Below are 230,686 nucleotides of genomic sequence, written 5' to 3'. Positions count from 1 at the left end.
AGAACTGGACGAACCAGCGCGCCGTGAACAACAGCGTGCCTAGCAGGCCGATGATCTTCCACGGGGTCAGGACCATCAGTTGAAGGTTAGCGAGGACTTCGTGCATGGCGGTATCCGGTGAGTCAGCCGGCGCATTGTACCGGCGGGACCTTGCCTGGACCTTAAAAACGAAAACCCGGCGCGAAGGCCGGGTTTTCGAGGATCTGATGGTGGGCGGTACAAGGATCGAACTTGTGACACCTGCCGTGTGAAGCCTCTTCCTGTTTAGGCTGTAGCCCATGGGGCACAACGCGCTACAGAACTCCTTTCCGTTATCGCTGCGAATCACCCTCGGGAGGCCGCGCGTGATCGCCAGGCGGTCCATGACACGCGTCACGCCGACGCCCGAGATGGCTCGCTCGATCTCGATGGCAACGGCCTCGTGCGTCGTATCGTCGACGATCGTCAGGCATTTGATGACGCGGCCCTCGGCGGTGCGATCAAACACGAAATCAATCGACCAGACCTCGTTCGCAGCCGCCGGGCGAAGCAGCGGCTGCCTTTCGGCCGGCGGGACTTTCTTTCGTTTGCGCCGCCGCACCTGAAGGCTGGCCTCTTGATACAGGCGCTCGACCCGCTTGTAATTCACCGCGTGCCCGGCCTGGCGAAGCTTCAGATAGATCATCCCCACGCCATAGCGTTTATGGCGATTCGCCAGCGCGCAGATCATCTCGCGAAGTTCGACGTTATGGTCGGGCCGCGGCGCGTAGCGGTAGGCGCTTGCACTCATGTCGGCAATCGCCAGCGAACGACGCTCGCTCGGCTTCCGGCCGACCAGATAGCGCACCAGCTCGCGCCGGTCCGGTGCGCTCACCATTTTTTTCGCAGAGCTTCCTTGATGACTTCATTTTCCAAAAGCTGCTCGGCCAGCAGCTTTTTCAGGCGCCCGTTCTCCGACTCCAGGTCCTTCAGTCGCTTAGCCTCGGGCACGCTCATGCCGCCGAACTTACTTCGCCACAGATAGTACGAGGCTTCACTGAAGCCGTGCTTGCGGCACAGGTCTTTGACCGGCATACCCGCCTCGACCTCACGCAGGAAGCCAATGATCTGTTCTTCGGAAAAACGCTTCTTCACGTCCAATCTCCTTCTCGTGGGGGATTGGACTCGAAACCGGGCCGCTACTCAAATCTGGGGGGACGTCGCAGGCAAGGCTAACCGCAACAGAACTTCCGTCCTGACAGATACATTGAGCACAGTCATAGATTTCCCCTAGGCAAATGCCTAAGCGGATAAGAGCATAGGGACACGCAACGTGTCAGCTATGACCAATATTCGGAATTGGCAACCGGTAGCACCCACTAGCCCCCTGCTACATGAGGGAGACACCTACACACCGGTGTCAGGGTGGGCAGGATCGAACCTCCTGCGTGGTAGGCGGTAGCTCACTTAGATCACCTGGGCATACCCAAGCTTTCCTGTTTACCATCACTTGAGAGCCTAAGCCCCCTACGGTTCGCTACATGCGTAGCTGGCCTGTTTGCCAGTGGGCACTATATCCTAGGCCACAGTAGAAACAAGACCACTCACCTAATTTGGTATGGACGCATGTCTCTGTCAGAAAGCCAGCCGGACGACACAGGATCTGAACCCGAAAACGCCCCAGTCAGAAAAGCTCAGTCGGCGCTCGGAAAGATTGATCGCAGCCTCAGCCAGAAGGAATGGTCTTCTCCTGGCGTGCAAAAGATGCTACTCGCAAATCTGGAGCGCCTAGAGGCTGAGACCCAGAACTTTGCCGAGGTGAGAAAAGCATTCCACGAGGTGGACAAGAAAGCTGCCGTTCTAGAAGAGAAATTCAAAGTTCACACGTCTCTTGAAATCATAACGATGTCCACGCTTGCTGGCGGGGCATTCTTCCTTGGCTTCGCTCCATCGCTATGGCCTAAAGAACCGGTACTGTGCTTCATTGTGATCGGGGTCGGTATCGTGCTTACCGTCGCCGCAATCATTGCTAAGGTAAATCGCCCATGATCCTTTCCGTCAGTTCGTTCGCCGATACAGGGAATATCGAGAAGGAGCGTGTTGTGCTCCGTGTGGACAGCAGTGGCGACGTTGGTCGTTATGCGGTGCTTCTATCGAAACTCACCGGCGAACACCCGAGCGCAGGTAATCAGCCGGCGTATTGGTTTCCAGATGTGCCTGTTAACGAGGGCGATCTCGTGGTGCTCTATACGAAAAACGGCAGCAAAGGAAAAAAAGACCTTCGCAACGGTCGGCAAGCCCACTTTCTCTACTGGGGAATGAAGACGCCGATTTGGCAGGACGACACCAAAAAGCTTGTCATCTTGGAAATCAACAAGTGGATATCGTCCAGTCCCAGCGTCTTGAAACAGGACGATGAGCTGTGAATTTCCCCTAGAAAAATTCTAGCTGGAGTTCGTATATGTAGCCCTACCCCTAACCCCCTGCATCCCCGGTGGCCGCCTGAGTCCAAATTTCCGGCACGAATGAGGGGGTAGCCCTTCCCTGTGACAGACATGGGGTTAGCTCAGCGGTAGATGCTGAGGCGTCAGCCGAAGGACATACGAAGTGTGTCCCTTGCCTCAACTAGGCAGGCCTACACCAAGTCAGATCAAGAGGTTAGTCGAGGCTGTGCACAATGGCCGGTGTGCATGCTCAGTTCCGTGCACATTGCACGCTGTGAACGATGGGGGTAGTTTGTGCACGTTCTCGACGCAAACAAAAAGGGAAACCCGTGAGGATCTCCCTTTAAGTCCCTGCTAGGCAGGGGGTATCTGATGGTGGGCGGTACAAGGATCGAACTTGTGACACCTGCCGTGTGAAGGCAGTGCTCTACCGCTGAGCTAACCGCCCATCGAGCGCGGAATTTTAAGGTGGAAGGCCGCTCCCGTCAATGCCCCCGGGTCAGGGAAGGCAAGTGGTCGAGGTCAGGGGGAGCGCCGTTACCGCCAACGATCCGGACTGGCGAAGCACCAGGGAGGAGCCCTGCATTCCGGCCAGGTTGGAACCCAACGTATTGCTGGTGTCGCTCATGGACTTGCGCGGGCACGCGATGAAAGTCAGCGTGGTGCGGCCCGTGCCCGTCACGAATTGCCCCGTCTGGTTGAACGTGATGACCTTTCCATCGGTCGCGCGGATCGACACGCCCGGCCGCTGCGGCGTATACCGCAATATGGTCATGTTGGAAGAGCCGGCGGTGAAGCTCTGATCGGCGCCCGTCGAGCTCACATCGTACGAATACACGATCCAGCCCGCGTCGTAGTCGTAGGTTGTGCCGACCGGGAGGTCGCATTGCGTACCGGTCGTGCTTCGGCAGATCGAAACGAAGCGATGCTGGCTGGCGGCCTGGCCGCGGGCGAGCTGCATATCTACGCTCAGCGAATTGATCGCCGTGGCGACATTGCCGCGATTCATCACTGCACGAAAGCTCGGGACCGCAATAGCCATGAGCATGGCGAGAACCAGGACCGTTACCATCAGCTCGACCATCGACAGGCCCGCCATGCGCGAGCGATTACCCATTTCACCTCCCCCCATGCGGACCATCACCAGCAGCGCCCGTTGCTGTTCTTGGCGGTGTCGGTAAGTGCAGGCAGCTTCACACCCTGCGAGTCGATGCTGAGCGGGCCGCAGACATCCTTGGCCTGCGAGTTGCCCGGCACGGGTGTCGCGGTGGCCGTGTAGTCCTTGGTCAGGTCGGTCTTGGTGATCGTGACGGTGTAATAGCCCTTCTCCGAGGTCGCGCTGCCGAGCTTCAGGTCACCGGTGACCGGATCGTCGCCGTACCTGTTGAACGTGGCGTAGTAGCGCTCCTGCGCGTTGGCCACACGCATGAGCAGCTCCTGACCATCGGCGCGACGGGCCCGGTAGGCATAGCGACCGTACGAAGTGATCGCGATGGTGGCCAGGACGCCCATGACGAGCACCACGATCATCAGTTCGAGCAGAGTGAAGCCACGCGTCCGACGAATATTACTGGTCATTGAGAATTCTCCAGGAACGGCGGCGCCAGATGGGTGAACCGAGGTTCGGTTGGCCACCGTTCCCCCCGGAGCTGCCAGTGACCGTCACACCGGGCACGATGGTGCTGGCCCCGCCCACGCCGGTCACCGCCGGCAAGCCGCCTGTGGCAGGGGGATTCGTCACGCGCGACCCGGCAACGGTGTACGGCGATCCCGATCCGAAGCCTCCACCACTGACACCGGCACCCGCGCCACCGGTCGACGAGTCGACCACCATGATCGAGCCGGCACGGCCCGGGTTGCAGGGATCCGCCGTCGTCGGGATGAGCGTTGTAATGATCGCGCGATTGGTGTTGAACAGCGCGGTCGGTGTAACGACCACCTTTTCACCCAGGACGCCCGGAATGTTCAGGTCGAAGTACCAACCGCCAGGCTTGGCCGGCGTGGGCGCCGGGTTGGTCGTGATACCGCGCACGCCCGTCGAGGTCTCGGCGATACTTTGCTGGACCAGCTTCGACTTCGTCCACGGCAGACCCGTCGTATTGCTCGGCCCGAGATCGCGGATGCCATAGACGGACTGCGTCTTCGCGCCGGTGCTCGTGCGATCGTCGTCGCCGATGAACTTACCCGTACCGAACACCACCATGAAGTACTGCGAGTTCGGATCCGGGAACAGACGCGGCATGACCGTAATCGGCTGGTCCGTGTTGTTGTCCGGCCTGAACACCAGGTCGACGGTGTTGAGGTCCTTCAGATTGAACCGCCACAGATTGCCGACGAGATCGCCGGCGAACGCGACATCATCGACCTGGTCGTTGTCGTAGTCACCCAGTACCGGCGACGACAGGCCGTAGCTCGGAGTAGTCACACCGCCGTAGCTGGTCGGTGTCTTGAGTTCCTTGATGACCGCACCGGTCTGTGCGTCCAGGATGAAGAGAGAGCTATTGGTGCTGGCAGCCGCAGCCGCGCCGTACGCAGGATCGGTGCTGTCGGTCGGAAAATAGCCGGCCGGCACCAATACGACCCACTTGCCATTCGAAAGGCGGCCGATGTTGGGCTGTCCGAATGTGTATCCGAGGTTTGCGCCGCCGGTGGAGTTTCCGTTGAACTCCCAAAGAACCTTTTTGGTCGCCGCCGCCGCCGTGGTATCGCCCGCCGTCGTCACATCGAGTGCGTAGATACCACGACCGCCATACCGTAAACCACCGACCAGGATGGTGTGCCAGCCCACGGCCGATTTCGCACCCGTGGCGCTGAAATAGACATCGCGGTAGATCGGCGTGGCGTCCACCGTGGGCCGATACTGAAAGGTGTCCTTCTGCGAGAAGAACCACAGCTTCCGGTAGACCGCGTCGGGAACGTACGCCCAGAACTCCTTACCCGGCGTCGTCGTGTTCGCCTTCGGTCGCGCGTCGAAGGCATGCAACATGCCGTCATTCGCCGCAACGTAGAGGGTCGGTGTGCGCGTCAGATTGTCGGCAACGAACTGCGAGTAGCTCTTAGCAGGATTGCCCTGATACGCCAGCGTTTCCGGAGCCGTGGTGGTGCCGTTCGGCGGAAAAAAGTCGCGGTAGCCGCTTGAAGGGTAGGCAACGTAGACCGGCTGCGCATTGACGACGGCGCCCATCAGCGAGCTGCGCGTACGCAGCAGGCTGCCCTCATCCGTTTGGCTGCCGCGAACCCAGTCAACGCGATTGCTGCCTTTCCCGTCGGCAGGCGAGGTACCGCCGCTGCCGTCCGACGAGTCCATGATGGTCTTCTGGCTGGCCGTCAGGTTGGCGTAAAGAAACTCCACGCCATTGCCTTCGCCCGGGCCCGCACTGGTCACGATCGCGCGGTCAGAGCGGCCCTTGAGCGCCGCAGAAGCTTCCCACTGGGACGCGCCGAGGCCGCCTGTAGCGGTCAGCGAGTACGCCGTGAGCGTGCCTGACCAGTCGACGGAAGAGAAGTTGGGCACATAGCTAAGCGAATTCGGTCCGAGCACGCCGGTGTTCACCGCTGGGGCCACCGCGCTCGACGAGGTGGCGATCACCGAGTTGATGATGCTGACCAGGCCGTTGACCAGCGCTGCCGGATCCGACGCGTTGAAGAATCCACCGCGACTGTTCACGGCACCATGCCAGGTATCGTCGACGGCCGGCCCCGAGTTGTTGACAGGCTGAGGCCATTGCTTCGTGCCGGCCAGCAGGGCCGGATAGTCGCCGGGATAGTCCAGCGTTCCGGCCACGCCGAGGGTCACGAAGAACTGCGACACGTGCTGCCACGTCGCGGGATCGTTCACCGGGTTCCAGTAAACGGTGTCGTTGGCGCCGGGATTGGTCGGATCGACCGTGGTGGGCGAGGTCAGGTCCTTCCAGTATGGCTTCACGCCATTGGCCAGGGTCGGCTGGAGATCCGTTGCCCAGTAAAACCAGGAAATGTTCGCCATGGAGGACGTGTAGACGCTGCCTGCCACGTTGCCATAGATCTTCGACACGCTGGCGGTGGGCGAATACGTGCGTAGGTCCGGCAGGTTCTGTGCGTCCTGTGCAGTGTTGGTTCCGTTGACCAGCGCCGGCGTACCGTTCACCGCTTTGGGAAGCGTGGGATCGCCTTCATTCCAGTAACCGTCGGTCACCAGCATGTGGAAGTTCTTGCGGCAGACGAGGTCGGCCGAATCGGCAGCGGCGGTCAGCCCGTTCCAGTAGGGATCGGTCGCTGTCTTCGTCAGCGGCTGGCGGAAAACGTTACTCGCCCGAATCGTCGCCGCGCGCGCGGGCGTCGAGTTGCCGCCGACCACCTGGAACATCCATTTATAGAAATCGGCACGCACGGTGGAATTGAGATCACCGATGTCTTGCAGTGTAGCCGTCGTACCGAACTGTACGTCGTAGTCTGTGCCCGTGCCGGTGGCGTTGGCGAGGTTCTGCCAAGCGATGCGAACCGAGTTGCCGATCTTCGAGAACGCCTGGGATAGCGTCGTGCGGACCATCATGTTGCGGGTGCGGTAGTACGAGAACCAGTTTGCAAAGTTCTGGTACTGCGATGCCGGCACAGAAACGGGTTCCCAATTGCTCGCCGTATAGAGGGCCGTGGTATTTACCACCCCGCCGGAACCGGTGATGCTTGCCGTCGCCGTCGACTTGAGGCGCCAGTAGTAAGGACCACCGTTCGGCTTCGTACCGGAATCCGCATCGAGTGTCTTACCGTCGAATGGATTGGTCTGGCTGCTGGTGCAGTTCCAGCGATTATCGGTCTGGACGGTCGTGCCGTTGCTCTTGTATGTCACCGTGCCGTTGAGAATGCTGACTCGCGTGTCTTTGTAGTCCGCGTTGCTGTTGCGGTTGCTGAGAACCTGCGCAGTTCCCGGCGTCACGGCGTTGTTCGGGCGGTTGACGTCGATGCCGTTCATCCAGACATACGCCATGTTCAGCGCATCCGTCGTCGACGTGTGGCCGGCCTGAAGGAAGGGAGTTCCATCGGCGTTCACGGCCGGCGTGTAAGAGATGTTCGGGTTGTAGTACACGCCGTTCATCGCTTTCGAAGCGTTGTTCTTCGTGTCCTTGATGCGCGGGTCGATAACGCCAGCGCAAGCCCATGGCTGGCTGAAGCTCCAGCCACCGTTATCGAATGGGCGGTTGTCACCCATGTAGTAGCTCTGCATCGAGCCGGAGTCATCGAAGGTCACAGCGATGTTCGGCGCGACCGACGTGGTCAGATCGGGCGGCGTGGTGCTGAGGTTGGTTGCCGTAGCGGCGGCCTCGCCCGAGAATCCGCCGACTCCGGTGAGGACCATGGCGGCGGCGAGCGTTAGCAGGCGATGGGATGCGCTCATGACGGAATCTCTCAGTTGGCCTTGGCCGCGAACGTCGTCTCGAGCACGCGAACGGTGTTGTCGTTCGCGCCGGTCGAGCGGGCGGTAATGCGATAGATGTGGCTGTCGACGCTGGTGTTACCCGTGCCCGGCGCGCTCTGACCCGACTCATGCTGGGAACCGAGGCCCGGAGGCACCTCCACGCCGAGATCCTCGATCATGTACACCGGGTCCTGGGTGAGCTTGAACGTCTTGTCCGTGCTTTCCGTCGTCAACGTGCCGGCCGAGTACGTCGTGGCACCATCGGCGACCCAGCCGGGAGAATTCCGGAAGGTTTCTACGACAGTGTTAGGCGTGGCGGGGTCGTACTTGTAGCAGCTGGGCCCGGTCGTCGTGCACGCCAGGGGCGTGGTGATGCTAGCCGTCCACAGGCGCCACTCGGCGCCGCGTGCAGCGGACTCTGCACCGAAGTCCGCCATCTGCGAGCTTCGCAGGCCGCCGACCAGACGCAACTGCATCAACGAGGTCCCGGACGCCGAGATGGCAAGGATCGTGATCAGAAGGAGGAAGATCAGCGCCACGACGAGAACGACGCCGCGCTGCGCCCGGGGGGCGCGCTGCAGGGATCGGAAGCGGGAAGGTTGCATGGTGTCTCCGTGGTGCTCTGGATCAGGGGTTGTAGTTGCGCAGCATCACCAACGAGGTGAGCTGACGGCGCAGGCGTTGGTTGTCGAATCCCTGGACCGACGGCTGGATGGCGAGCTTGGCCGTGCTCGCTTCCGTCGGATACACCGGCGCGAACGCGCCGCTGGAGGTATCAGGCGTGTACATGAAGGCCGTTTCCGGTGTGGTGAGATTGGGCATCGTCACCTGGCTGGAGAGAAGGATGGATACCTCGATGCTCTTCACGGCGCGCCACAGGCAGCCCGGATCGGTCGTGGTAAGGACTGAGTTACCCACCGTCGGCGGACAGGTAATGGCTCCGTTGTTGCGCGAGTCGACCTGATCGGCGGTAAGGAACCGCACACCTCCCGTCGTATCCTCCACGCCATAACGGAAGGTGAGTCGCTCCACACCACGGATCAGTTCCTGGTCGGGCACGGATACGGTGGTGCCGTTCACGCGGCGCATCAACGCACCCGTCTTCACACCCGTCGGCGTGCCATCGTCAGTCACGACCTGGACGTAATAGGTCACGTTCTGCATATCGTTAACGAAATCGTACAGGCGCGGCGCGGACTGCGGCTGCAGCGCAAGCGGTGCGGAGAAGTTGTTGCCCGGGTTAGGCGTGAGCACGCCGGTGGTGGCACCGGTGACCGCGAAGACCTGCGCTGTCGTGCAGTCAGCCATCAGTGCTGTATTGCTCTTGAACTGTGCGCGAGGCAGCTCGGCGGACGTCGGATTGAGATCGATTTCCTTCAGCGTGCCGTCCGCATTACCGACAGCGATATTGTTTGCGCCAAGACGCCAGCCGCGCGAGGCATTCAGGTACCGCACGGTGAGTACATCAGTACCCAGCACGCGATTGCCCACCGCCGTGCCGGCCGTGTCCTGCGTGCCGCCCAGGAAGGCCACCGGGATCGGCGTGCAGGCGGAGCTACCGGTGCAGTTATAGCCACGCATGTACAGGAACGACGGCATGGGGTAAGCCGCGGTCGGTGCGGCCGGGTACGTGTTCTTCCCCGATGTAGCACCCCAGTTCGTGGTGTTCTCGAAGAGGGCTGCCGTCGCGAAGTCCTTCGTGAAGATCTTCGGGGTGAGAAGGCCATCGAGGAACACGTTGGATGACGAGACCGTCGCAATCCCACCGGTGTTGTTGCAATAGATGCCACTGGCCATGGCCAGGTCATCGTTAAGCCGACCGATCGCGAAACGCCCGTCTTCCTGCATGCGCGCGAGCTGGGTCTGCACGCGATTGCTGTTCGACGTCGACAGGAAAATCGTGATGATGCCGCCCGCGACGAGCAGGCCCAGCAGCATGGCGACCATCAATTCGACAAGGGTGACGCCGCGCGCGGCCCGACGGAAAACGGAACGCGTGATCATGGCTCGAACACCCAGGTGAAGGACTGCAGGCTGCCGCTGTCCGTGTTGTCGTCGGTCCCACCACTGGTGCCACGTTCGGCCCAGGTGATGATCATGGTGCAGGTACCGCCGTAGGGCGGTCGCAATCCAATCTGTGCGGTTGGATCGTAAGTCAGGCCACTGGCCGCAGTGCAGGCGATGGATGTCGTACCGAGCCCGGGCAGGAACGTCTGAAGCTGGGTGCCCCAGAGGATCTTGTCGCGCAGGGCGACATCCTTCGGCACGCAGGCATTGGTCGCATCGCACTTTGGCAGGGTGCCCGTGACCGGGAAGGTGGCCGTGTAGTCGCCCTCCCACAAACCGTAGGGATTAGCGCGCATCCGGTCGGCCATGCTGTTGGCCAGGAAGGTCACCTGGGTGCGGACGAAGGCTGCCTGGTTAGATCGGGTCGAGACCACGAGCAGTCCGGCGAGGCCGATGAGACCGATGCTGAAGATCAGCACGGCCATCAGAACCTCGATCAGCGACACGCCGCGCACGGCGCGACGGAATTGCATCTTTGCCACGAAGGCGTCCCCTTACTGTTCCCTACCTTCAGGCTAGCAACCCGGGGCCGTCAATCAAGCGCCTGACGACGAGCGGTAGGCGAAATCCGACGAGCGGGCCGGTGTGTGGAACGGCGCACATTTCCTCCGGGGCCGGGCTTGCGCGGCGCCCGGCGCGGTCTCATGCTTCAGCCGCCGCCAGCTTCTCCAAGGGGAAAATCCATGCGTTTCATTCGCGCACTTCCGATTGCAGTCAGTCTTCTCGCATCCGCCGCTTCCGTGTCCGCAGCGCAGACCCTTCCGGGCGCAACGCTGGACGAAGCTGGCCATGCCGACGTCATCGGCCAGTTTGTCTGCGGCATGCCTGGTTCGACGATCGACGCCTTCCGGGCCAAGGTCAACCTACTGGTGCCGGGTGGCGCGGTAAGCGCCACGTACACAGCGGGCCAGCAGAATGCGCGCGATCTCATCCAGAAATTGCGCAACAACAATGACGATCTGCGCGAGCTCGGCGCGAGCAACTGCGTCGAAGTCGAAGCCCTGATGAACAACGTGATGGCCGCCACCCCGCAGTAAGGGACGTTGGCCTGCGAGGCAAGACTGCAGGCACCGACACCACACCGTAGCCTCGGGATAACAAAGCGGTCACGACCGCACGGTCACAATGCTCCCGGTCACGAAGGAGTGTTCCGTGCTCGCGCAATATGTCTTTACCTCGACCGAAGGTCTGTTCCGCATCGTTCGTCACGGGCATCGTTGGCGCGCCCTTTGCGGTGAAAGCGAAGTGGGTCGCTTCGATTCCCCGGAAGAGGCCGTCGCCGGCCTGCGCGACGTCTATGCCGCCTCACGGCTGCCGCGCCGCCTGTCCGACTGGCGTTTCCTGCCTGCCGCGGCCCTCGGCCATCTGGCGCCGCCCAGCGCTGCCGCGCTCGCCCGCCTCGCCGCCGCCTGACACCATGCCTCAGGCGTGGTCGAGGAGGCTGTCCACGCTTTGCCTCGCCTGCTCGAGCAGGTAATCCAGATGGGCGCAATCCTGCAGTGGGTTGCCTGCATCGTGGGAGCCCACGCTCAATACCTCGACATCGTTGCGCAGTAGCGTGTAACCGCTCGCGCTGCAGAGGATGTCATAGCCCCTGTAGTGCTGAACTGGTGTGTGCATGTCCGTTCCCTTCGGTCAAAGCGCCATGGACCGCCAGTGGCCATAGTCGTCCTCTACCCTTAGTTCCACTGACACACCCTGCCCGGTGCGTGCCCGCGCCTGCCTGAGCGCATAGCTCAAGGCGTCTTTCTCGTGCCGGAAACGCGCAGGTTCGTCCGAGTCGACGCGCACCACCCACTCCGCCCCGACGTCGGGCGGCTGGGCCACGTAGATGCGCACGTACCGCTCGCTCATGGGGGTTTCCGCGCCAGTCTCCGCCCTATGTGGCACCCGGCCCATGAAGATGGTGTATGCGCCGGGCGGGGCCCGGCCGGCCGGCGACTCAGCGGCTAGTCGGCCATTCGCGCGCCAGCATGGCGAAGATCACGTCGTCGACCCATTCGCCGCGAAAGAAATAGCTCTCGACGTGATGGGCTTCCTGGCGAAAACCCAGTGACCGAAGGAGGGCCAGGCTGGCCACGTTGCGCGGATCCACCGAACCCACCGCACGCCGGTAGCCCCAGTCACCGAAGGCCAGATCGAGTACGGCGGCCATCGCTTCGCGAGCGAAGCCCTTGCCTTGCCGCTCTGGCCGCAGGGAAAGCCCGAACTCGATCGGATCATCCGTACTGACCGGGAAGTGCACGCCGAAATCGCCGAGAAGCTCGCCGGTTGTCTTGTCCCGAACCGCCAGCTGGCACCAGCTGTCCGCTGTTCCGAAAGCCAGTGATGCCTGGTCCGCGATGAAGGCCTGGGCCGCCGCGAGATCGGCGGGCTTCCAGCCCTGGTAGCGCGCGACGGCGTCGTCACCGCGGTAAGCGAAGAGTGCCGGCGCGTCGGCCGCCACCAGTCGATCCAGTCGCAGCCTCGCGGTGACGATAGCGATGTCCTGTGTTCCGTCCACGATGTCTTTCCCTGATGATTTGAGCGGACGGTACCATTTCTTTACGCAGGCGTTACCTGAAAAGCGCCCCAATGGCGCAGCCTTTTTACGCATCGTGATCCGATACTGCACTCCCGACTTACTGGAGCAGCGAACGATGTCGATCGTCGTGATCACGGGCCCGCGTCATGACGCGGTTCACGCCACCCTGGCGGACGACGCGATGTGGCGACTGTGGGAACGCGCGCAAGCCGCCGGCGTCGACCTGCTCTGGCGGCCCTGCCACGACTTCGTCGAGCTGACCGGATACCTCGACCGTTCCAGCGGCGACCACGCCGAACTGGTCCTGCTCGATGTGGACGCCAACGACGTCCCACCGGAAGACATTGCGCCCCTGCGTGACGCCCTCGCCCACCTCAGCGTGCCCTATATCGAAATCCACGACGGCAGCGACGAAGCGGACGCGTCGGGGCTCGTGCCGGGCCATCCGTCACTGGTTAGCGTGGTGGTACCGGGCAACGCCGGTGCGGGCTACAACATGGCGCTATCCATCGGTCTGCGCTATCTCGCCGAGGATGCGCGACTCGCCGCGTGATTCGCACCGAATGGCAGGCACAAAAAAACCCGCACCGGCGGGTTTTTTTGTGCCTCCGGGACCGCTCGACGGCAGTCCGGGAAGAATGGTGGTGCCGAAAATAGGAATCGAACCTACGACCTCATCATTACGAATGACGCGCTCTACCAACTGAGCTATTTCGGCGAGAACGAGGATTTTAGGGAAGCTTGGTGCGCGGCGCAAGCCTTAACCGGCCAGACGAAGCTCTTTGGGCAGGGCGAAGGTGATGTTCTCGGCTTCGCCATCGAGCTCGCGGACGCTGCCGGCGCCCCATGACTGCAGGCGCGCGATGACTTCCTGCACCAGCTTTTCCGGCGCCGAGGCGCCCGCGGTCACGCCGATCCGCGTCTTGCCTTCCAGCCAGCTGCGCTCGATATGCTCCGCGCCGTCGATCAGGAACGAGGTAACGCCCTGCTTTTCAGCCAGTTCCTTCAGGCGGTTCGAGTTCGAGCTGTTCACCGAGCCGACCACCAGCACGAGATCGACGGCGTCCGCCAGGCGACGCACCGCATCCTGGCGATTCTGCGTGGCGTAGCAGATATCGTCCTTGCGCGGACCTTCGATGGCCGCGAACTTCGCGCGAAGTGCGCCGATGATGGCGATGGTGTCGTCGACCGATAACGTGGTCTGGGTGACGAAGGCAAGCTTCTCCGGCTGCGACGGTGCCAGCGAGGCGACATCCTCTACCGATTCGACGAGGTAGATGTTGCCGCTGTTGGCGGGATTCCATTGCCCCATCGTGCCTTCGACTTCCGGGTGGCCGGCATGGCCGATCAGGACAACGTCATGGCCGGCACGGCCGAGGCGCGCGACTTCCATGTGCACCTTGGTCACCAGCGGGCATGTCGCGTCGAACACGTTGAGGCGACGACGGTCGGCTTCCTCGCGTACGGCCTTGGGCACGCCGTGGGCACTGAAGATCACCGTGGAGCCATCCGGCACTTCGTCCAGCTCCTCGACGAACACGGCGCCATCGGCACGCAGGCGTTCGACGACGAAACGGTTGTGCACGACTTCATGGCGAACGTAGATCGGCGCGCCGTAGGACTCGAGCGCACGTTCCACGATCGCAATCGCACGATCGACGCCGGCGCAGAAACCGCGGGGATTGGCGAGCAGGATGTCCAAGGGGGGACCTCGAATGAGCGGTGGCGCCTGGGGGCGCCGGGACGTGTGGATTATCGCATGGCTGCCGGGTGGGCGCTTTCGCCAGGCCTATCGCCGCTGAAGCGGCGCCCACAAAAAGCCCACACCCCCTGTGGGAGCCGATTCATCGGCGATGTGGGAGCCGATTCATCGGCGATGTGGGAGCCGATTCATCGGCGATGTGGGAGCCGATTCATCGGCGAACCGCGCGCCAGCGCGGCCAGACACCGAAAACGGTCAGGAAGAAGCCGGCTTCTGCGATCCACTGAACAGGCTGAACACGATCATCGAAACAGCCCCCACGCTGATCGCCGAATCCGCCACGTTAAACACCGGAAACGGATAGCTCCCCAGGAACACCTGGATGAAGTCAGTCACCTTCGCCGCATGCAACCGGTCGATGACATTGCCCAGCGCCCCACCCACGATCAGGGCCAGGGGCGCCGCGGTGCGCCAGTCGGCGCGTGGCGTCCGCGAGAGCCATACGCTCAGCGTCGTGCTGATCACCACGGCCAGCAGCACGAAGAACCATCGCTGCCAGCCCGCGCTATCGGCGAGAAAACTGAACGCGGCGCCCGTATTGAAGGTAAGCGTCCAGTTGAGGATGCCCGGAATGACCGGGTGCGGGGTCTCCGCCGGCTGCAGCGCCGTCAGCGCCCACCACTTGGTGAGCTGGTCGAGGCCGATCATGGCGGCGGCGAGCCAGAGCCAGGAAAGCGCATTGGGTTTGGGACGTACGATCATTCAGGCAAGCCATGGGAAGCGGAGCGGCCGCGCCGCCGGTTGACGGCGCGGAGGGTTCGGGTCGGGACCGGTACCTCAGAACCAGCGGCGATCTTCGCCCTGCCCCGTCACGTTCTCGACGCAACGCCCGCAGATCTCGGGATGCGCCGGATCCACGCCGACATCGGAACGATGCTGCCAGCAGCGAATGCACTTCGCGGCCTCGCTCACCGCCGCCGAGACATAAACCTCGGCACCATCGAGTTCCACGCGCTCGGCCGCGGTCGGGCGACCTTCCAGCGGCGACAGCGTGACTTCCGAGGTGATGAAGAAGAAACGGAGCTCGCTGGCGGATTCGGCCAGCGCCGCCTGGGTGGCGGTGTCGGCGTGGATCGTCAGCGTGGCGTCGAGCGAAGCACCGATCTGACCGTCCTTGCGCATGCGTTCCAGCACCTGCGAGGCCGATGCACGGATACCGAGCAGGGTCGACCACCCGCCGCGCGCGTCACCGTCCTCACGCACGTCGAGACCGTCGTACCAGGTCTCGAACAGCACGGACTCACTGCGCGAACCCGGCATGCTCGCCCAGATTTCTTCCGCGGTGAACGTAACGATCGGTGCGAGCCAACGCACCATCGCTTCGAGAATGCGGTACATCGCGCTCTGCGCACTGCGACGACCGCGACTGTCGGTCGGCATCGTGTACAAGCGGTCCTTGGTGATATCGAGGTACAACGCACCGAGTTCGTTCGTGCAGAAGTTCTGCACGCGCTGGACGATCTCCGGGAAATCGTAGCGCTCGTACGCGGCGACGATCGCGGCCTGCGTATCGGCCGCCTGCTGCACGGCCCAGCGATCCAGATCGAGGCAGCCGGCGGTGGGCAGCAGGTGCTTGTCCGGATCGAAACCGTCGAGGTTGCCGAGCAGGAAGCGCGCGGTGTTACGCACGCGGCGATACGTATCGGCCACGCGCTTGAGGATCTCGTCCGACAGCGACATTTCGTTGCGGTAATCGGTCGAGCAGATCCACAGGCGCAGGATGTCCGCACCGAGGGTCTTCATGATGTCCTGCGGCTCGATGCCGTTGCCCATGGACTTGGACATCTTGCGGCCCTGTGCGTCCACGGTGAAGCCGTGGGTGAGCACGTGGTCGTAAGGCGCACGACCGTTGATCGCCGCCGACGTGAGCAACGAGGACTGGAACCAGCCGCGATGCTGATCGGAACCTTCCAGGTACATCACCTTGTATTCGCTGGCGTCGCCGGCCTGTAACTCCGGGCGCGCACCGATCACGGCGAAGTGGCTCACGCCGGAATCGAACCAGACGTCGAGAACGTCGGTGACCTTTTCGTACTTGTCCGCGTCGTCGCCCAGCAACTCGCGCGCATCCAGCGAGAACCAGCTGTCGATGCCTTCACGGGCCACACGCTGCGCCACCTTCTCCAGCAACTGCACGCTGTCCGGATGCGGCTCGTGCGTATTCTTGTCGACGAACAGCGCGATGGGCACGCCCCAGGTGCGCTGGCGCGAAATGCACCAGTCGGGACGGCCGTCGACCATGCCGGCAATGCGTTCTTCACCCCAACCCGGAATCCAACGGACCGACTTGATCGATGAGAGCGCGGTGCGGCGCAGGCCGGCCTGCTCCATGCCGATGAACCACTGCGGCGTGGCACGGAAGATCACCGGCGTCTTGTGGCGCCAGCAATGCGGGTAGCTGTGCGTAAGCTTGGCGAAGGCGAGCAGTACGCCGCGAGCGCGCAGCAGGTCGACGATCGCGTCGTTGGCCTTCCAGATATGCATGCCGGCGAACGACACGTCGCCCGCGAGCGGAAGGTCGCTGCGATACACGCCACGGCCGTCCACGTAGTTGAGCGTACCGATGCCGTAGTGCTGGCTGACCACGAAGTCTTCCGCACCGTGGTCGGGCGAGGTGTGCACCGCGCCGGTACCGTCTTCGTCGGACACATGCTCGCCGAGGATGACCGGCACGTGCTTGTCGTAGAACGGGTGACGCAGCGGCTGGTTCTCCAGCACCGCACCCTGCACGCGACCGAGCACGTTCACGGTATCCACGCCGTAGCGCGCCAGCGCTTTCTCCGCCAGCGCCGAGGCGATGACGAGCAGCAGCGGCTTGCCGTTACGCGAAGGACCTTCGACCAGCGAGTATTCGATCTCGCCACCGAGCGACACGGCCTGGCTGGCCGGCAGCGTCCACGGCGTCGTCGTCCAGATCGGCACGGCGATCATGGCGTCACCGGCGGCGATGCCGAACAGCGCGCCGAAGGACACGGGGTCCACGGCGTCGTAGGCGACATCCACGGCCGGCGAGGTCTTGTCGGCGTATTCGATTTCCGCCTCGGCCAGTGCCGAACCGCAGTCGAAGCACCAATAGACCGGCTTCGCCCCGCGCACGACGTGGCCGTTCTCCACGATGCGCGCGAGGGCGCGGATCATGTCGGCTTCGTAGGTGAAATCCAGTGTGCGATACGGCTTTTCCCAGTCGCCCAGGACACCGAGGCGCTTGAAGTCCACGCGCTGCAGATCGATCTGCGCCATGGCGTATTCGCGGCACTTCTGGCGGAAGGCGGCGGCGTCGAGCTTGTCGCCCGCCTTGCCGAACTTCTTCTCGATGGCGATTTCGATGGGCAGGCCGTGGCAGTCCCAGCCGGGCACGTAGGGCGCGCGATAGCCCGCCATCAGCTTCGACTTGACGACGACGTCCTTGAGCACCTTGTTCACGGCGTGCCCAAGGTGAATCGCGCCGTTCGCATAGGGCGGGCCATCGTGCAGCACGAACACCTTGTCGCGGTCGGCAGCCTTTTCCTGGATCTGCGCGTAGCGGTTCACGCGCTCCCAGTTGGCCAGCCAGCCCGGCTCGCGCTTGGGCAGGTCGCCGCGCATCGGGAAGGCCGTCTGCGGCAGGTTGATCGTGTTCTTGTAATCCTGGGTCATCGCTGTCAACCGTGGTTTTCTGAGGCAAGCATGGGGTTCATGCCAAGGGCTTGCCGGGCGGCGATCTCGTCCTGATGCATCTGTGCAGTCAGGGCGTCGAGGCCGTCGAATTTTTCTTCGTCACGCAGTTTCCGCACGAACTCCACGCCGATGCGCTGGCCGTAGAGGTCACCGGAGAAATCGAACAGGTGCGCCTCGAGCAGGGGCTCGCGCACCTCGTTCACCGTCGGCCGGAAGCCGAGGCTTGCCACGCCGGGCCAACTGCAGGGTCCGTCACCGATACCGATGCGCACGGCGAAAATACCCTGAACCGGGCTGACCCTCTCACTGAGATGGACATTCGCGGTCGGATATCCAAGGGTGCGGCCAAGCTGCTGGCCGTGTTCGACGTGCCCGTCGATCACGAAGGGGCGGCCGAGCAGTCGCGTCGCCTCGGCGAAGCGGCCCTCACCAAGCAGGGTGCGCACCTTCGACGACGACACGCGCTCGCCGTCGATAATGACCGGGGGCACGGCGTGGGCGGTGAAACCGAGCTCGGCGCCCATGTTCTGCAGCAGCGCGAAGTCACCGCCCCGGCGGTGGCCGAAGCGAAAATCCTCACCGACCCAGACTTCCCGGGCGGCCAGCCGGCCAACGATCACGCGACGGACGAAGTCTTCGGCCGACATGGCGGTGAGCGCCTCGTCGAAGCGCAGCGACAGCAGCTCGCGAATGCCCGCGGCCGACATGCCTTCAGCCTTCTCACGCACGCCGGAGAGGCGCGGTACGGGCTCCTTCGAAAAGAACGCCCGCGGTAGGGGCTCGAAGGTGATTACGGCGGGCACGAAGCCACGCGCCTCGGCGCGACGGCGCACCTCGTCGAGGATGGTCTGGTGGCCGAGATGCAGGCCGTCGAAAGCGCCGATCGCGACGACGCTGCCCTGGGGTGCCAGGCAGGGTCCGTCGACGTCGCGATGGAGTCGCAGCGTCATGCGTGGGCGTCCTGGAAGCGATGCGGAATAAAAGCCATCGGGCCAGTATAGCCGGCCCATTGCGCCGCACAATGCGAGTCGCCGGGCCCGCCGCCGAGTCTCAGCGGGTGCGCAGGTCGCGCAGGCGGAAACCCATCGCGAACAGCGCCACGAGGTAGGCGCCACCGCCGGCGACCACGAGTACGGCCAGACGCCATACGCGCTCCCACTTCTCGACATCGGTCCACTCGGGCCAGACGGCGAGGCCAGCCAACAACACGGCGACCATCGCTGCGCAGGCCACGCCCAGGCGCAGCAGGTGCCGGGCCCAGCCGGGCTGGCGCTCGTAGACACCGGCCTTGCCCAGCCAGCGCCAAAGCAGGATGAGGTTGAGGTAGCTGGCCAGCGCGCTGGCCATGCCCAGGGCCATGTGCAGGCCGGGAATAGCCGAAAGCGCGGCGAACCACGAGCCGGCCTTCTGCGCCGGGCTCGCCCAGAGAAAGAACAGCAGGGCCAGGAAGGCCACGTTAAAGACCATGTTGGCCACCAGCGAGGCGACGCCGGCACGCACCGGGGTACGGGTGTCCTTGCGGGAGTAGAACGCCGGCAGCACCACCTTGACCAGGGCGAACGCGGGCAGACCGAAACTCAGGGCCGAAATCGACAAGGAGGCCATCCGTGTATCGAACGCAGTGAATGCGCCGTGCTGGAAGATTGTCGCCACCAGGGGGACCGAAAGGATCATCAGCGCGAACATCGCCGGCACCGCGATCAGCAGGGTCGTCCGCAGGCCCCAGTCCAGCGCCCGTGAGAACGCTTCCTTGTCCGCGCCGACGTGATGGCGCGACAGCGACGGCAGGATCACCGTGCCCAACGCGACGCCGAACACGCCTAGCGGCAGTTCGAGGAAGCGATCGGCCTGGGAGAGCCAGCTCTGCGACCCCGCCACCAGCAGCGAAGCGATCACTGTATCCAGCAGCAGGTTGATCTGGGCCACGGAGGAGCCGAACAGGGTCGGCACCATCAGCCGCATGATCCGGCGCACGTCCGGCGAGCTCCAGCCCCACCGCGGAAGGGCGAGCAGATCCAGGCGGCGCAGCGTCGGCAGCTGGAAGGCCAGCTGGAGGATGCCGGCGACAAGGATCGCCCAGCCCATGGCCATGATCGGCGTATGCAGCCTGGGTGCGAGCCACAGCGCGCCGCCGATCATGCACAGGTTGAGGATCACCGGCGTCAGCGCCGGGAGGCCGAACTTGTGGAAGCTGTTGAGCGCGCCGCCGCTGAGCGCGGTCAGCGAGACGAACAACAGGAAGGGGAAGGTCAGGCGCAGCAGGTTGACGGTGAGCTCGAATTTCTCGGGCGTCTCGACCGCGCCGGGAGAAAACAACGCCGTTACCTGCGGCGCGAAGATCACGCCCAGGGCCACCACCACCAACAGGACGCCACCGAGCGTGCCCGCCGTGCGCGACATCAGCTGCTTGAGATCGTCGTGCGGACGGGTCTCCTTGACCTCGGTGAACACCGGCACGAAAGCTGTAGAGAAGGAGCCCTCGGCGAACAGGCGGCGCATGAAGTTCGGAATGCGGAAAGCCACCCAGAACGCGTCCGTGGCGGCATTGGCGCCAAACGAGGCGTTGATCGCCATGTCGCGGACCAGGCCGAGCACACGGGAGACCATGGTCATGCCGCTAAAGGACAGCACGCCGCGAAGAAGGCTGGGGGTTTTCATCCGTGTCCGGGTGACCGCAAACCCCTAGTTTGACAGCGGCGGGCTAGCGGAGGACAGTCTGCGGTCTGGAATTTCACGGGCAGCGTGCCCGCCCCGCCCTCCAGGCCCGCCTGCGCGGGCTCTAAGCTATTGACGCGACCCGTCTTTGGCCTCAAAATGGGCGTCTTTCTTAAAACCAACAGAACTCTGGAGCTTCACCTTGGCCAACATCAAGTCCGCGAAGAAGCGTGCGCGTCAGTCGGAGCAGCGCCGTCTGCGCAACGTCAGCGCGCGTTCCATGGTGCGTTCCGCACTGAAGAAGGTCGTCAAGGCGATCGACGCCAAGGATAAGGCTGGCGCAGCCACGGCTTACGCCGTCGCCGTGCCGGTGATGGACCGCTACGCTGCACGCGGCCTCATCCACAAGAACAAGGCTGCCCGTCACAAGAGCCGCCTGAACGCGAAGATCCGCGACCTGGCGTAATTGCCTGCGCGACATCGCTGTTCGCAAAAAAGCCGGCGCAAGCCGGCTTTTTTGTTGCCCTCATTACGATGGGAGCCGATTCCTGTGGGAGCCGATTCCTGTGGGAGCCGATTCATCGGCGATCCCGCGGCAGCGGGCCAGTCCGAGGCAAGCACTCAATCGCCGCTGAAGCGGCTCCCACAAGGAGCCACCTCCTTGCAAGGCCTTATTCGCCGCGCATGCGCACGTCGTCGGCCATTTCCTTGTTATCGCGCTGCTTCTCGCGCTCGGCATCGAAGAACTGCTGCACCTTGAGGCAGACATCCCAGGTGCCGATTTCGCTGGCTGCGGAGACCAGGAACCAGGGATCCTTCCACTCCAGGCGGGCGACGATATCGTCCGCCACGCGATGAAGCTCGGCTTCGTCGGAGAACACGTCGGATTTATTGATCACGAGCCAGCGCGGGCGGGTAACCAGCTCGGCGTCGAATTCAGCCAACTCTTTCTCGATCGTGCGGACCTGCTCAACCGGGTCGGAACCGTCGATCGGCTGGATATCGACCACGTGCAGCAGCAGGCTGGTACGCGAGACGTGACGCAGGAACTGGATACCCAGGCCCGCGCCTTCGGCCGCACCCTCGATAATCCCGGGGATATCGGCGATCACGAAGCTCTGGTCGTAACCGATGCGCACGACACCCAGGTTCGGGTGCAGCGTGGTGAACGGGTAATCCGCCACGCGCGGCGTCGCCGCCGATACGGCACGGATAAAGGTGCTCTTGCCCGCATTCGGGAAGCCCAGCAGACCGACATCCGCGAGCAGGCGCATCTCGAGCTTGATGTCGCGGACTTCGCCCGGCGTGCCAGGGGTGAATTTGCGCGGAGCGCGGTTGACCGAGCTCTTGAAATGGATATTGCCAAGGCCGCCACGACCGCCCTGCGCAACCTTGAGACGCTGGCCGTGCGCCGTGAGATCGCCGATCACTTCGTCGGTATCGACGTTGATCACGATGGTTCCGACCGGCACGCGGACCTCGGAATCGTCGCCGCCCTTGCCGTACATCTGACTGCCCATGCCGCCCTGCCCGCGCTCGGCCTTGAAGGCACGCATGTGACGGAAGTCGACGAGCGTGTTGAGACCTTCGTCCGCCACGAGCCAGACCGAACCGCCATTGCCGCCGTCACCACCATCGGGGCCACCGAACGGGATGAATTTCTCTCGACGGAAGCTGACGCAGCCGTTGCCGCCGGTACCGGCCGTGACCCTGATCTGTGCTTCGTCGACGAATTTCATGGGAAGGGAGCCTGGGTGAAGAAGTGAAACTGCTTTACAAACGAAAAGCCCCGCCGTGGGCGGGGCCTTCGTTATCGCGTCGAATGAGGCTTACGCCGTGACGACGTCGACAAACTTGCGACCCTTTTCGCCACGGACCTTGAAGGCAACCGTGCCGTCGATCAGGGCGAACAGGGTGTGGTCGCGGCCGAGGCCGACGCCCACGCCAGCATGGAACTTGGTGCCACGCTGACGAACGATGATGTTGCCGGCTTCAACAGCCTGGCCGCCATAGATCTTCACACCGAGATATTTCGGGTTCGAATCGCGACCGTTGCGGCTGGAACCTACGCCTTTTTTATGTGCCATGACTCATATCCTCCGCAGATCAGGCGTTGATGCCCGTGATCTCGATTTCGGTGTAATGCTGACGATGTCCCTGCGTACGCTTGTAATGCTTACGACGACGGAACTTGACGATGCGGATCTTATCCGCGCGACCGTGGGCACGAATCTTCGCGCTGACGGTGGCACCGGCGACCAGGGGGGCGCCAACGGTGATCGACTCGCCTTCGCCCACCAGGAGGACCTGGTCGAACTGGACGGTGGAATCGACTTCGGCGGTGAGCAGTTCGACGCGCAGGATTTCGCCTGCCATCACACGATACTGCTTGCCACCGGTCTTGATGACTGCGTAGCTCATGGTTGTTTCCTGTTGCTGATTATGTAGTTCTTTTTAGGGTCTTGCGGGTGTTGCGAACTGCGAATTATAGCCAAGGGGAAAAGGCAAGGTCAATCAGATGGTTAAGGCGAGGTGACCGGCCTCGGCGCCAACCCCGCCATTCCACTGAAAAACCATTACGAACAACGGCTTATGTAGGAGCCGCTTCAGCGGCGAACCCTCAGCGGTGATCCGGCGAGGGAGGCTTTGCGCCAGATATGTGCCGGCGGTCATGACCTACAGAGCCAACCGCCCGCTCCGTAAGACCGGACAGCCGGCCTGTGCCAGCGCAATGCCTCGTTCGCCCGAGGCTAGCCTGAGGGTTCGCGGACAAGTCCGCTCCTACCCCATACCCTGTAGGCGGCGTTGTACCGCCGCCCTGTGGGCAGGGCTATTTCTTTTTGGAGGGCGTCGGCGCAGCCGGCGCTGGTGTTGGCGGCGTAGCGGGTTTCGCGGCGGTGCCGCTGGCCGGGCACTGGCCCTGCGGGTTCAGGGTGCCCTGGCTCTGCAGCTGGGAAACCATCTGCTGGCCGCGCTCCTGGCCCCACTGCTTGCCGATTTGCATGCCCTCGGCCATGGTCGCCGGCATCTGGGTGATCACCTTCTGGCCCAACGGCGAACGGTAGAACTTGAGCAGGCCGTCGATATCCTCGGCGGTGAAATGCTTCTGGTAGACCGGCACCATGCGGCCGATGAGCTGATTGGTCGCGTTGGCGTCCACGAAACCCTGCCAGTAGCTGGCCGGCACGCAAGGCAGAGCGCTCTGCATCACGCCCGCCATCTGGCTGTTCATCTGGCTAAGCATGCGGCCCATGCCGACGGCGTCCATCAGCTGGCGCACCTGCTGCTCGCTGGGCTGCGCCGCGAGCGCCTGGCCCACACAACCCGCCAGCACCAGGCCGACGGCAATCCCTTTCCACTTACGCATGCGTCATGTTCCTCTTCGGGATGGATGGCACACCCCTCCCCGGGGCGACGGCCATGGTAGCCGCCTCGGCCTCCGCCGGGTACGCCGATGCGGCGGGGTACCGATCCCGCAAATCACCTGTGCTGAACCGTCACAAGTCGAGGCGGAATGAAGGCGGAAAACCCTTGGTATAGTCGGGGGCTTCCCCCATTTATGTCGGCACATGGACAGCATTCGCATCCGCGGCGCCCGCACGCACAATCTCAAGAATATCGACCTCGACCTGCCCCGCGATCGCCTGATCGTGATCACGGGGCTGTCCGGGTCCGGTAAATCCTCGCTGGCTTTCGACACGATCTATGCCGAAGGCCAGCGTCGCTACGTCGAGTCGTTGTCCGCCTATGCGCGGCAATTCCTCTCGATCATGGAAAAACCGGACGTGGACACGATCGAAGGCCTCTCGCCGGCCATCTCGATCGAGCAGAAGTCGACTTCCCATAATCCCCGCTCCACCGTCGGTACGATCACCGAGGTGTACGACTACCTGCGCCTGCTCTACGCGCGGGTCGGTACCCCGCGCTGTCCGACCCATGGCATAGCGCTCGAAGCCCAGACCGTCAGCCAGATGGTCGACACCGCGATGGCACTCGATGCCGACAAGCGGTGGATGCTCCTGGCGCCGGTGATCCGTGAGCGTAAGGGCGAGCACGTACAGGTGTTCGACCAGCTGCGCGCGCAAGGCTTCGTCCGCGCCCGCGTGGATGGCGAGGTCTATGACCTCGACGCCGTGCCGCCGCTGACCCTGCGCCAGAAGCACACGATCGAAGCCGTGATCGACCGCTTCCGTCCGCGCGAGGACATCAAGCAACGCCTGGCCGAGTCTTTCGAGACCGCCCTGCGCCTGGGCGAAGGCATTGTCATCCTGGTCGACATGGACGACGCGAAGGCCGCGGAGCAGCTGTTCTCGTCACGCTTTTCCTGCCCGATGTGCGATTACTCGCTCCCGGAGCTCGAGCCGCGCCTGTTCTCGTTCAATTCGCCGGTCGGCGCCTGCCCGACCTGCGATGGCCTGGGCGTTACCCAGGTGTTCGATCCGTCGCGCGTGGTCGGCCACCCCGAGCTCAGCCTCGCCGGCGGCGCCATCCGCGGCTGGGACCGTCGCAATGCACACTATTTCCAGCTGATCATCTCGCTGGCCAAGTACTACGGGTTCGACCCGGAAACGCCGTGGCGCGAGCTGGCCAAACCGATGCAGAACGCCGTGCTCAACGGCTCAGGCAAGGACGTCATCCCGTTCCGGTACATCACGGACCGCGGCGGCAAGGTCACCCGCGAGCATAAGTTCGAAGGCATCCTGCCCAACCTCGAGCGTCGCTACCGCGAAACCGAGTCGGCTGCCGTCCGCGAGGAGCTGTCCCGTTACATCGCGGATCATCCCTGCCCGGATTGCGGCGGTCAGCGCCTGAACCCGTCGGCACGCAACGTGTTCGTTGCCGACCGCGCGATTCCCGAACTCACCTCGCTCGCCATCGACCATGCCCTCGGCTTCTTCGAAGGCCTGAAGCTGCCGGGCTGGCGTGGCGAGATCGCGGTGAAGATCGTCAAGGAGATCCGCGAGCGCCTGACCTTCCTCAACGATGTCGGCCTGAACTACCTCACACTCGATCGCCAGGCGGACTCCCTGTCCGGCGGCGAGGCGCAGCGCATTCGCCTGGCCAGCCAGATCGGTGCCGGCCTCGTGGGCGTGATGTATGTGCTCGACGAACCGTCCATCGGTTTGCACCAGCGCGACAACGAACGCCTGCTTGGCACCCTCACCCGCCTGCGCGACCTCGGCAATACGGTGATCGTGGTCGAGCACGACGAGGACGCCATCCGTGCGGCCGACCACATCCTCGACATCGGCCCCGGCGCGGGCGTGCATGGCGGCGAGATTGTGGGTCAAGGGTCGCTGAAAGACATCCTCGCCTCGCCGCGCTCGGTCACGGCGAAGTACCTGACCGGTGAGCGCGGCATCCGCGTGCCGAAGAAGCGCCGCCTGCCGCGTGACGACCAGTGGATCGAACTCAAGGGCGCCACCGGCAATAACCTCAAGGACGTCGACGTTCGTATTCCGGTCGGCACGTTCACCTGCGTCACGGGCGTGTCCGGTTCGGGCAAGTCCACGCTGATCAACGACACCTTCTATCGCCTTGCCGCGATGGAACTCAACGGCGCGGGCGAGCAGCCGGCCCCGTATGAGTCGATCGAAGGGCTCGAGCTGTTCGACAAGGTGGTCGATATCGACCAGTCGCCGATCGGCCGCACGCCGCGTTCCAATCCGGCCACCTACACCGGCCTGTTCACGCCGTTGCGGGAGCTGTACGCGCAGGTGCCTGAGTCGCGTCAGCGTGGCTACTCGGCGGGACGCTTCAGCTTCAACGTACGCGGCGGTCGCTGCGAAGCCTGCGAAGGCGACGGCATGATCAAGGTGGAAATGCACTTCCTGCCGGACGTGTACGTACCCTGCGATGTCTGCCACGGCAAACGCTACAACCGCGAGACACTAGAGGTCCTCTACAAAGGTCACACCATCGCCGACGTGCTGGATATGACGGTGGAAGACGCGTTCAAGCTGTTCGAGCCGGTGCCGGTGATCGCGCGCAAACTGGAAACCCTGCGCGCCGTGGGCCTGGATTACATTAAGCTCGGGCAGAGCGCGACCACGCTCTCCGGTGGTGAAGCACAGCGCGTGAAGCTGTCGAAGGAGCTATCCAAGCGCGACACCGGTAGCACGCTCTACATTCTCGACGAGCCGACGACGGGCCTGCATTTCCACGATATCGAGCAGCTCCTCGACGTGTTGCACAAGCTGGTCGAACACGGCAACACCGTGGTCGTCATCGAACACAACCTCGACGTGATCAAGACGGCCGACTGGCTGATCGATCTCGGCCCCGAGGGCGGCTCGGGTGGCGGGCGCATTCTGGTCAGCGGCACGCCTGAAACCGTGGCGGCCACGAAGGCGTCGCATACCGGTCGGTTCTTGAAGTCGCATCTCGCGCCCGTTGCAGCACCGGCAGCGAAGGCGACTGCAAAGCCTGCCGCCAAGTCGGCCGTCGCGAAGGCGCCAGCTAAAGCATCAGCGAAGGCCTCGACCCCGGCTCCGGCAAAGAAACCCGCCCCCAGCAAATCCACCGCGAAGACGGCTCCGGCCGCGAAGAAGAAACGAACCGCATGAGCACCGACGCTTCGAACACGCCCATACCGCTATTCATCACGCCCATGGGCGTCCGCTGGCAGGACCTGGATGCCTACCGGCACGTCAACAACGCGAACTACCTGGTCTACCTGCAGGAAGCACGCCTGCAATGGCTGCAGACCCTGCCCGGCAAGTGGTACAGCGAGGAAAGCGCACCGGTGATGGCGCATAGCGAGATCAACTACCGCCTGCCGATCGAATGGCCGGCGGACATCCAGATCGAGCTGTTCGTCAATCGCATCGGCAACAGCTCGATGACCGTTGGCCACCGCATCGTCAATTCACAGGACGCGACGAAGATTCACGCGGACGGCAGCGTCACCATGGTCTGGATCAATACGAAGACCGGCAGACCGGTGCCGCTTCCGCAGGTGATCCGCGACGCCGTCGCCGAAGCCCAAAACGGCTGACGCCTCCTTGTAGGAGCCGATTCATCGGCGATCCCGCGGCAGCGGGCCAGATCGCCGCCAGCACCCATCGCCGATGAATCGGCTCCTACACAAAGTCACGGTTCACGTCCGCCCGGTATGATCCCGCAGGATCATCACGGAGAGAGACTATGTCGCGTCGTCTGCTTGTTCTCGCGATCGCCGGTGCCATCGCACTGCCGGCCTTCGCCGCCACCGACGAGCGCACCGCGCTCACCCTCTACCGCGCCGAGGGCGACCAGCTTTTCGCCACCAATGGCGAAGCCGTCTCGGGCGATGGTTACGCCGTGGTCCACGAACGTCGCAGCTTCGACCTGAAGGGCGGCGCGCAGGATCTCTCCATCGATGGCCTCCCCGCCGCCCTGGACAGCGAAGCGCTTTCGCTGCGCTTCCCCGGCAAGGGGACACGGGTGGTTTCCCAACGCCTGCTGCTCGGGCAGGGCTTTGACGGTGCCGTGGCCGGACTGGTCGGGCATAACGTCACCGCCATCGGAACCACGGGTCAGCCTATCGCCAGTGGCACACTGGTTCGTGGCGGCGACACCCTGGTGATCCGCGAAGCCAGCGGCCAGGCCAGCCTGATCAAGAGCTATGCGGCGTTGCGCGCGGCCGACGCCACCGACTTCGCCCGGGGGTCTACCCTGCAGGTACGCGTCGCCGGCGGCAGCGCGGGCAACACCACCGCGCAGCTCGACTACCCCACCTCCGGATTGGGCTGGCGCGGTGCCTATGTGGCAACGGTCGCGCCCGGCGCCACCTGCAAGATGAACTTCGATGCCTCCGCCAGCATCGCCAACCGCAGCGGTCGCGACTGGAAGGATGTCTCCCTGAAGCTTGTCGCTGGCGATGCCCAGCGTGCCAAGGCGCCGCCGCAGCCGAAGATGTTCATGGCGCGCGCCGCACCCGCGGCGATGGCTATGGATGCCTCCGCGAACGAGCCCCATCAGGCCACGCTCGGCGACTTGCGCACCTACACCTTACCGACGGCCGTGGACCTGCCCGATGGCAGCGTGACGCAGACGCCGCTGTATGACAGTCGCACGCTGGATTGCGAGCGTGAAGCCGTCTACGACACCAACATGCGCTACTACGGCACCCCGCCGCGCACTGAGCGCGACATCGGCATGCCGCCGAGCACGCAGATCGTCTCGAACCTTCGCTTCAAGGCGTTCGACGCATTGCCGTCGGGCTACGTCCGCGTACTCACCACCGACCGCGACGGCAATGCCGAACTGCTCGGCGAGGGCCGCCTCGACGACACGCCGAAGAACAAGGATGCGACCGTTTCCCTCGGCAATGCGTTCGACCTCTCCGCCACCCGCGAGCAGACCTCATTCAGCGCGGACCCAGCGTCGCATCGCATGGATGAGGGCACCCGCCTTACCCTGACCAATGCCGGCGACACGAAGCGCACGATCACGGTACGCGAGCATCCGAGTCGCTGGCGCGCCTGGGCGGTGACGTCCTCGTCGATCAAGCCGACGAAGTCGACGCCGGATCTGCTGGAATTCCAGGTGGATGTGCCGGCCAATGGCTCGGTGAGCCTCGACTACGCCCTGCGTTACACCTGGGCCGACGCCGATCTGCCGCACCAGTAACCCCGGTACGACCGCAGTGCGGCATGCCCTTGCGGCACTGCCCGGTCATAATCCCCCCAACATCACCGACGGACACGCGCCCATGCTCGACATCCTTCCGCACGACGGCGGCATCCATGAAATCCGCATGGCGCGTGCCCCGGTCAACGCGTTCGACATCAATCTCGTGCGTGCGCTGCGCGAGGCTATCGTCGAAGCGCCGTCCAACGGTGCGCGCGGCATCGTCATCTCCGGCGCGCAGGGCATGTTCTCTGCAGGCGTGGACGTACCGGCGCTGATCCAGCGCGATCGCGCGGGCGTGCAGGAATTCTGGAACGAGTTCTTCGCCCTCTGCGGTGCGATCGCCGCGTCGAGCATCCCCACCGTGGCCGCCATTACGGGTCACAGCCCGGCCGGCGGCGCCGTGGTCGCGCTGTTCTGCGACTACCGCATCATGGCGCACGGCCCTTACAAGATCGGCCTCAACGAAGTGCAGGTCGGCCTGTCGGTGCCGGAGCCGATCCAGTTCGCCATGCGCCGCATCGTCGGCAATTACCGCGCGGAACGCCTGCTTGTCGCGGGCGCCATGGTCGATGCCGAGCAGGCCCATGTCATCGGCCTGGTGGACGAGCTGGCGACCGTCGAGCAGGTCGTCCAACGCGCCGTGATGTGGATGACCGACATGCTCAAGTTGCCACCGAAGGCGATGCTGCGCACGCGCGCCATTGCGCGCGCGGATCTGGTCGCGGTGTGGGGCGATACGACCGATCTACTCGACCCGGGCTTCATCGACGATTTCTTTGCGGATGAAACGCAGGGGGTTTTGCGGGCGTTGGTGGCGCGGCTGAAGTCCAAATAAGGATCGCTTTGCGATCTATCGCCGATGAATCGGCTCCCACAAGGAGCAAGGCCACCCTGTGGGAGCCGCTTCAGCGGCGATGCTCTGGGGCTCAAAAAAAACCACGAATCCCCGCAACCCCCTGCGCCGCATGCAGCCGTGCCTCCATCCCGTCGTCCGGCCCGAGCCCGCCCAACGCATACACCGGCAACGACGCCGCTTCAGCCAGCTGCGCGAAACGCGGCCAGCCCAGCGGTTCGGCACCCGGATGGCTCGCCGTAGCGTGCACCGGAGACAACGTCGCGAAGTCGCAACCCAGCGCCGAAGCACGTGCGAGTTCGGCCGCGTTGTGACACGACGCAGCGACGGTCTGTGACAGTGGCAAGGGTCGCGCATCCAGGGCATGGAGCTGCGATGCCGCCAGATGCACCCCCACGCCATCGCCGAATGCGAGCGCACCGTCGATATCGCGGCTGAGCAGCAAGGTCGCACCCAACGCACGCAGCTCCGGAAGCACGCGAGCGGCCACACCGCGCAACGCATCGACCGGCAGCCCTGGCACGCGAAGCTGAAGCAATCGCTCACCCTGGGCCAGCGCGCTCGTGAGCAAAGCGACGGCGTCATCGGCCGACACGTCGGGCGGTGTGATCGGATAATGCGGCGGCAACCGCGTCGCCGCGAGGATGGGCCGGTCCGCGGGCGCGAGCATCGCGGGATCGATATCGCGCGGATCAAGCCAGCGGATCTCGGCCGCGTCGAGCGCCTTCGGCTCGCCCACCCAGGCGCGCACGAGAATCGCTTCAAGCAACATGCCGCGCTCGCCGTAGTTCCACGGAATGCGAACGAGCGCCTCGAAAGAGAGCGGATCGACCGCGATGCCGAGTTCCTCGTCGAGCTCGCGCTCCAGCGCCATCAGTGGCGTTTCGCCCGGCTCCAGCTTGCCGCCCGGGAATTCCCACATGCCCGCCAGGTGCTTACCCGGCGGTCGCTGCGCGATCAGGATCCGTCCGGCACCGTCGACGAGGACGCCGGCAACGACATGCATCAGACGTTCCGGACGTATTCGACCATGTCGAACGAGTGGGCGTGCTCCTTGTCGGCCTTGTGATGAACGCGCGACACCTCGGCCCATTCCTTGAAATCGATGCCCGGGAAGAACACGTCGGCGCCATCCACGGCGGCGTAGACCCAGGTCAGGTACAGCGTGCGCGCATACGGCAGCGCCTCGCGGAACACTTCGCCGCCACCGATGACCATGAGGCCCGCGTGGTTGCAGCTTGCCTGCGCCTCGGCTACCGAACGAACGGTGATCTGGCCCGGATACGGCGCCTCGCCCTTGCGCGAAAGCACGTAGTTCACACGGTCCGGAAGGGCCTTGCCGATCGACTCGGCGGTCTTGCGCCCCATCAGCACGGACTTGTCCGTGGTCAGTCGCTTGAAGTGACGCAGATCTTCGGGGAGGTGCCAGGGCAGCCCCCCCTGCTTGCCGATGGCAAAATTCTCATCGAGCGCGGCAACCAGGTGTACGGACATGAAGCTTCCTTCGAATGGGAGGTGAAACGGGCGCACACGGCGGCCCTTGCGGACCGGATAGTAGTCCTCCGCGTGTGATGAAGAAACTAACGCCCGTTTGATTCGCACGGTTGGAACGGTCGCCTCGCGGCTCCATGGTTACAGGGCCTCCCTCCCCGAGCTCCCCATGAACGACAAAGCCCTCATCGTCGGCGCCAGCGGCATCATCGGCAGCGCCCTTACCGAACGGCTCGTCGAGGACGGCTGGCCGGTCGCCGCCCTCGCCCGCCGCCCGGGATCGCAGACCGCCGTACGAGCCGTGGCGGCCGACCTCACCGATGCCGAGGGCACGCGTGTCGCGCTCGGCGACATCGCGCCGACCCACGTCTACATCGCCACCTGGTCGCGGCAGGCCAACGAGCGCGAAAACATACGAGTCAATGCCGCGATGGTTCGCCACCTGCTCGACGGGCTGCGACCGACCGGCAGCGTTCGTCACGTCGCCCTGGTCACCGGCCTCAAGCACTACCTTGGCCCTTTCGAGGCCTACGGCAAGGGCGCACTCCCCGAGACACCGTTCCGCGAGGAGCAGGGCCGCCTTGATGTCGACAACTTTTACTACGCGCAGGAAGACGAGGTGTTCGCCGCCGCCGCCCGCGATGGCTTCACCTGGAGCGTGCATCGTCCGCACACGGTGATCGGCGTGGCGGTCGGGAACGCCATGAACATGGCGACCACGCTCGCCGTCTACGCCTCGATCTGCAAGGCGACCGGCCGGCCGTTCCGCTTTCCCGGTTCGGCGGCGCAATGGCAGAGTCTCACCGATATGACCGACGCGCGTCAGCTCGCCCGCCACCTGGTATGGGCCTCGACCACGCCGGCCGCCGCCAACGAAGCCTTCAACGTGGTCAACGGCGATGTCTTCCGCTGGAGCTGGATGTGGTCGCGCCTTGCCTCGTGGTTCGGCCTTGAAGCCGCGCCTTTCGATGGCGAGGTTATCCCTCTCGAACGGCAGATGGCCGACGATGCCGTCGTGTGGAGGGAGTTGGCGACACGCCATGGCCTGCTCGAGCCCGATATGCACCGCCTCGTATCCGCCTGGCACAGCGACGCCGACCTGGGTCGGCCGATCGAAGTCGTTACCGACATGTCGAAGAGCCGCCGCCTCGGCTTCCTCGATTACCAACCCACCGACGATGCCTTCTTCGACGCCTTCGAGCGTTTGCGCGCGGAGCGACTGATCCCCTGAAGGGGTCACGTCCGCCTGTCCGCCGGACGTTTGTCCGCGGACAGGCCCGTGGCGACGAAGGTGACCGCGCGGCGCCGCGCGGCGCATGGCACACGCCTTGCTAACCTCCCCTGGGAACGACACCACAGGGATCGCCAACGATGTTCGGTTACTACGTGCAACTCGGGCTTCGCAGCCTCAGGCGCAATCCGGTCCTCACCCTGTTGATGGTGCTGGTGATCGCGGTGGGCGTCGCGGCGTCGATGACCAGTTACGCGGTGTTTCGCGTCACGTCGGGCGACCCGATTCCGGAAAAGTCATCGCAGTTGTTCATCGCGCAGATCGACAACTATGGGCCGGACAATAGCGATGGTGAGCCGCTGCCTTGGCTCACCTGGCGAGATGCGATGGCGCTCGTCGATGCACACAAGGCGAAGCGGCAGACACCGCTGTATCCGATCGGCGTATCCATCGTTCCGGACGATCCGAACACGATGGCGTCCCCCGCACGCGGCTACGCCGTGCAGGCCGACATGTTCCCCATGTTCGACGTGCCCTTCCTCTTCGGGGCCCCCTGGTCGGCGGCGGATGACGCCGGACGTGCCCGCGTGGTCGTGATCGGGAAGAGCCTCAACGATCGCGTGTTCGGCGGCGCCAATAGCGTCGGCCGTGAGATCGACCTCGACGGGAAGCAGTTCCGCATCGTCGGCGTCGCCGGTCACTGGGAAGCGCGGCCACGCTTCTTCGATCTCGATGCAAAGGGCGGCTTCGGCGACATGGGTGAGCTCTACATGCCGTTCGCGCGGGCCATCGCCGACGGTCTCCATCCTGCCGGCGGTAATCTCTGCAACCGTCCTTTCAAGCCAGGCTGGGATAACTTCGTCCACTCCGAGTGCATCTTCGTCAGCTTCTGGGCCGAGCTTCCCGATGCCGCCAGCGCCACCGCTTACCGCCAGTTCCTCAACGACTATTCGGCCGGACAGACTCGCGACGGCCGCTTCTCGTGGCCGCCGAACGTGCGCTTGCGCAACGTGATGGAGTGGCTGGACGTTCGCCACGTCGTACCTCCGGAAGCAAAGATGGGGCTGCTGGTTTCCGTCGGTTTCCTCGTCATCTGCCTGATCAACGTGATCGGCCTACTACTGGCGAAGTTCATGCGTCGTGCGCCGGAAATCGGCATCCGCAGGGCGCTCGGTGCCTCGCGCGGCGCCATCTATGCGCAGTTCCTGCTCGAAGCTGCCTCCGTCGGCCTCGCCGGTGGCTTGCTGGGCGTCGTCCTCACTGCGGCAGGCACGTTGTGCATCGGCGCCGTGTTCGATCCGGCCATCGCGAACCTCGTTCATATGAGCTTACCCCTGCTCGGCCTCACGGTCCTCGTCGCTCTGGCCAGCACCCTGGTCGCGGCGTTCTATCCCACCTGGCGCGCCTCAAGGGTGCAGCCGGCATGGCAACTCAAAGCCAACTGACCCGGAGTCCGTCATGCCGCCCTTCCGCCCTATCCTCGCCGCACTCCGCTATCACAAGGCCGGTGCCGTTCTCATCGCCCTGCAGGTCGCGTTGACGCTCGCTATCGTCTGCAATGCCCTCTTCGTCATTGAGCAGCGCCTGCACCGCCTTTCACGCGAAACCGGCATCGCCGAAAGCGAACTCATGGTCGTCAACAACACGTGGGTCGCACCCGACGCGGAAGTGCCAGCGCGCCAGGCAGCCGATGTGGCGATGCTGCGCGCCTTGCCGGGGGTGGCGGATGCCTATGCGACGAACGCCTTTCCCCTGCTCGGCGGAAGCTGGCAGAGCGGCATCCGGCTGGATCCGATGAGCAAGCATTTCATCAGTGACGGCGCTTCGCTGTACTTCGTCGACGACCATGCGCTGAACACCCTTGGCGTCAAGATTGCCGAGGGACGTAACTTCCGCTCCGAGGAAATCGGTGCACTGGCACCTAACGCCAGCGCCGACAGCCCGACGGTCATCGTGACGCGCACCCTCGCGCAGCGCGCGTTTCCGGACGGGCATGCCCTGGGCAAGGCGATCTACATCGGCAACAGCGATGCTCGCCCGAGCACCATCATCGGCATCGTCGATCATGTGCAGACGCCGGAGACCCGGAGTGGTGAGGACATTCGCTGGCAGGACGCGATCTTCGTTCCACTGCGCATCACGGATAACCGCGCGTTCTTTGTCATCCGGGCACAACCCGGGCGACTTCCGGCGCTGCTGCATTCCGTGCCCGACGCGCTCAAGGCACTCAGCACCCGGCGTGTCATTCCGCAGCCCCATGGCGTCATGGCTTTCAGCCAGGTGCGCGACATGGCCTACCGCAACGATCGCGGCCTGGCCTGGATGCTCGCCGGGATCTGCGTCACCCTGCTCGTGGTCACTGCCGCCGGCATCGTGGGACTGACGAGTTTCTGGGTGGGTCAACGTCGTCGGCAGATCGGCATCCGTCGTGCGCTGGGCGCGACGCGTCGCGACATCCTCGTTTACTTCCTCACCGAGAACGGCCTTATCAGCATGGGGGGCGCGCTTGCCGGTGTCGTACTGGCTTTCGCACTCAATGCGTGGATGATGCAGGCGTTCGAGACATCGCGGCTATCGTTGCTTTACGTCGGCTGCGGGATGTTGCTCCTGCTGTTGCTTGGGCAACTGGCCGTTCTCTCGCCTGCACGGCGTGCGTCACGCGTGCCCCCGGTGGAGGCGACGCGGACGATTTAAGCCTCGCGCGACTGTCGGCGGAGAATCACGCGGAACAGCGCGCCCGAATCCGGATTCGTCCGTAACATCGCTTCGGTAAGCCGCGCCCGCGAGCTCGACACGTAGGCGTCGCCGTGCCGGTCAAAGCACAAGCTGCCAACATGTGGGGCGGGCATCGTCACGCGTTCCTCCACAGCGCCGTTCGCCGCCAGTCGGACGATGCAAGCGCCACCCCACATGGCCACCCACACCGCGCCACCCGGACCGATCGCCATCCCGTCGGGCTTGCCGGGTACATCGAGAAAATCGGTGACCACCACCGGCTCGGCGAGGGTGAGATCCCTGCCGGGCCGTGGATAGGAGAGCAACGTACGGCCAAGGGTATCGACGACCAGCAGCGATGTGCCGTCATCGACGAATGCCATGCCGTTGGCGACACCAAGACCGTCGGCCACCTGGACGACCGGCGCGCCGACATCGACCGCGTAGTAAAGCGCGCCCTTCCCGCCCAGCAAGCCGCGATGCATCGAGCCCGCCCACATGCCGCCCTGCGCATCGACGACCATGTCATTGAGTCGACAACCCGGTCTCAACGGCGCCGGCTCGCCGGTCGAGATTTCGCCGGTGTGGACATCGATCGCACAGAATGCCTCCTCGCCCGCGCCGACCCAGGATCCGTCAGGCCGCTGTGCCAACGACCACAGCGGCACGGACAGCGCGACCTCCCGGAGCACGCCATCCGCCACGCACAAGCGCAGCAGGCGACGGTTCGGCGGGTCGACCCAGATGACGTCGTCGCCATCCATGCGCACCGCTTCGCCCACGAGGGCGTTTGGTTGCGCGACGGCGATCACCAACGACCCACTCATGGCGATGGTCCCGCAGTTGCCGCGTGTATTGCCGCGAAGCCTTGCGCCGTCGCGTCGCCGGCGTCCACGGTAACCGAACGTATCTCCAGTCGCGCCAGCGCTTCCGCATACAGCGCGCAGACCGGTGCGGCACCGATCAGCGTGACGACCTGGTCGCGCCGTATCGGATAGAGCGCCATGGCGTCGGCAATCTCCGCGCCGATCAACAACCCACGCAAGTAGGAAGCAGCGTCCTCCCGAGGCAGGTCGTTCCGGATCACCCGGGCGCGGACTCCGAACAGTTGCGTACCCAGCCCAAGCGACCGCCCGGCGCCCGCGGTTGTTCCCGCGGCAAACGCAGTGCCGGACGCCGCCGGCGCCGCGACAATGGATGCGAGCATGCCGGCTGCCGTCAGCCGGTCGAAGATCTCGCCGGACATCGCCGTCATGAACTCGATCACCTGGCCGCGCGCGATACGCACCCATTTACTGTGCGTGCCGGGGAGCGCGACGATGCCGTCGCGCGGCAAGCGTCCCGCACGCAGAAGGCCAAAGAGCTCGGTCTCCTCGCCACGCATGATGTCGGGAGCACCGTCGCTTTCACGCCGGCACGCCAGCCCCGGCACGATGTACATCGTCCGCCCCGCGATGTGGCTTGCGTGCAGGTTCGCCGTCAGCCCGTCGAGTCCGATCGGACATTCGGCGTAACCCACTTCTTCCCAGCCGACATTGGAGCCAACCATGCCACAGGCGTAGATCGTCCCCGCATCCGGCCAGCGCCGCAGCAGCCGCACGATCTGTGCGGCCATGCCGTCACGGTCGAGCGAGGCAATGCCCGCCGGTTCCGCGAATGCATCACGGACAACACCGACGTGGTCGAGAAGGTAAGCGCGAAAGTTGGAACTGCCCCAATTGATCGCTATGAAATCACGTCCCATCGTGCCCCCTCAGCGGCGCGTCACCGACGCGCCCCCGTCAATCGGAAAAATGCCGCCGGTCAGCCAGGCACTGCCATCGCCCGCCAGGAACAAGGCGAGAGCCGCGACATCGTCGGCCGTGCCGAGCCGTCCGAGTGGATGGCGGCCGATGTTGCGCAGGCGTGCGGTATCCGGATCGCTGTCGCGGGCGAAGGAAACTTGCATCATCGGGGTGTCGATCGAGGCTGGCGCCATGGCGTTTACACGCACCTGCCACGGCGCGAACTCCAATGCCGCCGTGCGTACCAGCGACTCGACCGCCGCCTTGCTCGCCGCATAGGCCGCCAGCGTGGGTGTCGCGAAGCTCGCATTGATCGACGAGGTCAGCACCACCGATCCGCCGCCTGCATCCCGCATGACAGGCACGCAATGACGAAGCAGGCGCACGGCGGACAGCACGTTGATGTCATAGGTTTCGAGAAACAACGCATCATCGGACTCGAGGATCGATCCCGGTGGGCTGACCCCGGCACAATGCACCAGGATCGTTGCGGGCCCATGCGCGGCAGCGGCAGCAGCCACTGCCTCACCCACCGCCGCGTCGTCGCGCAGGTCCACTTGCAGCGACCGAGCCACGCCCGTCGACGCCTTCAGATCGAAGCCCGCCACGGATGCACCTTCCTCGCCCAAGCGGCGCGCCACCGCCGCCCCTATCCCGCTTGCTGTTCCCGTCACGATCGCCGCGCGTCCCGCCAATGACTGTGTGCTCAACCGTCCTCTCCCCTGTTGCCGCGCCCGGTCGCGATCAGAAACGCCAGGTCACCGTGGCCATGTAGTTACGGCCATATACCACGTTCGTGCGCAGACCCTCGGTACTGCCGTCGTAGGTACGCTGCTTGCTGTCCAGGAGATTGGTGGCCTGCAGCTGCAGCGAGAGCTTCGGCGTAAAGTTGTAACTGACCGACGCCGCGAGGTCCGAGTAGTTATCGTTGTAGATACCCGTATTGGCGGCGGACAGGCTCACGAAGTAATGGTCGCGCCAGTTGTACGCGACCCGGGCGCTGAAAGGACCGGTCTCGTAATAAAGGATCAGGTTGACGTTGTTCTTCGACAAGCCTGGAAAACTCAGCGACTGGCCGGTCACGTCCTTGATCGGCGTGGTCGAATCGATATACGTGTAGGTTGCGACCATGCCGAAGCCGTTGATCGCTTCGGGCAGGAAAGTGAAAGGCACCTGGGCCAGGAACTCGGCCCCCTTCACCGTGGCATGATCGCCGTTGACCTTGCGGTTGACGAAATAGTCCACGCCCCCGTAGCTCTCGGCGCTCTGCTGCTGGACGATGAAAGTCGAGATGTCCTTGTAGAACAAGCCGGCCGACAGCATGCCAGTGTCGTTGTAGTAATACTCCAGCGACATGTCGTACTGGTCGGCCTTGAATGGCTTGAGCGCCGGTGCGCCACCACTGCCGGTTCCCGGCGTGATCTGCACGCCGTTGTCGAACACCGCGTTGTTGTTGAGCGTGACACCGTTGTTGAGATCTTCAGTGTTGGGGAAGGCGACGACGCGGGCGGCACCACCGCGCAGCAGCCACTTATCGGATATCTCCCACTTGGCGATCGCCGAGGGCAGCCACTCGCGGTCCGTGCTGCGGTAGTCCGTGGGAATGGGCTGGCCTGTTCCGGACAGCAGGTTGCCTCGGGAGTCCAGCTCACGCTGCACGTAGCGCACGCCGAAGTTGCCGGAGATTGGCATGGATCCGGCATCGAAGCCCCAGTCCACCTTTGAATACGCTTCGCTGAACTTCTCGTCGATGCTGAAGGTGCCGGCGTAGGCCAGCGCGTTATTTCGACCGTCCAGGCATTGCGGGTCCTGGCTGATCGACGGAATGCCTGTGAAAGCGGAGCAGCCGGTGAACACATTGCGGAAGCTGCCGAGATAGCTTCGCGGCAACCCATCGAACTCGCCCTTCATGAAATCGTCGTTGCTGTAGACCCGAAGGAAGTCGCTCAGCTGGGTGGCAGGAACGCCGCCGGTGGGACGGATATCTGCACGCAACGGATCCTGATTGCTCTTGACCTTCGTTATGCGAGCACCGAAGTCCAGCGCGCGCCAATGGTCGGAGTCGAAGTTCCACGTCCAGTCCGTACGTGCAGCCGGGGCATCGGTCTTCGCGCGGTAGTCGTTGTCAAACAGGATGCTCATGCGCATCTGCGAAGGATCGGTCAGGTTCACGCCACCGACATTGAAGCTTCCGAAGGCGCCCTGGCGCAGGTCGTAGTCGATGACCGAGGTGACGCCAGCCGCCGGCTGGAGGCGCATGTAATTCTGGTGGTAATCCGCCTTCGAACGGTCGTAGGACACTTCAGCCGAACCGTCGAGATGATCGCCGGCCTGGAACTTCGCCTTGAGCGCCGTGGACCAGACATCCGCTTCGATGTCGGCGATTTCCGTGTTGGCCTGGATCGGACTCGTCGAGCGGCCGGCGACCAGGATGTTGTTCGGCGAGTACACCGCGTTGCTCAAGCCGGCGCTGGGATTGAACGCGAGCCAGTAGCGGTCGCGATCGGCGGTCTGCTTCGAGTAGAACGTATCGCCGATGATTTCCACGCCCGGCACGGGACGCCACTGCAGGACGGCACTGACCCCTTTCTTCGTGCGGTCGTCGCTGATGTCCTGGGCGCGCATATCGGTCGATCCGTAGCGTGTCACGGCCGGGGTCACCGAGGTGTCCTTGTACGAGGCGTAGCCGGAAAACGTATCCAGGCCCTGCTGGACCACCGTGCTATGGCTATAGGTCGCGGCGATCATCGCGCCGAAGCGCTCGTCCTTGGTGCGCGCGGACAACAGGGCGAACCCGTCGCCGCCGCCCTTCTTCGCCAGCTTGCTGTACGTACCTGACATGCTGACCACGTTCTGGTCGCCGTCCACATTCAGGGGCATGCGTGTTTCGATATCGATGATGCCGCCAAGGGCGCCGGCGACCTGGTCGGCGCTGGCGAGCTTGGTCACCGAAAGACGCGAGATGAGTTCGGAAGGTACGAGGGTCAACAGCCCATAAGTGGACGTATTGAGCTGGTCGAGGCCGTTGCCGCCGCGGCCCGTGGCATCGAAGATCTCGCGTCCGTTGTAGAGATAGACGTTCTGGCTAAGGCCGCGAACGAGCACGCTGCTGCCCTCGCCCATGCCGCGTTCGAGCTGCACGCCGGCAACGCGCCCCAGTGATTCGGCCACGTTGGTATCCGGCAGCTTGCCGATGTCGTCGGCGACGATCGCGTCGACGATCTGCGTGGAATCGCGCTTCAGGTCTCGCGACTTTTCCAGGCTCTGGCGGATGCCCGACACCGTGACGCCTTCGAGGGTAACCGGAGCCTGGTCCTGCGGCGCCGTGGTCGCCTGCGGCTGACCCGGAGGAACCGGCGCCTTGGTGGTTGTGTCGTTGGCCGTGCTCGTCTGGGCGACGGCCGGTACGGAAGCAAAGAGCACCTGTGCAATCAAGGTCGACAGGATGGTGCGACGAGTAAGACGCATGTTTGTTTTTCCTCCCCCGAGGTCTTGCGGATTTTGCCGGTTACCGCCGTTCGCCAGCGCGTTTTTTGCTTGGCATGGTGTAACTATTATAGCAATATAGACCTCGTTGCAAGGACCGCCGCACAACTAAATCATTGATGCAACGCAACAAATTCCGCTTCGAGGAAAGCCACGACATGACCCACCTGGCAGGCGTTTTTCCGATACTTCCGACGATCTTTCACGGGTCGGGTGAGCTCGACCTCGCCGGCACGCGCAACGTGCTCGAGTACATCCTCGCCGCGGGCGCGGCAGGCGTCGTCTTCCCTGGCCTGGCGAGCGAGTACGACATGCTCTCGGTGGATGAGCGACTCCAGATAACGACCGTGCTGGGCGAGTGGATCGACGGACGCGTTCCCTTCGTCGTCGGGGCGAGTCATCCCGATGTCGCAACAGCAACCCGACTCGCCAGCGCCGGTGCCGCCGCGGGCGCCGTCGCGGCGATGATCCTTACGCCGCATGCGCACGCAGGCGACGCCGAAGCCATGGCGCGCTACTTCAACGATATCCACGCAGCTTCAGGCATCTCCATCATGTTGCAGAACGCGCCGGCGCCGATGGGTGTCGGTCTCGGCGTGGCGCAGGTGGCCGCGCTGGCGTCGGCCGTCAAAGGCATCACGTACGTCAAGGAGGAAACGCAGCCCTCCGGCCATCGCATCACCGCACTCGCGACCCAGGCGCGTGGGAACGTGGCCGCCGTTTTCGGCGGTGCCGGCGCACGTTACGTCATGGATGAATTGCAGCGGGGCGCCATCGGCACGATGCCTGCCTGCGAGGTGACCGAAGTGCACGTGGACATGCTCGCGCGCTACCACCGGGGCGACGTCCAGGGGGCGCGCGATCTGTTCGAACGCACCCTGCCCTTGCTGAGCATGCAGGCGGTGTTTCGCTGGCGCCTGACCAAGGCCGTGCTGTTGCGTCGCGGGCTCATCGCGAATGCGCATGTCCGCGCACCGGGCGCCGCATTGGACGCCTGGGACGAGCGGGAGCTCGACGCCCTGCTCGCCCGCATCGCCGATCTGGTCCCACTCGACAACACGCCTGGCGCAAGCGCGAGAATGTCCCTATGAATGCCCATGTCGCCAAGGTCGAGACCTTCATCGTCACCGTGCCGCGGGACACGCCTTACCTCGGCCCGCTCGGCCCGGGTGAACGCGTCAACTCGCGTGGTTATGTCGTTCGCAAGGGCAACGGCACGATCTACCCCTCGGTGGACCGCTCCATCGCCGTGCGCATCACGGCCGCCGACGGCAGCGAGGGCTGGGGCGAAACCTATGGCATCTGCGCGCCACGAGCGACCACGGAGATCATCAACGACCTGCTGGTGCCCGAACTGATCGGGCGTCATCCGGACGATGTCGAGTCGATCTGGGACGACCTCTATGGACTCATGCGGGTACGCGGGTGCACCTCCGGCTTCCACGTGGATGCCATCACCGCGCTCGACATCGCGTTGTGGGACCTGCGCGCTCGCCGTCACGGCTTACCGCTTTGGCAGATGCTCGGCGACCGGCAGCGCGACCGCGTACCGGGGTATCTTTCGGGCCTTCCTGCCGCCACCCTGCAAGGACGCGTCGAGATGGCGAAACGCTTCCGCGACGAAGGTCACGACGCTTTCAAGATCCACGCCGTGGTCAGCAGCGAAGGCATCGTCGAGGAGGTGGCCGCGCTGCGCCAGGCACTCGGCGACGACGCCTTGCTCATGGTGGACCTGCACTGGAAGTTCTCGCCCGAAGATGCCCTGGAACTCATCGAGCGCATGGCTACGTATCGACCGCACTTCATCGAGGCACCGGTGAAGCCGGAAGACGTGGGCGGTCTCGCGTGGCTCGCCAGGCGCTCACCCGTCGCTATTGCCGCTGGCGAAGAGTGGTACACCGAATACGAGGCACGCCTGCGCGTCTCGCAGCGGTCGGTCGCCTTCATCCAGCCGGAAATGGGCCATACGGGCATCACGCAGTTCCGCCGTATCAATGCGCTCGCCGAAGCCGGTAGTATCGCCACCGCTCCACATGCCACGGTCGGCGCCGGCCTGTTCCTGGCAGCGAGCCTGCATGCCTCGGTCACCCTACCGGGGTTGTGGCGGCACGAGTGGCAGCACTCGGTGTTCTCGCGCTCGCTGGAGCTGCTCGATACCGACATGGCGTATGCCGACTGCAGCTACAGCCTGCCGACCGGGCCCGGGCTGGGTGCCTGTCCTGGCAAACGCTTCTGGGACTACGCCGAGCTCGTGTCCTGAGACACCGGCACCGTGTCCGCGATCAATCGCGACCGCGGTGCCAGCCGGACGGCCAGCCACGCTACGCCGAATGCTAGCGGATGGAGGAAGGCCATCAGCACGAAACTGCGATCGAAGTTTCCACTCGATACGAGGCTACCCACCACCTGGGCGGACAGCATGCCGCCGAGCGCGCTGCCCGCACCGATGATGCCGAATATCGTGGCGATGTTGCGGCCTGGATAGAGATCGACGACAAGGGTGCTGATGTTGATCTGGTACACCAGATGGGCGAATGCCACCGCGGAGCCGATCGCGAACAGCAGCGGCAACGCGGGATGAAACGCGGAGAACATACCCACCGGCGCGATCAGGGCCGCGCCGGCCATGGCCATCAGTCGGCTGCGCGCGGGTTCGATGCCGCGTCTGACCAGCCAGCTGGAAATCGCACCGCCACCGACGCTGCCAAGATCGGCCGCGAGATACACCACCCACGCCACCGAGGCGACAGCGGCCAGCTTCATCCCGCGCACGTCGTTGAGGTACTTGGGAAACCAGAACAGGTAGAAATACCAGACGGGGTCGGCGACCGCCCGCGAGAGCACGAGCAACCACAGCGTGCGGTCGCGCAGCAGCGTTCCCCACAACACGCCTTCCTGCGCGACGCCAGGCACCTTCACCGCGCGCACTTCGCGGGGATGAATCCACAACCACGCGACAAGCCACAGCAGCCCCGACGCACCGGTCACCACGAAGGCCGAGCGCCAGCCGTAGACCATGGCGACACCACCGATGAGTGGCGGCGCCAGCGTGGCACCGACCATCGCGCCAGCCGTGTAGATACCGAACGCGAGGCCACGCTCGCCCGCCGGGAAACGCTCCGATACCACCTTCGATCCAACCGTGTAGTTACCAGGCTCGCCCAGTCCAAGTGCGAAGCGCGCGGCGCCGAGTTCGAATGCGTTGCGCGCGAGTCCCGTAAGCAGGTTCGCTACCGACCACCACGCGACGAACAAAGCGAGCGCCACGCGCGAACCGAGCCAGTCCGTGAGGCGCCCGGCGAGCAGATAGGCGATCGTGTACGCGAACAGAAAGACCTGCACGATGTGTGCGTAGGCCGCGTCGGTGATGCTCAGGTCCACCTGGATGGTGGTGGCGAGAATGGAAAGCGCCTGACGATCCAGGTAGTTGATCACCGTGGAGACGAACAGCAGCGCCAACAGCGCCCATCGAAGCCTTCCTGGCCGCGCGCCTTCCCCGATGACTACCGCCATGCCGTGCACCCCCACCAAGACGTAGCGAACGTATTACTAAAATAGCAACACGGTCAAGGCGCAGTGCGGCGCAACCCTCAGGCGATCTCGAGCGCTGCCAGCCGCAGGGCTTCGACCAGTTCAGCCGTCGCCGATTCCGGAATCCAACCCGACATGGCAAGACCCGCAACCACCGGCTCGCCAGTCGCGACGGCGACGATGTGGTGGTCGCGATCGTCCGCCACGTGCACGCGTGCATAGCCCTGCTTGCGGGTTTTCGCGAGAGTGACGAGCAAGCTGTCCACCCCCTCGGGAAACATCGGAATGTCGCGATCGGCGTAGATCTCGCGTACTTCGTCGTCGGGTAGCTGCGCCAGCAAGACGATACCGATGCCGCTCGTCGTTGCCGGAAGCAGGCCGATACGTCCCAGACCGCGCGCCGCCTCGATACCTGGTGGCGCATGGAAAAGATAGCTGACGCTGTCGTTCCACAGCACGCCCATGGCCACCGTATGTCCGAACCGACGCAGTCGCTCCAGCTCGGGCAACGCACGGCGGATCAGGCCGGAAGCGAACAGGCTCTGCGCCGCGAGCACGTGCATGCCGGGACCTGGCGCGTACTTGCGATCGGAGGTCTGGCGCACGATGCCCATATAGGCCAGCGTCTTCAGCAGTCGATTGACACGTGTCGTGTTGGCACCGAGTTGGCGGGCAAGTTCGCGGCAACCCACGGGCTCGGACGCTGAAGCCAGCGCCTGCAGCGTGAGAATGCCGTCGATCAAGCTCTGGTTGGGCTGTGCATTGGGCTTCGCTCGCATGGCTACAGATTAGCCGTACGGGGGATCACACCGCCACAGGTGCCTTGATCGCCGGATACGGATCGTAGTCCACGATGGCCACATCCTCGAAGCGGAAGTCGAAGATCGACTTCACCTCCGGGTTAAGCGAAAGCCGGGGAAGCGGGCGCGGCTCGCGAAGCAGCTGCTTGTCCGCCTGCTCCATGTGGTTCGAGTACAGGTGCGCATCGCCCAGTGTGTGCACGAAGTCGCCCACGTCCAGCCCGGTCACCTGGGCGATCATGTGGGTGAGCAGCGCGTAGCTGGCGATGTTGAACGGGATGCCGAGGAAGATATCGCCCGAGCGCTGGTACAGCTGGCAGGAGAGTTTGCCGTTGGCCACGTAGAACTGGAACATCGTGTGACAGGGCATCAGCGCCATCTTCGGCAACTCGCCCACGTTCCACGCGGAGACGATAAGACGACGCGAATCCGGGTTGCGCTTGATCTCGTCCACCACCCAGGCGATCTGGTCGACCACCTTGCCGTCGGCCGTGGGCCACGCACGCCACTGGCGTCCGTAGACGGGGCCGAGGTCACCCTTCTCGTCGGCCCACTCGTCCCAGATGCCGACCCCGTTTTCCTTCAGGTAAGCGATATTCGTATCGCCCTGCAGGAACCAGATCAGCTCATGGACGATGGAGCGCAGGTGCAGTTTCTTCGTCGTGACCAGCGGGAAACCCTTCGCCAGGTCGTAACGCATCTGCCAGCCGAACACGCTGCGCGTGCCGGTGCCGGTCCGGTCCGATTTCTCGGTGCCGTGGTCGCGCACATGGCGCAGGAGTTCGAGATAGGACTGCATGGCTCGGGACGATATCAGGTCGCCGTCGCGGGGGTGGCCGCGACGGGAGCGAGAGGGGCGTAGGGCGCGCGGCGCGACATCGCCAGCCACAGGATGCCCAGCGCGATCAGCGGCAGGGAAAGGACCTGCCCCATCGTGACCCAACCGAAGGCCAGGTAGCCCAACTGGGCGTCGGGCACGCGAACGAATTCGATGATGAAGCGGAAGCAGCCATACATCAGGGCGAACAGGCCCGAGACGGCATAGCGCCGGCGCGGCTTGAGCGAAAAGATCCAGAGCACGGCGAACATCACGACGCCTTCGAGTGCGAACTCGTAGAGCGGATTGGGATGGCGCGGCAGCGCATCGGGCGCGTGCGGGAAAATCATGCCGATGGGCAGGTCGGTGGGCTTGCCCCACAGCTCGCCGTTGATGAAGTTGCCCAGGCGGCCGAGCCCCAGGCCCAGGGGCACCAGCGGTGCGACGAAGTCGATCGTGTCGAAGAACTTGACGTTGTTCCGCCGCGACCACCAGATGCCGGCCACCACCACACCGAGCAGGCCGCCATGGAAGGACATGCCGCCGTCCCAGATGCGGAAGAGGGCCAGGGGGTCGGTCCATATCCAGGAGATGGCCGTGTAGAACAGCATGTAGCCGACCCGGCCGCCCAGCACCACGCCCATCATGCAGTAGAACATGAGGTCGCCGAAGCGGTCCGCGCTGACAGGCAAGCGACCCTGCCGGCGGCGATACTCGCCGAGCCCCCATCCGCCGAGGAAGCCGCCCAGGTACATGAGCCCGTACCAATGGACCTGGAGAGGTCCGAGGGACAGCGCGACGGGATCGATATTGACGACGAACGGAGTTGCCATGGAGGCCCCAGGAAGAACGCAGGACGCAAGTGTACCGCCCCCTCCGGCCCGCAGGTCGCCTTGTGGGCGGCCCCGGAATGGGCTATATCCCGGCGTGGGCGCTGTCCGGGGAGGACGGCGTGTAAAGGATGTACACCAAAGCAAGGGGAGTCGAACATGAAGTACCGCTTCGCGCGGCCGCTGCTGGCCGCGTTGTGCCTGGCCGCGTGTGCCACCGGCGTAGCTGCCGCCGATCTCATTCCGGCGGCCGATTTCGCCCGTCGCCTGCCCTTGACCATGCCGCGCCTCTCGCCCGACGGCAAACATTTCTCGGTGGTCTATCACGACCCGGATGGCAAGTCGCACGGGGTGGCCATCTACCTTGTCGAGAAACCGACCCAGCCAGTCGCCCTCATCCGGATGCCCCCTTACGAGCTCCCGGCCGAGATCGTCTGGGCGAGCGCCACGCGTCTGGTCGTTGCCCGCGGCAAGCAGGACGGCTCGATCGGCAACACCTCGTACACCGGCGAGATCATGGCCGTCGATATCGACGGCAAGAATCCCGACTACCTGTATGGCTACGAGGCGGTTGGCAAGCGCTCGGCCACGCGCCAGACCGACTCGGGCTGGGGCGAGATCGAAGGCACACCGGCGCAGAGCAACGGTCACTTCTACCTGCGCGCCACGTCGTGGTCCGACAAGGACCGCAGCACGCTCTACGACGTCGACGCCACCTCCAGTACCCGCAAGCAGATGGCCGACATCGGCATCGGCGACATGAGCTTCATGATCTCGCCCGATGGCGTCGCGAAATTCTCGTTCGGCACGGACACCAACTTCACCTACGTGGTGTTCCATCGCGAAGGTAGCGGCTGGGCCAAGGTGCCCGAGAACGGAGATCTGCAGCGCTTCGTTCCCATCGCCTCGGTCGCCGGCAGCAACCGCATCTACGCTCGCTACAGTCCCAACGGCATGGGTGGCGAGTTCGTCGAGCAGGACGAGGATGGCGGCAATCGTCGGGTGGTCAGCAAGGACGATTTCAGTCTTGTCACGTCAAACGGATTGTGGACACCGGTGCCGCTGCGCCCCTTCGGCACCTACGCCGAGAGTGGCATTCCCAAGGTGACCTACGTCGATCCGCAGGAAACCATTTCCAAGTTGCACAGGGCGCTGTCGCTGAAGTTCCCGGGAAGCTTCGTCAACTTCATCGATTTCAGCGAGGACGGCAGCCAGCTGATGTTCGGCGTATCCAGCGACCGCGACCCGGGCCGCTACATGCTGATCGACACCAAGACGTACAAGGCAAGCAGCCTGTTCGCCATCGCGCCCTGGATCGACCCCGAAAAGATGGCCGAGCGCCGCCCGCTACGCTTCAAGGCCAGCGACGGCACGGAGCTCGAGGCGATCCTCACCTTCCCCAAAGGCAAGCCCGAGACCAACCTGCCGATGGTGCTCGTACCGCACGGCGGCCCGATCGGCATCAAGGACGACTGGTTCTACGATGAAGACGCCCAGTTCCTGGCCAATCGCGGCTACCTGGTCTTGCAAGTGAATTACCGTGGTTCCGGCGGTCGCGGAAACGGTTTCGAGGAGGCCGGTTATCTCAACTGGGGCACGCGGGTCCAGGAGGACCTGATCGACGGCGTGAAGTGGGCCATCGCCCAGAGCTACGCCGACCCCAAGCGCATCTGTGTCTATGGCGCCAGCTTCGGCGGCTACTCGGCCATGATGACCACCATCCGCGAGCCGGGGATGTTCAAGTGCGCCGTGGGCTACGCGGGCCTGTACGACCTGGCCATGATGTACAGCAAGGGCGACATCAAATCGACCAAGACCGGGCGCAGCTACCTCACCACGGTGGTCGGCCACGACGATGCCGACCTCGCCGCGAACTCGCCCGACCATCTGGCCGACAAGATCACCGTGCCGGTCCTGCTGGTTCACGGCGAGGATGACGAGCGCGTGCCCTTCGCCCAGTTCAAGGCCATGCGCGCGGCGATGGATGCTGCCCACAAGCCCTATGAAGTCCTCACCAAGTCCGGCGAGAAGCACGGGTTCGTCAAGCCGGAGAACATCGAGGAGTTCTATAACAAGCTGCAGGCGTTCCTCGACAGGAACATAGGCAGCGGTCAGCAGGCGACAGCGTCGACGCAGTAACACGCGGGCGCCCGGCTCACGGAGCTATCCGGAGACCGGGCGCCGACATGGATGCACCATCAGGGGAGTAAACGATGAATCACCGTTTCGTGCGGCCGTTGCTGGCCGCGCTTTGCCTTGTCACGACCGCCGCCGGTGCGGCCGAGTTGATCCCGGTGGCGGACTTCGCCCGCCGGATGCCACTCACCGAGCCCCGCCTTTCGCCGGATGGCCAGTACGTCTCCATGGCCTTCCACGATCCCGACGGCAAGACCGATGGCCTGGCGATCTACAAGGTCGGCGACATGACCACGCCGGTGACCCTGATCCGCATGCCGCCCTACGAAACACCGGCGAACATGCTTTGGGCCAGCAACACCCGACTGGTGGTTGCACGCGGCAAGATCGACGGCTCGATCGGGCAGGCTTCGTATACCGGCGAGCTGATGGCCATCGACGTCAATGGCAAAAACCCGGATTACCTCTTCGGTTACGAAGCCGTCGGCAGGCGCAACGCTACGCGTGCGATCGACCGCGGGTGGGGCACCCTCGAAGGCGCACCGATCGACGCGAACGGCCACTTCTACGCGCGCGCCACTCTGTGGAACGACCAGGAACGCAGCACCCTATACGACATCGATGCGCAGACAAGTGCACGCAAGCAGCTGGCCGACATCGGCCAGCCCAACATGAACTTCATGATCGCGCCCGATGGCACGGCGCGCTTCGCTTACGGCGATGGTATCGACTACAAGTGGGCGGTGTACCACCGCGAGGGCGGCGGCTGGGCGAAGCTCGCCCTCGATCAGGAACATCGCGGCTTGCGGCCCCTGGCTTCCGTGGCGAACAACGACAAACGGTTCTATGCCGTCGCAAGCCCCGAAGGCCGGGGCGGCGAGCTCATTGAAGAGGACGAGGACGGCAGCAACCTCAAGGTCATCCGTAAGGACGACTTCGGCAAGGTATCCCCAGGCGGCCTGTGGACGCCGGCGCCCTTGCGCCCCTTCGGCACGATCGTCGACACGGGCATTCCGAAGGTTGAATACATCGACCCGCAGGCGCCGATCTCGAAGCTTCATATGGCCTTGTCGCTGAAGTTTCCAGGCACCTTCGTCAAGTTCGTCGACTTCAGTCGGGACGGCGGCCAACTGATGTTCGAGGTGACGAGCGACCGCGAACCCGGCCGCTACATGCTCATCGATACCAAAACCTACAAGGTAAGCAAGCTGTTCGATGCGAAGCCGTGGATCGACCCGGCGACGATGTCCGAGCGGCGTCCCCTCCACTTCAAGGCCAGCGACGGCCTGGAACTCGAGGCCATCCTCACCTTCCCGAAGGGTCGCCCGGAGGCCGATTTGCCGATGGTGCTGTTGCCCCACGGTGGCCCTCACGGCATCGCCGACGAGTGGTACTACGACACTAACGCGCAGTTCCTGGCCAGCCGCGGCTATCTCGTGCTGCAGGTGAATTACCGGGGCTCGGCGCTGCGCGGGACAAGCTTTGAAACCGCCGGCTTCCTGAAGTGGGGCACCCGGATTCAGGAAGACCTGATCGACGGCGTGAAGTGGGCGATCGCGCAGAACTATGCCGACCCGAAGCGGGTGTGCGTCTTCGGCGCCAGCTTCGGCGGCTATTCGGCCCTGATGACCCCGGTGCGCGCACCGGGCGTATTCAAGTGCGCCGTGGCCTACGACGGCATTTACGATCTGGACATGATGTACAACAAGGGCGACATCCAGGAGAAGAAGTCGGGCGTCAACTACCTCACCCGCGTCATCGGCCGGGACGAGGCCGACTTGGCGGCGAACTCCCCGGTCCATCTCGCCGACAAGATCGACGTGCCGGTATTCCTGATTCACGGCGAAGACGACCAGCGCGCCCCGTTTGCCCAGTTCAAGGCCATGCGTGCCGCCCTGGACGCGGCGCATAAGCCGTACGAGACGCTGACCAAGGCCGACGAGCGCCACGGCTTCGTCAAGCCAGCCAATGTCGAGGAGATGTACAACCGGCTCGCGGCGTTCCTGGAGAAGAACATCGGCCCCGGCCAGCCGCAGACGACGGCATCGACCCAGTAACGAGCCAGGAGGCGGCCGGCGGAAGGAGAGCATGACTTCCGCCGGTTGCCGCCGTCACGCCGCACGCGTTATCTTCGGGGGATCGTCGAGCCCGGGTGGGGTATGGCGGGGCTTGGGAGGCTTCAGGGTATGTACGTCAGTTCCGGGCACAAGCGCCTCGTCGCAGGGCGACGCGTAGCGCTTGCCGTAGCGCTCGGAGCCTGTTTGCTCAACATTGGCGTCCGCGCCCAAGAGACCAGCCCGTCCGCCGAGATGCTTGCGCCGGTGAACGTCAGCGTCACCGGTTCGCGAATCCGCGGCACCGACGTCGAAACCGCCCAGCCCGTCTTCACCATGGATCGCCAGGCCATCCGCGACACGGGCCTGACCAGCCTGGCCGATGTCATCGGCCGAATTCCGTCCGCGGGGACGCCGGAAGTCACCCCGCAGGACACGCTCTCGTCCAGCACCGACGCCGGTGGCCGCTACGCCAACCTGCGTAACCTTGGCGCCGTGCGTACCTTGATCCTGGTCAACGGCCGTCGCTGGGCCACCAGCCTGAACGGCCTCACCGACCTCTCGACCATTCCCGTGGCGATCGTCGAGCGCATCGAAGTCCTCAAGGACGGCGCCTCGTCGATCTACGGCTCGGACGCCATCGGCGGCGTCGTCAATATTGTCACCACCGACCGCTTTGAAGGCGCCTCCGCGGATGTGCTCTACGGCGTCAACGGCAAGGGCGACGGTAGCCAGAAAAACGGCACGTTCACCTGGGGCAAAAGCACCCAGCGCGCCTCGATCATTCTCGGCGCCAGCTACGAAGACGGCGACGCGCTGTCCGACAGCAAGCGCTCGCTGACCAGCACGGCGTATGGCCCGCGCCATCCCGACGACGGGTTCGGCATGGGCCCCTATGGCGGTGTGGTCGATCCCCGCGCGCCGGGAACGGCCGGCGCCGGCTCCTATGCCACCGACGGTTCGTGGATGCCCAACCGCTATGTGGTCAACCACCCCGGCGGCGTGGTCGGCAACACCGCGGATCTCGCCAATTACCATCCGTACGACGTCAACAGCAACGCCGACAAATATTCGACGCCGCAGGACATGACCTTCCGCGCCAGCAGCAAGCTGCGCAACCTGTTCGCGACGGGCCGCTACAACCTCACCGACGACATCGCCCTGCGCGGCATGGCGAGCTACGGCGTGCGCGACACGCGCAGCCAGGCCGCGGGTTATCCCCTGGAGAGTGGCTCGGGTCGCACCAGCGATCTCGTCATCGATCCCGGCAACGCCTACAACCCGTTCCCCGGCTACGACACCGATTTCTTCCGCCGCACCACCGAACTGCCGCGCATCAGCTGGGCGAAGAGCAAGGCTTTCCACGCCGATGCCGGCGCCGAGGGCAGCTTCCTCTGGGGCGATCGCACCTGGAACTGGGATGTGACCTACGGGTATTCCGAGGCACGCGATAGCCGCACCGACAGTGGCAACCTCAATCTGGTCAATGCGGCCAAGGCCCTCGGGCCCACCGCGGTCGTCAATGGCAACGTCGTCTGCGCGAACGCCGCGGATCGCGCGGCAGGCTGCGTGCCCTGGAACATCCTCGCGGGTCCCGGTGGCACGCCGGACGCCGTGTGGAACTACGTGCAGTCCACGACCACCGCTCATCAGGTCACCCGTACCAACGACGTGGTCGCCAACCTGACCGGCGGTGTGTTCGACCTGCCCGCCGGCACCGTGCGCGTCGCCGGCGGCCTGGAGCATCGGACCGAAAACGGCCGCTACGTGCCCGATGCCGACGATTCCGCCGGACTGACCACCCAGCTGGCCAGCAATCCGACCAACGGCGGCTACATCGTCAACGAGGCCTATCTCGAGCTCGACGTACCCCTGCTGACCGACCTGCCCTTCGCTCGCGAACTGGCGGTGAATGCCTCATCGCGGTACTCGCACTACACCGCGTTCGGTGGACGCACCAACAACAAGTACAGCTTCCGCTGGAAGCCGTTCGACGATCTGCTTCTGCGCGGTACGTATGCCGAGGGCTTCCGCGCACCCACCGTCGCCGATCTCTACGCCGGCTCGAGCGAGAGCTTCGAAAGCTTCCTCGACCCCTGCGACAGCGCCTACGGTGCGGCCGCTTCCGACGCGGGTGTTCGTGGACGCTGCGCCGCGGCTGGTGTACCGGCGAATTATCGGCAGATCGACCAGTCGGGCGCCCAGGTCAACTCCGCCACCGGTGGCCAGAATCCCGTCGCTTTTCGCACCGGTGCCAACCCCGCACTGAAGCCGGAGTCGTCGATCACACGCACCGCCGGCTTGGTTTACAGCCCCGGCTACCTCGACGGTCTCGATGTCACGCTCGACTATTACAAGGTCGACATCCGCGACGTGATCACGCCGATCCTCGCGGGCGACATCCTCAACTTCTGCTACGTACGCAACGACCCGACCTATTGCGGACGCTTCACGCGCGCGGCGGACGGGCACATCACGTCCCTGGACGAAAGCCTGGCCAACCTGGGCACGTTGCGCACGGAAGGCTATGACCTCGGCGCGCACTATCGCTTCCCGGAAACGCGCTACGGCGAGTTCACCCTGCTTTCCGATAGCACCTATCTGAAGGACTACACGCAATCGAGTAGTCCGGGTTCTCCGCCACGACAGCTGGCCGGTTACATGAACGGCGCGCAGGGCCTGTACCGCGTACGCTCGAATCTCTCGCTCGACTGGTCATGGCGGCGCTTCGGTGCCACGTGGACCGTGCGTTACTTCGACGGACTCAAGGACTCGTGCTGGTCGTCCACGGTCGAGTGCAACCGGCCTGACGAGATCAACGCCATCAGCGGCGCCACCGGCGTGAGCCGCAAGGGTTCGGTCGCGTTCCACGACGCTCAGTTACGTTGGCAGGCTCCCTGGAACGGAAACTTCCGCGTCGGCATCAACAACGTATTCGCGCGCAAGGGCCCGCTGTACTACAACGTGTCCAGCGCCGGTGGTGGCAGCCCGCCGTACAACCCCGCCTTCGACATCGACCGCTATTTCTACGTGGGCTACCAACAGAAGTTCTGAGCGACGTAGATCAGGGCACCAGCGCCAGCGGTGAAACGATATCCGCGCCCTCACTACGAGCGGGCGCACCGTTCGTGTTCTGCCCCACCGCGATAAGCCACTGCCCATGCTGCTTGCGCGCGAGCAACATCATGATGCCCGAGCGTGGCGGCACGGCCTTGCCGGCGGCATCCGTGGCACCGGTGATCTGCCAGGTGTAGTGAACAGACGCGAGGTCCGGCGCGAGAAAGCGTACGTTGGTGCCCATCACGCGATTCACCGAAAGGCGAAAACGATCGCCCAGGATGCGCGTGTGATACGTCTCGAAATCCTTTTGTCCCCGCATCCACTTGCCATCCACCGTGACGAAATCCACGTCGCGTTCCGTGAGCACGGCCAGGCCGTGACCGTCGTGGCGATTCCATGCATCGATGAAAGCCTGGGGAAGCGCGGTGAGCGCCGCTTCGTCGTTGGCCGACTGCGCCTGCGCCAGCGACGGGCCGAGAAGGAGAACGAGCAGGAACAGAAAGGTCTTCATGCGTCGCACCGGACGGGAATGACCTGACGAGGGTGCTACGGCAAAGGCCTCAGGACCATTCCCCGAAGGGTGTATGCCTGCCGCCCTGTCACGCAAATGTGCCAGGACTACAGGACCAGGGGCCGATCCGGGAGTTGGTTCTCCCGCGGGCGCCCGTCGGCCGGAAAGTGCCGCGCGAGCAACGCACCCGCCTCGGCCACGCCGATCTGCACTCCCTCGCGGAAACGCCCTTCGGCGAAGGCATCGCGCATATGGGCGGTGATGGCTTCCCACTCGGCAGGCGCGACGGCTTTGGCGATGCCGCGGTCCGCGATGATCTCGATGCGATGTTCGGCGAGCAGGACATAGAGCAGGACGCCGCAGTTGTCGTCCGTATCCCAGACGCGCAGGTGCGCGAAGAGCATCGCCGCGCGGTCGCGAGCCGTGACGCCCGACGCGACGGCGGAAAATGGCAGCCGCGATTCGATCGCTACGCGCAGCTCACCACGATGCGTGGCTTCACCGGCCGACACCGTGCCGGCGACAGCGTCGAGCGTATCCGGTCCGAACTGGCGGCCGATCTGGAACCAGGCGCCGAACAGGTTGGCAGAGATCCGTTGCATGTCCATCACCAGCTCCCCGACGCGCCGCCACCACCGAAGCTGCCACCGCCTCCGCTGAAGCCGCCGCCTCCCCCACCGCCACCGAAACCGCCACCACCAAAACCGCCACCGCCGCCGAAGCCACCGAAGCCGCCCCAGCCACCGCCGCCGATGGAGCGACCTGCACCACCCGGAATCGCCATGAACAGGGCGCCAGCGACGAGGCCGATGACCCCACCAAACACCGAGCTCATGATCAGCCAGGCCAGTCCGCCCGTGACGGCACCACCGATGGGCATACGCGCCCACAGCGGTGCGCGTCCGAGGATCCCGCGAAGGAAAAGCACGCCGAAGATCAGCGGCAGGAACAGGTTGCCACCGCCGTGTCGGCGCTCATGGGCTTCGTCGGGATTGACCGGCGGCGGCAGGGCTTCGCCATCGACGATCTGGGTGATCGCCGTCAGCGCGTCGTTGATGCCGCCGTAGTAGTCGTTAGTGCGCAGCTTGGGAGCCATGTACTCGCGGATGATCCGTGAGGCGATCGCGTCGGGAAGCGCACCTTCGAGGCCGTAGCCCGTCTCGATGCGGACCCGGCGATCGTCCTTGGCGACCAGCAGCAGGACGCCGTCGTCGGGCCCCTTGCGGCCGATCTTGTTGGCCTCGGCGACCCTGAGCGAATAGCCCTCGAGGTCGTCCGGTTGCGTCGTGGGCACCATCAGCACGACCACCTGGGCGCCCTTGCGCTTTTCCAGGTCGGCCAGCCGGGTATCCAGCTGGTTGACCTGGTCGGCGCTTAGCGTGCCGGTGAGGTCGGTGACGTGCCGCTGCAACGTCGGCACGGCGGCGTCGCCGTCCGCCAGCGCCGCCAGTGGCGGCGCCAACAGGGCGACGGCGAGCAGCAGCCGCGCCGCGAACCGGAACATCAGCGGCTGGCCGAGGAAGCCGGTGCCGGTGCCTGGGCCGGAGCCGGCGTGGAGCCGAAGTCCACGGTCGGCGCGGTGGAGATCGCCTTCTCGTTCTCGACGCTGAAGTTCGGCTTCACCTTGTAGCCCATGACCTTGGCGGTCAGGTTGTTCGGGAAGGAGCGAATCAGCGTGTTGTAGGACTGGATGGCCGCGACATAGCGATTGCGCGCCACGGTGATGCGGTTCTCGGTGCCTTCGAGCTGGGCCTGCAGGTCGCGGAAGGAGCCGTCGGCCTTGAGCTGGGGGTAGTTCTCGCTGACCACCATCAGGCGCGAGAGCGCGCCGGACAGCTGGCCCTGGGCCGCCTGGAACTTGGCCAGGGCCTCGGGATCGTTGGCGAGCTCAGGGGTGATCTGGGTCTGGCCGACCTTCGCACGAGCGTTGGTGACCTCGGTAAGCACGCGTTCTTCGTGCTGGGCGTAGCCCTTCACGGTGTTGACCAGGTTCGGGACCAGGTCGGCGCGGCGCTGGTACTGGTTCAGCACTTCGGACCAGGCGGCCTTGACGGATTCGTCCTCGCGCTGGATGGCGTTATAGCCACAGCCGGACAGGAAGCCGGCAAGCAGGACGAGGGCAAAAGCACGGACGAGTGTCTTCATGGCGGCGATTCCTTGGGGTGCGGGGAACAAGTTAACCCAAAGCTTGGACGTTCGCAGGAAATCGCAGCAAGAGCATCGCCGGCAAAGCCGGCTCCCACAAAGAACCGGCAGTCACCGGAACCGACGAGGTCAGTGGGTGTAGTGGGGGATCAGGATCAGGGCCCAGCTCACGCCGATCATCAGCAGGAGGAAAAACACCGCGGCAGAGCCCATGTCCTTGGCCCGGCCGGCCAGTTCGTGGAATTCGGGGCTGACCAGATCGACCACGGCCTCGATGGCCGAGTTCAGCAGTTCGGCGGCGAGGACGAGGATGGGAAAGGTGACCAGCAGGATCTTTTCGACCCCGCCCTGACCCAGCCAGAAGCCGAGGGGAACCAGGATCACGGCAAGATAAACCTCAAGCCGGAACGAGGCCTCGTGCTGGTAGCAGGCTTTCAGGCCCTTCATGGACCACTGGAACGCCGAAAAAACCTGTCGCGGCCCGCGCGGAATCGTGGAAGCCATAGGTGATCAGGTCGCCGAAGCGGACAAAAAGGAGGGATTCGGGACCATGGCTTCGGGCTGGATAGGGCGGGAGGCCTCATATGATGCCATAGCCCGCCTTCGAAGCCGCCCAGACCCCATCACGTGGCGTATCGCCGCGCCCCTCTGGCGCTGCAGCACAACCCGGTGGAACATTTGTATTACGCTTGAACGGTTGTGACTTCGTTCAGGGTCACGGCGACGGGAGCCGGCTCGAATCGCCCGGCTCGCTGTTTCCAATGCTTCCGGAAAATACATGGCAATCCAGAACCCGCCCGTTTCACAGACCAAGTCTTTCAGCACGGTCTTCCTCATCGAAATGTGGGAGCGCTTCGGCTTCTACGGCATGCAGGTGCTGATGGTCACCTACATGGTGAAGAAGCTCGGCTTTGCCGACATCGACGCCAACCTTGTCTGGGGCGCCGCTTCTGCCCTGATCTACGCCACCCCGGCCATCGGCGGCTGGATCGGCGACAAATTCCTCGGTACGCGTCGCACGATGCTTACCGGTGCCGTGGTCCTCATGGTTGGCTATGCGCTGCTCTGGATCCCGACCAACAACGCCCACTTCCTGTACCTCGCACTCGGCGTGATCATCCTCGGCAACGGCATGTTCAAGCCGAACGCCGGCAATCTCGTGCGCAAGATCTACGAGGGTGACGAAGTACGCATCGATAGTGCGTTCACCATCTACTACATGGCGGTGAACATCGGCTCCACCGTGTCGATGATCCTCACGCCCTGGATCCGCGACGCCGTGGGCAGGAACTACGGTGACGCACTCGGCTGGCATACGGCATTCGGCGTCTGCTCCATCGGCCTGATCCTCGGCCTGGTCAACTATTACTTCATGCGCCGCACGCTGGCCCATGTCGGCTCGACGCCGGACGAACATCCGCCCGTGCTGAAGAACGTGCTCGGCATCATCGTCGCCGGCGCGGCCATCATCGGCGCCTCGGCTTACATCCTGCAGAACCAGGGCGTCGCCCAGGCGTGTGTTTACGCTGCCGGCGTGGCGATCCTGCTGATCTTCGTTCACCTCATCCGCTCCAGCGGGAAGGGCGAGCGCGCCGGCCTCATCGCCGCGCTGGTGCTGACGATCCAGACGATCTTCTTCTTCATCTTCTACCAGCAGATGTCGACCTCGCTGAATCTGTTTGCACAGCGCAACGTCGACCTGCAGTTCAGCCTGTTCGGCTGGAACATCCTCACCTGGATTCCCGAGCAGTTCCAGTCGCTCAACGCGATCTGGATCGTGATCCTCTCGCCGATCCTGGTATGGCTGTACAACACGCTCGGCAAGCACAACAAGGACTTCCCCGTCGCAGCCAAGTTCGCGCTCGGCTTTGCCGCCGTCGCTGCCGGGTTCTTCATGTATGGGCTGGGCGCGACGACCGCGGTCGCCGGCAAGATCTCTTCCTGGTACATGGTCTGGGGCTACGGCCTGTACTCGCTGGGCGAAGTGCTGGTGAGCGGCCTCGGCCTCGCCATGATCGCCCGCTACGTGCCGGCACGCATGGGCGGCTTCATGATGGGCGCCTACTACGTCGCATCCGGCGTCGCCCAGTACATGGGTAGCGTGGTCGCCAACTACGCCGCCATTCCGGACAACATCACCGATCCGCTGCAGTCGTTGACCATCTACACGAGCCTGTTCAACAAGCTCGGCATGGTCGGCATCCTCTGCACAGGCATCGCCGTGGCCATGCTCCCGTTGATGAAGAAGCTGTCGCTCAATCATGCGTTGGCCAACGTGCCGCCGTTCCCGCCGGTACACAACGAAGACCTGTAACGCGCCGAAGGGTCGCCCACAGGGCGGCCCTTCCCCTTTGAAGAGACCTCCGTGAGCGACAACCTGCACTCGCCGTCATCCCGCTCCGGTCCCTTCGCACTCGCGCGTACCCTTGCCTGGCTCCGCCTGTGCGCTATCGCCGGGCAGAGCGTGGCCATCCTCTCCTGCGTCACCCTGCTCAACCTCGACATCCCCCTGTTGCCGCTGATGATGGGTGTGTGCGTGCTGGCGGTATTCGCCGCCGCCGCGTCGTTCCGTCTCGGCATGCCCTGGAAGGTGACCGAGGGTGAAGCCATCGTGCACATCGCTGCCGATACCCTGCTACTGGGATATCTGCTCTATTTCACTGGCGGTGCAAGCAATCCCTTCGTCACCCTCCTGCTCGTGCCGATCGCGCTCTCCGCGGCCGCGCTGTCCATCGCCGGCGTATCGCTGGTGGCGATCCTCACCGGTGTCGCCTACGTCCTGCTCGTCCCATACCACCTGCCCCTGCCTACCCTGGGCAGCAGCAGCTTGGACCTCGACCTCTACGTCGCGGGCATGGGTGTCAACTTCGTCATCATGGCGATACTCCTGGGCGTGTTCATCAGTAACCTCGCGAAGGCCATTCGCCACCAACAGGGCGAAGTGCAGCGCGTGCGCGAGCGTGCCTTGCGCGACGAGGGCATCCTCGCCATCGCGACACAGGCGGCCGGTGCCGCGCACGAACTGAATACACCGTTGTCGACCATGCGCACGCTATTACCCGAGATCCGTCGCGAACATGCCGCGGACGATGCGCTCGGCGATGACCTGGAGCTCCTCCAGGGCCAGGTGGACCGTTGCCGCACGATCCTGCGCGAGATGGTGGCGTTTGGTCAGGCGCAGCTCTCGCAGGTGCCCGAGCGGATCACCCTGGACGAATTCATCCATGGCTGCATGGAGCGCTTCCAGTTGCTGCGGCCCGAAGCCGAGGTGACCCTCGAGGTGGCCGACGACGCTGCGCGCCTTCGCCTGCGCTCGCCACCGGGCCTGCGCCATGCGCTGATCAACCTGCTCAACAACGCTGCCGACGCCTCGGCGATGAACGATAGCGCCACCGTCTCGCTGGCGATTCGCCGCGACGACCGCTGGCTGGAACTCATCGTCACCGACGAAGGCCCCGGTTTCGACGAGTTCGACGATCTCGGCACGCTGGGCCTGTCGCAGAAGGCTACCGGCCTGGGTATCGGCCTCGCGCTGGCCGAAGCGACCGCCGAGCGTCTCGATGGCGAACTCGCCGCCAGCAATACGGGGCATGGCGCACAGATGCGCCTGCGCCTGCCTCTTTCGGTTATTGGAGATCCGGCATGAATGAACTCGTCCCGCCCGGCGGTCGCCCGCTGCTGATCGTCGATGACGATCCGACCTTCGCCCGCGTGCTGGGCCGCGCCATGACCTCGCGCGGCTTCGAAGTCATCACCGCCGACAACGCCGACGATGCTCGCGCCCTCACACGCCGTCACCAGCCGCGTTATTGCGTGCTCGATCTCAAGCTGGGCGACGAGAACGGGCTTCGTCTGATTCCCGAACTGCAGTCGCTGGTGCCGGATATCCGCGTGCTGTTGCTCACCGGGTATGCCTCCATCGCCACCGCGGTGGAAGCGATCAAACGCGGCGCACACGATTACCTCGCCAAGCCGGTCGACGCCGATGCGGTGGTCCGCGCACTGCTCGACGGCGATTCGGGCCCCGCCGATCCCGACGATCTGGTCGACGCACCCGATGCCCCGTTGCCGCTGCGGCGCCTGGAGTGGGAACACATCCAGCGCGTGCTGACCGAGTGCGAGGGCAATATCTCCGAAACGGCCCGGCGACTGGGCATGCATCGGCGCACGCTGCAACGCAAACTAAGCAAACATCCGGTGCGCGAACGCCCGGAGGAGCGCTGAACATGCGTCGCCTCGCTGCACTCGCTTCACTACTGCTTGCCGGTATCACCTCGGCAGCCGCCGACGACATGCACGGCATGGCCATGGCTCACGAAGCGCCGCTGGGCTTCGATGCGGCCATCGACGCGGGCGGCCATGTATGGGTCGTCGATACCGTGGGCGAGCACGTGCGTGCGCGCCGTTCGGACGACATGGGCCGGACCTTCGCCGTCTCGACGATCGTCAATCCGACCGGCGAACTCCTTTATGCCGAGGGCGAGAACCGCCCCAAGATAGCCCTGGGATCGAAAGGCGAGCTGTACGTGACGTGGTCCCAGCCACGCAAGCTTCCGTGGACGGGCTTCGTGCGCTTCTCTCGCTCGCTCGATGGCGGCGCACACTTCGACGCCCCGATCACCGTGCACACCGACCGCGCCGAGATCACCCACCGTTTCGATTCGCTTGCCGTCGACGGCAAGGGCAACATCATCGTCGCGTGGATCGACAAGCGTGATGTCGAGGCAGCCAAGGTCGCCGGCAAACCGTATCTCGGCGCGGCCACGTACTACAGCTGGTCGACCGACCGCGGCGCGCATTTCGCACCGGAACGCAAGATCGTCGACGAGAGCTGCGAGTGCTGTCGCATCGCCCTGGCGCGGGCGCCCGACGGATCGATCGATGCCTTCTTCCGCGCCATCTATGGTGACAACATCCGCGATCATGCCTTCGCCAGCCTGCCCATTGGCGGCGCAACGCCGAAGGTCGAGCGCGCGACGTTTACGCAGTGGCATATCGAGGGCTGCCCCCATCACGGACCGGCGCTTTCGATCGATGCGAAAGGCACGCGCCACGCCGTGTGGTTCAGCGCAGCCGATGGCAAGGCGACGATCTGGTACGGCCAGCTCATGCCGGGCGCGCCGCCGTCGCATCTCACCACCGTCGCAACCACCGGTGCGTCGCACGCGGACCTTCTCGCCGACGGTACCCATGTGTGGATCGCATACCACCAGATGTCCCCGCAGGGACTGAACCTGATGCTGCGCGAGTCCACCGATGGCGGCGTCAGCTTTGGCGAGCCACGGCAGATCGCGCACACGACGAACGAATCCGGCTGGCCGAAACTCGTGCTGTGGAATCATCGCGCCTTCGTGGCGTGGAATCCGGAAGGACAGTTCCGCCTGGTGCCGACGGAGGCCCTGCAGTGATGGAGCGGCTGCTTTTGCTTACCGCGTTGACCGTCGCGATGCCCGCGTTCGCGGCGCCGCCGGTTGCCCTCGCTCCCGCCGACGTGACCGCGTTGGTGGCACCGCCGGCCAAGGGCGTGCGCATCGTCGCGCTGTGGGCGCTCGAGTGTGCCTATTGCGAGGAGAACCTGTCAGCGCTGGCCACATGGCAACGCCAGCACGCGGGTGTCGACCTCGTATTCGTCGCCACGGATTCGATCGGCCAGCGGGATACCCTGGATGCGCGGCTAAAGGCGGCGCGGCTCGATACCGTGCCGTCGCGGGCGTATGCCGACGCGACACCCGACCGGATCAATTACCTGATCGATCCCGCCTGGGGCGGGGAGACGCCGCGAACGCTGGTGATTCGTGCGGATGGGACGCGTAAGGCGTTCAGCGGAGCGTTGACTACCGAGCGGATCGCCAGTTTGATCAACTAAGGTTTCGCCGGATCACACTTCGACAGGCTGAGGGTGCGGGAACCTCACGCTCGCCACGCGGCTGGCCCCCGGCAACGAACGCAGTTCGAGTGGCCACTGAAAGCGATCCGAGAGGCGCCGTGCGATCGCCAGGTCAAACCCGTGGCGGTCCACTGAGGCATGTCGGCGGCTGCCCTCTTCCGGCGTGTCGACCGCCGGGTTGATCACGCTCACGCTACCCGGCATGACCGTCACCACGATCACGCCCTGATCGGTCTGCTGCAACGCATGCCGGATCAGCTGCCCACAAAGCACCGCGAACACACGCGGTGACGCGTGCAAGGCGAAGCTGGCGGGTTCATCGAGAATGAGCTCAACCGGGCGCCCCGCAATGAGCTCGCGGGCGTACTCGACTTCCTGGCGCAGCACCTTGTTGACGACGAAGTCTTCTTCGGCAAGTCCCTGGTCCGACTCCCTCGAAAGAATCAGGAACGCTTCGACCAATGCTTCGAGCTCGCGTGTGGAACGACGTATGCGCTCCAGCGACCGGTGACCGAAGTCGGAGAGCTCCGTCTCGTCGGCAAGCATGTCCGACGACATCTTGATCACCGTCAGCGGACTGCGCAGTTCATGGCTCGCGTCGCGTGTGAAATTGCGCTCGCGCTCACCATAACCGTCGATGCGCGACGCCAACCCGTGCAGGCCGCGAATCAACGAGCCAACGTCATTGTCGGACCGATTGCCACTTTGCGAGTCCAACTGGGCCATATCCGGTTTATCCGGGTCCCAGCCTTCGAGCAGGCGCGCGAGTGCCGCGATGGGCACCCACTCGCGAGACACCGCCAGCCACGCCAGACCGCCCGACGACAGCATGATGGCTATCGCCGCACCGATCGGCGCGACATTGTTCGCCGCCATCAGCGAGGCGATGACGACGACCAGGGTCTGCAGTGCGAAGACAATCGCGATACGTGCACGGAATGAACCGCGCCGACGCCTTGCCCCCTGCGTTTTGTTGCCTTCCATCGATTACATCCGGTGCCGCAAGGCCTTCATGCCGTCTGCGATGCCGCGACTTCAGAATCGAGATCGGCCAGACGATAACCTGCCGAATGAATCGTATGCAGGAGCGGACGGTCGAATGGCTTGTCGATGACACGGCGCAGGTTGTAGAGATGCGAACGCAGGGTGTCGGAATCCGGCAGCGTATCGCCCCAGATCTCGCGTTCGATGTCCCGGCGGCTGACCACGCGCGGCGATTCGCGCATGAGGATGGCGAGTAGCTTCAGGCCGATCGGAGAAACGGTGAGTTCCTGACCGCCGCGGGTGAGGCGCAGCGTGGCCGTGTCGAGAGTCATATCGCCCACGTTGAGTACTTCGGAGGACACCTGACGGCGGTCGCGGCGGATGAGCGCGCGCAGGCGGGCTTCCAGTTCGCGCACTTCAAAAGGCTTGACCAGATAGTCGTCGGCACCGGCCTCGAGGCCCACCAGTTTGTCTTCCAGGGTGTCGCGCGCCGTAAGCATGAGCACCGGGGTCGACTTCTTGCCGTCCTTGCGCAGCTTGCGGCAGACATCCAGGCCGTCCATACCAGGCAGCATGAGGTCCAGCACGATCACGTCGTAGCTGTTGGAGACCGCCAGGTGAAGGCCGCTGACGCCATCGGCGGCGTAGTCGACCGAGTAGCCCCGACGTTCAAGGAATTCGCCCACCATCTCGGCGATCTGGCGATTGTCCTCGACAAGAAGGATCAGGCCGGCCTGTTCGTCGCGGTTGCTCATCGGGTATCACTCCTCTGTGATTCACAAATGTGAAGAGTTAACGGCCGGACCAGTGAGAACCGTGTGAAGACCGAAAACGAGCATTCATTCTGCGGACGACAACGTGGAGGTTATGTCGTTTAGCGGAGCAGCGGCGTAAGCGCCTTCCACACATTGTCGGCCACACGGGGCTCACCTTGCGCTGTGGGATGGAGCCCGTCGTCCTGCATGAGAGCGGGATCCAGCGCGACGCCGTCGAGCAGGAAGGGCACCAGCCCGACCCTATGCTTCTGTGCGGCATCCGCGTAAACCTTGCGCAGGCCGTCCCGGTATTGCGGGCCGTAATTCACCGGCAATTCGATGCCCAGCAACAGCACCTTCGCCCCGGCGCCCTTCGCGGCGTCGATCATGCTGTCGAGATTGCCCGCGAGCTGCCCCAGGGGCAGTCCCTGCAGGCCATCGTTCGCGCCCAGTTCGATCACCACGACCGAGGGATGCTGTTTCTGCAGGAGACCGGGCAGCCGGTTGCGCCCGCTCAGAGAGGTCTCTCCGCTGATACTGGCATTGACCATCGTCCACGGCGTCGCCATGTTCGACGTGCGAGCGTCCAGCAAACGCACCCAACCGGCGTCCACCGGGATGTTGTGCGCCGCCGACAACGAGTCCCCGAGCACCAGCACCTTGCGCGGCGCCTCCGCCGCGGAGGCGATGGCGCACCAGACGAACAGCAACAGGAACAGGCAACGACGCATGAGCGATTCTTCCCGAGTTCTTCTTGAAGTGGCCGATGTTAGCAAGTCGGTTTTCGGCCCGGAGGGACGGCTGGATATCCTGTCCGGGGTGAACCTCAGCGTGGCCGCTGGCGAGAGCTTCGCCATCGTGGGTGCCTCCGGCTCGGGCAAGACCACCCTTCTGGGCCTTCTGGCCGGCCTCGACGTGGCCACGGCGGGCAGCGTGCGACTGGACGGGCAGGCCCTCGAGGCCATCGACGAGGAAGCGCGCGCGGCCATTCGCCGTCGCCTGGTCGGCTTCGTGTTCCAGTCGTTCCATCTGCTGCCGGCGCTGACCGCCGAAGAAAACGTGATGCTGCCCCTGGAACTGGAGGGCGACAACGCGGCGCGTGAGCGGGCGCATGCCGCGCTCGATTCCGTCGGTCTCGGTGCGCGACGCCGTCACTATCCGGCCCAGCTCTCCGGGGGCGAACAGCAGCGTGTCGCGCTGGCCCGCGCCTTCGTGCACCGGCCCCGCATCCTCTTCGCCGACGAGCCCACCGGCAATCTCGATCAGCACACCGGCGAGCATATCGGCGACCTGCTTTTCGCGATGAACAGCGAGCACAACACCACGCTCATCCTGGTCACCCACGACGCGCGCCTCGCTGCCCGTTGCGCACGCTCGGCGGAATTGCATGAAGGCCGCCTCGGGGTGCCCGCGTGAATGTGACCCGGCTTGCCCTGCGCACGCTGCGGCGCGAATGGCACCTCGTCGAACTGCGTACCCTGGCGGCCTCGTTGGTGCTGGCGGTGATCGCGCTCGGCGTCGTAGCGACACTGTCCACCCGTATCGAGCGAGGCATCCTCGCCAGCGCTGCCGAGCTGATCGGTGGCGACATGGGCGTCTCCGCCCCGGCCCCTTTGCCTGATCCGCTCCTGCGCTCGGCGACGGACGACGGCCTGAGGGCGTCCCGCGGCGCCGCGTTTCGCAGCGTCGCTTTCGTCGGCGAACACAGCCAGCTGCTCGACGTACAAGCCACGGATGCCGCGTATCCGCTGCGTGGAACCCTGGAGGTTGTCGACGCGAAAGGAAGCGACCACGCCAGCCACGGTCCGGCTCGCGGTGAAGTGTTCCTCGACCATCGCGCACTCGTGGGACTGGGCATCAAGCCCGGGCAGAACGTGCAGATTGGCGGCCGCGACCTCACGGTCGGTGCAGAGCTGATTCGCCAGCCCGACGGCGGCGAGCTGTTCGCCCTGGCCCCGCGTGCGCTGATGAACCTGGACGATGCAAACGACGCCGGCCTGCTTTCCGTCGGCAGTCGCGCGCGTCACAGCCTGCTCGTGGCAGGATCGCCCGCAGCCATCGCCGCATGGCGTGCCCGTGTGGAACAGGGTTCGCTTCCTCACGGCGGTGAACTGATCACGCCGGAGAAAATGCAGGAACGCATGCGCTCGGCCTTCGACCGCGCCAGCGCGTTCCTGCGCCTGACGGCCCTGCTTTCCGCGCTGCTCGCCGGCGTGGCGATTGCCCTGGCCTCCTCACGTTACGCACGGCGCAAGGCCGCCGAAGTGGCGCTGCTCCGTGCACTGGGCACACCGCGACGTCGCATCGCCGCGCTCCTGGTGACGACACTTGCGGCGCTGGCCATCCCCGCCGCGGCGCTGGGCATGGCGATCGCACTGGGACTGGCGCAAGGCGCCTGGTATTTCGCCAGCCAGCTATTCGACAACATTCCCACCACGCTGCCCCTGGGCCCGGCCTTCGCCGCCGCGGCGATGGGCCTGGCAGTACTCGCGGGCTTTGCGCTGCCACCGCTCGTGCGCCTGGCCGAAGTGCCCCCCGTCGCGGTCTTCCGCGAATCCATGCAGCGCCGCGTCCGTCGGTTCGATGCCCTCTATCTGGTGCCCGTGCTGACGGCCGTGGCCCTGCTCTGGCTGCAGAGCGATTCAGCGAAGCTGGCCGGCATCCTCGCCGCGAGCCTCGCTGGCGTGGCGGTGGTCGCCGCACTTCTGTCCGGGTTGCTCCTGGTCATTGCGAGGCGGGTGGCACCGGGCGCGCATCCCGCCCTGCGCCTGGGACTGGCCGCGCTCGCCCGACGTCGGGGACTATCGCTGGTCCAGGCCACGGCGCTGTCGCTCGGCCTCTGCGCCCTCCTGTTGCTCGCCGTGATCGCACCGTCCCTGCTCGACGGCTGGCGGCGAGAGCTGCCAGCGGATACGCCGAACTGGTTCGCGCTCAATCTGCAGGACGAACAGCGTGAGGCGTTCTCCCACGCACTCGAGCACATGGGTGCCAGCAAGACGAACATGATGCCCCTCGCGGTGGGCAAGCTCACCGCGATCAACGGAACGTCGGTCGATCGCATCGCGTTCGTCGACGACCAGGCCAGGGACGCTGCGGACCGGCAGCTACGCCTGTCCTGGAGTGCCGATCTGCCTCCCTCGAACAAGGTCGTCGCCGGAACGTGGCCGGGCGCCGCCCCTGCGCAGGCCGAGGTATCGGTCGACACCTCCTGGCGCGACCGCTTCCACCTCAAGCTCGGCGACACGCTCCGTTTCGAGGTCGGCGAAGGCACCGTGGAGGCGCGCCTGACCAGTGTGCGCCAGGTCGACTGGGGCTCATTCCGCGTCAACTTCTTCCTGATGATCGATCCCGCTCATGCGACTGCGTTGCCCCACACGTGGCTGACCAGCTTCTATCTTCCGCGCGGCCATGCCGACGACCTGGCGAAAGTCTCGCGAGACTTCGGCAATCTCAGCCTGATCGACGTGGACGCCCTGCTCGACCGAGTGCGCGAAATCGTCGACCGGGTCGGCGGAGCCGTTCGATGGGTACTCGGCTTCAGCCTGCTCGCCGGTGCGCTGGTGCTTACCGCCGCGCTGGCGGCAAGTGCCCAGGAGCGCCGCAAGGAAGCCGCCCTGCTGCGTACGCTCGGTGCCACGCGCGCGCAGCTACGGGCGGCCGCGGCCTGCGAGTTCGCATTACTCGGGCTGGTCGCCGGCCTCACCGCCGCGCTCGGTGCCAGCGGCGCGGGTTTCTGGCTGGGCAACGCGGTGTTCCACATCGAGCACTTCGTTCCGCCCGTGTGGCCACTGGTCGGTGCGGCCCTGCTTGCCGCGCTGGTGGTGATGGCGATCGGCCTGTTCGGCACGCGGCGAGTCCTCAGGACCTCACCGATGGCCTTGCTTCGCGAGGGGTGAGGCTCAACCGGAGATATGCATTTCCAGTGACATGACGATCGCCTCCTCGCGTCCACCCTTTGCCGGGTAGTACGCGGGGCGGCGACCTATCTCGGTGAAGCCGAGCGTCTCGTACAAGGTCTTTGCGACGGGATTCGAAGGGCGGACCTCGAGGAAGATCCGTTCGACACCGTACCAACGAGCGAGATCGATCAGCCTGCGCATCATCCGGCGGCCGTAACCCAGGCCGCGGTGGGCGTCGCCGATGCACACGTTGAGCACATGGGCTTCGCCGGCGGCGACCGAGAGGATGCCGTACCCGGCGATCTCGCCCTCATGCACCAGCACCCAGCAGTTGTGCCCGGCCTGCAGGCAATCCCGAAAAATGCCCGCGCTCCAGGGAAACTCATAGGATGCGTGCTCGATCGCCACGACCGCGTCGAGGTCCTCTCGCCGCATGGCGCGTACTTCCGTCGAGGGGCGGGTCACGGCGACCATGCTGTCAGCCCGTGATGAAGGCGCGTCCAAGCGCGCGCAGGCCGTTCCACAAACGGCGTTTCGCGGCCGCGTCGACGAGGATCGTCGAGGGCGGATCGACCAGTACGATCTGCGCCGCGCTCAGCACGGCCGCCGGCAGGTCACGCCCCAGGGCGCGCGCCTGCGCTTCGCCGAACACGAGATAGGCCCCTGCCGCCGGAACCTGACCGAGGCCACGCTCGCCCACTTCCAGGCGTGCGGCGCGGCCCGTCACCGGGCCGAAGGCGCGCAGCGCCTTGCCGAGCAGTTCGAGTTCGCGGGCACTGCTGCCGGCCGGGAGGATCACCACGCAGCCGACGTGGTCGCCGACGCCCGCCTCGTTGGCGGATACGACGCTGTCGGCCGTTGCCACCTCGCCTACCCGCAGGCGCCATGGGGTGACCCCCATGACCCGGAGGAGACGTTCGCGGCGTTCGGCGACGGCTGGCATCGGGGCGTTTACTCCGGGGCCTTGGCGTGGCGGCGAACGCGACGACGATGCGTGGCACGGCCCCATAGCGTGTGGATCGGTCCGGAGACGGTGTAGATCACGGCCACGGCGAACAGGACGCGTGCCGTATCGATCAGAAGCAACACGACGATCAGCACCGCCGCGATCAACCAGATGAAGGGCACGCGATCGCCCTTCGGCCAGGCCTTGAAGCTGTAGTAACGCACGTTGCTGACCATGAGCAGGCCGGCGATGACGGCCAGCGGCATGGCGAAGAACGCCACCGACGGCCCGGAAATATCGAACTTCTCCATCGTCCAGACAAACGACATGCACAGCCCGGCGGCGGCCGGACTGGCCAGCCCCTGGAAGTACCGTTTGTCGGCGACGCCCACCTGGGTATTGAAGCGGGCCAGGCGCAACGCGGCGCACACGGCGTAGATAAAGGCCGCGGCCCAGCCGATCTTGCCCCACACCGGGCCAAAGGCCGCCAGCGAGGACAACGACCAGGTGTACAAGACCAGCGAAGGCGCCAGGCCGAAGCTGACGAGGTCGGAGAGCGAGTCGTACTGCACGCCGAATTCGCTCTGCGTGTTGGTCATGCGCGCGACGCGACCGTCCATGCCGTCCAGGATCGCCGCAACGAAAACCGCCAGCGCGGCCGTCTGGTAGTGCCCACCGATCGCCGAGACGATCGCGTAGAACCCCGAGAACATCGCACCGGTGGTGAACAGGTTGGGCAGCAGGTAAATGCCGCGATGTCGCGGCCCCTGGGCCTGGATCGGATCGCTCATGGGCCAATGCCGTGACGTGGGGCAACAGTGTAGCCCAGGCGCCGTAAAGCGTCAGTCCGACGCCGCCGTGGGCTCCGCCGCACAAAAGGCCACATCGTCGCTTGCGTGTCCTTCGATCCGGTGATAGTTGTTTGCGCCACTAATCACCCTGCCGGATGGCCCGCATGCGCCGTTACCTAGTCCTCGCCCTTCTCGTGGCGGTCTGTCCTCTGGCGTTGGGCCAGGCCTATAAGTGGAAGGATGCCCAGGGCGTCACGCACTATGCCGACTCCCCGCCACCCGCCGGCACGAAGGTCGAGAAGATCAAGACCAGCGGCGTCGTGATTCCGCCGGCAGGCAACCCGGCACCGGCCTCGACAGCGGCGGCGAAGCCGGCCGCGCCGGGCCCTGTCGCCGATACACCGGCCAACCGGGCCAAGCTGTGCGACCAGCTGCGCAAGAACGCGGAGACACTGAGCAAGGAAAAAGTGGTGTCCGTGGACGATGGCAACGGTGGTTCACGCAACCTCGATGACGCCGGGCGGGCCCGCCAGGTCGAGACGACCCAGGCGCAAATGGTCCTCTACTGCAAGTAATCCGCCGCTCGCGGGGCGAGTAGCCAGCCTATAATCCCCGCTTTCACCCGAAAGACATCCCGCATGCGCCTCAGCCAGTTCCACCTCGCCACCGTCAAGGAAGTCCCCGCCGACGCGGAAGTCACCAGCCATAAGCTGATGCTGCGCGCGGGCATGATCCGCAAGCTGGCCTCCGGCCTCTATACCTGGTCGCCGCTGGGTCTGCGTGTGTTGCGCAAGGTCGAGCATGTGGTGCGCGACGAGATGGTCCGCGCCGGTGCGATCGAGGTGCTCATGCCCTCCGTGCAGCCACGCGAGCTCTGGGACGAAACGGGCCGTTGGGAGAAGTTCGGCGGCCAGCTCCTCAAGATCAAGGATCGAAAAGAGCAGGAGTTCTGCTACGGCCCCACGCACGAGGAGGTCATTACCGACTTCGCGCGTAACGAGCTGAAGAGCTACAAGCAGCTGCCGCTCAACTTCTTCCAGATCCAGACCAAGTTCCGCGACGAGATCCGCCCGCGCTTCGGCGTGATGCGCGCGCGCGAGTTCCTCATGAAGGATGCCTACTCCTTCCACCTCACCCCGGAATCGCTCGGCGAGACCTATCAGGTGATGTACGACGCGTATTCGCGCATCTTCACCCGCCTCGGCCTGGAATTCCGCGCGGTCGACGCCGATACCGGTGCGATCGGCGGCAGCGCCAGCCATGAGTTCCAGGTACTCGCCGACTCCGGTGAAGATGCCATCGCGTTCTCCGATGCCTCGTCGTACGCGGCCAATATCGAGAAGGCCGAAGCGATGGCGCCGAACGGGGAGCGCCCTGCCCCCTCGGCCGAGCTGACCCGCATCGACACCCCGAAACAGCGCACGATCGATGAGGTGACCGCGTTCCTCGGCGTCCCGGCCAGCCAGGTGGTCAAGACCATCCTGGTACGCGGCCGCGAGGGGCTGGTTGCGCTGTGCGTACGCGGCGACCACGACGTCAACGAAGTGAAGGCGGCCCACCTGCCCGAACTGCCGGACGACTCCGAACTGGCCAGCGAAGAAGAAATCATCGCTGCCACCGGCGCCCGCCCCGGCTCCCTCGGTCCGGTCGGCCTTCCCGACTCGATTCCGATCATCGTCGACCGTAGCGCAGCCGTGCTCGCGGACTTCGTCTGCGGCGGCAATCAGGACGGAACCCACTACACGGGCGCCAACTGGCAGCGCGATGCACGTATCAATCGCGTGGCCGACATCCGCAAGGTCGTCGACGGCGACCTCTCCCCGGACGGCAAGGGTCACATCCGGATCGCGCGCGGGATCGAGGTCGGCCATATCTTCCAGCTCGGCCAGAAGTACGCCGAAGCCATGGGAGCCAGCGTGGTCGACAGCAACGGCAAGATGGCCACCATGTACATGGGCTGCTACGGCGTAGGTGTCAGCCGCATCGTCGCCGCTGCCATCGAACAACGTAACGACGAGGCCGGCATGATCTGGACCGATGCCATGGCGCCGTGGCGCGTGGCGGTATGCGTCATCAATCCGAAGAACGACGCCGTCGTCGCCGAAGCGGCCGAGTCGCTCTACCAAGAACTTTCGCAGGCCGGCATCGACACCGTGCTGGACGATCGGGGCCTGCGTCCCGGCTCGATGTTCGCCGACATCGAGCTGATCGGCATCCCGCACCGTGTGGTCGTCAGCGGACGCGGCCTGGAGGCGGGCACGTTCGAATATCGCGCTCGCACGGACGCTGAAAGCCGGAACGTTTCCCGCCAGGAACTCCTGACGCTGCTCGGCGCCTTATAATCGAAGGATTAGTGGCGTGGTTATCTGCCGCTATTCGATGTAGGTAAAACTCAGCTAATTCACGCAAATGCCGGATGGAAACATCCGGCATTTTGCTTTTTGTCGCATAACCAGCTAAAAATCCCGGCGCGAACGTTAATCCTCCACGGGAGACTCCAATGGCTGTCGATATCAAGAACCTCAATCACAACCAGCTTAATGAGCTGATTTCCAAGGCCCAGGTACGCCAGACCGAACTGCGTAAGGAGAAGGTCACCAAGCTGCGCGAAAAGATCAATGCGCTGATCAAGGCCGAGGGGTTCACGTTCGACGACGTATTCGGCGCCCGCGCCCCGAAATCCAAGCGCGCCGGCACCACGGTCGCTGCGAAATACCGTAATCCCGGCAATGAAGAACAGACCTGGTCGGGCCGCGGCAAGCGCCCGCGCTGGTTCAATGAGGCGCTCAAGGCCGGCACGAAAGAAACCGACATGCTGGTCTGAGTCGTCGCATTAACCGAATACCGGGCCCCGCTTAATGCGGGGCTTTGGCTTTTTGTAGGAGCCGATTCATCGGCGATGGGTGTTTGCCTGAACCTGGCCCGCTACCGCGGGATCGCCGATGAATCGGCTCCCACATTTCTGCGGTGGATTCGAAATCCTGCGGCGGATTCAAAGCGATCGGCGCGGCGCCACGATCAGGTCGCCGAACAGCAAGCCGGCGACGAGGGACACCAATAAGGTCACGCCGAGCAGGCCAGTGTCCATGCTCAGCGAGGCATCGCGGTCGAGCAGGTAGGAAACACTGCGGAAACTCACCGAGCCCGGCACCAGGAGGATGATGCCCGGTTCGCGCACGACCGCCCCGGGTTGCTGCGCATAACGGGCGTACACGTTGCTCAGCGAGCCAAGCAACAGTCCGCCGACGAACACACCGAAGGGCGCGCCCGGCAGTGAACCGGAGATGCTGCCTCCCCATCGCGTGGCCAGGTAGCCCAGTACCACCGAACCCATCACGACCAGCCAGTCGCGCTTCGCGGCACGAAAAAGAATAGCGAACGAGAAGGCACCCAGGAGGAGCGACGGCCAGTCCGCCCAGGCCGGCAAAGGTGGCAGGGCATAGCTGCGCGGAATGATACCCACGGCTTCGCAGAGCTGGCTGGCCGCCACGGTGCCGAAGGTGAGCTTGAGCAGGGTCGCTATGGCGCCGCCCATGCGGGCGACGCCGGCGACCAGATGCTGGCTGGATATCTCGCGCACCGCCGTCGTCAGTGCCATGCCCGGCAACAGGACGATCAGGCTGCCGAGGATCACCGACTTCAAGGCCAGTGGCACGACATACGCACTGACGACCGTGGCGATGACCGTCGCCACCATGGCGCTGATCGCTTCGCTGGCGGCCGCCAGACGCGGCCGACTGCCCGAGGCGACCGTGATCAGGCCAATCAGCACGCCGATGACACCGGCGGTGATCAGGTCGGGCCAGGAGCTATGCAACAACAGGGCGACGACGCTGGCCGCGCACAGCCCGTAGCTCGCGATGACGCCGAGCTGGGCCAGGAAGGTCTCCGGCGCGCCGAGCTTGCGCAGTAGATGAAAGCCTTCGCGCAGTTCCATCTGGCCGTCGATCACCGAGTCCGCAATGCGGTCGGCCTCGCACAGGCGTGCCAGGTTCACATCGCCCGGTGGCAGGCGCATCACCTGGGTCACCTGGGCCACGCCATCGTCGCCCTGCCCCAGATCGGCGAAGGACACGATGATGGCGGTGGGACTCGACCAGACCTCGGCGGAAAGGCCAAGGCGCTGGGCCGACCGCGCGATCGCCGTCTCCAGGCGAGGCGCGGTGGTTCCGTACTGATGCAGGCGACGGGCGAGTTCGGTCAGGAAAGCGATGCGGGTGTTGATCGCCGTGGTGGCGAAGCTCACCGGAACGCTCAGCGGCACGGCCTCAGGCAACGTCCACCGCCTTCACGCGCAGGGTGGTGCCGTCGATACCGACGACCTCGATCGTCGCGCCCAACGGAAGATCGGGACCGACGACCAGCCACATGCCATCACCGACGCGAGCCTTGCCGCGCCCGTTGACGATGGGCTCGCACAGCGAAAAGCGTTGCCCGATCAGCTGGTCGCCACGACGATTCAGGCGCTCGTTGCCGACCGGCACGATGCGCTCCAGGCGCGGACGGACGAACTTCCAGTAGGCGAAGCAGGAGACGAAAGCGAGCACGCCGAAGACGACAGCCTGCGTGATCGCTCCCATGTCGGGGAGCACGGCGACCAGCCCGCCCATGACGGCGGCGGCGATACCGATCCACAGCATGAAGTAACCGGGAAGCATGACTTCGCCGCCGATCAGCACCAGCGCGGCGACCCACCAGAAGTAGTGCAGGGCCAGTTCGGTCATGGCATCAACGCGGCGGCAGCGGCGCGCGGGGGCCGCCGGCGACGGGCTCGGCCGGAGCGCGCTGGGCGGTAAGGGAATCCTTGGCCAGCTCGGCAATGCCGGCGAGCGAGCCGAGAATGCCGGCCGATTCCATCGGCAGCAGGAGCATCTTCTGGTTCGGCGACCTTGCCATTTCCTTCAGCGCGTCGACGTAGTTGTTGGCGACGAAGTAATTGAGCGCGTTGACGCTGCCGCCGGCGATCGCGTTGGAGACCATCGTGGTGGCTTTCGCCTCGGCCTCGGCAAGGCGCTCGCGTGCCTCGGCTTCGCGGAAGGCGGCTTCCTTTTTGCCTTCGGCGGAGAGGATGGCCGACTGCTTCTCGCCTTCGGCCTTGAGGATGGCGGCCTGGCGATACCCTTCGGCGTCGAGGATGTTGGCGCGCTTCTCGCGCTCGGCCTTCATCTGCCGTGCCATCGCGTCGACGAGGTCGCGCGGCGGCGAGATGTCCTTGATCTCGATACGGGTGACCTTGACGCCCCACGGGTGGGTCGCTTCATCGATCACGCCGAGCAGCTTGGCATTGATCGCGTCACGCTGGCTGAGGCTCTCGTCGAGATCCATCGAGCCAAGCACCGTACGGATGTTGGTCATGATCAGCGCCAGCGCCGCACCTTCGAGGTTGGCGACCTCATAAGCGGCCTTGGCGGCATCGAGGATCTGGTAGAAGACAACGCCGTCGACGCGAACGACCGCGTTGTCCTTGGTGATGACGTCCTGCGAAGGGACTTCGAGCACCTGCTCCATCATGTTCATCTTGCGACCGATCGCATAGACGAACGGAATGAGGAAATGCAGGCCCGGCGAGAGGGTGCCCGTGTACTTGCCGAACAGCTCCACCGTCCACTCGTAGCCCTGGGGCACGATACGGATCAGCTTGGCCAGCACGATCACGACGACGATGACAACAACCAACGCAACGACGCTTCCCATCCCTTGCACTCCCTCATCCGAATATGTTCCGGAGTATAGGCGAAGCGGGTCAGGGCGTTCCGGCGGGAAGGACCAGGGTGACGCGTAGCCCACCGCCCTCGCGGTTGGCCAGTGCAATGCGGCCGCCGTGGGCTTCCGAGATTTCCCGGGCGAGGGCCAGGCCCAGGCCGGTTCCCGAGCGTTTGGTCGAGTAGAACGGCAGCAAGGCCTGCGCCAGCACGGTTTCGCTCATGCCAGGGCCCCGGTCGGACACCTCGATCAAGGTTTCGCGGCCGACCGCGTGGACCGCGACCGTCACTTCGTTCGATTCGCCGCCCGCCTCGTGGGCGTTCTTGATCAGGTTGATCAACACCTGCTCGACCTGGGTGGTATCGAACCACCCGGGGTGTTCGGGCGGGGCCGATGCCAGACGGAACGAGGCGTGCAAGCCGAGCGCGTCGAGGAAGGGGCCCCACGGCACGGCCCGTGCCTGGGGATTGGGCAACTTGGCGAAGCTCGCGTAGCCGGAAATAAACGTATGCAGGTGCTTCGCGCGGTCGCCGATCGACGCGAACACACCGGGCAGGCGCGCGAGGTCGCCACGCCGGGCAAGCTCGGCGCCCGAGTGCGAAAGCGATGAAATGGGTGCGAGCGAGTTGTTCAGCTCATGGCTGATGACCCTGATCACACGCTTCCACGTATGCACTTCCTGACGGGACAGCTCGCGTGTCATGCGGCGATACAGCTGCAGACGATGGGGGCGGCCCTGCAGGCGGAAACCGCGCTGCGACAGATGGAACGTCTCCTCACTGCCTTCCATTTCGACGGAGAACAAGGCGTCCTCGCCGCTCGCGGCGGCTTCGCGCAGGCTCTCGGGCATGCTCGCGAGAACCTTGGTGAAATCGAGCCCGGCCAGCGAGCGTCCCTCGTTGAAAAGGTGCCGCGCCGCGATGTTCGCGTAAGTGATGTTGTCCGCCGAATCGGTGAGGACGAGCGCCACCGGCGTGTTCTGCACCACGGTGTCCAGCAGCAGTTCGCGCTGGGCCAGATGCTGCCGCTGGTCGCGCAGGGTCTGACCCAGTGCGTTGTGCATGCGGATCAGGTCGCCGAGTTCGTCGCGTCGCGTGGTGCCGATCGACATGCTGAAATCGCCGTCACGGTAGCTGGCCACCGCGCTTTCCAGCGCACGGATCAGACGGCGTATGGGCTCCACCAGCGCATGCGCAACCCACACGGAAAGCGGAACCAGCACCAGCAGGCAGATCAGCAAGGCCGTGCCACCATCGAAAAATTCGACCGGAACGACGTCGGGTAATTTGCCAGGCTTGGCGGGCGCTTCGCGCATCCAGGCCACCAGCTGCGGAAACGGCCAGATGGATACGCCAGCGAACACCATGGCACCGACGATCGCCGAGCCGGCGACGACCAGGGTCATCCGTCCTTCGAGCGAGAGCGTCTTCATGGCAGGGACGCTAGCAGATCACACCGCCAGTCCGTAGCGCTCCATGCGCCGGTACAGCGCCTGTCGCGAGAGGCCAAGGTTGGTCGCGGCGCGGCTGACCACGCCACCGGCCGAGGCCAGTGCAGCCTCGACCGACTCGCGACTCGGCTCGTCCAGGTTGCGGCTCACGCTCGGCGCAGCCGGCGGCAGGTTCAGGTGACCCGGCTCGATACGACCTTCGCTGGCGAGCAGCGCCGCACGGGCGATCGCATTCTTGAGTTCGCGTACATTGCCCGGCCAGGGGTGGGCCAGAAGCGCTTCGCGTGCGTCTTCGCTGAGCTCGGCCTGACCGGCGAGGAAGAACTCGGCCAGCGGCAGGATATCGTCCGTGCGATCGGCCAGCGCCGGCAGGTTCACGTCGATCACGTTGAGGCGGTAGTAAAGGTCTTCTCGGAACGTCCCGGCCGCGATCATCGCCTTGAGATCCGCATTCGTCGCGCTCAGCACGCGCACCTTCGCCTGTCGCGTGCGACCCGAACCCAGCCGTTCGAACTGACCGGTTTCCAGCACGCGCAGCAGCTTCATCTGGCCAGGGAGCGGCAGGTTGCCGATCTCGTCGAGGAACAGCGTGCCGCCGTCGGCCATCTCGAAGCGGCCTTCTCGCGCCTTGTTGGCGCCCGTATAGGCGCCGGCTTCGGCGCCGAAGAGCTCGGCCTCGATCAGTTCGCCCGGCAGCGCACCGCAATTGACCGCGACAAACGGGCCGCGACGAACGGCGGAGTTCGCATGGACGATGGCGGCAATGCGCTCCTTGCCCGAGCCGTTGGGCCCGGTAATCAGGACCGGAACATCGGAACGCGCCACCTGGCAGGCCAGCTCGATGGTGCGGCTCATCGCCTCGGAAGCGAACACCAGGCCATCCAGGTCGTAGCGACCTTCCAGGATTTCACGCCGCTTGCGACGCTCGACCCGGGCGCGGGTCACTTCACGGGTGGATTCGGAAAGCTCGAGCAGGTTCTCCACCGTGGCCAGCAGCTTGGTGTCGTCCCAGGGCTTGGCAAGGTAGTCGGCGGCACCTGCCTTCACCAGTTCGACCGCGGTGTCCAGGTGTGTCCATGCGGTCAGCAGGATCACCGGCAGGTCGGTGTGGCGGCCGCGGATCGCCTTGAAGAGCGCCACACCCTCCTCCCCGGAGGTGGTGTCCGCGGTGAAGTTCATATCCTGGATGACCACGTCCACGCGCTCGGTCGCAAGCGTGGCGAGACCATCCTCGGGCGTCATCGCCACGAGCGGGCGGATATCCCGCAGGGAAAGCGCGAGCGACAGCGCCTCGCCCACGGCGGGGTTGTCGTCAATGATCAGTACGCAGCGCATCTGTACCCTTTGCATGCAGCCATGGATGCTTCCCCCACCGAAAGGGTTGTAACGCCCCCGGCACTTTTTTTCGTGGGGTCCATTCTAGCCACGCGTAGCCACAACCGGGGAAACGGATGCGGCGCGCAGTGCCGGTGCGAGCACCGCCACCTGCCCCAGCGCCCACAGCACGGCCGCACCGACGGGTAGGTAGACGAACGGTAGCCTCGGCAGCTCGTACTCGCGCATCAGGACCAGGTTGATGCCATAGGCCAGCACCATGCCGAGCACGATGCCCATGCTGGCGAGCAGGAAGTTCTCGGTCTGGAAGTAACGCAGCACGTCCACCCGGCGCGCGCCCAGGGCACGCCGCACGCCGATCTGTCGACGTCGCTGACCCACCCAGAAGCTGGCCAGGCCAACGATACCCAGGGCAGTGACGATCAGCAGGATGACGCAGACGCCCACGAGCATGCCGGCCATCGCGCGATCGCCGGCGAAGTGCTTGGCGCGAATCTCGCCGTAGGTATCCTGTTCGACAACGACCCGACGCGGCTCGATCTGCTTGAGCTTCTCCACCGCGCGCGTGAGTACCTGGCCGGACTGACCGGGTTGCGTACGGATAACGAAGGAGCCATTGGTCCCCGTGGTTTCGCGCAGGGGTATGAGGGTCGAGAAGTCGATCCCGTTGCGGTCATGCATGCCCGCTCTGGCCAGGTGCTCCACCACGCCCACCACACGCAATTCTGTCGCGTCGCCGATGTAAATCGACTTGCCCAACGCCGACCCATCGCCAAACACGCGATGCGCCAGCGCCTCGGTGATCACGACGACGCCGGGCTGCTTGCTCCGGTGGGCGATGACATCATCGAGCCATACGTATTCGTCCGGATTGAAGTAGCGTCCGGCGACCAGGCGTGTACCGAGGGTTTCACCCGCCTGTTCGCCATAGAGATTCCCCGAGTCGACCGTGGAAACCTTCTGGGTGGCCGTCAGACGAATGCCGGAGTTCCAGCTCAAGGGCCCGAAAGGCACCGAGTTGAGGATCGTGGCCGACACGACACCGGGAATCTCGCGTAGCGCAGCCAGGTCGGTTTCCGTGCGGGCATGGGTGTCGCCAAACTTGCCGATGTCGGAAACGGCGATGTGAACAACGTTCTGCTCATCGATGCCGCTCGGCAAACTCAGTTGCCCGAGGCGGTCGCTGATCAGAAAAATGGCGTTGCAGACGATCGCGCAGGTCAGTGCGATCTCCAGCACCACTAACGATGCCGTCAGCCTGTGTCGACGAAGCGCGGAGAGAATCGGGAAGATGTCCGTCAACATGTCATTGGCTCTTCAGTTGCAGCGCGGGAGCGACGTGGCAGGCACGCCATGCGGGCAGGACACCAGCCAGCAGGGTCGCCCCGATGGCCAACGCGATGGTCAGGCAAAGCATCGGCACGTCCAGGTGAGCGAGCTGCGCGTACATGGCGGGCTGAAGCCGCACGAGCCACAGCCCGAACCAGGCCAGGAAAAGCCCGGCCAGACCGCCGACGACACCGACCATCCCGGCTTCCATCAGCAGCTGCATGAATACGCTGCCACGCGAGGCACCCAACGCGCGACGCACGCTCAGCTCGCCGGACCGTCGCATGAACTTGGCCAGCATCAGCCCGATGGTGTTGATTAAACAGACAGCGAAGAACCCCAACGCCAGCCAGGCCTGCAGGCGCACATCGCCAGGAACCACTTTCTGGTCGTTCATCCAGCCCATCAGGTCGAGCATCCTTACGTTCGCCGGACGCTCGAAGCGACCAGCCGCCTTTTGTTCCTGTGCGTAGTGCGTAAGGAAATCCAGATACGCGCTCGCCTTGGCCGGGCTGTCCAGTTGCACCCAGAACTGCAGCCAGGTGCACTGGGCAGTCTCCATCTTGCTCTCTTCACCTGACCCCTTGCCCCAGCAAGAGATACCACCCATGCGTGCCAGATGAAGATCCCGCGCCGTGCCGAGCGGCACGTAGATATCTTCCGACCCGCTGTAGTTACCCATGTTCAGGTCGAAGAAATGCGGCACGGGGCGCCAGTGCTTGAGCACGCCGATCACCCGCAGGTCATTACCATCGGCGCGCACCGTGCGCCCCGTGCTGTCCTGCCCGTTGAACAGCCTGTCGTTGAGTTCGCTGCTGATGACCGCCACGCGCGAACGCGCATCGTCCTCGGCCGAGCTCCAACCCTGGCCATAACGGAACGGCGTATCGAACATCGGAAAGAAGTCGGCCGTCGTATAGCGCGCCTGGGTGAAGAAAGGATCCGTGTGCTCGTCGGTGGTCTGCGTCGCCACCTGCCCGCCCACCATCAACGCCTGGCGATCGGCGCGATGGGAGCGCAGGAGGTTCATGCCATCGACCCAGGTGATCTGATCCGGCAAATCGGTGCCCGGCTCGTAATCGGTCATGTCGCGCGGATCGAGCTGCGGGTAAAAAACCGTTGCACTACGCCCCGGAAGGGGATCGCCCGACAGCACGTGCAAGACCGTGAGCGTGGTCATGCACGCGCCGATCCCCAGGGCGATCGCGAGGATCATCAGCGCTGTCAGTGCCCGGCTCCGCTTGAGGCTGCGGAGCGCGAGTTCCATGTAGTAACCGAACATTCCGTTCTCCGTGATGAATCGTCAGACGCTGCGCGTCGCCTCGACAGGCGACACCCGCGATGCACGCAGTGCCGGGGCGAACACCGCGGCCTGACCGAGGGCGAGCAAGGCCACCACACCGATGCCGACATACGTGAGCGAGAGACGTTTCATCTCGAAGTGCGTGAACATCCACTGGCTCAGGCCGACCGCGAGAATCACACCCACGATGACGCCAACCAGCGCGATCAGGAAGTTCTCGGTCATGAAGTAGCTGAGGATGTCGCTGCGACGCGCACCGAGTGCACGGCGCACGCCGATCTGCTTGCGACGCTGACCGACCCAGAAGCTCGACAAACCGACGATGCCCGCCGCCGTGATCGCCAGGAGTACGCCGCAAACGACACTCATCAGGATCGCCATGCCGCGATCGGCCTGATAGGCACGTGCACGCACCATCTCGAATGTGCGCACCCCGTACTTCTCAGGGAGCACCCGCATGCGATTGGCCGCATACAAGGCCTTGGGCGCGTCCTTGAATACGGCATCCTGCTGGCCCGGCTTCGTACGGATCAGGAAGTGCTGGTAACCGCTGTTGAACAAAACCGGCATGATGGTGACGTTGTCCATCGTGTCCCATTCGATCCAGGGGACGGTCAGCTTCTCCACAATGCCGATGATCGTCGACGGCTTGCCCTTGGCAAGGTAGATCACCTTGCCGAGCGCGTTGCCATCGGGAAAGATCTTGTCCGCGAGCACCTTGGTAATGATGACCTGGGGGGCACCGGGCGACTGCTGCGGCTGCACCGTCACCACTTCGCTCGGACTGAAATTACGGCCGGCGATCAGCCGCACGCCCAGTGTCTTCAACGTGTGCTCGTCGCCGAAATACAGCGCTGTATGCACACCTTCCTTCTTCGAATCCGGATCCGTCTGCGCACCTGTCGACCAGCCACCCTGGCGCAGGGGGAACGCGTTGGTCACGTAGGCATCCTCGACACCGGGTAGCGACCGAAGCGTCTGGACATCGGATTTCATGAGGGGCACGAAGTTCTCGGGCGACCCCACGTAACGGTTCTGGATGGCGACCACGTTTGTCTCGTCCATGCCGGTCGTGCGGTTGATGCGATCGATGCGCTCATGGACGATAAAAAGCGCATTGCAGACAATGGCCAGGGTGAGCGCGATCTGCAGCGCGATGAGGATCGTGCCTGCCTTGTGCCGGCGCAACGCGGAAAGAATGGGCTGGATCTGCATGATCATGTACTCAGTTGGATTTCAGCTGCCAGGCCGGCTGGACCTGCGCGGCGCGCCACGTGGGATAGAAGGCGGCGATCAACGAGGCGACGATGGACACCACAAGGGTGAGCAGGATGAGTACCGGGTCGATGGTCGCGAGGCGCGCAATCTGCTCCGGGAACACGAGCCCTACCCCAAGAATGCCCAGGCCCGTGAGCAGCAGGCCGAGCACGCCACCTGCGACGCCTATCGTGCCGGCCTCGATCAGGAACTGTGCGTAAATATCCCGCCGTGAAGCGCCCAGTGCACGACGAACTCCGATTTCCGGCGCACGGCGCATGAACTTCGCCAGCAGCAGGCCGACGGTATTGACCAGGCAAATGACGAGGAAGCCCAGCGAGACGATCAGCGAGACTTCGGATTCGGGCGGGATCACCCGTTGCACGTCAAGCCATGTCATGACGTCGCGCACCTTGACGTTCGGCGCCCAGCGGAATCGACCCGCTGCCTGCTGTGCGGCGGCATAGCCGGTCACGTACTGGCGGTACGCATCCGCGTCGGCCTTGGCAGGCAGTTCGCTCCACAGCGAAAGCCAGATGCACTCCGAGCGGAGGTAATTGTCCCAGCCCTCGCCGGGCTCCTCGACGCAGTTGTTGTTGCCGTCGTTGGGCATCTTGAGATCGATCGCGCGGTTGAATGGCACGTAGACCGAGGCGCCTTCGTCGAAGCCACCCGTATTGGGCACGTCGAAGAACAGCGGCTGCGGTGCCCAGTCCTGAATGACACCGGTGATGCGAAAGAGGCGACCATCCAGGTTCACCTGCTTGCCCACGCTCTGGCCACCGTTGAAAAGCTTGTCGTTGAGCGACTTGCTGATCACGGCAACGCTGGCGTGCTTGTCGTCGTCTTCCCGGGTCCAGCCATTGCCCTGGATGAACGGTACGTCGAACATCGGGAAAAAGTCCGAGCCCGTCGCATACGCGCCTTCGCGAACGGGGAGCCTCGAGGGATCCTCGGGAATCACCGAGACGCCCACCGGATAGGTAATCGCCTGGCGTTTTGCCTTGTGTGCGTTGAGCAAAGCGGTGGCGTCCTTGTAGCTCAACGCCGCAGGCGGCTCGCCCTTCTCGAGCTTGTCGGGGCCCCAGTTGTCCAGCTGGGTCATGTACAGCTGGCTCGACTTCTGCGGTATAGGATCGCGTGACGTGGCGCGAAACACCGAGTACGTCGTCATCGACGCGGCGACGCCGAAACCGATGGCCATCACCATCAACCCGGTGAGGACCGGGTTGCGGCGCAGGCTGCGCAGGCCGAGCTGGAGGTAGTAACTGAACATGGGTGTCCCCGGGATGTTGGGCGGACGGATCAGGAGTGGGCGACGTTGGGCTGCGCGTGGAAGCGCGGCTCTTCGGAAAGGTCCACTACCTGGCCATCGATCACGTGCACGTTGCGCTGCGCACGTGCGGCGAGTTCGGGGTCATGGGTCACCATGACAATGGTGGCGCCTTCGCGATGAATCTCTTCGAGCAGTTCCATGACGCCGCGGGCCATCTGCGTGTCGAGGTTACCGGTCGGCTCATCCGCGAGAAGCAGACGCGGCGAACCGGCAAGTGCGCGGGCGATGGCGACACGCTGCTGCTGGCCGCCGGAGAGTTCCGCCGGGTAGTGCTTGGCACGCGAGGCCAGGCCTACGCGCTCCAACGCATCCATGATGCGCTGCTTGCGCTCGGCGGCTTTCATGCCGCGATAGCGCAACGGCACTTCCACGTTATCGAACACGTTGAGGTCGGGAATCAGGTTGAAGGCCTGGAAGATGAAGCCGATTTTCTCGTTGCGAATGCGCGAGCGGGCGTTGTCGTCGAGCTGGCTGACTTCGACACCGTCCAGGTGGTACTGACCGCCGGTGAAGGTTTCGAGCAGGCCAGCAATCGTGAGGAACGTGGTCTTGCCCGAACCGGAAGGTCCGGTGACGGCGACGAACTCGCCTTCCTTCACGTCGATGTTGAAGTCGCGCAGGGCGTAGGTCTCGACGACTTCCGTGCGGTAGACCTTGGCGAGATGGGTCATCTTGAGCATGGCGGTTCCTTCGTTGGTAAGGGAATGGTGTTGGTTCAGCGGCTGATGGCGATGTGTTTGGCGTCGCCGAAGGTGTCGGCACCGGAGATGACGATCTTGTCGCCCTCTTTCAGGCCGCTCAGGATTTCGACCTTGTCGATGCTGCTCGCACCGACACGGATGTCCCGGCGATCGGCCATGCCGTCAGCAACGACATAGGCGTAGCGGCCAGCGCTTTCGTCGACGAAGGAGCCGCGCTGCACGGTGAGCACGTTGTCGCGCTTGTCGAGGAGCACACGTACCGAAAGACGCTGGCTCTGGCGCAGCTGGCTGGGCGTGGCACCGTCGAACCGAAGGCGTGCAGCCACTTCGCCATTGACCACTTCCGGCGAGATCGCACTGACCTTGCCGTTCCATACCTTGCCGTTACCGCTGATCTCACCCGGCATGCCGATGGCGAGGTCGCGCGCAAAGCTCTCGGGGACTTTCATCTCCACCTGGAGGGCGGAAAGATCGATCACGCTGAGCAACTGCGCGTCTTTAGCAACGGTAGCGCGTTCGGCGATGAACGCCTGGCCCACCTGGCCGTCCACCGGCGACTTCACGTTGAGTTCTTCCACCTGGCGTTCGAGGTCCTGCACGAGCAGCACCTGGCGGTCGTAGGCGAGCTTCTTCGCCTGGATGTCGAAGGTCAGGCTGCCGTTGTCCGTGGTGAGATCGGACTGGGCATGCTTCACCGTGACGTCGGCCTTCTCGAGCGCGGACTTGGATCTGTCGACATCCGCGACGGGTACCGCACCCTTGGCAAAGGCGCCTTCGTAACGCTTGAGATCGCGCTGGCCTGCGGTCTGGTCGATGATCGCGTTGTCGTAGGCCTTCTGCAGTTCCGAGCGTTTCTTCGTCGCGTCAATCTGCGCACGAAGGAATTCCACTTTTGCAGCGTCGGCGGCAGAGCGTTCCTGGGCCAGCTTGGCGGCGAGGTCCGGACTGGTGATGGTGGCGAGTACCTGGTCCTTCTTCACCACGTCGCCCGGGTGCACGGTCAACACCACCGCACCGGCGGAGGTGGCGTACAGCGTCGGGCTGACCGCGGCGACGACCTTGCCTTCGGCGGCGATGTCGCGGACGAAAGGACCCCGCGTTACCGTGGCGAAGCTCAGGCGCGAGGCACTCACCGAGCTGTCGGCGGAAAACATCGTGGCGATATGGGGGGCCGCGAACGCGAGTGCAGCGACCACGGCAATGCCGGCGCCGATGTACATCAGCTTGCGGTTACGGTTGGAACCGACTTCGACGAGGCGGTCCGTGGCGGAGGTATCGCGGATCATGCTGGCTTCCCTGGATTCTCTTGAGGGATAGACAGCAAGCGGCGTGCCAAGCCACTACCTGCATTTAAAACATATAGTTACAGGAGACCTTCAGGGACGGCGTCGTGTCCGCGGACAGAATGTCCGGACACCGGGCCGGTCGGACAGACCGCCCGGACAGACCCGCCGCTAGACAGTGATACCCACCGACTCCGAGACCGCGATGTCTCGCGCCACGCCACGGCCGAGCGAGGAGATGAGCACGTCGCGCGCACCCAGCACGGTAAAACCGACCAGGCGCCGACGCGTGAAGGAGAGGACCCGAGCGCGCGAGGCACGTAGCCATTCGCGGTCGGGCAGTTCACGGTTCGGCGCATCGGCGGGCGTCGCATCGACGAACAGGCCGTCCCAGGCGAGGTAGTCCGTGTCCGGGAGGAGGTAGATGCGCGCGAGGGCCTCACCCTCGCCGCCCACGCAGTCGATCCACTCACGCGGACCTTCCGCCGTTATCGCACAGGTGAGGCCGACGTAACGCGTGGTCAGAAGTGGCGCGAGGTCCGCGGACTCGACGAGGCAGCCATACGCCGCGTTGTCCTGGAGGGGGCAGGCCGCCGACCGCGGTGCGAGATACAGCACACCGCCAAGCTGGCCAAGGCCTTCGACCAGCGTACGTGGCGTGATCGCCAACCAGCGCGTGGTCGGGGTGGAACGGGCTCGCGAGTGCATACCGAACGAAGCTAACCAGCCGAACATGGCGCGTCTCCCGGGTGACTGCCGGAATGGGATGCCTGGCTGGGCGGCCCGGGAGGGCCCGCGTGGCTTGGCGTCGGGGAGAAGGTCCCAATGAGAGAAGGCCCCATTGGAGAAGGCCCTACTGAAGCGGGCCCTTACTTGGTAAGGATGAGCTTGTCGTTGCGCGTGAGGCGCAGGTGGTACTCATTGCCCTGGTGCTCGATGACGAGCTCCCGCGAGCCGTCGAGCAGACGCGTGCTTTCGATACGACGGGCAACCGCAGGGGCGGCACGCAGCGCAACGACCTTGTCACGGCCGCTGTTATCGGTCAGGGGAAGCGATCTCATCAACATGGCTCAGCTCCGAGGGTCTGGGTTCGGCTTTGATGATAACGATTCTCATTTACACGTCAAGAGGCAATCTCGGGTTTTGATGCTCCCGTCCGATTCATCGGCGAACCGGGGCTGGCGAACGAATGAGGCCCTGCCGTGATCCTGGGCGGTTTAACCGCTCGCCGGATCACCGCAAGGCCTCATTTGAGAAATCAGTGTTGAGGGTTCGCCGCTGAAGCGGCTACTACGGCCCGCGCGGCGCGTGCCCGAACGCCACACGCAACCCGATTACGCCTCGGCGAACATGCCCACCAGGGTTTCTTCCAGCGCTTCGAGATCCGGAATGACGGCCGTATCGTCGCGGACGAGGACGCGGGCGCGAACGCCAAAGGGCAGCTCGTGGCCGTCGTGCGTCGGCAGCAGGAGCTCCGCATTCAGCGTGGTCAGGCGGGGGAAGCCGTGCGTCAGGACCGCGAGATACGGCATGTCGGGATAATTGCTCACGCCCTTCAGGACCGCCACACGCGGCGCCTGCGCGCTGCCCTCTTCCGCAAGCGCGGCGACATGGTCGAAGCGCACCAGTGGAACGCGCCAACCGCGCCACGTAATACGACCGACCAGCCACACCGGTGCGTCGGCCACTGCCTCGACACCCGCCAACGTGATCACTTCGGCCACTGAGGCGTTCGGCAACAGGAGGCGTACGCCGCCGCTGGGAATCAGGACGCAGCGGATTTCGCGCGGTAACGGCTCGCTCATGGAAATTCCTCGATCAGTTTCTGCGCCAGGGCATGAACGTCGCCGGCAAAGCCGGCCACGCGTTCCTCGCGAATCCCGGCAACCATATGCCCGGCATCGGCCTCGGCAACGACGGTCTCGACCCAGACACGGCCGCCGGCGTCGTACACGGCCTGCGAACCGGCCACGGCATCGTTTCCGCGGCCAGCGAAAACGATCGCCAGCGCATCGGTACCGAAACCGCCGGCGAGCGTGCTGAAGATCCCGTCAATGGACGGGCCGGACGCGGAACTGGCGCTGCCGTCTTCGCGCACCGTGACGCTACCGTCGCGACGGATCTGTACGTGCGTGCCACGCGAAACCACGAGAATCTCGCCGTGCTCTGTATGCGATCCATCCTTGGCCACGCGTGCGCGGCCAAGGCGTTGAGCGAAGCCGTCCGCATCCGCGTCGTGATGCACAGCGACCAGGACCACGGCAGGCATACGCTTAGGCAACGCGGCGACGAAGGCGGCCACGGCGGCTTCGCTTTCGCGCGAACCGCCGAGAGCGACGACGCGGCGAACGGCACGCGCACTGCCCTCGAGGAACATCTCATGGGAGAAGTCGCCGTCCGTGCGTGGCGCGATGGCTTCCTCGAGCGAGACGAGTTCAAGCGACAGTCCAGCCTCGAGTCCATGCGAGCCGTCATCGACGATGTCCTGCGCGAGATACTCGGCAGCGCTCACCGTCTCGATACCAAAGTCGGCCGCATTGCCGTGCACGGGCGCGTCGATCACGATCGTATCGTGGTCCACCAGATCCCACTCCGGAGCCGGCGGCGGCACGTATTCCGTGGCGCGCGATTCGATCTGGAGGGAATGTTCGCTACCCGCGGAAACGGCGGGCGTGCCCTCGTCTTCCGCCGTCAGACTCAACTGGCTGACATCGAACTCGCGCTCCACAACGGGAGCCGGAGGCGGTGCATCGTCCACCACCTCGAAACCGGAGAGATCGAGCGACGCCAGCTCGGTCAGTTCCAGCGGCGACGAGGGAACATCTTCCAGGCCGTCGGAACCGTTGATCGAGTCGGGGTCGCTATCGGCGAGCAACGCCTCCAGTTCGGCTGCCAGCCTGATCGGATCGCTGCCCTCCTCCTCGTCTGCCGCGTCGGCCAGCGGCGCGGAGAAGTCCAGGGAGTCAGCCAGATCATCGGCACTGTCAACGGGGGTGTCGTCGTCAGCAAGAGCAACGACGCCGACATCTTCGTCCGTTGCCATCGGCGACTCGGCATAACCGTGGCTGCCTGTGATGGCGAGATCGCCAGCCAGGGGTTCGTCGAACGTCTCCTCGGCAGGAGCCGCCACGCCCGCAATCGCATCGATGCGCGGTTCGATGGCGCGCGCGTCGTCAGGGCGCGGCGGATCCATCGGGCTCGCACCCACCAGCTTGGCGGCAAGGTGCCGGGCCCAGCGGGCGCGGTCCCAGCCTTCCAGATTGCGGCTGGCATCGGCATCGTTGAAAACGAGGCGCGGGTGTCCCCCTTCGACCGTGTCATAGAGACGGTCGAGGTCGCTGTCGCTGGGATCGTCGAGATCGACCACGACCACGTCAGCCGACGACCCGACCAGCTCGGCCGGGGCGAACGCGCGCAGGTCCGACTCGTAGACAATGCGCGCACCGTGCGCGACGAGGGCGTCGCGCAGGTGGGCGGCAAGCGCCGCATCGTCGAACAGCAGGGCGACCGACGGCTCGCGATCAACCATGGGTCACTCCGAGCACATCATTGATCTGCACGATGAGGTCGTTCTCCTGGTACGGCTTGCCGATGTAGCGGTCGACACCGATGTCGAACGCGCGCTGGCGATGCTTATCGCCGGTGCGCGAGGTGATCATGATGATCGGCACACCCGCCAGGCGTTCATCCGCCTTCATCTGCGTTGCCAGTTCATAGCCGTCCATGCGCGGCATCTCGATGTCGAGCAGCATCAGGTCGGGCACGCGCTCGTTGAGCTTCTCGAGGGCGTCCACGCCGTCCTTCGCCGTCATCACTTCAAACTCGTGACGTTCCAGCACGCGGCCGGTGACCTTGCGCATCGTGATCGAATCGTCGACCACCATGACCAGGGGCTTCACGCGGACTTCGTCCTGCACGCGCGGTGCATGCGGCACCGCCGCCTCGGCTTCGAACGCGCGGCGTGCCACACCGTGGCGCACCATCGGCGCGAGGTCGAGAATCATCAGCACCGAACCGTCGCCCATGATCGTCGCGCCGAGGATACCCGGCACCGAACTGACCTGCGGACCGACCGGCTTGACCACGATTTCGCGCGAGCCGAGCACGGCATCGACACGGATCGCGGCACGCAGGTCGCCCGAACGGGCGAGCAGCAGCGGGACATCACCTTCTTCGGGCGAGGCGATGACATGCACGCCGAGCAGCTGCGGCAGGTCATGGATGGTGTAGTCGTCGCCGAGGTAATCGAAGCTCGGATTCTCGTCGGCCATGCGGTGCGCGAGCTCGTTGGGAGCAACGCGCGCCACACCATGTACGGACGTCATCGGGATCGCGAAGTTGGTTTCGCCGATACGAACGATCAGGGCCTGGGTCACCGCGAGGGTGAACGGCAGGCGCATCACGAAGGTCGTGCCGACACCCTTCTGCGATTCGATGCCCAACGTGCCACCGAGCTGCTTGATCTCGTTCGCGACCACGTCCATGCCGACGCCACGCCCCGCCACCTGGGTGACCTTCTCCGCCGTGGAGAAACCCGGAACCTGGGTGAGCTGGAAGATCTGGTCGTCGGAGACACGGGCTTCCGGACGCAGCAGGCCACGTTCGATCGCCTTGGCGCGGATCGCGTCGCGGTCCATGCCGGCACCGTCGTCGGACAGGCGAACGACCACTTCGGTCGCTTCGCGCGACACCTGGATACGCACGGTGCCTTCCGGGTTCTTGCCGGAGGCCTCGCGGGTGTCCGGCGACTCGATGCCGTGGGCGACCGCGTTGCGCAGCATGTGCTCGAACGGCGCCTTGATGCGGTCGAGCATGTTGCGATCCATTTCGCCGTTGGCGCCTTCCACCACCAGCTGGGCCCGCTTACCGACGTCGCCGGCGGCCTGGCGCAGCGTGCGGCGAAGGTTGGGCACCATTGCGTCGAACGGCAACATGCGCGTCTGCATGAGACCTTCCTGCAGCTCCGCGTTCACTCGCTGCTGCTGGAGCAGGAGGTTTTCGGACTGACGGGTCAGCTCATCGAGGATCGTCTGCAGTGACACAAGGTCGGACACCGACTCGGCCAGTGCACGCGAGTACTGCTGCAGCTGCGAGAAGCGATCGAGCTCGAGCGGGTCGAAGTTCGTCGCACCCGTTTCGCGGTGCTCCTGGTGGTAGCGCGCGATGATCTGCGCTTCGGTTTCGATTTCGAGCATGCGCAGCTGGCTGCGCAGGCGGCTGACCGTCTGTTCGTGCTCGGTGAGCGTCGAACGGAAGCTGGCCGTCTGCTGTTCCAGGCGCGAGCGGTAGATCGACACCTCACCGGCATGGTTCACCAGCGTATCGAGCATGTCCGCGCGGACGCGAATCTGTTCCTGCGACGAACGCTGAAGCTCTTCCTCCTCGAACTCCGGCAGCAGCTCCGGCAGATCGCGCTCGAGGACGGGAATCGCGTCGACCTCGGCCAGGGGTTCGAAGCCGGGGATCGGTGCAGGCTCGGGCGTGATGATCGCGGCTTCGCGCTCTTCGCGGTAGCTTTCGGCGGTAAGCGTATCCGGCGCGATCGGTGCACCGGCGAGGCGTGCGAACGGCTCGATATCGGCGTCGTTGAGCGCAATGGCTCGACCCAGTGCAATGCTCTGGATCATGCCGTGCAGGCGATCGAAGCCTACTTCGGTCGCTTCGATGGACGCACGATCGCTGTCGCGCTGGCCACCGGCCACCGCGTCGAGCAGGGCCTCCATGGCATGGGCAAGGTCGCCCACCACAGCCAGCCCGGCCATGCGCGCGCTGCCCTTGAGGGTGTGCAGGTCTCGCTGCAGGGCGGTTACGTGCTCCGCGACCTGCGGCTCGATACGCCATGCGGCAAGGGCGCCATCCGCGTGATCGAGGATCTCGCGTCCTTCTTCGACGAAGACTTCGAGGAGATCGGGATCGATATCCGCGTACGGCGAGAGCTCCGGCACCATGGCCACGACGGGCTCCTCGACCGGCGTGTGAACGGGTGCGGCGACGGGCTCGTGCGACTGGTCTTCGATGACCACCGGCTCGCTCGATAGCTCATCCGACGGTTCGACCGAGGGTTCGACAACGTCGGCCGTGGGATCCACGGTCTCGTCGATATCGGCCAGCTCGGTGAGCTCGGTGTGTTCGGCGGAAATCGGTTCCTCAGGCGTCGCATCCAGCGCGAACGCTTCGTCGGCGAGGAAGCCTTCTTCCTCCGACGCCGTCTCGTCGATGACCTCTTCGACGTCGTCTTGCTCGGGGCTGGCCGCATCATCGGCAAGACCGCCGATAAGCGAACGCCACGCGGCATCTTCTTCCGCGTCGTACTTGAGGATCGGCTTGACGTCGCCTTCGGGCTTGTCGATCTGGAAGCCTTCGAACGAAGCGAGCAGCTCGGCGGTGAGGTCGGCCGTCGCGTCGGACGTTTCGATCGGATCGAGTTCGATGCCCGGGAGGGTTTCCGCCTCTTCGGTCTCGTTGCTGGAAGTGTCGCTGACGACATGATGCTGCGCGTGCTCGGCCGCGGCCGATTCACGAGCGGCCAGCTCACCGGCCAGCATGGCTTCGAGCTCAGCCTCGAGCGAGACCTGAGCCACCGGAACGTCCTCGGCGACGGGCTCTTCGGCTACCGGCAAATGCCCGGCAGACGGCGAGGTGTCGCGCAGCAGTGCCTCCAGCTCAGCCTCATCGAACGTGATGTCGTCAAAGGAGTCGTTGGCGTCGAGGGGACTATCGATCGTGACCGGCGTTTCTTCGAACGAAGGAAGCTCGTGATGGACGCGAATGTCGTCGACGATCTCAGGCTCTTCGACCACCTCGAACGCGTCGACAGCCTGGATATCCTCGAAGGTCACCGGTGTCTCGTCGTGCGCGACCGGCGCGTACGTCGTTGCTTCATCGTCCAGCGGCTGCGGATCCGGCTCGTACAGGATGTGAGCGACGGTTGCTTCCGGCTGTTCGTCACGCAACGCGACGATCTGCGCAGCGAGCGCAGACACATCGGGCACGCGCGGATCCGGCGCGTCGAACTGCTCCATGACATGGTCGACGAGGTCAGCCGCGTCGGTGAGGGCATCGACGCCCGCCGGACGCAGCGGCACACCGCTGGCACGGACGCGCTTGATCAGCCCTTCGAGCGGCGCGAGCACCTGGATGAGCACGGGGATGTCGACCATGCCGATGGCACCGTGCAGCGTATGCACGGCGCGTAGCAGGCCGTCGTCCACCGGCAGCTCGCCGTCACCGGCCAGCGCGAGGTTGGCGCGGATCACGTGCAGGTACTGGGCCACCTCGGTACGCAGGATATCCAGCAGCACCGCGTCGACCGGCGGCAGCGGCGGAGCCACGTACGGCGGATCCATCGGTGTCGCTTCGACGGGCTCCGACGGCGTGTGGCCGTAACCGGCGAAAGCCGCCGTCGGCACGGCTGCGATCGTGTCGCGCGGTACGCGACGCTTGACCTTGGTGCGAACCGTGTGGACCGAGCTCTTGGCGATGTCTTCGACGAAGGCGCTGTCGCCCATCGACAGGCGATCGGCCGTCTCCATGATGGCGGCGATCGGTGCACCCGGCGTGGACTCGCCTTCCAGTGCGGACTTGAGCTGAGGCAGTGCGTCGACCGCATGACGGATGAGCGCCTGCACACCGTCGTGCGGCGTGATCGTGTGATCGAGCACGCGATTGAGCATGTTCTCGACCTTCCAGGCGAATTCGCCCAGCAGGCGGGCGCCGACCAGGCGACCGGAACCCTTCAGTGTGTGGAACGAACGACGGATCGGCACCAGTGCCTCGATCCGCTCCGGATCCCTGAGCCAGGCCTCCTGCGCGGCGAGCAGGTTGCCGATCTCTTCTTCGGTTTCCTCGAGGAAGATCTCGCGGATCTCGTCGTCGATGCCATCCACCGTGATCTGGAACCCGGCGAACTCGGCATTGCCGCTGCCACCGACTTCCTGCTCGACTTCCTCTTCGATCTCGACCCAGTCTTCCTCGCCCGTCGCGGCGGCTGCCACGTCGTGCGTCACGGCTTCGCTGGCATGCGCCTGCGCCGCTTCGATCTCCGCCTGGGTGGGCGGCTCGTCGAGAAGGTCGAACGTGTCGGCGAAACTCGAGACCGTCTCGCCCGCATCGACGCTGGTCGATGGCACGGCAATATGTTCGATGGCTGTGGTGTCGATCGATTCCAGGGCAGCTTCGCCCAGGGGCGTCGGGGCTTCCACCACCGGCACCGGCCAGTAGCCGAGTTCGGCCAGGCTCTGCTGGGTCACGTCGAGAATGTGCTCGAGGCCGCCGCGATGTTCACGTGCCGCCTCAAGGTAATACTCGAGCGCGGCCAGCGCATCGGCAAGGCGATCCATCTGCGCGCTGTTGGGCACGCGCCGGTCACCGAGCAACTCGCGGTGAATGAACAGGCCGATGCCATCGGCCAGCTCGGCCGGACGCGGAGCGCCCAGCATGTTCATGGCGCCGCCGATCTCGCCCATGAGTTCGGGCGTGCCATCGAGCTGAGCGTGGTCCCACGAGGATTCCACGAAAGCGACGATCGCGTCCTTCACCTTGGAGGTGTTGGCCGTGGCTTCGCGCATCAGCGTGGAAAGGATGTGGCGTGCCTCGCTACGCGGCAGCGGCGACGGGCCCGAGTCGGAAACCTGTGTTTCGCCCTCGCCTTCCGCACCAAGACGTTCGATGTGGTCGTCCAGCGAGGCTTCGACGTATAGCAGTGCGCCCGCGACGTCGAGCAGCGACTCTTCGTCCGGCGAGCGCTGGCCCGTGGCGATTTCGCCGAGGATCCGACGCTGTTCGCCGACGACGCGACGCGGTACGCCCAGGGCGAGCATGCCCAGCGTGTCACCGACGCGGTCAAGCACATCAGCCTGCGGGCCGAGCTGCGCGGGATCGCCATCGGGACGACGCAGGAAAAGATCGAGCGATTCCTTGACCCGCAGCAGGTCTTCCTTGATCGCGGCCGACACGGTGTCCAGCAGCGCGCGGTTGTGCCCGGACATCGAGCCACGGGCGTGTTCCAGCTCGGCGGCCCGCGGAAGCAGACCATCCAGGCGATAGGTCTGGCGCAGCTCTTCGATACGGTCGCTGCCGGTCTTGGCCTGGGCGACGTAGTACAGAAGCTTGCGCGCGAGATCGTCGGATTCGCCGGTGAGGAGCACTTCCTCACCGCCTTCCACCAGCTCGCGGATCGAACGATCCACACGACCGATCAGCTGGCGAACGTCCTTCTCGTGGGCACGCAACACGCCGCGCTCGAGACCTTCGAGGACGCCGGCGGCAATCCACCAAAGGCGACGGCCGGCGATCGTGTAGCAACGCGCGGCGATCGCATCGAGGGTAGCCCGCATGCCGAGCAACTGGCGTTCGTTACCCTGCCCGCGAAACCAGGCAAGCAATTGCTGCTGGAAACGCACGCGCAACTCGGCCAGCTCGGCGCGATGCGCCTCAGCCACGGCAGGGTCGCTCGCACCGGGTGCACCGATCGGCAGCATGGTGTCGAGGTTGGGCGTGAACAGCGCGGACTCGTGCAGCGACTGCTCGCCACGGCTCTCGCGGAGATCGTTGAGCAAGGGCAGCAGGACGATCGGCACGTCGCGATGACCGCTCTGCAAACGCTCGAGATAGTCGGGCATCTGCATCATGCCGCGCATCAGCGCGGCATAGGCGTCATCACGATGAGCGACGCGGTCGTCGATGAGCGCGGCAACCAACTGCTCCATTTCGCCGACAACCATCGCGGCGCCATAGAGCTCGACCATACGCAGCGTGCCGTGGACCTGATGCAGGTCGGCGGCGCAGGTGTGCATGACGTAGGCGTCGCGAGAATCCTCGACATACGACTCGAGGGCCTGGCGTGCCTTGGACAGGGCGTCGTCGAGCTCCGCCTTGACCCAATGCAGCGTGGTGAAATCGGTATGGTCTTGAAGTCTCACTGCATCAGCCCGGCAGCTTGAAGTTCGCGACGGACAGGCGCAGGTCATTCGCGAGCTGGGCCAGGTTGCCGATCGATTCCGCCGTCTGGCTTGCGCCCAACGACGTCTGCGACGTGATCTCCTGGATGACGTTCATCGTTGCCGAGGTGTCGGTCGCCGCAGCGGACTGCTGGCGTGCCGCCGCGGAGATGTTCTGAATCAGCGCCGACAGATCGTTCGAGACGCGCTCGATGTCGCCCAGTGCGGTACCCGCATCCTCGGCCAGTCGTGCACCGGCTACCACCTCGGCGGTGGTCTGCTCCATCGAACTGACCGCCTCGTTGGTATCGGACTGAATGGTCTGCACCAGCGTTTCGATTCGCTTGGTCGCACTCGCCGAGCGTTCAGCGAGGCGCTGCACTTCGTCCGCGACGACCGCGAAACCGCGGCCCGCTTCACCGGCCGAGGCCGCCTGAATGGCTGCGTTGAGTGCGAGGATGTTGGTCTGCTCGGCGATGTCGTTAATCAGTTCCACGATCGAGCCGATCTCCTGGGACGATTCACCCAGTCGCTTGATTCGCTTCGAGGTTTCCTGGATCTGGTCACGAATCGAGTCCATGCCCTGAATCGTCTCGCGCACCACTTCCGCACCGCGCGATGCAATCTGCACCGATCGCTGCGCCACGTCGGCCGACTCCGCGGAATCCTTCGACACGGTATCCATCGAGGTCGCGATCTGGTTAATGGCCGAGGTCGCCGAGGTGATCTGCTGCGCCTGTTGTTCCGCCGCGTCGGCCAGGTGCATGGCGGTCGCCTGCGTTTCCTGTGCCGCCGCCGAGACGCGGACCGCCGTCTCGTTAATCGTGGTCACGAGGTTGCGCATCTCGTCGACCGCGGAGTTCATGGCGTCCGCGATGGCGCCCGTGATGTCCTCGGTCACCGTAGCCTTGATGGTCAGGTCGCCTTCGGCGAGCGTACCCATCTCGTCCAGCAACCGCATAATCGCGGTCTGGTTACGCTGGTTGAGTTCGGACGTGCTCTCGAGGCGCTGGCGCTGGTCACGCACGAGGGTGAAGACGAGTAGCAGCGCGAAGGCCACCGTGGCCAGTGCGCCGACCAGGCCCCAGCCCACGTTCGGGAAGAGACGGAACTTCTTGGCGATCTGGTCCGCGGATTCGTTCGCGCGGAGCAACACGGTCTGCGAGTCGAGCGAGGCCTGGTTACCGGCGCGCTTCACGTCCTGCAGGTTGGGCGATGCCGCGACAAGCTGGGCCACCGGGTCGACCAGGTCGCCCCAGGAGGTCTGCATGCCTTCAAGGATCTTGCGTGCGTTCGTGTCGGTCATCGCATGGACGCCGCCGTCGGCATTGCCATCGATCAGGCCCTTGAGCACCGCACCGTAGAGCTGCGCGTCACGGGACAGGCCGTCGGCCGCAGACTGCGCGCCATCACCACCCTGCAGAATTTCCTGCACGCGACGGATCATGCGATCGGCCATGAGCATCCAGCGGGCGATGGTGAAGGTCTGCTCCGAGGAAGCGTTCTTCTGCTGGACGATGTTCAGCACTTCGTCCGTGCGCGAGTTCAGCAGTGGCATCTGCTTGGAGAAGAGGTCGGCGCGTTCACCGGAACTCAGGACCAGGTCCTTGTTCGACAGGATCTTGCCGATATCCGCATCGAGCTGGTGCCAGGCGTTGGCCAGGGCGCTCACCGAGCGGCCGGACGGCGTCGCGTCGTTCTCGGCATAGGAAGGCATGCCGGTCTTTTCATCGCCCTTGACCAGTCGCTGCACCGCCGAATCGATGGTGTTGCGCGTGGCCGCCAGTTCGCGGAACGAGTCGCGGTTGCCGTCGGACGCCTCGAGTGCGTACTTCGCGGTCTGCTGCGAAAGCACCTGCACCTGGGTCGTCAGCGCGATGGCTTCGCGATCCTCACCGTTCTTGATGTTCAGCCACCAGAAGTCGACCGACGCCAAACCGATAGCCAGAAGCAGGGCCACGATAACCATCGTGTAACCACGTTCCCGGCCTGCGCCCCCTGTTGTCGTACTCATACTCACCTCGACCAAACCTGGCAAAGCTAGTCACCGGCGCCCCGAATGAGGTCGTCGGCATGACGAAGCGGCCGCACTGGCCGCCCCTCCGTTCCCATCGCAAGAGCGTTTACCGCCCTCGCCGATCCTGTTGCGGGGCGGCCACCCGGCCGTCCCGTCCCCCGTGGAGACGCTTTACAGCGCCGCCTGCCGGAAATCCGGCGCACGAGCCAGACGGCTCATGCTGAAAAGCCCGAACGATTGCTCGCCCAGTTGTACGTTTTCCGCGACGAACCGCGCCAGGCGCGGATCGTGTTCCTCGCTGCCGGTACCGCGCTGCGCCTCATCCATGGTGCGCTGGCCGAACACTTCGTCGACCAGCAGGCCCACCGTGCCGCCGTGCTGGCGAACCAGCAGCAGGCGCGTACGCTCGGATGAAGGCGTGCGTTCGTCGAAGAGGAAACGGCCCAGATCGATCGCCGGCACGAGGTTGCCGCGCACGTTGGCCACGCCCATCAGCCAGGGCTGGGTGCCCGGCACGTTGGTCAGCGGCGGCACGGCGAGCAGTTCGTTGATCTCTTCGATACCGCTGACGAAGGCACGGCGACCGATACGGAAGCCGATGCCACGCCAAAGGCCCAGCGATTCGACCCGTTCGGGCGCGCCGGCCGAATGCGCCAGGCAGGCGCGCTCGTAGTGGGCGAGCAGTTCGAAAGGCGTAAGTGCCGCGTTCTCGCTCATGGCGCCCTCAATGCTTGTTCGGCAGCAGGCTGGCGATGGTCGAGAGCAGTTCCTTCTCGTTCACCGGCTTGGTGATGAAGGCCTTCGCGCCCTGGCGCAACCCCCATACGCGGTCCGTCTCCATGGACTTGGTCGTGATCATCACCACGGGCACGTCCGCCGTAGCCGGGTCCCGGCTCAGCGTTCGGGTGGCCTGGAAGCCATTCATGCCGGGCATGATGACGTCCATGATGACCAGGTCGGGCTTGCTCGCACGGATGCGGTCGATGCCCGACTCGGCGTTGTCGACACTGGAGACGGAAAAACCCGCCTTCTCCAGTAGCGTGGTGAACACGCGTACGTCGGTGGGCGAGTCGTCAATGATCAGAATGTTTGCCACACGTCCCCCTGGACGTCGTTAAGCGGATTTGAATCAGCTCGCCGTCGCATAGCGATGGATCGCGCCGAGGAGTTCGTCGCGAGTGAAAGGCTTGGTAAGGTACTGCTCCGCGCCCACGATGCGGCCACGCGCCTTGTCGAACAGACCGTCCTTGGAGGACAGCATGATCACCGGCGTCCCGCGGAACTGGGCGTTGTTCTTGATCAGCGCGCAGGTTTGGTAGCCATCCAGGCGCGGCATCATGATGTCGACGAAGATGATGTTCGGTTTCTGGTCGGAAATCTTTGCCAGCGCCTCGAACCCATCGACTGCGGTCAGAACGTCGCAGCCTTCCTTCTTCAGCAGGGTTTCGGCCGTGCGTCGGATGGTTTTCGAATCGTCGATGACCATGACCCGCAAGCCGGTCAGATCGGTACCACGTCCGTTTTCGTTCACTGCGCCCCCGTAGCACGCACAAAAAAACCGCAAATCCCACCGCAGGATAGCTGGTTTCATGCCGGCTTATCCGTGCGCTGGGTCGTCGTCCGGAACCTGGGCTCCGGTGGCCCGCTCTTCGGCGTTCCTCCCGTTCGCTGTTTAATGGTTGGCCGGGTCGCCGTCAAGATGAATTGTTCTTAAAGGGACAAATCCTTGTGAAATTGCGATCCCTCCCCCACTAGACTTGGCATTCTTCCTGCTCTCCCGGGACACCCCCATGTCGCTCTCCGTCGCCGTCCTGATGGACCCGATCCGCGCCATCAAGATCGCCAAGGACTCTACCTTCGCCATGTTGCTGGAGGCTTCTCGCCGCGGCCACGCCTTGCTCTACATGGAGCAGGGTGACCTTGCCCTGCGCGACGGCGAGGCCTGGGCCCGCCTGCGGCCGCTGACCGTGAAGGAGGACCCGGCAGGCTGGTTCACGCTGGGCGAGCCCACCTGGCGCCCGCTGGCCGAGGTCGACATCGTCCTGGCCCGCAAGGACCCGCCGGTCGATTCCCAGTTCATCTACGACACCATGGTCCTGGAGCGCGCCCAGCGCGACGGCTGCAAGGTGGTCAACGACCCGCGCAGCCTGCGCGACTGCAACGAGAAGCTGTTCGCCCTGGATTTCCCCCAGTGCATCGCACCGACCCTGGTCTCCCGCGACGCCGGTGAGCTGCGCCGGTTCGTCGCCGAGCATGGCGAAGCGGTACTCAAACCGCTGGATGGCATGGGCGGCCGCGGCATCTTCCGGGTGAAGCATGGCGACTCGAACCTCAATTCCATGCTGGAGACCCTGCTCGACGGCGCCCGCCATTTCGCCATCGCACAGAAGTACATCCCCGAGATCACCGCCGGTGACAAGCGCATCCTGCTGATCGATGGCGAGCCGGTGCCGTATGCGCTCGCCCGCATTCCGCAGGGCGACGAATTCCGTGGCAACCTCGCCGCCGGCGGCCGGGGTGAGGGCATCCCCCTGTCCGACCGCGACCGCTGGATCGCGGCGCAGGTGGCGCCGGAGCTGGTCCGTCGCGGCCTCCGTTTCGTCGGGCTGGACGTCATTGGCGACTACCTGACCGAGATCAACGTCACATCTCCGACATGCATCCGCGAACTGGATGCCCAGTTCGGCATTAACATCGCGGGGCTGATGTTCGACGCAATCGAGGCCCGATGACGACCCGCACCACCGGCGCCGACCTGTTCGGCGCGACCCTGCTGTTTTCGCTGCTGCTGCACGGTGTCGTCATCCTTGGCATCACCTTCGACGCGGAGAAGCCCAAACCGAGCGTTCCTACGCTCGATGTCACCCTCGTGGACGTCGCCAACCAGGAACAACCGGACAAAGCCGACTTCCTGGCCCAGGCGAGCAATGCCGGCGGCGGCGACCAGGACAAAGCGGCCCGGCCGTCTGAGCCGGTCTCCGGTCCCCTGCCGACCCCCAACCAGGGCATGACCGCGGAGCCCAAGGACGCCCAGGCGCCAGCGCCAACCGAACGCACGCCCGCCCAGTTGCTCACCACGTCGGGCGAGACGGGTTTCACCGTCGACTCCACGAAGGAGCAGGCCGAGCAGAAGGAACGCCCGGTCCCAATATCCGACGAAGACGTGCAGCGAAAGCTGGAAATGGCCAAGCTCTCGGCTGAGGTACGCGAGCAATCGCAGGCCTACGCGAAGCGCCCGAAGAAGAAATTCATTTCGTCCAATACGCGCGAGTACGTCTACGCGGCCTATATGAAAGGCTGGGTCGGTCGCGTGGAGCGGGTGGGCAACCTGAATTATCCCGACGAAGCGCGCCGCCAGGGCGTCTACGGTGAGCTGGTGCTCACGGTGGGCCTCAATCGGGACGGCACGATCAAGAGCATGGACGTGATCAAGAGCTCGGGGCACAAGCTGCTCGACGAGGCGGCCCAACGCATCGTGCGCCTCGCCGCCCCCTTCCCCGCCCTCCCGCCGGACAAGACTCGCGTGGACGAGCTGTATATCACGCGTACGTGGCAGTTTTTGCCGGGCAACGTGCTGCGCAATTACTGACCGCCGCAGCCTGACGAGGGTGAAGGTCATGCCGGCCGTTGCAGGAGCCGATTCATCGGCGATCCCGCAGCAGCGGGCCAGCCAAGCCTCGGATGAGTCTTCCGGCTATCCCGCTCCGTTGGCTTTTCGCCGCTGAGGCGGCTCGCCCATGTCCTATTTCAACAGCTGATCCGCCTCGCTGACATAAGCCTTCTCCGCCTTGCGGTCCCAAACACACAACTCGCGCCCGGGCCGGTTATTCATGTGCTTCTGCGGATAACGCCCGGCCAGGAACAGCGCCGTGACCGGTACGCGGTCGTCGTACTGGATCGGGCCGCCGACAGGCTTGACATCCTTCAGGCCACTCGCGGCGACGCAGGCCTTCGTCAGCCGCTGGTCATAGTCCTTCCAGGCTGCCGGCGACGACGCCAGTGCGCCAAACGCGACCGAGCCTCCTGCGAGCAGGACAAATACCTTTGTAAACATCGTCTTTCCCATGAAGCAGACTCCTTTCGTGCAGGGCCCCAACCTAGCCGAATGGCGCTGAATATTCGCGCACGAGTCATGTTCGTAGTGGCTACAATGAGGCCATGACGATCGCCAACACCTTCGCGGGGCAATTTCTTATTGCGATGCCCTCCCTGGCCGAACCTCCGTTCGCGAGAGGCGTCGCCTTTCTTTGCCAGCATGGCGAGGACGGCGCGGTCGGCCTGCTGATCAATCAGATCTCCGAATACCGTCTCGGCGACGTGCTCGCGCAGATGAAACTCGACTGCGAAGATCCGGAGATCGCGGACTACCCGGTCCTCATTGGCGGTCCCGTGCAGCAGGAGCGCGGTTTCGTACTCCATCGTGAGCCGGGACGCTGGGACTCCAGCTACCGCGTCAACGAAGACTGGTCGGTCACGACCTCGCGCGACATCCTCGTCGCCATGGCCAAGGGCGAAGGCCCGCGCCGTGCCGTCGTCACGCTCGGCTATGCCGGCTGGGAAGCCGGTCAGCTCGAGCAGGAAGTCATGGACAACGCATGGCTGACCACCCGCGCCGACGAACGCATCATCTTCGATACGCCGCTCGACGAACGCTGGACCGCCGCCACGCGCAAGCTGGGTGTGACCGACCCCTCCCAGATCGCCGGCTATGCCGGTCACGCCTGAGTTCGGGGCGCGATGAGCTGTCTGTTCGGATTCGACGTCGGGACGAAGATCGTCGGCGTGGCCGTCGGTAATCGCCTCACCGGCACCGCGCGCGCGCTTGCCGCCGTGCCCGTCCGCGACGGCCAGCCAGATTGGCAAATCCTCGATTCGCTTCGCCGCGAATGGTTGCCGACCGAGCTCGTGGTCGGGCTGCCGCTCGACAACGACGGCAAGGAACAGCCGATGACGCGCACCGCGCGACGGTTCGCCGAGCGCATCACCGAGCGTTATGGCCTGCCGGTCGCCTTTGCCGACGAACGCATGAGCTCGCAGGAAGCAGCGCGACGGTTCGCAGCGGCGCGTGCGGCCGGCACGCGCAAGCGATCGGACGTGAAGTCGATCGATGCCGAAGCCGCGGCTGTCATTCTCGAAACGCACCTCGCACAATGCTGAAACCGATGCCATCCACCTTGAGGACGTCGACGTCATGTCACAACGCCTGCGCCACCTGACCACCCTCGAGAACCTGCCGCGCGAAACCATCGAGCGCCTGCTCGATCGCGCCAGCAGCATGCGTGAAGCGACCGCACATGGCACACGCAAGCTCGACCTGCTCGGCGGCCGCACGGTGCTCAACCTGTTCTTCGAACCCTCCACGCGCACGCGCACGTCGTTCGAGCTGGCTGCACGCCGGCTCGGTGCCGACGTGATCAACTTCGACATCGGCTTCTCGTCGACCGCGAAGGGCGAGGAGCTGTTCGACACGCTGCATACCCTCGAAGCGATGCACCTGGACACGATCATCGTGAGGCATAAGGAGTCGGGCACGCCGGACTCGCTGGTCAAGCACGCGATGAGCGGCGTGGCCGTGGTCAACGCCGGCGACGGCAATCGCGCGCACCCCACCCAGGGCCTGCTCGACGCACTGACCATCCGCAACCATCACCCGGATTTTCGCAAGCTACGCATCGTGATCTGCGGCGACGTGCGGCACTCGCGCGTCGCCCGCTCCGATGTGCACGCTTTCACGGCGCTGGGTGCGAAGGATGTCCGACTCGTCGGTCCGTCCTCACTGCTGCCGGCTGAAGGCGAACTGGAAGGCGTGACTCTCCACGAGGATTTCGACGAAGCGATCGAAGGCGCCCACGCCGTGATCATGCTGCGACTTCAGAAAGAACGCATGGCCTCCACGGACCTGCCCGACGAAGCCGCCTACTTCGAGCGCTTCGGCCTCGACACGAAACGGCTCGCCCGTGCCGCCAAGGGCTGCCTGGTCATGCATCCTGGCCCGATAAACCGCGGCATCGAGATCGCCACCGAGGTCGCCGATGGCGCCCAGTCGCGCATCCTCGAGCAGGTGGGCAATGGGGTGTTCGTGCGCATGGCCGTCCTGGCTGAGGTCATGGGACGCTGATCCCGCGCCGGGCCCGGCTTCCGGCATAATGGCCGGACCAAGGGACAACTCAAACAATGGGATACGAAATGCGACCGACGAAGCGACTCATCGCGCTCGGCGTCGCCAGCGTGCTGCTGGCGGCCTGCGGCCACAAGGACAAGGACGCCCCGCTGGCCTTCGTGCCGGCCGACACACCGTACGTTGCGGCTAGCCTCGACAAGCTGGACGACGATGCCTATGAGGCGATGCTCAACCAGGTCAACACCGAGCTCCCCGGCCAGGTCGCCCAGATGAAGGCACTGGCCCAGGACATGGAAGCCAAGGGCAACGTCGATGGCTCCCACCTCATGAAGGCAGTGGCCGCCGAGTTCGACGGCAAGACTGCCGAAGCGGCGCTGAAGAACCTCGGCCTCGACATCAAGACCGGCTCGGCCATCTATGGCCTGGGCCTCAGCCCGGTGGCGCGTGTCTCGCTCGCCGACCCCGCTGCCTGGGAAGGCTTCGTCGGCCGCCTCGAGACTGCCTACGGCAAGAAGCTGGAAACCGCCGATGCCGGCGGCCAGACCTACCGTCATGTGGCCATCTCCGACACCGGTATCCAGTTGGTCATCGCCACGGTGGGCAAGCAGGCGGTGGTCTCGCTGCTGCCGGCCGATGCCGCGCAGCCGATGATCCGTCAGGCGCTGGGCGCCGACCGTCCGGAAAAGAGCCTCCAGGAAGACGGTCGCCTCGCCGACCTCGCCAAGGACAAGGGCTACAAGGACTACGCCGTCGGTCAGCTGGACCTCACCCGTCTCCTGCCCCTGATCGCGGCAGGCAAGGATCCGCTCTTCGCTGCCTTCATCAAGCAGCAGTCGGCCAAGACCGGCGAGCCTGCCCCGGTGCTTCCGGCAAGCTGCCAGACAGAAGCGTCGCGCATCGCCGCCCGCGTGCCGTCGATCAGCTTCGGCTACACCAAGCTCGACCTCCACCACCAGGAACAGCGCGTCGACGTGGCACTTGCCGACGACATCACCAAGGCCTTCTCGGGCCTGAAGGTAGAGCTGCCGGGACTGGGTCAGGACGCGACGGCACCGTTCGACGTCAGCCTCGCGCTGCCTGTCGAACAGATCCGTACCTTCATGACCGCCCAGTCCGAAGCGGTCGCCGCGAAGCCGTTTGAATGCCCGGCCTTCGCCAACATGAATGACAGTTTCACCAAGCTCGGGTCGACGATGCAGCAGGCGGCCATTCCGCCGTTTGGTGACATCCGCGGCGTGCGCATCGTCATCGACTCGTTCAAGCCGGCGGCATCCGCTGCGCAGATGCCGCAGATCACGGGCCGCGTCGTGCTTGCCACCCGCAATGCCCCGGGGCTGCTCGCGATGGGTCAGGCCGTGCTCGGCGGCGACTTCAAGCTGGCCGGCGACGGCAAGCCCGCACCGCTGCCCGCGAACATCGTCGGCATGCTCGGCATGCCGGGCTGGGCCGCGATGAATGGCCAGGCTATCGCCATCGGCGTGGGCCCGGGCGAGGACGCCAAGCTCGACGAAGTGCTGATGGCCAGCACCGGCGATGCCGGCCGGCTCAGCCGCATGCACCTCAACGGCGACATGTATCGGGCCTGGGTCGACGTGATGGCGGAGAAGGCACAGACCTACGCCAACGCGATGACCACCGCTGCCGGTGCCGATGGTGCTCCGGACAGCCAGGCCGAAGATACGGCTGCCGCTCAGCGTTCCAAGGCACAGTTCGACTCGATGAAGGCCCAAGCCACTCGCGTGGTCCAGGTTGCCGGCGAAGCTCACATGGAAGAGAAAGGCCTCGTCATTTCGGGCGCCGTTGAATACAAGTAAGTCTTCGCAACAAGTGTCACGAAAGCGCCCTACGGGGCGCTTTTTTTTGGTTCTTCGCGGAATTCCGGGGAAGCTGGAGGGGGCGGTTCACTCGCGTTGCGAGTGCGTGTTTTTAGCGGCTCGCGCGCCGCCGATTGCGTGACGGCTTGGGGCGCAGAGCCTTCGGTGCCCACCCTCGCTGCTCAGACACGTCCTCCGCGTTTCGTACCGGAAAGGCCGCTGCGCGGCCGTATACTTATTTGGCCTGCGGCCGCTCCACTTGTGCGGAACTCGCCTCGAGGGTGGGCACCGAAGACTCTCCCCATCCCTGAGGTTCGTGTGGGGCGAGCCGACGAAGCAACGCCGCTTCGGTTACTGGCTCGTCGCCATCGCCAAACGGTCAATCCCGGGGCGCCGGACGGGATCGTCCGCGCGAGGCGGCGCAGCGGCGAGGAAGGGCCTCACCAACCCGGAATGTTCGTACCAGCACGGCTGCCGTGACAGCCGGCTTTGGCGGCCAGCCCCACCCAACGGCTCTCCTTCCCGCTGACCGTATCGTCGTGAGAGACCTTGGTGTCCACCCTCGAGGCGAGTTCCGCACAAGTGGAGCGGCCGTAGGCCAATAAGAACAGGGGCCGCGGAGCGGCCTTTCCTTCTCGAACGCGGAGGACGTGTCTGAGCCGCGAGGGTGGGCACCAAGGTCTCCCCGCGAAACGCCCAAGTGTAGAGAGCGATGGCAAAGCCGAGCCCGCGAGGCCGAAGGCGAGCCAGGCGCGAGGTGCGAGGTGCGACGTGCGACGTGCGACTTGCGACTTGCGACGTGCGACGTGCGAAAGAATGCCCGGCCTGAAAGCCGAGCGCCCAGGCCCCGGCAATCCACGATGAACCTTTTTTCGCTTGTGCGGGAGACGGCTGGGCGCCTTCTGTGCGTCTTCGGCAAAAGCTGAACGAAGCTGTTGCGTGGGCACAAATCGTTCACGGACGCGCTGTTCCCATAGGTCCCGGACAGGCAGCCACAGCCCGTGGCGCCGTTCCCCAGTCCCATAAACAGATTCGTAAAAAGGAGTTCACCATGAACCATGCCAACCTCCGCAAGGCCCTGTTCGCTGCTGCCCTCGTCGCCGGTCTCGGTACGGTCCCGTTCGCCCAGGTGAATGCTCAGGACTCCACCCCCGCCGCTGCGAAGGCCGATAACCAGACGGTCGCCGGCAAGACCGACGATGCCTGGATCACCACCAAGGTGAAGTCGGAATTCGCCACGAAGAAGGCCGTCAAGGGCAGTGACATCTCGGTTACCACGACCGAAGGCGTCGTCGCGCTGACCGGTACGGTCACGACAGCGAAGGAAAAGAGCAACGCTGAGAAGATTGCCAAGGCTGTGAAGGGCGTGAAGAGCGTCGACGCCAGCGGCCTGACGGTCGGTGCTGCTGCTAACTAAGAGCGGCCTTCTAGGGTCGTGAAAGAGAGGGCGCCGCGAGGCGCCCTCTTTTCGTTTGGCGATCGCGGGAGATGGCTTGCATAAGCCCGCCTTGCACCCGATGGCGGCGTCGATGTCGGGGAAAGCCTAGGGATAGAGCGAGATCGCGCTGACGCCGAGGCGGGCATTGGGGCGACATCGGCTGCGCGCACGCTCACGTCTAATAGCCGGGCGCGGACGTCGCGCGATCTTGTACAAGGACAGACATCATGCAGAAAGCCTCCCTCCTTTCTTTGGCCGTTGTCAGCGCACTCATCAGCGCCACCGCGATGGCCAGCAATCCGGCGATCAAGCCCGGCGACCGATCTACGGGAAGCGGCGTCTCCACAGACCCGTCGGGCGCGCGCGTGCGCCCCGGCTTTACGAATCCCGGCGGCCATATCGTCGTGAAAGCCGGCGCGGCCTCCTCCACCTCGTGCCAGGACCGTACCGGCTACAGCCCTCAGACATGGTCTTTCTTTGATATCTGGGGCTCGTTCTACATCGCGCGGCCGGCAGATGTGGTCGGTGCAGTGCGCTATTGCGTCAGTGTGCAATCCGACAACACGCCATCGTTCGCCGTCAAATACGACGCGACCGGTATGTGAGAGTCGTGCCAGTCCCGCGCTCAGACGTGACTGGCAGGGGGCTGATGCAGGCCATCGATAACGGCCTCATCAGCTTCCCCTTCTCGCGTTCAACGCGACAACATGCCGCCGAAGGTCTGCTTGTCGCTGACCTGGTCGATCTCGACGCCTTCCAGACCCTGCGAGAGCGTATGGGCATCGCCACCCTGGGCGAGCTTGATGCGCAGCCGCACTTCATTCGAACTGTCGGCGTGACGCAGGGCGTCTTCGTAGGAGATCTCGCCAGCGTGGTAAAGCTCCACGAGGCTCTGGTCGAAGGTGCGCATGCCCAACTGGTTGGAGTCGCGCATGAGCTCCTTGAGCTTGTGCACTTCACCCTGGCGAATGTAGTCCTGGGCGAGCGGCGTGCCGAGGAGCACTTCCACGGCGACACGACGGGCCTTACCGTCCGGCGTCGGGATGAGCTGCTGGGCCACGATGCCCTTGAGGTTGAGCGAAAGATCCATGAACAGCGCGCTGCGGCGGTCTTCCGGGAAGAAGTGCAGGATGCGGTCGAGCGCCTGGTTGGCGTTGTTCGCATGCAGCGTGCACAGGCACAGATGGCCGGTTTCCGAGAAGTTGATCGCGTGTTCCATGGTCTCGCGTGTACGCACTTCGCCGATCATGATCACGTCCGGCGCCTGGCGCAGGGTGTTCTTCAGCGCGTTCTCCCAGCTGTCGGTATCGATGCCGAGTTCGCGCTGGGTGACGATGCAGCCTTCGTGCTTGTGGACGTATTCGATCGGGTCTTCGATCGTGATGATGTGACCCGTGGAATTCTGGTTGCGGTAGCCGATCATCGAGGCCAGCGACGTGGACTTACCCGTACCGGTACCGCCGACGAAGATGATGATGCCTCGCTTGGTCATCGCCAGCTGCTTGATCACCGGCGGGAGGTTGAGCTCTTCCGGGGTCGGGATCTTCGACTCGATCCGGCGCAGCACCATGCCGACGCAGTTGCGCTGGTAGAAACACGAGACACGGAAGCGGCCGACGCCCGAGGCACTGATAGCGAACTGGCACTCGTGGGTCTTTTCAAACTCCTCGCGCTGGGCGGGAGTCATCACATTGAGCACCATGTCGCGCGATTGCTGCGCGGACAAGGGGCTTTGCGTGATGGGAACGATGCGCCCCTGCACCTTCATGGACGGCGCGACACCGGCGGTGATGAACAGGTCGGATGCCTGCTTATGCACCATCAGCTTCAGGAAAGAGGTGAAATCGAAGTCGCTCATCGCGTGTATCCCCATGGCCGGACCGGGCCGGCGCCCCTAGGGCGATCATATACCGCCGCGATGAGCCCTGCAGCGACGCCCTTCACGGTTGCGGCCGGCCTGCCACGAGGCAGGACCAGCCGCCGCGCCCCGTTTAACGGAAGCTTTCCTTGTTCTTGGCGTACATCAACCCTTCCTGACGGGTGATCAGGCCGCGCTTGACCAGGTCCAGGAGGTTCTGGTCCAGCGTCTGCATGCCGTACTGCTGCCCGGTCTGGATCGCCGAGTACATCTGGGCAACCTTGTCTTCGCGAATGAGGTTTCGGATCGCCGGGATGCCAGTCATGATCTCGTGGGCAGCGATGCGGCCACCGCCGACCTTCTTCAGCAGGGACTGCGAAATGACCGCGCGCAGCGACTCGGACAGCATCGAGCGGACCATCGGCTTTTCGCCGGCGGGGAACACGTCGATGATGCGGTCAATGGTCTTGGCCGCCGACGAGGTATGCAGCGTGCCGAACACCAGATGCCCGGTTTCCGCGGCAGTCAGGGCCAGGCGGATGGTTTCCAGATCGCGAAGCTCGCCGACCAGGATGTAGTCGGGATCTTCGCGGAGTGCGGAACGCAGGGCTTCGTTGAAGCCATGGGTATCGCGGTGGACTTCACGCTGGTTCACCAGGCACTTCTGCGAGGTGTGGACGAATTCGATCGGGTCCTCGACGGTGAGGAGATGGCCGTATTCGGTCTTGTTGATGTGGTCGACCATGGCCGCGAGGGTGGTCGACTTGCCCGAACCGGTCGGCCCGGTGACCAGGATCAGGCCCTGCGGCTGCTCGATCAGCTCGCGGAAGATCTTCGGCGCACCGAGGTCTTCCAGGGAGAGCACTTCCGAGGGAATGGTACGGAACACGCCGCCCGCGCCACGGTTGTGGTTGAAGGCGTTCACGCGGAAACGCGCCAGGCCGGGGATCTCGAAGGAGAAGTCGGTCTCGAGGAACTCTTCGAAGTCACGCCGCTGCTTGTCCGACATGATGTCGTAGATCAGCGAATGGACCTGCTTGTGCTCCAGGGCCGGGATATTGATCCGGCGCACGTCGCCGTCGACGCGGATCATTGGCGGGAGGCCCGCGGAAAGGTGCAGGTCGGAGGCCTTGTTCTTCACGGAGAAGGCAAGGAGTTCGGCGATATCCATTTGGGTCCCCTATCTTTGTGGGCATAGGTAAACACGCCCGGGGGTCGGCGGCAAGGCGCGGCACCATATATGCTTCGATGACTGTGAAAGACGTCGCGTATGGAGCGGACACCCCCATGAATCGGATCGCCTTCATCGGCGGCGGCAACATGGCCACGGCGCTGATCGCCGGCATGATCCGCCACGGCGCCCAGCCGGGCGGCATCGCCGTGGCCGAGCCGCGCGCCGAGGCCCTGCAGGAGCTCTCACGCGAGTACGGCGTGGCCACCTACACCAACAACCTCGATGCCGCCGAAGGCGCCTCGATCCTCGTCCTGGCGGTGAAACCGCAGATGATGGCCGATGTCTGCCGGGCCCTGCGCCCGGTGGTGCAGAAGTACCGGCCGGTGATCATCTCGATCGCCGCGGGTATCCGCATCGCCCAGATCGAACGCTGGCTGGACGGCTCCCTGCCCGTGGTCCGCTGCATGCCGAATACCCCGGCGATGATCGGTGCCGGCGCCACCGCCCTGTTTGCCAATGGCCGGGTCAGCGCGCCGCAACGCGCCGAGGCCCAGCACGTACTCGACGCCGCCGGCCTGACGGTGTGGGTGCCGGAGGAAGACCAGCTCGATACGGTCACCGCCCTTTCCGGCAGCGGCCCGGCCTACTTCTTCCTGATGGTCGAAGCACTCGAAAACGCGGCATTTTCTCAAGGCCTCTCCCGAGAGACCGCACGCGCCCTTGCCGCCCAAACAGCACTCGGGGCCGGCCGCATGCTGATCGAGAGCGGTGAAAGTGCCGCTACGCTGCGCCAGCGGGTCACCTCACCGAACGGCACCACCCAGGCGGCGCTGGACAGCTTTCGCGCCGACGGCTTCCCTGCCATCGTGGCGCGCGCCGTCGACGCGGCACGCCGCCGCAGCTTTGAACTTTCCGAAGACATGGAATCGAACACGTGAACTACCTGACCAACGCGGGCTCCCTGATCCTGGATTTCATCTTTGGGGCCCTCGTCACCCTCTTCGTGCTGCGCCTGCTGGCCGAAGCGTTCCGCGCTGACTTCAACAACCCGATCTGCCAGTTCCTCTACCGCTTTACCAACCCGATCCTGCGCCCCGTGCGCAAGGTGCTGCCGAGCGTGCGGCGCGTGAACACCGGCGCCCTGCTGGCGGTGTTCCTGCTCGAGTGCGTGAAGTGGCTGCTGGTCATGGCCATCAACGGCGTCATGCCCAACGTGGTCGGACTGGCTATCGTGAGCCTCGGCGAGACCCTCGACTTCTTCCTGCTGACCTGGGTCGTGCTGGTCTTCGTCTGGTCGCTAATGAGCATGCTCTCGACCGACCGCTACCATCCCGTGGCGCGTCTGGTCACGAGCCTCGCCGATCCGCTGGTGCGGCCGCTACGTGGCCGCATGACCCTCGGTGGCCTGGATTTCTCGCCGACCGTGGTCATCCTCGGGCTGATCCTGGCGCGCATGCTGGTCGCGGCGCCGATCAAGGATTGGGGCATCGCCTTGATGATGGGCGGCCTGTAAGGCCGTACCCTTCGGAGGGCCGCTTCTTGTGGGAGCCGCTCCTTGTGGGAGCCGCTTCAGCGGCGATGGGGCGCTTGCCTCATTCCGGCCCGCTGCCGCGGGATCGCCGATGAATCGGCTCCTACAGGGAGCCGAAGCGGTTACCGGCCGCCGAGGCGACGGGCGTCGGTGACGTTCGGCAGCGCCCCAAGCCGCCCCAGCACCATCGACAGCTGCTCGTAATCCTTCACTCGCAGCGTGAAGCGCATCTCCACTTCGCCGGTCTTCACATGCACCCGGCTCGATGAAGCGACGATGTGCGGACCGGTGTTGCTGATCGTGGTTGCGACGTCCTTCTGCAGGCCCTTGCGGTCGTAACCGCGAAGCTCGATGTCGACCTCGTAGTTCTGCACTTCCACCCTGCCCCAGCTCACGTCGATGACGCGCTCGGGGTTCCTGCGCGCAAGGCGGGACAGGCTGGCGCAATCGGATCGATGCACAGAAACGCCCCGCCCACGGGTGATGAACCCGCGCACCGGGTCGCCGGGCAGCGGCTGGCAGCAGCGTGCCAGCGTGGTCAGCAGGTTGCCGACGCCCTCGATGGAAAGCGCGCCGCGATCGTGCTGTGCGGCGCGCGATGCCACGGGATTCCCCGACTGAGTGATCTCGTGCTCGACCGGCTCCTGCAGCGAGCGCGCAATCTGGCCCAGGGACACTTCGCCCAGTGCAACCGTGACGAAAAGCTCTTCGACGCCCTTGAGACGGAAGTGCGTGGCGAGCTTGGCCAGGTCGACATCGTCGAGTGCCAGCTTGCGCAGTTCCTTCTCGAGCGCCGCCTTGCCAGCGATGATGTTGGCGTCGTGTGCGGTTCGGCGGAACCAGGCTCGCACCTTCTCCTTCGCACGCGAGGTGTTGAGGTAACCGTGGTGCGAGGAGAGCCAGTCGCGGCTCGGCTCGGAGCTCTTGGTGGTGAGGATTTCGATGGTGTCGCCGCTGCGCGGCTGCGTGGTCAGCGGCACGATACGGCCGTTGACCTTCGCGCCACGGCAGCGATGCCCGACCTCGGTGTGGATGTGATACGCGAAGTCGAGCACGGTGGCACCGCGCGGCATGTCGATCACTTCGCCCTTTGGCGAGAGCACGTAGACGCGGTCTTCCATCAGCTCGGTTTCAAAACCGGCCGCCAGCTCGGCCGCGTCGTCCTCGCCACGCGGTTCGAGCAGCTTGCGCATCCAGGCGATCTTCGCCTCGAACTCCGCATCCGCGCCGCCGCCCTCCTTGTAGCGCCAGTGCGCGGCCACGCCAAGTTCGTTGGCGCGGTGCATTTCGTGCGTGCGGATCTGCACCTCGAGCGTCTTGCCCGACGGGCCCATGACCGCAGTGTGCAGCGAGCGGTAGCCATTGCCCTTCGGCCGTGCGACATAGTCGTCGAACTCGCCGGGCAGGTGCGGCCACAGGCTGTGCACGAGACCGAGCGCGGCATAGCAGTCGGCCACGCTGTCGACAAGGATGCGCACCGCGCGGATGTCGTAGAGGTCGGAGAACTCCAGGCCCTTCTTCTTCATCTTTTTCCAGATGGAGAAGATGTGCTTCGGGCGACCGGCCAGTTCCGCGTGCACACCCGCGCCTTCCAGAGTGCTGCGCAATGTCGCCAGGCTCGAGGCGATGAAGCTTTCGCGATCCGCACGGCGCTCGTCGAGCAGCCGCGCGATGCGCCGGTAGGTATCCGGTTCGAGGTAGCGGAACGCGAGGTCTTCCAGCTCCCACTTGAGCTGCCAGATGCCGAGCCGGTTGGCCAGGGGCGCATGGATGTCGGAAGTCAGCTGAGCGAGCTCACGACGTTCGTGGTCCGGCAGGGCCATGGCCGTGCGCATGGCCGCCAGCTGGCGGGCAAGCAGCACGAAGACCACGCGGAGGTCACGGATGATCGCCAGCAGCAGGCGACGCAGTCCTTCGGCGCCGCCGACCGGACCGCGCTGGGCATGGAGTGCCCAGACCTTCTCGGCCTCACCCTGCCCGTCGATCAGGCGACGGAGCGATGCCGGCCATGTTTTCGCCGCTTCGTCGGCAGCGCCCGGAAGACCGTTGAGTAGCGAGAACCACAATGCCGACGCGCAGGTTTCGTCGTCGCAGCCGAGCAGACGAAGCAGTTCGATAACCGTTTCCGCTTCGGCGCGCGCCGCCACGGGCAGCAAGACGCAGGCCTCACGCGCACGCTGGGTCAGCGGCATCGCCGTTGCCTTGGCGTCGGGGGAACGCAGCTCGCTCATCGTCGCGTCGTCCTTCCGGGTGGTCATCGTTGCGTGGCCTGGGCCACTTCCAACGCGCGTGCAAGACGTTTGGCCGACACCGGTTCGGCGGTCTTCAGCTCCTGCGCGAACAGCGACACACGCCATTCCTCGAGCAACCAGCGCAGTTCGCTCCAGACCACCGCATCCAGGGCGGTACCCCCCGCATTGAGCAATGCGCGCCAGTAAGGCAGCACCTGCAGCATACGCGACTGGTCGCGCGCGGGGTCCTGCCGAAGGCGCTCGGCACGCAGCCGCATGGCCTTGAGGTAGCGCGGCAGGTGGGCCAGGCGCGAGGTTGGCAGGTCACGCAGGAAACCGGGCTGAAGCAGCGCCGTGAGCTGTTCGCGCAGGTCGTCGTAACTGGCCCTGGCGAAGCCCATCAGGGGCGGTTCCATCCACGGCCTCAGTTCGGCCTGGGCCTCGATGATCGGCTCGGCCATCTTCTGCCGGGCCATGGCGGCGCCGAACAGTTCCCGCCCGAGCTGCACGTGCAGCGCCTCGAACTCGCCCTGTGTCCGCGCATCCAGGCGGCGCTCCGCGATCAGATCGCTGAAACCACCCTCGACCAGATCCTCGCGTAGGCCTTCCACACTGCCCATCGGCGCGTACTTGAGCGACAAGGGATTGGCGATCGGCAGCTGGCGTCGCGCACGCTTGAACTCGGGTGCCAGCGCCTGACGTAGCAACCGCTCGACGCCGCCCACGTGCGCTTCGGCGGCCTCGTCGGCGCGCTCGAAGACGCGCAGGGCCACCGCCTCGCCCAGGTCGACAAGGGCGGGATACGCGGTCAGTCCGCCTTCGGAACGGACTTCCTTCGGGATCGATTCGAAATCCCAGGCAACGATGTCCTCGCGCGTGAGCTCGACATCCGTCTTGCGCGAGAACGCTTCACGCGCCTTGCCTTCCCAGCGTGCGCGAATCTCGGCCAGGTCGCGCCCTTCCGCCAGCGTGCGGCCGTTCTCGTCATGAATGCGGTAGCGCATGAGCAGGTGTGGCGGCAGTTCGGCGCTCGCGAAGGCCGCCGGATCCACGTCGACGCCGGTGGTGCGCTTGAGGAAACGCGCCAATGCTTTCGCCAGCGGCTCGTCACGCGGGGCCTCGGCTTCGGCAAACGCGCGCGCAAAGTCGGGCGCGGGGACGAAGTTGCGGCGAAGTGCCTTGGGCAGGGCGCGAATCAGCTCGGCCACCTTGTCGACCACGAGGCCGCCGACCAGCCATTCACCCCGCGCAATGGGCAGCGCGTTGAGGAAGGCGAGTGGCACCTGGATGGTGACGCCGTCGGCCGGATCGCCCGGGACGAAGCGGTACTCGAGCCGGTAGCGATGCTGGTCGATATCGAGCGCGGCCGGGAAGGCCTTGGGGTCGAGCCCCGTGCCACTGTCCATGACATCGGCGAGGGTCCACCGCAAGGCGGCCTGTTCTCCAGGCGCCGCCTTGCGGAACCATGCATCCAACCCACGGACATCGGCGATCTCTTCCGGCAGTTTGCCGTCGAAGAAGGCGGCGAGTTCTTCGTCCGAGCGCAGCAGGCCGGCGCGGCGCTGCTTGGCCTCGATGTCGTGGGCCTGCTCGAGTACGCGCGCGTTGGCACGGACAAAGTCGGCGCGGCTGTCGATGTCCGCGCGAACCAGGGCCTCGCGTACGAAAATCTCGTGGGCGAGTCGCGGGTCCTGCTTATGGAACGTGACCGGGCGGCGTTCGACCAGCACCAGGCCGAACAGGGTGACCTGTTCGTAGGCAATCACGGTGCCGCGCTTGCGCGACCAGTGGGCGTCGCGCGCCGTGGCGCGCACGAGGTGGCTAGCCTGCGATTCGATCCACGCGGGATCGACGCGGGCGCACATCATGGCCCAGACCTTTCCGCCAATATCGATGATCTGCCCCGCGAAGAGCCAGGCCGGTGGCGCCTTCGCCAGCGCCGAGCCGGGAAACACCTGGAAGCGACGTTCGCGGGTGCCGCGGAAAACGCCCTTCTCGTCCTTGTGTCCTACCTGGGTCGGCAGGCCGGCGAGCACGCTGCGGTGGACGGATTCGAATAGCGCGTCGCCTTCGAGGGCGCCAGCGGCAGCGGGCTCTTTGCTGGACCAATCGAGGTCACGCGTGACCAGCACCAGCTGCCGGTGGAGTTCGCGCCATTCGCGCATGCGCATGAAGCTCAGGAAATGCCGCGAGCACCAGTCGCGCAGCTTCGATGAGGTGAGTTCCTCGGCAGCGTCGCCGTGCGCACGCCACAGGTTCAGCACGCCGACGAAATCGGATTTCGGATCGGCGAACTGGGCATGAGCCGCGTCGGCCTGGCCGCGCGCCTCCGGCGGACGTTCACGAGGATCCTGGATGCTCATGAACGCGACGATCGTGGTGAGTTCGGCGAGGCTGCCCAGCCGACGCGCTTCCACCAGCATGCGCGCCAGCTGCACATCGATGGGCAACCGGGCGACGGTGCGGCCGATGGGCGTCAGGCGCTGGCCCTCGTCGATCGCACCGATTTCGGCAAGGCGGCGATAACCGTCAGCGACGACACGCGGGTCCGGGGCTTCCAGGAAGGGGAAGTCCTCGACATCACCCAGGTCCAGCGCGAGCATGCGCAGGATCACGTTGGCGAGTGATGACCTCAGTAGCTCCGGATCCGTGAAGGCCGGACGCAGGTTGAAATCCGCTTCGTCATAAAGCCGGTAACAAATGCCGGGCCCGATGCGACCGCAACGCCCCTTTCGCTGGTTCGCCGCCGCCTGGGAAATCGGCTCGATGTGCAGCCGCTCCAGTTGGCTGCGCTGGCTGTAGCGCTTCACCCGCGCCGTGCCGGGATCGACCACGTACCGGATGCGCGGCACCGTGAGCGAGGTCTCGGCGACGTTGGTGGCCAGCACGATGCGGCGCTTCGTTCCCGGCTTGAAGACGCGGTCCTGCTCGTTGGCCGAGAGGCGCGCGTAAAGCGCCAGCACCTCGGTTTCGCGGTATTGCTTACGCGACAGAAGGAGATGGGTGTCGCGGATTTCGCGTTCGCCCGGCAGGAACACCAGGACGTCCCCGCGGGGATCTTCCCGGGTGATCTCATCCATGGCGTCGGCGATCATCTGCGCAACATTGCCCTCGCCGCGCTCGCCGGGCGGGCGGTAGCGCAGCTCGACCGGATAGGTGCGGCCTTCCACCTCGACCACGGGCGCATTGCCGAAATGGGCGGCGAAGCGCTCGGTGTCGATCGTCGCCGAGGTGACGATGATCTTCAGTTCGGGGCGGCGCTGGGCAAGCCGCTTGAGGTAGCCGAGCAGGAAGTCGATGTTGAGGCTGCGCTCGTGCGCCTCGTCGATGATGATCGTGTCGTAGGCGGACAGCCAGGGATCGGACTGGGTTTCAGCCAGCAGGATGCCATCGGTCATGAACTTGACCAGGGCCTGGTCCGACACCTTCTCGGTGAAGCGGACCTGGAAGCCCACCTTGTCGCCCAACGGCGTGCCGAGTTCCTCCGCGACGCGGGTCGCCACCGACCGCGCGGCGAGCCTTCGCGGCTGGGTGCACCCGATCAGCCCCGCTTCGCCACGGCCCGCGGCCAGGCATAGCTTCGGCAACTGCGTGGTCTTGCCAGAGCCCGTCTCGCCTGCGAGGACAACCACCTGGTTCTCACGGATGAGCTTGATGATGTCCTCAGCCCGCGCGGCGATCGGCAGCGATGCATCGACCGTGATGGGCGGTTTGGAGGCCGCGCGTGCGGCGCGACGGGCCACTGAGACGGCAACGTCTTTAGCCAGCGCCTCGATCTTCGCGGCGTCCGGCTTGCGCGAGAGAGCGCGCCATCGGCCGGAGAGCCGGCCGTAATCGCGGCTGGTGACCTGATCCAGCGCATCGCGGAGCTCGCGCAGGCGCGGATCCGGGGCGGGGTGTCGTGCGGGGCTTGTGGAGGTACTCATGGGAACGCCAATAATAGCGTGCGTCTATCGACGACATCGGAACGTTTCATTTCACGTGAGCCCGTCCGATCGTTAAAATTTCGGTCCAAGAAAGAAAAACCCAAGGAGAGTCGCCACATGGCCATCGATATCGGTATTGCCAAGAAAGACCGTGAAGCGGTCGCGAAGCACCTGTCCAAGCTCCTCGCGGACACCTATTCGCTGTACCTGAAGACGCATAATTTCCATTGGAACGTGACGGGACCGCAGTTCAACAGCCTGCACGCCATGTTCGAGGTCCAGTACAACGCCCTGTGGCTGGCTGCCGACGAAGTGGCCGAGCGCATCCGCATCCTCGACGTGTTCGCGCCGGGCTCCTACAGCCAGTTCGGCAAGCTGACCTCGATCAAGGAAGAGGCGGGCGTGCCGGAGTGGAAGGATATGGTCGCCCAGCTGGTCGAGGGTCACGAAATCGCCGCCGCCACGGCCCGCGACACCATCAAGGGCGCCGAAGCCGCCGGTGATGAAGGTACCGCCGACATGGTCACCGGGCGCCTGAAGGACCACGAAAAGACCGCCTGGATGCTCCGCTCGCTGCTGAAATAAGCAGAGCCGCAAAGCCGGCCTCGTCCCTGTAGGAGCCGATTCATCGGCGATTGGGTGCTCGCTGCACCGTTGCCCGCTGCCGCGGGATCGCCGATGAATCGGCTCCTACAGGGGGTTTGCAGCCCTGCCGCGGCGAGTTCCGACGACCCCTGAACGCCCCTCTCTCTGAGTTGAGCCTGACCGGTCCATCCATCATGCGTTGAGCCATAACGCCCTGTTCGTTAAGCTCCCCCGGTTACCTCACTTGATGCCACTTGGGGGCCGACCGGTCCGGGGATTGTTTTTGAGCGCTGTTACCACGACCGAACGAAGCCATCCGATCCTCACCGCGCTGCTGCTGGCGGTCCTAGTTGCGGGCCTCAATGTGGGCCTGTGGTTCCTGGGTAACATCCCACGCGGCCCCGACGACTGGAACGGCCCCATCTCGGGCTTTGCCTTCACGGCTTACCAGCGCTACCAGAACCCGATGAGGGGCGATTTCTCCAGCGATCCCGAGATCACCGGCGACCTTCATCTGGTCCACCGGTATTCCCCTCGCATCCGTACCTATTCGATGCTGGAAAACCCGCAGACGATCCGCCTGGCCGACAAGGAAGGCCTGGATGTGATGGCAGGTGCCCAGATCGATACGCGCCTGGAGAACAACGAGCGCGAGATCGACGCGCTGATCGCCCAGGCCCACCGTTTCCCCAAGACCATCTCGCGCGTCATCGTCGGTAACGAGGTTCTTTACCGAGGCGATCTCAAGCCCGAACAGATGATGGCCTACCTCGACCGCGTGCGCGCCGCCGTGCACCAGCCGGTCTCCATGGCCGAGCCGTTCCACGTGTGGATGCAGAATCCGGAACTGGCCGACCACGTCGATTTCATCACCGTCCATCTGTTCCCCTACTGGAACGGTATCGACCGCAAGGACGCCGTGCCCGACTCGATCGGCACGCGTGAGGCCGACGGCTCCAAGGACACCGACGGTAGCTTCCAAGCCCTCCAGCATCGCTTCCCGGGCAAGCACATCGTCATCGGCGAGATCGGCTGGCCCTCCAATGGCGATCGTCACGAATACGCCTACCCGACCGTTTCCAACGAAGCGATCTTCCTGCGCGACTTCTTCAACATGGCCAAGCGCAAGGGCATCGACGACTACTACGTCCTCGAAGCCATCGACCAGCCGTGGAAGGAAAACCTGGGCGAAGGCCGCACCGGCGCGTACTGGGGCATGTTCAATGCCGACCGCCAGCTGAAATTCCCGTTCAAGGGCCCGGTCACCGAAGACACCAGCTGGCCGTGGAAGGCTTTTGCGGCGTCGGCCCTGGCCTTCTTCCCGATGGTCTGGTTCGGCAGTCGCTTCCGTCGCTTCAAGCTGATGGGCCGCCTGTTCTTCATGGCCCTGCTGCAGCTGGCCTGCGGCCTGATCGTCTGGTCGGCCACCCTGCCCTTCAATTTCTACCTGAGCCCCTTCGACTGGGCCATGCTGATCCTGCTGTTCCCGGCACAGATCGCCATCCTCGCCATCCTGTTGATCAACGGATTCGAGTTCACCGAAGTGCTTTGGCGTCGCGAATGGATCCGCCATGCCGGCATGCTGCCGTACGACCCGGTCGAGAAGCAGCCCTTCGTTTCCATCCACCTGGCTTGCCACAACGAGCCGCCGGAAATGGTGCAGATCACGCTGGATTCGCTGGCCAGGCTGAATTACGAGAACTTCGAAGTGCTGGTGCTGGACAACAACACCAAGGATCCCGCGGTGTGGGAACCGGTAAAGGCCTACTGCGAAAAGCTGGGCCCGAAGTTCCGTTTCTTCCATCTCGAGCCGTGGCCCGGTTACAAGGCAGGTGCGCTGAACTTCGGTCTCACCGCCACGGACGAGCGCGCCGACGTGGTCGCCGTGATCGATGCCGATTACGAGGTCCGTGAGGACTGGCTGGCCGCGCTGACCGGCTACTTCCACGACTCCAAGGTGGCCGTGGTGCAGTGCCCGCAGGCCCACCGCGAATTCGAGAACAACCGGTTCCGCCGCATGACGGCCTGGGAATACGACGGCTTCTTCCGCATCGGCATGCACCACCGCAACGAGCGCAACGCGATCATCCAGCACGGCACCATGACCATGGTTCGTCGCTCCGCGCTCGAAGGCACCGGCGGCTGGTCCGAATGGACGATCTGCGAGGATGCCGAGCTCGGTCTGCGCCTGATGCATGCGGGTTACGAACTGGTCTACGTCGACGAGTTGATGGGTAAGGGCCTGACGCCCGCCGACTTCAAGGCCTACAAGAGCCAGCGCTACCGCTGGGCCTTCGGCGCCATGCAGATCCTCAAGGGCCGCTGGAGCTGGATGACCCGCAAGGGGCCCCTCTCGGCGGGTCAGCGCTTCCACTTCCTCACCGGCTGGTTCAGCTGGTTTGCCGACGCCCTGCACTTCATCTTCACGATGATGGGCCTGTTGTGGACCGCCGGCATGATCTACGCGCCGCAGTACTTCAACCTGCCGATGCAGCTGTTCCTGATCCCCGTGATCGGGTTCTTCTTCGCCAAGGCGATCTTCGGCTTCGTGCTCTATCGCGCCCGTGTTCCGTGCAGCTGGTATGACACCATCATGGCGTCGGTGGCCAGCATGGGCCTGTCCCATGCCATTGCCCGCGGCATCCTGCACGGCCTGACGCGCGAGAAGACCGCTTTCGTGGTCACTGCCAAGAGCCGTCGCATGGGTGGTAGCAGCTTTGCTGCTTTCGCACCCGTACGTGAGGAAGGTCTCATGGCGATCGCCCTGCTCTGCGCGGTGATCGGCATGGCGATGCACTACGGGACGAGCTACGTGGAGAGCGTGTTGTGGATGTTCATCCTCACCGCGCAGTCCATTCCGTACGTGTCGGCACTGGTCGGCGCCTGGATCGCGCACACCGCAGGTGATGAGGCAGGCTGAACCGGCGCGGGGTCGTTCACGTTTGTGTATCGACCCTGCACGCCGCGCGCGGTAACTTACGCCAAGACTTGATGTCAGGGGACGCCGGAGGCGCCCCGCTCGCCGCCGTACCCACGGTGTTGGTTCACGACCGGAACGGGATGCTCATGCGCCGAACCAGACGCCATGGACTGCTGCTTCTGCCGTGGTTCCTCCTGCCCTGCCTCGCCCATGCCGGCGTCGTCCTCACCGTGGACGGTGTCGACGAGAGCCTGAAAAACGCCGTCGTCGCGGGTGTCGAGCTGAGCCAATACGCCAAGCGCGATGCGACCGCAGCGCAAATCCGGCGTCTTTACGACAAAGCCCCCGACCAGGTGCAGTCCGCGCTGCGGCCCTACGGTTACTACGAAGCCACGGCCACGGGCGACATCAAGCAGGTCGGCAACGACTGGCAGGTGACTCTGTACGTGGTTCCCGGCATGCCAGTGACCGTGAAGACGGTGAACGTCGGTATCGACAAGGAGCCCGCCAAGCTTCCCCAGATCGCCCGCGCCCTGCGCGGCGTCAATGGACTGAAGGACAAACCACTCAACGACGGCCAGTACGACGCGGCACGCGATGCCGTCAGCGGCGCGCTGACCGCGACAGGCTTTCTCGATGCGAAGCTGGTCACCCATCGTGTCGAAGTGAACCGCGCCGAGCACAGCGCCACCGTGGAACTGACCTGGGAAACCGGCAAGCGCTATCGCTACGGCAAGATCCACTTCGAGAATTCGCAGTTCCGCGAAAGCTTCCTGGATCGCTACGTACCCTTCAAAAGCGGCGACTACTTCTCGCAGAACCAGCTGCTGGATCTGCAGCAGGCGCTCAACGGCGCCGACTACTTCGCCGTGGTCAATGTCATGCCCGATACGGACAACGCGAAGGACGGCACGATCGACATCAACGTGGAGCTGGCACCCGCCAAGCGGACGATCTACACGGGTGGCCCGTTCTTCGGCACCGATACCGGCGCCGGACTGCAGGGCGGTGTCGAGAAGCGATGGGTGAACGACCGCGGGCATAAGTGGAAAAATCAGATCGTCATGGCGCAACGCCTCAAGACTGTCTCCACCCTTTACCAGATCCCCATGCCGGGTCCCAACCAGCGCAGTTTCAACTTCGGCGCAAACTACCGCGACGCCAACACGGTGACGTCGAAGTCCCGCACGGTCCAGCTCGTCGCCAATGAAACGCGGCTATGGCACGGCTGGACGCGCACCATCGGCATCAATGCGCTGTCCGGTACATTCACCGTGGGCAAGCGCGGTGGCGAAGGCGACAACGCGCTAGGCCTGGATCACGGCCAGAGCACCCTGGTCTACCCCGAAGTGACGCTGAGCCGGAAGAAAGGCGACAACCCCACCTTCGTGCGCAGCGGCTGGTCGTTGACGCTCACCGCACGCAGTACCGCCGGCGACCTGCTTTCCGACGCGCGCTTCTCGGAACTGATGGGCGACGCGAAGTGGATCCAGTCGTTCTGGGGCCGCAACCGCCTGATTCTTCGCGGCACGGCCGGCAAGATCTGGACGGACGACTTCAGCGCCCTGCCCCCGCAGCTGCGCTTCTTCGCGGGCGGTGACCGCTCCGTGCGAGGCTACGATTTCGAGAGCATCGGCCCGAAGAACACCTACGGTCGCGTGATCGGCGGTGAAAACCTTCTCGTGGGCAGCACCGAGGTCGAGCACTACTTCACGCGTAACTGGGGCATGGCCGCCTTCGTCGATGCGGGTAATGCCTTTGCCGGCACCGACTACAAGCCACTGGTGGGCACCGGCCTGGGCGTGCGCTGGCTCTCGCCGGTCGGCATGATCCGCGCCGACCTTGCCGTACCGGTCGGTAACAAGGAGTCGCATGGTATCCACCTGCATGTCGTCATCGGGCCCGACCTGTGAGGAACACCGGCATGAAATGGTTGATCCGCGTCGGGGTAGCCGTTGGCGTGCTGCTTCTGGTCGTCGTGCTTGGCGTGTGGTGGCTGGTCGGTAGTGCGTCCGGGCTCCGATTTGCGCTCGCGCGCGCGCAGGGGTTCACGGATAACGCGCTCACCCTCGAGCACGCTGAAGGACGTCTTGCCGGCCCACTCGATCTCGCTGGCGTGCGCTACCGGGACGGTAAGGGCATGGATGTGCGTGTCGCGAAAGCGCATCTCGACTTCTCGTTCGGCTTGCTGCTGCGCAAGCGTGCGCAGGTGTACAACCTGACGGCGGACGGTATCGACGTCGCATTGCCGCCAAGCCAACCGGAGCCGGAGACCGCTTCGGAGCCTTTCTCGCTCGAGCCGCCGCTCGACATCGTGCTCGACAAGGTCAAGATCGGTCACGTGAAGGTGACGCAGGCCGGCCAGCCGCTCTTCGAGTCCAACTCGCTCGACCTCGTCGGCTCGTGGACATCGAAAGGCATCGCCTTGCAAACCCTCACGCTGCGTGCGCCCGATGGTCAGGCCGATCTCGGCGGCACGCTTGCCGTCGGCAAGGGCTACAAGGGTGACGGCAAGGCCAGCTTCCGCTGGAAGGTCGGTGACATCGACTACGCGGGCGATCTCGAAGCACACAGCGATGGTGCGAAAGCACATACCATCGTCAAGCTCACGCTGCCCTTCGTTGCGCAGGTGGATGCGAATCTCGTGCAGAGCGGTGACTTCGCGTGGACGGCGAAGATCGATGCGCCGCGTTTCGACCCCAAGCCGCTGATCGGCGATAGCAGTCTGCAATCGCTTGGCGTCGCGCTGCGAGGCTCCGGCGACCGTTACCACGCCGACCTCACCGGCGATGTCGACCTCAACGATTACCTCGTGCGCCTGACGCCGGTGAAGGCCGCGTTCGATCACGAATACAAGCGACTCACCCTCGACGAACTCACGGTCAGCTCGCCGCAGGTCAAGGGCTCGCTCTCCGCGCGCGGCACGGTCGACATCGCCGCGCAGCCCGTCTCGGCAGATCTCGCGCTCAGCTGGAAGGACGTGCTCGTTCCCGCGAATGTCGCGGGGCAGGACCTCGCCAGCCTCGGCCAGCTCACCTTCAGGGGCAGCGCGCAGGCGTACCACGCCGCTGGCGACGTCGACGTCGGGCCGCCCGGCCACGTCGGCAAGTTCACGCTGGATGTCGACGGCAAGCCGGACGTCATCGACCTTCATACCGTGCAATTGAAGCAGCCGAACGGCAGCCTTGCCGCCAGCGGCACGCTGACCCTCCAGCCCCAACTCGGATGGAAGCTCGACCTCAAGGGCGAGCGCTTCGATCCCAGTCAGCTGCTTGCCGAATGGCCGGGCGCCCTCAACCTTGATCTGTCGACCGAAGGGCAGATGGCGAAGGACGGTCCGCTCGGCACGCTCGAGCTGCGCAAGCTCGACGGCACCTTGCGCCAGCGGCAGTTGCATGGCTTCGGCAAGCTCACGCTGAAGCCGAACGAAGTGGTCAATGGCACCCTCGACCTCGCCTCCGGCGGCAGCACGGTCCACCTCGACGCCAAAGGCGATACCGCCAACGACGCGAACCTGAAGCTGGCGATTACATCGCTCGGAGACTGGCTGCCGGATGCCGGCGGTCGCATCCAGGGCGACGTCTCTGCGAAGGGGAACGTGCTGAAGCTGGCGGTGAAGGCCAATGTTCGCGGTAGCGCGCTCGTCTACGCGGGCCAGAAGGTCGACACGCTCACCGTCGACGCCGATGTTCCCGATATCAGTCAACCCGGTGGCAAGGTCGATGTCGTCGGCACGCATGTGGTGTCGGGTGGGTTGGTGTTCGACAGGCTTGCCGTCAACGCGAACGGTACGCAGGAGAAGCACCAGCTGAGCATCGACGCCACCGGTCGTCCGCTCGCCGCCGATCTCCAGCTTTCCGGCTCGCTGCGCGATGGCGCGTGGAGCGGCACGCTGTCCACGCTCAACATCGACTATCAGGGGCTGCCGCGCTGGCGCCTGCAGAACACCAGCCAGCTCGCCTGGAAGGACGGCGCGGCGAGCATGAGCGATCTCTGCCTCACCGCAGGCGAGCCCCTCCTGTGTGTGGCCGCGAAGCAGGACAAAGGCGGCAACCTCGACGGCAGCTATCGCCTGCGCAAGGTTCCGCTTGCACTGATCATGACGGCGGCCGAGCAGTCGAACAGCCCGATGCGTGCCGATGGCATCATCGAAGGTGATGGCAGCATCCGTCGCACGGCAGCAGGTGCCCTGTCGGGACAGGCAAATATTACGAGTGTCCACGGCTCCATCGCTTACACCGATCATGGCGAGAACCCGCTGCTGGTCTACGACAACCTCGTCGCCAACGCGCAGCTATCGCCGGACAGCCAACGCGTCACCGTGCGTGCGTCGCTCAACAAAGGCGGCACGCTCGACGGCAACGTCTCGATCAATGGCGCGCAGCAGGCCCTCGGCGGCACGGTCGCGCTGCATCTCACCGACCTTGGCATCATCGAGTTGTTCACCAGCGAAGTCGCCGACGTGAAGGGCGGCCTCGATGCCAACTTCAACCTCGGCGGCACCGTCGCCGCACCGGCCATCACCGGGCAGGCTCTTGTCGCCGGGTTCGCCGCCGAAGTCCCGAGCGCAGGACTGAAGCTCAAGGACGGGCGCATCAGCGTCACTACGACGGATGCGAAGAACTACGCCGTCGACGGCACGATCGGCTCCGGCGATGGCACGCTCGGCATCAAGGGCACAGCCGCGCTCGGCGCCGGCGCGCAGATGCGTCTCGGCATCCAGGGCTCGAAATTCACCGCCGTCGACATTCCCGCCGCCAAGGCCATCGTCTCGCCCGACATCCAGATCGTGCAGGACGCCAAGGGCATGAACGTCACCGGCAAGCTCAACATCGACCTTGCCGATATCAACGTCGAACGCCTGCCCGGCGTCGGTGCGACCAAGGCCTCGCCCGACGTTGTCGTGGTTGACGACAAGCAACAGGAAGCTGCAGCGGAAGCGTCCCCTATCTCGGCGGACATCCGCGTCGACCTCGGGCAGAAGGTCCATCTCGTCGGCTTCGGTATCGATGGTCGCATCACCGGTCAGCTCGACGTGCGTGAGCGTCCGGGGCGCGCGACGACGGGCCAGGGGCAAATCGGTGTCGACGGAACGTACAAGGCGTATGGGCAGGATCTGAAAATCGAGCAGGGCCAGCTGCTGTTCGCTTCGACGCCAATCGACAATCCGCGCCTCAACATTCGCGCAGCACGCGCACTCAATCCCAATGCGACGATCGCCGATGGCCAGACCGTCGGCCTCTTCGTCTCCGGCACCGCGCAGCGCCCCATCCTCACCGTCTTCTCCAACCCGGTCATGGAGCAGTCCGACGCCCTCTCCTACCTCGTCACAGGCAAGCCGCTGTCGCAGGTGAGTGGTGGCGAAGGCAACATGGTCGGCGCGGCCGCACAGGCGCTCGGCTCGGCAGCAGGCGATCTGCTGGCGAAGAGCGTCGGCTCGAAGATCGGCGTGGACGACATCGGCGTATCGAGTAACGACGCACTCGGCGGCACCTCCGCATTCACCGTCGGCAAGTACCTCTCGCCGCGCCTGTACCTCAGCTACGGCGTGGGCCTGTTCGATCCCGGCCAGGTGATCACACTGAGATATCTCTTCAGCAGGAAGTGGAACTTCGAAGCGCAGAACGCGACGGATTTCAGTCGGGCCAGCCTCAACTACCGCCTCGAACGCTAACCCACCGCCTTGAACGCTAACCTACCGCTTGAACGCTGACCTACCACTTTGAACGCTAACCACCGCGCTCTCTGTAGGAGCCGATTCATCGGCGAAAACCAGCTCACCTCACCCCGATTTATCTGAAGCAAAAAAAGGCCCGCAAGGGCCTTATTTCTTCCCAGAGCGCTGTTCCCCGTCAATCGTCTCGAGCCCTACAGACAACTCAACATTGTTTTGCTACGGTCGCTTCGTTGTCTGTGCATTCGCTGTTGCACGCGCCACAGACAACCATCGCTCGATGCGGTGAGAAGCGCGGCCCGAGGGTGCTAGTAACACCCCCGGACCGCTGGCCACAATCAACTAACCAGGAGTCAATCGTGATTGCCAACGATCATACGTCATGTATGGACGCCTCCCGTTTGGCAAGGTCCTTCGACGTGATGTAGCAACAGAGCGCGGTTGCGGTTATGTATTCGGCCTGTCGTGCAGGCTCGAATGCGATACCTGCTGGCCCTGATGGAATCAGCTGACCCACGCCTCATTACTCGCCAGGACTCGAAGTCCAGTGCCGTATTCAGGCTTGGTGGATCACGGTCCGACCTGTTGGCCCATCATGTCGTGGCGTACCTTGCACAACGCTTGAAAGAAGATCCGGCATACAAACGCTATCTTGACCAGCCTAAGCGGGTTGACTCACATATCCGCATTGATAGATGCGTCGATGGGCGATGAGTGCCCATACCGTGCGCGCCATTTTGTTGGCGAGCGCTACCGCCGCCACGTTAAACGAGCGTCGCTGAAGGATGGCAGTGGTCCATGGTGAGGGGGTTCGGCTATGTACCAGCACCGAACGTGCTCCATGAATCAACAACGTCCGTAAATAGGTGTCGCCTCGCTTGCTGATACCTAAGAGTCTCACTTTGCCTCCTGTGCCGGTCTGCCGAGGCACCAGGCCTAGCCAGGCGGCGAACTCCCGGCCAGAACGAAAAGCTCGCGGATCACCCATGGAGGCCACCGCGGCGGTGGCGGTAAGCAACCCCACCCCAGGAATCGCCGCGATCCGTTGACAGTCTTCATCCTCTCGGTGCCAGAGCTGCAGTCTGCGCTCGATATCGGCAATCTGACCTTCCATCTGCCCAATGCGCGCGTACTGTTCGCGTAGTGTCTCGATTAACACGGTCGGCAATCGATCCGTGAGTCGCCCGAGCACAAGCGGAATCATTTTTGTCAGCGCAGCACGGCCTTTCGGCATCACCTCACCATACTCGGCCAGCAGACCGCGTAGCCCATTCATCTGCGCAGTGCGGAACTTCACCAGTTGCTGACGCATCCGATGCAGTGCCAGCACCGCCTGCTGAGCCTCGGATTTCACGGCTACTGCGCGGATGCCTGGCTGAAGCATGGCGACCCAAATCGCCTGGGCGTCGGCGACGTCGTTCTTGTTGCCTACAGCAAACGGTCGCACCTGCTGAGCGGGGAGTAATTTGACAGCATGCCCCAACGCCATCAGCCTGCGCGCCCAATGCTGCGCACCGCCGCAAGCCTCCATGCCGATCAGGCAACTCTGCCGATTCGCGAAGTAATCCAGGAACTTCGCGCGCTTGATCTGCCTGCGAATCACCTCGCCTGTCTCAGCGTTCACTTCGTGAACCTAGAATACCTGCTTGGCGATATCCACACCGATCATGGTTTGAGCGATGGATTTCATGGCACACCCTCCGGCGGCATCGTTGTAATCGCGGTCTACCACCTTTGTAACCAAAATCCCATGCATCCGATATCTGGCGCCGGGCCGAGGCAGGAGGCGTCCATTCCATTACTCGCTCGCCCGCTGAATCCCCAAGGCGGCATCCCCATCGGTTACCGGGGCGTCTGCATCCGTCGCAGCACCGGTTGAAGAACCGCGGCGACGCCGCCTCCCGTCGCGTTTCTACTTCCCCGCCCGGCCCCGAGCCGCGCGGGACCGTAGTCGCGCCGTCGCCGACCACTTCGTCACTAACGTCACCCGGCGTCCGGACACGGACAGCCGATGAACCCGCGAGCCCGCATGATCCGCGGCACGTGGCGCTGTGCGCACCGTGCCGCAACTTGTGGAACGTGAGGCTTTTCGCAAGGAGAAGATATGAACAAATCAATTACGGGCCGCGAGTGTTCCGCATTCAAGAAAGGAATCGACACGGAGGCGACCACGCACGAGCTACTGAACGACGCCACAGAGTGGTTGCAGTACGCGCGTGGCCTCACAGAACTGCTGGCCGAACTCGTACACGAATCGGACACGGTCGATTGCCGTCGTATGGCGCTTGGCCTGGAAGCCATTAGTGCGATAACGCGGATGGGCTTGCAATGTACGGCGCATGCTCATGCGCATATATCGTGGGAAACGTCGCAAGACACGCAGGACAGGAGCGATGCCTAGATGCACGCACCAGCACCAAGCTCTGGCCAGCCATAGCATGCCGCTACCTGACTTGTATCCGCGACTGGCTCACGACGGCCTCACTCCGCAATTAAGAAGCCAGCACCGAATACAAGATTCGCATAATCGCGGACCACGCGCCCCGTTTCGGTTGAATCTGTCAGCTCACCGATCAACAAGTTTACGAGCGAGCGTGGAAACTGCATGTTCTCCGCGTTCATGCGGCGGTGAAGTTCTTGATTGCTGGCTTGGGAAATTAGGTAGTACTCGAACATCACATCCAAAAGATCAATCGACCTTTCTTCGCTTTCATACGAGTTTGGCCGGGTTACCCACTTAATCGGAATAGACTTTCGGGCGATCGGCGCCAGAAGACTCTTGAATTCTTCAAGCGTCAACGCGCTCAATCTCAACCGCTCAAGGAGTGATCTTTTCTTGAAGAACAACACACAGAGAAAGAAGAGCCACGCGGCATGAACTCCGTGCTTCTCCGAGAGAGAGTGAATAACTTCGTCTGCAAGGTACCCAATTTGCTTTTGGCTCCTTAGATCCAAGTCGAAAAGGTCGGCAATCTCGGCCCAATCTCGATCGACACTGTCTCCGACGACTGCCTTCGGGCGCCACGAGCAAACGGTCACGCGTCGGATGCGACTCTCAGTGGGAATCGCAATCCGGGCATAGGAAAGATTGTTTGGGGCGGGCAAGACGTACTCTCGATCGAAGAGCCGCTTCAAATATCCTGCGCCATCGAAGTCCGCCCCATACATGCTTCGCGCGGAACTCTGCAGCTGGGCCAGATTCGTCGATACTACAAAAACGACGCCCGGAACTCCGAAGATATGCTTTATCTCTTCGAGAAGCTTCATTGCATATGGAGGGCGGCACCGATCAAGCTCATCCACGAACACATACATCGGGCTTCGGGCTGGCGTGTGTTCTTGGATATGAGCCAAGAGATCAACAAGCGACTCCCGAAATGCTTTAAGGGATGCCTTTCTCGAGACGTGCTCTCTCAGCTTGAGCTCGAAAAGCCTATCAAGCACGTCCTCTGCATCGCTTGCGGAAAGGCTGCTGACGTCATTCGAGGCCCCTCCGTCGCCAATCGCTTCGACTACATCATCAAAAGCGACGCCGGTCATCTTCTTTAGGACCGCTTTTGCAAGTACGGTCGCGGTCGGAGCAATGGCCTTTCTCAACTTCGTCGTTGCGCGTTTCGCGAGCTCAGTCGTACGCTTCCTCGCGCCGTCGACAAGAGGAACTCGCGCCTTCCAAGACTTGAGATCGTCGAAGATAGAAGCCATCAATGCAACGGATGCTTCATCGCCGACATCATTTTCCCAAGCGTCGAAGTAGACCACGGGATACTCCGCGGTACGCAAGTCCTCAATCCATCGCTTCACGAAAAAGGTCTTTCCAGCTCCCCACTCTGCGTCCAAGGCAACCGTTAAGCCTTTTCCAGCATGCGAGTAATTCTTCACTTGAGACCCGAGCGATTGGGTCAGGTATGACGCCAGACCACTTCGAAAGAGAGCGTCGTCGGCCCAAGGACCCGCTTGCTCTACATTCTTTGTCACCGCGTCTTCCATCATCCCATTGCCTCAGATTGCGACCTGAACTGAGCCCGCACCCAGCTTCTACGCTCCTTCGACGACCTCGGCAGCCGCAGGGTCAAGGAGCCATCTAGCGCGGCGCGTGCAACCTCTGCAACAACTCAGCTTCTGTCAACGAAATACCGCAGGTCTCGGAAATATCCTTCGCCGACGCACCTTGCCGCGCAAGACGCTGAGCAAGCGCAAGCGCCCTATCGGTAGCCGCACCCGGCTCGCCGGCAACCGTCATGGCAGGATTGCGACGCACCTGGTCTTCGATGTCGCCGAGGCGGTTCTCGAGGCGACGGAGCATGGCGGCGAGGGCGTCGGGTGGGACGGCTGGCGTCGGCTCGTCCCGGATGTCACGAATGTCTTCGTAAGCCGTTGCAGCCCCTTTTACCGGCGCGACGGGCGTCTCGGCGGGGGCAGCAGATGGCGTCAGGCCGAGGCGGCGGAACAGCAACAGGAGGCCGACCAGGTTGAGGACGGCGAGTGCGATCAGCACGTATCCGATGGCGGGGTTCATTCGGTGATTCCCTGGAGAGCGGGGACACGGTAGCGCAAAGGTGGTGCGGGCAGAAGCGCGATGTCTTGCGATGTAACGGGGAACCCATCGCCGGCATAGCCGGCTCCCACACAGAGCCCGGGGCCAGCAGCGTCTGGGCCCAGCGGAGCCTCAGGCCCGGCAGAGCCTCGGGATGTCGACCAGGGCGATGAAGCCGTCGTCGCGGGTGATGACGCCGCTGACGGGGTCGTCGCGGCGGGTGGCGCGGCCGGGCGGCGGCGGGGCGACGTCGGCGGGATTGAATTCCAGCATGTCGCCGATCACGTCGATACGCATGCCGACGATGCTGCCGGCGTCGTCGAAGACGATGACGCGCTGGGCATCTTCTTCCGTCACATCGATGCGGCCTTCTAGACCGAAGCGACGACGTCCGTCGAGCACGGGGACGATCTGGCCGCGCAGGTTGACGATGCCCAGGACATCCTCGGGTGCGCCTGGCACGGGCGTGATGTCGCCACAGCGGATCACTTCTCGCACGCTGGCGAGTGACACCGCGTAGCGCTGTCCTTTCAGGGAAAATCCGAGCCAGGCACCACGGCCGTCGCGCAAGGGTTCAGTCACGGGCCCAGCTCCTTTTCCAGCCATTCGATCAGCGCCGCGGTACCGACCACGCCGCACTTGGGTTCTTGGGACATGCCAGCGAGCCAGGGACGCGTGGTGGCGCCTATGCGCCACTGGATGGCCGCTGCGTCGAGCTCCACCGGCTCTTCGTCGACGATGCAGGCCAGCGCCCAGGCACGGTCACCGAGCAGGATCAGCGTCGGCGAGTGGGCGCCCGCCATGTCCGGCGAAAGAATCGCGGCAAGGTCGGCCACGCGAGCGACGCCACTCGGATGACGCCAGCGCCCGAGGCAGATGGGGTTCGTCGTGTTCGGCGGCGTCAGCGGCGGCATCGGCAGCATATGGGTGATGTCGGCCATAGGAACGGCGAGGCGCACGCCCGCGGCGAGGCAAAGCAGGTAACGGCTATCGGCACGCGTCGCGGGCTCGTCGCTCGCCACGGTGCGCCAGGGGTCGATCGAAACGATCTTGACCTCGGCGTCCGGTGCGGCCGGGGGTAACGCAGGTGTCAGCAGTTCCGCAAGGTAGTCGGCGACGATCTGCTCGGCGTCCTGCAGGGCGCGCATCACGCGGCCGCATCCGTGACGGAAGCGGCCGGCAGGGCCAGTAGCTCGTCGAGCAATTGTCGGTAAGCGAGGCCGCCCCGGCGTGCGGCGGGCCACGATGCCAGGGGCACGCCCGCGGCGCTCGCTTCGCGAATCTGTGTGTCGGTGGGAATCACGGCCTCGCTGACGCCTTCGCCGTACTTTTCGCGCAGTTGGTCGAGGCAAGCGCGCGACGCATGCGTGCGCGCATCGAACATGGTCGGCACGATGGTCCGCGGCAAGGGACGGCCGCGTGACCGCTCGATCATGGACAGGCTGCGCAGCATGCGCTCGAGGCCGGCCAGGGCGAGTGCTTCGGTCTGCGTGGGCACCAGAAGCCGGTCGCTCGCGGCCAGTGCGTTCACCATCAGCACGCCGAGCGTCGGCGGGCAATCGAGTAACACGTGGTCGAAATCGCTGGCGAGTTCGGCGAGCGCCTGGGAAAGGATCAGGCCCATCCCGGGACGCGTTCCCAGCTGGCGGTCCAGCGTAATCATCGCCGCCGACGCGGGCAGCACGCTCAGGTGATCCCACTTCGTGGCATGCACGAGTGTGCCCGGCGGAAGCGGATTGCCGCCGATGCCGAACAGATCGTAGACGCTGCCGTGCGCCCCACCTTCGACACCGATATAGCCGGAGAGCGAGGCATGCGGATCCATGTCGATCAGCAGCGTGCGCTTGCCGGAGGCGGCGAGCAGGCTACCTAACGCGACCGTCGTCGTCGTCTTGCCGACACCGCCCTTCTGATTCGAGATCGCCCAGACGCGCATCAGCGAGCCCCCGCTACAGGGTTCGTCACGGGCGCTGCCACGGCGCCGGCAACCGGCAAACGGTCAGCGTCGCTGTAAAAGCGCGCCGGCTCGGCCTTATCGCTCATCACGACGATGAGTACGCGGCGATTGCGATTGCGACCTTCGTCGGAGCTGTTATCGGTGGTCGGCCGGAACTCGCCCCAGCCCACGATGCCGACGCGATGCGGATCGACACCGCTCGTCGTCAGCAGGCGAGCGACCGTGGCCGCGCGTGCCGCGGACAATTCCCAGTTAGACGGGAACGTGGCGGTGGCGATGGGCGTGTTGTCCGTATAACCCTCGATACGCATGGCGTTCGGGAACGGGCCGAGAATGCCGGCGAGCTTGCGCAGCACGTCTTCGGCCGTGCCCTGAAGTTTGGCCACGCCGACGGGAAAGAGGATATCGGTACGGACTTCGATTTCGAGCCAGTCCTTGGTCTGACGCACGCTGACCAGGTTCTTGTCGATCAGCGGCTTCATCGCGCGCTGCACTTCGTCGGCAATCTGGCTGAGACTGGCGTCCTCGGTCTTGCCGACCGTGGTGTTCGCCGCCGTCGCGGTATTGATGTTTGCCGAGTCCTGCCGCGTCGGCGCGGCACCTTCGTGGCCGGGCAGCGGCAGGTTGCGCGGCGGAATCGGCACGTCGATCTTGGCGATCGGTGCGGCGACAGGCGCGCGTGACTGGTTCGGCAGCGGCACCTGCGCCGCAGGCGTCGCCTCCCGGATCGGCTCAATGACCTTACCGGTGCCGTTGAAGGCTTCGTTGATCGACTGCGCCATGACGCGGAATTTGGTCTCGTTCACCGCCGACACGGCATACATCACCACGAACAACGCCAGCAGAAGCGTGATCAGATCCCCATAGGGAATCGCCCAGCGCTCGTGGTTGATGTGTTCTTCGTGGTGGCGCCGCTTCACGACAGGAACCCCTGCAGCTTGCTCTCGATATGCCGCGGGTTATCGCCCTGGGCGATGGAGACCAGGCCTTCGACGAGGATCTCGCGCATCTGCGAGCGCAAGCGGGCGAGGCCTTTCAGGCGCGACGCCATCGGCAAGGCGAGCAGGTTGGCCAGGCCGATACCGTAGATCGTCGCGACGAAGGCCGCGGCGATGCCATGACCGAGCTTGCTCGGGTCGGCGAGGTTCTGCATGACCGACATCAGGCCCATGACGGCACCGATGATGCCCATCGTCGGCGAGTAGGCACCCGCGTTCTCGTAGACCTTGGCGGCTTCGATATCGGTGTGTTCGCGAGCGTACACCTCCACTTCGAGCACGGAGCGCATGGCATCCGGCTCGGTGCCGTCCACAAGCAGCTGAAGCCCCTTGCGGATGAAGGGGTCGGATTCACGCTCGATGGCCGGCTCGAGACCGAGCAGTCCGGTGCGGCGGGAAATCTCGCTCCAGCCGACGATGCGGCTGACGAGGTTCTCCGACTCGATATCCGGCGGCCGATACACCCAGGGCAACATGGTCCAGGCGCGCTTGAGCACAGGGCCGGGCGTCTGTACGAGAAGCGCGGCAAGGGTGCCGAGGAAGACGATGACGAACGCGGCCGGGTTCCACAGGGCGTCGAGACTCGAGCCCTTGAGGATGGTACCCACGATGATGACCACGAAGGCCAGGATCGTTCCGACGACGCTCACGATATCCATGTCAGACAGCCATCCTTAGTGAAGGCAGCACCTGGCCAGCGTCGTCGGCGAGGCCGGCGAGGTCAAGCACGAGCGAGATGCGGCCATCGCCGGTAATCGTCGCGCCGGCGACGCCAGGAACGTCCTTGAGGAACGGACCGAGCGGCTTGGCCATGACATCTTCGCGGCCGAGCACTTCGTCGACCAGGCAGCCGAGCGTCTGGTGGCCGATCTGCACGACCACCACGTGACCGCCCTTCCCCGCCGCCCCGGCCCAGTTGCCGAGGTCGGCAAGCGGAAGAGCGCGCTGGCGATGCGCGGCGACGATGCGGCCATCCAGTTCCTGGATCTGGCCCGGCACGAGTTCGAACACTTCGGTGACATTGGACAGCGGCAGCGACAGGAGACGATTGCCGACGCGGACCATGAGCACGCGCATGATCGCCAGCGTGAGCGGCACCGAGAGACGCACCGTGCTGCCGTGGCCAACGCGTGAGTCGATCGACAACGTGCCGCCGAGTTCGACGATCTTGGTCTTGACCACGTCCATGCCAACGCCACGACCGGAGATGTCGGAGACTTCGGCGGCCGTGGAGAAACCGGGACGGAAGACGATGTCGAAGCACTCACGCTCGTCGAGACGTGCGGCCTGCTCTTCGTCCATCAGGCCTTTCTCGACGGCCTTCCGGCGCAGCATCTCGGGATCCATGCCCTTGCCGTCGTCGGTCACGGTGATGACGATGCGGTCGCCGAACTGACCGGCGGAAAGCCGCACGGTACCGGAGCGCGACTTGCCGGCGCGCTCCCGCACGTCGGGCATCTCGATGCCATGATCGACTGAGTTGCGTAGCAGGTGCACCAACGGGTCGGCGAGTGCTTCGACCACGGTGCGGTCGATATCAGTGTCTTCGCCCTCGGTGATCAGCTCGATGTCTTTGCCGAGCTGGCGTGCGAGATCGCGGATGATCCGTGGGAAACGCGAGAACAGCTTGCCCACCGGCTGCATGCGCATGCGTAACACGGCGTTCTGCAGGTCTTCGGCGACGCGCTCGAGTTCGCCGATGGCACGTTCCATCGGATCGTTGGTGCCGCGCGGGGCGAGATTGGTGAGGCGGTTGCGAACCAGGACCAGCTCGCCTGCGGCATCGACGAGGCTGTCGAGGCGGAAGGTGTCGACGCGAACCGTGGTGTCGGCGGTTGAGGAGGTGCGCTTTTCGGTCGCGGCTGCGGGTTTTGCTGCCGGAGCCGGTTTGGAGGTTTTTGTTTCGACGATGGGGGCGGTGGCGACGGGCGGTGTCGCGGCGGCTGGGATCGCCGATGAATCGGCTCCTACAGAAATCGCACCCGGTACCGCCGTGCCGTGGAGGCTGTCCAGCAGGGCTTCGAATTCGTCGTCGCTGATGGCGTTGGGGTCGGCGGCCGGCGCGACGGGCGTCGCCGCGGCTGGTATCGCCGCTGAAGCGGCTCCCACAGGGACAGCTTCGGCGCCGGGGGCGCCGGTGCCGTAGAGCGAATCCAGTAGTGCCTCGAACTCGTCGTCGTTGATCGTGCCCGAGGGCGCCGAGGTCGGTGCGCGATCGTTGCGCGCGGCGTCGAGCATCGCTTCGAATTCGTCTTCGATCGGATCGTAGGCACGCGGCGACGACGGTGCCGATACCGCGGGAGCGGATGTCGTCGCCGGCGACAAGGCCACCGGCGGCGCGGAACCGGTGCGACCCGGAATCAGCAGGCGATCGAGTACCGAGCGTGGTGCGGGCTCGGCGGGCACTCCCGCGTCGGCCGCACGCATCATGTCGTTGAGGAGGTCCAGCGACTCGAGCAACGCATCCATGAAACCGGGGTTCAACACCACCGCGCCATTACGGGCCTCGTTGAGGAGGTCCTCGGCGCGATGGCACAGCTCCACCATGGCATTGAGGCCAAGGAAGCCCGCACCGCCCTTCACGGTATGGAACGCGCGGAAGACCGCGTTCAGTAGCTCAGCGTCTCCCGGCGAGGCTTCGAGGTCCACGAGCTGTTCGCCCAGGCTCTCGAGCAGTTCGCGTGCTTCGATCAGGAAGACATTGAGCAGCTCGTTGTCCAGCTCCACGCTCATACGGCGCTCAGAACCCGAATTCGCTGAGCAGTCGATCCACTTCGTCCTGGCTGACCTTGTCCGCGGCCGGTGCGTGGCTGCCGCCCGCGAGTGAACCGGTGAGGCGCACCAGTTCGACCAGCGACGATTCCACCTTGGCCATGAACGCCTCGACCTGCGCGACGCGCTGACCGGAGAGATCCTGCCAGGACTGCGCTTCGACCATCTCGCCCAGGCCGATGTCGCAGCTCTGCGCGAAATCGCCGACGCGTACGGCAAGCGCCGTGGCGTTGGGTGCGAAGGACGGATCGGCGTGGTCCATGACCAGCACTTCGTCGGCCTGTTTGGCCAGCGCCTGTGCCTGCGGACGCAGTTTGTCGCTGAAGTCGAGCGTGCGGTGGGCAGCCTGGGAGCTCATTTCGAGCACGTCGCGCAGGTGTTTGCGCGCATCGCTCATGTTGCCCGGCACGCCATCGCTGGAGATGTCGGAGGCAAGGCGGCGGACCGACTCGTGGAGATCGCGCGCGAGATGGCCCAGGGCCAGGAACAGGTGTTGTTCGCGGCTGCGCAGCAGGCGGTCGAGCGCCTCTTCGAAGGCAACACTGTCATCGGCGTCGAGCAACTCGCGCAGCTCGGGAACGACCTCGTGGCCGGCGGTAAGCATGGTGTTCATTGTCATTCCCTTAGCCCGCAGCCGCGGCGAGTCGTTCGAAGATCTTGTCGAGCTTTTCCTTCAGCGTGACCGCCGTGAACGGCTTGACCACGTAGCCGTTCACGCCACTCTGCGCCGCGGCGATGATCTGGTCGCGATTGTTCTCGGCCGTCACCATCAGCACCGGCATCGACTTCAGCGCGGCATCCGCGCGGATAGCGCGAAGCAGCTCGATGCCCGTCATGTTAGGCATGTTCCAGTCGGTCACCACCAGGTCGAAGGGCTGGGCGCGCAGCATCATGAGCGCCGCGTTGCCGTCTTCAGCCTCCTGGATGAGGGTGTTCGTAAATCCCAGCTCGACCAGGAGGTTCCTGACGATGCGTCGCATGGTGGAAAAATCGTCCACCACGAGGATCTTCATGTTCTTGTCCAAAACTCGTCTCCGCCTGACTGCGCGTTCTTACCGGCGACGGCACCGTAATGCCGTCAATGCTTTTCTTTCCAACCCGTCATGCGTGCGCGGAGGCGGATCAGGGCCTGGCCATGGATCTGGCACACCCGCGATTCGCTCACACCCAGCACCGCACCGATTTCCTTCAGGTTGAGCTCTTCATCGTAGTACAGCGACATCACCAGCTTCTCGCGCTCGGGCAGGCCATCGATGGACTGCGCCAGCGCATCGCGCAAGCCGTCCTGCTCGAAGATCCCTTCCGGACCCGCCGCGTCGGGGTCCGCGACATCGATCGCCGCGCCTTCGTCGCCTTCCGGCGCCGTAAGGCTGAGCAACCGCGCGCTCGCCGCGTCGGCCAGAATCTGGTTGTACTCCATGGCGTCGATACCAAGCCGCTTCATGACCTCGGCGTCTTCGGCATCCCCACCCGTTTCGTTCTCGATCTGCCTCGTTACTTCAGCCACTTCGCGCAACTTTCGATGCACGGAGCGCGGGGTCCAGTCCGTCTTGCGCAGTTCGTCCAGCATCGCGCCACGTATGCGGATACCCGCATAGGTCTCGAAACTGGCCGCGCGAGTCGGCGAGTAATTTCTTGCTGCCTCGAGCAGTCCGATCATTCCGGCCTGCATGAGGTCGTTCGCATCCACGCTTGGCGGCAGCCGGCCCATCAGGTGATAGGCGATCCGGCGCACCAGCGGCGCGTGGGTTCGTACCAGTTGATCCGCCGGGATTCGCGTGACTTCAAGGTATTCGGTCGCAACGCTCACAGTGGCAGCCCTCCTCCCAGATGAGACCGCTCGGCAAAAAAGCCGATGCGACCCTGAGCACGGGGTTCGGGTTCACCCCATGTATCGACCGACCTGGCCAAATTCTTGAATCCGACGGCAGATCGGCTGCTCGGCCAGACGTCGACCACGGCCGACTGGCGGCGGATAGCCTGACGCAGGTACTCGTCGTGCGGGACCATCCCCATGAAATCCAAGGAAACATCCAGGAACCGGTTGGCCACCCGGGACAGTTTCTCGAACAACTGGCGGCCTTCCTGGGCGTGGCGGACCATGTTGGCGACGATGCGGAAGCGGTTCACGCCGAACTCGCGGCTCATGACCTTGATCAGGGCATAGGCGTCGGTGAGTGAAGCCGGCTCGTCGCACACCACCACCACCACCTCGTCGGAAGCGGCGGCAAACATGGACACGCTGTCCGAGATGCCGGCGGCGGTATCGACGATCAGGTACTCGGGGGCGGTCGGGTATTCGTCGAACGCGCGGATCACGGCGGCGTGCTCGATGTTCGGCAGCTGGGCCATGCGGCGCGCCCCGGACGTGGCCGGAATCACCTTCAGGCCATGCGGCGCCTGGAGGATCAGGTCCTCGATGCGGCACTCGCCCTCGAGCATGTGCCCGAGGTGGCGCGTCGGCTGAAGACCCAGCAGCACGTCGATGTTGGCCATGGCGAGGTCGGCGTCGAGCAGGACGACATCGCGTCCGCCCATCGCCAGTGCCATGCCGAGATTGACCGCCACGGTGGTCTTGCCGACACCGCCCTTGCCGCCAGCAATAGCGATGCTGCGCGTGGGGCGACGGTCGTCAAGCCAGTTGAGGCCGGCGGCCTGGGTGCTATCGACGTGTGTGGTCATGAAGGAATTCACTGCCGTGAAAGAGTGTGCGGTTGCGGTAGTCACGTTTTGCGGGTCCCCGATCAGGCGTGCGCGGGCGCCGCGATGCCGAATCGATCGGCAAGTATGGCGTCGTCGGGCTCCTCGTTGCGCTGCTTGAGCAACTGGGCTGCCAGGCAGACCAGCTTGCGCGCATCGGCGGAGGCGATGTCTTCGGGCACGCGCTGCCCGTCGGTGGTGTAGTCCAGCGGCATAGCGTGGCGAATGAGTGCTGACAGGGCGCCACCGATCAGCGGTGCCTCGTCGAGCTTGGTAAGGATGGCCGTCTGCGGCGACAGCGGCGCGTAGGAGCGGATCGCGTTGTCGATCGCCTGGGCCTGTGCATTGGCGGCGAGCACCAGGCAGACGCGGAGGTTCGAGGTAGCGCGCAGCGTATCGAACTGCTGCTGCAGCTTGGGATCGTTACCGGCCATGCCGGCGGTGTCGACCAGGACCGTGTGCTTGCTGCGTAGCTGGAGGAGCACGTTGCGCAGGCTGTCGGCGTCGTGTGCGTTATACACGCGCACGCCGAGCAGGCGGCCGTAGTGCTCCAGCTGCGCACCGGCACCGATACGGTACTGGTCGGCGCTGATCAGGGCGACATTGGAGGCGCCATGACGAAGCACGGCGCGGGCAGCAAGCTTGGCAATGGTGGTCGTCTTGCCAACGCCGGTGGTGCCGACCAGCGCGGTGATGCCGCCGCCGACCGTGTCGAAATTACGCCCGCTGGTGCGGATGTTGCGCGAGAGGATGCCCAGCGGCAGGTAGCGAGCCTGCTCGGAGGTCATGTCGGCGGGCAACTCGGCGCACAGCGCGCGTGCCACGTCGCCGTCGATACCCAGGCGGGTCATCTCACGAAGGACGCGGGCGCGCAGCGGCTGCTCGCGGTCCATCTGGTTCCAGGCCAGCGTGGAGAGCTGCACTTCCAGCATCTCGCGCAGGTTGTTGATCTCGGCGCGCACGCCATTCACGGCGGAGTCGCTGTTCGGGCTTACCGTCGCGGCGCGAACCACGTCGGCCACGCTGGAGGCGAGGGCCGCGCTGGACTGGCGCTGCGGCGCGTTGGGGTTCGTGCCGACCTTGGTCGCGCGCTCGACGGCAGCAGCCGTGGCGGCGCGGGCCTGGTCGATGCGTGCGGCGCGGTCGCTGTCGCGTGTGGCGCGGATCGGCGCCAGCGCAGCGGCATGCTTGGCTGCGGTCTCTTCCGCGGTCGGCGGCTCGAAGGCGAAGCCCGCTTCGCGGACCAGCGCTTCGTCGTAGTCGAGCGCAGCGATGATCTCGATACCGTCGTCCATCCGACGCGTGGACAGGATCACGGCGTCCGGGCCCTGCTCATCCCGAACCTGGCGCATGGCCTGGCGCATATCGGCAGCAACGAATCGTTTGATTTTCATGCGTTAGATCCTCTCGTCCTATCGTCCGAGGGCCGTCACCAGCTTGACGCGGCGGTTGTCCGGAACCTCGTTATAGGCAAGTACATGCAGGTTTTGGGCCACATGCCGAGTGAAGCGTGAAAGCCACGGACGAAGTGCTGGCGAGACCAGCAGGACGGCCGGTTCACCGGCCGCTTCCTGACGTCGCGCCGCCTCGGCCACGTTCTGCTGCAAGCGGTCGGCGAGACCCGGCTCGATGGCCGCGCCCGCGGGACCGCCGCCCTGTAGGGACTGTAGAAGAATCTGCTCCAGTTCCGGCGCCAAAGTAATGACGGGGACCTCAGTTCCGAGGCCCGCGATCTCCTGCACGATCTGTCGGCCAAGCGTGACGCGGACGCTGGCGGCAAGGACGCCGGGATCCTGACTCTGACCGGCATGCTCGGCGAGCGACTCGACGATGCCGCGGAAGTTGCGGATGGGCACGCGCTCGGCGAGCAGGTTCTGTAGCACCTTGACCACGGCGCCAAGCGACAGGCGCTTGGGCACGAGGTCTTCGACCAGCTTCGGCGTCTGCTGCGCAAGGCGGTCGAGCAGCTGCTGCACGTCCTGATGGCCGATGAGTTCGTGGGCGTGGTTCTGCAAAATGTGCGAGAGATGCGTGGCGATCACGGTGGCCGGATCGACCACCGTATAGCCCAGCGTCTGAGCATGTTCGCGCAGGCCCGGCTCGATCCATACGGCATCGAGCCCGAAGGCCGGGTCCCGCGTGGCGATACCGTTGATCGTGCCGTGCACGCGGCCCGGATCGATCGCCAGCATGCGCTCGGTGTGGATTTCGGCCTCGCCCATCGGCACGCCCATCAGCGAGATGCGATAACCGTGCGGCGAGAGGTCGAGGTTGTCGCGAATGTGCACGGACGGCACCAGGAAGCCCAGCTCCTGTGAGAGCTTGCGGCGCACCGACTTGATCCGCGCCATCAGTTCGCCACCCTGCGCCTTGTCGACCAGCGGGATCAGGCGATAACCGACTTCCAGGCCGATGGTGTCCACCTGGGCGACGTCTTCCCACGAGAGCTCGAGGCGCTCGCCCGGGGGTGTCGACTCCAGCGCGAGTTCGGTACCCGGTGCAGGGGCGGCGCCCAGCGTGCCGCCGTCGGCGAGACGGTCCTTGTTCTGCTGGAGCTTCCACGCGCCGAAGCCGGCGGCGGCCGCGAGCAACAGGAACGGCAGGTTCGGCATGCCCGGCACGAGGCCCATCGCGCCAAGTACGGCAGCGGCGACGCCCAGCGCCTTCGGCTGGCCGAACAGCTGCCCCATGACGTGCTTGCCCATTTCCTGGGACTTGGACACGCGGGTGACGATGACCGCCGTGGCGATTGAGAGCATCAGGCCCGGCACCTGCGCGACCAGGCCGTCGCCGATGGTCAGCAGTGTGTAGGTGCGCGCGGCCTCCGAAGCGGACAGGCCGTGCTGCAGCATGCCGATGAAGAAGCCGCCGATGATGTTGATGGCGAGAATGAGCATGCCGGCCGTGGCGTCGCCGCGGACGAACTTGGACGCACCATCCATCGAGCCGTAGAAGTCCGCTTCCTCGCGCACTTCCTGGCGGCGCTCGCGCGCCTGTTCCTGGGTGAGCAGGCCGGCATTGAGGTCGGCGTCGATCGCCATCTGCTTGCCGGGCATGGCGTCGAGGGTGAAGCGTGCCGTGACCTCGGAAACGCGCGTGGCGCCCTTGGTCACGACCACGAAGTTGATGATGGTGAGGATGGCGAACACCACGAAACCGACAGCGAAGTTGCCGCCGATGACGAACTCGCCGAAGGCCTCGATCACCTTGCCGGCAGCGCCCGGGCCGTTATGGCCGTGCAGCAGCACCACGCGCGTGGAGGCGATGTTCAACGCCAGGCGCAGCAAGGTGGCGAACAGCACCACGGTCGGGAACGAGGCCAGCTCCAGCGGCCGCATCACGTACATGGTGGCCAGCAGGATCACCAGCGACAACGCAATGTTGAAGGTGAACAGCAGGTCCAGCATGAAGGGCGGCAGCGGCAGCATGAGCATGCCGAGCATGACCAGCATGACCACGGGCGCGGCGATGCCCCGCCGGCCGATCTGCCGGAACGTGCCCATGAGCGTGGTCGTAGCTGCCATCGTCACTTATCCATACGGTAGGGGCCGAGCAGTTCAGGATCGATGTCCTGCTCGGGCAGATCGGGCGGGAGATCGCCGACGGCGATAGCCTGCTTCAGGCGGAACACATAGGCCAGGATCTGGGCCACGGCGACGTACAGTGCCGAGGGGATCTCGCGACCGACTTCCGTCGTTGCATACAAGGCGCGTGCCAACGGCGCCGCTTCGACGACAGGAATCTTCGCCGCGCCCGCCACATCGCGGATTTGCTGGGCCAGGACGTCCACACCCTTTGCTACGACTCGCGGCGCGCCCATTTTCACTTCGTCGTACTTGAGGGCGACGGCGAAGTGGGTCGGGTTGACCACGATCACATCCGCCGTAGGAACGTCTTCCATCATGCGTCGACGCGACATCTGCAGCTGCATCTGACGGATTTTCGACTTCAGTTCCGGACTACCGTCGCTTTCCTTGTGCTCGTCCTTCACCTCCTGCTTGGTCATGCGCATCTTCTTGGTGAAGCTGAAGGCCTGCCAGGGTGCATCGACCAGGGCGATCAGCCCCAGCGCGCAGGCGAAGATCAGCGACGCATGACCGAGCACGCCAAAGGTATGGGCAATGCCCTCCTTCACCGGACCGCTACCCACCGAGTACATCTCTTGCGTGGTGCGGTTGAGGAACCAGACCAGCGCGCCGCCGATCAGGATCAGCTTCAGCAGCGACTTGCCCAGTTCGACCAGGCCGTTCATCGACACGAGGCGGCTGAACCCCTTGATCGGGTCCAGGCGGTCGAACTTCGGTACCAGGGCTTCGAAGGAGAAGTTCAGGCCGCCCATGAGCGTAGGTGCGGCGATGGCAGCGACCGCGGTGACGGTGAACACGGGGCCGAGCAGCTTCAGGCCCTCGCCGGCCGCGGTCATCAGCGCGCGGGTGATGCCGTTGGCGGCGAACAGGTCGTCGCGGCCGTAACGCAGGCCGACGTGCATGATGTTGGCCGCGTGCACGGCCATCTGGTCGCGCGAGGCGATCATCGAGGTCACGCCCGCCAGGACCACCACGGCGGTGGAAAGGTCGCGCGAGCGCGGCAGGTCGCCCTTCTCGCGCGCTTCGCGAAGTCGTTTGTCACTAGGTGATTCGGTTTTATCTTCCTGGTCGGACTCACTCACGGCGAGGACCTCCCGACCAGTCCACGCATGGCTTCCCAGGCATCCGTCTGCAGTGAATCCCAGGCACTCGGCAGGCCGCGAAGCGCAAGCCATACGGCGATGATGCCGAGGCAGATGGTGATCGGGAACCCGACCGCGAAGAGGTTCATCGACGGCGCCGAACGGCTGATCGCACCGAAGCCGAGGTTGACCACGAGCACGGCGGTGAGCGCCGGCAACGCGACGCGCACGGCGCCGGCGAACAGGTGGCTGGCGAACTCCAGAATGCCCCAGAGGCCCTCGGCACCGATGCCGTGGTCGCTGACCGGCATCGTCCGGAAACTGTCGGCAAGCAGGCTGATCAGTTGAAGGTGGCCGTTCATCACCAGGAACAGCAGGGTCACGATCATCGTGTAGAACTGGCTGAGCACCGGCGTGGAGCCACCGACACCGGGGTTGACCACTTCAGCGAAGCCCAGGCTCATGGCCTGCGAAACGAACTGGCCGCCAAACGCCACCGCCTCGAACACGATCTTGAGGATGAAGCCGAGCCCCGCGCCGATCAGCACCTGCTGGGCCAGGGTCGCGACGCCTTGCGCGGAGAGCGGGTGGATGGCCAACGGCGCCAGCGGCGCCAGAGTCACGGTCAGCAGGATCGCAAGGCCCATCTTGATGCGCACGGGAATCGTGGTCGCCCCCAGCACCGGCGCGACGAGTAGCAGGCCGGAAATGCGGGCCATCGCCCAGCACGCCGCGCCCACCCACCCTTCGAGCTGGTTCAGGTCGATCGGCATTAACGCACCGCCTGGGGCAGGCTTTCGATAAGGGTGCGGGTGAAGGTCACCAGGGTGCGCAGCATCCAGGGGCCGGTGATGATCATCACAAGCGCCATGGAAATTAGCTTCGGAATGAAGCTGAGGGTCTGTTCGTTGATCTGCGTGGCGGCCTGCACCATGCCGATGATCAGGCCGACCGCCAGCGCGGTGAGCAGCAGCGGCGCACCGACCAGCATGGCGATGTGCAGCGCCTGCTGGCCAAAGGCGATAACGGATTCCGGCGTCACTGGTAGAAGCTCCCCGCCAACGTGCCCAGCAGCAGTGTCCAGCCATCGACCAGGACGAACAGCATGATCTTGAACGGCAACGAGATGATCATCGGCGAGACCATCATCATGCCCATCGACATCAGGACGCTGGCCACGACCAGGTCGATGATCAGGAAGGGAATGAACAGCAGGAAGCCCATCTGGAAGGCGGTCTTCAGCTCACTGGTGACGAAGGCGGGCAACGCCACGCGGTAAGGCACCGAGTCCTTGTCCGCATAGGGCTGCTCGCCCGCGAGCTTGGTGAACAGCTGGAGGTCGGGCTCGCGTGTCTGGTCGAGCATGAAGTGGCGGAAGGGCGCGGCGGCCAGCGGCACGGCGTCCTGCACGGTCATCTGGCCGTCCATGTATGGCTTGATACCGGCGTTGTAAGCCTTGTCGATCACCGGCGACATCACGAACAGCGTCAGGAACAGCGACAGGCCGACGATCACCTGGTTCGGCGGCGTGCTGTTGGTGCCGAGCGCCTGACGCAGGAAGCCGAGCACGATGACGATGCGAGTGAACGAGGTCATCATCAGCAGGATCGCCGGGAGGACCGTCAGCGCCGTCATCAGCGCCAGCATCTGGATCGACAGCGACCAGTTCTGGCTACCGTTGGCGCCCGGCTGCACGTTCAGCAGCTGAATGCCCGGCGGAGCAATCGGGTCCGCGGCGAACGCGGCCATCGGTGCGAGCAGCAAGACGACGAAAACAAGCAACGACCAGCAACGTACTTTGGGGGACGGCTCTTTGTGGGAGCGGGCTTTGCCCGCGATAGCCGCCGCGATCACGGGCGCTTCCACTGGTTGAGCACATCACGGAAGCCACGAATCGTCGGCGCGGCAGCCGCCGGTGTAGCGTCGTCCGCGACCGGCGTGGTCAGCACGTGCAGCGTACGCAGGCCACCGGTGGGCGAGGCGCCAACCAGGATCTGCGTGCCGCCGACTTCGAGCAACATGACTTTTTCCTTGATGCCGACCGGCATCGATTCGATGACGCGGATCTTCCGACCGCCCGGACGCACGCGCACCTGGGCGCGGCGGCTGAGCCAGCCCACGAAGAAAATGAGCGCGATGACGCCGAGCAGGCTGATCAACACGCGAATCAGTTCCGCACCCGAATCCACCGCCGCCGGAGCGACGACCGGAGCAGCCACCGGGGCCGCCATCAGAGCGCAGGAAAGGAAGCCACCGGCGAGGGCGGCGACGGTACGGCGCATGGCAATCACCGCAGCTTGCGGACGCGCTCGGCCGGACTGATCACGTCGGTCAGCCGGATACCGAATTTCTCGTTGATGACGACCACTTCGCCATGGGCGACCAGCGTGCCGTTGACGAACACATCCAGCGGTTCGCCGGCGGCACGGTCGAGCTCGACCACCGAGCCCTGGTTGAGCTGGAGCAGATTCCGGATGCTGATCTTGGTACGGCCGACTTCCATCGCCATCGTGACCGGCACGTCCAGGATGACGTCGAGGTTGACCTCGGCGCCCAGGCCCATGGACTTGTGCAGGCTGGCTTCGTTGGCGCCTTCGATCTCTTCGAGCGTGGTGGGTTCGTTCATGTCCGTTCCGGTGATCGCGCTGCTTGGGTATGTACCCATAGAAGCAAACGGCGTGCCATGGCTTCGGCAGCGAGGGAACGGTGAATTTTTTGTGTTTTTTCAGGTGTTTGGCGGGTCGCCGCGGATGACCCGCGCTGACCGGAAACCGACACTAGACGGAAAGCTGACGCGTGACGGCAGTTGCGTGCGGTGACGGTCAGTTGACGTCAGGCTTGGGGTGCGCTGGCAAGCACCCATCGCTCTTGCCTCAGGCCGACTCAGTCAACTCAGGCATCGGCGCCGTCGTCGTCACCGGCATGGCCTTACCCTCGCCCCGCTTGCGCATCAGCGAATCGAACTGGATCGCTTTGTTGCCGTTGGAGTTGGCCATGCGACCGCGGAAGATCGGCACGTCCTCGGCGAAGACCGTGGCGCACTCGGGCAGGGTGATCGGAATCACATCGCCCTTGCGCAGATGGAGGAAGTCGCCGATGGTCAGCCGCGCCTCGGCCAGCATGGAGGTGACCTCCACTTCGGCGTCGAGGATTTCTTCGTGCAGGTTCTGGATCCAGCGCTCGTCGCGCTCCGCACGGTCGCTCTGCACGCCGGCGTCGAGCAACTCACGGATCGGCTCGACCATCGAATACGGCAGCGTCAGGTGCACTTCGCCGCCACCGCCGTCGAGCTCGATATGGAAGCGCGATACCACCACGGTCTCCGTGGGGCTGACGATGTTGGCGAACTGCGGGTTGATCTCGGAATTGAGGAACTCGAACTGCATCTTGAGCACGGGTGCCCAGGCCTCGGCCATGGCCGTAAAGGCCTCCTGCAGCACGATCTGGATCACGCGGTTCTCGGTCGGCGTGAAATCGCGACCTTCGATACGCGCGTGATAGCGGCCATCGCCGCCAAAGAAATTGTCGATGACGGTGAAGACCAGGCGCGGCTCGAAGACCATCAGCGCGGTACCGCGCAACGGTTTGATCCGGATCAGGTTGAGGTTGCTCGGCACGGCCAGCGAGTGCACGTACTCGTTGAACTTGGTCATCTTCACGCCAAGCACCGAGACTTCGCAGGACTTGCGCAACACGTTGAACAGGTTGGCGCGGAAGTAACGGGCGAAACGGTCGTTGACCATTTCCAGGGTCGGCAGGCGGCCACGTACGATACGGTCCTGCTGGGTAAAGTCGTAGTCCAGGATGCCACCGGGCGGCGGAAGCTCGATCTCGGTTTCGACCGCACCGCCTTCCACGCCGGCCAGGAGGGCGTCGATTTCTTCCTGGGTAAGGATGTCACTCATGGCCGAAGCGTCCCGTCACTGCATGATGAAGCTGGTGAAGTAGACCGCGTCCACGCCGGGACGGCCGATCTTCTCCTTGAGCACGCGCTGGATTTCGGCCAGCGCGGCGGCCTGTAGCTTCAGCTTACCCTTCACGTCGGACAGCGATTTCACGTCCTGTGCGGAGAAGAGCATCAGCAACGCGTTACGGATCTCGGGGTCGGCTTCCTTGGCGGCAGCGATGGCTTCGGGATCGTGCGACATGACGTTCACACCGACCTGCAGGAAACGCAGGGCGGTCTCGTCCTGGAAATTAACCACGAAGGCCGGGTCCAGCTGCAGATAAACGGCGGGTTTTGACTTGGCGATCTCCGTCGCATCAGCCGCGCCCGCTTTGCCATGGCCGCCCTTCATCATGAAGAAACCACCTGCGCCACCGGCGGCAAGCACCACCAGCGCGGCGACGAGAATGACCCCGCCCTTACCCTTTTTCTTGGGAGCGCCTTCGGCGGGATCTTTAGGTGCTGCGGCCATGCGTGAAACCTCTGGAATGCGAATACGTAAGCGGTCGTGCCCGTCGGGCTTGCGGGTATTGTTGCAAGCGACGTGCCATCTGCGTCACCCGTGGCCCGGATGGAGATATGGCGCTGTGACGCGGTTCTCGCTGCCCTTAGGCGCCGGCGAGTGAGGCGAAAATTTTGACGCCCGCCGAAATCACGTCACCGACGCGTGTTACGCCACCTCATCGACCAGGCTGCGCGAGACGCGCGAGGTCCCGACCACGCCCGTCGCTGCCGCGCCTTCGTCCGTAGCACCACCCTGCCCGTCCGGCGATTCGCCCTGGGCGGGGTTCTGACCCGGATCGCGCTGACCGACATTGGCCTCACCAAGTGACAACCCGTGATGCGCGAGCATCGTGTCCAGTTGCGACAACGTCTGCTGCACGGCATGCACCGCAGCGGGATGTTGAGCGAGGATGGCCACGTTGACTTTGCCGCCATCCATGGTCACGTGCACGTCCATGCTGCCGAGTTCTTCAGGGTGGAGCTTGATGCGTGCCGACTTGATGTCGCCCGAACCCATCCACGCAATCTGCTCACCCAGTTCCTGGCTGAACTGCGGCGATGTCGCCGCCTGCGTCGCCTGCACCTGCATGGCAGGGGCCGCCACGCCATTCATGGCGGGAGCGTGCATGAGCGGCATCGGGCTCACGCTCGTGGGATCGGTCGCCGACACATCGTCCTTGGTCGACGCAAGGTCGCTGCCCTGGGCAGCCAGCAGGCTCGCGAAGGGCGATGCGGTGACGGTCGCGACGGGCGACGGCGCCGCCGCCATCGCGTCGGTGATCGGGTCGCCGGTGACGGCGCCCTTCGCGCCGACGGTGGCACCGGTCGCCACCGCGGCGGTGCCGGGAGTGCCTCCCAGGCCGGTGAGCGCACCGAGCGCGTCGCCGAGCTTGCCGGCTGCCGCCGTGGCCGTGCCCAGGGCCTTCGTGGCGATATCGGTGACCTTGGGCGGCACGCCAATCAGCGCGAGCACGCTCGTCGCCAAGGAGGTATCGCTGTCTGTCGAATCATCTTTCTTCGTCGTGTCGTCGTCCGGCTTCTTGTCGGCCGACTGGGCCGAGGCCGTCTTGTCCGTGCTCGTGTCTTTGGCCGACGATGCCGTCGTGGAGGTCGTCGTGCTCTTGTCCGACGGCTGGTCCCTGGTCTTGCGCGCATCGGCATGCGCCGCGTCCATCGCCGCGTCGAAGCGCTTGTTCGAGGCCGTGTCGTCGTTCGTCTTGCCGGTTACCGGGGACGCGGCGGCCGCGCCCGTCGTGGGCGACGGGGCGGGAGTGACCGGGCGTGCAACGTTGAGGGCGATCGTGGCGTTGTTCATGCGGAGTACTCGATGTGATCGTTCGGGAGGCTGCCGACGCTGGAAAGCGTCATGCCTCGCCCCGGGGATTTCGGCGGTATTGCGAGCGTTCGTCGGCCTGCGATTGCTCGCGGCGATCTTCCGATTTGCGTTCTTGTTCGCGGTACTTCGTCGTGACGGAGTCCAGCGCCTTCGCGCGGCCACGCGCGTCGGTCCAGAGCAGACGCGCGTGCTCCAGTGCCTGCTCCCGACGCTGCACCTCGCCAAGTTGCTGCACGATGGCCATGTCGATCTTCTGCAGGAACTGCTGCCGGTTGAGCAACGCGGTGATGCCGATGCCGTCCGGCATCTCGGCGTACTCGTTGCGGTATTTGCGCAACTCAACAAGTTGGTGCTCGGCATCGGCCAACGCACGCTGCTGCGTGGCAAGCACGCGTACGGCGTCCTCGGCCTTCTCTTCGGCCAGATCGACGACAGGTTGCAGGCGGTCGGCGCGGGAGGGCATCAGTTGGTCTTCGTCGTGTCAGCGAGGCCGGATTCGGCATCGGCGAGGTTCACCGGCTCGTCGGTTTCCTGCTGGAGGAAGGCCGACAGGCGCGGATAAAGCGCGATCGCTTCGTCCGTTCGTGGATCACTGCCCTTCTGGTAGGCGCCCACGGCAATCAGGTCGCGCTGCTGCCGATACGCCGAATAGACCTGCCGGAAGCGCTGCGCGGAACGCATGTGGTCCTTGCTGACCACGGCCGGCATGACGCGGCTGATCGACGCTTCAATGTCGATCGCCGGGTAGTGGCCGGCCTCGGCCAGATCGCGAGAGAGCACGATATGACCATCAAGAATGGCGCGGGCCGCATCCGCGATCGGATCATGACGATAGTCGTCACCCTCGGTGAGGACCGTGTAGAACGCCGTAATGGAGCCACGACCCTCGGCGTCGTTGCCGGCTCGCTCGACGAGCGCGGGCAGCATGGCGAAGACCGACGGCGGGTAACCCTTGGTCGCCGGCGGCTCACCAATAGCGAGCGCAATTTCACGCTGCGCCTGGGCGTAACGGGTGAGCGAATCCATCAGCAGGAGCACACGCAGGCCCTGGTCACGAAAATGTTCCGCCACCGCCGTAGCGACCTGCGCACCACGCAGGCGACTGAGTGGCGGCGCATCGGCTGGCGCGGCGACGACCACCGCGCGGCGGCGACCCTCCTCACCGAGTGTGTGATCGACGAATTCCTTCACTTCGCGACCGCGCTCGCCGATAAGGCCGACCACGACCACGTCCGCATCGGTGAAGCGGGTCATCATGCCCATCAGCGTGGATTTACCGACGCCCGAGCCGGCGAACAGACCAATACGTTGACCGCGGCCGACGGTGAGCAGGGCGTTGATCGCCCGCACGCCCACATCGAGTGGCGTATCGATAGGCCGGCGCATCATCGGATTGATGGGATCGCGACGCAGCGGCGCACGCTCACGCGCCAGCAAGGGGCCCAGGCCATCCAGCGGCGCGCCGTCCGGACCGATGACGCGGCCCAGCAGCGAGTTGCCCACCGGCACACCGGAGATGGCAGCCACCGGCGTCACGCGCGCGTTGGGCAGCACGCCATGCATTTCACCCGTTGGCATAAGCAACAGACGACCGTCGGAGAAGCCGACCACCTCGGTTTCGAGTTGCCTGCCGTCGGCACCGGCGACCATGCAACGGGCGCCGACCGGCGCTTCGCAACCGACGGCTTCGAGTGTAAGCCCGACGACACGCCGCAGCTTCCCTTCCGCCTGCAGCGGACGCACACGCTCGGCGTTTGCACGCTGGGCGGCGAGGGACTCGCGCCAATGCGCGATGCGGGCGGCGGTGTGGCTCTCAGCCGTCACGACGGATCGACCTGGCCTTCGAGCACGCTGTCGATCACGGCGGCAAGGCGCGTGCGTACCCGAGCGTCGAGTCGCGACTGCTCGCTTTCCAGGCGCACGTCGCCACGCTCCAGCGCGGCATCGTCGACGATCGACCCTTCATGATCGAGACCAACCCGGTGTTCGCGAACCAACGTCGCATCGGCGGGATGGAGGTGAATCTTGAGGTGACGCGTCGCAGCGGGCAGCGCATCGACGGCCTGGCGGACAACGTCGAGGATCTTTTCCGGCTGCGTGGTGATTTCATAACCGAGGACGCGCTCGGCGATCACCGTTGCGAGGACCGCGAGGTCACCTGCGACCTCGTGATCGAGTTCGGCAAACGGGCGTTCAACGGCGGCAAAAAGTGCCTCCAGTCGCGCCACCTGCTCGGCGAGTTCTCGCTTGGCCATGGCGCGGCCCTCATTGAGGCCCGCATTGAAGCCTTCTTCGCGCGCCTGGCGCTCGATCGCTTCGATCTCGGCCACGGTCGGACGATGCGGACCTTCGTCCTCGACTTCCGGGCGGGCGACATGCGGATCCGGGCCACCCACGACCGGCAGCTCCCATCGCTCGAACTGGTCGACGCGTTCCCGGGCAAGGATCGAGGTGAGACTCATCAGACGAATTCTTCCCCGCCACCGGCGAGATTGATCTGGCCCGCGTCAGCGAGACGACGCGCCGTGGCCAGCACTTCTTTCTGTGCCGCATCCACCTCGGAGAGGCGAACGGGACCCTTGACCTCGAGGTCGTCGCGCAGCATGTCGGCGGCGCGCTTGGACATGTTGGCGAAGATTTTCTCTCGGATGGCCGTCTCCGCGCCCTTGAGGGCGGTGATGAGACGAGCCGACGGCACTTCGCGCAACAAGGTCTGCATGCTGCGATCATCAAGATCGGCAAGATCGTCGAAGACGAACATGAGCTCTTCGATACGCTCGCCAAGACCCGTATCGATACCGCGAATGGACGCCATCAGTTCGGCTTCGCGCGAGGTTTCCATCGCGTTGAGGATGTCTGCTGCCGCCTTGAGACCGCCGACACTGGCCGACTTGAGCTTGTTGGAGTTGCCCGAGAACTGACGCTCCATGATTTCATCGAGCTCGTTCAGGGCATGCGGCTGCACGCCATCCAGCGTGGCGATGCGCATGACCACATCGCTGCGCGTGCGCGCTGGCAGGTAACCGATCACTTCGGCGGCCTGGTCGGCTTCGAGATGAGCCATGACCAGCGCGATGATCTGCGGATGCTCCTGGCCGATCATCTCGGCAATGGCGCGACTCTCCATCCACTTCAGCGATTCCAGGCCCTTGCTGCTGCGGCCAAGGAGAATGCGGTCGATGAGGCCGCCCGCCTTGTTCTCGCCCAGCGCGTTGACCAGGATCCGGCGGATGTATTCCTCGGTTCCGACGCCGATCGAGGTGTGCTGGCCGACATCTTCCTGCAATTTGGTCAGGACGGTTTCGACCTGTTCCTTGGACACGTTTTTCAACGCGGCCATGGCCGTGCCGACGGCCTGCACGTCGCGTGCGCCAAGGTGTTTGAGGATCGAAGCGGCATCTTCCTCACCCAGGGTGAGCAGGAGGATCGCGGCCCGTTGCGCGCCCGTCAGGGCGTCTTTCGGTTCAAGCGCCATCGTCGGATACCCAGCTCTTCACGACCTGCGCGACCTGTTTAGGATTCTCGGCGGCCATGCGCTTGGCCAGGCTGACCTTCTGTTCGTAAGCCAGCAGCGCGGGCGAGCCCAACTGCGGTGACGTGCTTACCCGGTCCGGCGTCATGTCGTCATCGTCAACCATGACCGACACCGTCGGCATCGGCCCGGCGAGCGCTACGTTGTTCATCATCATCGGTGCCGGCTTGAGCAGCCCCTTGAGGATGGGACGCAGCACGAAGAAGCCGACCACGAGGGCGATCATCACGCCGAGGCCCTGCTTGATCAGGTCGAGCATGCCCGGGCGTTCCCAGAACGGCGTGGACTGCGGTTCGTCCTCGGCGGTGACGCCATGGAACGCTTCGTTGATCACACTGACACTGTCGCCGCGCGCGGCACTGAAGCCGACTGCGTTCTTGGTCAGTTCGGTCAGGCGGGCGATTTCTTCCGTCGTGAACGGCACGCTCTTGCTTTTGCCGTCCTTGTCCGGGACCTGTTTGTTGTCGACCACCACGGCGACCGACAGACGCGCGACCTTGCCGGCGGGATCGGTGACATGACTGACCGTGCGGTCGAGTTCGAAGTTGCGGGTGGCGCTCTGCGTCTGCTGTGTCGGCGTCTGCGCGGTCTGCGTGGCGGCATTCTGGCCCGGCTTGGCGCCAGCGGCGCCGCCAGCGGCGGGATTGGCCGCCGTCGCATTGGCACCGGTATTAGGCGGCTGGTTGCTGAGCGCGCCCGGGACACCACCGTTGTTCGCGGCATCCGTACGCGTTTCGCTGTTCGTCTGCTCGCTACGCAATGCCGGATTGTCGTGGTTGAACGTTTCGCTGGCCTTCTCGGTCTGCGAGAAGTCGAGGTCGGCGAAGACCTGTGCCCGTACCTTGCCAGCGCCGACAAGCGGGGTCAGCAGGTCTTCGACGCGTTGCGTGTAGGTTGCTTCGATCCGGTTGGACAGGCGCAGGCGGCTGTCGCCGATGGCCGAGGCGCTGTCCGGATCGCTCACGGTCAGCAGGTTGCCGCCCTGATCGATCACCGACACCTGACGCGTATCGAGATCCGGCACGCTGGCGGCGACCAGATGCACGATCGCAGCCACCTGACCCTGGTCGAGCTGACGGCCCGGATAGAGCGAAACGACGACCGAGGCGCTGGCCGGCTTGTTGTCGCGGACGAAGGCGGACGGCTTGGGCAGCGCGAGATGCACGCGTGCCGCGCGGATGGACTGCAGGCCTGCGATGGTGCTGGAGAGGTCGCTCTCGAGCATGGACTGGTAGCGCGAGCGCTCGGCCATGTCGCTCATGCCGAACGGGGAATCCGCCTGCGGCACGGCACTGGCACCACTGCCCTGCGGCAGACCCTGGCCGGCGAGCTTGAGGCGTACACCCGCCACGTCGGCGGCAGGCACGAAGATGGAGCTGCCGTCGGTGCTGAGCGTGTAAGGCGTGTTGCCCGCCTGCAGGGCCTGGGTCACCGCGGCGGCATCTTTCTGTTCCAGGCCGCCGTAGAGCAGGCCGTAGTTCGGGGCACGTGACCACATCACCGCGGCGATGCCGATGGCGACCGCGCCGGCAATACCGGCGAGCATGAAGATCTGCCGCGCCGCCGGCGTCTGCGCCAGCGACTTCAGCGAGTCCATGCGCTTGCCGTCGTTCTTGTCCGTGGTGGCTACGCCGTTATCTGCCATGGTTCGACTTCAGTCCTTTCGGGAGGCGCATGCCGCTTAGAGCGACATGTTCATGATTTCTTTGTAGGCATCGACCATCTTGTTGCGCACTTCATTCATCGCGCGGAACGAGAGGTCGGCTTTTTGACCCTGGATCATGACCTGCGCCAGATCGATGCCCGGATCGCCGCGTTCAAACCCTGCCGCCATCTGCTCGGCTTTGTCCTGACTCTTGGACACGCCATCGATGGACTGCTTGAGCAGGTCACCGAACGAGCTCTTTCCGGCGCCTGCCGCCTCGTCCACGCCACGAATGGCGGGCATCTCGCTCTGCGCGGTGATGCGGCGCATCTGGAGCAGGAGGCTGTTGACATCGATGGTGGTCATGACGGTTTTCCAACGCGTTATCGGCTTACTGACACTCGATGCACGAGCTATGCCAACCGAACGCGATGCACGCAGCGGGCGATCAGCCCACCTGCGCGGTCTCGGACAAACCGTACTTACGCAGCTTTTCGACGAGCGTCGTGCGCTGCACGCGAAGCAGCTTGGCCGCATGGGCGACCACGCCATTAGCCGAATTCAATGCCTGGCGGATCAGGCCGATCTCGATGCCGGCGAGGTGATCCTTGAGGTCGAGCCCACCCAGCGGGAGCACCGCCGGATCGCTTTCGCCGAAACCGAACGTCTCGGTGACCGGTTCCGGCTCGGCTTCCATCATGGCGATCAGCGCGGCGCCGGTGACTTCTTCCATCGGCTGTGCGCCGCGGTACTTTTCCGGCAGGTCCGCGGCGCGTACATCGCCGTGCGGCATGAGGATAGCCATGCGCTCGACCAGGTTCGACAGCTCACGCACATTGCCCGGCCAGGGGTGCTGGCACAGCGCATTCATGGCGCTCGGCGAGAAACGGACGGATGACAGGCCACGCTGCACCAGGCGCTGGTTGAACTCGGAGATCAGGGCCGGGAGGTCTTCCAGGCGCTGGCTCAGTGAAGGCATCTCGAGCGGAAACACGCTCAGGCGGTAGAAGAGGTCTTCGCGGAAGCCGCCACGCTCGATCGCGGTTTCCAGGTCACGATGGGTGGCCGCGATGATGCGGACGTCGCAGCGCTGGGCACGGTTGCCACCAACGCGCTCGAACACGCGCTCCTGCAGCACGCGAAGCAGCTTCACCTGCATGGGCAGGCTCATGTCGCCGATTTCGTCGAGGAACAGCGTGCCGCCCTCGGCCATCTCGAAACGACCCTTGCGGGTGCTGATGGCGCCGGTGAAGGCACCCTTTTCGTGACCGAACAGTTCGCTCTCGAGCAGTTCGGCGGGAATGGCGCCGCAGTTGATCGCGACGAAGGGCTTGTCGCGGCGCGGCGAGCAGTCGTGAATGGTGCGGGCGACCAGCTCTTTGCCGCTGCCGGACTCGCCGAGCACCAGGACGCTGGAATCGAAGGGTGCGACCTGGCGGATCAGCGCGTTGACGCGCTGCATCGGACCGGACTGGCCGACGAGACGACGGCTGGACGGGGTCGGCTCGACACGCGAATGCAGGGCGCGGAGGGCTTCGGAGAGGCGCTCGTAACGCAGCGGCACGTCGATCAGCTCGATGTTCTGGCTACGGGCGTCATCGCCGGCAATCAGGGGTGTGGCCATCGGCGAGTCGGCGGCCACCAGCAGCGGCAGGTTGCGCGCATGGCGGCCGAGGCTGGCCAGGTAACCTTCCAGTTCGCTCTCGTCTTCCACGGTACCGACGAAGGCACCGCGCCAGCTCTCGTTCGGGTCGAATGTCGACATGCGGTTCGCCAGCACCGGACGGTAGCCGAGGAAGGCGAGCGCCGAGACGATGTTCTCTGCGCGGGTAGCGTCGGATTCGATGACGAGAAAGTTGGAAGACTTCACCTGAAATACCTCACGTTGCGTGTGATCGAAGGGCCGGAGCAGGATTCGCGGTGGAATCCCGTCGGCTTCGTTGCAAGGTATCAATCAAGGAGCGTGCCAACGTCGGAAATCCGGCGCGACGCGGCAAGAACTCACGCTATGTCGCGGCGTCAGCCGCCGTGAAGAAAACCTTTTCGGCAGGTCAAGGGCATGTGAAGAGGCCGCACTGCGTCAAGGCTGACGACACGCGTCACGAATGTGACGCAGGGTGCCACGCGACGTTCAGACGTCACGTGACGCAAAATGTCACCTCACCCTTCCGAGGGTTCTTGCGGGCGGGAATGCGCCCGGGCCTCAGCCACCTGACGCCGGTGCTGGCGAAAAACCAGCCGCTCGATGCCGTCACGGACGGGCTCGGTAAGCCCCTCGAAGCCGAGGAAGCCCTTGCCATCCGTGGGCCCCGCGAGGCGGACGCCCGGCAACTCCAGCGGCAGCGCCCGGCAGGCGTCGAAGTGGATCTTCAGCAGCACAGGCTGGCCGACGGGCGGCAGGCCATCCCAGGGCAGGACAGCCCCGGACGCGTTGAAGCGAAGGGCGATGCGCGACGGCAAACCGGTTTGTGGCAGGAGCAACCGGTTGACGATTTCCATCAGTACGTTGAGCTTGGCGTCGAGACGGGCCACTTCCTGGGTCAGCGGGCTGTCGTCTTCGCTGGCCTCGCTGCGCCGGTCCATCAAGGCAGACACCGCGACGAGGACACTGGCATTCCGGTCATTGATCAGGGCCAGCGCCGCGGCCTCGGGCCGCGGGCCTGCCTCGCAGGTCGCGTGGAAGCGCCCGTCCCACGCGACGCGTTCGGAAAATGCCAGCCAGCCTTCGTCACTCATGCTTGGCGCCCCCTGCCAGAGGAATGTCGGTCAGAACGAACTATACGCGGCGACGGCCCGGCGCACGCGTCGGGAGGCATCCCACGCTGCAGCCGCCTCGTCGCGGGCGGCGGACACCAGGTCCTTGATCAGACCGTCGGTCAGCATGATCGCCTTGAGCGATTCGATGGATTCGGGGGTGTCGCGCATGCTGCCGCTGCGGATGACCGGCTCACGCTCGGCTTCCAGGGTGGCCAGCTCGTCCCACTGCCCTTCGCTCGCTGCCGCGTGCATCGACTCGGTGAGGCTAAGTACGCGGTCGAGATCGCACCAGACGGTGTCGTTCACGCGCCGGCCCCAGCCACCTGGCGCGCTTCGACCGGAATGGCTACCCAGCTGTCGCGGATCTGGCCAAGCAGGGTGCTGACTTCGTCCAGAGCGGTGATGTCGCTATGCACGTTGGCATGAAGCAGGCGGCGACTCATGTAGTCGTAGAGGCTGTCCAGCTGGTCGACCAGGGGTGTTTCGACGTTGTGGTTCAGGCCGCCCTGCAGGGCACCGACGATTTCGATGGCTTTGGAGATCGCCTCGCCCTTGCCAGCAACATTGCCGTTGACGGTGCAACCGCGTGCAAAACGAATGCGCTCGAGTGCACCGTCCATGAGCATGGTCACGAGGCCGTGCGGATCGGCGGTTTCGACGCCGCCGCCGGTACGGACCTGCTGATAGGCGCCAGCGCCTTGGGAATATCCGAGTGCCATAAGTGTGTCCTGGGGTTTCCGGTCAGTTCTTCGACGTGGACAGCGCGTCGAACTGCTGCTGGAGGAAGCTGCTCGTGCTGCTCAGCTTGGTCATCATGGTGTCGAGCGCGGTGTACTGCGTGGTCAGGCGCGTCGTGTAGTCCTGCATGGTGACGTCATAGTCACTCTGCTGCTGCGCAATGTCCTTGGCTTTCTGGTTCAGATTGGCCGTGCGCTCGGTCAGGATGCCGCTGGACGAGGTCCAGCTGGTGATCATGGCGTCGAGCTTCGGCGCGATGCCGTTCGCACCACTGAGCAGGTTCTGCGTGGCCTTGGGATCGGACGCGAGCGCCGCCGTCAGCTTGGTCGGGTCGAAAGCGAGCGTACCGTCCACCTGGAACGACACGCCGAGGTTGCTGAGCGAGGTCGGACCCGGCGCATTGCTCGCCAGTTGGGATCCGATCAGGCTGGTCACCTGGCTTTTGAGCGAGGTCACCGTGGCGTCGCCGATGAGCGCACCAACCTCGTTGGTGGTCGAGTCGTACTTGGTCAGCGACTGATAGGTGGAAACGAAGGCGTTGTACGAGGTGACCAGACTCTGCAGCGCTCCGGAAACCGCCGACGGATCGTTGGCGATGGTCAGCGAGCTGGAGCCGACCTTCGACAGGCTGAGGGTCACACCGTCGATAGCGCCCGTGACCGAATTGGTCGTGCTGGTGGCGGGCGTACCGTCGATCGTGAACTGCGCGTCCTGCGCCTTGGTCGTCGCCGTATCCGTCGTCGGATCGAAATCCAGCTTCGACAGGTTGCCATCGCCACCGCTGGTGGAAACGGTAAAGGCATTCGCCGCACCGGTCGCGGTGGAGGTCAGGACGAGATGTGCGCCGTCCGTACCGGTAACGATGCTGGCCGTGACGCCGGGATTGTCCGAGGACTTGTTGATCGCATCGCGAATGTTCTGCAGCGAATTCGCGCCGGACGTGACATTCAGATTCATCGACTTGCCGCCGATGGAGATCGACAGGCTTCCCGTACCGGCGGCGGAGGTCGCGTCGGTAAAGCCTGCGGATGTCGTCTTCTGCACGGTGGCCAGCTGGCTGACGACGATGTTGTAGTCGTTCGGCTGGGCCGTAGCGTCGGCGCTCGCGCCGATGATGGTGGAGTCGCCGACCGAGGTCTTCTGCGTGGTGAACGCGGAACCGTCGGTAAGCGCCTTGATCGCGGCCTGCAAGCTCGTCAGTGATGACGTGAAGTTGCCGATCGCGGAAACCTGGGTGGTGTTGTCGGTGGCCTGTGCGGCCAGCGCCTTGTCCGTCGCTGCGCGCTTGTTAGCAACGAGGTTGCTGACGATGGACGCGACGTCGATGGAGCTGGAGCCGAGTGTGACGGGTGTAGTGGCCATGAAGCTCTCCTGGGGGACGCCTCACTGCCCTGGGCGCCAATTTGTCGACGGCTGGCCCCCTTGCGAGGACCAGCCGCAGACAACTAAGCAATTACCCTGCCAAGCTTGTTACTGGAGCAGCTTGGTGACGATCTGCTGGCTCTGGTTGGCCTGGGCGAGGACCGAGACGCCGGCCTGCTGCAGGATCTGAGCCGAGGACATGTTCGCCGTTTCCTGGGCGAAGTCGGCGTCGGTGATGGCCGACTTCGACGAGGTCAGGTTCTGCGAGATGTTCTGCAGGTTGGAGATGGTCGAATCGAAGCGGTTCTGCACCGCGCCGAGGGTGGAGCGCAGGTCGGAGACCGACTGCAGGGCGGCATCGATGCGGTTGATCGTGTCGTTCGCGCCGTCGACCGTCTTGACGGTGGCGTCGGCGAGGGTCTGGGTCGTGCTGACCTTGTCGTCCTGCGCCGTGATGCCGAGGGCGGTCGCAGCAGCCGAGCCACTCGTCGTGACGGAGATCTCGGAAGCCGAGGAGAACTTGAGCGAGCCGTCGGTCGACACGTAGGCATTGATGCCCTTGCCCGACTTCGAGTTGATCGCGTCAGCCACATCCTGCATGGACTTGAACGAGCCGGTCAGGTCGAAGGAGTTGCCACCCACCGTGAAGGACGCGTCGCCAGCGACGAGGTCGATGCTGGTGGCGGTCTTTGCGACAGCGGCGGTGGAAGCACCCGACGTGGAGACAGCGATGGCCGTGGCCGGGAGGCCAAGCGTTCCTTGAGCGGTGCCGCCAAAGGTGATGGAGTTGGTTGCGTCGGCCGTGACCTTCAGCTCGCCGGTCGTACCGTCCACCGAGGCAACGCTCGAGCCAGCTGCCTTGTTGATGGCGGTAGCCAGATCGGAAACGCTGCCGTAGGTGCCGGCGGCAACGTTCACAGCGGCGGCGGCGCCGAGCTTGATCGTCAGGTCGCCGGTGGCGAGGGTCAGGCCCTTCGGGAAGGAAGCAGCGGCAAGCGAACCGGTAGCCAGCTGGCCGACCTGGTTGGCCTTCATGCCGCTGTTGAGGTTGACGTTGATGACTTCACCGACGTTCGCGCCGACCTGGAAGCTGAGGTTCTGGGCGGAGCCGTCCAGGACCTTCATGCCGTTGAAGTTGGTCTGCGTGGCGATACGGGTGACTTCCGACAGACGCTGCTGGACTTCGGCGTCGAGTGCCGAGCGGTCGCTGTCCGAGTTGGAAGCGTTGGTCGACTGAACGGCCAGCTCGCGGATGCGCTGCAAGTTGTTCGTGACTTCGTCGAGAGCCGATTCGGTCGTCTGCGAGAGCGAGATGCCGTCGTTGGCGTTCTGGACGGCGCGGTTGAGGCCGTTGATCTGCGTGGTCATGCGGGTCGAAATGGCGAGGCCGGCGGCGTCGTCCTTCGCGCTGTTGATGCGGTTACCCGACGACAGACGCTCGATAGCCGAGGCGAGCTTCGTCTGCGAAGCGCCCAGGTTACGCTGAGCGTTCAGCGACATGATGTTGGTGTTGATGGTCAGAGCCATGGGAATAATCCTTTGTAAGCGGAACCGAAATGCCGGAGGTTGTGCGGCGTAGTCCGGCGGGGTTCCGTAATGGAAGCCTTCCGCCTCAGAGAGGTTTACGGCACGCCGGGAAGAAACTTGAGAGCTTTTTCTGCCTGTCAACAACTTTCTTGATCAGGGTCCGGAAGAAACTGCGCCCCAGGCTCTGTCGGGTTCCTTATCGGCACATGACGCCCGGGGTTTAGGCTTATTTTCAAGCCAGCTCAACCACGAGGTTGCCAGCCTCAGTCCCTCCAACAAAGCGGGCTCGGTGGGAGCCGACTCATCGGCGAATGGCAAATAAACCCGCGGCGCAGCCGCGACCTTGAGGTTGCTGGCCTCAGTCCCCCACCGAAGGAAGAGCTCGCCGATGAATCGGCTCCTACAAAGAGCGGAGCGGGCAGGCAACGAGCGGCCAAGAAAAAAGGCGGCCATCGGCCGCCCTCCTTTCCACATGTCGCGGTCGTTACTTCAGATAGTTGAACAACGACAGATTCTGCATCTTGACGTACGACTGCTGCGCCGCATCGAGGGCGGCCTGTTGCTGCGAGAACTTGCTCGCGGCGCTGGCGACGTCGAGTTCCGTCAGATCCGACAGCGTGCTGGCGTATTGCAGCGACGTATCCGCGCTGATCTGCGTCTGCTGATCGAGGATGTTCATGCGGGCACCGATCTTGGTGCGCGTGTCGGTGAAACTCGTCTGTGCCTGGTCGAGGTTCTGCAGCTGCGCGTTGAGCTGATTGTTCATGCCCGCACCACCGCCCGGGGTTTCGAAGGCATTGATGATGCCGGCCACCGTCGAGAACACATCCTGTGACGAGGACGGCCCGACAGCGAACGAGTCACCCGTGGAAGGCGTGCCGGTGACATTGAGCTGGGCACCCTTGAAATTGATCGTGCCGCTGTCGCCCGAATACGTGCCTGTCGAAAGCGCCGGACCGGTGGGGTTCGTCGCGTCGTGTATTTCATAGGTCGTGGGCGAGGTGAAGTTCACCGTGTAGCTACCCCCATCCCACTGCGATGCATCTGTCACCGACGTTGCGCCAACCACGGCGGTACCGGTATTGGTCGCGCCGGCCGATGTCACGAAGGTACCGTTGCCGCCACGGATCGACATGAAGACATCGGAACCGCTGTCGCCCGTGGCGACCTGCAGGCCCGCCGCAGCCGCCACCATGCGCTGGTTCTGGTCGCCGCCATAGCTGACGCTGAGATCGGACTGGGTAAACGGCTGGGTGGAAGTACGGCTACCGGCGAAGAGGTACTCGCCCTGCCCGTCCTTCGTGTTGCCCAGGGCCACAAGCTGGCCGAGCGTCTGGCGTAGCTCGGTGGCGATGGACTGTCGCGACTCGTCGGTTTGCGTGCCGTTCATGCCTTCCAGGGTGAGCGTGCGGATGCGGTCGAGGATATCGCCCGCTGACGAAATGGTGCTCTCCTCGGCCGACAGCTTGGTATTCGCCGACTGGATATTGCGCGTGTACTGGTCGTTCTGCGCACTGGCCGAACTGACGTCGACCGCGCGGGCCGCCGCCGCAGGATTGTCCGCAGGCGTCTGGATAGCCTTGCCGTTGCCGAGTGCGAGCTGGGTCTGCGACAGGTCGTACTGGCGATCCAGCATCGTGTTGACGGATTGCTGCGCGCTCCAGGATGTCGAAATACGCATAATCAGCCCTGCACTGCGGTTAGAAGGGAGTTGAAGATCGTGTTGGCGGTGTTGATCACCTGCGCTGCAGCCGCGTACGACTGTTGGAAACGCAGGAGATTGGCCGCTTCTTCGTCCATGTTCACGCCGGACAGGCTCTGCTGTGACGCCGTCGCCTGGTCGAGAATGCTTTGCTGCGCCGTCAGCGCGGTGTTCGCCTGTGAACCGGCCGTGCCCACCTGGGCGATCAACTGGCTATAGGCCTTACCCACCGTCGTCACGCCGTTGTCGAGCACACCCTTGGTGGCAACGTTGGCCATGGCGAGTGCGTTGCCGTTATCGCCGCTTGCCGAACCCGCCGGTTTTACCGAGAACGTGTCGTTAGCGGCAGGCGCGCCCGTCAGCTTTAGCGTCCAGCCCGGTCCGGTGATGGTGTCGCCGTCCGCGTAAGTCTGCGGGGCGCCGCCATTGATGGAATAGGTCGTCGGCGAGGTGAACGTAATCGTGGCTGGGGTGTTGAACGCTGGATTCGTGACATCCGTGACCGTGAGGTTGCCGAGTACGCCCTTTCCGGTGTTTCCCGCGCCCTTGGTGGCAGCCAGCGGGCCGGATGCGGCGATTTTGTTGGTATCGCTGACGGCCACGGCCATCGTCGAGGCCGCGTTGCGCGTCGGCTGGATCTGGAAGCTGTCGCCTGCGGCGGCACCTGCGCCAACGGTGACCTTCAGGCCGCCGACCACGAAGGGATCCGCCGCCGTGCCCGTGCCCGTCATGGGAACAGTGACACCGGCCGTCGTGGTCGCCGACCAGTTGGTGCCGTCGTACCGCATGATGTAGTCGGAAGCATCGAGCTTCGAGACGTCGCCGACCGTGGCTGTCACCGAGCCGGTGCCCTTGTTCGTCGTGCTGTTGAACACGGCAGGGTCGGAAATGCTGAAGAAATCGCCGCCGGCGGCACCGTTCAGATCGATGCCCTGCGCGCTCTGCTTGTTGAAGGCGTCCGTCATCGCGATGGCCGCGCGGCCGAGCTGGTTGCGCGCCGGGTCCAATACGTTGGTGCGGAAATCGAAGGTCGCGCCGAGCGAACCCGAACCCAGCTGGTTGCTGATCACCGAGCCGCCGGGGCCGACGACTTCGAGCCGTGACGCGTCGTACTGGTTGTTCGCCGTGCTCAACGTGGTGGCGTTGGTGCCGCTGACCAGCGGCTGGCCGTTGCCCACCGAGACCGTATACATGTGATCGGTGTTCTGGGTGACGTTCACACCGACGATCTGCGACAGCTGGGCCACCGCCTGGTCACGTGCGTCCAGCAGGTCGTTCGGTACCGCACCGCCGGCATAACCCTTCCCGATCTGACTATTCAGATCAGCAATGCTCTTGGCCAGCGAATTGATGCTGTCCACGGCGGCGCTGATCTGCTGGTTGGTCTGCTGGTCGAGTTGCTGGAACTGCGAAGACAGCGACTTGAACGTCGCGACCAGCGTGTTCGCCTTGCCGATCATGGCCTGGCGGCTGGCCGTGTCGATCGGCGCATTGGCCACGTCGCTCACGGAACCGAAGAATCCGTCGAGTGCCGTCTGCAGGTTTGCCGAGCCACTCACGGCATTGTTTACCGAGGCAGTGAGGTTGGCATACTGCGACGCGCGGCTCTGCCCGGAGTTCGCCGACCACACCGACTGGGTCAGGAACTGGCTGTACGCACGCTGCACACTGATCGCGTCGGCACCCTGGCCGACGTAATACCCGCCGCTGTACTGAGGCGCCCGTGCATTGAATGTCGTCGTCTGCCGCGTATAGCCCGCGGTATTGACGTTGCTGATGTTGTGACCAACGGTGGCCAGGCCCACTTGCGAGGCAAGCAGTCCGGATACACCGGTGGAGAGCAGATCGGCCATCGTCTATTCCTTCGTTTAACTCGTCGTGGGCCCGTGCTTACAGATCGCCTGCGACTTGCTTGAGCGCTGCGAGCGCCTGCTTCATCACTGGCCCATTGGCGATATCGGTGAGCTTCTGCGCGTAGCTGGGGTCGGTGGCATAGCCACCATTGGTCAGCGCATGCGCGAAGCCGGCAATATCGTCGCCACGGCCGACAGCACTCGCGAAGCGCGGGCTGCTGGCGACCATGTTTGCGTAATCCTTGAACGAGTCCGAGGGGGAGTCGTAGGCGCGGAAGCTATCCTTCTTGCGCACGGCGACACCGTTTTCGTACTCGAGGGTGGGGACGTTGACCCGCTTGCCGTCCCAGCTGCTGCCAGCCTTGATGCCGAACATGTTGTTGCTCGCCGTGGTGCCTTGCGCCGGCATGTGCTTACCCCAGCCCGTCTCGAGGGCCGCCTGGGCGAGCAGAGCGCGCACCGAGACACCGAGCTTCTTCGCCGCCTCGATCGCGTGGGGCGCGAGCTTCTGTACGAAATCTTCGGGACTGGTAATGGACATCTTGCCCACGGCGCTGGCCACCGCGTTCGCACCGTCGCCAACTGCCTGCCCCGCCTTACCGAGCAGGCGTTCGAGCGAGTCCATGAGACCGCTGTCCTGGTCCGACTTGGACGAGACGGCATCGGCCGTCGTGGCATCACCGGTCACACCGGTGAATAGCCCGTTGTCGGCCGAGTCGGACTTGGTTGACGGTGTCCCACCGAGCTGCCGCATCAGCATGTCGGCGATACCGATGCCCTTGCCTTGCGACAGTGTCACCGACAACTGGTGATCGAACATGTCGCGATACGAGTTGGCGGCCTGCGAGCCCATCATGTCGTCGCCCAGCGCGGAACTGGCGTCGCGCATGGACTTCAGCATCATCTGCGTGAAGATGGATTCGAACTGCTTGGCAACCGTCGGCAGCGCTGCCTTGGAGTTCTGCTGTGCGGCCGCGCGCAGGCCGGCAAACCCGGACATGTCCGAGTAATTGCCAAGCTTCTGTGCGTCGACCGTGCTTGCCATGTCAGATGACCACCAGTTCCGCGTGCAGGGCGCCGGATTCCTTCAACGCCTGCAGGATCGAGATGAGATCGCTCGGCGATGCGCCAACCTGGTTCACCGCCCGCACGATAGCGTCGAGGCTGGTGCCCGGACCAAACTTGAACATGTGGCCGCCGTCTTCGCTCACGGCCACCTGGCTGCTCGGCACGACGGCCGTCTGGCCACGCGAGAACGCATTCGGCTGGCTGACCTGCGGTTGCTCGCTGATCGTGACCTGGATGGAACCGTGAGCCACGGCGGCCGCGCCAACCTTGACATCGGAACCGATCACGACCGTACCGGTACGCGAGTTCACGATGATTCGCGCCGGCGCATCACCCGGAGTGACTTCCAGTGCCTGGATGGTCGAGAGCCACGAGACGCGCTGCGACGGATCCAACGGCGCACGTACGGCGACCGAACCAGAATCCATGGCGTTGGCCGTGCCCGAGCCAAAGCTGCGATTCACCGCCTCCGCGATACGGGCGGCGGTGGTGAAGTCGGCGGTGTTGAGATTGAGCATGAGGTCACCGCCCTTGTCGAAGGAGGACGCCACGCTGCGCTCGATGCTGGCGCCGCCCGGAATGCGGCCGCTGGCGGAAATGTTGACCTGCACGCTGGAGCCACTCTTGCCCTGCGCACTCACGCCGCCCACGATGACGCTACCCTGTGCGATGGCGTAAATGTTGCCATCGGCACCCTTCAGCGGCGACATGAGGAGTTCGCCGCCGCGAATGCTCTTCGCATTGCCGATCGACGCGACGGTAACGTCGATGCGCTGACCCGGCTTGGCAAACGGCGGCAGCTCAGCCGTGATCGTCACGGCCGCGGCATTCTTCAGCTGCGGACGCACGTTCGCCGGCACGGTCACGCCGAACTGCTGGAGCATGTTCTCCAGGCTCTGGGTGGTAAAGGGAGCCTGGCTGGTCTGGTCACCGCTGCCGTCGAGGCCGACGACAAGGCCGTATCCGATCAACTGATTGGTGCGCACGCCGCCAACCTGGACCAGGTCGCGGATGCGATCGGCCTGCGCCGGAACGATGGCGCCGAGGGCCAGCACAGCCACGGCCGTGCGGACGACGCTGCGAACGCGGAGTGCGAAGGTCTTCATCAGAACGGCATCCACTTCGAGTCGAAGAAGCGCGACAGCCAGCCGCGCGTATTCGAATCGGCCAGCGTGCCCTTGCCGACGTATTCGATACGGGCGTCAGCTACGCGGCTGGACGGGACGATATTGTCGTTGCCGATATCCTGGGCGCGAACGATGCCGGAGATACGCACCAACTCCTCACCCTGGTTGATCGTGAGCCACTTCTCACCGCGCACGATGAGCGCGCCGTTGGAGAGACGCTGTGCCACGGTGACCGTGATCTGGCCGGTCAGCGCGTTGCTCTGGCTCGAAGAACCATCGCCGGCGAACGAGTTGTCGCTTTCCAGCGTGCTATTCGCCGTGTTGCCACCGATCTTCAGCCCATGGCCGAGGATCGTGGGAGCGGTGATGTTGTTGCCGTTCTTCTTGCTGGTGGCCGTCGTCGCTTTCTTGCTGGCCTGCGTGCTTTCCACCAGCGAGATGGTCAGGATGTCGCCCACACGATGCGCGCGCGGATCGGAGAACAGTTCCAGCGACGTCTGGTCGGCGTAGATCGAGCCGGTCGCCTGCGGTGCGGCCGTCTGTTCGGGCGGCAGCGTGGCGGTGTACATCGGCTTCGGCGTCGGCGGCACGATCGCGCAGCCCGTGAGGGCGGCGAACGGCAGCGCGGCGAGCAGGATGCGTGCGAAGGAACGATTCATGACGTGTCTCAGGTCTTGTTGGAGATGAACTGAAGCATCTGATCGGCCGTCGAAATCGCCTTGGAGTTCATCTCGTAGGCGCGCTGGGTCTCGATCATGTTCACCATTTCCTCGACGACATTCACGTTGGACGCTTCGAGGGCATTCTGGTCGAGGGTGCCCAGACCGTTGAGGCCGGCGGTGCCCGTCTGCGGAGCGCCGCTGGAAGCGGTCTCCAGGTAAAGGTTGTCGCCACGCGGCTGCAAGCCGGCGGGATTGACGAAGTCGGCGAGCTGGATCGTGCCGATCTGCTGCGACGCCGCGTTAGCAGCGGTGGTGACGCTCACCGTGCCGTCCTTTCCGATGGTCACCGTGCTGGCATTGGCGGGGATGGTGATGGAAGGCTCGAGCGGGTAACCATCGTTGGTCGTGATCTGGCCATCCTGGTCGCGCTTGAGCGAACCATCACGCGAATAGCCGACCGTGCCGTCCGGCAGGGTCACCTGCAGGAAGCCACGACCGTCGATGCGTACGTCGAGCGGGTTGTCGGTCTGCTGTGAGCCGCCCTGGTCGAACATCTTCTGGGTGCCGACGACACGCACGCCGGTACCCATCATGAAGCCGGTGGGCGACTGGGTCTGCTCCGTCGTCTGTGCACCGGCCTGGCCGCGGTTCTGATACGTCAGATCCTCGAACTCGGCGCGGGCGCGCTTGAAGCCCGTGGTGTTCGTATTGGCCAGGTTGTTCGAGACCACGTCCATGCGCGTCTGCTGCGCATCGAGGCCGGTCTTGGCGATCCAGAGGGACGAGAACATCGTTGACTCCTGCGCTTGGGCGCTTTACATGCCGGCGACGGAAATGCGTCGCGTGGCGGTGGTTAACCCACCTGTAGCAATTTCGATGCCGACTGGGCGTTGTCGTCGGCAGTCTTGATGGAACGGACCTGCATTTCGAACTCGCGGGACAGGGAAATCATCTTCACGAGGACATCGGAAGGGTTGACGTTGCTCGATTCGATCGTGCCGGAGACCACCCGCACATCGGCGTCCGCCTGGGGCGTGCTGCCGTCTTTCATGTGCATGAGGCTGTCGCTGCCGTAGGTCAGCTGGTCGTTGCCGGGGTTCACGAGCTTGATGCGGTCGGTGGTGGCGATGGTGGACGGCGATTCACCGAGGGGAACGACGGAAATCGTGCCATCGGTGCCGATCTTCACACTGGAAGCCTGTGGGATGGTGATCGGACCGCCGCCGCCCATGACGGCATTGCCCCGTGCATCCGTCAACAAACCGTCGGCGTCGATGCGCAGGTTGCCGGCACGGGTATAGCCCTCATTGCCGTCCGCACCCTGCACCGCAATCCAGCCGTCACCCTGCACCGAGATATCAAGATCGTTGCCGGTCTGCATCTGCGCGCCGGGGGTCGTATCCCAACCTGTGCCCTGGGCCACGCCGTTGATGCGCGTCTGCATGCCGTCGCCCTGGACCGGCAGGCTCTGGAACGCCGACAACTCCGACTTGAAGCCGGTGGTGTTGGCGTTGGCCAGGTTGTGTGCCACTTCGTCCTGCGCGCGCATGATCTGCGTGGCGCCGGTCATCGCGACATATACGGAGCGGTCCATGGCGGAATCCCTGGTTCGATTGCGGAAACGTACTGGCGCGGCCCGGAGACCGCGCCAGCTGTCACGCTTAGTTACGGATGTTGATGATCGTCTGGGTGAGCGTGTTGTCGGTCGAGATGACCTGCGCGTTCGCCTGGTAGTTGCGCTGTGCCTTGATCATATTGACCAGCTGCGCGGTCAGGTCGGCCGTGTTCGACGCCTCGAGCGAACCCGACTGTACGCTGCCGACATCGCCGGAGTTCGCCACGCCCTGGATCGCCTGGCCCGAGTCCGAGGACGCCGCCCAGTTGGTGTCGTTGAGCTGGCGAAGACCCTGGTTGTTAGCGAAGGTGGCGATGGCGAGCTGGCCGAGCGGCACGCTCACGTTATTGGAGTACTTCGCCGAAACCGTTCCGTCCTTGGCAACGTCGATGTTCGAGAACGTGCCGGCGGCATAGCCGTCGTTCGACACCGCCGTGGTCGACGAGGAGTCACCGAACTGCGTGACCTTGCTCATGTCGACGGTGAGATTGAGTGGCGCGGCACCCGGGTTCGGCGATACCGAACCGTAGTTGAGCTTGCCGCCGGCCGGGGTGATGATCGCGCCGCCCGCACTGAAGGTCATCTGCTGGGCCGTACCGATTTCGGTACCGTCGACGGTCATGTGCGTGTTCCACGTATTGGGATTGGTCGCATCCTTCACGTAGTACATGTTGACCGTATGCGAGGCACCGAGGGAATCGAAAGCCTGGAACGTCGACAGCGTGTTGTAGGTCTTGTCGTTGGTCGGATCGAATGCGCCACCGGTCGGCGCCGTGGCGCTCGCGGCAAGGTTCGCGGTCAGGCCGATGGCAGCCGACGCCTTGGCGGGACTGGAACCGGTGGTCAGTTTCAGGTCGGCCAGGCTGCTGATATCGAAACCGCCGTTGGCGGTTGGCGGATAGACCTGCACGTTCTGGCCGGTTGCATTGACAACGTTCCCGTTCTCATCGGGATGGAAGTTGCCCGCGCGGCTATAGGAGTAGCCCGAGCCGTCACGCAGGGTGAAGAAACCCGCGCCGCTGATGGCAAAGTCGTAGGAGTTGCCGGTCTGTGTCGCGGCACCGTCGCTGAACTGCTGGGAGATGTTGGTCAGGCGCACGCCGCTGCCGGCGACCTGGGCCGAAAGATTGTTTCCGGCTGCCGAGTAGACCTGCGAGAACTCGGCACGCGAGCCCTTGAAGCCCACGGTATTGACGTTGGCGATGTTGTTCGCAGTGACTTCCAGGTCGGAAGACGCCGCATTGATGCCGCTTAGGGCGATGTCGAATGGCATGGTGGAGGTTCCTTGCTGGAGTTACAGGATTTGCGCGATCTGGCTGAGCAGGGCGCCGCCGAAGCCGGCTACCTGCACGTAGGTTCCATCGGTACCGGAGGCACCGACGCCTTCCACCTTGCCGCGAACGAAGGTATCGATCGCCGTGCCGCCGGAAGTTGCGGACATCTGGTAAACGCCGTCGGGCAGCTGCGCGCCGGTGTCGGACTTGCCGTCCCAGTCGAACTTGGCAAGGCCGGCGTCCGGCTGGCCGAGGTCGATCGTGCGGACGACGTTGCCCGCGGTGTCCTTGATCTGCACGTTGACGTAGGTCCCGGAGGTGCCCACGTTCACGGCGCCGCTGAGCGCGGAATCCTCGAGCTTGCCGGCGGTCGACGGCACGAGCACTTCCTGGCCCACAAGAGCGGCAGCGCGCACGAACTGGTCACCGGTGAGGCCGGAGGCCAGCGTGTCGAACGAGGCCTGCAGCTCCTGTGTCGCTGCCACCTGAGAGAACTGCGCCATCTGGGCCACCATCTGGGTGGAGTCCATCGGCTTGGTCGGATCCTGGTTGGTCATCTGGGTGACCATGAGCTTGAGGAAGTCCGACTGGCTCAGCGTCTGCTGCTGCAGCTGGCCGGTCGATGACGATGATGAAGATGAGGAACTGTTACCGCTGACGGCGTCTACCATGGGAATTCCTTACTTGCCGAGGTCAAGCGTCTTCTGCATGAGCTGCTTGGCGCTGTTCATGACTTCGACGTTGTTCTGATAGGAGCGCGACGCGGAGATCATGTTGACCAGCTCGTCGACCGTGTTGACGTTGCTTTGATAGACATTGCCGTTCGCGTCGGCGAGCGGATTGGACGGCTCGTAACGTGCCTGGATCGGTGCCTGGCTTTCGGTGATGCCGAGCGTGCGCACGCCGCCGTTTTCCATCTGCCCGTTGACCTGCTGCTGCACGGCCGAAAACAGTGGCTGCTTCGCGTGATAGGCGCCGGCCTCACTGCTGGCGATGCTGTCCGCGTTGGCCATGTTGCTGGCCGTGGTGTTGAGCCGGGCCGACTGGGCTGCCATGCCGGAGCCGGCGACGTCGAAAATCTTGAGCAGGCTCATGAGCTGGATCCTGAAATGGCCATGCGCATGGCATGGATCGACGAGGTAATGAAGCTGAGCGACGCCTGGTAGTGGATGGCGTTGGCGGCGAACTGGGCCTGTTCGACCTGGGTATCTACCGTGTTGCCGTCCATCGTGGGCTGGGTCTGGACGCGATAGGCGAGCTTGTCAGCGTCCGTCGCGGCGAAGGCCGGGTTGCCGCCGATGTGACCGGCTTCGGTTGCCGTCATCTGCAATCCCGGGCCATCGGCCGTGCCACTGGCAGCGGTCATCGCCTTGCGAAAATCGAGGTCGCGCGCGAGAAAGCCCGGCGTGTCGGCGTTGGCCAGGTTCGACGAAATGACTTCCGCACGGCGCTGCCACAGGCCAAGGGCCTGGGCGTGTACGCCTAATAGCGGATCCGGTTTGTCGATCATGGGCTTGACCCCCTCGTTAGCTTGGCCCGAGGGGTTGAGCAAGAGGCGTGCCACGCCGGACCCAGACATGCGAAACGGCGCCGTGGCGCCGTTTGTGTGGGATCGAAGCGATGATCTGGGCGAACGTGCCGGAATTCTGGCGCCCTGCCTGATGGCGTCGGCGACGGATGACCGTCGTTCACGTGAGGGAGGGACGGGCGAGCCCGCCGCCCGCGAACATCCCGATTCAGGCCGGCAGGAGGTCCAATACCGCGGTCGCGAGGATGTCCGGCTGGAACTTGGCGATGAATTTGTCCGCACCCACGCGAGCCACCATCGCCTCGTTGAACACGCCGCTCAACGAGCTGTGCAGGAGGACCTTCATGTGCCGTAACTGCGCATCCTCGCGGATGGCGGTGGTCAGCGCGTAACCGTCCATCAACGGCATTTCGATGTCCGATACGACCAGGTCCACCCGATCGGCAACGGGGCCGCCGGCCATCGTGCGCAGCTTTTCGAGCCCTTCGCGTCCATCCTTGGCGATGACGCATTCGAGGTCCATCTTGCGGAACAGATCGACCAGCTGCGTGCGGGCGACTGCCGAGTCGTCGACGACCAGGATGCGGCGGTTGCCGGCCTGCTGCACATGGGCGGCCTGCTGGACACGATCGGAAAGCTGCACCACGGTGGGGTCGACGGAAGCCAGTACCTGCTCCACGTCCACGACCGCGAGCAGATCGCCGTCCAGCCGGGTCACCGCATTGACCCGCGAGCCGTAGCCGAGCGCTGCCGGAGGCGCATTGAGGTTGGCACCATCCACATGGACGATGCGATCGACATCGGAGACCAGGAATCCCTGCACCGAGAGGTTGAATTCGGTGACGATCAGGTGTGCGCTGTCGACGCTGGCAAGCGCCGGATAGCCCATGGCGGCAGCGAGGTCGATGACCGGGATCGTGCTGCCCCGATAGTCGAAACTGCCCGAGACCAGCGCGTGCATGCTTGGCATCCGCTCCAGGCGCGGCCGGCGAAGCACCTCGCGCACCTTGAACACGTTGATGCCGAACGCCTGTCGATCACCCAGGCGAAACAGAAGCATCGCCACGCGGTTATGGCCCGCCAGGCGGGTAAAGGTTTCCACGGTGTCGAGCAGCGGTCGGGCCATGACGTGCGAGGCATCTACAGAAGGTGTCGCGAACGGTATCGGCGGGTCTGGTCGTTTCTGTAGCCACGCTGATGGCACGCCGATTGCATGACTCAAGTCCTGAGGCTCCCGACCGATTAAGTGGGGCGACCATCCGATGAAAGCGAAATCATGACCCTCCTCTGGAGCCAGCACGTCCGCCTCCTCGCCCACGCAGCCGCCCAGGGCGATGCGGCGCGCGTTCGCGCCCTCTCCGCACAGTACCCGGCCGCTGCCAGCGCCCTTGGCGCCCTGCTTAAGCCTGCGGAGCCGCGCACCGCGCCGGCAACGACCATCCAGGCGATCGAGCAGCAGGGCATGGTGCTGACCAACGCCCAGGCGCTTGGTGGCACCCTGCTGGAACTCGGCAAGGTAGTCGAAGGAGCCCGCGACACCGCCGGACGTTTGACGGACGCCAGCGCCAGGATTTCGACGGCGCTCGACCAGGCCTACGCCGGCGCGGTCGGCATGGGCGAGTCGGGCAGCCAGGGCCTGGCCACGGCGGGCGACCTCGACGGCCAGCTGCGTCTGCTTCGCAGCGCACTGTCGGGCATGAGCCGCAACCACGCCCAGTTCTCCGAATATTTCACCGCGATCCGCAAGTTGACCGCGACGGTGCAGGACATCGCCCACCAGACCAACCTCGTTGCGTTGAATGCGGCCATCGAGGCCGCACGTGCCGGTGAAGCCGGTCGCGGATTCGCGGTCGTTGCCGACGAGGTCAAGCAGCTCGCGGAAAAGACGACCCAGGCCACGGCCGAAATCGACCAGACCACCGAAGCTGTCGGCCAGTTCGCCGGTCAGCTCGACGACGCGGTGCAGAACAGCCTGCGTCGCCTCGACCAGACCCAGTCGGGCATCGCCGGCATGCAGGCTTCGATGGGCCGCGTGGACGAAGCCGCCCGCGGCGCGCGTGGCAACATCGACGCGGCCCGCGAAGGCATGGGCGCGCTGCAGGGCCGCATCGCGGCGATCCAGGCCACCCAGGGCACGCTCGGCCGCGTGACCAACGAGGCTCGCCGCCAGGCCGACGCCGCCGCCCGTGCCGCGGTGCTTGCGCATCGGCTCGGCCTGAGCCGCCTCGAAACCGAGGGCGATCTCGACGCCGCCAGCCTCAGCCAGATGATCCGGGAAGCCAGCCAGGGTCTTCGCTTCGCCGTGGAACTCGCCTCGCGCGATCCGGCCAGCCTCGATCGCCGTTGGCTCGACACCACCCCGCTCATGCGTTGCATCGACCAGTTCCGCGTGCGCCGGCCGGATAGCCCGACCGATGGCATCCGTGCCGCCGGTGAACGCTTCTCCGCGCTCGCCTCGCAATACGCCATCACGCTGGGCGAAGGCCGGCATGCAGACGCAGGCCACATGGTCGCCGACCTCAACCGGGAACTGGATGCGATCACCCAGGGCCTGTCGGCATCGCTGGCGGAACGCGCCGCGTGAAGGCATCCACCTTCGCCCGCGGTATCACCGTGACCGCCCTGCTCGGCCTGCCGCTATGCGCGGTAGCCGGGCAGACGGTGGAATCGGTACGCGCGGCGGCGGTGACCTGGCTGCTACAGAACCGCGCCCTGCCCGGCGCACGCATGACCGCCGACGCCGACTCGCTCGATAGCCGGCTTCGCCTGACCGAATGCCCGAAACCGCTCGAGTCCTCACTGCCCGGCAACCGGCCACTCGGCGCACGCGTCAGCGTGGCCGTGCACTGCCCCGTCCCGGGCGGCTGGACGGTGCGTGTGCCGGTCCGGGTCAAGATGTTTACCAACGTGCTGGTGACCACCCGGCCGCTGGCACGCGGCGATGGCGTCGGCGCGGGTGACGTGCACACCGAAGAGCGTGACGTGGCCAGCCTCGCCTATGGCTACATCGCCGAACCGGGTCAGGTCGACGGCCGCTCCCTGGCCCGTCCACTGAGTGCCGGCACCGTACTGACACCCGGCATGCTGGCCGGTCGACAAGCCGTGCGCATCGGCGACTCGGTCAGCATGCAGGCCGACGTCGAGGGCGTGGTCATCCGCGTCGCCGGCGTGTCCATGGGCGCCGGCGATACCGGCACCCGCCTGAAGGTCCGCAACGCCTCATCCGGAAAGGTACTCGACGCCGTGGTCACCGGCCCCGGCACCGTCGCGGTACTGCCATGAACAAAATCCCAACCCGGTCACACTTCGCGGCCCAGGGCCAGTTAAAGTTCGCCGACAGACCGCCGATAAAGGGTTTGAAGGACACCAGCTCCGAGGAACACACATGACGACGACGATCAAACCCGGTATCCAGGCCCCGCAGCCCCAGGTGCAGCTCCGCACCCAGAACCAGGCTGCAGGCTCCGCCGCCTCCACGCAGGGCGCCAGCGCCGTGCGTCCGAGCGACGACAGCGTCAAGATCACCGACTCGGCCAAGGCGCTCGACGCCGCCAGCCGTGGCGATGGCATCGACACCAAGCGCGTCGACGAAATCCGCAGCAAGCTGGCCGATGGCACCTACAAGCCTGATTCCCAGGCCATCGCGAGCAAGTTTCTTGCGATGGAAGGCCAGATCGGCGGCAAGGCATGACCGATCCGCTCGGCTCCGACTTCGACGCGGCCGTTCGCGCCGTCATGGGCGAACTCGCCCGTGAGGTCGACGCGCTGCACGCCACCCTGATCGACGAGCGCATGGCGCTCGATCAGGCTGACACGCATGCGCTCGACACCGTCAGCCGGGTGAAGGGCAAACAGCTCGACCGCATTGAAAAGCTCGACACGGAGCGTCGCCACCTGGGCGACGCCGCCGGCGTCGACACGCTGAACGATGCGCGCTGGACACACACGATCGAACGCCTGGTCGAGTGCCGCAAACTCAATGAAGTGAACGGCCGCATTGTCGGCCAGCGAATCGGCCACGTTCGTCAGGCGCTTGCGCTGCTTGCGGGCGATTCGCCGGGTGGATCGACCTACGGCCCGAAGGGCGACACCGCGCGGGTAAAACTGCGTTCCGCCACTATCGCGCAGGTTTAATCCCACCCACAAACATCCCCAGGCTCACCCAGACGGCGCACCAACAAAAGCAATGGCAGTGACCCCCCAGCCGACAGCGGTGAATGACGACGGTATTCTCCCGATCGTCCGCGTGCCCATCCTGGACAGGAAGCAGGCGCTCTTCGCCTACGAACTCCTGTTCCCCCGCCCCATCGGCAGCGATATCGACGCCGCGGCGCTTGCACATACGCAGGCGACGCTGAGCGCTATCGCCGATGGCAGCCTCAAGCGCCTCGTCCGTGACAATCGTGCTTTCCTGCACATGTCGCCGCAGCTGCTCCTCGAGCACGCGGACATCCTTCGCCACAACGCGCGGCTAGGCGCCAGCATCAGTGCCGATGTCGGTACGGATGACCACTTGCTGGAGAAGCTTCGCGAGCTGAAGGGCCATGGCTGCCTGTTCATGCTCGAAGACTTCAACCTGCCCGCCGATCCCGAACACCGGGCCGGCGTGGACGCGTTGCTGCGTATTGTTCAGTTCGCGAAGGTCGCGGTGGATCATCGCCATCCGGTCGCTGCACGCGCGCACATGGACTATGTGCATGCGTTCGGGGTCAAGGTAATCGTCACCGGCATCGATACGCACGAGACCTTCGTCGATTACGCCGACCAGGATGTCGACGGCTTCCAGGGCAAGTACCTGCTGCGCCCCGAGCGCGTAGACATGCCACGCCTCGCCCCGAGCAAGCTCGGCGTGCTGCGTCTCATGGGCGCCCTGCAGGATCCCGAGAACGGCCCCGTCGAACTGGGCAAGATCATCCGCGACGACGCTGTCCTCAGCTACAAGCTGCTGGGCTGCGTGAACTCCGCTTACTTCGCCCTGCCCCGCCAGCTGAAATCGGTCGAGCAGGCCGCGGTGTTCTTCGGCGTGAACCGCATGCGCAACTGGATTTTCACCATGGCCGTGTCCGGCATGGACGAGCGCCCGCCGGAACTGCTTCGCCTCGCTCTTATCCGGGCCCACATGTGCGAGAAGCTGGCCCGCACGATTAAGCCCGAACTGCAGGAAATGGCCTTCACGGCCGGCCTGTTCTCACTGCTCGATACCCTGATGAATGTCTCCATGGCATACGTGCTCGAGCACCTGCCACTGGCGATTGAAATCCGTGAAGCCCTGCTCGAAGGCGCCGGTCCGTTCGCACCGCTCCTTGACCAGATCCGCCACTGGGAACAGGGCGAACTGGAGAGCGACTCGGCGCTGCGTACCCAGCACCTGCAGACGATGGCCGCGATGTACGTCGAAGCAGCCAGCTGGGCCGATCATGTCTATGCGTTCGCCGATGGCACCGCCGTCGTCGAAGCCGAAGCCTGACCTGCAAGGCACTGTGGGAGCCGATTCATCGGCACTGTGGGAGCCGATTCATCGGCGATCCCGCGGCAGCGGGCCGGGTTATCGCTAGCACCCTATCGCCGCTGAAGCGGCTCCCACAAGGGGCCGCCGCTGAAGCGGCGCCTAAACCGTGGCGGCGATCACGTGGATCACCACGTATTGCCAGATAAGCATCAGCGCCATCAGGCCGATGACCAGCAAGGTCAGGCCGGCGCCGATGGCGCGTCCGGGCGAATTGCCCGCCGCCCGCGACAGACCCACGGCGTGGACGAGTCGCGCAATCACCAGCGCCACACCGAACGCATGAAGCAATAGCGGCACGGTCTGGTCGAGTTCGAGAACCAGCAGGAGGATCAACGCCAGCGGCACGTATTCCGTGGCGTTGCCATGCGCACGAATGGCACAGGCAACCGCACGGTCGCCACCATCGCCCAGGCCGATGCGCGTGCGCCGGCGGATGAGCATCACGCGGACCGCCAGGCCGAGAATAAGCAGGGTCAGCAGTGCCGCGTAAAGGCCGGTGATACGCATGGTCTCGCTCCTGAAGGGTCAGTCGGACGGCGATGCCGAGCGCTGCTGGACGCGCCAGATCGCCAGGCCCGCGCCGAGCACGGCAACGAGCAACCATACGCTTGCCGTCATCGCGTCGCCAGCCAGCCACATCACTCCCGCCACGGCGGGCACCACCACGGCACCGATACCGGCGGCGAACAGCACATCGTTGCGCAGGCGGCTTGTGCATGCCAGCAGCAACGCACCCAGGGCCGCTAGCACGAACGCCGCGAGGCGAACCAGCAGCACCGCCTGTGGCGGCTCGGGCAGGGCGGGCAGAACGTCGAGCAAACTGCGGTCGCCCACCTGCACATCGAAGCCGGGATCGCCATCCTTCGGCTCACGCGCCGCCAGCGTATCGCCGTCGATGCGCGCCAGCACCGTCATCGACTGCACCGGCACGGCTTCCCAGCTGATCCGAAGGTCGCCCAGGCGCGGATTGGACGGCTTGCTGCTCGTCACGAGCTTGTCGTCCACGCGCTGGAAGGTCGCAGCCAGGTTCGCTGGCAGCTTGTGTTCGTCAGGCGCGATGTCGATCCGTCCGGGGAATGCGCGGATGATCGGCGTGGACAGCTTGAAGTTGCCCAGCTTTACTTCACCCGCTTCGAACTGACGCCCCTGGATAGGGAAGGCACCCGGATTCACGTGTCCCGCCGGCTTGGCGAAGTTGGTCGCATCGATGGGACGATCGACCCAGTCCAGTTCGTAATGCGTGCTGCCCCCCACCGTGATCTCGCGCCACTGGAACATTTCCACGTGACGGATGAGGATCGGCGAATCGGCCCGGACGTTGAACTCCGGATCGCGCGGTGCGTCGAGAATCTGTGGCGTGCCACTGACACGCGTCATCGAACCGTACTGCCCGGCGGAGGGCCGTCCCTCTGCACCCAGGTCCAGCACCGGCGAACCGTGGCGCGCTATCGCTGCGCCGTAGTCCATGACGCGGTGTTCGTTCCAGGCGATCAGGCCTAGTCCCGCAAGCAATAGCACGGCACCGGTAACGCGCGCGCTCCAGGCCATGCCCGTGTCTTTCATCTTGTGTTTCGACTTCATCCTGCCCCCGTGCCCGCTATCGGCGTCCTTACGCTTCGATGCCGCTTAGTCGTTCATGCATATCGGCAGCCGTGTAACGGCCTTTACCGTCCCGTTCCACGGACGCCATGGCGCAACCGTGGTCGTGGGTAAAGAAAAGCTTTACGCCACGTGCGATCTTGTCGTCGAGAAACACCCGTTTCTCATCGATCAGTTTTTCCGGCCAACGGTCGTAACCCATCGTTACCGGCAAGTGCACCCATGGCCGGCCGGGGATGAGATCGGCGCAGAACGCCACGCCACCCACCTCCGCGAGCATCAGGCCCGGGGTGTGGCCTTCGGAAAATTCGAAGCGCACGGCGTCGCCCAGTGACGAGGGCCGTCCGGCCTCGACAAGTTCGAGCCGGCCGCTCGCCTCCAGCAGACCAATCAGTTCGGGAATGAACGAGGCGCGGTCGCGAGGATGCGGATCGCGTGCACGCGCCCAGTGCTCGGCGCCCACCAGGAAGCGTGCGTTCGGAAACAGCAGGGTCGCCGGGCACCCTTCCACCCAGGGCGCCAGCAAGCCGCCTGCGTGATCGAAGTGCAGGTGGGACAGCACGACGACGTCGATGTCCTCATGGCGAAGACCGACCTCGGCGAGCGAATCGAGCAACACGTGGCGATCTTCGACCACGCCGAAGCGTTCGCGCATGGCCGGGTCGAAGAAGGCGCCGATGCCCGTCTCGAACAGCACGTTCCTGCCATCGAGCCCGGTGACGAGAAGGCAGCGACAGGCGAGCGGGATGCGATTCTCCGCGTCCGGCGTCACCCAACGCGACCACATGGCGCGCGGCGCATTGCCGAACATCGCACCGCCGTCGAGCCGCTGCGAGTTGCCGATGAGTGACCATAGCTTCATGCAGGCAACCTTACTGCACCTTGCCCAGGCCCGACGGGCGACGCGGATCGCTGGCGGCGTCGAGCTTGTTCGTCCGGTGGTCCCAGGTCACCACGTTCATGAATCCCCAGGGCGAGCGGTTCCGCAGTACATGCCCCATGTCCGTCAGCGCCTTGGTCGTGGCATCGTCGAAAACGCCGGCTTCCACATCGACGCGGTCGGGCAGGTACTGATGGTGATAGCGCTTCTGCGCCGTGATCTCGGAGGCGCTCTTGCCGTCAATGAAGGCGAGAATGCCCTCCAGCACCTGCGTGATGATGGTCGAGCCACCGGGCGAGCCGATCACGGCCGTACGGTCGGCACCGAAAACGAAGCTGGGCGACATCGACGACAGCATGCGTTTACCCGGTTCCGGCGCATTGGCCAGCGCGCCGCGCAAGCCGAAGGCATTGGGCTGGCCCGGCACGAGAGCGAAGTCGTCCATTTCGTCGTTGAGCACCACACCGGTGCCCTTGGCGATGAAGGCCGAGCCGAACTCCAGGTTCACCGTGAGGGTGGAGGCGACCATGTTGCCGTCGGCGTCGATCACCGAGAAGTGCGTGGTGTGCATGCCCGGCTCGGGCGCCATCGAGGTCGGCAGGAGATCGGACGGCGTGGCCTTGTCCGGTGAGATCGTCGCCCGCAGGCCATCGGCGTAATACGCCGAGAGCAGCATGTCGAGCGGCATCTTCACGAAGTCGGGATCGCCCAGGTATTCGTTGTGATCGCGGAACGCGCGGCGCATCGCCTCGATCGTCAAATGCGTCGAATGGGCGAGATCGAGCTTGGCCAGGTCGAAGCCCGACATGATGTTGAGCACCTCGGCAATCGCCACGCCACCCGACGACGGCGGCGGTGCGGTGACGATGCGATAACCCTTGTAGTCGATGCTCAGCGGCTGGCGCTCCTTCGCCTGGTAAGCCTCGAGATCGGCGGCGGTCCAGTTGCCGCCAGCGCCACGGGATGCGTCCACGAGCAGCTTCGCGGTTTCGCCCTTATAGAAACCGTCGTGCCCCTTCGCCGCGAGACGCTGCAGGGTCTTCGCCAGATCCGGCTGCCTGAGCGTCCAGCCGGCGGTGGGCACCTTTCCGCCCGGAAGGTAGACGGCCGCCGATGCCGGATAGCGTGCGAGCACGTCCTTACGGTCATCGATGGTGCCGAGGAAGCGTGCGTCGGGCTGGAATCCTTCGGTGGCGATGCGGATGGCCGGAGCGAGGGAGACCGACAGCGGCAGCTTGCCGTAGTGCGCCGCCATCCAGACCAGGCCGGCGGGCTCACCCGGAATCCCGGCGGAGAGCGGGCCATTGGTCGACACGTCCCGGTTCGGCTGACCGTCCTTGCCCACATAGACCTTCATGTCGACGGCCTTCGGCGCGGTTTCACGTGCGTCGATGAATACGTCGCGATTGTCGGAAGCGCGATGCAACAAGGCCATGAAGCCGCCGCCGATGCCCGAACTCTGTTGTTCGACCACGGCGAGCGTCGACGAAACCGCGACGGCTGCGTCAAAGGCGTTGCCGCCCTTGCCGAGCACTTCGAAGCCCGCGTTGGTGGCCAGGTAATTGGCGCTGGCGATGGCGGCGTGGCCGGGGCCTTTCGACGGCGGCGGTGCGTTCTGGGCACTGGCGCAGCCTGCGCCGACAACAAGAAAGAGACTCGCGGCGAGCACGCGCCACGACGGGGCATGGACCATGGGGTTTCGCTCCGGGAAGGGATATCGCTATCGGCGAGATTAACCGATGAGACCGGGCAAGGGCTTACGAGGCGGCCTTCGCCATCAGGTGCTCGTACTTGAGCATCAACTGGTCACGCGATTCGACGCGGTCCGGATCGTTCGGGATGCACTCGACCGGACAGACCTCGACGCACTGGGGAACGTCGAAATGGCCCACGCACTCGGTGCACAGGTCCGGATTGATCTCGTAATAGACCTCGCCAAGCGAGATGGCCTTGTTCGGGCACACGGGTTCGCAGACGTCGCAGTTGACGCAGGTGTCGAGAATGATCAGGGACATAGCTACCATTTTACCCCTAAGACGGGGTAGGCGCGGACAAAAAAAGGGCGCCGCTGGTGCGGCGCCCTCTCTTCGCCACCGGGACGTCGATCAGTACGCGACGAAGCGATACGTGGCGCCGCTCGGGGCCAAGGCATCGGCGACGCGCTGCTGGTCGGCCTGGTCGCCGATGAACAGCACGATGACGTTCTTGAACGAACCGGCGTTCGCGCCCTTGAAGGCGGCGACGATGAGGTCGGCGGTCTTGGCCGACTCCGGACCACCGAAGACGAGCATGTTGCCGGGGGTGACGCCGCGGGCAACGGTGCCCTGGACGTTGTCGAGCTGGCGAGCGCGACCGTCCTGGCCAGCCTGGTCGTCGCCGGCCGGAACGAAGTACGGGAACGGACGGTCAGCCGTCATGCCCTGCATGTTCTTGCGCACGATCTGGCCGAAGTACTGGCTCCAGGCCTTGGTATCGGTCGGATTGGTCGGCTTGGCGACGGCGGCTTCCTGCGTCGTGGCAGCCTGATCGGCGTCTTCCGACTTGTTGCAGGCCGAGAGGGCCAGGGCGGCGGTCAGGGCCACGGACGCGGCGAGGACGAACTTACGCATGATGATCACCTTTGTTTTCAAGAGTTGCGCCAGCGTTGGCGCATGGCCTGCTGCACCGCCGGATGCACGAAGCCGGAGATATCGCCACCCAGGCGACCGATTTCACGCACTAGCGAGGAAGAAATGAAGCTGTATTGCTCGGCCGGCGTCAGGAACAGCGTCTCGGCCTGGGGAATCAGGTGACGGTTCATGCTGGCCAGCTGGAATTCGTACTCGAAGTCCGACACGGCCCTTAAACCACGCAGGATCACACCCGCGCCGATTTCGGCGACGAAATGGGCGAGCAGGCAGTCGAAACCGCGAACTTCCACATTGGGCAGGTCGGCCAATGCCAGGCGAGCCAGCGCGATGCGCTCGCCAAGGCTGAAACCGGGACCCTTGTTACGGCTCTCCGCCACGGCGACCACGATGCGGTCGAACAGGGGCGCAGCACGGGACACCAGATCGGCGTGACCGTTGGTGATCGGGTCGAACGTGCCGGGATAAACGGCAAGTCGCGGATTGGCCGGCAGAGGAGTCATGAAGGTGGGTCGAAGGAAAGCGCGGGCTAGCTTAACGGATCAGCCGGGGTGCGGCGATAGAGGGCGTAGGCCACCTCCCCCGCGTGACCCTGGCGGTGCGGAAACCAGTTGTGGGGCAGGCTCAGGGCCGCGCCGCGTGGCGCCTCCACGTATATCCAGCCATGGGCGGCGATCCAGCCGCCGTCCTCCAGTTGCCGTGCCGTCGTTTCCCAGGCATCCAGGGCGAAGGGCGGATCCAGCAGGACGACATCGAACGGCCGGCCAGGACCACGCAGCCACCGCGAGGCGTCGTCGCCGACGACCTCGCCTTCCACCTTGAGACGGGCCAGATTCGCCTTGAGGGCAGCCGCCAGTCGCGCGTCGCGCTCGACGAAGGTGACGGCCCGGGCACCCCGCGACAGCGCCTCGAGGCCGAGCGCCCCGGTTCCGGCGAACAGATCGAGGCAGCGCGCCCCGCCGACAACGGGCTGCAGCCAGTTGAACAGCGTCTCGCGGACGCGATCGGCCGTGGGCCGGAGTCCCGGCAGGTCGGGGACATCCAGGCGCGAGTTGCGCAGGGTTCCGCCGATGATGCGGACGCGGCCTGACGCGCTCATCGCTCAGCGGCCAGTGAGGGCGGGAGTGCTAGCATTCGCCTATTGTCTTTGAATCGTTGGCGCAATGCTCAAGTTCTGGAAGAAGAAGCCCGTCGAACCCATCGCGACGCCCGACGTCGCGCCACCTGACGAGCGCGCGGAGAAGGTTGCCGACGCCGCCTCGATCGACGCTGGCCCGGCAGTCTCCGAGGCCCTCGCCGAAACCGTGCTGCCTGAGCCCGAGGCCCCGGAAGTCGAGCCCGATGTCGAGGAAGCCTCGATTGTCGAAGCCGCTCAGCCGGCGAAGCGGAGCTGGCGCGAACGTCTTTCCGGAAGCGGCTTCGCCAAAAGTCTGACCACGCTCTTCGTCCGTCATCCCAAGCTCGACGACGACCTGCTCGACGAGCTCGAAACCACCCTGATCACCGCCGATGTAGGCGTGGAAGCCAGCAGCAACCTGGTCGAAGACCTGCGCAAGCGCATGCACAAGCGCGAATTCGCCGACGCCGGGGATCTGCTGAAAGCCTTGCGCCGTGAGCTCGTGGCCTTGCTCAAGCCGGTAGAAAAACCGCTGGACGTAACCACATCCAGCCCCTTCGTGATCCTCACCGTCGGCATCAACGGCGTGGGCAAGACCACGACCATCGGCAAGCTGGCCCGTCGCTATTCGGACGAAGGTCGCAGCGTAATGCTGGCTGCGGGCGACACGTTCCGCGCCGCCGCCGTCGAGCAGCTCAAGACCTGGGGCGAACGCAACAAGGTACCCGTCGTATCCCAGGGCCAGGACGCGGACTCCGCCAGTGTCATCTTCGATGCACTCCAGGCTGCCCGCTCGCGCGGCACGCAGGTGCTCATCGCCGATACGGCGGGCCGCCTGCACACGCAGGGTGGCCTGATGGACGAGCTCGGCAAGATCGGGCGTGTGATGAAGAAGCTCGACGCCGCCGCGCCGCACGAAGTGCTCATGGTGATCGACGGCACGACAGGGCAGAACGCCATCAGCCAGCTCCGTCAGTTCCGCGAGACCGCGGGCGTTACCGGACTGGTCGTGACCAAGCTCGACGGCACCGCCAAGGGTGGCGTGGTCTTCGCACTGGCCCGTGAATTCAACTTGCCGATCCGCTATGTGGGACTCGGCGAGACAGCCACCGACCTCCGTATTTTCGATGCCGAAGCCTTTGTCGACGGGCTGTTGCCGGCGAGCCTCGGTGGCTGAGTGAGCGCCGGATCGCAAGCGTCGCGGCCATGAACCGTCGACTGCGCATCGGCCTCCTCGCCATCGCCGGCATCGTCGCCGCGCTTATCGTCGCGGCCCTGATCGCCATGTATGTGGTGCTGCAGCCGGAGCGCTTCACGGCACTCTTGCAGTCTCGTGCGCGCGCCTCCGGCCTCGAGCTCACGCTGGCAAATCCGGCCAGCCCCACCCTGTGGCCAAAGCCCTCGCTGGAACTGGACGGCATCACCCTGCACGGCAACGGCGGTAACACGCCACTGATCGTCGCGGCGCGCGGGAAGCTGGTCCTCCCATGGCGCACCCTTCTGGGTGGCGAGGCAACGATCTCCCGACTCGAGGTAGAAGGCGCGCGCATCGATATCGACGCCGTCTCCGCGTATCTCGACACACTGCCCCCACGTCCCTCGACCGCTGGCGCGATCCTGCCTGAAATCGACGCCGGATTCCGCGTGTCGCGAAGCACCTTGCTGCGCGGTAACCGCCTCCTGCTTTCCAATGTCGACATCGATGCCGGTCGTCTCGCCAACAATCATCGGTTCACGCTGGCGCTCGATGCGAGCACGGCGGACGAAACACCGTATTCGCTTGCTATCGCGACCACGCCGTCGCTCGCCCACGGCGTGCTCACGCTCGGCGATCTCGACATCGATGCCGGTAGCAAGAACCACTTCGGCGCGAAGCTGCACGGCGATGCCACGTGGCGCGGCGGCGCCGATGTCGGCGCCTCGATGGCCGGACGGGTGACGCGCACCGAGGCTGCGCCGTATGACGTGGTCCTCGGCGTGACGCCCGCGAACCAGCAGGATCCTCTATCGATAGGGCTGAAGATCGACGGCGCCCAGGATCATGCCGATCTGCACCTGCCGCCACTGGCGATGGCCGACTGGTGGTCGGGCATGCAAGCGGGACAGCCACCGACGCTGCCACCCGTGGAGGGCACGATCGACGCCGCCCAGGTCGATATCGGCAGTGTGCATGTCAAGGGCTTGCGAGTGCGGTCCGTTCCCGGCTCGACGGCGCCGGCCGCGACCTCGACAGCCGCTGCGCCGGCGGGTGCGCCATGAACACGTTCGCCACCGAATTGTTGCGCTGGTACGACCATCACGGCCGCAAGGATCTTCCCTGGCAGCACCCGCGCGACGCGTACCGGGTGTGGCTGTCGGAGATCATGTTGCAGCAGACCCAGGTGGTCACTGTCATCGGTTACTTCCAACGCTTCGTGGACCGGCTGCCCACGCTCGCTGCCCTGGCCGAAGCCGACGAAGACGCTGTGCTGGCGCTGTGGTCCGGTCTTGGTTACTACCGCCGCGCGCGCTTCCTGCATCGTGCCGCGCAGTTGTGCGTCGAGCGCCACGGCGGAGCGTTGCCGCGCGACATCGATGCCTTGCTGGCGTTACCGGGTATTGGTCGCTCGACGGCCGGCGCGATCCTCGCGCAGGCCTATGGGCTGCGCTTCCCGATCCTGGACGGCAACGTCAAGCGCGTGCTGACGCGTTACCACGGCGTTCCCGGCCACCCCGGTGAAAGCGCCGTTGAAAAACGTTTGTGGGCGTTTGCGGACGAACACACACCGGCCACGCGCACGGCGGACTTCACGCAGGCGATCATGGACCTCGGCGCCACGGTGTGCGTGCGCAGCAAGCCGCTGTGTCCGCTATGCCCGCAGGCCGCCCGTTGCGTTGCGCTGCGCGACGGACTGACGGCAACGCTCCCCACCGCGAAGCCGGGCAAGAAGATCCCGACGCGCGCGCTGTCGATGCTGCTTCTGCGCGACGCCCGTGGTCGCATCCTGCTTGAGAAGCGCGGTGCGCAGGGCGTCTGGTCGGGCCTTTGGAGCCTGCCTGAAGCGGACGACGTGTCGGCCGCCGGCATGGTCGCATCGCGGCTCGCACGCATTCGCGATGCCGATCCCCTGCCCGCCTTCACCCACGTTTTCAGCCACTACCGGCTGGACGTTTCGCCCATCCTGTTCGACCATGCGGCCCCGCTTACCGCCGTGGCCGACCGCCCCGACCAGCGCTGGTGCGACCGGGACGAAATCGCCTCGCTCGGCCTGCCCGCCCCGGTGCGCACGCTGCTGAACAACCTTCCGGAGATATCCCCATGACGCGCATGGTTCATTGCGTAAAGCTCGGCCGTGACGCCGAAGGCCTCGACTTCGCCCCCTGGCCCGGTGACCTCGGCAAGCGCATTTACGAGAACGTCTCCAAGGAGGCCTGGGCGCAGTGGCTCAGCCACCAGACCATGCTGATCAACGAGATGCGCCTGTCCCCGCTCGATCCGAAGACCCGCGGCTTTCTGAGCGGCGAAATGGAGAAGTACTTCTTCGGCGGCGACGTGGTACAGCCCGCCGGCTACGTTCCACCCGAACGAGAGGCTTGACGCCGACGCCCGCAACGGATTTAATACGCGGCTCCACTCGCCGCAACACTCGTTGCAGGCATCTGTGGCTCGGTAGCTCAGTTGGTAGAGCAGGGGATTGAAAATCCCCGTGTCGGCGGTTCGATTCCGTCCCGAGCCACCATTTATTCAGTGACTTAGGCCACCCGTGCGGTGGCCTCTTCGTTCATGCTCCCCGCATGCAACGACTCAAGGGTTGAATGCGTTCAACTCGCGCAACACCAGACTGAGCCGTATCGCGATCTGCGAATTGACTGCCGAGGTGGTGCCGGCGGCCTGGTAAAGGCTCACGTTGTCCGGTATGTGCGCCAGGATGGTGTAGAAACGTCTGGCTTGGCTCGTCCGCGTCAAACTGAAACCAGTCTTGCCCGCGATCTCGTTCTTGATCGCCAACAACTTATCTACGTTCGTATGCGCCGTGCCTAGCTCGGCGCGGATCGCAATGATGGAATCCGGCGCCGCATCGTTCCGGTGGAGCCTGGCCCGGTTGTTCCAGTTCGCGGAGTTCGCGACCAAAGTCAGCCGCGCCATCAGCCGTGGGAGCGGATCGAGGAAGGTGCGCGCGTCTGCATAACGGGTTAGCGGATTGTACGGATAAGCAGGACCCGTCAGGAGCCCGAAATGCGGCCTGAAATCCATGACTTCGTGCAAGGTGTGATAGGGCAGCGAGCGATGATCGTAATCCTTGCGCCAGAACGCCGTGATCGAATAAGCGGCCGCGGTCAATTCTTCATGCGTGGCACCGGCCTGTTCCGCCAGGCGCATCATGCGCGCGGCCGTGAAAGAATGGCGCGCCCACATGGGAATCTGGTGGCTGCGCGCGTAGATAAAGCCGGGATGCTGCTCCTCCGTCGAGACCCCTACGTCGGCGAGCCCTACCGGAGCGAACCCAAGCCGATCTCGCACAAGGAACGTGTTGCGTGGGCGTGCATGGGCAACCCTTCCTAACAGGGTCGTGGTCTGGAATGTATCGAAGTCCACCAGGCCACCCGCCGCGCCTAGATCGAGCATGCCCGCACCGTGCGTGCCCTTCCCGCGCACGAAGTAATTCATCACGTCGTGGAAGGTCGCAATCTTGTCGCGCATGGAATACCGACCCGGGGCTTGCAACACGGGATGAAAGCTCGCCGCTATCGGGCGCTTGTCCGCAGCCTGCACATGGTTGAACCAATCGGCGTAATCAGCCCAGGTCGTGCCCTGCGGCGTCACACTGGCCAGATCGGCGGTGATGGCTGCGTGCCCCGGCCTGGTAGCGATCCAGGCGCTTATCTTCCCAAGCAAGGTGTCAATATGCGCTTCCGCAATCGGGCTGGCATAGACCTCTTTGGCGAGCAGCTTTTCCTCACGCCGCCCCTCTTTCGACGAGACCCATCCGTAGATCGCCAGCGCCAGATCGTGATAATTCGCATACGAACGCGATTGATTCTTGCGCCCGAATTGCGCGTTCCGGCTATCGGGGCTGCCGACGCCCCGTTTGTCCTCGATCCATTTCCTGATCTGCCGGGTCACCAGACCACGGTCGTCCGCCTGTATGAACCGGAAGGCGGTGTTCTCCAAGGTCCGGGCGGCGAAACGCAGCGGCCCCACGGCACCTTCCATATTGCGCTTGACCGCTTGCACACGAGCATTGAGATCGCGCCCTCCGACTTTTACGTCACGTGTGTGATCCACGTCGTCGACAATAAGGTAGCGCTGCACGACGCCCGACTGCGCCTGCGAACCGGCGGTCGTTTCCGTACGCCAATCCGCCTGCTTACGTTGTGCGGCGTGCGCGCCCTTGGTGTCGGCTTCGCGCTCCAACGCAGCATCGTCGTTGATCGGCACGCCCTGATCTTGCAGTGTCGGCTTTACGCGCCCCTGGCGCTGTTGAACGATATGCCAGGCTTCATGCGGCAAATGTCGCTCCTCGCCGCGGGCGAGATGGATGTGATTGCCTTGCGCGTAGGCCAGCGCGCCCAATTGCGCGGGCAAGGGCGAGGCGTAATGCACGCGCACCGCACTCATGTCCATCCTGGAGAGCGATTCGATGCCGGCGCGCAAGCCGGACGGGAGCGCCTTTGCTGATCCGGCAGCAGGTACGCGTTGTATCGCGCGGGGCGCGTAATGCAGCGCGGGTGGTGTAGCGGTTAGCTCGGCGGCATGCATCGACAGGGCACGCTGTATCGGGGCCTGCACTTGCTGTTTTTTTCCCGTTTGACGTTGCGTCGATGGGGTGAGCATCTTGCCGCCCTGAGATGATGAGTAGTGTTTCAGCCCAAGCTCGCAGCCGGCATGCGACTTATACACCGTCTTCCGACGTTCCAGGTCAGCCATACCGGCTCATTTCCGGCAACGGTTCGGGCCGACGCTACCAACGGCACACGTTAGTTCGCCCTCTGCTCCCAGCACATGCGCGCGTGCGCCTGCGCTGTGCACTGCACGCTCATGTGCGTTAGCGCGCCAATGGCCTCGAGACCATGTGCCACGCGCTGGCAATCCACCGTTTCGGACTCATGGATGAAGTCGGCGAGTAGCCGTGTGAGGCTACGTGCATATTGAAGCCACTCGGTAACCTCGTTCATCAGGTGGTTGCCTGCGAGGCTTCGACAGCGACGACACAGGTAACGGAAAGACCGCATCAAAACAACTTGAAGCTGTCTGTAGGGCAACGACCATATTTTTTGATGCACTCGTCTGAATCATTCCGATGCACGGTTGGTCGCGTTCATTCGAGAGATGCTCGATCCTTCCACGCAGGCCCATGGCATTCTGACGTTTCCACAGCAACGTCCGACCTCTTCGTGCGAGCGAGAGCTACAGACGCCCTACCCTCTGCGGGCCAATCTTGATCGGCCCTTGCGGAGAGCTCCCATGACAATTCTCAACCCGACGACTAATGCTTCGAAATCGGTCGCGATTCTCAATTCAGGTGACTATCCGCACCGCTACGCTGACGTTACCAAAGCAGAACTCAGGAAGGATGATCCGGTGACTATCGAGACCCTGCTCAGAAGCATCGACGGAAGGCTCCAGATGATGGACGGACGCCTGGACAGCATGGACAAGCGTCTGGGCGAGATGGACAAGCGTCTGGACAACATGGACAGGCGTTTCGATAACGTGGACAAACGCCTCGACAAAGTCAGCGAGGACATCGTCGATCTGAAGGTTCAGACGGTAGCAATCGGAGCGCGCCTCACCGGAGTCGAAGAGCGGCTTGATCGGACCGACGAACGAGTTGATCGAGCCGAGGAAAGGTTTGACCGGCAAGAAAGCCGCCAGCGCGGAGCTGACAGTCAGCTCATTCGGTTCGAAGCGCAGCTTGAGCGTCTTCCTTCATGGAAGAGCGTAGGAACGACGAGCGCTGCCGTCACAGCGGGCTGCTGCGGGCTGTTTGTCTGGCTCGCCGAAGGCGGCGCAAAGACCCTGGTCCGGTTCTTCGAGTAAGCCGATCGTCCAATTGAACAGATGCCCACGCACCAAGAAATAAGAGGTACCCCGCATGCCCGCCATACATATCGAAACGCCGAAGAACGACGTGGCTCAGCCGAAGGGATCCACCCAATCCCTCAGCGGTGACGTCGCGATGAGCATGCTTCTGGAGGTGCAACGCGGCGTGACCGATCTGAAGATCGGCTTGACCGAGCTGAAGGTCGACGTCAAGCACCTGACGACCACGACCGAGTCGATCAGGGAGAAGGTAGAGACCCTGGAAGGAAAGGTCGAGAGTCTGGTCCGCTGGAAAAGCGGCGTGTTCGGCGGCGTCGCCGTGCTAGCCGTCCTTTGGGGAATCTTTAAGGCGTTTTCAGGCTATGTCCACCTTGGCCCCATGGAGACGCCTGCCAAAGCTGCGCCAGCGGTCGCCCTTCAGATGTTCACGTCACGCCCTGGCTCTACCTCACACTGGTGAAGTGCGCCTTCCAGACTTGCCTGCTCATCGACCCTATCCAGGCCTGCAGCCTTTCCGGCAAGCATCCCGTCGATACGCCGAACTCGCGCATCCATCGCCACACGAAGCTGCTCCCGGGCTTGCTGACCACAGGGTGTCCGCGGCTTCCACGTCGTCAGGGCCGCTGCTCGCGCCTTGAGTACACCCAGGCGCTGCGGCGCTTCGTCATGCCCCGCACGCTGCGCTTCAGTCACCTGCGCCTGCCATTCTGCAAGCGTCGCACGCAGGTCAGCGATGTCCGCCGCTTGTGCCGTGGCGTCCGCCGTCCGCGCCCGGTGGGATGCCGTGAACGCCAGCATGGCCGTGGTCGCCGAGGCCACGAATGCGACCAGGATCACCACGAGCGCAACCCGACGACCGTTGGCGCCGGAACGAGGCGTATCTGGCTCAGGATGGTTCATGTCGGCTCCGCAGCTGCGTAAGATCGCCCCATTCTGACCGATTGGCCGCACCCGTGGATGCCACCCCGGACGATCCGGGGCGCGACATGGTGTCGCTCGCAGGCGGGACTCAGGTAACGGAATTGATCTCGTTACGTCGATATATTCGGGTGATTCCCCCTCTCCAGGAATCCTCCACGCATGATCCGGATGTCCCGATTCGCCCTCTTTGCGGCGCTCACCACCGCCATCGCCCAGCCAGTCGTCGCCGACGAACTCAGGGTGATGTCCTTTAACGTCCGCACCATCACGGGAAAGGATGGACCGAACCGCTGGGAGGCACGACGGGACCTGTTCGCCGATACCATCCGGCAGCTTCATCCGGACGTGATAGGCACCCAGGAGCTGGCGAGAGAGCAAGGCGACGACACAGTCGCCCGCCTTCCGGAATACACCTGGTTCGGCCGCGATCGCTTCGGCGGCCACGCCGACGAACACATGGGCATCTTTTACCGGAAGGACCGCCTCAAGCTGGTCGAGAGTGGCGACTATTGGCTTTCCGACACTCCGGATAAGGTCGCGAGCATCACCTGGGGCAACATCTTTCCACGCATGGTGAACTGGGCGCTGTTCGAGCGACTCTCCGACCACAAGCGCTTCTACCTGCTCGACACGCACTATCCGTACCGCGATCAGGATGAAGATGCTCGCTCACGAAGCGCCCATGAAATGGCCGCGTGGATCGGGAAGTTGCCCGCCGGCGTCCCCGTCATCATCACCGGCGACTTCAATACCGGACCTGAGAGCGAGGCGCATGCCGCGCTCACGGCTGCACTGAAGGACGCGTGGTCCGCCTCACCGAAGCGGGAGGGCCCGGAAGACACGTTCCACGACTTCACCGGCAAACCCACGAAGCGGATCGACTGGATTCTCTATCGCGGCGTGGAGGCCACGTCGGTGCAGACCGTGACCACGTCGAAAGACGGCCGGTATCCGTCCGACCATTTCCCGGTCGAGGCGAACTTCACCCTTTGAGCTATTTCGCGTTACGACTTGTCAGCAGGCCCGCCGCCAGCGATAGTCGGCGCCAACACCCTGTGGGACAACGAGATGCGCCGTCTGCTTGCCACCCTTCTTCTGGCGCTCGTCGCCGCCTGCGCGTACGCCGCGCCTGCCGAGACCCCACCGAATTCGTACTTCGATCACGCCGGTCACGACGACATCCTGTCGGGTGGCGTGAAGATGATCACGATCGACACCCCCAAGGGCAAATTCCGCGTCTGGACCAAGCGGGTCGGCAACAACCCGACCATCAAGGTGCTGCTCCTGCATGGTGGCCCCGGCGCGACGCACGAGTACTTCGAGGCCTTCGACAGCTACTTTCCCGGCGCGAGCGTCGAGTATTACTACTACGACCAGCTGGGCTCGGCCTTCAGCGACAAGCCCACCGACGAATCGTTGTGGGAGATACCGCGCTTCGTCGACGAAGTCGAGCAGGTGCGCCAGGCCCTGCACCTCGATAAGGACAATTTCTACCTGCTTGGCCACTCGTGGGGCGGCGTGCTCGCGATCGAGTACGCGCTGAAGTACCCGCAGCATCTCAAGGGCCTGATCATCTCGAACATGGTCGACAGCATCCCCGCCTACAACCAGTACGCGAACAAGGTGCTGATGCCGGCGATGGACCAGAAGAAGCTCGCCGAGGTCAAGCGCCTCGAGGCGGCGAAGAAGACGGACGACCCGGAGTACATGGCGATCCTCATGCCCATGCACTACGAGCAGCACATCCTGCGCATGCCGGCCGACCAGTGGCCGGAGCCGGTGCAGCGCGCGTTCGCCCACATCAATGAACAGATCTACGTGTCCATGCAGGGCCCGAGCGAACTGGGCGCAAGCGGCAAGCTGCTGCACTGGGACCGTAGCAAGGACCTGAAGAACATCAAGGTTCCCACCCTGGTGATCGGCGCGCAGTACGACACCATGGACCCGAAATACATGGAGGCGATGGCGAAGAAAATGCCGAACGCCCGGTTCCTTTTGTGCCCCAAGGGCGGCCATATGGCCATGTATGACGATCAGCAGACCTATTTCACGGGGCTGATTGGGTTTTTGAAGGATGTGGACGCGGGGAAGCCTTTGCGCTGAGGTACATGGGCCCGGCATCACCGCTTCGTTGGCTTTTCGCCGATGAATCGGCTCCTACATTTGTCTACGGGTCTACACCTGTGAGACGGGTTTCTGGCAACATCACCCGGTTAACGACGCGCCTTAGCGCGCCAGCCGGACAGCCAAGCCCATGAATCTGCAAGCCAATTACGAACAGATCCCGCTCAAGGACTACGCCGAGCGGGCGTACCTCGACTATTCCATGTACGTGGTGCTGGACCGCGCCCTGCCCTTCGTGGGTGACGGGCTCAAGCCGGTCCAGCGCCGGATCATCTACGCGATGAGCGAACTGGCCCTTTCGGCCAGCGCCAAGCCGAAGAAATCGGCGCGCACCATCGGCGACGTGATCGGCAAGTTCCACCCACACGGCGACTCGGCTTGCTACGAAGCCATGGTGCTGATGGCCCAGCCCTTCTCGTACCGCTACCCGCTGGTCGACGGCCACGGCAACTTCGGCTCGCCGGACGATCCGAAGAGCTTCGCGGCGATGCGCTACACGGAATCGCGTCTGACCCCGATCGCCGAGGTGCTCCTGTCTGAGCTCCAGCACGGCACCGTAGACTGGGTGCCGAACTTCGACGGCACGATGGACGAGCCCTCCTGGCTGCCGTCGCGCGTGCCCCACGTGCTCCTGAATGGCTCGATGGGCATTGCCGTGGGCATGGCCACCGATATCCCGCCGCATAACCTGCGTGAAGTCGCGAGCGCCTGCATTCGCCTGCTGGACGACCCGGACGCGACGATCGCCGATCTCTGCGAGCACGTCCAGGGCCCGGATTACCCCACGCTGGCTGAGATCATCACGCCGCGCCGCGAGCTCCTGGCCATGTACCAGAACGGTGGCGGCTCGGTCCGCGCCCGCGCCATTTACGAGCGCGACGAAGGCAACATCATCATTACCGCGCTGCCGCACCAGGTATCGCCGTCGAAGATCCTCGAGCAGATCGCCGCGCAGATGCGCGCGAAGAAGTTGCCGATGATCGAAGACCTGCGCGACGAATCGGATCACGAGAACCCGATCCGGCTGGTGCTCGTGCCGCGCTCGAACCGCGTCGATGCGGACGAGATGATGCAGCACCTGTTCGCCACGACGGATCTCGAGAAGAGCTTCCGCGTCAACATGAACATGATCGGCCTGGACGGACGGCCGCAGGTGAAGGACCTCAAGATGGTCCTGACGGAGTGGCTGCGTTTCCGCACCGACACCGTCACCCGCCGCCTGACTCATCGCCTGGGCCGGGTGGAGCGCCGCCTGCACCTGCTCGACGCACTGCGCATCGCCTACCTCAATCTGGACGAGGTGATTCGGATCGTCCGTACCGAGGAAGAGCCGAAGCCGGTGCTTATCTCGCGGTTCCGTCTCGATGAAGAGCAGGCCGATTACATCCTCGAGACCAAGCTGCGTCAGCTGGCGCGCCTCGAGGAGATGAAGATCAATGAAGAGAGCAGCAAGCTCGAGGAAGAGCGCGCGCGTATCAGCGTGCTGCTGAAGTCGCCGGCCAAGCTGAAAAGCCTGATCAAGGAAGAGCTGCGCAGCGACGCCGAGAAGTACGGCGACGAGCGCCGCTCGCCGCTGATCGAGCGCAGCGTGGCTCAGGCGCTGGACGAAAGCGCGCTGGTCGCTTCGGAGCCGGTCACCGTGGTCTTGTCGCAGAAGGGCTGGGTGCGCGCCGGCAAGGGGCACGACATCGACGGCGAGGCCCTGTCTTACCGCGATGGTGACAGCCTGCTGGCGATCTCCCGTGCGCGTACGACGCAACAGGTCGCCTTCATCGATTCCACCGGCCGCGCCTATGCGACGCCGGCACATACGCTGCCCTCTGCACGAGGCAACGGCGAACCATTGACGGGCCGCTTCAGCCCGCCCGCGGGCGCGCGCTTCGATGCCCTCGTCACCGCGGACAACGACACCCGCATCGTGCTGGCGACCGACTTCGGCTACGGCTTCGTCACCCGCTTCGAAGCGCTGACGGGTCGGCAGAAGGCCGGCAAGCAAATCATCTCCCTCAGTGATGGCGCCCGCGTGCTGGCGCCGACGATCTCCGCCGACCCGTCGCGCGACCGTATCGTGGTGGTCACTGGCGAAGGCCACTTGCTCATGTTCTCGGTAGCCGAGCTGCCGGAACTCGAAAAGGGCAAGGGCAACAAGCTCATCGAGATTCCCAAGGCCAAGCTGGCATCGGGCGAAGAACGCGTGGTCGGTGTTGCGGTGGTCACCGAGGGCAAGGGTGAAATCACGCTTTACGCGGGGCAGCGCAAGCTGACGCTGAAGTGGGCCGACCTTGTCGAGTACGGCGGTAGCCGTGCGACGCGTGGCGGGGTGTTGCCGCGTGGGCTGCGTCGTGTGGAGCGGATCGAAACCACGGGTTGAGGCATGGCTGGTGGCCCCTGCCGGGGCCATCGCCGATGAATCGGCTCCCACAAATAGCCGCGCTGCGTGGGAGCCGCTTCAGCGGCGATGCTCTTAAAGCCGCGTCACGCCCCAAGAAACCATGCGCCCGTCCTTGTACGGCATCACCCCGTGAAACGGCCGGGGGTCGGCGTCGAACACCAGCGGCAGGAAGTGGCGGTCGCCTTCCCACATCGGCAAGGCATCGAGCCCACTCACCGGCACCCATTCCAGCTTGCCTTCAGGGTTCGACTCGAACGGCGTTCCGGAGTAGCGGTCGATGATGAAGATAAAGCCTAGCCAGTCCTCGCCGTTCTTGCCGAAGCCTGGCCAGTTCAACGTGCCACGCAGGCGCATCTCGAGGCATTCGATGCCGGCCTCTTCCATGATCTCGCGACGCATGCACGCGGCGATGTCCTCGCCCGGCTCCATTTTTCCGCCGAGGCCGTTGTACTTGCCCAGATGCTGATCGTCATGGCGGGCATTACGGTGAATCATGAGTACGCGCTGGCCGTCTGGCGACATGACATAGCCGAGCGTGGCGACAATGGGCGTATAGGGCATGGCGATGACAGCAGGGGGGGAAAACCCGGGAGTTTACCCCCTCACCGTGCGAAGGCGGCGTTTCGCCCCTTGCAAGGCCAGTGCGACCCGGCGAACATCGACGGATGCCCCACCCCCAGCTTTCCCGCATGACCCGCCCCTTTCTGGCCCGCATCGCCATCGCGACGACCCTGGCAGCCACCGCCATGGGTTGCGTTGCGCCAGCGGACGCCGTAGATAGCCGCGACCTGGTCTTCGACAGCCAGTCCTATTTCGCGGTGACCGTCGACACGCGCCGTGAAGACATCGAGCTTCACTGGCGTAATCCGGACACCGACCAGCCTTTCGGCACGATTGACGCGCTGAGGACCTGGACCGCGGGCAAGGGTAGACCGCTGTCGTTCGCCACCAACGCGGGCATCTACGATCGCGAGTTCAAACCGCTCGGCCTGTATGTCGAGAACGGCAAGGCACTGGTCCCGTTGAATCTGATCCACGGCAACCCGCGGTCAGGCAACTTTTCGCTGTTGCCCAACGGCGTGTTCGCCGTCTACGACGATGGCACCGCCGACATCCACACCAGCGAAGGGTTTCGCGACGCCGGACGCAAGGCACGCTGGGCAACCCAGTCCGGTCCCATGCTGGTCATCGACGGCGAGATCAACCCGCAGTTCGACAACGGTTCGGACAGCATGAAATGGCGCAGCGGCGTTTGTGCCAGGACACCGCATGAAGTGGTGTTCGTGGTCAGCCGTGCGCCGGTGAACTTCCACAGTTTCGCGCGCCTGTTCCGCGACGAGATCGGCTGCCGGGATGCCCTGTTCCTCGACGGCACAATCTCCCAGGCCTTCACACCGGACGACGGCTATGCGGGCGCGCCGGCGTTCATGACCAAGCCGTACGCGGGCATGATCGCGGTGTTTCCGAAGGCGCACTGATCCCTTCAGTCGTAGGGAACCGTGAGCCTGAGGCGGTCCTTCCAGCCCACCCGTGCCTTTGCCTGCAGGGTGCGATCCGAGGGCTGTACATGGGTGGCACAGTTGGGGCCGTTGAAGCACGTGTTCCAACCCGCTTCGTAAATCATGTTGTACGACAACCGGCGCCCTTCATTACCCCGCAATGGAAACTCCCAGACGACCTCGTACTGCGGATTCAGCGTGGCGGCGAGCGGCGTGGCCTGGGCGAGGCTACCCCGGTGACCGCGCGCATTGATCCACTGGTAGATGGCCGGTACATCGGGCGTCCATCGCGTGGTCCGGTAGTACGTCGTGTCTGCATTGGTCCGCGTCTGCACCAGACGCATTTCCGACTGCGCGGTGTCCGTCGTCGCCTGTACCAGGTTCAGGCTGAAACTCATGTTCGGCGTGATCTTCCCCGTCGAGTCGACGGAGACGCCGGCCTGGGCGTTGCCACCGACGATGAAGCGCTCGGCCCGCGACACCGTCACGACGCCATCGATGGAATCGGCCGGATAAAGGGAACGTAGCGTCGGCCGCTGCGGACAGCCGAAAAGGTCCGGGCCGCCGGGCCGATCGCACAGGAACAATTGTGTTTTCTCGGTACCGGGGAACGATGAGTTCACGGGCCAGGCGGACGCGACGCCGTCGTATTCAATCGGTCCCCAGCCACTATGGATCGACGCATCGAGCAAGCGCCGTAATCCGCCCTGATCCGCGTCGAAATAGCCTTCCGTACCGGATCGCCGCCCGAAACCGCTGCCACCGCCCTCGCCGATGGTTTTGGCCCAGAACACGAAGCTCGTTCCGCCCGGTTCGATCGGATCGTCGTTACGCAAGAGCGCCCATTCGGTGACGAGACTCAGCCGGGGCTCGTCGGTGCCGCGAAACGGGAAGATGGTAAATTTCGGTGCTGCGGCGAGGTGCATCGAGAGGTTGCCGTACTGGCACCAGCGTCGGACCTCGATCGCGAAGGGGCGCAGCTCATCGCTTGTGGGCAACCCTTGACTGAACAGGGTCGCGGCCAGCTTCCTGCGGAATGCGCGGCAAACGGAGGAAGGCGATGCCGCTGAAAGGTCGAAGCTGACATCGAACGAACGTCGCGTTGCCTCCGCCGACCGGATGGGTCGCGTTACGTCGCTCACCTGTGCACGCTCGGCCCAGGTCCAGGCACGCAGCACGGCGAGGCGCTGAGTCGCATCGGTGGCATCGAAGCCGAAGATACCCAGGCCCGAACCCGGATCGAGCACGATGGTGTTGCTTGTCGGCCACGCGTACACGCCGTTCGGCCGGAGCAAGCGAAGCAACGACGCGGAACCGGCCAGGGCAATCCGCTTGCCGTCGTCGAGCCACGCCTCGATCTTCGATTCGACCTCGACCCGATTGTCGTCGTCGGCCACGGTCAGGATCGTCAATCCGGCAACGCTGGTCTCGTCTCGCGTCACGGCCGCTGCCGACGCGCACGTGCCAGCAGCCGCCAGCATCGCGAGGACGGTGCGCGCATAAGCTCTCATGTTCGTATCCCTACGTCCGCCCGTTATCGAGCCCGGAGAGCTTCACGGTTGCGCACGCGTCTAACTATCGGCGACATGCGCCGATAGTTGTCGGCGATCAGCCCAGCATGCGCTGGCAGATCGCTTCGTACAGGTCGGGCAAACGCTCGAGGTCGGCGACCGACACGCACTCGTCCACCTTGTGGATCGTCGCGTTCACCGGGCCTAATTCGATCACCTCGGCGCCCATCGGTGCGATGAAGCGGCCATCGGACGTGCCGCCGCCGGTACTCTGTTCCGGATCGATCCCGCATAAGTCGCGGCAGACGCCCACGACGACCTCGCGCAGGCGGCCACCCGGCGTGGCCAGGAAAGGGTGCCCCGACAGGTGCCAGTCGATCGAGAATGCCACGTCATGCGCGCGCAAAATTGCCTCGGCGCGCTCGCGCAGGTCGTCCGCTGTACTGGCGGTAGAGAAACGAAAATTGATCAGCGCCACCAGCTCGCCAGGAATGACGTTGTTCGCGCCCGTTCCCGCGTTGATGTTGGAGACCTGGAACGACGTGGGAGGAAAGTCGGCATTGCCTTCGTCCCAACGCTCCGCTGCCAACGCCGCCAGCGCGGGCGCGAAGCTGTGGATCGGGTTCTTCGCCTTGTCCGGATAGGCCACGTGGCCCTGGACACCGTGTACGGTCAGGGTGCCCGAAAGCGAACCTCGACGCCCGACGCGAATGAGGTCGCCAAGCCTTTCCCTGGCCGACGGTTCGCCGACCACACAGGCATCGATTCGCTGGCCGATCTTCGTGAAGTGATCGACCACCTCGCGAACGCCGTGCAGCGCGACACCTTCCTCATCGCTGGTCAGCAAGAGACCCACCGTACCGGGATGATCCGGATGGCTGACAACGAATCGCTCCAGCGCCACGACCATGGCCGCCACGGAGCCCTTCATGTCGGCCGCGCCACGACCGTAAAGCAGACCATTGCGCTCGGCCGGTTCGAACGGTGGCGACGTCCAGTTCTCCTCTGGTCCGGTCGGCACCACATCGGTGTGGCCAAGGAAAGCGAGAACCGTCCCGCCAGCGCCATGGGTGGCCCAAAGATTGTCGACATCGCCAAAGCGAAGGTGCTCGATGCGAAAGCCCACGGCCGAAAGACGATCCGCGATCAGCGGCAGGCAGCCGGCATCCTCCGGCGTTACCGAGCGTCGACGGATGAGATCACGGGTGAGATCGATGACGGAGGACATGGGCTCGCTTGCCTTACTTGCCGAAGCGTTTCTTGAACGCGTTGTCAGTGAAGCCGACGGAAACCTCGTCGCCGTCGACCACCACCGGTCGCTTGATCAGCGCCGGATACTCCTTCAGCAACAGCGTCCACTCGGGATCGCTGCGCGGATCCTTGCGCTGCGGCAACAGGGTGCGCCACGTCGTGGATGCCTTGTTGACCAGCTTCTCCCAACCGCCGAGCTTCTCCGCCCACACTTTCAGCGTCGCCGACGGCACCGGGTTTGCCCGGTAATCGACGAACTCGTGGACCACCTCGAAGCGCGTCAGCCAGTTGCGCGCCTTCTTGCAGGTGTCGCAGTTGGGCAGGCCATAGAGCGTGACCGTCATGCTCACTCGCCGCTGCGCAGGAGTTCGTTGATACCGGTCTTCGAGCGGGTCTTTTCGTCGACCTGCTTGACGATGATCGCGGCGTAGAGGCTGTGGCTGCCGTCCTTTGCCGGCAGGCTGCCGGCGACAACGACGCTTCCGGCAGGAACGCGGCCGTAGCTGACTTCGCCGGTGGCGCGGTTGTAGATACGGGTCGACTGGCCGAGGAACACGCCCATGCCGATCACCGATCCCTTCTCCACAACGACGCCCTCGACCACTTCGGAACGTGCGCCGATGAAGCAGTTGTCTTCGATGATCGTCGGGTTCGCCTGCAGCGGCTCGAGTACACCGCCGATGCCGACGCCGCCACTGAGATGCACACCGGCGCCGATCTGCGCACAGGAGCCCACCGTCGCCCAGGTATCGACCATGCTACCCGCACCGACGTAAGCGCCGATGTTGGTATAGCTCGGCATCAGCACGGCGTCTTTGGCGATATGCGCGCCACGGCGGACCAGCGCGCCCGGCACGATGCGTGCGCCGAGGTTGGCATACTCCGTCGCGTCGCCGTCGGCGAAACGCAGCGGGACTTTGTCGAACGCGCTCGAGGGGCCGCCATCCATCACGCGATTACCGTTCATGCGGAAATACAGCAGAACGGCTTTCTTCAGCCAGGCATTGACCGTCCAGCCGCCCTTGCCGTCCGGCTCGGCGACACGGCGCTCGCCGGATTCGAGCAGGTTGAGCACCTGGTCGACCGCCTCGCGGAGGCTGCCTTCGATTTCATTCTGGTTGAGGTCGGCACGACGTTCGAAGGCGTCGTCGATGAGGGACTCAAGCGTTTGCATCTGCATTCAAGATGTTCCTGGGGTTTTCGAAACCGATGTGACGAAGCAGGCAGTCGCGCAGGATCTCACGGCGTTGCGGAGACAGCGGCGCGTTGCTGCGATCGGTCAGTTGGAAGAAATCTTCGACACGCTCACCGAACGTCGCAATACGCGCATCATGCACGCGCACCTCGGCTTCGGCCAGCGCCTGGGCAACCGCGGCGAGCAAGCCAGGCCGATCGGTGCACACCAGGGCAAGCTGCGTGCGTTCGCCGGCATCGACGAACTCGATGCGCGGCGTCATCTGGAAGTGACGCAGGTGACGCGAAAGACTGCGTTTCGGCGGGCTCTGGCCCGCCGCCTGATCGAGTGCGCGCAGCATGCGCGAGCGCAGTTCCTCGGCGCGCTGCAACGAGGCGGGCGCCTGCGAGTCCGACTCGAGCAACAGGAACGTATCCAGCGCCTTGCCCGTACTGGAAACGAGGATACGGGCCTCGACGACCGAGAACCGCAGGCGGTCGAGCATGGCCGTCACCGTGGCGAACAGGCCATCGCGGTCAGGCGTGTAGATGAAGAGTTCCGTGCTGCCGCGCACGGAGAACGGATGGACCTCAACCAGCGGCGTGGCACCGCGGGTTCGCAGGATGGCCGCCGTCTGCCATGCGATCTGTTCGGGTCGGTGACGCAGGAAGCTGAGGTCCGGAAACTCCGACCATACGCTGGCGATGTCGTCGGCGGCCACGTGCTCCGCGACCAACATGGCGAGTGCACGCTCACGCGTCTCGCGCAAGCGCATGCCTGCGTGGGCGGGCGGCGTGAGATCGCTGCGCAGGGCGAAGCGCGTGGAGGTGTACAGATCGGCGAGAAGGCGGTCTTTCCAGGCGTTCCATAGTTTGGGACTGGTGCCAATGATGTCGGCGATCGTCAGCAGGTAAAGGTGATCCAGGTGTTCCCAGTCACCCACGGTGCCGCCGAAACGATGCACGACATCGGGATCGGTGATGTCCTGGCGCTGTGCCGTGGTGCTCATCAGCAGGTGGTGACGAACCAGCCAGGCGACCAGATCGGTCTCGTCCGCCGGCAGGCCAAGGCGCGCGCAAAAGGCGCGCGCATCTTCCTCACCGAGCGTCGAATGATCCCCGCCACGGCCTTTCGCGATGTCGTGGAACAGTGCTGCCAGGAGCATCAGCTCCGGCTTTTCGACGTGTGGCCAGATTTCGCAGGCAATGGGGAAATCACGCCGTGCGGCCGGATCGGCGAAACGCGCCACGTTGCGCAGGACTCGTAGCGTATGTTCGTCCACGGTGTACACATGGAACAGGTCGTACTGCATCCGACCGACCACCTTGCCGAACGCCGGCAGGATAGCGGCAAGCAAGCCGTGGCGATTCATCCGCCACAAGGCCTCCACGGCGGGTGCACCACGCCGCAGCAGAGCCAGGAAAGCGCTGAGTACCTGCGGGTCATCGGCCAGCGATTCGCCATGCAACGAAACGGCATGCTGGATGCGCCGCATGGTTTCGGCAGTAAAGCCGGTGATGCCCGGCTCGTCGAGCCGCGCGATGAAGATCTCCACCAGCGACGCCGGACGGCGCACGAAGAGCTGCGGATTGCGTAGCGAGATGCGCGATCCGTGGCGAACGTAGTCCGTGCCCACTGGCAAAGCTTCCGTCGCGGGGTCGAGCATCTCCTCGAAGCGCTCGACCAGCTGCGTGCCGGAGCGCTCGATCTGCGTGGCCGCGCGGTAGTAGCCCTGCATGAACTGTTCGACGCCGAGGTTCTTCGCGTGTTCGTCCTCGAAACCCAGGCGCATGGCCAGCCCGCGCTGGTAGTCGAACAGCAGCCGCTCTTCCGCCCTCCCCGCCTCGAGGTGCAGGGCATAGCGGTAGCGTCGGAGGGTTTCCTCGGCACGCACCAGCTTGGTCGCTTCGACCGGCTCGAGCAGCCCTTCGGCCACCATGTCATCGAAATCCGGGGCATCGGCCAGGCGCCGGCCAAGCCAGCGCAAGGCATCGAGCGTGCGCAGCCCACCCGGACCGTCCTTGAGGTTGGGCTCGAGGTTCTGCGCCGTGTCGTCGTAACGGGCGTGGCGGGCGTCGCGCTCGGCAAGACGCGCGGCGAGGTACTGGCGCGGGGGCCACAGGGCCGGATCGTCGAGGATGCCGCGCAGGCTTTCGGCCAGGATGGGCCAGCCGGCAAGGCGTCGCGCGTCGAGAAGGCTGGTGAACACGCTGGCATCGCTGGCGGCAAGCTCGCGGCACTGTTCCACGGTACGCACGGCGTGCCCCGGCTTCAGTCCGATGTCCCACAGGCAGCCAAAGAAGCTCTCGAGGGCGCGGTGCAGCGCGGGCGAGGTTTCGGCGACGAGCGCCAGCAGATCGACATCCGACGCGGGAAACAGCATGCCCCGTCCGAACCCCCCTACGGCAAACAGCGCACCGGCGGCCATGTCACCGAGGCAGGCGCCCCAGGCGTGGACGACGATGCGATCGACGATCTCCGACCGGCGTCGAGCGAGCGCCGAGGCGTCTTCACCTTCGCGGAAGGCGACGGTAAGCGACCGGTCCACATCGCCCAGCAGCTGGCGGAGCGAGCGCCGCGCTTCGGGCGATACACCCGAGCGCGGTACGACGGCGGGCAGGCGTGGAAGCGGCGGAAGCGTCACGTCGGAGCCCTTTCTGTGGTTGAGCGTCAGGCGGCGTCCGGCCAGGGGGTCAGGATCTCGAAGCCATCGTCGGTCACGGCGATGGTGTGCTCCCACTGGGCCGACAGGGAGTGGTCCTTGGTAACGACCGTCCAGCCATCGGGCAGCGACTTGGTCTGCGGCTTGCCGGCGTTGATCATCGGCTCGATGGTGAAGGTCATGCCCGGCTTGAGCTCCATGCCGGTGCCGTTACGGCCGTAATGAAGCACCTGTGGCTCGTCGTGGTAGACCTTGCCGATGCCGTGGCCGCAGTACTCGCGGACAACCGAGAAACCTGCCGCTTCGGCGTGCTTCTGGATGGCGGCGCCGACATCGCCCAGGGTGGCACCCGGCTTCACGGCGCGGATGCCCTGCATCATCGCCTCGAACGTCGTGTCGACCAGGCGCTTGGCCAGCACGCTCGGCGTGCCGACGAAATACATGCGGCTGGTGTCGCCGTGCCAGCCGTCCTTGATCACGGTGACGTCGATATTGACGATGTCGCCGTCCTTCAGGACCTTGGTTTCGGTCGGAATACCGTGGCAGATCACATGGTTGACCGACGTGCACACGGTCTTCGGGAAGCCCCGGTAGCCCACGTTGGCGGGGATCGCCTTCTGCACATTCACGATGTGATCGTGGGCGAGGCGGTCCAGTTCTTCGGTGGTGACACCGGGTTTGACGTGGGGCACGAGCATCGCGAGCACCTCGGCGGCCAGGCGGCCGGCCTCGCGCATGTGCTGGATCTCTTCGGGGGTCTTCGGTACGACGGCCATGATGGTTCTCTCTTTTCCTTTCGCCCTCAGGGGATTGGGCCTGCCACCTCAGGTGGCGGCGCCCCTGCCGGAATTCCACCCTCGGCTTGCGGCCGGGCGGCTCTGGAGGCTACAATTAGCGAGTTTTGCTGTCCGGCGAAGCCACACAAACGTGGCCACGGCGGCGATACGAAGCGCGATTGTAACCGTATGGGGCCCCCGTGGCCCCTACCTAGCCGTCGCTTTTAACGCCACACACGCATCGGCACCGCCTTCGGGGTGCCTGGCCCGACAGGGCCGGGTCGAAGCCGGGGATGCGTGGAGGTCCCAACCCCCCTAGAACCGCTCGAAGCGGTTCGCCCAGGAGTAATTCCATGGCACAAGTCACCATGCGCGAGATGCTGGAAGCCGGCGTCCATTTCGGCCACCAGACCCGTTACTGGAACCCCAAGATGGCTCCGTACATCTTCGGCGCCCGCGGCAAGATCCACATCATCAACCTCGAGAAGACGCTTCCGCTCTTCACCGACGCGATGCATTTCCTCTCGGGCCTGGCCCAGAAGGGTGGCACCGTCCTCTTCGTCGGCACCAAGCGCTCCGCCCGTGAGTCGCTGGCCGAAGAAGCTGCACGCGCTGGCCAGCCGTTCGTCACCGCCCGTTGGCTCGGTGGCATGCTGACCAACTTCCGCACGGTCAAGCAGTCGGTTGCCCGCCTGAAGGAACTCGAAGCCGCCGAAACCGACGGTTCGTTCGAGAAGCTGGTCAAGCACGAAGTGCTGGCCCGTCGCCGTGAGCGCGACAAGCTGCAGAACTCGCTGGGCGGCATCAAGGACATGAATCGTCTGCCGGACGCCCTGTTCATCATCGACATCGGTCACGAAGACATCGCCGTCCAGGAAGCCCGCAAGCTCGGCATCCCGGTCGTCGCCGTCGTCGATACCAACTACGACCCGGCCCTCGTCGACTACGCCATCCCGGGTAACGACGACGCCATCCGCGCGATCCAGCTGTACGCCCGCGCCGCTGCCGACTCGATCCTCGAAGGCAAGGCCGCTTCGCCGAATGCCGCTCGTGGCGACGCCAACGAGTTCGTCGAACTCGACGAAGAAGGCAACCCGGTCGCGAAGGACAACGCCCCGCGTGGCGATCGTCGTGGCGCCCCGGACAAGAAGGGTGCTCCGCGTCGCGAAGGCGGCCGTGACGGTGGTCGTGGCCGCGCGTAAGCGCCCCACCCTGTCGAGCTCTTCCGTTTCATCTGGCGCCGCGGCACCTCCGCCGCGGCGCTTATCAAAATATTGAGGAATTACCATGGCTGAGATCACCGCAAGCCTCGTCAAGGAACTGCGCGAGCGTTCCAGCGTCGGCATGATGGAGTGCAAGAAGGCACTCGTCGAAAACAACGGCGACATCGAAGCGGCGATGGAATGGCTGCGCAAGAATGGCCTGGCCAAGGCTGACAAGAAGGCCGACCGCGTCGCTGCCGAAGGCCTCATCGCCGTCGCGCAGAAGTCCGGCAAGGCCGTCCTGGTCGAAGTCAACAGCGAAACCGACTTCTCCTCGCGCAACGAACAGTTCATCCAGTTCACCAAGGACGTCGCTAACGTCGCCCTCGAGTCCGGTGTGGCCGACATCGCCGCACTGAACGCCGCCAAGCTGGGCGACGGTACGGTCGAAGAAGGCGCCAAGACGCTCACCCTGACCATCGGCGAGAAGTTCGAAGTCCGCCGCATGGCCAAGGTCGAGAACGACGGCCCGATCGGCGCCTACTCGCACAGCGGCCGCATCGGCGTGCTCGTCGCGCTCAAGGGCGGCTCGGACGAGCTGGCCAAGGGCATCGCCATGCACGTCGCCGCGATGAACCCCAAGTTCATCAAGGTCGAAGACGTTCCGGCCGACTACGTCGAGAAGGAAAAGGACATCGCGCTGAGCCAGATGTCGGAGAAGGAAAAGGCCAAGCCGGCCGACATCCTCGACAAGATCGTCACCGGCAAGATCAACAAGATCCTCGCCGAAGCGACCCTGGTCGGCCAGCCGTACGTGCTGGACGGTGACATCACCGTCGCCGAAGCCCTCAAGAAGGCTGGCGCCGAGATCGTCACGGTGCAGCGCCTGGCCGTCGGCGAAGGCATCGAGAAGGTCGTCGACGACTTCGCCGCCGAAGTCATGAAGCAGGCTGGCCTGGCGTAAGCCTTTCCTCCTGGCAGCACCCGAAAGAGCCGCGAGCAATCGCGGCTCTTTTTTTGGCTCATCGTGGATCACCAAGGCCCGGGCGCTCGGCTTTCGGGCCGGGTCTCGCACCTCGCAGACGGCTCGCCTTCGGCTTCGCGGGGCCCGGCTCCGCCATCGCTCTCTACACTTGGGCGTCTCGCGGGGAGACCTTGGTGCCCACCCTCGCTGCTCAGACACGTCCTCCGCGTTCGAGAAGGAAAGGCCGCTCCGCGGCCCCTGTTCTTATTGGCCTACGGCCGCTCCACTTGTGCGGAACTCGCCTCGAGGGTGGACACCAAGGTCTCTCACGACGATACGGTCAGCGGAAAGGAGAGCCGTTGGCGTGGGTGTGGCCGCCCAAGCGGACCATTACGGCGGTCGTGCAGATACGTCATTTCCGGCGCGGCGAGCGTTTTCCTCGCCGCTGCGCTGACTCGCGGACGATCTCGGCGCTGGGGTCGACCGTTTGGCGATGCCGACGAGCCGTCAGCCGGAGCGGCGTTGCCTCGTCGGCTCGGCCCGCACGAACCTCAGGGATGGGAAGAGTCTTCGGTGCCCACCCTCGAGGCGAGTTCCGCACAAGTGGAGCGGCCGCAGGCCAATAAGAACACGGGCCGCGCAGCGGACTTTCCGGTACGAAACGCGGAGGACGTGTCTGAGCAGCGAGGGTGGGCACCGAAGGCTCTGCGCCGCTACGTCCGCGCCCGCCGCGGCGAACGCCGCTGGTTACATCGGGCGCGTAGCGACCGGCCTTTCGCCGATGAATCGGCTCCTACATTTGTTTATTCACATAGCTGTAACAACGCTGTGCGCGTTAAACTAAGCCCGTTTTGCCCCACACAAACTGGAGATTCCCCATGAGCACCCCGCTGAAGAACCGCCGCATCCTGCTCAAGCTCTCCGGTGAAGCCCTTATGGGAGCAGAGGACTACGGCATCGATCCCAAGGTGATCGGTGGGCTGGCCAAGGAAATTCTCGAAGTGCGTGACGCCGGCGCGCAGATCGGCGTCGTTATCGGAGGCGGCAACATCTTCCGTGGCGCGGGTCTGGCCGCCGCCGGGATGGATCGCGTCACCGGCGACCACATGGGCATGCTGGCGACCGTCATGAACGCTCTGGCCATGCAGGACGCCATCGAAAAGCTCGGTGGCGAAGCACGCACCATGAGCGCTATCAAGATCAACGAAGTCTGCGAAGACTTCATCCGTCGTCGCGCCATCCGCCACCTCGAAAAGGGCCGCGTCGCGCTGTTCGCCGCCGGCATCGGCAACCCCTTCTTCACCACCGACTCCGCCGCCGCCCTGCGTGCCGTGGAAGTCGGCGCCGATCTGTTGCTCAAGGCCACCAAGGTGGACGGCATCTATTCGGCCGATCCGAAGCGTGACCCGACCGCCACCCGCTACGACCACCTCACCTACAACCAGGTGATCGAGCGCCGCCTCGAAGTGATGGACACCGCGGCGATTGCGTTGTGCCGCGAAAACAAGCTGCCCCTGCGTATCTACGACATGACCCAGCCCGGCAACCTCATGAAGATCATGAAGGGTGAGCAGGTCGGTACGCTCGTCGACGCGGGCTGAGCCTGACGGGCCTCCCGGAGGCCCTTGGCGCGCTGCGGCACGGCCGTGCGGCCCGCGCTGCTATACTCGTCTGCTGACCTGATCCACCGGAATCCCGCCCATGATCAACGACATCAAAGCCGATGCCCAGACCCGCATGGGCAAGAGCATCGAGTCTCTCAAGCACGACCTGAAGACGATTCGCACCGGTCGCGCGAATGCGTCCATCCTCGACAATATCGTCGTGCCCTATTACGGCACCCCGACGCCGCTGTCCCAGGTGGCCAACGTGTCCACGCCGGATGCCCGCTCGCTGTCCATCAAGCCGTTCGACAAGGCGATGGTCGGACCGATCGAGAAGGCCATCATGGCATCCGATCTGGGCATCACGCCGACGACCATGGGCATGGACATCCGCCTCAACTTTCCGCCCCCGACCGAGGAGCGCCGCAGGGAGCTCGCCAAGACCGTGTCGAAGGAAGGCGAGGCTGCCAAGATCGCCATCCGCAACGTTCGTCGCGACGCCGTCCAGCACGTGGCCAAGCTGCTCAAGGACAAGACCGTTACGGAAGACGACCAGAAGCGCGCCGACGCCGACATCCAGACCCTCACGGACAAGTTCGTGAAGGAAGTGGACGACGTCGTCAAGGAAAAGGAAAAGGAGCTGATGGCGCTCTGACGCGCCATCGGATCAGCCGCCATGGCAGCCAAGCCCGACGCACGGGTTCCCCGTCACCTGGCCATCGTCATGGACGGAAACGGTCGCTGGGCGAAGCAACGGCTGCGTCCGCGCACGTTCGGCCATCACGCCGGCCAGAAGGCGGTCAAGGAAGCGGTCGAGTTCTGCCTGCGCCGGGGTATCGCGTCGCTTACGCTGTTCGCCTTCTCCAGCGAGAACTGGAATCGCCCGGCGACCGAGGTCTCGGCGCTTATGGAACTGTTTCTCAAGGCGATCGACAAGGAAGTCGACGAGCTGCACACCAACGGTGTCCGCATCCGCTTCGTCGGCGACCTCGACGCGTTCGCTCCCGAACTGCGCGCGCGCATGCTGGGTGCCATGGACCGCACGTCCGGCAACACTGCCCTGAACATGAACGTCGCCGTGAATTACGGCGGCCGCTGGGACATCGCCAACGCCGCGCGCCTCGCCATGGAAGCGATTGCCCGGGGTGAATTCGCCGCGGCCGAACTGGACGAAGCGCGACTCCATCGTTACACCTGTCTCGCCGATCAACCGCCGCTCGACCTGTTCATCCGCACGGGCGGTGAGCACCGGGTCAGCAACTTCCTGCTCTGGCAGCTTGCCTATGCCGAGCTCTATTTCACCGACACCCTGTGGCCCGACGTCGACCAGGCCTGCCTCTCCGAGGCTCTCGACGACTATGCCCGCCGCGAGCGCCGCTACGGCCGCACCGGTGAGCAGGTCGCCACGGGTTAACGCCGGAAACTCATGCTCAAGCAACGTATCCTCACTGCCGCCGTCCTCATTCCGGTCGTCCTGGCGCTGATCCTCCTGCCGCCTACCGGCTTCTTCGCGGCACTCATCGCGATCGTCTTCGTGGGAGCCGCCTGGGAGTGGAGCCAGCTCGCCGGAAGCCGCACCGCGGTCGGCCAGGGCATCGTCGCGGCCGTCGCCGCCGCCATGCTGCTCGCCCTCCTTCTCGTGTGGACGCCGGGGCTGCTCACCGCACTGACCCTCGCCGGCGTGGCCTGGTGGATCGGCTGCTGCTTCTGGTTGCGTAATTTCACTTTCGCCGCCGCTCCCAACGCCGAAAACCGCATGCTCAAGCTGGGCGTGGGCGTCCTGGTCATCGTACCGACCCTGGCCGCGGCCATGGCGATGCACGCAAGCGATCACGGCCACTGGTGGACGCTCCTGGGGCTGGTCATCGTCTGGTTCGCCGATACCGGCGCCTATTTCAGCGGCCGCTATTTCGGTCGGCGCAAACTGGCGCCGCGCATCAGCCCGGGAAAGACCTGGGCCGGTGTCTACGGCGCCATCGTCGCCGGTTCGTTCATCACGGTGCTGGGCGGCTACCTGATCGGCGTGCGCGAGACCTCGCAGCTTGTCGGGCTCGCCGTCCTCGGCGTGGTGACCGTCGGTTTTTCCGTGGTCGGCGACCTGTTCGAGAGCCTGATGAAGCGCCATGCAGCCGTAAAGGACTCCGGTAGCCTGTTCCCGGGGCACGGCGGCCTGCTCGACCGCCTCGACAGCGTGTTCGCCGCCCTGCCGGTCTTCGCGGCGGGCAAAATGTTGCTGGGCCTGTAGCCATGGCTATTCGTCAGGTTGCGGTCCTCGGTGCCACCGGTTCCATCGGCGGCAGCACGCTCGATGTCATCGCCCGCCACCCCGACCGTTTCCGCGCCAGCGTGCTCGTGGCCAACCAGAGCAGCGAGGCATTGGCGGCGCTGTGCGAACGCTTTCGCCCCGACCTCGCGATCGTTGCCGACCCGGGCATGGAGGCCGACCTCGTCCGTCGACTTGCCGCCGCCGGCGTGCGTTGCGATGTCGCCTCGGGCGCTGACGCCGTCACGGCCGCAGCGGCCGGCCCGCTATGCGACACCGTGGTGGCTGCCATCGTCGGCGCGGCCGGGCTCGACTCGACCTTCGCTGTCGCGCGCGCCGGCAAGCGCCTCCTGCTGGCAAACAAGGAATCCGTCGTCATGGGCGGCGCCTTGCTGCTCGAGGCCCTGCGGCAGGGCGGTGGCGAGCTCTTTCCGGTCGATTCCGAACACAACGCGATCTTCCAGTGCCTGCCCGGCGGCCGACCCGATCTCGCCCGGGCCGGGGTTCGGCGCCTGGTGCTGACCGCCTCCGGTGGGCCGTTCCGCGGCCGCACGCGCGCCGATCTCGGCACGATCACCCCCGACGAAGCCTGCGCCCATCCGAAGTGGTCGATGGGCCGGAAAATCTCGGTCGACTCGGCCACGCTGATGAACAAGGGACTCGAAGTCATCGAGGCACACCATCTGTTCGCCGCGCCGGTCGACCGCATCGAGGTCGTGGTCCATCCGCAGAGCCTGATCCACTCGATGGTCGACTACATCGACGGATCCATGCTGGCCCAGCTTGGCAATCCGGATATGCGCACGGCCATCTCCTGCGCGCTGGCGTGGCCCGAGCGCATCGACGCCGGGGTCGCCCCGCTGGATCTGGCCGCACATGCCCGGCTGGACTTCGAAAAGCCCGACACCGATACCTTTCGCTGCCTCGCGCTGGCCTTCCAGGCGCTGCGGGCGGGTGGCGATGCCACCACGATCCTGAACGCGGCCAACGAAATTGCCGTGGGTGCGTTCCTTGCCGGGACCCTGCCGTTCCTGGGCATCGCCGAACTCGTCGAACGGGTTCTTGAGGAACTGCCGGCCGAACCCGTGGTCGATGTCCAGACCCTTGTAGAGCGCGACGCTGCCGCCAGGCGGTCGGCGCGGGACGTTCTGCACCGCGCTTACTGCTAAACTCGCTCTACCCAACGACTTTTTTTTCGAGACCCTCCCTCTCCGATGAGCCCCTTCCTAGGTTCCGTGTTCTGGCTACTGGTCACGCTTGGCGTGCTGGTGACCTTCCACGAATTCGGCCATTACTGGGTCGCGCGCCGCTGCGGCGTGCGCGTACTCCGCTTCTCGGTCGGCTTTGGCCGCCCGCTGTGGCGCCGCGTGGCAAAGGACGGCACCGAGTACCAGGTGGCGGCCATCCCGCTGGGCGGCTACGTAAAGATGCTCGACGCCCGCGAAGGCGAGGTCGATCCCTCCGAGCGCGGCCAGGAGTTCACCGGCAAGTCGGTCTGGAAGCGGATCGCCATCGTTGCGGCCGGTCCGGCCTTCAACCTCATTTTTACCGTCGCCGCCTTCTGGGCGATGTACATGATCGGCAAGCCCGACGTGGCGCCCATCGTCAACGCGGCGACCGGCACCATCGCTGCACAGGCCGGCATCCGTCCCGGCGACCGCCTGATCGCCATGAACGGCTCCCCTGTCGCGACCGGAAGTGACGCGTTTGAAGTCCTCTACAACGGCATGCTCGGCAGCGATCCCATGCCGGTCCGCGTGCGAGGCACGGACGGCGCTGAGCGCGATGTCGTCCTTCCGCTGCAGAAGCTTGCAGGCGAAAGTGACATCGCCAAGAAAGTCGGCCAACTGGGTCTGACCCTGCAGACCCCGCCACTCGTCGGCGATGTCATGCCCGGCGACCCCGCCGCCCTGGCCGGCATCCACCCGGGTGATCGCATCGTCAGTGTCAACGGCAAGCCGGTCGCGGACTTCGACACCTTCACCAAGCTGGTCCCCGAGCAGGCAGTGATCTCGCCGACGCTCGCCGTGGTCATCGAGCGCGCCGGCGCCAGGCAGACGCTCGACATCACCGCCCAGAAGAAGTCCGAGCGCGGCGAGCCGACCCGCTGGATGATCGGCATCAGCGCCAGGGCACCGGAGACCGCCACCCTACGCTACGGTCCGGTCCGCGCCTTCAGCGAATCGCTGCAGACGACCTGGAACGGCACCGTCTCCACCTTCAACCTGATCGGCAAGATGCTCTCGGGGCAGGCTTCGACCAAGAACCTGTCCGGCGTCATCGGCATTGCCCAGGTCGCCAACGATTCGGCCAACCGCGGCCTGGGGTGGTTCCTGAACTTCCTCGGTCTGGTGTCGCTGAGCCTGGCCATCCTTAACCTGTTGCCCATCCCGGTCTTGGACGGTGGACACCTGCTGTATTACCTTATCGAGTTGGTCAAAGGCAGCCCGGTCAGCGAACGCACCATGATCGCCGGCCAGTACGTCGGGCTTGCCCTGCTGTTCACGCTGATGGGGCTGGCGTTTTTCAACGACATCCAGCGAATGATCGTCTCGTGACGAGGCATCCGTATTACCCCGGCCCTGGGCGCTCGCGCGTCCATGGCCAGACGACGCCGGGCATGAGCCCTGCGCGTGCTCCTATTCGGTCGCCGGCCTCGTCCGCCGGCTTCTGGTCTTAACTCAACGGAATCGACGATGAAGCGTATCGCCGCCCTGATCCTGCTCGCCTCCCTGTCTGCCAATGCGCTTGCTTTTGAGCCGTTCGTCGTCTCCGATATCCGTATCGACGGTCTCACCCGCATTGCCCAGGGCACGGTGCTGAGCTATCTGCCGATCGAGAAGGGCGAGTCCTTGACCGACGAGAAAGCCCAGGCCGCCATTCGCGCCCTGTACCAGACAAAATTCTTCAGCGACGTGGAAATTGAACGCCAGGGCGACATTCTGGTGATCAAGGTCACCGAGCGTCCGGCCATCGCCAAGCTCACGCTTCGCGGCAACAAGGACATCAAGGAAGACGACCTGCGCAAGGGTCTGAAGGAGATCGGTCTGTCCGAAGGTGAAACCTTCGACCGCCTCTCCCTCGACCGCGTCCAGCAGGAACTCATCCGCCAGTATTACAACCGCGGCAAGTACAACGTGTCGGTCATCCCGCACGTCACGCCGCTGGACCGTAATCGCGTGGCCATCGACATCGAAATCCGCGAAGGCAAGGCGGCGAAGATCAAGGAGATCAACGTCGTCGGCAACAAGGCCTTCACCGACAAGGCCATCCGCGATGGCTTCGAATCGAACACGTCCAACTGGCTGTCCTGGTATTCCAAGGACGACCAGTACTCCCGCGAAAAGCTCTCCGGCGATCTGGAGAAGCTCAGCAACTACTACATGAATCGCGGCTACGCCGACTTCGGTGTCGACTCCACCCAGGTGGCGATCAGCCCGGACAAGCGCGCGATGTACATCGACGCGAGCGTCAAGGAAGGCGAGGTCTACACCGTCTCCGACGTCCATCTGCTCGGTGAGCTGATCCTGCCGGAAGACACCCTGCGCAAGCTGGTGTACATCCACAAGGGCGACACCTTCAACCGTGCCGCCATCGAGGCCAGCACCGACGCGATCAAGGCCATCCTCGCCAACATCGGCTACGCCTTCGCCAAGGTGACGCCGGTGCCGAAGCTGGACAAGGACAAGCGCACCGCCGACCTCACGCTCTTCATCGAGCCGGGCAAGCGCGTTTACGTGCGCCGCGTGGTCTTCCAGGGCAATACCCGCACGGAAGACGAGGTCCTGCGTCGTGAAATGCGCCAGCTCGAGGGCGCCTGGTACTCGCAGGGTGCGATCGACCGCTCGAAGACGCGCCTGCAGCGCCTCGGTTACTTCAAGACCGTCGACATCGACAAGGCGCTCGTGCCGGGTACCGTCGACCAGGTCGACCTGACCGCGAAGGTCGAGGAACAGTCGGCGGGTTCGCTGATGTTCGGCGTGGGCTACTCGCAGTACTCGGGCATCATCCTGTCGGCCTCGATCTCGCAGAACAACTTCCTGGGTACGGGTGACCGCTTCTCCATCGGCGCGGAAACCAGCACGTACTACAAGCGCATCAATGCGAGCTACACGAATCCGTACCTCACCGATTCAGGCGTGCAGATCGGCTACAACGTCGGCTACAGCAAGCTGGATTACGGCGACACCGACCTGGCGAACTACACGTACAGCACCAAATCGTTCCAGACGACGCTGTCGATCCCGATCTCCGACTTCGATTCGCTGACCACCAGCCTCGGCGTCAGCTCGAACCTGATCAACACTTCCGTGTACACGCCAGCCCAGCTGGTGGCGTACCAGAATGCCGTCGGTAACAAGACGATCCACTCGTGGACATCGAGCCTGGGCTTTACGCACGACACACGTAACAGCTATTGGGCCCCGACCCGCGGCGGCCAGCTGACGCTGTCGGTCGACGGCGCACTGCCCGGTTCCACCGTGCAGTACTACAAGATCTTCGGCGAAGCCAACCACTATTGGCCGATCGGCAAGGGCTTCGTGCTCTATCTCGACGGTCAGGTCGGCTACGGCAAGACCTATGGCCAGACGTACGACCACGATGGTTACGCCTACAACCCGAACGACCCGAACAACCCGACCCTGATCTACTCCAAGGGCGAAAAGGTTGCCTTCCCGTTCTGGGAGAACTACTACGCCGGTGGTGTTCGTGACGTCCGTGGTTTCCAGGACAACACCCTGGGTCCCCGTCTCTGCGATGGCACCAGCACGAACGTGGGCGGCAAGCCCGACAAGAACGGCAATTGCAACGGCTACTACAGCTATGGCCAGCCGGTCGGTGGCGCCTTCAAGACCCTCGGCACGGCGCAGATGTTCCTGCCGCTGCCCTTCCTGAAGGACATCAACACCGCTCGCGTATCCTGGTTCGTCGACGTCGGCAACGTGTATTCGTCGTACTCGGCATTCAAGGCCAGCGACCTGCGCGCTTCGACGGGTCTCTCGCTGCAGTGGCAGGCGCCGATCGGTCCGCTGATCATCAACTTCGCCGTGCCGTTCCGTAAGCAGTCCGACGACGGCCGCTTTGTCGAGCGTATTCAGTTCACCTTCGGCAGCCAGCTCTAAGGCTTACAAGTCGCTAGAATCGAGGGGTGGTGCGGCTCCGGCCCACCACCCCTTTTTTATGGAGTGCCCCGTGAGCGGAAATCCGCAATACACCCTGGCCGAGCTGGCTGAACGTTTCGGCCTCGAAGCCCACGGCGATCCCGCCACGGTCGTGGATGGCGTCGGCACCTTGTCCGCAGCCACCGCATCTCAGTTCACTTTCCTGTCGAATCCGAAGTACACCTCGCAACTGGCCGAATCACAGGCCGGCATCGTCGTGCTCACCGAGGAGGCTCTTGCCCTGCGCAAGGGTGCGGCACTCGTCGCGAAGGATCCCTACGTCGCCTACGCGAAAATCGCCGCACTGTTCGAGCGTGTCGCCGCCGCACCGCGTGGCATCCATCCCAGCGCCGTCGTTTCACCGTCCGCGCGCGTGCACCCCACGGCCAGCGTCGGCCCGTGCTGCGTCGTGGACGAAGGTGCCGTGATCGAGGAAGGCGCCATCCTTGGACCTCATTGCGCCATCGGGCCGGGGTGCGTGGTCGGTGCAAACTCGCGACTGGTGGGCCGGGTGACCCTGGTCATCCGTGTCACGCTCGGCAAGCGAGTACTGGTTCACCCGGGCGCCGTCATCGGCTCCGACGGCTTCGGCCTGGCCTTCGACCGCGACCATTGGGTGAAACTGCCCCAGCTGGGTGGCGTGCGCATCGGCGACGATTGCGAAATCGGCGCCAACACCACCATCGACCGCGGTGCGCTCGACGATACCGTGCTCGAGGAGGATGTCCGCCTCGACAACCAGATCCAGATTGCGCACAACGTGCACATCGGCGCCCATACGGCCATGGCGGGCTGCTCCGCCGTCGCCGGTAGCGCGAAAATCGGTCGCTACTGCCTCATCGGTGGCAACGCCGGGGTCCTCGGCCACCTCGAACTGGCCGACCGGGTTACCATCACGGCGAAAAGCCTGGTCACCGCATCGATCAGGGAACCGGGCGAATATTCATCCGGCACACCGCTGCAGGACAACCGCCAGTGGCGGCGCAATGCGGCACGCTTCAAACATCTCGACGAGTACGCGCGCCGTCTGTCGGCGCTGGAAAAGGAAAAAGGGCAATGACCGATACGAATGCTGCCGTGAAGCTGCCGGTGGATGTGGAGCAAATCCAGCGGCTGCTGCCGCACCGCTACCCGTTCCTGCTGGTAGACCGGGTGATCGAACTCGATCCGGGCAAGAGCATCGCAGCGATCAAGAACGTCACGATCAACGAACCCTTCTTCCAGGGCCACTTCCCGGGCCACCCGGTCATGCCGGGCGTGCTGATCGTCGAAGCCATGGCGCAGACCGCCGGCCTTCTTACCCAGCTCACCAGCCAGATCGAAGGCCAGGGCGGCAGCCCGCTGTTCTATCTGGTGAAGGTCGACAACGCCCGCTTCTCGGCCGTCGTCGCGCCGGGCGACCAGCTCCGCCTGGAGGTATCGCTCAAGCGTCTCCTTCGTGGCATGGGCCTGTTCGAGGCCAGGGCTCTGGTCGATGGCAAGACGGTCGCGTCCTGCGAGCTCATGTGCGCCGCCAGGAGCGATAAATGATCCACCCCACCGCGCAGATCGATCCATCCGCGCGCATCGCGGACAACGTCAGCATCGGGGCGTTCAGCGTCATCGGTGCCGACGTTGTCATTGGCGAAGGCACGACTGTCGGTCCGCACGTGGTGATCGAAGGGCCGACCACCATCGGCCGCGACAACCGCATCTCTCAGTTCGCCTCCATCGGTGGTCCGCCGCAGGACAAGAAATGGCAAGGTGAACGCACCGAAGTCGTCATCGGCGACCGCAACCTCATCCGCGAGTTCGTCACGATCAATCGCGGTACGGGCGACGGCGGTGGCGTCACGCGCATCGGTAACGACAACTGGCTGCTCGCCTACGTGCACATCGCACACGACTGCCAGGTCGGCAACAACGTGGTTTTCTCGAACTACTCCGCACTCGCCGGTCATGCCGAGATCGGCGACTGGACGATCATGTCGGGCTATTCCGGCGTGCATCAGTTCTGCAAGGTCGGCGCTCACGCTTTCATCGGCATGGGCTGCCTGGTCGGCTCCGATGTACCGCCGTTCGTGATGATGGCGAACGAAACGCGCGGTCGTCCGCGCGGCATCAACAGCGAAGGGCTGAAGCGCCGCGGATTCGACACCGCCCGCATCGCTGCCATCAAGCGGGCCTACCGCACGCTGTACATGGGCGGCCTGCCGCTGGCCGAGGCCCGCGAACAGCTGCTCGCGCAGGCGGAGACCAGCGAGGATGTGCGCCAGATGCTCGAGTTCCTCGACCGCAGCGAGCGCGCGCTCGCCCGCTGACGTCATGCAGCCGATCCCGCCTTCCCCTGCCCTGCCGACGATCGCCCTGATCGCTGGCGAGGATTCCGGCGACCAACTCGGCGCGGACCTCATCGACGCCCTGCGCGAGCGATTTCCCGCCGCGCGCTTCGTGGGCATTGGCGGACCGCGCATGACGGCGCGTGGCTTCGAGTCCTGGTTCGACATCCGCGAACTGTCCGTCATGGGCTTTGCCGAAGTGGTCAAGCACCTCCCGCGCCTGCTGCGCCTGCGCAAGGCGCTTCTTCGCAAGCTTCTGGCAGCGCACCCCGACATCACCGTCGGTATCGATGCACCCGACTTCAACCTCGGCGTTGAGCGCAAGCTCAAGGCTGCCGGCTTGCACACGATCCACTATGTCAGTCCATCCGTATGGGCGTGGCGCGAGAAGCGCGCGGAGAAGATTGGCCAGTCCGCCGATCGCGTGCTCTGCCTGTTCCCCATGGAGCCGCCGATCTACGCGAAGCACGGCATCGACGCGCGCTTCGTCGGTCACCCCCTCGCCGATCGTTTCCCGATGGTATCCGACCGGGCCGCGCCTCGTGACGCGCTCGGCCTGCCACAGGATGCACCGGTCCTTGCCGTACTACCCGGTAGCCGGCCGAGCGAAATCGAACGTGTCGGCGCCATCTTCATCGCGGCGGCCAAGCGCGTTGCCATGGCGATGCCGGGCCTGCGTATCGTGGTGCCTGCCGCGAACGAGCGCGTTCATGCGCGACTAAAAGCCCTGCTGGCGGACTTCCCGGGCACACCCCCCCTGCTGATCGATGGCCACGCCCACGAGGTCATGCTCGCCGCCGATGTCGTTCTGCTCGCCTCGGGCACGGCGACCCTCGAAGCCATGCTGGCCAAGCGGCCGATGGTCGTCGGCTACCGCGTCTCGCCCACCAGCTATCGCATCGCCAAGGCGCTGCGCATGCTCAAGACCGACGTCTACAGCCTGCCGAACATCCTGGCCCGTGCCTGCGGGTTGGGCCGGCGCCTGCTCGTCCCCGAATTCATGCAGGACGACTGCACAACGGAAAATCTGGCCGATGCCACCCTGGCGCTACTGGGTGACAGCGAGCGCCGCGGTGCCGTGGTGGCCGCGTTCGAGTACCTGCACCAGGAGCTGCGCGGCGGCCTCGAGGGCCGCGCGGCTGACCACGCCGCTGACGCCATTGCCGAACTGATGTCCCCCACCGCCTTGCCGGCCGCCGGGCGTCAGGCCTAGGCTGCGCCCATGCCCCGCAAGCGCAATGTCAGCAGCCAGCTCAGCCGAGACCTCATCGTCGCCGGCGTGGACGAGGCCGGTCGCGGCCCGCTCGCCGGACCCGTGGTCGTCGCCGCCGTCATCCTCGACCCGATCCGGCCGATCCGCGGCCTCAACGACTCCAAACAGCTTGCCGAGGACGTACGCGAGAAGCTTTACGGCCGTATCGTCGAGCGCGCGCTGGCCTGGACCGTGATCTTTGTCGAGCGCGAGGAAATCGACCGGATAAACATCTTCCAGGCGACGATGGTGGGCATGACCCGTTCGTTGATGGGGCTTTCCCTGGCGCCCCAAATGGCCCTGATCGACGGCAATCGCCTGCCGCGCACGCTGCCCTGCGAGGGCCGCGCCGTCATTGGCGGCGACGCCACCGAGCCGGCGATCAGTGCCGCCTCGATCCTCGCCAAGGTCAGCCGCGACCGTCACATGCGTGCCCTCGATGCCGAGCACCCGGGCTACGGGTTCGCCAGGCACAAGGGCTACGGCGTTCCAGAGCATCTGGATGCCCTGGGCCGGCTCGGCCCTTGCGCCGCCCACCGGCGGAGCTTTGCGCCAGTCAGGCGATGGTTCGAGCCCGAGAGCGACGTCATCGGCGACCTGTTCGCCCCGGCCGTCTGAGCCCCCGGGACAAATCCGGCCTAAAGTCGACATTGAACCTGCCGATACGAAGGTTACGCGCCCTCACCAAGTGCGAGCCTTTCCCTATCGACGACAGGTAACACCCATGAAGAAGATCGCCATCGCCGCCGCGCTGTTTCTCGCCGCTCCGCTGTCCGCCCAGGCCGCCTGCGCCGCCAAGGATTTCACCATCGACGGCTTCGCCGTGAAGGTGCAGCAGGGCTCGGGCCAGCCGCGCTTCAGCATGAAGGGCAACCTCGTCAACAAGTGCCCCGAGGCCGCCGCAGCGCAGATTCGCATCGACGCCAAGGATTCGACCGGCAAGGTCATCGCCAGCAAGCAGGGCTGGCCGGCCGGTACCTCCAACATCGAGCCGGGCAAGAGCGTCGATTTCGACCTCGGCCGTCTCTTTCGCTACTCGGCGGATATGTCGGACTACACCGTGGTCGTGACCGACGTGAAGGCCTGGTAAGAGGTCAGATCGGGATCCACGAGACCCGCTCGCCGGGGGCGAAAGCCTCCGCGCGAGAGGGTAGCCAGACCAGCGCATGCGCCGAGGCAAGGTTGCTCAGCATGTGCGAGTCCTGATGGGGCAGCGCCTGCAGCATGACGACGCCGTCCTCGTTCCGTAGCCGCATCCGTACCAGTCGGTCGCGCTCCGCATCCGCGTCGACGGGCGCACCGAGGACACCCCGGCGCCATTTGGGCTGATCCGCCGTCTCACCTTCAAGGTGACCAAGCACGGCACGCGCATGGACGGCCAGACACACCAGCACGGCGGCCGGGTTGCCCGGCATGCCGAGCAACACCTTGCCCTCGCGCATGCCGAACCACAGCGGTTTTCCGGGCTTCTGCGCCACCTTCCAGAACACCTTGCGCACGCCGAGATGATCGGCAACCGCCGGCACGAAGTCGCGATCGCCGACGGAGACGCCACCGCTGGTCACAATGAGGTCGGCACTGTCGAGCGCCGCGCTCAGGGCTTCTTCAAGCGCCATCTCGTCGTCGCGTACATAGGCCACCACCGGCTCGCCATAGCCGTTTTCGACGAACCACGCGCGAAGCAGCGGCCCGTTGGCGTCGTAGACCATGCCGGGCGCCAGGGGCTCACCCGCGCGCACGACTTCATCGCCAGTAACGAGAACCGCGACCCGGGGGCGGCGGTAAACCTCGACACTTTCAATACCCGCCATGGCGAAGGCCGCGACGAGACCGGCCGTCACTCGCTGCCCGGCGTTCGCGATGATGCTGCCGGCCGCGAGTTCCTCGCCTTCGTAACGGATGGCTTCACCCTTTCGCACCGCCTCGGTAAGCACGATGCCGTTGCCCGTGCGTTCGACGATTTCCTGGCGCGCCACGGCATCCGCCCCTTCGGGGACAACGCCGCCGGTGAGGATCCGAACGGCCTGCCCCGATCCGACGATGACGTTGGCAGGATCGCCGGCCGCTGCCGTCCCGATCAGCGTCCTTTGCATCTGCCCATCGCTGGCAAGGAGGGCGTAGCCATCGACCGCGCTCTGGGTGAAACGTGGCAACGCGATGCGCGCCGTGGCCGCTTCGGCCAGCACCGCACCGAGGGCGAGTTCCACAGGCAGGCGATGCGTCGGCAAGCGGCCTACCCACTGCCGATAGAGTTCGAACGTTTCCGTGATCGGCAGCAAGGCCACTCAGTGCGCCTCGCCGTAACCGCCCGGATGTTGCCCGCCGGCACGGCCGGTTTCCAGCAGATGGATGAGCCCGGGCAACGTGGCCGAGAGCGACTCACTGGCGCCACCGCGACTACCCGGAAAGGTAAGGATCAGGCTGTCGCGGACGTAGCCGGCCACGCCACGCGACAGCATGGCGAACGGCATGCGCTGCTGACCGAAGGCGCGCGCGGTTTCCATGATGCCGGGGATCTCGACATCGAGCATCGGCTTGACGGTATCGACGGTGATGTCGTGTGGCCCGAGGCCCGTCCCGCCCACGGTGATGATCATGGCCGTATCGGCAGCGATGAGGGAACCGAGAAGGTCACCCAGTATGGCCGCGTCGTCGGGGATCACGGCGTACTCCACAGGGCCGAAGTTGGCCGCGACGAGGGCGTCACGCACCCAGGCTCCCGCGGTGTCGGGCTTTGCCCCACTGGCCACGGTGTCGGACAGGACCACGACCGCAGCGCTGCGCGCCACCGACAACGTCCGCTTGAAGTGTGACTTGCCGCCGGTCTTTCGCTCCAGGCGACAGTCTTCGATGTGCAATTCGTCCGGCTCGCAGTACGGCTTGAGCATGTCGTAGAGCGTGAGCGCGGCAAGGCTGGCCGCCGTCAACGCTTCCATCTCGACACCCGTGGGTCCGATCGTCTGCACCTCGGCCATGACCCGCACCGATGCGTCGGACAGTTCATAGGTAACCTCGGCGCGGTGGATCGGCAAGGGGTGGCACAGCGGAATGAGTTCATCCGTTCGCTTGGCCGCAAGGATGCCAGCGACGCGCGCCGTCTTCAGTGGATCGCCTTTCTCGGTATCTCCGCTGCGTAGCAGCTCGATGCAGTGGGCAGGCGCGTGCAGGGTGGCGGTGGCGCGGGCAACACGAAGGGAATCCGGCTTCTGGCTGACGTCTTTCATCCGTGGCTCGTATGCGAGTGGTGGCGATGCGACGGCGGCGGCGTCTCGTCGAGGTCGTCGCGAATGCAACATCCTTCGACGAAGGCGCTGCTGCCGTCGGTATAGAATTCTTCTTTCCAGATTGGCGCGCCGTGCTTCACGGCATCGACGGCATAGCGGCAGGCGTCGAAGGCTTCCGCCCGGTGTGGGGCGCGAACCACGCAGACGATCGCGATATCGCCGATCGACAGATCGCCGAGGCGATGCACGACGCGCACGTAGGGCACGCCATACTTCTCGCGCGTCGCCGCCTCCACCTCGCGAATGATCTTCGCCGCGAGCGGTTCATGGGCGGTGTATTTCAGATGCCGCACCGAACGCCCTTCGTGGTGATCGCGCACCGTGCCGACGAACAGCGCCAGGCCGCCGCACTCCGGGTGGGCATCCAGTTCAAGCAGGGGCTCCACGGTCACCGCATCGTGGGAAAGCACCGTACGTTCCATGTTCAACCTCCCGCCACGGGTGGCAGTAGCGCAATGCGTCCATCGGCCGGCACGGGGTCCGCGCGACGCACGATGCTGTCTCCCGAGACGCAGGCGCAACGATCGAGCGCGGACGCCAGCTCGGGGCGTTCGCTTGCCAGCAGGGCCAGTGCGTCGGCCACGGTAAGTACGTCGTCGCGCGCTTCCACCTGGCACGTGCTCGCACCCGCCAGGCGTTCGAGATTGGCAAAAAGTTCGAAAGTAAGGGTTTTCATCCACCCATCGCATGCATGGTCAATGGCCTGTCCACCGGACCCGGCCGGGACGCGTATCCCGCGTCCTTGAGCCAGACCGCCCGACGCACCTGCTCGGCGAGTACATCGTCGGCGATGCCCTCGCGCATGCGCGCGCCGAGCGGCGTACCGACCGGCGAGAACAGGCAGGTGAACAGTTCGCCCGTCGCCGTGATCCGGAGTCGGTCGCAGGTTGAGCAGAACGGATTCGACACGGTCGAGATGATGCCGAGCGGGTAATGTCCGTCGACGAGGTAAGGCGTGGCGGGATCGTGTCCGCGCGGCTGCGTGGCCACTTCGTGGCGCTCGCGGATCGCAGCCAGCATCTCGGCCTCGGAAACCACGGCGTCGCGCTTCCAGTGACCGGGCGCGTCGAGCGGCATGTATTCGATGTAACGAAGAGGAAGCTTCCTGTCCATGGCCCATTCCAGCAGCGGTACGATGTCCTTCTCGTTGTCGCCACGGATGACGACGGCATTGAGCTTGACGTTGGCTCCCGCGGCGACCAGTGCATCGATACCATCGAGCACCGGGGCGATTTCGCGCAGGGTGAGGCGGCGGAACGTTTCCGGATCGACCGCGTCGAGGCTGACGTTGAAATCGTCCACGCCCGCCATGACCAGTTCCCGGGCCTTCGGCGCCATGCGAGACGCGTTGGTGGTCATCGACAGGCGACGGAGGCCGCGCTCGCGCAGGGCGTCGATCTCGTGCACGCATTCCAGCACGTCGCGACGCAACAGCGGTTCGCCGCCGGTCAGGCGGATCTGGTCGATGCCGTGATCCACGAACAGGCCCGCCAGGCGGACGACTTCGTCGCGCGCCAGCAGGCTGGCTTTCGGCAGCCAATCGGGATGCTCGGGCATGCAGTACGTACAGCGGAAATTGCAGCGATCGGTGAGCGATATCCGCAGCTTGCGCTTGGTACGTCCGTGACGGTCGATGAGTGGGGACATGTCGCCTCAGGAAAGCACAATGCGCGTAAGCGGGGTGTATCCGGCCCCGCCGGGCTCTTCACGTGCAATCGTGCCAGACTTCGGGCATGAACGCCTTGAACCCTTCGATTGCGCCAGCCTGGCCAGCCTGGCCGGAATACGCGCTGGTCGAGGACCTGCTTCCCGCCGCCCGGGACTACGCGCACGCAGGCCGGGTGGCGCTGGCGACGCTGGTGAACATCGTGGGCCCGTCGCCCCGGCCGCTAAACAGCGAAATGATCATCGCCGCGGACGGTCGGGTCGCGGGTTATGTGTCCGGCGGCTGCGTCGAGGCGGCGGTCGCCGAAGAGGCCGCGAGGGTGTTTGCCGAAGGCCGGCCGCGTCTGCTCGATTACGGCGTCGGCAGCCCGGTACTGGACATCCAGCTCAGCTGCGGCGGCCGGATCGGCATCTTCGTTCGTGAACTGCACGAGCCCTCGCGGTATGTGAATACCCTTGCCGTCGCGCGCCGGGAACGGCGGACGGTTACCGTCCTGTCGGATCGTGAGACCGGCGCATGGGACATCGTCGACGGCGCCTGCGATCCCGACGCGCAAAGCTATGCGCGTGTCCAGCGGCCGCCGTTGCGCCTGGTCGCTATCGGTGGCGACCCGGTGACCCTGGCGGTCGCGCACCTTGCCCCGGTGCTCGGTGTCGAGGTCGTCCTGTTGCGACCGCATGGTCCGGTCGAGCCGCCGCCAGGCATTCCGCTTGCCGGATACGATTCGCGCAGCCTTTCCGTTGCCCTGGGTGAACTCGCGCTGGACGATCGCACGGCGGTGTACTCGCTGAGCCACGATGCCGAAATCGACCACGCCGTGGCCACCCATGCGCTGCATTCGCCCGCGTTCGCCGTGGGCATTCTGGGCAGTCGCAATAAGATCGGAGCGCGGGTCGAGCGCCTCAAGGACGAGGGGGTGGACGACGACGAACTGCAAAAGCTGCACCTGCCCGCCGGGCTACCGATCGGCGCACAGACCCCGCACGGCATTGCCCTGTCCATCCTCGCCCAGGTGTGCCAGCGCGACCGTGCGCGCCTGCCGTGATCGGTATGCATGATGCAGTGATACTCGCCGCAGGCGGCAGCCGGCGCCTGGGCCAGCCCAAGCAATTGCTGACTATCTCTGGCGAAACGCTGATCGCCAGAACGGCGCGGCTGGTCGCGGCAACCCGCCCCGGCAAGACCGTGGCGGTCCTGGGCGCACACGCCGAGCGTATGTGTGGCCAGTTGGCCGGCGCCCTTGCTGTTTTCAATCCCGACTGGGACACGGGTATGGCCTCCTCGCTGCGCGTCGCCGCCGATGCGCTGACGGGGCGCACGAACCCGGTCCTCGTCGTGGTCGTCGACCAACTGGCGCTGGACGAAGCGCACCTGTGGCGGCTGCTCGCCATGCACGATGGCTCGAGCGACACGGTCACCGCCTATGGCGAAGCCTTGGGCGTACCCGCCGTGATCCGTGCCGTCACACTGATGCGTGCCATGGCACTCGAGGGCGACACGGGCTTTCGCGCCTTATGGCAGCACGCCACGCCTCAAGCGGTCCGTGACGACGCTTTCGCCAGCGATCTCGATACGGAAGCCGATGTCGCACGCGCCGTCGCGGCCGGACAACTTGACCCACAACGAGGCCGAATGTAAACGCTTTGGCAAGCCCGCAAGGGCATACCGCGCCGCCGTATTCACGCCGCGATGCTTACAACCGTAGGGAACCCAGGCAGCGACGACCTTCGTCGCCCACCCACGGAGAACGGCATGCAGCCGAAAGCCCAGCCAACATCCGCGAGCGCGGCCCGACACGAAACGATGTCCGGCAGCGTTATGGCCCGACCTGCCGAACGCATTCCTGGCATCGACACGGTCAAGACCAGGCTGCGCATCAACGGTGCCGATCATGACCTCGATATGGACCCTCGCGTCACCTTGCTCGACGCGCTGCGCGAACACCTCGGCCTGACCGGCTCGAAGAAGGGCTGCGACCATGGGCAGTGCGGTGCTTGCACCGTGCTGGTCGATGGCCGTCGGATCAATGCCTGCCTGACGCTTGCCGTCATGCACGATGGCGACGCGATCACCACGGTCGAAGGACTCGCGCGGGGCGACACACTCAGCCCCCTGCAGGCCGCGTTCGTCAAACACGACGGATTTCAGTGCGGCTATTGCACGCCGGGACAGCTTTGCTCGGCGACCGGCATGCTCGACGAGGTGCGCGCCGGATGGCCCAGCGTCGTGACGACGGACCTCGCCGCGACGACGGTCCTGACCGACGATGAGATCCGCGAGCGCATGAGCGGCAATCTGTGCCGCTGTAGTGCCTATCCGAACATCGTCGCCGCGATCGCCGATGCCACGGAGGGCACCGCATGAAACAGTTCACGTACGAACGTGCCACCTCGCCCGGCGACGCCGCACGAGCCGCTGTAACCCAGCGACGTACCCGATTCATCGCCGGTGGCACTAACCTCCTCGACCTGATGAAGCTGGACATCGAAACGCCCGAGCATCTGGTGGACATCAACCGGCTCGGTCTCGACACCGTCGAGGAGACGGCCGAGGGCGGTCTGCGCATCGGTGCGCTCGTGCGCAATAGCGATCTCGCCGCGGACAAACGCGTTCGCGAGCGGTATCCCGTGCTTTCGCGCGCCCTGCTCGCGGGCGCTTCGGGGCAGCTTCGCAACAAGGCCACGACCGGCGGCAACCTGTTGCAGCGTACGCGCTGCTACTACTTCTACGACACGTCGATGCCGTGCAATAAGCGCCATCCGGGCAGCGGTTGCGCGGCGATAGGTGGATTCAACCGGATCCACGCCATCGTCGGCGCGAGCGAGTCCTGCATCGCCACGCATCCTTCCGACATGGCCGTGGCTATGCGGGTTCTCGATGCGGTGATCCACACCCTCCTACCCTCGGGTGAGGAGCGCGCCATTCCCATCGCGGATTTTTACCGGTTGCCGGGCGACACCCCGCAGATCGAAACGGCGCTGCACCCGGGCGAACTGATTACCCACGTTACCTTGCCTGTGCCACCCGAAGGCCGGCAGGTGTATCGAAAGGTTCGCGATCGAGCGTCTTATGCCTTCGCGCTGATCTCCGTCGCCGCGATCGTCGCGCTGGATGGCGACCGCATCGTCTCCGCCCATGTCGCCTTCGGTGGGGTTGCCGCGATGCCGTGGCGCGACCAGACGTTGGAGGATGCCCTGCAAGGAACGCCGACCGACGAAGCCTCATTGCGCGCCGTCGCCGATACCGCGCTGGCCGGTGCGCAAGGGTATGGGCATAACGATTTCAAAGTCGCCCTGGCACGTCGCACACTCGGTGCGGTGCTGGTCGAAGCATGTGGGAGGACCGCCGCATGACGATCCGCATGGACACGACGGTCGGCGTCACGCCGCTCGACACCCTTTCGAACGGGTTCACCGGCAAAGCCATCGACCGTGTCGATGGGCCGCTGAAGGTTCAGGGCAAAGTGGCCTATGCCGCTGAACACGGTGGTGTGGGCGCGGTTGCCTATGCCTTTCCCGTGCTTGCAACGATCGCGCGGGGACGCATCCTGGGCATCGACACGACGGCGGCAAAGCACGCCCCTGGCGTTATCGAGGTTATGACGGCAAAGAACGTTCCTCATCAGGACACGACGTCCGACGATGCGATTCCGCAACTCACCGGAACCTCGGTGAAGCACTTCGGGCAGCCGGTCGCCCTGGTGATCGCCCGCTCGTACGAACAGGCTCGCCATGCCGCATCGCTGGTTCGCCCGGAATACGATGCGCAGGCAGGTCGCTTCGACCTCGCCACCCAAAGAGAAACGGCGCGCAAGCCGAAAGATCTTTCGTTCGCGAAGGCCGATACGAAAAAGGGCGACTTCGACGCCGCCTACGCCGCCGCGCCGCACCAGCTGGATGTCGTCTACACGACGCCCTTTCAGTTCCACGCCGCCATGGAGCCGCACGCGACGATCGCCCACTGGGAAGGCGACAAGCTCACTGTGCAGACGTCCAACCAGATGCCCAGCCCGGGTCGAAAGGCACTTGCCGCCACGTTCGGGCTCGCGCCTGAGAAAGTCCGTCTTCTTTCTGCGTACATCGGGGGTGGTTTCGGCAGCAAGCTCGACGTGCAACCGGATGCCGTGCTGGCGGCGCTCGCCGCGAAGGCCACCGGCCAGACAGTCAAGCTCGTTCTGACCCGTCAGCAGTTGTTCCACGTCGTCGGCCATCGCACAAACACCATCCAGCGTGTGCGTCTGGGCACCGACGCCGACGGACGTATCCTCGCCGAGGCGCATGAGGCCTGGTCGGGTAACGAACCGGGCAACGACGAATTCGAACCGACCGTGCTGGGAACCCGCTCGCGCTATGCAGGCGACCATCGCCTCAACACGCACCGCCAGGTGGACCTGGACCTGCCGCCTGCCATCTCCATGCGCGCACCGGGCGAGGCCGTCGGCTTGCTGGCACTGGAGGGTGCGATGGACGAACTCGCTGTCCGGCTCAACATCGACCCTGTCGAACTGCGCATTCGCAATGAGCCCACCGTGGACCCGGAACTGGGCGTGCCGTTCTCTTCACGCAAGGTGGTCGAATGCATGCGTGAAGGCGCGCAACGCTTCGGCTGGGACAAGCGCGTCGGCCGTCCCGCCCAGGTGCGCGATGGACGCTGGCTCGTCGGTATCGGCATGTCCTCCGCGGTCCGCGGCAACATGCTGCAGGTGTCGAAGGCAAACGTGTGCCTCGATGCGACCGGTCAGCTCACCGCACGCATGGCCATGACCGATATCGGCACGGGCTCCTATACGATCTTCACGCAGATTGCTGCCGACCTGCTCGGTTTGCCGATGGAGCGGGTGACGATCCTCCTTGGTGATTCGGACTTCCCTGAAACCCCGGGTTCCGGCGGGTCGTTCGGCGCCGCCAGCGCCGGATCGGGTCTTTACGACGCCTGCATGCAGTTGCGCACGAAGCTGTGCCATTCCGCGGGCATCGACCCGGACAGGGCGCGTTTCGAGGATGGTCACGTGACCGACGGCGAGAAACGCGTCAGCTATACAGCGCTTGCAGCTAGCCACGACGTGGTTGCGGATGGCGGTGTCGAGCCGGGCAGCAACAACACCAACTATAACCAGAACACCTACGGCGCCTTTTTTGCCGAGGTCGGTGTCGACAGGGATACCGGCGAGATCCGTCTGCGTCGGATGCTCGGGGTGTTCGCTGCAGGGCGCATCCTGAATCCGAAGACGGCGCGCTCCCAGGCACTGGGCGGCATGATCTTCGGCGTGGGCTCGGCACTCTCCGAAGAGATGGTGCTCGACCCGCGCTACGGCGCGTTCGTCAACCACGATCTGGCCGAGTACCACATACCCGTGAATGCGGATATCGGCCCGATGGAAGCGATCTTCCTGCC

General features: G+C 64.7%; 213 protein-coding genes, 3 tRNA genes and 2 pseudogenes (2 of these 218 running past the window's edge). 79 read left to right on the top strand and 139 right to left on the bottom strand.

The genetic code is table 11. The features are described from left to right. Positions 1-40: pseudogene (locus tag HB634_RS12695) on the bottom strand (lipid-A-disaccharide synthase N-terminal domain-containing protein) (its annotated part extends 227 nt beyond the left edge of the window); the annotation flags it as partial. A gap of 255 nt (positions 41-295) precedes the next feature. After that, positions 296-1,053, bottom strand: a pseudogene (locus HB634_RS12690) (IS3 family transposase); the annotation flags it as partial. A 531-nt stretch (positions 1,054-1,584) separates the two neighbouring features. Here HB634_RS12690 and HB634_RS12685 point away from each other — a divergent pair. Together HB634_RS12685 and HB634_RS12680 are read left to right on the top strand one after the other, a co-directional pair. Continuing rightward, positions 1,585-2,007, top strand: a complete 423-nt coding sequence (locus tag HB634_RS12685) for a hypothetical protein (protein WP_213948808.1) — start codon at positions 1,585-1,587, stop codon at positions 2,005-2,007. Then, positions 2,004-2,384 (top strand): hypothetical protein, encoded by a 381-nt coding sequence (locus HB634_RS12680; protein WP_213948807.1) that lies wholly within the window; start codon positions 2,004-2,006, stop codon positions 2,382-2,384. The genes HB634_RS12685 and HB634_RS12680 overlap by 4 nt, the downstream gene beginning before the upstream one ends. A gap of 391 nt (positions 2,385-2,775) precedes the next feature. Here HB634_RS12680 and HB634_RS12675 read toward each other — a convergent pair. From HB634_RS12675 to pilV, 7 genes are all read right to left on the bottom strand, one after another. Further along, positions 2,776-2,850, bottom strand: a tRNA-Val gene (locus HB634_RS12675). A 51-nt stretch (positions 2,851-2,901) separates the two neighbouring features. Then, entirely contained in the window at positions 2,902-3,501 is a 600-nt protein-coding gene (locus tag HB634_RS12670; protein ID WP_213948806.1) for a GspH/FimT family pseudopilin, read from the bottom strand. 41 nt (positions 3,502-3,542) lie between these two features. After that, positions 3,543-3,980 (bottom strand): type IV pilin protein, encoded by a 438-nt coding sequence (locus tag HB634_RS12665; RefSeq protein WP_063573374.1) that lies wholly within the window; start codon positions 3,978-3,980, stop codon positions 3,543-3,545. Beyond that, the gene (locus HB634_RS12660) at positions 3,970-7,773 is read right to left on the bottom strand and encodes a PilC/PilY family type IV pilus protein (RefSeq protein ID WP_213948805.1); all 3,804 of its coding nucleotides are present in this window, start codon (positions 7,771-7,773) and stop codon (positions 3,970-3,972) included. Before HB634_RS12660 ends, HB634_RS12665 begins: the two co-directional genes overlap by 11 nt. 11 nt (positions 7,774-7,784) lie before the next feature. Next, positions 7,785-8,399 carry a PilX N-terminal domain-containing pilus assembly protein gene (locus HB634_RS12655; protein WP_213948804.1) on the bottom strand — a complete coding sequence of 205 codons (615 nt, stop codon included), beginning with the start codon at positions 8,397-8,399 and terminating at the stop codon, positions 7,785-7,787. 22 nt (positions 8,400-8,421) lie between these two features. Beyond that, complete coding sequence (locus HB634_RS12650; RefSeq protein WP_063574192.1) at positions 8,422-9,798, bottom strand: PilW family protein; 1,377 nt, start codon at positions 9,796-9,798, stop codon at positions 8,422-8,424. Continuing rightward, on the bottom strand, positions 9,795-10,334 hold the full coding sequence (gene pilV / locus HB634_RS12645; protein ID WP_231874044.1) for a type IV pilus modification protein PilV: 540 nt from the start codon (positions 10,332-10,334) through the stop codon (positions 9,795-9,797). Before pilV ends, HB634_RS12650 begins: the two co-directional genes overlap by 4 nt. 210 nt (positions 10,335-10,544) lie before the next feature. Between pilV and HB634_RS12640 the strand changes: the two genes are divergently transcribed. Both HB634_RS12640 and HB634_RS12635 read left to right on the top strand, forming a co-directional pair. Beyond that, complete coding sequence (locus HB634_RS12640; RefSeq protein ID WP_213948803.1) at positions 10,545-10,898, top strand: hypothetical protein; 354 nt, start codon at positions 10,545-10,547, stop codon at positions 10,896-10,898. 115 nt (positions 10,899-11,013) lie between these two features. After that, entirely contained in the window at positions 11,014-11,274 is a 261-nt protein-coding gene (locus HB634_RS12635; RefSeq protein ID WP_213948802.1) for a hypothetical protein, read from the top strand. 9 nt (positions 11,275-11,283) lie between these two features. Here HB634_RS12635 and HB634_RS12630 read toward each other — a convergent pair whose 3' ends face one another. The 3 genes from HB634_RS12630 to HB634_RS12620 form a co-directional block, all read right to left on the bottom strand. Beyond that, on the bottom strand, positions 11,284-11,481 hold the full coding sequence (locus HB634_RS12630; RefSeq protein WP_213948801.1) for a hypothetical protein: 198 nt from the start codon (positions 11,479-11,481) through the stop codon (positions 11,284-11,286). 15 nt (positions 11,482-11,496) lie between these two features. Beyond that, on the bottom strand, positions 11,497-11,715 hold the full coding sequence (locus HB634_RS12625; protein ID WP_213948800.1) for a hypothetical protein: 219 nt from the start codon (positions 11,713-11,715) through the stop codon (positions 11,497-11,499). 88 nt (positions 11,716-11,803) lie between these two features. After that, positions 11,804-12,364, bottom strand: a complete 561-nt coding sequence (locus HB634_RS12620) for a GNAT family protein (protein ID WP_345777497.1) — start codon at positions 12,362-12,364, stop codon at positions 11,804-11,806. A gap of 136 nt (positions 12,365-12,500) precedes the next feature. On the opposite strand from HB634_RS12620, the gene HB634_RS12615 reads away from it, so the two are divergent. After that, positions 12,501-12,938: a hypothetical protein gene (locus HB634_RS12615; RefSeq protein WP_063573485.1), complete on the top strand. Its 438-nt coding sequence runs from the start codon at positions 12,501-12,503 to the stop codon at positions 12,936-12,938. 89 nt (positions 12,939-13,027) lie between these two features. Here HB634_RS12615 and HB634_RS12610 read toward each other — a convergent pair. The 6 genes from HB634_RS12610 to murJ all read right to left on the bottom strand — a co-directional run bounded on the left by HB634_RS12610 (position 13,028) and on the right by murJ (position 20,462). Continuing rightward, positions 13,028-13,103, bottom strand: a tRNA-Thr gene (locus HB634_RS12610). A gap of 42 nt (positions 13,104-13,145) precedes the next feature. Beyond that, positions 13,146-14,087, bottom strand: a complete 942-nt coding sequence (gene ispH / locus HB634_RS12605; protein WP_063573484.1) for a 4-hydroxy-3-methylbut-2-enyl diphosphate reductase — start codon at positions 14,085-14,087, stop codon at positions 13,146-13,148. Between the two features lie 255 nt (positions 14,088-14,342). Continuing rightward, positions 14,343-14,849 (bottom strand): signal peptidase II, encoded by a 507-nt coding sequence (gene lspA / locus HB634_RS12600; protein WP_213948799.1) that lies wholly within the window; start codon positions 14,847-14,849, stop codon positions 14,343-14,345. Positions 14,850-14,924: 75 nt separating this feature from the next. Beyond that, the gene (ileS, locus tag HB634_RS12595) at positions 14,925-17,783 is read right to left on the bottom strand and encodes an isoleucine--tRNA ligase (protein WP_213948798.1); all 2,859 of its coding nucleotides are present in this window, start codon (positions 17,781-17,783) and stop codon (positions 14,925-14,927) included. Between the two features lie 5 nt (positions 17,784-17,788). Continuing rightward, complete coding sequence (locus HB634_RS12590) at positions 17,789-18,754, bottom strand: bifunctional riboflavin kinase/FAD synthetase (RefSeq protein ID WP_063573978.1); 966 nt, start codon at positions 18,752-18,754, stop codon at positions 17,789-17,791. Positions 18,755-18,854: 100 nt separating this feature from the next. Next, entirely contained in the window at positions 18,855-20,462 is a 1,608-nt protein-coding gene (gene murJ / locus HB634_RS12585) for a murein biosynthesis integral membrane protein MurJ (RefSeq protein ID WP_213948797.1), read from the bottom strand. 199 nt (positions 20,463-20,661) lie between these two features. Between murJ and rpsT the strand changes: the two genes are divergently transcribed. Further along, positions 20,662-20,925, top strand: coding sequence for a 30S ribosomal protein S20 (gene rpsT, locus HB634_RS12580; RefSeq protein WP_063571080.1), 264 nt, complete (start codon positions 20,662-20,664; stop codon positions 20,923-20,925). A 205-nt stretch (positions 20,926-21,130) separates the two neighbouring features. Here rpsT and cgtA read toward each other — a convergent pair whose 3' ends face one another. The 4 genes from cgtA to HB634_RS12560 all read right to left on the bottom strand — a co-directional run bounded on the left by cgtA (position 21,131) and on the right by HB634_RS12560 (position 23,826). After that, complete coding sequence (gene cgtA / locus HB634_RS12575; protein WP_063571081.1) at positions 21,131-22,198, bottom strand: Obg family GTPase CgtA; 1,068 nt, start codon at positions 22,196-22,198, stop codon at positions 21,131-21,133. Positions 22,199-22,288: 90 nt separating this feature from the next. Further along, entirely contained in the window at positions 22,289-22,546 is a 258-nt protein-coding gene (gene rpmA / locus HB634_RS12570; RefSeq protein ID WP_063571082.1) for a 50S ribosomal protein L27, read from the bottom strand. Positions 22,547-22,565: 19 nt separating this feature from the next. Next, positions 22,566-22,880, bottom strand: coding sequence for a 50S ribosomal protein L21 (gene rplU / locus HB634_RS12565; RefSeq protein WP_036111437.1), 315 nt, complete (start codon positions 22,878-22,880; stop codon positions 22,566-22,568). 409 nt (positions 22,881-23,289) lie between these two features. Then, positions 23,290-23,826, bottom strand: a complete 537-nt coding sequence (locus tag HB634_RS12560; protein WP_213948796.1) for a DUF2059 domain-containing protein — start codon at positions 23,824-23,826, stop codon at positions 23,290-23,292. Between the two features lie 202 nt (positions 23,827-24,028). On the opposite strand from HB634_RS12560, the gene uvrA reads away from it, so the two are divergent. The 4 genes from uvrA to HB634_RS12540 all read left to right on the top strand — a co-directional run bounded on the left by uvrA (position 24,029) and on the right by HB634_RS12540 (position 29,910). Further along, positions 24,029-27,025, top strand: coding sequence for an excinuclease ABC subunit UvrA (gene uvrA / locus HB634_RS12555; RefSeq protein WP_213948795.1), 2,997 nt, complete (start codon positions 24,029-24,031; stop codon positions 27,023-27,025). Continuing rightward, on the top strand, positions 27,022-27,456 hold the full coding sequence (locus HB634_RS12550; protein WP_213948794.1) for a thioesterase family protein: 435 nt from the start codon (positions 27,022-27,024) through the stop codon (positions 27,454-27,456). The genes uvrA and HB634_RS12550 overlap by 4 nt, the downstream gene beginning before the upstream one ends. Before the next feature lie 149 nt (positions 27,457-27,605). After that, a complete protein-coding gene (locus HB634_RS12545; protein ID WP_213948793.1) occupies positions 27,606-29,072 on the top strand; it encodes a DUF4139 domain-containing protein in 1,467 nt (488 codons plus the stop codon). Between the two features lie 82 nt (positions 29,073-29,154). Then, a complete protein-coding gene (locus HB634_RS12540; RefSeq protein ID WP_213948792.1) occupies positions 29,155-29,910 on the top strand; it encodes an enoyl-CoA hydratase/isomerase family protein in 756 nt (251 codons plus the stop codon). A gap of 91 nt (positions 29,911-30,001) precedes the next feature. Here the strand turns inward: HB634_RS12540 and HB634_RS12535 are convergent, their stop codons facing one another. After that, a complete protein-coding gene (locus tag HB634_RS12535) occupies positions 30,002-30,934 on the bottom strand; it encodes a Nudix family hydrolase (RefSeq protein WP_213948791.1) in 933 nt (310 codons plus the stop codon). After that, on the bottom strand, positions 30,934-31,422 hold the full coding sequence (locus HB634_RS12530; RefSeq protein ID WP_063571089.1) for a dihydrofolate reductase: 489 nt from the start codon (positions 31,420-31,422) through the stop codon (positions 30,934-30,936). Before HB634_RS12530 ends, HB634_RS12535 begins: the two co-directional genes overlap by 1 nt. A 166-nt stretch (positions 31,423-31,588) precedes the next feature. Between HB634_RS12530 and HB634_RS12525 the strand changes: the two genes are divergently transcribed. From HB634_RS12525 to HB634_RS12515, 3 genes are all read left to right on the top strand, one after another. Next, positions 31,589-32,650 carry an SDR family oxidoreductase gene (locus HB634_RS12525; RefSeq protein WP_213948790.1) on the top strand — a complete coding sequence of 354 codons (1,062 nt, stop codon included), beginning with the start codon at positions 31,589-31,591 and terminating at the stop codon, positions 32,648-32,650. A gap of 140 nt (positions 32,651-32,790) precedes the next feature. Then, positions 32,791-34,095 (top strand): ABC transporter permease, encoded by a 1,305-nt coding sequence (locus HB634_RS12520; RefSeq protein WP_063572981.1) that lies wholly within the window; start codon positions 32,791-32,793, stop codon positions 34,093-34,095. A 13-nt stretch (positions 34,096-34,108) separates the two neighbouring features. Continuing rightward, positions 34,109-35,344 (top strand): FtsX-like permease family protein, encoded by a 1,236-nt coding sequence (locus HB634_RS12515; RefSeq protein ID WP_063572982.1) that lies wholly within the window; start codon positions 34,109-34,111, stop codon positions 35,342-35,344. Here the strand turns inward: HB634_RS12515 and HB634_RS12510 are convergent. The 4 genes from HB634_RS12510 to HB634_RS12495 all read right to left on the bottom strand — a co-directional run bounded on the left by HB634_RS12510 (position 35,341) and on the right by HB634_RS12495 (position 40,617). Then, entirely contained in the window at positions 35,341-36,192 is an 852-nt protein-coding gene (locus HB634_RS12510) for an SMP-30/gluconolactonase/LRE family protein (RefSeq protein ID WP_213948789.1), read from the bottom strand. The two genes, HB634_RS12515 and HB634_RS12510, sit on opposite strands and share 4 nt — an antisense overlap. After that, a complete protein-coding gene (locus HB634_RS12505) occupies positions 36,189-37,109 on the bottom strand; it encodes a 2-dehydro-3-deoxygalactonokinase (RefSeq protein WP_213948788.1) in 921 nt (306 codons plus the stop codon). The genes HB634_RS12510 and HB634_RS12505 overlap by 4 nt, the downstream gene beginning before the upstream one ends. Positions 37,110-37,118: 9 nt before the next feature. After that, complete coding sequence (locus tag HB634_RS12500) at positions 37,119-37,823, bottom strand: SDR family oxidoreductase (RefSeq protein ID WP_345777498.1); 705 nt, start codon at positions 37,821-37,823, stop codon at positions 37,119-37,121. Positions 37,824-37,893: 70 nt separating this feature from the next. Continuing rightward, on the bottom strand, positions 37,894-40,617 hold the full coding sequence (locus tag HB634_RS12495) for a TonB-dependent receptor (protein ID WP_213948786.1): 2,724 nt from the start codon (positions 40,615-40,617) through the stop codon (positions 37,894-37,896). A 176-nt stretch (positions 40,618-40,793) separates the two neighbouring features. Between HB634_RS12495 and HB634_RS12490 the strand changes: the two genes are divergently transcribed. Together HB634_RS12490 and HB634_RS12485 are read left to right on the top strand one after the other, a co-directional pair. Next, positions 40,794-41,726, top strand: a complete 933-nt coding sequence (locus HB634_RS12490) for a dihydrodipicolinate synthase family protein (RefSeq protein WP_213948785.1) — start codon at positions 40,794-40,796, stop codon at positions 41,724-41,726. Beyond that, positions 41,723-42,895 carry a mandelate racemase/muconate lactonizing enzyme family protein gene (locus HB634_RS12485; RefSeq protein ID WP_213948784.1) on the top strand — a complete coding sequence of 391 codons (1,173 nt, stop codon included), beginning with the start codon at positions 41,723-41,725 and terminating at the stop codon, positions 42,893-42,895. The genes HB634_RS12490 and HB634_RS12485 overlap by 4 nt, the downstream gene beginning before the upstream one ends. Here the strand turns inward: HB634_RS12485 and HB634_RS12480 are convergent. From HB634_RS12480 to lgt, 4 genes are all read right to left on the bottom strand, one after another. Beyond that, positions 42,874-44,148 carry an MFS transporter gene (locus tag HB634_RS12480; RefSeq protein ID WP_197478421.1) on the bottom strand — a complete coding sequence of 425 codons (1,275 nt, stop codon included), beginning with the start codon at positions 44,146-44,148 and terminating at the stop codon, positions 42,874-42,876. The two genes, HB634_RS12485 and HB634_RS12480, sit on opposite strands and share 22 nt — an antisense overlap. Positions 44,149-44,225: 77 nt before the next feature. Further along, entirely contained in the window at positions 44,226-44,945 is a 720-nt protein-coding gene (locus tag HB634_RS12475) for a helix-turn-helix domain-containing protein (protein WP_213948783.1), read from the bottom strand. A 25-nt stretch (positions 44,946-44,970) separates the two neighbouring features. Continuing rightward, positions 44,971-45,765 carry a thymidylate synthase gene (locus tag HB634_RS12470; protein ID WP_213948782.1) on the bottom strand — a complete coding sequence of 265 codons (795 nt, stop codon included), beginning with the start codon at positions 45,763-45,765 and terminating at the stop codon, positions 44,971-44,973. 14 nt (positions 45,766-45,779) lie between these two features. After that, positions 45,780-46,616: a prolipoprotein diacylglyceryl transferase gene (lgt, locus tag HB634_RS12465; RefSeq protein WP_063572562.1), complete on the bottom strand. Its 837-nt coding sequence runs from the start codon at positions 46,614-46,616 to the stop codon at positions 45,780-45,782. Positions 46,617-46,772: 156 nt separating this feature from the next. On the opposite strand from lgt, the gene HB634_RS12460 reads away from it, so the two are divergent. The 3 genes from HB634_RS12460 to HB634_RS23020 all read left to right on the top strand — a co-directional run bounded on the left by HB634_RS12460 (position 46,773) and on the right by HB634_RS23020 (position 53,857). Continuing rightward, entirely contained in the window at positions 46,773-48,752 is a 1,980-nt protein-coding gene (locus HB634_RS12460; RefSeq protein ID WP_213948781.1) for a prolyl oligopeptidase family serine peptidase, read from the top strand. 74 nt (positions 48,753-48,826) lie between these two features. Then, positions 48,827-50,806, top strand: coding sequence for a prolyl oligopeptidase family serine peptidase (locus HB634_RS12455; protein ID WP_213948780.1), 1,980 nt, complete (start codon positions 48,827-48,829; stop codon positions 50,804-50,806). Between the two features lie 129 nt (positions 50,807-50,935). Further along, entirely contained in the window at positions 50,936-53,857 is a 2,922-nt protein-coding gene (locus tag HB634_RS23020; protein ID WP_276571529.1) for a TonB-dependent receptor, read from the top strand. A gap of 10 nt (positions 53,858-53,867) precedes the next feature. On the opposite strand, the gene HB634_RS12445 is transcribed toward HB634_RS23020, so the two are convergent. From HB634_RS12445 to HB634_RS12425, 5 genes are all read right to left on the bottom strand, one after another. Next, on the bottom strand, positions 53,868-54,374 hold the full coding sequence (locus HB634_RS12445) for an SgcJ/EcaC family oxidoreductase (RefSeq protein ID WP_213948779.1): 507 nt from the start codon (positions 54,372-54,374) through the stop codon (positions 53,868-53,870). A gap of 107 nt (positions 54,375-54,481) precedes the next feature. Continuing rightward, positions 54,482-54,976 (bottom strand): TPM domain-containing protein, encoded by a 495-nt coding sequence (locus HB634_RS12440; RefSeq protein ID WP_255548527.1) that lies wholly within the window; start codon positions 54,974-54,976, stop codon positions 54,482-54,484. A gap of 5 nt (positions 54,977-54,981) precedes the next feature. Beyond that, the gene (locus tag HB634_RS12435; protein ID WP_213948777.1) at positions 54,982-55,878 is read right to left on the bottom strand and encodes a TPM domain-containing protein; all 897 of its coding nucleotides are present in this window, start codon (positions 55,876-55,878) and stop codon (positions 54,982-54,984) included. Continuing rightward, complete coding sequence (locus tag HB634_RS12430; RefSeq protein ID WP_213948776.1) at positions 55,878-56,519, bottom strand: LemA family protein; 642 nt, start codon at positions 56,517-56,519, stop codon at positions 55,878-55,880. The genes HB634_RS12435 and HB634_RS12430 overlap by 1 nt, the downstream gene beginning before the upstream one ends. Before the next feature lie 129 nt (positions 56,520-56,648). Next, entirely contained in the window at positions 56,649-57,023 is a 375-nt protein-coding gene (locus HB634_RS12425; protein WP_063574367.1) for a diacylglycerol kinase, read from the bottom strand. Between the two features lie 274 nt (positions 57,024-57,297). Here HB634_RS12425 and HB634_RS12420 point away from each other — a divergent pair, with 274 nt between their 5' ends. Genes HB634_RS12420 through HB634_RS12400 form a run of 5 tightly spaced genes read left to right on the top strand, consistent with a single transcriptional unit; the run spans position 57,298 to position 62,385 of the window. Beyond that, a complete protein-coding gene (locus HB634_RS12420) occupies positions 57,298-58,833 on the top strand; it encodes an oligopeptide:H+ symporter (protein WP_213948775.1) in 1,536 nt (511 codons plus the stop codon). A 51-nt stretch (positions 58,834-58,884) separates the two neighbouring features. Beyond that, a complete protein-coding gene (locus HB634_RS12415; protein ID WP_345777496.1) occupies positions 58,885-60,165 on the top strand; it encodes an ATP-binding protein in 1,281 nt (426 codons plus the stop codon). Continuing rightward, entirely contained in the window at positions 60,162-60,743 is a 582-nt protein-coding gene (locus tag HB634_RS12410) for a response regulator transcription factor (protein WP_213948774.1), read from the top strand. The genes HB634_RS12415 and HB634_RS12410 overlap by 4 nt, the downstream gene beginning before the upstream one ends. A 2-nt stretch (positions 60,744-60,745) precedes the next feature. Then, entirely contained in the window at positions 60,746-61,927 is a 1,182-nt protein-coding gene (locus HB634_RS12405; protein WP_213948773.1) for a sialidase family protein, read from the top strand. Next, positions 61,927-62,385, top strand: a complete 459-nt coding sequence (locus HB634_RS12400) for a hypothetical protein (protein WP_213948772.1) — start codon at positions 61,927-61,929, stop codon at positions 62,383-62,385. Before HB634_RS12405 ends, HB634_RS12400 begins: the two co-directional genes overlap by 1 nt. Positions 62,386-62,397: 12 nt before the next feature. Here HB634_RS12400 and HB634_RS12395 read toward each other — a convergent pair whose 3' ends face one another. From HB634_RS12395 to HB634_RS12385, 3 genes are all read right to left on the bottom strand, one after another. Beyond that, positions 62,398-63,390 carry a HAMP domain-containing sensor histidine kinase gene (locus HB634_RS12395; protein ID WP_213948771.1) on the bottom strand — a complete coding sequence of 331 codons (993 nt, stop codon included), beginning with the start codon at positions 63,388-63,390 and terminating at the stop codon, positions 62,398-62,400. Positions 63,391-63,416: 26 nt separating this feature from the next. After that, positions 63,417-64,145 carry a response regulator transcription factor gene (locus tag HB634_RS12390; RefSeq protein WP_036111366.1) on the bottom strand — a complete coding sequence of 243 codons (729 nt, stop codon included), beginning with the start codon at positions 64,143-64,145 and terminating at the stop codon, positions 63,417-63,419. Positions 64,146-64,264: 119 nt separating this feature from the next. Next, complete coding sequence (locus HB634_RS12385; protein ID WP_213948770.1) at positions 64,265-64,876, bottom strand: arylesterase; 612 nt, start codon at positions 64,874-64,876, stop codon at positions 64,265-64,267. Here HB634_RS12385 and HB634_RS12380 point away from each other — a divergent pair. Beyond that, complete coding sequence (locus HB634_RS12380; RefSeq protein ID WP_213948769.1) at positions 64,875-65,561, top strand: ATP-binding cassette domain-containing protein; 687 nt, start codon at positions 64,875-64,877, stop codon at positions 65,559-65,561. The genes HB634_RS12385 and HB634_RS12380 overlap by 2 nt on opposite strands. Further along, positions 65,558-68,041 (top strand): FtsX-like permease family protein, encoded by a 2,484-nt coding sequence (locus HB634_RS12375; RefSeq protein WP_213948768.1) that lies wholly within the window; start codon positions 65,558-65,560, stop codon positions 68,039-68,041. The genes HB634_RS12380 and HB634_RS12375 overlap by 4 nt, the downstream gene beginning before the upstream one ends. 3 nt (positions 68,042-68,044) lie before the next feature. On the opposite strand, the gene rimI is transcribed toward HB634_RS12375, so the two are convergent. Genes rimI through pssA form a run of 3 tightly spaced genes read right to left on the bottom strand, consistent with a single transcriptional unit; the run spans position 68,045 to position 69,781 of the window. Further along, entirely contained in the window at positions 68,045-68,518 is a 474-nt protein-coding gene (gene rimI / locus HB634_RS12370) for a ribosomal protein S18-alanine N-acetyltransferase (RefSeq protein ID WP_063574341.1), read from the bottom strand. Positions 68,519-68,522: 4 nt separating this feature from the next. Then, entirely contained in the window at positions 68,523-68,987 is a 465-nt protein-coding gene (locus HB634_RS12365) for a hypothetical protein (RefSeq protein ID WP_213948767.1), read from the bottom strand. An 8-nt stretch (positions 68,988-68,995) separates the two neighbouring features. After that, positions 68,996-69,781, bottom strand: a complete 786-nt coding sequence (pssA, locus tag HB634_RS12360; protein ID WP_213948766.1) for a CDP-diacylglycerol--serine O-phosphatidyltransferase — start codon at positions 69,779-69,781, stop codon at positions 68,996-68,998. Positions 69,782-69,945: 164 nt separating this feature from the next. Between pssA and HB634_RS12355 the strand changes: the two genes are divergently transcribed. The 3 genes from HB634_RS12355 to HB634_RS12345 all read left to right on the top strand — a co-directional run bounded on the left by HB634_RS12355 (position 69,946) and on the right by HB634_RS12345 (position 72,605). Further along, complete coding sequence (locus HB634_RS12355; protein WP_063573973.1) at positions 69,946-70,356, top strand: DUF4124 domain-containing protein; 411 nt, start codon at positions 69,946-69,948, stop codon at positions 70,354-70,356. Between the two features lie 63 nt (positions 70,357-70,419). Then, positions 70,420-72,123 (top strand): proline--tRNA ligase, encoded by a 1,704-nt coding sequence (locus HB634_RS12350; protein ID WP_213948765.1) that lies wholly within the window; start codon positions 70,420-70,422, stop codon positions 72,121-72,123. 158 nt (positions 72,124-72,281) lie between these two features. Next, positions 72,282-72,605 (top strand): H-NS histone family protein, encoded by a 324-nt coding sequence (locus tag HB634_RS12345; protein WP_063573196.1) that lies wholly within the window; start codon positions 72,282-72,284, stop codon positions 72,603-72,605. A 168-nt stretch (positions 72,606-72,773) separates the two neighbouring features. Here HB634_RS12345 and HB634_RS12340 read toward each other — a convergent pair whose 3' ends face one another. The 20 genes from HB634_RS12340 to pilG all read right to left on the bottom strand — a co-directional run bounded on the left by HB634_RS12340 (position 72,774) and on the right by pilG (position 98,964). Continuing rightward, positions 72,774-74,027, bottom strand: coding sequence for a threonine/serine exporter family protein (locus HB634_RS12340; RefSeq protein ID WP_345777495.1), 1,254 nt, complete (start codon positions 74,025-74,027; stop codon positions 72,774-72,776). A 22-nt stretch (positions 74,028-74,049) separates the two neighbouring features. Further along, the gene (locus HB634_RS12335; protein ID WP_063573195.1) at positions 74,050-74,505 is read right to left on the bottom strand and encodes an NfeD family protein; all 456 of its coding nucleotides are present in this window, start codon (positions 74,503-74,505) and stop codon (positions 74,050-74,052) included. 4 nt (positions 74,506-74,509) lie between these two features. After that, on the bottom strand, positions 74,510-75,475 hold the full coding sequence (locus HB634_RS12330) for an SPFH domain-containing protein (protein WP_063573194.1): 966 nt from the start codon (positions 75,473-75,475) through the stop codon (positions 74,510-74,512). A gap of 49 nt (positions 75,476-75,524) precedes the next feature. Next, positions 75,525-76,916: an ATP-binding protein gene (locus HB634_RS12325; RefSeq protein ID WP_213948764.1), complete on the bottom strand. Its 1,392-nt coding sequence runs from the start codon at positions 76,914-76,916 to the stop codon at positions 75,525-75,527. Between the two features lie 18 nt (positions 76,917-76,934). Then, entirely contained in the window at positions 76,935-78,269 is a 1,335-nt protein-coding gene (locus HB634_RS12320; RefSeq protein WP_213948763.1) for a sigma-54 dependent transcriptional regulator, read from the bottom strand. A gap of 84 nt (positions 78,270-78,353) precedes the next feature. Continuing rightward, positions 78,354-79,574, bottom strand: a complete 1,221-nt coding sequence (locus HB634_RS12315; protein ID WP_213948762.1) for an ABC transporter permease — start codon at positions 79,572-79,574, stop codon at positions 78,354-78,356. 1 nt (position 79,575) lies between these two features. Next, positions 79,576-80,880, bottom strand: a complete 1,305-nt coding sequence (locus tag HB634_RS12310; protein WP_213948761.1) for an ABC transporter permease — start codon at positions 80,878-80,880, stop codon at positions 79,576-79,578. 21 nt (positions 80,881-80,901) lie between these two features. Next, a complete protein-coding gene (locus HB634_RS12305) occupies positions 80,902-82,116 on the bottom strand; it encodes an FtsX-like permease family protein (RefSeq protein ID WP_345777494.1) in 1,215 nt (404 codons plus the stop codon). Positions 82,117-82,126: 10 nt separating this feature from the next. Then, on the bottom strand, positions 82,127-83,434 hold the full coding sequence (locus tag HB634_RS12300; RefSeq protein ID WP_213948759.1) for an ABC transporter permease: 1,308 nt from the start codon (positions 83,432-83,434) through the stop codon (positions 82,127-82,129). A 29-nt stretch (positions 83,435-83,463) separates the two neighbouring features. After that, complete coding sequence (locus HB634_RS12295; protein WP_063571321.1) at positions 83,464-84,174, bottom strand: ABC transporter ATP-binding protein; 711 nt, start codon at positions 84,172-84,174, stop codon at positions 83,464-83,466. A gap of 35 nt (positions 84,175-84,209) precedes the next feature. Next, positions 84,210-85,481: an efflux RND transporter periplasmic adaptor subunit gene (locus HB634_RS12290; RefSeq protein WP_063571322.1), complete on the bottom strand. Its 1,272-nt coding sequence runs from the start codon at positions 85,479-85,481 to the stop codon at positions 84,210-84,212. A gap of 168 nt (positions 85,482-85,649) precedes the next feature. Next, a complete protein-coding gene (locus HB634_RS12285) occupies positions 85,650-86,213 on the bottom strand; it encodes a hypothetical protein (RefSeq protein WP_213948758.1) in 564 nt (187 codons plus the stop codon). 134 nt (positions 86,214-86,347) lie between these two features. Further along, the gene (locus tag HB634_RS12280; RefSeq protein WP_213948757.1) at positions 86,348-86,545 is read right to left on the bottom strand and encodes a hemin uptake protein HemP; all 198 of its coding nucleotides are present in this window, start codon (positions 86,543-86,545) and stop codon (positions 86,348-86,350) included. Between the two features lie 267 nt (positions 86,546-86,812). Next, positions 86,813-87,283: a chemotaxis protein CheW gene (locus tag HB634_RS12275; protein ID WP_213948756.1), complete on the bottom strand. Its 471-nt coding sequence runs from the start codon at positions 87,281-87,283 to the stop codon at positions 86,813-86,815. Then, positions 87,280-89,007: a chemotaxis protein CheB gene (locus tag HB634_RS12270; RefSeq protein WP_213948755.1), complete on the bottom strand. Its 1,728-nt coding sequence runs from the start codon at positions 89,005-89,007 to the stop codon at positions 87,280-87,282. The genes HB634_RS12275 and HB634_RS12270 overlap by 4 nt, the downstream gene beginning before the upstream one ends. Continuing rightward, positions 89,000-95,398: an Hpt domain-containing protein gene (locus HB634_RS12265; RefSeq protein ID WP_213948754.1), complete on the bottom strand. Its 6,399-nt coding sequence runs from the start codon at positions 95,396-95,398 to the stop codon at positions 89,000-89,002. Before HB634_RS12265 ends, HB634_RS12270 begins: the two co-directional genes overlap by 8 nt. A gap of 4 nt (positions 95,399-95,402) precedes the next feature. Then, entirely contained in the window at positions 95,403-97,385 is a 1,983-nt protein-coding gene (locus HB634_RS12260) for a methyl-accepting chemotaxis protein (protein WP_231873868.1), read from the bottom strand. A gap of 219 nt (positions 97,386-97,604) precedes the next feature. Beyond that, positions 97,605-98,150, bottom strand: a complete 546-nt coding sequence (locus HB634_RS12255; RefSeq protein WP_063571159.1) for a chemotaxis protein CheW — start codon at positions 98,148-98,150, stop codon at positions 97,605-97,607. A gap of 7 nt (positions 98,151-98,157) precedes the next feature. Further along, complete coding sequence (locus tag HB634_RS12250) at positions 98,158-98,529, bottom strand: response regulator (RefSeq protein WP_046968466.1); 372 nt, start codon at positions 98,527-98,529, stop codon at positions 98,158-98,160. Positions 98,530-98,562: 33 nt separating this feature from the next. Beyond that, a complete protein-coding gene (gene pilG / locus HB634_RS12245) occupies positions 98,563-98,964 on the bottom strand; it encodes a twitching motility response regulator PilG (RefSeq protein ID WP_046968465.1) in 402 nt (133 codons plus the stop codon). A 259-nt stretch (positions 98,965-99,223) separates the two neighbouring features. Between pilG and gshB the strand changes: the two genes are divergently transcribed. Together gshB and HB634_RS12235 are read left to right on the top strand one after the other, a co-directional pair. Next, positions 99,224-100,165: a glutathione synthase gene (gshB, locus tag HB634_RS12240; protein ID WP_213948753.1), complete on the top strand. Its 942-nt coding sequence runs from the start codon at positions 99,224-99,226 to the stop codon at positions 100,163-100,165. Then, positions 100,162-101,022, top strand: a complete 861-nt coding sequence (locus HB634_RS12235; RefSeq protein ID WP_213948752.1) for an energy transducer TonB — start codon at positions 100,162-100,164, stop codon at positions 101,020-101,022. Before gshB ends, HB634_RS12235 begins: the two co-directional genes overlap by 4 nt. 153 nt (positions 101,023-101,175) lie before the next feature. On the opposite strand, the gene HB634_RS12230 is transcribed toward HB634_RS12235, so the two are convergent. Beyond that, positions 101,176-101,499 carry a hypothetical protein gene (locus tag HB634_RS12230; protein ID WP_213948751.1) on the bottom strand — a complete coding sequence of 108 codons (324 nt, stop codon included), beginning with the start codon at positions 101,497-101,499 and terminating at the stop codon, positions 101,176-101,178. Positions 101,500-101,591: 92 nt separating this feature from the next. Here HB634_RS12230 and HB634_RS12225 point away from each other — a divergent pair, with 92 nt between their 5' ends. The 6 genes from HB634_RS12225 to HB634_RS12200 all read left to right on the top strand — a co-directional run bounded on the left by HB634_RS12225 (position 101,592) and on the right by HB634_RS12200 (position 107,411). After that, entirely contained in the window at positions 101,592-102,158 is a 567-nt protein-coding gene (locus tag HB634_RS12225; protein WP_063573348.1) for a YqgE/AlgH family protein, read from the top strand. 12 nt (positions 102,159-102,170) lie between these two features. Further along, a complete protein-coding gene (gene ruvX / locus HB634_RS12220; RefSeq protein WP_063573349.1) occupies positions 102,171-102,590 on the top strand; it encodes a Holliday junction resolvase RuvX in 420 nt (139 codons plus the stop codon). 34 nt (positions 102,591-102,624) lie between these two features. Beyond that, the gene (locus tag HB634_RS12215; protein ID WP_213948750.1) at positions 102,625-103,551 is read left to right on the top strand and encodes an aspartate carbamoyltransferase catalytic subunit; all 927 of its coding nucleotides are present in this window, start codon (positions 102,625-102,627) and stop codon (positions 103,549-103,551) included. Positions 103,552-103,619: 68 nt separating this feature from the next. Beyond that, on the top strand, positions 103,620-105,368 hold the full coding sequence (locus tag HB634_RS12210) for a hypothetical protein (protein ID WP_213948749.1): 1,749 nt from the start codon (positions 103,620-103,622) through the stop codon (positions 105,366-105,368). 1,051 nt (positions 105,369-106,419) lie between these two features. Further along, positions 106,420-106,785 carry a BON domain-containing protein gene (locus tag HB634_RS12205; protein ID WP_213948748.1) on the top strand — a complete coding sequence of 122 codons (366 nt, stop codon included), beginning with the start codon at positions 106,420-106,422 and terminating at the stop codon, positions 106,783-106,785. 248 nt (positions 106,786-107,033) lie between these two features. Further along, positions 107,034-107,411 (top strand): hypothetical protein, encoded by a 378-nt coding sequence (locus HB634_RS12200; RefSeq protein WP_063573397.1) that lies wholly within the window; start codon positions 107,034-107,036, stop codon positions 107,409-107,411. An 89-nt stretch (positions 107,412-107,500) separates the two neighbouring features. On the opposite strand, the gene HB634_RS12195 is transcribed toward HB634_RS12200, so the two are convergent. After that, on the bottom strand, positions 107,501-108,664 hold the full coding sequence (locus tag HB634_RS12195) for a PilT/PilU family type 4a pilus ATPase (RefSeq protein WP_063573398.1): 1,164 nt from the start codon (positions 108,662-108,664) through the stop codon (positions 107,501-107,503). A gap of 133 nt (positions 108,665-108,797) precedes the next feature. Continuing rightward, positions 108,798-109,835: a type IV pilus twitching motility protein PilT gene (locus tag HB634_RS12190; RefSeq protein ID WP_063573399.1), complete on the bottom strand. Its 1,038-nt coding sequence runs from the start codon at positions 109,833-109,835 to the stop codon at positions 108,798-108,800. A gap of 116 nt (positions 109,836-109,951) precedes the next feature. On the opposite strand from HB634_RS12190, the gene proC reads away from it, so the two are divergent. Both proC and HB634_RS12180 read left to right on the top strand, forming a co-directional pair. Beyond that, positions 109,952-110,776, top strand: coding sequence for a pyrroline-5-carboxylate reductase (proC, locus tag HB634_RS12185; protein ID WP_213948747.1), 825 nt, complete (start codon positions 109,952-109,954; stop codon positions 110,774-110,776). Beyond that, entirely contained in the window at positions 110,773-111,351 is a 579-nt protein-coding gene (locus HB634_RS12180; RefSeq protein WP_063573702.1) for a YggT family protein, read from the top strand. Before proC ends, HB634_RS12180 begins: the two co-directional genes overlap by 4 nt. Before the next feature lie 140 nt (positions 111,352-111,491). Here the strand turns inward: HB634_RS12180 and HB634_RS12175 are convergent, their stop codons facing one another. Both HB634_RS12175 and hrpA read right to left on the bottom strand, forming a co-directional pair. Further along, the gene (locus HB634_RS12175) at positions 111,492-113,627 is read right to left on the bottom strand and encodes a bifunctional (p)ppGpp synthetase/guanosine-3',5'-bis(diphosphate) 3'-pyrophosphohydrolase (RefSeq protein WP_255548526.1); all 2,136 of its coding nucleotides are present in this window, start codon (positions 113,625-113,627) and stop codon (positions 111,492-111,494) included. Then, positions 113,624-117,526, bottom strand: coding sequence for an ATP-dependent RNA helicase HrpA (hrpA, locus tag HB634_RS12170; RefSeq protein WP_213948746.1), 3,903 nt, complete (start codon positions 117,524-117,526; stop codon positions 113,624-113,626). Before hrpA ends, HB634_RS12175 begins: the two co-directional genes overlap by 4 nt. 117 nt (positions 117,527-117,643) lie before the next feature. On the opposite strand from hrpA, the gene HB634_RS12165 reads away from it, so the two are divergent. The 4 genes from HB634_RS12165 (at position 117,644) to HB634_RS12150 (ending at position 126,705) form a co-directional block, all read left to right on the top strand. After that, positions 117,644-118,111, top strand: coding sequence for a Dps family protein (locus HB634_RS12165; RefSeq protein WP_063573606.1), 468 nt, complete (start codon positions 117,644-117,646; stop codon positions 118,109-118,111). A gap of 283 nt (positions 118,112-118,394) precedes the next feature. After that, entirely contained in the window at positions 118,395-121,031 is a 2,637-nt protein-coding gene (locus tag HB634_RS12160; RefSeq protein WP_255548525.1) for a glycosyltransferase, read from the top strand. Positions 121,032-121,177: 146 nt separating this feature from the next. After that, entirely contained in the window at positions 121,178-122,944 is a 1,767-nt protein-coding gene (locus tag HB634_RS12155; protein ID WP_213948744.1) for an autotransporter assembly complex family protein, read from the top strand. A gap of 11 nt (positions 122,945-122,955) precedes the next feature. Continuing rightward, complete coding sequence (locus HB634_RS12150; RefSeq protein WP_213948743.1) at positions 122,956-126,705, top strand: translocation/assembly module TamB domain-containing protein; 3,750 nt, start codon at positions 122,956-122,958, stop codon at positions 126,703-126,705. Positions 126,706-127,366: 661 nt separating this feature from the next. Here HB634_RS12150 and HB634_RS12145 read toward each other — a convergent pair. Continuing rightward, positions 127,367-128,329 carry an IS110 family transposase gene (locus HB634_RS12145; RefSeq protein WP_345777493.1) on the bottom strand — a complete coding sequence of 321 codons (963 nt, stop codon included), beginning with the start codon at positions 128,327-128,329 and terminating at the stop codon, positions 127,367-127,369. A 480-nt stretch (positions 128,330-128,809) separates the two neighbouring features. Here HB634_RS12145 and HB634_RS12140 point away from each other — a divergent pair, with 480 nt between their 5' ends. After that, positions 128,810-129,106, top strand: coding sequence for a hypothetical protein (locus HB634_RS12140; RefSeq protein WP_213948742.1), 297 nt, complete (start codon positions 128,810-128,812; stop codon positions 129,104-129,106). An 80-nt stretch (positions 129,107-129,186) separates the two neighbouring features. On the opposite strand, the gene HB634_RS12135 is transcribed toward HB634_RS12140, so the two are convergent. From HB634_RS12135 to HB634_RS11905, 47 genes are all read right to left on the bottom strand, one after another. Continuing rightward, the gene (locus HB634_RS12135) at positions 129,187-130,695 is read right to left on the bottom strand and encodes a P-loop NTPase fold protein (RefSeq protein WP_213948741.1); all 1,509 of its coding nucleotides are present in this window, start codon (positions 130,693-130,695) and stop codon (positions 129,187-129,189) included. Between the two features lie 91 nt (positions 130,696-130,786). Then, complete coding sequence (locus HB634_RS12130; RefSeq protein WP_213948740.1) at positions 130,787-131,221, bottom strand: DUF2802 domain-containing protein; 435 nt, start codon at positions 131,219-131,221, stop codon at positions 130,787-130,789. A 150-nt stretch (positions 131,222-131,371) separates the two neighbouring features. Further along, positions 131,372-131,821: a chemotaxis protein CheW gene (locus HB634_RS12125; protein ID WP_345777492.1), complete on the bottom strand. Its 450-nt coding sequence runs from the start codon at positions 131,819-131,821 to the stop codon at positions 131,372-131,374. Beyond that, complete coding sequence (locus tag HB634_RS12120; protein ID WP_213948738.1) at positions 131,818-132,387, bottom strand: chemotaxis protein CheW; 570 nt, start codon at positions 132,385-132,387, stop codon at positions 131,818-131,820. The genes HB634_RS12125 and HB634_RS12120 overlap by 4 nt, the downstream gene beginning before the upstream one ends. Further along, a complete protein-coding gene (locus tag HB634_RS12115) occupies positions 132,387-133,175 on the bottom strand; it encodes a ParA family protein (protein ID WP_063573095.1) in 789 nt (262 codons plus the stop codon). The genes HB634_RS12120 and HB634_RS12115 overlap by 1 nt, the downstream gene beginning before the upstream one ends. Further along, positions 133,175-134,116, bottom strand: coding sequence for a flagellar motor protein MotD (gene motD, locus HB634_RS12110; RefSeq protein WP_213948737.1), 942 nt, complete (start codon positions 134,114-134,116; stop codon positions 133,175-133,177). The genes HB634_RS12115 and motD overlap by 1 nt, the downstream gene beginning before the upstream one ends. Continuing rightward, positions 134,113-134,853: a flagellar motor protein gene (locus HB634_RS12105; RefSeq protein ID WP_063573097.1), complete on the bottom strand. Its 741-nt coding sequence runs from the start codon at positions 134,851-134,853 to the stop codon at positions 134,113-134,115. The genes motD and HB634_RS12105 overlap by 4 nt, the downstream gene beginning before the upstream one ends. Before the next feature lies 1 nt (position 134,854). Further along, a complete protein-coding gene (locus HB634_RS12100; RefSeq protein WP_213948736.1) occupies positions 134,855-136,927 on the bottom strand; it encodes a chemotaxis protein CheA in 2,073 nt (690 codons plus the stop codon). Between the two features lie 7 nt (positions 136,928-136,934). Beyond that, the gene (locus HB634_RS12095; RefSeq protein WP_213948735.1) at positions 136,935-137,579 is read right to left on the bottom strand and encodes a protein phosphatase CheZ; all 645 of its coding nucleotides are present in this window, start codon (positions 137,577-137,579) and stop codon (positions 136,935-136,937) included. A 10-nt stretch (positions 137,580-137,589) separates the two neighbouring features. Continuing rightward, positions 137,590-137,991 (bottom strand): chemotaxis response regulator CheY, encoded by a 402-nt coding sequence (gene cheY / locus HB634_RS12090; RefSeq protein WP_213948734.1) that lies wholly within the window; start codon positions 137,989-137,991, stop codon positions 137,590-137,592. Positions 137,992-138,044: 53 nt separating this feature from the next. Continuing rightward, positions 138,045-138,776 (bottom strand): RNA polymerase sigma factor FliA, encoded by a 732-nt coding sequence (locus tag HB634_RS12085; protein WP_063573200.1) that lies wholly within the window; start codon positions 138,774-138,776, stop codon positions 138,045-138,047. Next, a complete protein-coding gene (locus tag HB634_RS12080) occupies positions 138,773-139,648 on the bottom strand; it encodes a MinD/ParA family protein (RefSeq protein WP_063573201.1) in 876 nt (291 codons plus the stop codon). The genes HB634_RS12085 and HB634_RS12080 overlap by 4 nt, the downstream gene beginning before the upstream one ends. Positions 139,649-139,710: 62 nt before the next feature. Further along, the gene (gene flhF, locus HB634_RS12075) at positions 139,711-141,060 is read right to left on the bottom strand and encodes a flagellar biosynthesis protein FlhF (protein WP_213948733.1); all 1,350 of its coding nucleotides are present in this window, start codon (positions 141,058-141,060) and stop codon (positions 139,711-139,713) included. A gap of 18 nt (positions 141,061-141,078) precedes the next feature. Continuing rightward, positions 141,079-143,190, bottom strand: a complete 2,112-nt coding sequence (flhA, locus tag HB634_RS12070) for a flagellar biosynthesis protein FlhA (protein WP_213948732.1) — start codon at positions 143,188-143,190, stop codon at positions 141,079-141,081. A gap of 2 nt (positions 143,191-143,192) precedes the next feature. Next, on the bottom strand, positions 143,193-144,335 hold the full coding sequence (gene flhB, locus HB634_RS12065; protein ID WP_213948731.1) for a flagellar biosynthesis protein FlhB: 1,143 nt from the start codon (positions 144,333-144,335) through the stop codon (positions 143,193-143,195). Then, complete coding sequence (fliR, locus tag HB634_RS12060; protein WP_213948730.1) at positions 144,332-145,108, bottom strand: flagellar biosynthetic protein FliR; 777 nt, start codon at positions 145,106-145,108, stop codon at positions 144,332-144,334. The genes flhB and fliR overlap by 4 nt, the downstream gene beginning before the upstream one ends. After that, on the bottom strand, positions 145,108-145,377 hold the full coding sequence (gene fliQ / locus HB634_RS12055; RefSeq protein WP_063572301.1) for a flagellar biosynthesis protein FliQ: 270 nt from the start codon (positions 145,375-145,377) through the stop codon (positions 145,108-145,110). The genes fliR and fliQ overlap by 1 nt, the downstream gene beginning before the upstream one ends. Next, complete coding sequence (fliP, locus tag HB634_RS12050; protein ID WP_063572305.1) at positions 145,374-146,084, bottom strand: flagellar type III secretion system pore protein FliP; 711 nt, start codon at positions 146,082-146,084, stop codon at positions 145,374-145,376. Before fliP ends, fliQ begins: the two co-directional genes overlap by 4 nt. Positions 146,085-146,185: 101 nt before the next feature. Continuing rightward, a complete protein-coding gene (gene fliO / locus HB634_RS12045; RefSeq protein ID WP_255548522.1) occupies positions 146,186-146,617 on the bottom strand; it encodes a flagellar biosynthetic protein FliO in 432 nt (143 codons plus the stop codon). Between the two features lie 5 nt (positions 146,618-146,622). Beyond that, the gene (fliN, locus tag HB634_RS12040) at positions 146,623-146,898 is read right to left on the bottom strand and encodes a flagellar motor switch protein FliN (protein WP_197478325.1); all 276 of its coding nucleotides are present in this window, start codon (positions 146,896-146,898) and stop codon (positions 146,623-146,625) included. A gap of 310 nt (positions 146,899-147,208) precedes the next feature. Beyond that, the gene (gene fliM, locus HB634_RS12035) at positions 147,209-148,240 is read right to left on the bottom strand and encodes a flagellar motor switch protein FliM (RefSeq protein ID WP_082879106.1); all 1,032 of its coding nucleotides are present in this window, start codon (positions 148,238-148,240) and stop codon (positions 147,209-147,211) included. A gap of 15 nt (positions 148,241-148,255) precedes the next feature. Further along, positions 148,256-148,753 carry a flagellar basal body-associated FliL family protein gene (locus tag HB634_RS12030; RefSeq protein ID WP_063572300.1) on the bottom strand — a complete coding sequence of 166 codons (498 nt, stop codon included), beginning with the start codon at positions 148,751-148,753 and terminating at the stop codon, positions 148,256-148,258. 198 nt (positions 148,754-148,951) lie between these two features. Next, entirely contained in the window at positions 148,952-150,100 is a 1,149-nt protein-coding gene (locus HB634_RS12025) for a flagellar hook-length control protein FliK (protein ID WP_213948729.1), read from the bottom strand. A gap of 49 nt (positions 150,101-150,149) precedes the next feature. Then, positions 150,150-150,584 (bottom strand): flagellar export protein FliJ, encoded by a 435-nt coding sequence (gene fliJ / locus HB634_RS12020; protein WP_063572298.1) that lies wholly within the window; start codon positions 150,582-150,584, stop codon positions 150,150-150,152. Then, on the bottom strand, positions 150,584-151,945 hold the full coding sequence (gene fliI, locus HB634_RS12015; protein WP_213948728.1) for a flagellar protein export ATPase FliI: 1,362 nt from the start codon (positions 151,943-151,945) through the stop codon (positions 150,584-150,586). Before fliI ends, fliJ begins: the two co-directional genes overlap by 1 nt. Further along, a complete protein-coding gene (locus HB634_RS12010) occupies positions 151,942-152,583 on the bottom strand; it encodes a FliH/SctL family protein (RefSeq protein ID WP_213948727.1) in 642 nt (213 codons plus the stop codon). The genes fliI and HB634_RS12010 overlap by 4 nt, the downstream gene beginning before the upstream one ends. Further along, positions 152,583-153,596, bottom strand: a complete 1,014-nt coding sequence (gene fliG / locus HB634_RS12005; RefSeq protein WP_046966184.1) for a flagellar motor switch protein FliG — start codon at positions 153,594-153,596, stop codon at positions 152,583-152,585. The genes HB634_RS12010 and fliG overlap by 1 nt, the downstream gene beginning before the upstream one ends. Then, positions 153,586-155,298 carry a flagellar basal-body MS-ring/collar protein FliF gene (gene fliF, locus HB634_RS12000; RefSeq protein ID WP_213948726.1) on the bottom strand — a complete coding sequence of 571 codons (1,713 nt, stop codon included), beginning with the start codon at positions 155,296-155,298 and terminating at the stop codon, positions 153,586-153,588. The genes fliG and fliF overlap by 11 nt, the downstream gene beginning before the upstream one ends. 36 nt (positions 155,299-155,334) lie before the next feature. Beyond that, entirely contained in the window at positions 155,335-155,664 is a 330-nt protein-coding gene (gene fliE, locus HB634_RS11995) for a flagellar hook-basal body complex protein FliE (protein WP_063571536.1), read from the bottom strand. Between the two features lie 82 nt (positions 155,665-155,746). Next, positions 155,747-157,168 carry a sigma 54-interacting transcriptional regulator gene (locus HB634_RS11990; protein ID WP_213948725.1) on the bottom strand — a complete coding sequence of 474 codons (1,422 nt, stop codon included), beginning with the start codon at positions 157,166-157,168 and terminating at the stop codon, positions 155,747-155,749. 290 nt (positions 157,169-157,458) lie between these two features. Next, positions 157,459-158,034 (bottom strand): PilZ domain-containing protein, encoded by a 576-nt coding sequence (locus tag HB634_RS11985; protein WP_063571534.1) that lies wholly within the window; start codon positions 158,032-158,034, stop codon positions 157,459-157,461. 30 nt (positions 158,035-158,064) lie between these two features. After that, on the bottom strand, positions 158,065-158,361 hold the full coding sequence (locus tag HB634_RS11980; protein ID WP_082879000.1) for a flagellar protein FliT: 297 nt from the start codon (positions 158,359-158,361) through the stop codon (positions 158,065-158,067). Then, complete coding sequence (gene fliS, locus HB634_RS11975) at positions 158,358-158,774, bottom strand: flagellar export chaperone FliS (protein ID WP_213948724.1); 417 nt, start codon at positions 158,772-158,774, stop codon at positions 158,358-158,360. Before fliS ends, HB634_RS11980 begins: the two co-directional genes overlap by 4 nt. Before the next feature lie 22 nt (positions 158,775-158,796). Continuing rightward, positions 158,797-160,155: a flagellar filament capping protein FliD gene (fliD, locus tag HB634_RS11970; protein ID WP_213948723.1), complete on the bottom strand. Its 1,359-nt coding sequence runs from the start codon at positions 160,153-160,155 to the stop codon at positions 158,797-158,799. Positions 160,156-160,263: 108 nt separating this feature from the next. Then, a complete protein-coding gene (locus HB634_RS11965; RefSeq protein WP_213948722.1) occupies positions 160,264-161,682 on the bottom strand; it encodes a flagellin in 1,419 nt (472 codons plus the stop codon). Positions 161,683-162,166: 484 nt separating this feature from the next. Continuing rightward, positions 162,167-163,363, bottom strand: coding sequence for a flagellar hook-associated protein FlgL (flgL, locus tag HB634_RS11960; RefSeq protein WP_213948721.1), 1,197 nt, complete (start codon positions 163,361-163,363; stop codon positions 162,167-162,169). 2 nt (positions 163,364-163,365) lie between these two features. Next, positions 163,366-165,237: a flagellar hook-associated protein FlgK gene (flgK, locus tag HB634_RS11955; protein WP_213948720.1), complete on the bottom strand. Its 1,872-nt coding sequence runs from the start codon at positions 165,235-165,237 to the stop codon at positions 163,366-163,368. Between the two features lie 37 nt (positions 165,238-165,274). Then, positions 165,275-166,282, bottom strand: a complete 1,008-nt coding sequence (gene flgJ, locus HB634_RS11950) for a flagellar assembly peptidoglycan hydrolase FlgJ (protein WP_213948719.1) — start codon at positions 166,280-166,282, stop codon at positions 165,275-165,277. A 1-nt stretch (position 166,283) separates the two neighbouring features. Further along, positions 166,284-167,411, bottom strand: a complete 1,128-nt coding sequence (locus HB634_RS11945) for a flagellar basal body P-ring protein FlgI (RefSeq protein ID WP_213948718.1) — start codon at positions 167,409-167,411, stop codon at positions 166,284-166,286. Beyond that, a complete protein-coding gene (flgH, locus tag HB634_RS11940; protein ID WP_159893539.1) occupies positions 167,411-168,091 on the bottom strand; it encodes a flagellar basal body L-ring protein FlgH in 681 nt (226 codons plus the stop codon). Before flgH ends, HB634_RS11945 begins: the two co-directional genes overlap by 1 nt. Before the next feature lie 8 nt (positions 168,092-168,099). Next, a complete protein-coding gene (gene flgG / locus HB634_RS11935; protein WP_107914320.1) occupies positions 168,100-168,885 on the bottom strand; it encodes a flagellar basal-body rod protein FlgG in 786 nt (261 codons plus the stop codon). 62 nt (positions 168,886-168,947) lie between these two features. After that, a complete protein-coding gene (gene flgF / locus HB634_RS11930; protein WP_107914321.1) occupies positions 168,948-169,688 on the bottom strand; it encodes a flagellar basal-body rod protein FlgF in 741 nt (246 codons plus the stop codon). A 67-nt stretch (positions 169,689-169,755) separates the two neighbouring features. Next, positions 169,756-170,982: a flagellar hook protein FlgE gene (gene flgE / locus HB634_RS11925; protein ID WP_213948717.1), complete on the bottom strand. Its 1,227-nt coding sequence runs from the start codon at positions 170,980-170,982 to the stop codon at positions 169,756-169,758. 21 nt (positions 170,983-171,003) lie between these two features. After that, entirely contained in the window at positions 171,004-171,654 is a 651-nt protein-coding gene (locus HB634_RS11920; RefSeq protein WP_213948716.1) for a flagellar hook capping FlgD N-terminal domain-containing protein, read from the bottom strand. Between the two features lie 9 nt (positions 171,655-171,663). Beyond that, complete coding sequence (gene flgC / locus HB634_RS11915) at positions 171,664-172,077, bottom strand: flagellar basal body rod protein FlgC (protein ID WP_213948715.1); 414 nt, start codon at positions 172,075-172,077, stop codon at positions 171,664-171,666. Further along, complete coding sequence (gene flgB, locus HB634_RS11910; protein ID WP_213948714.1) at positions 172,074-172,493, bottom strand: flagellar basal body rod protein FlgB; 420 nt, start codon at positions 172,491-172,493, stop codon at positions 172,074-172,076. Before flgB ends, flgC begins: the two co-directional genes overlap by 4 nt. Before the next feature lie 226 nt (positions 172,494-172,719). Continuing rightward, positions 172,720-173,637, bottom strand: coding sequence for a chemotaxis protein (locus tag HB634_RS11905; protein WP_213948713.1), 918 nt, complete (start codon positions 173,635-173,637; stop codon positions 172,720-172,722). 150 nt (positions 173,638-173,787) lie between these two features. Here HB634_RS11905 and HB634_RS11900 point away from each other — a divergent pair, with 150 nt between their 5' ends. The 5 genes from HB634_RS11900 (at position 173,788) to HB634_RS11880 (ending at position 177,978) form a co-directional block, all read left to right on the top strand. Then, entirely contained in the window at positions 173,788-175,095 is a 1,308-nt protein-coding gene (locus HB634_RS11900; protein ID WP_213948712.1) for a methyl-accepting chemotaxis protein, read from the top strand. Continuing rightward, on the top strand, positions 175,092-175,793 hold the full coding sequence (gene flgA, locus HB634_RS11895; protein WP_213948711.1) for a flagellar basal body P-ring formation chaperone FlgA: 702 nt from the start codon (positions 175,092-175,094) through the stop codon (positions 175,791-175,793). The genes HB634_RS11900 and flgA overlap by 4 nt, the downstream gene beginning before the upstream one ends. 103 nt (positions 175,794-175,896) lie before the next feature. Then, a complete protein-coding gene (gene flgM / locus HB634_RS11890) occupies positions 175,897-176,202 on the top strand; it encodes a flagellar biosynthesis anti-sigma factor FlgM (RefSeq protein WP_063571686.1) in 306 nt (101 codons plus the stop codon). Beyond that, positions 176,199-176,645: a flagellar protein FlgN gene (locus HB634_RS11885; protein ID WP_063571685.1), complete on the top strand. Its 447-nt coding sequence runs from the start codon at positions 176,199-176,201 to the stop codon at positions 176,643-176,645. Before flgM ends, HB634_RS11885 begins: the two co-directional genes overlap by 4 nt. A 52-nt stretch (positions 176,646-176,697) precedes the next feature. Then, positions 176,698-177,978 (top strand): HDOD domain-containing protein, encoded by a 1,281-nt coding sequence (locus tag HB634_RS11880; RefSeq protein ID WP_213948710.1) that lies wholly within the window; start codon positions 176,698-176,700, stop codon positions 177,976-177,978. Positions 177,979-178,119: 141 nt separating this feature from the next. Here HB634_RS11880 and HB634_RS11875 read toward each other — a convergent pair whose 3' ends face one another. From HB634_RS11875 to rsmD, 8 genes are all read right to left on the bottom strand, one after another. Beyond that, positions 178,120-178,527, bottom strand: coding sequence for an MAPEG family protein (locus HB634_RS11875; RefSeq protein ID WP_213948709.1), 408 nt, complete (start codon positions 178,525-178,527; stop codon positions 178,120-178,122). Positions 178,528-178,545: 18 nt separating this feature from the next. Continuing rightward, on the bottom strand, positions 178,546-179,601 hold the full coding sequence (locus tag HB634_RS11870) for a TMEM43 family protein (RefSeq protein ID WP_063571682.1): 1,056 nt from the start codon (positions 179,599-179,601) through the stop codon (positions 178,546-178,548). 28 nt (positions 179,602-179,629) lie between these two features. Further along, positions 179,630-180,481, bottom strand: a complete 852-nt coding sequence (locus HB634_RS11865) for an MBL fold metallo-hydrolase (protein ID WP_063571681.1) — start codon at positions 180,479-180,481, stop codon at positions 179,630-179,632. Between the two features lie 10 nt (positions 180,482-180,491). Further along, positions 180,492-182,192, bottom strand: coding sequence for a gamma-glutamyltransferase (ggt, locus tag HB634_RS11860; protein ID WP_213948708.1), 1,701 nt, complete (start codon positions 182,190-182,192; stop codon positions 180,492-180,494). A 64-nt stretch (positions 182,193-182,256) separates the two neighbouring features. Beyond that, complete coding sequence (locus HB634_RS11855) at positions 182,257-182,514, bottom strand: YfhL family 4Fe-4S dicluster ferredoxin (RefSeq protein WP_063571679.1); 258 nt, start codon at positions 182,512-182,514, stop codon at positions 182,257-182,259. A gap of 90 nt (positions 182,515-182,604) precedes the next feature. Further along, complete coding sequence (locus HB634_RS11850; protein WP_063571689.1) at positions 182,605-183,108, bottom strand: hypothetical protein; 504 nt, start codon at positions 183,106-183,108, stop codon at positions 182,605-182,607. 17 nt (positions 183,109-183,125) lie between these two features. Further along, positions 183,126-183,629, bottom strand: a complete 504-nt coding sequence (coaD, locus tag HB634_RS11845) for a pantetheine-phosphate adenylyltransferase (protein ID WP_063571678.1) — start codon at positions 183,627-183,629, stop codon at positions 183,126-183,128. A gap of 26 nt (positions 183,630-183,655) precedes the next feature. Beyond that, a complete protein-coding gene (rsmD, locus tag HB634_RS11840) occupies positions 183,656-184,225 on the bottom strand; it encodes a 16S rRNA (guanine(966)-N(2))-methyltransferase RsmD (protein WP_213948707.1) in 570 nt (189 codons plus the stop codon). 64 nt (positions 184,226-184,289) lie between these two features. On the opposite strand from rsmD, the gene ftsY reads away from it, so the two are divergent. The 5 genes from ftsY to HB634_RS11815 all read left to right on the top strand — a co-directional run bounded on the left by ftsY (position 184,290) and on the right by HB634_RS11815 (position 187,962). Next, positions 184,290-185,420: a signal recognition particle-docking protein FtsY gene (gene ftsY / locus HB634_RS11835; protein WP_082879357.1), complete on the top strand. Its 1,131-nt coding sequence runs from the start codon at positions 184,290-184,292 to the stop codon at positions 185,418-185,420. 29 nt (positions 185,421-185,449) lie between these two features. Then, positions 185,450-186,502: an AsmA family protein gene (locus tag HB634_RS11830; RefSeq protein ID WP_213948706.1), complete on the top strand. Its 1,053-nt coding sequence runs from the start codon at positions 185,450-185,452 to the stop codon at positions 186,500-186,502. After that, positions 186,499-187,545, top strand: coding sequence for an A/G-specific adenine glycosylase (gene mutY, locus HB634_RS11825; protein WP_213948705.1), 1,047 nt, complete (start codon positions 186,499-186,501; stop codon positions 187,543-187,545). Before HB634_RS11830 ends, mutY begins: the two co-directional genes overlap by 4 nt. Then, positions 187,542-187,820 carry an oxidative damage protection protein gene (locus tag HB634_RS11820; RefSeq protein ID WP_213948704.1) on the top strand — a complete coding sequence of 93 codons (279 nt, stop codon included), beginning with the start codon at positions 187,542-187,544 and terminating at the stop codon, positions 187,818-187,820. The genes mutY and HB634_RS11820 overlap by 4 nt, the downstream gene beginning before the upstream one ends. Before the next feature lie 66 nt (positions 187,821-187,886). Continuing rightward, a tRNA-Phe gene (locus HB634_RS11815) sits at positions 187,887-187,962 on the top strand. Between the two features lie 65 nt (positions 187,963-188,027). On the opposite strand, the gene HB634_RS11810 is transcribed toward HB634_RS11815, so the two are convergent. Both HB634_RS11810 and HB634_RS11805 read right to left on the bottom strand, forming a co-directional pair. Then, positions 188,028-190,151 carry a DUF4157 domain-containing protein gene (locus HB634_RS11810; protein WP_213948703.1) on the bottom strand — a complete coding sequence of 708 codons (2,124 nt, stop codon included), beginning with the start codon at positions 190,149-190,151 and terminating at the stop codon, positions 188,028-188,030. A 50-nt stretch (positions 190,152-190,201) separates the two neighbouring features. After that, positions 190,202-190,399, bottom strand: coding sequence for a hypothetical protein (locus HB634_RS11805; protein ID WP_213948702.1), 198 nt, complete (start codon positions 190,397-190,399; stop codon positions 190,202-190,204). Positions 190,400-190,688: 289 nt separating this feature from the next. On the opposite strand from HB634_RS11805, the gene HB634_RS11800 reads away from it, so the two are divergent. Together HB634_RS11800 and HB634_RS11795 are read left to right on the top strand one after the other, a co-directional pair. Then, entirely contained in the window at positions 190,689-191,264 is a 576-nt protein-coding gene (locus HB634_RS11800; protein WP_157503972.1) for a hypothetical protein, read from the top strand. Positions 191,265-191,403: 139 nt separating this feature from the next. Next, a complete protein-coding gene (locus tag HB634_RS11795; RefSeq protein WP_213948701.1) occupies positions 191,404-191,727 on the top strand; it encodes a hypothetical protein in 324 nt (107 codons plus the stop codon). Here HB634_RS11795 and HB634_RS11790 read toward each other — a convergent pair. Beyond that, positions 191,685-192,167, bottom strand: coding sequence for a hypothetical protein (locus tag HB634_RS11790; RefSeq protein ID WP_157503971.1), 483 nt, complete (start codon positions 192,165-192,167; stop codon positions 191,685-191,687). The genes HB634_RS11795 and HB634_RS11790 overlap by 43 nt on opposite strands. Before the next feature lie 180 nt (positions 192,168-192,347). Between HB634_RS11790 and HB634_RS11785 the strand changes: the two genes are divergently transcribed. The 3 genes from HB634_RS11785 (at position 192,348) to parC (ending at position 196,683) form a co-directional block, all read left to right on the top strand. Next, positions 192,348-193,181 carry an endonuclease/exonuclease/phosphatase family protein gene (locus tag HB634_RS11785; protein ID WP_231873888.1) on the top strand — a complete coding sequence of 278 codons (834 nt, stop codon included), beginning with the start codon at positions 192,348-192,350 and terminating at the stop codon, positions 193,179-193,181. A 75-nt stretch (positions 193,182-193,256) separates the two neighbouring features. Continuing rightward, a complete protein-coding gene (locus HB634_RS11780; protein WP_063571522.1) occupies positions 193,257-194,291 on the top strand; it encodes a proline iminopeptidase-family hydrolase in 1,035 nt (344 codons plus the stop codon). A 151-nt stretch (positions 194,292-194,442) separates the two neighbouring features. Further along, entirely contained in the window at positions 194,443-196,683 is a 2,241-nt protein-coding gene (parC, locus tag HB634_RS11775; RefSeq protein ID WP_063571521.1) for a DNA topoisomerase IV subunit A, read from the top strand. A gap of 93 nt (positions 196,684-196,776) precedes the next feature. Here the strand turns inward: parC and HB634_RS11770 are convergent, their stop codons facing one another. After that, complete coding sequence (locus HB634_RS11770) at positions 196,777-197,265, bottom strand: 8-oxo-dGTP diphosphatase (RefSeq protein ID WP_213948700.1); 489 nt, start codon at positions 197,263-197,265, stop codon at positions 196,777-196,779. 185 nt (positions 197,266-197,450) lie between these two features. On the opposite strand from HB634_RS11770, the gene HB634_RS11765 reads away from it, so the two are divergent. Beyond that, positions 197,451-198,182 carry a phosphodiester glycosidase family protein gene (locus tag HB634_RS11765; RefSeq protein WP_255548549.1) on the top strand — a complete coding sequence of 244 codons (732 nt, stop codon included), beginning with the start codon at positions 197,451-197,453 and terminating at the stop codon, positions 198,180-198,182. A gap of 5 nt (positions 198,183-198,187) precedes the next feature. On the opposite strand, the gene HB634_RS11760 is transcribed toward HB634_RS11765, so the two are convergent. The 6 genes from HB634_RS11760 to map all read right to left on the bottom strand — a co-directional run bounded on the left by HB634_RS11760 (position 198,188) and on the right by map (position 205,577). Next, positions 198,188-199,714 carry a hypothetical protein gene (locus HB634_RS11760; protein ID WP_213948698.1) on the bottom strand — a complete coding sequence of 509 codons (1,527 nt, stop codon included), beginning with the start codon at positions 199,712-199,714 and terminating at the stop codon, positions 198,188-198,190. A gap of 97 nt (positions 199,715-199,811) precedes the next feature. After that, positions 199,812-200,942, bottom strand: a complete 1,131-nt coding sequence (gene dapE / locus HB634_RS11755; RefSeq protein WP_213948697.1) for a succinyl-diaminopimelate desuccinylase — start codon at positions 200,940-200,942, stop codon at positions 199,812-199,814. A 13-nt stretch (positions 200,943-200,955) separates the two neighbouring features. Continuing rightward, complete coding sequence (locus HB634_RS11750) at positions 200,956-201,309, bottom strand: Spx/MgsR family RNA polymerase-binding regulatory protein (RefSeq protein ID WP_213948696.1); 354 nt, start codon at positions 201,307-201,309, stop codon at positions 200,956-200,958. A 2-nt stretch (positions 201,310-201,311) separates the two neighbouring features. After that, positions 201,312-202,139, bottom strand: a complete 828-nt coding sequence (dapD, locus tag HB634_RS11745; RefSeq protein WP_213948833.1) for a 2,3,4,5-tetrahydropyridine-2,6-dicarboxylate N-succinyltransferase — start codon at positions 202,137-202,139, stop codon at positions 201,312-201,314. Next, positions 202,126-204,783, bottom strand: coding sequence for a [protein-PII] uridylyltransferase (gene glnD / locus HB634_RS11740; RefSeq protein WP_345777491.1), 2,658 nt, complete (start codon positions 204,781-204,783; stop codon positions 202,126-202,128). Before glnD ends, dapD begins: the two co-directional genes overlap by 14 nt. Before the next feature lie 26 nt (positions 204,784-204,809). After that, positions 204,810-205,577, bottom strand: a complete 768-nt coding sequence (gene map, locus HB634_RS11735) for a type I methionyl aminopeptidase (RefSeq protein ID WP_213948695.1) — start codon at positions 205,575-205,577, stop codon at positions 204,810-204,812. A 353-nt stretch (positions 205,578-205,930) separates the two neighbouring features. Here map and rpsB point away from each other — a divergent pair, with 353 nt between their 5' ends. The 15 genes from rpsB (at position 205,931) to HB634_RS11660 (ending at position 221,432) form a co-directional block, all read left to right on the top strand. Continuing rightward, positions 205,931-206,779, top strand: a complete 849-nt coding sequence (rpsB, locus tag HB634_RS11730) for a 30S ribosomal protein S2 (RefSeq protein ID WP_107914363.1) — start codon at positions 205,931-205,933, stop codon at positions 206,777-206,779. 85 nt (positions 206,780-206,864) lie between these two features. After that, positions 206,865-207,743, top strand: coding sequence for a translation elongation factor Ts (gene tsf / locus HB634_RS11725; protein ID WP_213948694.1), 879 nt, complete (start codon positions 206,865-206,867; stop codon positions 207,741-207,743). 878 nt (positions 207,744-208,621) lie between these two features. Beyond that, positions 208,622-209,344: a UMP kinase gene (gene pyrH / locus HB634_RS11720; protein ID WP_063574121.1), complete on the top strand. Its 723-nt coding sequence runs from the start codon at positions 208,622-208,624 to the stop codon at positions 209,342-209,344. Between the two features lie 100 nt (positions 209,345-209,444). Beyond that, positions 209,445-210,002 (top strand): ribosome recycling factor, encoded by a 558-nt coding sequence (gene frr / locus HB634_RS11715; protein WP_063574122.1) that lies wholly within the window; start codon positions 209,445-209,447, stop codon positions 210,000-210,002. A 21-nt stretch (positions 210,003-210,023) separates the two neighbouring features. Continuing rightward, positions 210,024-210,761 carry a polyprenyl diphosphate synthase gene (gene uppS / locus HB634_RS11710; protein WP_213948693.1) on the top strand — a complete coding sequence of 246 codons (738 nt, stop codon included), beginning with the start codon at positions 210,024-210,026 and terminating at the stop codon, positions 210,759-210,761. A gap of 12 nt (positions 210,762-210,773) precedes the next feature. Further along, positions 210,774-211,592: a phosphatidate cytidylyltransferase gene (locus tag HB634_RS11705; protein ID WP_213948692.1), complete on the top strand. Its 819-nt coding sequence runs from the start codon at positions 210,774-210,776 to the stop codon at positions 211,590-211,592. Positions 211,593-211,600: 8 nt separating this feature from the next. Continuing rightward, entirely contained in the window at positions 211,601-212,779 is a 1,179-nt protein-coding gene (locus HB634_RS11700; protein ID WP_213948831.1) for a 1-deoxy-D-xylulose-5-phosphate reductoisomerase, read from the top strand. A gap of 45 nt (positions 212,780-212,824) precedes the next feature. Next, a complete protein-coding gene (rseP, locus tag HB634_RS11695) occupies positions 212,825-214,168 on the top strand; it encodes an RIP metalloprotease RseP (RefSeq protein WP_213948691.1) in 1,344 nt (447 codons plus the stop codon). A 138-nt stretch (positions 214,169-214,306) separates the two neighbouring features. Then, positions 214,307-216,733, top strand: coding sequence for an outer membrane protein assembly factor BamA (gene bamA / locus HB634_RS11690; RefSeq protein ID WP_213948690.1), 2,427 nt, complete (start codon positions 214,307-214,309; stop codon positions 216,731-216,733). Between the two features lie 58 nt (positions 216,734-216,791). Further along, the gene (gene lpxD / locus HB634_RS11685) at positions 216,792-217,832 is read left to right on the top strand and encodes a UDP-3-O-(3-hydroxymyristoyl)glucosamine N-acyltransferase (RefSeq protein ID WP_063573125.1); all 1,041 of its coding nucleotides are present in this window, start codon (positions 216,792-216,794) and stop codon (positions 217,830-217,832) included. Beyond that, complete coding sequence (gene fabZ / locus HB634_RS11680; protein ID WP_063573126.1) at positions 217,829-218,302, top strand: 3-hydroxyacyl-ACP dehydratase FabZ; 474 nt, start codon at positions 217,829-217,831, stop codon at positions 218,300-218,302. The genes lpxD and fabZ overlap by 4 nt, the downstream gene beginning before the upstream one ends. Next, the gene (gene lpxA / locus HB634_RS11675) at positions 218,299-219,072 is read left to right on the top strand and encodes an acyl-ACP--UDP-N-acetylglucosamine O-acyltransferase (RefSeq protein ID WP_213948689.1); all 774 of its coding nucleotides are present in this window, start codon (positions 218,299-218,301) and stop codon (positions 219,070-219,072) included. The genes fabZ and lpxA overlap by 4 nt, the downstream gene beginning before the upstream one ends. 4 nt (positions 219,073-219,076) lie before the next feature. Further along, the gene (gene lpxB, locus HB634_RS11670) at positions 219,077-220,303 is read left to right on the top strand and encodes a lipid-A-disaccharide synthase (protein ID WP_213948688.1); all 1,227 of its coding nucleotides are present in this window, start codon (positions 219,077-219,079) and stop codon (positions 220,301-220,303) included. 9 nt (positions 220,304-220,312) lie between these two features. Then, on the top strand, positions 220,313-220,960 hold the full coding sequence (gene rnhB / locus HB634_RS11665) for a ribonuclease HII (RefSeq protein ID WP_213948687.1): 648 nt from the start codon (positions 220,313-220,315) through the stop codon (positions 220,958-220,960). Between the two features lie 106 nt (positions 220,961-221,066). After that, complete coding sequence (locus HB634_RS11660; RefSeq protein WP_213948686.1) at positions 221,067-221,432, top strand: hypothetical protein; 366 nt, start codon at positions 221,067-221,069, stop codon at positions 221,430-221,432. Between the two features lie 4 nt (positions 221,433-221,436). Here the strand turns inward: HB634_RS11660 and HB634_RS11655 are convergent, their stop codons facing one another. From HB634_RS11655 to moaA, 5 genes are read right to left on the bottom strand one after another with little or no spacing between them, the layout of a single operon-like run. Further along, positions 221,437-222,627, bottom strand: coding sequence for a molybdopterin molybdotransferase MoeA (locus HB634_RS11655; protein ID WP_213948685.1), 1,191 nt, complete (start codon positions 222,625-222,627; stop codon positions 221,437-221,439). Continuing rightward, the gene (gene moaCB / locus HB634_RS11650; protein ID WP_063573823.1) at positions 222,628-223,566 is read right to left on the bottom strand and encodes a bifunctional molybdenum cofactor biosynthesis protein MoaC/MoaB; all 939 of its coding nucleotides are present in this window, start codon (positions 223,564-223,566) and stop codon (positions 222,628-222,630) included. It lies immediately after the preceding gene. Beyond that, positions 223,563-224,048, bottom strand: coding sequence for a molybdenum cofactor biosynthesis protein MoaE (locus tag HB634_RS11645; RefSeq protein ID WP_213948684.1), 486 nt, complete (start codon positions 224,046-224,048; stop codon positions 223,563-223,565). Before HB634_RS11645 ends, moaCB begins: the two co-directional genes overlap by 4 nt. 2 nt (positions 224,049-224,050) lie before the next feature. Then, complete coding sequence (locus HB634_RS11640) at positions 224,051-224,302, bottom strand: MoaD/ThiS family protein (protein WP_213948683.1); 252 nt, start codon at positions 224,300-224,302, stop codon at positions 224,051-224,053. Further along, positions 224,299-225,273 carry a GTP 3',8-cyclase MoaA gene (gene moaA, locus HB634_RS11635; RefSeq protein WP_213948682.1) on the bottom strand — a complete coding sequence of 325 codons (975 nt, stop codon included), beginning with the start codon at positions 225,271-225,273 and terminating at the stop codon, positions 224,299-224,301. The genes HB634_RS11640 and moaA overlap by 4 nt, the downstream gene beginning before the upstream one ends. A gap of 86 nt (positions 225,274-225,359) precedes the next feature. Between moaA and HB634_RS11630 the strand changes: the two genes are divergently transcribed. The 5 genes from HB634_RS11630 to HB634_RS11610 all read left to right on the top strand — a co-directional run. Then, positions 225,360-226,337: an XdhC family protein gene (locus HB634_RS11630; protein WP_213948681.1), complete on the top strand. Its 978-nt coding sequence runs from the start codon at positions 225,360-225,362 to the stop codon at positions 226,335-226,337. 5 nt (positions 226,338-226,342) lie between these two features. Further along, on the top strand, positions 226,343-226,930 hold the full coding sequence (locus HB634_RS11625; RefSeq protein WP_213948680.1) for a nucleotidyltransferase family protein: 588 nt from the start codon (positions 226,343-226,345) through the stop codon (positions 226,928-226,930). A gap of 114 nt (positions 226,931-227,044) precedes the next feature. Next, complete coding sequence (locus tag HB634_RS11620) at positions 227,045-227,656, top strand: 2Fe-2S iron-sulfur cluster-binding protein (RefSeq protein WP_213948679.1); 612 nt, start codon at positions 227,045-227,047, stop codon at positions 227,654-227,656. Further along, positions 227,653-228,645, top strand: coding sequence for a xanthine dehydrogenase family protein subunit M (locus HB634_RS11615; RefSeq protein WP_063573518.1), 993 nt, complete (start codon positions 227,653-227,655; stop codon positions 228,643-228,645). Before HB634_RS11620 ends, HB634_RS11615 begins: the two co-directional genes overlap by 4 nt. After that, a protein-coding gene (locus tag HB634_RS11610) for a xanthine dehydrogenase family protein molybdopterin-binding subunit (protein WP_255548511.1) crosses the window boundary here: on the top strand, positions 228,642-230,686 show its 5' portion. Its footprint extends 163 nt past the window's final position; the window shows 2,045 of its 2,208 coding nt (coding positions 1-2,045); it begins with the start codon at positions 228,642-228,644; its stop codon lies off the right edge, out of view. The genes HB634_RS11615 and HB634_RS11610 overlap by 4 nt, the downstream gene beginning before the upstream one ends.

This window comes from Luteibacter sp. dw_328 (genome assembly GCF_018449605.1).
Classification (GTDB): domain Bacteria; phylum Pseudomonadota; class Gammaproteobacteria; order Xanthomonadales; family Rhodanobacteraceae; genus Luteibacter.
This window is presented reverse-complemented; position numbering and strand designations above follow the sequence as displayed.

Bases quoted from the DNA above. Each gene is read 5' to 3' on its own strand.
- HB634_RS12685 (WP_213948808.1), top strand. From the start codon at position 1,585: ATGTCTCTGTCAGAAAGCCAGCCGGACGACACAGGATCTGAACCCGAA.
- HB634_RS12680 (WP_213948807.1), top strand. From the start codon at position 2,004: ATGATCCTTTCCGTCAGTTCGTTCGCCGATACAGGGAATATCGAGAAG.
- HB634_RS12670 (WP_213948806.1), bottom strand. From the start codon at position 3,501: ATGGCGGGCCTGTCGATGGTCGAGCTGATGGTAACGGTCCTGGTTCTC.
- HB634_RS12665 (WP_063573374.1), bottom strand. From the start codon at position 3,980: ATGACCAGTAATATTCGTCGGACGCGTGGCTTCACTCTGCTCGAACTG.
- HB634_RS12660 (WP_213948805.1), bottom strand. From the start codon at position 7,773: ATGAGCGCATCCCATCGCCTGCTAACGCTCGCCGCCGCCATGGTCCTC.
- HB634_RS12655 (WP_213948804.1), bottom strand. From the start codon at position 8,399: ATGCAACCTTCCCGCTTCCGATCCCTGCAGCGCGCCCCCCGGGCGCAG.
- HB634_RS12650 (WP_063574192.1), bottom strand. From the start codon at position 9,798: ATGATCACGCGTTCCGTTTTCCGTCGGGCCGCGCGCGGCGTCACCCTT.
- pilV (WP_231874044.1), bottom strand. From the start codon at position 10,334: ATGCAATTCCGTCGCGCCGTGCGCGGCGTGTCGCTGATCGAGGTTCTG.
- HB634_RS12640 (WP_213948803.1), top strand. From the start codon at position 10,545: ATGCGTTTCATTCGCGCACTTCCGATTGCAGTCAGTCTTCTCGCATCC.
- HB634_RS12630 (WP_213948801.1), bottom strand. From the start codon at position 11,481: ATGCACACACCAGTTCAGCACTACAGGGGCTATGACATCCTCTGCAGC.
- HB634_RS12625 (WP_213948800.1), bottom strand. From the start codon at position 11,715: ATGAGCGAGCGGTACGTGCGCATCTACGTGGCCCAGCCGCCCGACGTC.
- HB634_RS12615 (WP_063573485.1), top strand. From the start codon at position 12,501: ATGTCGATCGTCGTGATCACGGGCCCGCGTCATGACGCGGTTCACGCC.
- lspA (WP_213948799.1), bottom strand. From the start codon at position 14,849: ATGATCGTACGTCCCAAACCCAATGCGCTTTCCTGGCTCTGGCTCGCC.
- ileS (WP_213948798.1), bottom strand. From the start codon at position 17,783: ATGACCCAGGATTACAAGAACACGATCAACCTGCCGCAGACGGCCTTC.
- HB634_RS12590 (WP_063573978.1), bottom strand. From the start codon at position 18,754: ATGACGCTGCGACTCCATCGCGACGTCGACGGACCCTGCCTGGCACCC.
- murJ (WP_213948797.1), bottom strand. From the start codon at position 20,462: ATGAAAACCCCCAGCCTTCTTCGCGGCGTGCTGTCCTTTAGCGGCATG.
- cgtA (WP_063571081.1), bottom strand. From the start codon at position 22,198: ATGAAATTCGTCGACGAAGCACAGATCAGGGTCACGGCCGGTACCGGC.
- rpmA (WP_063571082.1), bottom strand. From the start codon at position 22,546: ATGGCACATAAAAAAGGCGTAGGTTCCAGCCGCAACGGTCGCGATTCG.
- rplU (WP_036111437.1), bottom strand. From the start codon at position 22,880: ATGAGCTACGCAGTCATCAAGACCGGTGGCAAGCAGTATCGTGTGATG.
- HB634_RS12560 (WP_213948796.1), bottom strand. From the start codon at position 23,826: ATGCGTAAGTGGAAAGGGATTGCCGTCGGCCTGGTGCTGGCGGGTTGT.
- uvrA (WP_213948795.1), top strand. From the start codon at position 24,029: ATGGACAGCATTCGCATCCGCGGCGCCCGCACGCACAATCTCAAGAAT.
- HB634_RS12550 (WP_213948794.1), top strand. From the start codon at position 27,022: ATGAGCACCGACGCTTCGAACACGCCCATACCGCTATTCATCACGCCC.
- HB634_RS12545 (WP_213948793.1), top strand. From the start codon at position 27,606: ATGTCGCGTCGTCTGCTTGTTCTCGCGATCGCCGGTGCCATCGCACTG.
- HB634_RS12540 (WP_213948792.1), top strand. From the start codon at position 29,155: ATGCTCGACATCCTTCCGCACGACGGCGGCATCCATGAAATCCGCATG.
- HB634_RS12535 (WP_213948791.1), bottom strand. From the start codon at position 30,934: ATGCATGTCGTTGCCGGCGTCCTCGTCGACGGTGCCGGACGGATCCTG.
- HB634_RS12530 (WP_063571089.1), bottom strand. From the start codon at position 31,422: ATGTCCGTACACCTGGTTGCCGCGCTCGATGAGAATTTTGCCATCGGC.
- HB634_RS12525 (WP_213948790.1), top strand. From the start codon at position 31,589: ATGAACGACAAAGCCCTCATCGTCGGCGCCAGCGGCATCATCGGCAGC.
- HB634_RS12520 (WP_063572981.1), top strand. From the start codon at position 32,791: ATGTTCGGTTACTACGTGCAACTCGGGCTTCGCAGCCTCAGGCGCAAT.
- HB634_RS12515 (WP_063572982.1), top strand. From the start codon at position 34,109: ATGCCGCCCTTCCGCCCTATCCTCGCCGCACTCCGCTATCACAAGGCC.
- HB634_RS12510 (WP_213948789.1), bottom strand. From the start codon at position 36,192: ATGAGTGGGTCGTTGGTGATCGCCGTCGCGCAACCAAACGCCCTCGTG.
- HB634_RS12505 (WP_213948788.1), bottom strand. From the start codon at position 37,109: ATGGGACGTGATTTCATAGCGATCAATTGGGGCAGTTCCAACTTTCGC.
- HB634_RS12495 (WP_213948786.1), bottom strand. From the start codon at position 40,617: ATGCGTCTTACTCGTCGCACCATCCTGTCGACCTTGATTGCACAGGTG.
- HB634_RS12490 (WP_213948785.1), top strand. From the start codon at position 40,794: ATGACCCACCTGGCAGGCGTTTTTCCGATACTTCCGACGATCTTTCAC.
- HB634_RS12485 (WP_213948784.1), top strand. From the start codon at position 41,723: ATGAATGCCCATGTCGCCAAGGTCGAGACCTTCATCGTCACCGTGCCG.
- HB634_RS12480 (WP_197478421.1), bottom strand. From the start codon at position 44,148: ATGGCGGTAGTCATCGGGGAAGGCGCGCGGCCAGGAAGGCTTCGATGG.
- HB634_RS12475 (WP_213948783.1), bottom strand. From the start codon at position 44,945: ATGCGAGCGAAGCCCAATGCACAGCCCAACCAGAGCTTGATCGACGGC.
- HB634_RS12470 (WP_213948782.1), bottom strand. From the start codon at position 45,765: ATGCAGTCCTATCTCGAACTCCTGCGCCATGTGCGCGACCACGGCACC.
- lgt (WP_063572562.1), bottom strand. From the start codon at position 46,616: ATGGCAACTCCGTTCGTCGTCAATATCGATCCCGTCGCGCTGTCCCTC.
- HB634_RS12460 (WP_213948781.1), top strand. From the start codon at position 46,773: ATGAAGTACCGCTTCGCGCGGCCGCTGCTGGCCGCGTTGTGCCTGGCC.
- HB634_RS12455 (WP_213948780.1), top strand. From the start codon at position 48,827: ATGAATCACCGTTTCGTGCGGCCGTTGCTGGCCGCGCTTTGCCTTGTC.
- HB634_RS23020 (WP_276571529.1), top strand. From the start codon at position 50,936: ATGTACGTCAGTTCCGGGCACAAGCGCCTCGTCGCAGGGCGACGCGTA.
- HB634_RS12445 (WP_213948779.1), bottom strand. From the start codon at position 54,374: ATGAAGACCTTTCTGTTCCTGCTCGTTCTCCTTCTCGGCCCGTCGCTG.
- HB634_RS12440 (WP_255548527.1), bottom strand. From the start codon at position 54,976: ATGCAACGGATCTCTGCCAACCTGTTCGGCGCCTGGTTCCAGATCGGC.
- HB634_RS12435 (WP_213948777.1), bottom strand. From the start codon at position 55,878: ATGTTCCGGTTCGCGGCGCGGCTGCTGCTCGCCGTCGCCCTGTTGGCG.
- HB634_RS12430 (WP_213948776.1), bottom strand. From the start codon at position 56,519: ATGAAGACACTCGTCCGTGCTTTTGCCCTCGTCCTGCTTGCCGGCTTC.
- HB634_RS12425 (WP_063574367.1), bottom strand. From the start codon at position 57,023: ATGGCTTCCACGATTCCGCGCGGGCCGCGACAGGTTTTTTCGGCGTTC.
- HB634_RS12420 (WP_213948775.1), top strand. From the start codon at position 57,298: ATGGCAATCCAGAACCCGCCCGTTTCACAGACCAAGTCTTTCAGCACG.
- HB634_RS12410 (WP_213948774.1), top strand. From the start codon at position 60,162: ATGAATGAACTCGTCCCGCCCGGCGGTCGCCCGCTGCTGATCGTCGAT.
- HB634_RS12405 (WP_213948773.1), top strand. From the start codon at position 60,746: ATGCGTCGCCTCGCTGCACTCGCTTCACTACTGCTTGCCGGTATCACC.
- HB634_RS12400 (WP_213948772.1), top strand. From the start codon at position 61,927: ATGGAGCGGCTGCTTTTGCTTACCGCGTTGACCGTCGCGATGCCCGCG.
- HB634_RS12395 (WP_213948771.1), bottom strand. From the start codon at position 63,390: ATGGAAGGCAACAAAACGCAGGGGGCAAGGCGTCGGCGCGGTTCATTC.
- HB634_RS12390 (WP_036111366.1), bottom strand. From the start codon at position 64,145: ATGAGCAACCGCGACGAACAGGCCGGCCTGATCCTTCTTGTCGAGGAC.
- HB634_RS12380 (WP_213948769.1), top strand. From the start codon at position 64,875: ATGAGCGATTCTTCCCGAGTTCTTCTTGAAGTGGCCGATGTTAGCAAG.
- HB634_RS12385 (WP_213948770.1), bottom strand. From the start codon at position 64,876: ATGCGTCGTTGCCTGTTCCTGTTGCTGTTCGTCTGGTGCGCCATCGCC.
- rimI (WP_063574341.1), bottom strand. From the start codon at position 68,518: ATGGTCGCCGTGACCCGCCCCTCGACGGAAGTACGCGCCATGCGGCGA.
- HB634_RS12365 (WP_213948767.1), bottom strand. From the start codon at position 68,987: ATGCCAGCCGTCGCCGAACGCCGCGAACGTCTCCTCCGGGTCATGGGG.
- pssA (WP_213948766.1), bottom strand. From the start codon at position 69,781: ATGAGCGATCCGATCCAGGCCCAGGGGCCGCGACATCGCGGCATTTAC.
- HB634_RS12355 (WP_063573973.1), top strand. From the start codon at position 69,946: ATGCGCCGTTACCTAGTCCTCGCCCTTCTCGTGGCGGTCTGTCCTCTG.
- HB634_RS12350 (WP_213948765.1), top strand. From the start codon at position 70,420: ATGCGCCTCAGCCAGTTCCACCTCGCCACCGTCAAGGAAGTCCCCGCC.
- HB634_RS12345 (WP_063573196.1), top strand. From the start codon at position 72,282: ATGGCTGTCGATATCAAGAACCTCAATCACAACCAGCTTAATGAGCTG.
- HB634_RS12335 (WP_063573195.1), bottom strand. From the start codon at position 74,505: ATGACCGAACTGGCCCTGCACTACTTCTGGTGGGTCGCCGCGCTGGTG.
- HB634_RS12330 (WP_063573194.1), bottom strand. From the start codon at position 75,475: ATGGGAAGCGTCGTTGCGTTGGTTGTTGTCATCGTCGTCGTGATCGTG.
- HB634_RS12325 (WP_213948764.1), bottom strand. From the start codon at position 76,916: ATGAAGACGCTCTCGCTCGAAGGACGGATGACCCTGGTCGTCGCCGGC.
- HB634_RS12320 (WP_213948763.1), bottom strand. From the start codon at position 78,269: ATGCGCTGCGTACTGATCATTGACGACAACCCCGCCGTGGGCGAGGCG.
- HB634_RS12315 (WP_213948762.1), bottom strand. From the start codon at position 79,574: ATGTTGACGGACATCTTCCCGATTCTCTCCGCGCTTCGTCGACACAGG.
- HB634_RS12310 (WP_213948761.1), bottom strand. From the start codon at position 80,880: ATGTTCGGTTACTACATGGAACTCGCGCTCCGCAGCCTCAAGCGGAGC.
- HB634_RS12305 (WP_345777494.1), bottom strand. From the start codon at position 82,116: ATGCAGATCCAGCCCATTCTTTCCGCGTTGCGCCGGCACAAGGCAGGC.
- HB634_RS12300 (WP_213948759.1), bottom strand. From the start codon at position 83,434: ATGTTCAGTTACTACCTCCAGCTCGGCCTGCGCAGCCTGCGCCGCAAC.
- HB634_RS12295 (WP_063571321.1), bottom strand. From the start codon at position 84,174: ATGCTCAAGATGACCCATCTCGCCAAGGTCTACCGCACGGAAGTCGTC.
- HB634_RS12290 (WP_063571322.1), bottom strand. From the start codon at position 85,481: ATGATCCGCGATACCTCCGCCACGGACCGCCTCGTCGAAGTCGGTTCC.
- HB634_RS12285 (WP_213948758.1), bottom strand. From the start codon at position 86,213: ATGTTCGGCTGGTTAGCTTCGTTCGGTATGCACTCGCGAGCCCGTTCC.
- HB634_RS12280 (WP_213948757.1), bottom strand. From the start codon at position 86,545: ATGTTGATGAGATCGCTTCCCCTGACCGATAACAGCGGCCGTGACAAG.
- HB634_RS12275 (WP_213948756.1), bottom strand. From the start codon at position 87,283: ATGAGCGAGCCGTTACCGCGCGAAATCCGCTGCGTCCTGATTCCCAGC.
- HB634_RS12270 (WP_213948755.1), bottom strand. From the start codon at position 89,007: ATGGTTGATCGCGAGCCGTCGGTCGCCCTGCTGTTCGACGATGCGGCG.
- HB634_RS12260 (WP_231873868.1), bottom strand. From the start codon at position 97,385: ATGGTTATCGTGGCCCTGCTTCTGGCTATCGGTTTGGCGTCGGTCGAC.
- HB634_RS12255 (WP_063571159.1), bottom strand. From the start codon at position 98,150: ATGAGCGAGAACGCGGCACTTACGCCTTTCGAACTGCTCGCCCACTAC.
- gshB (WP_213948753.1), top strand. From the start codon at position 99,224: ATGTCGCTCTCCGTCGCCGTCCTGATGGACCCGATCCGCGCCATCAAG.
- HB634_RS12235 (WP_213948752.1), top strand. From the start codon at position 100,162: ATGACGACCCGCACCACCGGCGCCGACCTGTTCGGCGCGACCCTGCTG.
- HB634_RS12230 (WP_213948751.1), bottom strand. From the start codon at position 101,499: ATGGGAAAGACGATGTTTACAAAGGTATTTGTCCTGCTCGCAGGAGGC.
- HB634_RS12225 (WP_063573348.1), top strand. From the start codon at position 101,592: ATGACGATCGCCAACACCTTCGCGGGGCAATTTCTTATTGCGATGCCC.
- ruvX (WP_063573349.1), top strand. From the start codon at position 102,171: ATGAGCTGTCTGTTCGGATTCGACGTCGGGACGAAGATCGTCGGCGTG.
- HB634_RS12215 (WP_213948750.1), top strand. From the start codon at position 102,625: ATGTCACAACGCCTGCGCCACCTGACCACCCTCGAGAACCTGCCGCGC.
- HB634_RS12210 (WP_213948749.1), top strand. From the start codon at position 103,620: ATGCGACCGACGAAGCGACTCATCGCGCTCGGCGTCGCCAGCGTGCTG.
- HB634_RS12205 (WP_213948748.1), top strand. From the start codon at position 106,420: ATGAACCATGCCAACCTCCGCAAGGCCCTGTTCGCTGCTGCCCTCGTC.
- HB634_RS12200 (WP_063573397.1), top strand. From the start codon at position 107,034: ATGCAGAAAGCCTCCCTCCTTTCTTTGGCCGTTGTCAGCGCACTCATC.
- HB634_RS12195 (WP_063573398.1), bottom strand. From the start codon at position 108,664: ATGAGCGACTTCGATTTCACCTCTTTCCTGAAGCTGATGGTGCATAAG.
- HB634_RS12190 (WP_063573399.1), bottom strand. From the start codon at position 109,835: ATGGATATCGCCGAACTCCTTGCCTTCTCCGTGAAGAACAAGGCCTCC.
- proC (WP_213948747.1), top strand. From the start codon at position 109,952: ATGAATCGGATCGCCTTCATCGGCGGCGGCAACATGGCCACGGCGCTG.
- HB634_RS12175 (WP_255548526.1), bottom strand. From the start codon at position 113,627: ATGACCACCCGGAAGGACGACGCGACGATGAGCGAGCTGCGTTCCCCC.
- hrpA (WP_213948746.1), bottom strand. From the start codon at position 117,526: ATGAGTACCTCCACAAGCCCCGCACGACACCCCGCCCCGGATCCGCGC.
- HB634_RS12165 (WP_063573606.1), top strand. From the start codon at position 117,644: ATGGCCATCGATATCGGTATTGCCAAGAAAGACCGTGAAGCGGTCGCG.
- HB634_RS12155 (WP_213948744.1), top strand. From the start codon at position 121,178: ATGCGCCGAACCAGACGCCATGGACTGCTGCTTCTGCCGTGGTTCCTC.
- HB634_RS12150 (WP_213948743.1), top strand. From the start codon at position 122,956: ATGAAATGGTTGATCCGCGTCGGGGTAGCCGTTGGCGTGCTGCTTCTG.
- HB634_RS12140 (WP_213948742.1), top strand. From the start codon at position 128,810: ATGAACAAATCAATTACGGGCCGCGAGTGTTCCGCATTCAAGAAAGGA.
- HB634_RS12135 (WP_213948741.1), bottom strand. From the start codon at position 130,695: ATGATGGAAGACGCGGTGACAAAGAATGTAGAGCAAGCGGGTCCTTGG.
- HB634_RS12130 (WP_213948740.1), bottom strand. From the start codon at position 131,221: ATGAACCCCGCCATCGGATACGTGCTGATCGCACTCGCCGTCCTCAAC.
- HB634_RS12120 (WP_213948738.1), bottom strand. From the start codon at position 132,387: ATGCGCGCCCTGCAGGACGCCGAGCAGATCGTCGCCGACTACCTTGCG.
- HB634_RS12115 (WP_063573095.1), bottom strand. From the start codon at position 133,175: ATGCGCGTCTGGGCGATCTCGAATCAGAAGGGCGGTGTCGGCAAGACG.
- HB634_RS12105 (WP_063573097.1), bottom strand. From the start codon at position 134,853: ATGGATATCGTGAGCGTCGTCGGAACGATCCTGGCCTTCGTGGTCATC.
- HB634_RS12100 (WP_213948736.1), bottom strand. From the start codon at position 136,927: ATGAGCGTGGAGCTGGACAACGAGCTGCTCAATGTCTTCCTGATCGAA.
- HB634_RS12095 (WP_213948735.1), bottom strand. From the start codon at position 137,579: ATGAACACCATGCTTACCGCCGGCCACGAGGTCGTTCCCGAGCTGCGC.
- HB634_RS12080 (WP_063573201.1), bottom strand. From the start codon at position 139,648: ATGACCACACACGTCGATAGCACCCAGGCCGCCGGCCTCAACTGGCTT.
- flhF (WP_213948733.1), bottom strand. From the start codon at position 141,060: ATGAAAATCAAACGATTCGTTGCTGCCGATATGCGCCAGGCCATGCGC.
- flhA (WP_213948732.1), bottom strand. From the start codon at position 143,190: ATGGCAGCTACGACCACGCTCATGGGCACGTTCCGGCAGATCGGCCGG.
- fliR (WP_213948730.1), bottom strand. From the start codon at position 145,108: ATGCCGATCGACCTGAACCAGCTCGAAGGGTGGGTGGGCGCGGCGTGC.
- fliP (WP_063572305.1), bottom strand. From the start codon at position 146,084: ATGGCCGCGTTCGCCGCGGACCCGATTGCTCCGCCGGGCATTCAGCTG.
- fliO (WP_255548522.1), bottom strand. From the start codon at position 146,617: ATGCGCCGTACCGTCGCCGCCCTCGCCGGTGGCTTCCTTTCCTGCGCT.
- fliN (WP_197478325.1), bottom strand. From the start codon at position 146,898: ATGGGCCTGGGCGCCGAGGTCAACCTCGACGTCATCCTGGACGTGCCG.
- fliM (WP_082879106.1), bottom strand. From the start codon at position 148,240: ATGAGTGACATCCTTACCCAGGAAGAAATCGACGCCCTCCTGGCCGGC.
- HB634_RS12030 (WP_063572300.1), bottom strand. From the start codon at position 148,753: ATGGCCGCAGCACCTAAAGATCCCGCCGAAGGCGCTCCCAAGAAAAAG.
- HB634_RS12025 (WP_213948729.1), bottom strand. From the start codon at position 150,100: ATGAACAACGCCACGATCGCCCTCAACGTTGCACGCCCGGTCACTCCC.
- fliJ (WP_063572298.1), bottom strand. From the start codon at position 150,584: ATGCCCTCCCGCGCCGACCGCCTGCAACCTGTCGTCGATCTGGCCGAA.
- HB634_RS12010 (WP_213948727.1), bottom strand. From the start codon at position 152,583: ATGAGTCTCACCTCGATCCTTGCCCGGGAACGCGTCGACCAGTTCGAG.
- fliG (WP_046966184.1), bottom strand. From the start codon at position 153,596: ATGGCGCTTGAACCGAAAGACGCCCTGACGGGCGCGCAACGGGCCGCG.
- fliF (WP_213948726.1), bottom strand. From the start codon at position 155,298: ATGGCAGATAACGGCGTAGCCACCACGGACAAGAACGACGGCAAGCGC.
- fliE (WP_063571536.1), bottom strand. From the start codon at position 155,664: ATGACCACCATCGATGTCAACAGCCTCCTGCTCCAGATGCGCCGCATC.
- HB634_RS11985 (WP_063571534.1), bottom strand. From the start codon at position 158,034: ATGAGTGACGAAGGCTGGCTGGCATTTTCCGAACGCGTCGCGTGGGAC.
- fliS (WP_213948724.1), bottom strand. From the start codon at position 158,774: ATGGCACTCGGATATTCCCAAGGCGCTGGCGCCTATCAGCAGGTCCGT.
- fliD (WP_213948723.1), bottom strand. From the start codon at position 160,155: ATGGCCACTACACCCGTCACACTCGGCTCCAGCTCCATCGACGTCGCG.
- HB634_RS11965 (WP_213948722.1), bottom strand. From the start codon at position 161,682: ATGGCTCTGACCATCAACACCAACATCATGTCGCTGAACGCTCAGCGT.
- flgL (WP_213948721.1), bottom strand. From the start codon at position 163,363: ATGCGTATTTCGACATCCTGGAGCGCGCAGCAATCCGTCAACACGATG.
- flgK (WP_213948720.1), bottom strand. From the start codon at position 165,237: ATGGCCGATCTGCTCTCCACCGGTGTATCCGGACTGCTTGCCTCGCAA.
- flgJ (WP_213948719.1), bottom strand. From the start codon at position 166,282: ATGGCAAGCACGGTCGACGCACAGAAGCTTGGCAATTACTCGGACATG.
- HB634_RS11945 (WP_213948718.1), bottom strand. From the start codon at position 167,411: ATGAAGACCTTCGCACTCCGCGTTCGCAGCGTCGTCCGCACGGCCGTG.
- flgH (WP_159893539.1), bottom strand. From the start codon at position 168,091: ATGAATCGTTCCTTCGCACGCATCCTGCTCGCCGCGCTGCCGTTCGCC.
- flgG (WP_107914320.1), bottom strand. From the start codon at position 168,885: ATGTTCTCGTCCCTCTGGATCGCCAAGACCGGCCTCGATGCGCAGCAG.
- flgF (WP_107914321.1), bottom strand. From the start codon at position 169,688: ATGGACCGCTCCGTATATGTCGCGATGACCGGCGCCACGCAGATCATG.
- flgE (WP_213948717.1), bottom strand. From the start codon at position 170,982: ATGCCATTCGACATCGCCCTAAGCGGCATCAATGCGGCGTCTTCCGAC.
- HB634_RS11920 (WP_213948716.1), bottom strand. From the start codon at position 171,654: ATGGTAGACGCCGTCAGCGGTAACAGTTCCTCATCTTCATCATCGTCA.
- flgC (WP_213948715.1), bottom strand. From the start codon at position 172,077: ATGAGCCTGCTCAAGATTTTCGACGTCGCCGGCTCCGGCATGGCAGCC.
- flgB (WP_213948714.1), bottom strand. From the start codon at position 172,493: ATGATCGACAAACCGGATCCGCTATTAGGCGTACACGCCCAGGCCCTT.
- HB634_RS11905 (WP_213948713.1), bottom strand. From the start codon at position 173,637: ATGGCCCGACCGCTGCTCGACACCGTGGAAACCTTTACCCGCCTGGCG.
- HB634_RS11900 (WP_213948712.1), top strand. From the start codon at position 173,788: ATGACCCTCCTCTGGAGCCAGCACGTCCGCCTCCTCGCCCACGCAGCC.
- flgM (WP_063571686.1), top strand. From the start codon at position 175,897: ATGACGACGACGATCAAACCCGGTATCCAGGCCCCGCAGCCCCAGGTG.
- HB634_RS11885 (WP_063571685.1), top strand. From the start codon at position 176,199: ATGACCGATCCGCTCGGCTCCGACTTCGACGCGGCCGTTCGCGCCGTC.
- HB634_RS11880 (WP_213948710.1), top strand. From the start codon at position 176,698: ATGGCAGTGACCCCCCAGCCGACAGCGGTGAATGACGACGGTATTCTC.
- HB634_RS11875 (WP_213948709.1), bottom strand. From the start codon at position 178,527: ATGCGTATCACCGGCCTTTACGCGGCACTGCTGACCCTGCTTATTCTC.
- HB634_RS11870 (WP_063571682.1), bottom strand. From the start codon at position 179,601: ATGAAGTCGAAACACAAGATGAAAGACACGGGCATGGCCTGGAGCGCG.
- HB634_RS11865 (WP_063571681.1), bottom strand. From the start codon at position 180,481: ATGAAGCTATGGTCACTCATCGGCAACTCGCAGCGGCTCGACGGCGGT.
- ggt (WP_213948708.1), bottom strand. From the start codon at position 182,192: ATGGTCCATGCCCCGTCGTGGCGCGTGCTCGCCGCGAGTCTCTTTCTT.
- HB634_RS11855 (WP_063571679.1), bottom strand. From the start codon at position 182,514: ATGTCCCTGATCATTCTCGACACCTGCGTCAACTGCGACGTCTGCGAA.
- HB634_RS11850 (WP_063571689.1), bottom strand. From the start codon at position 183,108: ATGCGTAAGTTCGTCCTCGCCGCGTCCGTGGCCCTGACCGCCGCCCTG.
- coaD (WP_063571678.1), bottom strand. From the start codon at position 183,629: ATGACTCCTCTGCCGGCCAATCCGCGACTTGCCGTTTATCCCGGCACG.
- rsmD (WP_213948707.1), bottom strand. From the start codon at position 184,225: ATGAGCGCGTCAGGCCGCGTCCGCATCATCGGCGGAACCCTGCGCAAC.
- ftsY (WP_082879357.1), top strand. From the start codon at position 184,290: ATGCTCAAGTTCTGGAAGAAGAAGCCCGTCGAACCCATCGCGACGCCC.
- HB634_RS11830 (WP_213948706.1), top strand. From the start codon at position 185,450: ATGAACCGTCGACTGCGCATCGGCCTCCTCGCCATCGCCGGCATCGTC.
- mutY (WP_213948705.1), top strand. From the start codon at position 186,499: ATGAACACGTTCGCCACCGAATTGTTGCGCTGGTACGACCATCACGGC.
- HB634_RS11820 (WP_213948704.1), top strand. From the start codon at position 187,542: ATGACGCGCATGGTTCATTGCGTAAAGCTCGGCCGTGACGCCGAAGGC.
- HB634_RS11810 (WP_213948703.1), bottom strand. From the start codon at position 190,151: ATGGCTGACCTGGAACGTCGGAAGACGGTGTATAAGTCGCATGCCGGC.
- HB634_RS11805 (WP_213948702.1), bottom strand. From the start codon at position 190,399: ATGAACGAGGTTACCGAGTGGCTTCAATATGCACGTAGCCTCACACGG.
- HB634_RS11800 (WP_157503972.1), top strand. From the start codon at position 190,689: ATGACAATTCTCAACCCGACGACTAATGCTTCGAAATCGGTCGCGATT.
- HB634_RS11795 (WP_213948701.1), top strand. From the start codon at position 191,404: ATGAGCATGCTTCTGGAGGTGCAACGCGGCGTGACCGATCTGAAGATC.
- HB634_RS11790 (WP_157503971.1), bottom strand. From the start codon at position 192,167: ATGAACCATCCTGAGCCAGATACGCCTCGTTCCGGCGCCAACGGTCGT.
- HB634_RS11785 (WP_231873888.1), top strand. From the start codon at position 192,348: ATGATCCGGATGTCCCGATTCGCCCTCTTTGCGGCGCTCACCACCGCC.
- HB634_RS11780 (WP_063571522.1), top strand. From the start codon at position 193,257: ATGCGCCGTCTGCTTGCCACCCTTCTTCTGGCGCTCGTCGCCGCCTGC.
- parC (WP_063571521.1), top strand. From the start codon at position 194,443: ATGAATCTGCAAGCCAATTACGAACAGATCCCGCTCAAGGACTACGCC.
- HB634_RS11770 (WP_213948700.1), bottom strand. From the start codon at position 197,265: ATGCCCTATACGCCCATTGTCGCCACGCTCGGCTATGTCATGTCGCCA.
- HB634_RS11765 (WP_255548549.1), top strand. From the start codon at position 197,451: ATGGGTTGCGTTGCGCCAGCGGACGCCGTAGATAGCCGCGACCTGGTC.
- HB634_RS11760 (WP_213948698.1), bottom strand. From the start codon at position 199,714: ATGAGAGCTTATGCGCGCACCGTCCTCGCGATGCTGGCGGCTGCTGGC.
- dapE (WP_213948697.1), bottom strand. From the start codon at position 200,942: ATGTCCTCCGTCATCGATCTCACCCGTGATCTCATCCGTCGACGCTCG.
- HB634_RS11750 (WP_213948696.1), bottom strand. From the start codon at position 201,309: ATGACGGTCACGCTCTATGGCCTGCCCAACTGCGACACCTGCAAGAAG.
- dapD (WP_213948833.1), bottom strand. From the start codon at position 202,139: ATGCAAACGCTTGAGTCCCTCATCGACGACGCCTTCGAACGTCGTGCC.
- map (WP_213948695.1), bottom strand. From the start codon at position 205,577: ATGGCCGTCGTACCGAAGACCCCCGAAGAGATCCAGCACATGCGCGAG.
- rpsB (WP_107914363.1), top strand. From the start codon at position 205,931: ATGGCACAAGTCACCATGCGCGAGATGCTGGAAGCCGGCGTCCATTTC.
- tsf (WP_213948694.1), top strand. From the start codon at position 206,865: ATGGCTGAGATCACCGCAAGCCTCGTCAAGGAACTGCGCGAGCGTTCC.
- pyrH (WP_063574121.1), top strand. From the start codon at position 208,622: ATGAGCACCCCGCTGAAGAACCGCCGCATCCTGCTCAAGCTCTCCGGT.
- frr (WP_063574122.1), top strand. From the start codon at position 209,445: ATGATCAACGACATCAAAGCCGATGCCCAGACCCGCATGGGCAAGAGC.
- uppS (WP_213948693.1), top strand. From the start codon at position 210,024: ATGGCAGCCAAGCCCGACGCACGGGTTCCCCGTCACCTGGCCATCGTC.
- HB634_RS11705 (WP_213948692.1), top strand. From the start codon at position 210,774: ATGCTCAAGCAACGTATCCTCACTGCCGCCGTCCTCATTCCGGTCGTC.
- rseP (WP_213948691.1), top strand. From the start codon at position 212,825: ATGAGCCCCTTCCTAGGTTCCGTGTTCTGGCTACTGGTCACGCTTGGC.
- bamA (WP_213948690.1), top strand. From the start codon at position 214,307: ATGAAGCGTATCGCCGCCCTGATCCTGCTCGCCTCCCTGTCTGCCAAT.
- lpxD (WP_063573125.1), top strand. From the start codon at position 216,792: ATGGAGTGCCCCGTGAGCGGAAATCCGCAATACACCCTGGCCGAGCTG.
- fabZ (WP_063573126.1), top strand. From the start codon at position 217,829: ATGACCGATACGAATGCTGCCGTGAAGCTGCCGGTGGATGTGGAGCAA.
- lpxA (WP_213948689.1), top strand. From the start codon at position 218,299: ATGATCCACCCCACCGCGCAGATCGATCCATCCGCGCGCATCGCGGAC.
- lpxB (WP_213948688.1), top strand. From the start codon at position 219,077: ATGCAGCCGATCCCGCCTTCCCCTGCCCTGCCGACGATCGCCCTGATC.
- rnhB (WP_213948687.1), top strand. From the start codon at position 220,313: ATGCCCCGCAAGCGCAATGTCAGCAGCCAGCTCAGCCGAGACCTCATC.
- HB634_RS11660 (WP_213948686.1), top strand. From the start codon at position 221,067: ATGAAGAAGATCGCCATCGCCGCCGCGCTGTTTCTCGCCGCTCCGCTG.
- moaCB (WP_063573823.1), bottom strand. From the start codon at position 223,566: ATGAAAGACGTCAGCCAGAAGCCGGATTCCCTTCGTGTTGCCCGCGCC.
- HB634_RS11645 (WP_213948684.1), bottom strand. From the start codon at position 224,048: ATGGAACGTACGGTGCTTTCCCACGATGCGGTGACCGTGGAGCCCCTG.
- HB634_RS11640 (WP_213948683.1), bottom strand. From the start codon at position 224,302: ATGAAAACCCTTACTTTCGAACTTTTTGCCAATCTCGAACGCCTGGCG.
- moaA (WP_213948682.1), bottom strand. From the start codon at position 225,273: ATGTCCCCACTCATCGACCGTCACGGACGTACCAAGCGCAAGCTGCGG.
- HB634_RS11630 (WP_213948681.1), top strand. From the start codon at position 225,360: ATGAACGCCTTGAACCCTTCGATTGCGCCAGCCTGGCCAGCCTGGCCG.
- HB634_RS11625 (WP_213948680.1), top strand. From the start codon at position 226,343: ATGCATGATGCAGTGATACTCGCCGCAGGCGGCAGCCGGCGCCTGGGC.
- HB634_RS11620 (WP_213948679.1), top strand. From the start codon at position 227,045: ATGCAGCCGAAAGCCCAGCCAACATCCGCGAGCGCGGCCCGACACGAA.
- HB634_RS11615 (WP_063573518.1), top strand. From the start codon at position 227,653: ATGAAACAGTTCACGTACGAACGTGCCACCTCGCCCGGCGACGCCGCA.